The organism is Azoarcus sp. DD4, assembly GCF_006496635.1.
Classification (GTDB): Bacteria; Pseudomonadota; Gammaproteobacteria; order Burkholderiales; family Rhodocyclaceae; genus Azoarcus.
Genome location: NZ_CP022958.1, coordinates 165,149 through 391,596, shown reverse-complemented (window position 1 = coordinate 391,596; position 226,448 = coordinate 165,149). Strand labels below are relative to the sequence as shown.

The window sequence follows — 226,448 nt, the reverse complement described above, 5'->3', positions numbered from 1 at the left end:
CTCGACCTTCACCGTCAGCGTGTCCATGTGGCCATGCTTGTCGACTTCAAGCAGGTACTGCGGCGCCAGCTTGGGCATCTTGCAGATCAGTTCCTCGATCTGGGTCGGGAACACGTTCACCCCGCGGATGATGAGCATGTCGTCCGAACGCCCGGTGATCTTGGCCATGCGCCGCATGCTGCGCATCGACGGCGGCAGCAGCCGTGTGAGGTCGCGGGTGCGGTAGCGGATCACCGGCATCGCCTCCTTGGACAGCGAGGTGAATACCAGTTCGCCCTCGGAGCCGTCCGGCAGCACTTCGCCGGTGACCGGGTCGATGATCTCGGGGTAGAAGTGGTCTTCCCAGATGGTCGGGCCGTCCTTGGCCTCGACGCATTCGCTGGCCACGCCCGGGCCCATCACTTCGGACAGGCCGTAGATGTCCACCGCGTCCATGCCGGAGCGGTGCTCCATCGCCTCGCGCATCGCCGGCGTCCAGGGTTCGGCGCCGAAAATGCCGATCTTGAGCGAGGTGCTCTTGGGGTCGATGCCCATGCGCTCCATCTCGTCGAGGATGGTCAGCATGTAGGACGGCGTCACCATGATGATCTTGGGCTTGAAGTCCTGGATGATCTGGATCTGCTTCTCGGTCTGGCCGCCGGACATCGGCACCACGGTGCAGCCCAGCTTCTCGGCACCGTAGTGGGCGCCCAGGCCGCCGGTGAAGAGGCCGTAGCCGTAGGACACGTGCACCATGTCGCCCGGGCGGCCGCCGCCTGCGCGGATGGAGCGCGCCACTACCGTGGCCCAGGTATCGATGTCCTTCAGCGTGTAGCCCACCACCGTCGGCTTGCCGGTGGTGCCGGACGAAGCATGGACGCGGGCGACCTTGTCCATCGGCACCGCGAACATGCCGAAGGGGTAGTTGTCGCGCAGGTCGTACTTGCTGGTGAAGGGGAACTTCGCCAGGTCGGCGAGGGTTTTCAGGTCGTCCGGGTGGACGCCCTTGTCGTCGAAGGCCTTGCGGTAGTGCGGCACGTTTTCATAGGCGTGGCGCACGCTCCACTTCAGGCGCTCGAGCTGCAGCGCGCGCAGTTCGTCCACGCTGGCCGTTTCGATCGGTTCGAGCTGGGGTGGTGCATAGCTGTTGATGGGCATTCTTGTCTCCTCCGTTCCCGTCTGCCTTGTGTTCTGCGCGCCCGGCGGTGTTTTTGTTGTCCGGGCGCGGTCTGTCCTGTCTAGAGTTCAACCACCGCCCGCCCCTTGAGGCGATACGACTTGCCGCGCATGACCGCGATCAGCTCGCCCTTCTGGTTGGTGACGGTGACGTCGTACACGCCGGTGCGGCCGGCTTCGAACACCTGTTGCGCAGCGGCGGTGAGCAGGTCGCCCGGCTTGCCCGGCGCCATGAAATCGACACTGACGCCGGAGGCCACCGTCTGCTCGTTGCCGCTGTTGCAGGCGTAGGCGAAGGCGGTGTCGGCCAACGTGGTGATCAAGCCGCCGTGGCAGATGCGAAAGCCGTTGAGCATGTCATCGCGCACCGGCATGGTGATGGTGGCGCGGCCGGGGCCGACGGCGGTGATCTTCATCTCCAGGCTGCGCGCGGCCTGGTCGCGCTCGTACATGCCGTCGCGCACCTTCTCGGCCAGGGTCTGCGGATCGAGCCCGGCGGCGACGTCCCTGTATGCGGCTTCACTCATGGAATGCGGCTCCACTGAAGGTCTTGCGCTGGATCAGCGGCGACACGCGGTAGCGTTCCTCGCCGTAGTGTTCTCGCAGGTTGGCCAGCACGCGGGCGACGAAGGCCACGCCGAGCTGGTCGGCCCAGGCGAGCGGACCCTTGGGATAGTTGGTGCCGAAACGCATCGCGGTGTCGATGTCGGCGGCGGTGCCGATACCCTGCAGCACCGCATCGGCGGCCTCGTTGGCGAGCATCGCCACGGTGCGCAGGCCGACCAGGCCGGCGACATCGTCGATGCGCGACACCGCCAGGCCGGCGCGCTGCAACGTGCCGACGGCCGCGCCCCAAGCGCCCTGACCGCACTGGTCGGCGCGCGTCAGGGTAAGGCGCGGCGTGGCGGCGTAATCGAGGCAGAGGTCGAACAGCACCAGGTTGGGCACGCCGTCTTCCACCGCGCGACGGGTGGCGGTACGGCCGTCCGACAGCGCAACGCGCGCGCTGCCGATCTCCAGCCAGCCCTGGCCTTCACTCCCGGCAGCACGGCGCACCTCGATGCCGGCCGCCTCGAAGCGGCCGATCAGCCCGGCGGCCACGCCCAAGCCGCCGACCACGGTGACCACGTTCTCGGCGCCGTGGGTTTCCTCGGTACGCGGTGCCGCTTTGGCAGCACCGGCTGCGTAGCTGTAGAAGCCGTGGCCGCTCTTGCGGCCCAGCCGCCCGGCAGCCACCAGCTCCTGCTGGATCAGGCTGGGGGTGAAGCGCTTGTCGCCGAAGTAGGCGTCGAACACCGAGTTGGTGACGGCGAAATTGACGTCGTGGCCGATCAGGTCCATCAGCTCGAACGGCCCCATCGGGAAGCCGCAGCCTTCGCGCATCGCCGCATCCAGCGTCGCCGGCTCGGCGGCGCATTCGGCCAGCACGCGCTGGGCTTCGGCGTAGTACGGGCGGGCAACGCGATTGACGATGAAGCCCGGGGTCGACTTCGCATACACCGGCACCTTGCCCCAGGCCTTCGCGGTGGCATGCATGCGCTCGGCGAGTTCGCGCGGGGTGGCGAGACCGGAGACGATCTCGACCAGCTTCATGCGCGGCGCCGGGTTGAAGAAGTGCAGCCCGACCAGGCGTTCCGGCCGCGCCAGCGCGGCGCCCATCGCGGTGATCGACAGCGAGGAGGTGTTGGAGGCCAGCACCGCGTCGTCACCGAGCAGCGCTTCCAGCTCGCGGAAGAGTTTCTGCTTGATGTCGAGGTTCTCGACGATGGCTTCGATCGCCAGGCCAGCATCCTTCGCATCGGTCAGCTGGGTCACGCCGGTGATGCGGGCAAGCACCGCGTCGCGCTCCTCGCCGGCGAGCTTGCCCTTGTCCACCAGGAAGGCGAGATCCTTGGCAATGCCGGCAATGCCCTTGTCGATGGCTTCCGCACGGGTGTCGTACAGGTACACCGGATGACCGGCGAGCGCGGCAACATGGGCGATGCCGCTGCCCATGGCGCCGGCGCCGATGACCAGAACCTTCACTTGCTTGTCGAGAGCCTTGTCTGCTGCAGTCACGCCTTAATTCCCCTTGAATTGAGGAGCGCGTTTTTCCATGAAGGCGGCGACGCCTTCCCGGTAGTCGTGCGAGCGGCCGCAGGCCCGCATGGCATCGCGCTCGAGATCGAGCTGGGTGTCGAAATCGTTGGTGGAGCTGGCCCAGATCGCCTTCTTGGTCTGGGCGTAGCCAAAGGTCGGGCCGTTGGCCAGCGTGGTGGCGACCTGCTGCACGGTGGCCTGCAGGGCGTCGTCATCCACGCACTTCCAGATCAGGCCCCATTGTTCGGCTTGCTCGGCCGGGAGCTTGTCGCCGAGCAGCGCCAGCCCCAGCGCGCGCGCGGGGCCGGCGAGGCGCGGCAAAATCCAGGAGCCGCCGGTGTCTGGAACCAGGCCGAGCTTGGCGAAGGACTGGATGAAGCTCGCCGAGCGCGCCGCGAACACCAGGTCGCAGGCGAGCGCGAGGTTGGCGCCGGCGCCGGCGGCCACGCCATTCACCGCGGCGATCACCGGCAGGTCGAGATTGCGCAGCGTCGTCACCAGCGGCTTGTAGTTCTTCTCGATCGAGGCGCCGAGGTCGGGCGCTTCGGCGCCGGCCGACACATTGCGGTCGGACAGGTCCTGCCCGGCGCAGAAACCGCGGCCGGCAGCGGCGATCACCAGCACCCGCACCGAACCGTCGGCGCGACCGGCCTGCACCTGGGCGAGCGCTTCGCGCACTTCGCGGTGCATCTGGTCGTTGAAGCTGTTGAGGCGGTCGGGGCGGTTCAGCGTCAGCGTGGCGACGCCGGCGGCGACCTCGTAGCGGATGGTTTCGAAGCTGCTCATCTGTCTCCTCCTTGTCTGCGCGCCGCTGTCGCGGCGGGCTGCGTTCGGCTGTCGGCGCTTGCTTTGCGGATTGTTTGACCGACTGGTCAATCAATAGTAATCTTGATCCAGATCAAAAAACAAGTGCTTTCTACTTGACGTATTCGTGTCGCAGAGCAACACGCGACTGTCGCGGCAAGACAGCGGAAATTTCCCGGCAAAGGGAAGCCGCGCCGCCAAACCGGAGGAGACACCCCATGACGCATCCGCTGTACACCAAGCACCAGGCCACGCTGGACGCCGCCGTCGCCGCCATACACGGCCGCGGCTACTGGACGCCCTACGTGGAAATGCCCAGCCCCAAGGTCTATGGCGAAACCGCCGCGGACGACGGCAAGCGGGCCTTCGAGGGCTGCCTGGGCAAGGATTTCGAGCTGGATCAACCGGGCCGCAGCGGCTGGGCTGCGCCGGAGCGTTCACCGTATGGCATCGCGCTCGACGTGCGCTATCCGGTTTGCGAGCCGAGCGCGCTGATCGCCGCCGCCGAGGCCGCGATGCCCGCCTGGCGCAAGATCGGCGCCGACGGCCGGGTCGGCGTCTGCCTGGAAATCCTCGCCCGCCTGAACAAGCGCAGCTTCGAGATCGCCCACGCGGTGATGATGACCACCGGCCAGGGCTGGATGATGGCCTTCCAGGCCGGCGGCCCGCATGCGCAGGACCGCGGCCTCGAAGCCGTCGCCTACGCCTGGGAAGCCATGAACGGCGTGCCGGCGGAAACCGTGTGGGAGAAGCCGCAGGGCAAGAACCCGCCACTGAAGATGAAGAAGCACTACGAGATCGTCGGCCGCGGCGTCGCGCTGGTGGTCGGCTGCGGCACCTTCCCGACCTGGAACACCTACCCCGGCCTGTTCGCCGCGCTCGCCACCGGCAACCCGGTGATCGTCAAGCCGCACAGCAACGCCATCCTGCCCGCCGCGATGACGGTGAAGATCGCCCGCGAAGTGCTGGCCGAAGCCGGCCTCGACCCCAACGTCGTGAGCCTGGCGGTGGTGGAAAAGCGCAGCGACACCCAGGCGCTCGCCACCCATCCGGCGGTGAAGTCGATCGACTTCACCGGCAGCAACGTCTTCGGCCAGTGGCTGATCGACAACGCCAAGCAGGCCCAGGTGTATGCCGAGCTCGCCGGCGTGAACAACGTGGTGATCGAATCCACCGACAGTTACAAGGCGATGCTGCGCAACCTCGCCTTCACGCTGTGCCTGTACTCGGGCCAGATGTGCACCACCACCCAGGCCATCCTCGTGCCGGCCGGCGGCATCGATACCGACCAGGGCCACAAGAGCTACGACGAAGTCGCGGCCGACCTCGGCGCCGCGATCGACAAGTTCCTCTCCGACCCGGCGGTCGCCACCGCGGTGCTGGGCGCGATCCAGTCCGAAGCCACGCTCGCCCGCATCAACGAGGCCGGCGAGTACGGCCGCATCGTGCTGGCCTCGAAGAAGATCGAGCATGCCGAGTTCCCCAAGGCCGAAGTGCGCACCCCGGTGCTGCTCGCCTGCGACGCCGCCGACGAGAAGAGCTATATGGAAGAGCGCTTCGGCCCGATCGCCTTCGTGGTCAAGGTCGCCGACGGCGCCGCCGCGGTGGCGCTGTCCGAGCGCATCGTCAGGGAACACGGCGCGCTCACCGTGGGCCTTTACTCCAGCAAGCCGGAAGTGATCGACGCGATGACGGAAGCCACGCTGCGCGCCGGCGTCGCGCTGTCGATCAACCTCACTGGCGGCGTGTTCGTGAACCAGTCGGCGGCCTTCTCCGACTACCACGGCGTCGGCATGAACCCGGCCGCCAACGCCAGCTACTCCGACACCGCCTTCGTCGCCAACCGCTTCCGGGTGGTGCAGCGGCGCTATCACGTCGAGTAAGCTGGGACATCCCGACCACGTTTGAGGCGGTTCCGCTCCCTCCCCTTCAAGGGGAGGGCTGGGGTGGGGATGGGGTAACAAGAGCGCCAATTCAACCCCATCCCCCTCCCAACCTCCCCCTTGAAGGGGGAGGAGTAGAACCTGCGCGCCCCCAACCGCCAGCTTTTCGCCGCGAGGAGCCCCACCCCATGCCCTGCTACGAAATCGACGGCCTCAAACCCGTCATCCACCCCACCGCCTACGTCCACCCCGACGCCGTGCTGATCGGCGACGTCATCGTCGGCCCGCGCTGCTATGTCGCACCGCTCGCCAGCCTGCGCGGCGACTTCGGCCGCATCGTCATGGAAGAAGGCAGCAACATCCAGGACAGCTGCGTGATGCACGGTTTTCCCGGCACCGACACGGTGGTCGGAGTCGATGGCCACATCGGCCACGGCGCCATCCTGCACGGCTGCCAGGTCGGCCGTAACGCGCTGGTCGGCATGAACGCGGTAGTCATGGACAACGCGGTGATCGGCGAATCCGCCATCGTCGCCGCCTGCGCTTTCGTCAAGGCCGGCATGGCGGTGCCGCCCCGCACGCTCGTCGCCGGCATGCCGGCCAAGGTGGTGCGCGAACTGTCCGACCAGGAGGTGAGCTGGAAGATCGACGGCACCCGCACCTACCAGGACCTGGCGGTGCGCAGCCTCGCGACGCTGAAACCCTGCGCGCCCCTCACCGAAATGGAACCGGGCCGCCAGCGCTTCGAGATGCCGGGCGTGGTGCCGCTGGTCGACGCCAAGAAGAACGCCGGCTGAAGGCGATGACGCTGCCGCCACATGGCAATCTGCTCACCGCCCTGCCCCCGGCCGGCGGTGAAGAGGTGTTCGAACCGCTGCTGCAGTCCGATGCCGCCTGCATCGAGCGCATCGTCTCGCACGGGCAGGCCAGCCCGCCCGGCTTCTGGTACGACCAGCCCGACGACGAGTGGGTGATGCTGGTGGCCGGCCAGGCGGAACTGCTGTTCGAGGACGGCGATGGCGGCACCCGCCTCGCCATGCAGGCCGGCGACTGGGTGACCATCCCTGCACGCCGCCGCCACCGCGTCGAATCCACCTCGGTCGACGCCGTCTGGCTGGCGGTGCATGTGCGCACCCCGGCGCGGCCGGAGCGCGGCTGACCGGATGCCGTCAGGATGCGAACTGCTATACAGTTCGCATTCCGCATTTCCCGTCCTACACAGGAGAGCCCCCGATGCACTTCCCCCGTGCCCGTCACTGGTTCGCCGCCGCGGCGATCGCCTTCACCACGCCGCTGCTGTCGCTGTCCGTCGCCCACGCCGAAGCGCCGCAGGTCAAGACCCAGGCGCCCGGCTACTACCGCATGGCGCTCGGCCAGTTCGAGATCACCGCGCTTTACGACGGCTATGTCGACCTCGACCCCAAGCTGCTCAAGAACGCCAGCCAGCGCGACATCCAGCGCCTGCTCGCGCAGCGCTTCCAGGAAGGCCCGAAGATGCAGACCGCGGTCAACGGCTACGTCATCAACACCGGCAGCAAGCTGGTGCTGGTCGATGCCGGCGCCGCCAAGGCCTTCGGCCCCTCGCTCGGCTACATCGTCGACAACCTCAAGGCGGCCGGTTACGAGCCCGCGCAGATCGACGCGGTGCTGCTCACCCACCTGCACGGCGACCATGTGAACGGCCTGGTCGGCGCCGACGGCAAGCCGGTCTTCCCCAAGGCCACGGTCTATGCCGACAAGGCCGATGCCGACTTCTGGCTGGCCGAGGGTGCGCTGGAAAAAGCGCCTGAAGGCGCCAAGCCCTTCTTCCAGATGGCGCAGGCCGCCACTGCGCCCTACCGCGCCGAAAACCGCTTCAAGACCGTGACCGACGGCGAGGAAGTGGTGCCGGGCATCAAGGCGGTGGCCGAATACGGCCACACGCCGGGGCACTCCGGCTACCTCGCCGAATCGGCCGGCAAGCAGCTGCTGATCTGGGGCGACATCGTGCACAACGCCGCGGTGCAGTTCGCGAAGCCGGGCATCGCCATCGAGTTCGACGTCGATTCGAAGAAGGCGGTGAGCACGCGCGAAGCCATCTTCAAGCGCGCCGCCCGCGACAAGCTGCTGGTGGCCGGCATGCACCTGCCCTTCCCCGGCATCGGCCACGTGCGCCGCGCCGGCAAGGGCAGCTACGAATGGGTGCCGGTGGATTACGGGCCGATCCGCGAATAAGCCGCAGCATCCCTGCCCTCAGCCCCGGCTGGCGTCCGCGCCGCCGGGGCTGAGCCGTTTACCGCCGGTTTAACCGGCGCTTGCGGCGATCGCCTCCAGCGACAGGCCCCAACGGCTCAAGGCGTGGCGCAGCAGGGTCTGCTCCGGCAGGGTGATGCGGCCGTCCGCCTTGGACAGCACCAGCATCGCGCGGCAGGCGAGCTCGCGCAGGGCCGGGTCGGTGATGCTGTCCAGCATGCGCTCGGTGGTCTCCAGATCGAGCACCCGCAGCGTACCGGGCGCATCGCCCTCGCGCCGCAGGCTGCGGCAATGGTCGATCACCGTCTGGATCAGCACGTCACGCGGCACGGCGATCAGCTCGGCGATGTGGTGGCGGTCCAGCGCCTCCAGCTCGCGGCTGGCGAGTTCGCCGTCGGCGATCAGGGTCAGCGCGATCAGGCGCGCGATGGTGAGGCGTTGCGCATCGATCTGCGACGCCGATGGTGTATCGGTCATTTCCGGGTCTCCTCGTTCGAGCGCGGTATGACCGGCCCGGCGCCCGCCGGTTTCCGGTGCCGCGCAAGCAAAGGGCGCTCCAAGGCTGGGCAGCGGCCCCGGACACTCCTTATAATTGTGTCCAAATTGAATTTTGCGATGGGCCGCACGCCCCCTCGGAAAGGAGAGGGCGCGCGGCCCTGCGCGCTCGCGGCGAATGTCCGCCGGTCGCCGACTATCGCACGGCGGTCGCAACCCGCCACACGTAACATCGCGCAGCCCGACGATACCGCCCGACGACACGCCCGTTCCGCAGCCATGCCCGCTTCGCCCCGCCTCGTTCCTTCCCGCTCCAGCGGACCCGCCCTCGCGCAGGTCCGGCGCCTGCTCGTCCCGGCGCTGGCCGTGCTGCTGGGCGCCTGTGCCACGCTGCCGCCACCGAAGGCCGACCACGCCGGCAGCCGCGACTACGCCTACACCCGCGCCTACGTGTCCTGGCTGATCGAGCAGCAGATGGCCGACAACAAGGTCACCGGCCTGTCGATCGCGCTGGTGGACGACCAGCAGCTGGTATGGGCGCAGGGTTTCGGCGCAGAAGACGCCGAGCGCGGCATCCCCGCCAGCCCGCAGACGCGCTACCGGCTCGGCTCCATCGCCAAGGTGCTCACCGCCACCGCCGCAATGCAGCTGGCCGAGCGCGGCGAAATGGACATCGACCGTCCGTTGTCGGACTACCTGCCGGCCTTTTCGATCCGCTCGCGCTTCACCGGCGCCGGGCCGATCACGCCGCGCAACATCATGCACCACCATTCCGGCCTGCCCGCCAACTACCTCAAGGGCATGATGGGCGAGGACACCCCGCCCTTCGCCAGCCTGGTGGAAGCGGTGCGCGACGAGTACGTCGCCTATCCGCCGGATTTCATCTTCGGCTATTCCAACCTGGGCGTCACCCTGCTCGGCGCCGCGATCGAACGCACCGCCGACGCCCCCTTCGCCAGCTACATGCAGCAGGCGCTGCTGGGCCCGCTCGGCATGAGCCGCAGCAGCTTCGAGTCGCGCCCGGCGGTCCGGGTGTACGACGCCAGCGGCCCGATAGAGGCCCTGCCGCTGCGCGACCTGCCTTCCGGCGGCCTGGTCTCCAGCGTCGAGGACATGAGCCGCTTCATGCGCATGGTGTTTGCCGGCGGCCGCGCCGGCGGGCAGCAGATCCTGCAGGCAGACAGCCTGGCCGAGATGCTGCGGGCGCAGAACGAGCAGGTGCCGCTCGACCTCGGCTTTCGCGTCGGCCTCGGCTGGCTGCTGTCGGGCATCGAGATCCGCAACGCCGGCACGGTCGCCAGCCACGGCGGCACCCTGTTCGATTCGCACAGCATGATGGTGGTGCTGCCCGAGCATAAGCTCGGCGTCATCGTCGCATCCAACTCCGGCACCTCGCAGGCGGTGGTCAAGCAAGTCGCCACCGAAGCGCTGGCGCAGGCGCTCGAAGCCAAGACCGGCATCCGCCAGCCGGCCACCCCGGCCGAAGCCCAGGCCGAGGTGAGGCTCGCCCCGGAGCAGCTGTCCACCTATTCCGCCTGGTACGACTCCATGGTCGGCCTCATCCGCGTCAAGCCGCGCTCGGACGCGCTCGACGCCGAAGTCATGGGCCATACCCTGCAGCTCAAGCCGCAGGCCGGCGGCCAGTTCGGACTGCGCTACAAGCTGTTCGGCCTGATCCCGGTCCAGGTCGGCGCCTTCGACGGCATCCGCATCTCGTCGGCCTCGGTCGGCGGCCACAGCGTGCTGGTCGGCCATTTCGGCAACGACACCATGCTGGTCGGCGAACGGCTGACGCCGCGCCCCATTCCCGGCAGCATGCGCGAACTGGTCGGCGACTACGAGATCGTCGGCACCCCGCCGGGCCTTGCACCCGACCGCCTGAGCCTGCACATCGAGGACGGCATGCTGATCGGCGAATGCACCTTCTCCGAGCTGCCGGGCTTCGTGCTGCGCATCGCGCTCAACCCGATTTCCGACACCGAGGCCATCATCTCCGGCCTCGGCACCGGCAAGGGCGAAACCGTCCGCATCCTGGCCGACGGCACCGACTCGCGCCTGCTGTTCTCCGGCCTCGAACTGCGCAAGAAGCACAACTGAGCACCCTGTGAAGAAAGTTCTCGTCGTCCATTACTCGCAGACCGGCCAGCTCGCCGACATCGTCGCCGAGCTGCTGCAGCCGCTGCGCGCGGCCGGCGTCGCCATCCACGAGGAAGTGCTGCGGCCGGCCAGGCCGCACCCCTTCCCCTGGCCCTTCTTCGACTTCCTCGACGTCTTCCCGGAATCGGTGCGGATGGATGCGGCCCCCAACCTGCCGCTGACGGTGCCGGCCGACGCCGACTTCGACCTCGTCATCCTCGCCTGGCAGGTGTGGTACCTGTCGCCCTCGCTGCCGGTCACCGCTTTCCTCAAGAGCGCCGAAGGCCGGCGGCTGCTCGCCGGCAAGCCGGTGGTGAGCGTGGTCGCCTGCCGCAACATGTGGATGACCGCCCAGGAAAAACTCGCCGCGCTGCTGGCCGAGGCCGGCGCCAGGCTGGTGGACCACGTCGCCCTCACCGACGACGCCCACCCGCTCGCCACCTTCATCACCACCCCGCGCTGGATGTTCACCGGCCGGCGCGACCGCTTCCTCGGCCTGCCGCGCGCCGGGGTGGCGCCGCGGGACGTCGCCGGCGCCGCCCGCTTCGGCCACGCCCTGGCCGAAGCGCTGGCGCAGGACGGCGAACGCAGCGGCCAGCCCATGCTTGCCGGCCTGCGCGCCGCGGTGGTCAATCCGCGCCTGGTGATCAGCGAACGCGCCGGACAACGCGCCTTCAAGGTCTGGTCCGCGCTGGTGCGCGCCTGCGGCCAGCCCGGCCAGCGCCGCCGCCGCCCCGCGCTGGCACTGTTCGCGCTCTACCTGGTGACGCTCATCATCACCGTGGTGCCCACCAGCCTCGCGCTGCAGACCCTGTTCGCGCCGCTGCTGCGGCCGCGCCTGGAGCGCCTGCGCGCGCAGTACGAACAACCCTCCGGCTCGGCCGATTTCAAGCTCGCACACGATGAGTAGCCGCGGCGCCGTCTACATCACCGCCACCGCCGCCTGCCTGCCCAACGACGCGGTCGGCAACGACGACATCGAAGCGGTGCTGGGCCGCATCGGCGGCCGGCCGTCGCGCGCGCGCCGCATCGTGCTGCGCAACAACGGCATCGAAAGCCGCCACTACGCCATCGACCCGGCCACCGGCGCCGCCACCCACACCAACGCCCAGCTCACCGCCGCCGCCATCCGCAGCCTGGCGGCGCCCGGCTTCGCGCTCGACGCCATCGAATGCCTCGCCACCGGCACCTCGCTGCCCGACCAGCTGATGCCCAACCACGGCGTCATGGTGCACGGCGAACTCGGCAACCCGGCCTGCGAGGTGGTGTCGACCGCCGGCATCTGCCTCGCCGGCATGACCGCGCTGAAATACGCCTGGCTGTCGGTGCTGGCCGGCAACAGCCGCAATGCGGTGGCGAGCGGTTCGGAACTCGCCTCGGCGGTGATGCGTGCCGCGCATTTCGAAGCCGAAAGCGACGCCCGCGTCGATGCGCTGGCCAGCCAGCCCGAGATCGCCTTCGAGAAGGATTTCCTGCGCTGGATGCTGTCCGACGGCGCCGGCGCCTTCCTGCTGCAGGACGCCCCGCGCCCCGACGGCCTGTCGCTGCGCATCGACTGGTTCGAGCTGTCGTCCCAGGCCCACGCCCAGCCCGCCTGCATGTACGCGGGCGCCGACAAGGACGCCGACGGCGCGCTGCGCGGCTGGACGCAGTACCGCGCCGCCGACTGGGCGCAGCAGTCCATCTTCGCGGTCAAGCAGGACGTCCGCCTGCTCAACGAACAGGTGGTGCACCACACCCTGGAAACCCCGCTCGCCACGCTGATCCCGCGCCGCGGCCTGCGTGCCGAAGACATCGACTGGTTCCTGCCGCACATGTCCTCGGCCTACTTCCGCCAGCCCATCGCCGACTGCCTCACCCGCCTCGGCCTGCCGATTCCCTTCGAGCGCTGGTTCACCAACCTCGCCCGGCGCGGCAACACCGGCTCGGCCTCGATCTTCATCATGGTGGACGAACTGGTGAAGAGCGGTCGCCTCGCCGCCGGCCAGCGCCTGCTCTGCTTCGTCCCCGAAAGCGGCCGCTTCTCCAGCGGCTTCCTCCATCTCACCGTGGTGTAAGCCCATGGACATCGACCAGGTTCCGCAGGAAGGCAACCGCACGCTGGGCGGCCATCGCAAGGCGCTCTACGCCCGCGATGCCGACGGCCGCATCGGCCTCGTGCCCTCGCGCGGCTGGGAGGCGGAGGAGATCGTCACCCGCCAGGCAGTGGAAGAACTCGACCGGCTCACCGCCGAAGCCCGCCAGCGCGCGATCGAGGGCACCGGCTCGGCGCTCGAATTCCACATGTACAAGGCGCGCATGGACAGCCTGATGCTGGCCCAGGTGACCGGCCTGTGGCACTGGCGGGTGCGCCGCCACCTGCGCCCCGAAATCTTCCGCCAGCTGCGGCCCGCGCTGCTCGCGCGCTATGCCGAAGCGCTCGGCATCGCCGTCACCACCCTCACCCGGACGGACTGAATGGCCGACTTCCAGCATCAGCACGCCTCGCACTGCGAAAGCGGGGTCATGAGCGCCATCGTGCGCCACTACGGCCTGCCGTTTTCCGAACCGATGGCCTTCGGCCTGGCCTCGGCGCTGTCCTTCGCCTGGCTGCCCTTCGTCAAGCTCGGCGGCCTGCCGCTGGTGGCCTACCGCATGCCGCCCAAGGCCATCATCCGCGGCCTGAAGAAGCCGCTCGCGCTCGACATGCGCTTCGAAACCTTCCGCGACCCGGCGCGCGGCATGGCGCGGCTGGACGCGCTGCTGGCCGAGGGCAAGGTGGTCGGCCTGCAGACCTCGGTGTTCTGGCTGCCCTACATGCCGGAAGACCTGCGCTTCCACTTCAACGCCCACAACGTGCTGGTCTACGGCCGCGACACCGCCAGCGGCGACTACCTGCTGTCCGACCCGGTGTTCGAGCATCCGGTACGCTGCGCCGCCGCCGACCTGTCCCGCGCCCGCTTCGCCCGCGGCGTGCTGGCGCCCAAGGGCCTGCTCTACTACCCGACCAACCAGCCCAGCGCGCCCGACTGGGGCAAGGCCATCCCGGCCGCCATCCGCAAGACCGAGCGCATCATGCTGAAGGCGCCGGTGCCGCTGATCGGCGCGCGCGGCATCGAACGCGCCGCGCGCGCGGTCGGCCGCCTGCCGAGCGCCGGCGACGTGCGCCACAGCAAGCTCTTCATCGGTCACCTGGTACGCATGCAGGAAGAGATCGGCACCGGCGGTGCCGGCTTCCGCTACCTCTACGCCTCCTTCCTGGAAGAAGCCGCCAGCCTCGCCAACCGTCCGACGCTGAAGGAATTCTCCGGCCGGCTGGTGGACATCGGCGACCGCTGGCGCGAATTCGCCCTCGCCGCCGCACGCATGATCCGCGACCGCGACCCGCTCGACACCGCGCGCCTGGCGACGATGCTGAGCGAACGCGCGGCCGAGGAACGCGCCTTCTTCACCGACCTCGGCCGCGCCATCCGCTAGCGCTATGCTGCGCGCCCGCGACCTCGCCTACCGCTACCGGCCGGAACAAGCGCCGGCGCTGGACGGCGTGTCGCTGGAAGTGGCCGCCGGCAGCCTGTTCGGCCTGCTCGGCCCCAACGGCGCCGGCAAGACCACGCTGATCTCGCTCGTCGCCGGCCTGCTCGCGCCGCAGGGCGGCAGCCTGGAATACGACGGCCGGCCGCTCGCCGAGGCCCGCCGCGCCCAACCCAACGCGATCGCGCTGGTACCGCAGGACTACGCCTTCTACCCGACGCTCACCGTCACCGAGAACCTGGCGTTCTTCGCCGGCGTGCAGGGCATCGCCGGCACGCTCGCGCGCAGCCGCGTCGCCGAGGCGCTGGCCTTCGGCCAACTGGAAAACTACGCTCGCCGCCAGGCCGGCGAACTCTCCGGCGGCCTCAAGCGCCGGCTCAACCTCGCCATCGGCCTGCTCGCCGACCCGCAGCTGCTGCTGCTCGACGAACCCACCGTCGGCGTCGACCCGCAGTCGCGCCACTTCCTGCTCGACGCCATCCGCCGCCTGCGCGACGCCGGCAAGACGGTGATCTACACCAGCCACTACATGGACGAGGTGGAAGCGCTGTGCGAGCACGTCGCCATCGTCGACCACGGCCGCGTGCTGGTGCAGGGCACGCTGGCCGAAGTGCTGCGCGACACCGAGCCGGTGCTGACGCTGCGGCTGGACCGCGCCCTTCCGGCCGGGCTTGCCGCCGATTGGCAGATGCGCCATCCCGGCCTGGCCATGAACGCGGAAGACATCCGCCTGCCCGGCGTCCCCGCCGACGCGCTGCCCGGCCTGCTCGCCGAACTCGCCGCCGCCGGCTGCACACCGCACAGCCTGGGCTACGGCGAACAGAACCTGGAGCAGCTGTTCATGCGGCTCACCAAGCGTTCGCTGCGGGACTGAAACACACGTCCGCCCGGCTTGAGCGTAGCCGACATGCGGGAACGCGACCTGCTGTGATCGACCTCGACACCTCGGTCCTCGCTGCAGTCTTCTTCCGTGAGCCGGGTGCCGCCCAACGGGTCGACCAACTGGAACACGTGCGCGACGAAGGCCTGCTGATCTCCGCCTGGGCGCTGACGGAAATGGCAAGCGTAGTGGCATCAAGCAGCGCACCGGCACCATCGACGCCACGCGACGGCAGCTGGCACTGGCGCATGTCCAGCGTTTCGCCTCGGCCGAACTCCGCACGATCGAAGTCGAACCAGCAGACTTCCGCACCGCCGCGGCGTTCATCGACGGCCCGGTGGCACTGCGCGCCAGTGACGCGCTGCAGATTCCCCTTTTGCCGATGGGTTGAAACCGAGACTCGGCATCGTCTCATGCGAGCCCGCTGTTGAAGGCAAACGAAATCCGTCACATCAAGACATCCGGCGGCTTGCGACCCCTCACTGCCGATCAAATGCTCGCCAGCTGAAAGGCAAGAAGGAATGCAGAGCGGCCACCCGCCTAGCCAATCTCGATGGGCCGGTCGGGGTGGCTCTGGGCGGACGATATTGATTGGTGAGAGCGTGATGTTGGCGTCGCGAAGGAGCGTAACTCAACCCGCCTTTTGCTCAAGACGCAAGGCGTCCACCACCAGCCGGAAAGCCGGCGAGGGCTGGCGGCGGCTGGGATAGTAGAGGTGGTAGCCACCGAAGGGCGCGCACCAGTCTTCCAGGACGCGGACAAGTCGCCCCGCCTCGATGTGCGACATCACCTCGTCTTCCGGCAGCAGGACGATACCCAGCCCAGCCAAGGCCGCGTCCACCTGTGGCTGCGTGGTGTTGAAGATCAGCTGGCCGTCCACGCGCAGATTGACCTTGCGCCCGCGGCGCTCGAAGTCCCACACATAGAGCCCGCCCGAGCTTTGCATGCGCTGATTGACGCATTGGTGCGACATCAGGTCCTGCGGCACCTTGGGGACAGGGTTGGCGGCGAAGTAGGCGGGCGAGGCCACCACCGCCAAGCGCATCGGCGGGCCGATGGGGATGGCGATCATGTCCTTGTCAATGGTGTCGCCCAGGCGCACGCCGGCGTCGAAGCGGTCGGCGACGATGTCGCGGAAGCCAAGGTTCACATCGAATTCCAGCTTGATGTCCGGGTAGGCCCGCAGCAGCGGTGCGAGCTTGGGCAGCAGGATGCTGTGCAGGGAGAAGTCGCCGCAGGTGATGCGCACCGTGCCGGCCGGCTTGTCGCGCAGTTCGGTCAGGGCGTCGAGTTCGGTTTCGATTTCGTCGAAGCGGTGGCCGATGGCGTTGAGCAGGCGCTCGCCGGCATCGGTCGGCGACACGCTGCGCGTGGTACGCGTCAGCAGACGGATCTGCAGCCGCGCCTCCAGCCCACTGACCGACTGGCTCAGCGCCGACTGTGTCACCCCCAGCAAGGCGGCCGCGCGCGTGAAGCTGCCTTCGCGCGCCACGGTGACGAAATACAGCAGATCGTTGAGGTTGCGTCGTGCCATGCGGCGGCCGTCCATCGATTGATTAAGTAGCTTTACTTATATCTTATGTAAGCGGTTATTAGATAGTCTCGGAGGTGTGTCTGACCCACAATACATTCGACAAAGCGTCTGGCGGGGCCGGCAGTAATCGTCGCGCCAGACTCCCCCGATCCGGACAGAGACCCCATGACCGCACAAACCTCCGCCCTCCCCATTGAAGATCCCGCCGTGCTCGATGAAACGCCTTCGACGCCGACGTCGTGGAGCGGCGTGTTCGCGATGTCGATCTGCGCCTTCGCGCTGGTGGCCTCGGAGTTCATGCCCGTTAGCCTGCTCACCCCCATTGCCGGCGACCTGAATGTGACCGAGGGCATGGCAGGGCAAGGCATTGCCATTTCGGGTGCGTTCGCGCTGCTGACCAGCCTGTTCATCTCGGCGCTGGCCGGTGCCCTCGACCGCAAGACGCTGCTGCTCGCGCTGACCGCAGCCATGGGCCTGTCCGGCGCCATCGTGGCGCTGGCCCCGGACTATTTCACCTACATGCTGGGCCGCGCGCTGATCGGGGTCGTGATCGGGGGGTTCTGGTCGATGTCGGCGGCCACCGCCATCCGCCTGGTCCCCATCGCACAGGTGCCGCGCGCGCTCGCCATCTTCAACGGCGGCAACGCGCTGGCCACGGTGGTGGCGGCGCCGCTGGGCGCCTACCTTGGCGCCGTGGTCGGCTGGCGCGGCGCCTTCCTGTGCCTGGTGCCGGTAGCGCTCGTTACCCTGGTCTGGCAGTGGCTCACCCTACCCACCATGCGCAGCGAGAAGCGGGCCGCAGGCGCAGGCCACGTCTTCAAGGCCTTCAGGCTGCTCGCCCGCCCCGGCGTCGCCGTGGGCATGGCGGCGGGTGGCCTGTTCTTCATGGGCCAGTTCGCGCTGTTCACTTACGTGCGCCCATTTCTGGAAACGGTGACCGGCGTCCGGGTGCCGACGCTCTCGCTCATCCTGCTGGCCATCGGCATCGCCGGTCTGCTCGGCACACTGCTTATCGGCCGGATGCTGCGACGCGGCTTCTACCCGACCTTGATCGCCATTTCGCTGCTGATGGCTGCAATCGCCCTGGGGCTGATCGCCTTCGGCGGCTGGATTGCGGTGGTGGTTCCGTTGCTGGCCCTGTGGGGACTGAGCGGCACCGCAGCGCCGGTGGGCTGGTGGGCCTGGGTCGCGCGCAGTTTTCCGCACGACGCCGAAGCCGGGGGTGGTTTGTTCGTCGCCGTCGTCCAACTGGCCATTGGCCTGGGCTCCACCGTCGGCGGCCTGCTCTTCGACCACGGTGGCTACCAGCACACCTTCGTCGCCAGCGCAGGGTTGCTGCTGGTGTCGGCGGGCCTGACGCTCAGGGTTGCGCGCACGGGTCCGGCGCAGAGCACCTGAGCCGGATCGCGACAGGACATCCTGCAACGCCGCGACCATTCATCTCCGACAACGAACACGCAACACCTTGATGCAAGAGGAGCACTCACCATGAAAACGGATATTCTCAAGACCGTTACCCAGCAAGACCTGCCCGATGCGGTCCGTCGCGACATGCTCAAAATGACGGGGAGCGGCATCGCCGCCCTGAGCATCGGGGTGCTGGCCTCGAATCAGGCCTTTGCCCAGGCGCATACCGGATCGCCCATCCAGCTCGGCACCGGATGGGACAAGACCTTCTCCAGGAGCGGGAAGGTGGGCCACAAGAAGGTCAGCTTCAGGAACCGCTATGGCATCACCCTGGCGGCCGATCTGTACCTGCCCCAAAACGCCCAGGGCAAGCTGGCGGCGATCGCCGTCGGTGGCCCCTTCGGCGCGGTGAAGGAGCAGTCATCGGGCCTGTATGCGCAGACCATGGCGGAGCGCGGCTTTGTCACGCTGGCCTTCGATCCGTCCTACACCGGCGAAAGCGGTGGCGAGCCGCGTAACGTCGCCTCGCCGGACATCAACACCGAGGACTTCAGTGCCGCCGTCGATTATCTCGGGCTGCAGGCCAACGTCGACCGCGAGCGCATCGGCATCATCGGCATCTGCGGCTGGGGCGGCATGGCGCTGAACGCCACCGCTGTCGACAAGCGCATCAAGGCCGTAGTGGCCAGCACCATGTACGACATGACGCGGGTCATGTCAAAGGGGTACAACGACAGCGTCACCCTCGAGCAGCGCACGCAAATGCTGGAGCAACTGGGCCGGCAACGTTGGCTGGATGCCGACAAGGGAGCCCCCGCCTACCAGCCGCCCTATAACGAACTGAAGGGTGGCGAAGCGCAGTTCCTGGTCGATTACCACAACTATTACAGGACACCGCGCGGCTACCATGCGCGCGCGGTCAACTCGGGCAACGCCTGGACGCAGACCACGCCGCTGTCCTTCATGAACATGCCGATCCTCACCTACATTGCGGAAATCTCGCCGCGTCCGGTGCTGTTCGTCCACGGCGAGAAAGCCCACTCGCGCTATTTCAGCGAAACCGCCTACGCCGCCGCTGCAGAGCCGAAGGAACTGATGATCATCCCGGGCGCCAACCACACCGACCTGTACGACCGCGTCGACGTGATTCCCTTCGACAAGCTGACCGCGTTCTTCCGCGACAACCTCAGGTAAGGCGCAGGCCATGTCCCATGCCGCCACAAGAACGGTCGCCCGCAAGGGTACGGGCTGGGCCTTGCTGCTATCGCAGTGAATTCGCTGCAAGCGGCATCGGGTGTGAGTGAATCAGGTATTGCCGGGCGCAGCCCGGCGCCCGGCCAGCAAGGAGCGCAGCGCATGCAGATCCATATCACCATCGGCGCGACCACCATGACGGCGACGCTGGACGACAACCCCACAGCCCGGGACTTTGCAGCCTTGCTGCCGGTGAGCCTGACCCTGCGGGATTTCGGAGCGGCCGAGAAGGTCAGTGGTGCCCTGTCCCGGCCACTGTCCGAACAAGGCGCACCGGCGACGGCGGCTGGGGCCGTGGGCGACATCGCCTACTACGCCCCTTGGCGGAACATCGCTTTCTATCGGGGCCCAGGCCCCAATGCAGCAGGCGTCATCCGGATCGCCAGGATCACTTCCGGCATCGAGGCGCTTGAGCAGCAAGGTCAGGTGCAGGTGACCGTCTCGCTGGCCAACTGAGTACGGAGCAACAGCCCCGTGCATGCAGTTGGATTGAACACCTCCGGCAGCCCCGAAGTCCTGGCATGGAAGAGTCTGGTTTCCCCTGACGGATTTTCTTTTTCTTGACGGACATCATCTGCCGTCAGCACCGCGCGTATTGCGCGACCGGAACACTGGCATATACTCCTGCTCTATACGTCACGAGCAGCAGGAGCGCGCCATGACCACGACCACCATCTTCACCAACAACCGCACCCAGGCCGTGCGCCTGCCCGCCGAGCTGCGCCTGCCCGACAGCGTCAAGCATGTCGACATTCGCGCCCGCGGCTGCGAACGCATCATCGCCCCGCTCGATCACGTGTGGGACAGCTTCTTCATCGACGGCCCCACCGTGGCGGACGACTTCATGGAAAGCCGCGCCCGCCAGGACCAGCCCGAGCGCGAGGCGCTGTAAGTGCTGCGCTACCTGCTCGACACCCACATCGTCATCTACGTCATCAAGCGCCGGCCGCTGTCCGCGCTGCGCCTCTTCAACGAGCACGCCGGCCAGATGGCGATCTCGTCGATCACGCTGGCCGAGCTCTATCACGGCGCTGAAAAATGCAGCGCGCCCTCGCGCACGCTGGCCACGGTCGAAGACTTCTGCTGCCGCCTGGAGGTGCTGCCCTACGGCCCGAAAGCCGCGCTGCATTACGGCAACATCCGCGCCGCGCTGGAGAGGCGCGGCACGACTATCGGCGTGAACGACCTCCATATCGCCGCCCATGCTCGCAGCGAAGGCCTGGCGCTGGTATCCAACAACGCACGCGAGTTCGAGCGGGTAGAAGCGCTGCAACTGGCGAACTGGGCACTCGATGAAGCAAGCTGAAGCAGCGACGCCGCACACGCTCACCCGCCTCCGCGCCCTGTGGCGCAAGGAAGCCCTCACCCTGCTGCGCGACCGCCACGCGCTGGCGGCGCTGTTCCTGATGCCGGCGATCTTCATCATGGTGATGTCGCTAGCGCTGCGCGACGCCTTCGTGCCCGGTGTGCAGTCCGAACTCGCCTACGCGGTGGTGGATCTGGACCGCAGCGCCGCCTCGCGCGAGCTGGTCGAGCGGCTGGACGGCATCGCCGTGCTGCAGGCGCAGGGCGTGCTCGACGACGAAGCCGCCGGGCGTAGCGCGGTCGCCGACGGCCGGCTCGCCTTCGCGCTGGTGGTGCCGGCGGGCTTCGGCGAGCGCCTGCTCGCTCGGCAGGCGGACGACAACGCGCCGCCGCTGCGGGTGCTGGCCGACCCGAGCATTCCGCGCGCGGTGCAGAGCGGCTTCGAGCAGCAGGTCGCCGCCGAAGCCGCGCGCATCCGCGTGCTCACCCTGCTCGACGGCCTCGGCCGCAAGCTGATGGTGCCGGAACTGCGCCGCCAGGCCAGCATCGACGCCAACCCGCGTGTGGTCAGCGAAGCGGTGCGCGGCGGCGACGCTGCGGGACCGCCCGCGCGGGTGCCGTCCTCGGTGCAGCAGAGCGTGCCGGCCTGGCTGATCTTCTCGATGTTCTTCGTGGTGGTGCCGCTGTCGGCGGTGTTCATCGCCGAGCGCCAGCAGGGCACGCTGCAGCGGCTGGCCACCCAGCAGGTGTCCTTCGGCCTGATCCTCGCCGGCAAGCTGCTGCCCTTCTTCGTGGTGAACCAGGTGCAGGCGGTGGTGATGGTGATGGTCGGCCGCTGGCTGGTGCCGCTCGCCGGCGGCGAGGCGCTCACCCTGCCGACCGGCGGCGCCAGCCTCGTCGCGCTGTGGCTGATGACGGCGGCGGTAAGCGTGGCGGCGGTAGCCTGGGCCCTGCTCATCGCCAGCCTCACCCGCAGCTCGGAACAGGCCACCATCGTCGGCGGCGTCGGCAACATCCTGATGGGCGCGCTCGGCGGCATCATGGTGCCCAAGTTCCTGATGCCGCCGGAAATGCAGTCGCTGACCCAGCTCTCGCCCATGGCCTGGGGGCTGGACGGCTTTCACCGCGTCATGCTGCACCACGACGGCATCGCCGGCATCCTGCCGCAGGCCGCCACGCTGGTATGCTTCGGCCTCGCGGTGCTGGCCGCCGCCATCTTCAAGAACCGCCGCAAGATCCCCCGATGAGCGCTTTGCACCACGAACTCAAGGTCCTGATCGTCGACGCCTGCGACAAGACCTGCAGCCCCGATTCGATCACCGACGACGAAATCCTGTTCGGCCCCGATGCGCCGCTGGCGCTCGACTCGCTCGACGCGCTGCAGGTGTCGATGGCGCTGCAGAAGAAGTACGGCGTGCGCCTGTCGGACAGCAAGGAAACCCGCCGCATCCTCGCCAGCGTGGCCAACCTCGCCGCCTGGCTGCAAGCGCAGGGCAAGGCCGGCGCCGCCGCGTGAGCCTGCCCGCCACAGCCGGCGCGCCCACGCGGCCGGTGTACATCGCCGGCATCGGCCACTGCTCGGCCCGTGGCCTGGACGCCGAAAGCGCCGCCACGGCCATCCTCGCCGGCGACCACGCCTGCACCCGGCGCGAACTGCTCGGCGCCCGCCACCCCTGGTTCGCCCTGCCGCTGGCAGAAGCCGACTGGACTGCGCGCGCCCGCGCTGCCGTGCAAGCGGTCGGCAGCCAGCTCACCGCGGGGTTGGCGCCAGAACGCGTCGCCCGCCTGCCGCTCTTCATCGGCTCGTCCTCGCTGCAGGCCGGCGCCATCGAAACCGCCGCACGCCAGCGCGGCCGCGTGGACATGCCGCCCGACGCCGCCGCCTTTGCCGCCGACATCGCCGCCTGGCTGGGCGTGGCCGGCACGCCCTGGACCTTCTCCACCAGCTGTACCTCGGGCGTCGCCGCGCTCGACGCCGCCCGCACGCTGATCGCCGCCGGCCTGCTGGACGAGGCGCTGGTGCTCGGTTTCGAGTTCGCCAACGACACCACGCTGGCCGGCTTCGCCGGGCTCGGCATCCTGGCCGAGACGCCGGAGGCCGACGGCCTGGTGCTGGGCGAGGCCATCGCCGGCGTACTGCTGAGCGCCGCGCCGCAAGCCGGCTGGCGCATCGCCGCCTGCCGACTGGGTGTGGATGGCCATGCCGCCACCGCACCGGCGCCGGACGGCAAGGTCATCGAGGCCATCATCGCCGCCGCGCTGGCCGACGCCGGCCTCGCACCGCAGGATATCGACCTCATCAAACCGCACCGCGGCCGGCTCGCCAGCACCGACGAGGCCGAAGCCGCCGCGCTCGCCCGCCTGTTCGGCACGCGGCACCTGCCGGAAATCGCCCTCAAGCGCCAGCTCGGCCACACCCTGGGCGCCAGCGGCCCGGCCGAACTCACCGCCCTGCTGGCGATGCTGGACCACCCCGCCGGCCGGGCGCGCCACGGCACGCCGCAACGCCTGCTGCTCGACCTCATCGGCTTCGGCGGCAGCATCGCCGCACTGGTGGTGACGCGCAGCAGCGAGCCCGCGCAGGCCGTCGCATGATCGTCGTCTGCGAAGTTCACCACCAACACTTCGACAGCGCCACGCTGGCCGCCACCGCCCGCACACGCTGTGCGGTGCCGCTGCGCCGCGCCGGGGCGATGACCGAACTGGTCGTCAGCGGCGTGCATGCATGCCTGGACGGCGGCCCGGACCTGCCAACGGCGCTGATCTGGGGTTCGCGCATCGGCATCCGGCAAGCCACCGCACGCGTGGTGACGGACCTCTGCATTGCCGGCGAAGCGGCCATGCCCTTCGACTTCCTCGCCACCCAGCCGGCACTGGCGGCGGTGCCGGTGCAGCAGACCTTTCCCTGCGTCGCCAATGCCATCTACCAGCCCTGGCAGGCGGATATCGACCTGCACTGGGCGCGGATGCTGCAGCTCGCCATGGTCTGGCTGCGCCACGGCCGCCATGCGCGGGTGCTGTGCGGACAGGTCGAACCCGGCGAACGCGAGAGCCGCGGCGACTGGCTGGTGCTGGCGCGGCAGGATGCCGGCCTGCCGGCGCGGGCGCGGGTGGATGACACGGCCGGTGGCCGGCACGACGGATCGGTGGCCACGCTGATGGACTGGCTGGCGGCGGGCGGGACGGCCGAGTTCAGCTTCGCCCCTGCGGCGGATCTGCCGGCGCTTCGTTTCGAGCGTGCGCCGAGTTCTACCCCATCCCCACCCCAACCCTCCCCTTGAAGGGGAGGGAGCAAACGGGCCAACCCGGGAGCCTCCGCTGCGCTGCGTCGTTCGACAGGCGGCAAGCGATGCTTACCGAAACCCCTGTCTCACCCCCTTGAAGGGAAGGGATCAGACAGGCCAACCCGTGGCCTCCGCTCCGCTGCACTAGGCAGCAGTCGACGCGCCGCCCCGGCCGGGCTTGCGCTTCTTGTCGCGCGCGGCCGTCTTCTGTGCCGGGCCACGGCTGCTGTCCACTTGATCCAGCCACAGCAGCGCATCGACGTAGGACAGGAACTGTTCGAGGTAGCCCGGCGCGGTGTCGCGCATCTGGGTGAGCGCCCGCAGCACCAGGAAGTGGGAATTGAGCGGGCCGGCGTTTTCCGGTGCCTGGGCGTAGGCCTCGGTCATCTGCCGTTCGACGCTGAGCTTCGACCAGGTGCTGCGGAAGTAGCGCATGGACTTCAGCTCGGTCCGGGTGGCCGCCGAAGCCGCCGCGGCATCGGCCGCCCCGCCCGCCGGCGCCACTGTCGTGTGCGCCCGGATGTGGTCGAGCAGCCCGGTCAGCGGCGCATTGCCCTCGCACGCCGCCAGCCGGGCGACAAGGCGCCGCATTCCGCCGAAATCACCGGCCGCGTGGCACTGCTGCAGCGCATCGGCCGCATCGGGAAAGCGCGCTGTCGCGTCCGCCAGCACCCGATCGGCCTGATCGCGGGCACGGTCGAAGCGCTCGCCGAACGCGGCCACCGCCTCGGCCAGCCGCTGCGCCAGCCGCCCGGCGGCGGCATCGCCGCGGGATTCCGTGCGGTGCGCCATCGCCTCCAGAAAGCGGAAGCCGGCCGGGTCGAAGCGCGCCGCGCCGCGCGCCCGCAAGGCCTCGATCGACGCGCCGGGGGCGTCGTCCCGCGGCAGCGCGGACTCAGCCATTTGCCGCCGCGCCGCCCTTGCCCGACTTCGGCACCGGCGCCATTTCCACCCGCCGGTTGCGCGAGCGGCCGTCGGCGTCCGAGTTGGACGCCGCCGGCTGCTCCTGGCCGAAGGCCGCGGCGAAGATGGACGAGGACGGCAGGCCCTCGGCGATCAGCGCCCGCGTCACCGTCAGCGCGCGCTGGGCCGACAGCTCCAGGTTGTCGGCGAACTGGCGGTTGGTGTCGCGCACCGGCCTGTCGTCGGTGAAGCCGCTCACCATCAGCATCTCGTCGCGGGTGGCGAGGTAGGCGGCCAGCGGCGGCGCCAGGCTCCTGAGCAACTGCTGGCCTTCGGGCTGCAGCTCGTCGGAATTGAGCGCGAACAGTACGCTGCCGCTGATGCCGATGCGGCCGTCGTTCAACGTCACCCGGCCCGAGGCCAGCGGCACCGCCAGCGCCTTTTCCAGCGCCTCGCGCCGCTGCTCCTCGATGCGGCGCTTTTCCACCTCGGCCTCCAGCGTGCTCGTCAGCTCCATCTGCACGCCCAGCACGCCGACCAGGATCAGCACGAAGGCACCCAGCAGACCGGCCATGAGGTCGCCGAACACCGCCCAGACCGGAGCGGAATGCTCGATGCCGGCGTCGATCTCGTCCATGCTCACACCCCGCCGGCCAGCGTTGCCTGCTTACCGGACATCCGCTGCAGGTCTTCGACGATCTGCTTCTGCGACATGATGGACAGGTCGATGATCTCGCGCGCCTGCGCCACGTAGTAGGCGAGCTGCTCGTCACTGCGCGCCATCGATTTGTCGAGCGAGCCTTCGATGCGCTGCAGCGTCGTCATCAGCTTGTCGTTGGAGTCGCTGAAAAGCTGCACCGCCGCGCCGAAGGCTTCGCCCAGGCTCGCCACCTCGGCCGCGCCGCCGCTGATCTGGCCGGCAAGCTCGGTCATCCTGCTCGATTCGGCCTCGATGCTGTCGGTGAAGCGGCTGCCGGCGTGTTCCAGCGCGGCGGCGGAGGACGCCACCAGCGCGTCGATCGCGCCGCGCTGCTCGGTGGAGGCGTGGTTGATCGCATCGAGCAGCGCCGCCAGCGTTTCCATGATGCGGCTGCGCTCGACCAGCATGTCGTTGTCGCGCGCGATGCTGGCGGAGAGTTCCTTGCGCAGCTCGCCGATGACGTCGGCCGCGGCCTTGGGCGCTTCCGCCGCGGTCTGCATCAGCCGGGTGACCTCGGCGATGGTGCCGCTGGCCTGGGTTCGGGCTTCGGCGGCGATGTCGCGCGCGGTGTCGCCCAAGGTCTGGCAGATCTGCGCCTGCTGGGCCAAGGTGTGTGCGCCGGCCTGCTGCCATTCCTGCTGCAGCGTCGCCACCATGTTCTCCAGCGCCTCGGTCTGCGCCGCCAGCCGCGCCGTGTCGCGCGCCGCCAGCTCGGCCTGCAGGGCGGCGACGCTATCGCCCACGGTGGCGAGCAATGCCGCCGAGCGCTGCGCGAAGGTGTCGGCGAAGGCCTGCAGCGCGCTGTGCAGCTGGCCGCTCAGCGCCTCGCTGCTGCGCTCGTGGCGGGCCAGGGCCGTCGTCCAGTGGTCGGCCACGGTGCTCACCGCCGTGCCGAAGCGTTCGGCCAGGCCGTCGAGCTGGGTTTCGACCGTCTCGCCCAGCCTGGCGTGCAGCGCGCCGGTTTCCTGCGCCAGACCGCGGGTTGCCGCCGCCAGTTCGGCGCGCAGGCCGGCGTGGCTGCCTTCCACCGAAGCCAACAGGGCGGCCGAACGCTGCTCGAAGGTATCGACGAAGGCCTGCAGCGAACCCTCCAGCTTGCCGCTCACCGCTTCGCTGCTGCGCTCGTGTCGCGCCAGCGCGGTCGTCCAGGTATCCGCCACGGTGGTCACGGTGTTGTCGAAGCGGGTGGCGATGCCGTCGAGCTGGGCTTCGACGGTATTCGCCAGCCGGGCGTGCAGCGCGCCGGTTTCCTGCGCCAGTTCGCCGGTCGTGGCTGCCAGCGTGGCGCGCAGGCCGGCATGGCTGCCTTCCACCGAGGCCAGCAGCGCCGCCGAACGCTGCTCGAAGGTAGCGGCAAAGGCGGCAAGCGAAGTCTGCAGGCCGTCGTTGAGCGCGGCGCTGCTGCGCTGGTGTTCGGCCAGCGCCGCCGTCCAGCCCTGCGTCACCGTGGTGACGGTGCCGTCGAAGCGTTCGGCCAGGCCGTCGAGCTGGGTCTGCACGCTGTCGGCCACGCGTGCCTGCAGGGCGGTGGTTTCGCGGGCGATGCCGGCCATCGTGGCCTCGACCACCGGCTGTATGGTTGCGCCGGCCAGCCGGGCGCTGGCCGTCAGGCTGTCCTTGAGCGAGCTGTCGACCGAGGCCGCCAGTTCGGCGTACATCCCCTTGGCCTCGCGGTAGAAGCGTTCCTGCTCGGCCAGCAGGCGATCGTTGGCCTGGCTGCTGCTGCGCTCCATCTGCGCCATCATCGCCTGCAACTTGTCGACCAGCTGCGGCAGCACCTCGGACTGCGCCTGCACCGCCTTGAAGGTCTGCTGGCGCTGGTGCGCGAGCGAGAAGCCGCGCAGTGCGGTGGCGATCTTGTCGTCCAGCAGCTGCGCCGTCTGCAGCCGCGCCCGCCGGCACAGCGCCGAGATAAGCCCCAGCATGGCGGATGCCGCCACGCCGGCCACCGAGGTGCCGAAGGCCACGCCCAGGCCCTTGACCGGCGCGGCGAGCGCGGCGCGTATGGTCTGCAGGTCGGTGGTGCTCTCCAGCGCGAGCACCGCGCCCTTGAGCGTGACCACCATGCCGAGGAAGGTGCCCAGCATCCCCAGCAGCACCAGCAGCCCCACCAGGTAGGGCGTCATCGCCGGGCCGGGCAGGCCGACGCGCTCGCCTTCGATGCGCAGCCGCACCGGGTTCTGCAGGGAAGGCGGCAGCTTCGCGAGCCATTCGCCCGGATGCGCGAGGTCGGCCGGAATCGCCGCCAAGGCCTGCGCCAGCGCGGCGGTAGCGCGGTGGAAGCGCTGCAGTTCCAGCGCGCCCGCCAGATAGACGGCGCCGATGAGGGCCGTCATGGTCAGGGCCAGCGGGCTGGCGCCGATGTATCCGGCACCGACCCAGGAAACGACAACCAGGCCTACGACAAAGGCCGCCACGCAGATGATTCTGTTCATTGCTGCTCATTACCTCGTTGTGAAGCGCACCGCCGTTTGAAGCGGGCGCTTCCTGCTACTCGGGGGGCCGCTCAGGGCCGCGGCGCCGCGGACTCGTGTTCGAGCGCCTCGACCAGCCCCGCCACCGGCTGCAGGCGCAATTCCAGCTCGGCCAGCAGCACCGCCTGCATGTCGCGGCAGAACACCGCCAGCCAGCCGCCGGGCTGCATCCAGCGCTGCGTATCGTCCGCTGCCTGCGTTTCGGCCAATGCGGCCTGGTGCGCCGCGAACAGCTGCTCGAAACGCTTCGCCAGCAAGCCCGGCACCGTCGCCAGCAGCGCGCGCTCGCGCGCCGCCAGCGCCTGATCCATCACCGCATCCAGCGCCGCCAGGCGCTTGAGTTCGGCGGACCGCTGCGCCAGCGTCGCCCGCACGGTGGCGCGCAGCGGGCCGATGCTCGCATTCATGTCGCGCTGGTGGGCGAGGTAGTAGCGATGGTAAGGCGCGAAATCGGCCGCCTCTTCCAGCGACATGTTGGCCAGCGGCGTGGGCAGCTCGATGCGCGCCTTGCCCGGCCGGAACACGCCGTCCGCGACAATGGACTCCGCCAGTGCGGTGCGCATGCGAGCGTAAGCCTGCACCGCCGAACCCGCTGCCGCCGCAGACGACGCCGACTGCGGCTCGCCCCCCGCAACCGGGCCCGGATTGAGCGCGGAAAACAGCGCCAAGGCATCGTTGAAACCCAGCCACTGGCCCAGCCTGTCGGCAAAAGACTGTTTTGAATCAGCAGCATCCGCCACGGCAAGGTCGGCAAGCACACGAACCAGCCTGGCGGTGTTGAAACGCGTACGCGGCAGCCCTTGCGCCATAGCAAAACCGACGCCCGAACGGCGAAAAAGGGGCAAGGCTACTACAAAGCGGCAGGCAGGTCAGCGCTGCCGAACGTCGTCCCGGCGATGGCCCGCAGGTGGCCGAAGTGGCTTCCCGACCGCCACCGGATTCGATGTCCGAAGCGTCGTGAACGGGTAACAGGCCGGTACGCCCGCCCCAAGCCGATTACGTTGATTCGACGGCGGCCACTTCCTATGCTGAGGACATTTACAGACAGCCGTCCGACGACCGGAGGAGCCATGAGCAAGATCACGTTTCAGGAAGCCCCGCTGCAGATGGCCAGGGGCGTGGTGGGCATCGGCGAGCATCACGACAACCACTGGGGCCGGATGCTCGTGCTCACGCTCCTCCAGTGCGAGGGCGCGCGCCACCTGCTGATCGAAAGCGCCGCCGACCAGCAGTACAGGGTGGATGGCATCACCACCGATGCCGGCGCGATCGACAGCGAAATGGCGCGGGCGCTCGACGGCGTGAGCTGGCAGACGGAGGGCGTGCTCCCCCTGTCCATCGTCATCTATCAGGCGCAGAAACGCGGCGTGCAGGTGACCTGCGCCGACGACATGTGCGTCTATTCCGCCGAATACGCAGTCCGCGCGAACGGCATGAAGAAACGCAACCAGACGGCCGTCAACACCCTCCTCGGACTTGGCGACACGCCACCGAAGGGCGTGATCATGCTGAACGGGGCGGACCACTTCAAAGGAAGCAATACCAAGTTCACCATCGGCAAGCTGCTGGAGGGTCAGGAAGGGTTGAGCTTCGGCTGGGTGGATGCGTCCACGAAGGAGGGGAGCGGGTTTGGGGTTCGGGTGGGGTGAGGCGGCAGACGAAGTGGATGGGTTTGAAGGAGGAGCATGGGGGGTTGGATTGCCTTGGATGTCGGCAGCTCGGCCTGAGCGGACGGTGAGGCGGCGAACGACGACGTGCAGAGTCCGACCACGAGCAACCATTGGCCTGCCGGTGGTCTACCGTCAGCAACGAACCTGAAGCGGAAGTGTGCTTACTGCGAATGCTCTTTCGAGAGCCGGCCCAATGCAGCCTATGGGAAAATATTACAATGATTGACACTCGCACCAAAGAAGAGCGGAGCGAGATCATGTCGATGGTCCATTCCAAGGACACCAAGCCTGAGCTATTGATACGCAGGCTGATCTACGGGATGGGCTTTCGATACCGATTGCACTGCAAGGAGCTACCGGGAAAACCTGACATCGTAATGATCGGTAGGAAGAAGATCATTGATGTTAGAGGGTGCTTCTGGCACGGTCACGAAGGGTGCAAATATGGTCGGCTTCCGAAAAGCAGAGAAGACTTCTGGAAGGCGAAAATCGACCGGAACCGTGAGCGTGACTCCAAGAACCAGAGGATGCTCAATGAAGCTGGGTGGCAGGTGTTCGTTGTGTGGCAATGCGAACTGAAAGACATAGAGACGTTGAAGACAAGGCTCCATGAGTTCATCGAAGCGAAATAAGCGACCCATCGGCATCGACCTTTTTGCGGGGGCGGGTGGCCTTTCGCTTGGGTTTGAACAAGCAGGCTTCGACGTGGCTGCTGCTGTTGAAATCGACCCGATCCACTGTGCCGTCCACGAGTACAACTTCCCTGACTCAGCGGTGATCTGTTCGAGTGTTGTTGATCTGACCGGAGACGAGATCAGGAAACGTGCTGGCTTGGGCGATGAAGACATTGACTGTGTGTTCGGTGGCGCACCTTGCCAAGGTTTCTCTATGATCGGTAAGCGCGTCATGGACGACCCACGTAATCAGTTGGTGTTCCACTACGTACGGATCGTGAAAGAACTTCACCCCAAATACTGTGTATTCGAGAACGTCAGAGGGCTGACCCTTGGGAAGCACAAGCAGTTCTTGTCCGAATTGATCGAAGCCCTTGGCGATGCCGGATACGATGTATTGCTGCCATACCAAGTGCTGAATGCTGCTGATTTCGGTGTTCCCCAAGATCGCCGCCGTTTGTTCTTGATTGGGACTCGGAAAGGGCAGGCGATGCCGGAATATCCCTCACCGACTGGGCGTGTAACGGTCAAAGAAGCGATTGACGACTTGCCCAATGCCGATGAATTCAGCGCATTGATTCACTCCGATTCTGTCCCGGTAGAGTTCAAGTCAAAGAGCATGTATGCAAAACAACTTAGGGGCTTTGAGGATGACCCCAAGGACTTCAGCTACCCCCGCGACTTCGCCCCTCATGTCCTGACAGCCAGTTTGAGGACAGAACACACCGACCTGTCCCGGCAGCGTTTCATAGACACGGAACACGGTAAGACAGAGCCTGTCAGCCGCTTCCATAAACTCCATCCGGAAGGGGTTTGCAACACGCTTCGAGCCGGTACGGATAGCGCCCGAGGGGCATTTACTTCTCCGCGTCCAATTCACCCTTACCACCCAAGAGTGATCACAGTACGTGAAGCTGCTCGGCTGCACTCTTACCCGGATTGGTTCCGCTTCCATGTGACCAAGTGGCATGGCTTCCGCCAGATCGGGAACAGTGTCCCCCCCCTGCTGGGAAGGGCTGTGGCCGGTCAAATCGTTAAGGCTCTCGGAGTGAAGCCCTCGAAGCCTTCAGAGGTTGTCGCGCTCGGTAATGGCGAAACGTTGCTGAACTTCGACATGAGCAAGGCTGCAAGCTATTACAGAGTGCCAGCTTCGGTCATCGCACAACGGACACGGAAAACCTATGGCAAAGAAGACGGGGAAGCAGCCAGTGCCCAATAAAGGGAAGAACCGCTACGACTCCATCATCGAAAAAATATTCGATAACCACTACTCGGCCAAGAATAACTCATTCGATTTCACCCGCGAAGAGTTCGAGCATACAGCTACCAAGCTGGGAATCAAGCTACCCAAGAACATTGGCGATGTCCTCTACTCGTTCCGCTATCGGAAGGACTTGCCAGCGGCGATTACCAAGACCGCTCCAGAGGGTCGAGAGTGGATTATCGAGGGTGCCGGTAGGGCGAAGTATCGCTTCCGCCTTGCATCGGCAAACCGGATCGTCCCCAATCAAAGTCTGGTAACCATCAAGGTTCCCGATTCCACGCCCGAGATTATCACGGCCTATGCCCAGTCCGACGAACAGGCTCTGCTTGCCAAGGTTCGATATAACCGGCTGATTGACGTGTTCCTTGGGATCACTACCTATTCCCTCCAGAACCATCTACGGACCACGGTTACCGACATCGGTCAGATTGAGATCGACGAGATATACGTGGGGGTGGATAAGTTCGGTAGGCAGTTCGTTATCCCGGTGCAGGCCAAGGGTGGGACTGACAAGCACGGTGTTGTCCAAACTCAGCAAGACATCGCCTGTTGTGCCGAGAAGTTCCCGACGTTGATCTGCCGCGCCATCTCTGCCCAGTTTATGAATGACGACAAGATCGCACTGTTTGAACTGACTGTTGAGGACGGAGACATCAAGGTTGTTGAGGAACGCCACTATCAACTGGTAGCGTCTTCTCAGATAACGCCTGCCGACCTCAAGGCATACAACAGCCGCCAAACCAGCAGTCACTGAACATCGGGAGTGAGGCGCTTGCAGCCCTAGCCACTCGAAGCTCGAAGCTCGAAGCTCGAAGCTCAGCTTGGGATCGAGAACTACCGATCAAAGGCGGGGCGACGACCGTCCTCTCCGGCCGAACTCCCGCCATATGTTATTGATATGCAGCCCGCGCTTCCGCCACGCCCCCTGATCCTCATACATCCCTACGCGCCCTATCCAGTAACCGGCAATATCGTCGCCCCCCGACAGACAACTACCACCCCAATCAACTCCTCTTCAAATTCGGCGTCATTGCCACGCTGTTGTCCAGCAGCTTCTTCAGGAAATCCTTCGCCTCGGTCCAGGTCAGGCCGGCGGTCCAGGATGCGAAGGCGTAGCAATGTTCGTTGATGGCCTTGCTCGGGCCGACGCCGCCTTTCATCGCCTTCTGCATGCCGATGTTGAAAAAGCTGCGCTCGCCATCGACATCGACGAACTTCACCCCCGACAGGGTTTCCCGCCGCGCGCCGGTGTGCATCTTCACCATTGCGCCGTTGTACTTGCAGAACCATTCCGGATTGGGGTCCGCGGTCAGCGCCTTCACTTCCTGGCTGAGTAGCGGCTTCGTTCCGGCGATGACGTCGCGAACGAATTGAATTGCGGTTTGATCGTCCATCGAAGAGTCTCCTATGTGCTTTTCCGTGACTTCAACTACGCCAAGAGCATTCCTTCGTCCTGCATTTCAGAACGCCCTACCCATATAGCCAGGGCACCAGCCCGCGCGTGGCGTAATACGCTTTCATCACCGCCTGCGTTTCGCAGCGGTCGATACGTCCCGTTTCGTCGATTGCGATGAATTTGCTGCCGATTGCGGTGTTCTTCGGCCTGCCCTGTTCGTCCAGGTAGTCGTCGTTGGCGCCGTGCTGCAGCGGGAACAGCAGTTGCCGGTTGATGCGCTTGAGGAATTCGGTGGTCTGGCGGGTGTCGGCGGCGAGTTCGTAGCGGCTGTAGCCGGCGCCACTGCGTTGCCAGGCGGAGAGCAGGTCCCAGTCGCTGGTGTAGAAGCGGCCGCCGTCGACGATCCAGCTGCCGTGGGTCTTCTGTTTCATCCAGGCGGGCTTGGGGCGGATTTCCAGCCCGAGGCCGCGCACGTCGCGGCCGTTGCCGCCGGGCGCGCGGAAGATGAGCAGCTTGCGTTCGGTGCGGCAGAAGTCCTGCAGCGTTTCGAGGTCGATCGCGTCCATCCCGGACCACTGGGCGTCGGCGATCAGGTCGGGGGAACAGCCCCAGGCACGTTCCAGATTGGCGATGCCGGGCTTGAAACCGGGTGGGACGCTGGCCATGCGGGATAGTCCGGATGCGAAAACGCGACACTAATTCATCGCAGCGTCATGGGCAACGGCAAGCCGTATTTCATATGACGTGATTGGTGGTGGACGCGGGCAGCAGCGCCGGCTATATCGGACCATGAGCACCGTTGCGGGAGGTCCGATGCGTTTGCCCCGCGCCTTCATTGCCGGCTTGCTGCTGTTCTGGCTGGGAATGCCCGCGCCCGGAGCCGCTGTCGAACCGGCCTTGGTGGAAGCGCTGCGGGCGGGCGGCTACGTGCTCTACTTCCGCCACGCGGCCACCGAGTGGTCGCAGGCCGACCGGCGCCAGGACAGCGGCTGGGAAAGCTGCGCGCCCGCCGAGATGCGCCAGCTTTCCGACGCCGGGCGGGACACCGCGCGCCGCGTGGGCGAGGCGATGCGGCGGCTGCGGATACCGGTGGCGCGGGTGCTGACGAGCGAATTCTGCCGCACGCTGGAAACCGCCCGCCTGCTGAACCTGGGCCCGGTGGAGACCCACCGCGGGCTGGTGAACACGACGCACGCGCAGCACGCCGGCGGGGTGGAATCGCTGGCCCGGCGCGCCCGCGCCCTGCTGGCAACGGTGCCGCCGGCCGGCAGCAACACCGTGCTGGTGAGCCACGGCAACGTCTTCATGCTGGTGTCGGACAGGCGGCCGGTGGAGGCCGGCGCTGTCGTGCTGCGGCCGGACGGCAGTGGCGGCTTCGAAGTGATCGCGCATGTGGCGCCGGAGGAATGGCTGGCGCTGGCGGACAGGCAATAGCAGGCAGGAGGAGAGTGCGATGCGCTGGAAGGCCTGGGTGTTTGGCTTGGCACTGGTTTCCGCGGCGGCAACGGCCGCCGAGACGCCCGAGGTGACGGTGACGCGCTTTCGCGTGCCGGCGGGCGCTCATCCGCACGACGTGGCGCCGGCGCCGGAGGCGGGCGGGCCGGTGTGGTACACCGCGCAGGCGCAGGGTGCGCTCGGCAGGCTGGACCCGGCCACCGGCCAGACGCGGCAGATCGCGCTGGGCACCGGCTCGGCGCCGCATGGGGTGATCGTGGGCCCGGACGGCGCGCCGTGGATTACCGACAGCGGGCTGAACGCCATCGTGCGGGTGGATCCCAAGAGCTTCGAGGTGCGCCGTTTCCCGCTGCCGCCCGACAGCGGCTACGCCAACCTCAACACCGCCGCCTTCGACGGCAAGGGCATATTGTGGTTCACCGGCCAGTCCGGCATCTACGGCCGGCTGGACCCGGCCAGCGGCGAGCTGCGGGTGTTCGACGCGCCACGCGGGCGCGGCCCTTACGGCATCACCGCCACGCCCTCCGGCGACATCTACTACGCCTCGCTCGCCGGCAACCACATCGCCCGCATCGACACCGCCAGCGGCCGCGCGCAGGCGCTGGAGCCGCCGACGCCGCGCCAGGGCGCGCGCCGGGTGTGGGCGGATTCGGTGGGGCGGATCTGGGTGAGCGAATGGTCGTCCGGCCAGCTGTCGCGCTACGACCCCAGGACGGGCGCGTGGCGCGCGTGGAAGCTGCCGGGCGATGCTCCCAAGCCCTACGCGGTGTACGTGGACCCGCAGGACGAGGTGTGGGTGAGCGACTTCGGCGCCAATGCCATGCTGCACTTCGATCCGCTCAGCGAGCGCTTCACCGCGTTTCCGTCGCCGCAGCCGGGCGCGGCCATCCGCCAGATCCTCGGCCGGCCGGGCGAAGTGTGGGCGCCGGAATCCGGCACCGACCACCTCACCGTCTATCGCCGCCATCCCTAGCAGGGCCGTAGTTCCGCGCGGCCTGTGCAGCCAGCGCAGCCCGGACCCGTGTCGCGTCCAGACCGATGAATTCGCTGGATATTTTTTCGCGGAGCGCATAGAAAACCACTTACTGCCAAGGCCGAAATCACGCACAATCGGGGCAAAACAGTTTTGCCCACAACTAGACCCAACGCTAGAGAGCCCCGACCATGCGCGTAACCCTCGTCCATCCCGCCGGGTTCAATTTCGTGCCCGGCCAGCCCGACTTCACGATACTGGCCAACCGCATGGCGCCGATCGGCATCCTGCAGCTGGCGTCCTGGCTGGAAAAGCACGGCCATCCCACCCAGCTGCACGACTGCATGGGCCCCTACGCGCCGGCCTCGCTGGAAGCGAACGTCGCCCAGATCATCGCCACCAAGCCCGAGCTGGTGGGTTTTTCCGCCACTACCTCGGGCTTCATGGACGCGGTGGACATGGCGGAGCAGATCAAGCAGAAGCTGCCGCACGTGAAGACCTTCTTCGGCAACGTGCACACCTCGTCGATCGGCGCGCCGCTGCTGGAGCACTTCCCGGAAATCGACTACCTCTGCATCGGCGAGGGCGAAGGCGCCATCCTGGACGTGGCCAACGGCCTGGCGCCGAAGGACATCGCCAACATCATCTACCGCGACGATACCGGCCGCGCCATCATCAACGAGCGCCGCACCCGCATCCTCGACCTCGACGAACTGCCCTTCCCCGCCTACGAAAAGCTCGCCGGCTTTCCTCACGGCTACCACCTGCCGCTGTTCTCCTACGAGAAGCGCTGGGGCGCGACCATGATCACCTCGCGCGGCTGCCCCTACACCTGTTCGTTCTGCGACCGCACGGTGTACGAGCGGCTCTACAAGTACAACTCGCCGCAATACGTGCACGACCACATCCGGCACCTGCGCGACACCTTCGGCGTGCACCACATCAACATCTACGACGACCTCTTCACCGCCCACAAGAAGCGCATCCACGACCTCTGCGAACTGCTCATCGCCAAGCCGCTGGGGGTGGATTTCAACTGTGCGATCCGCACCGGCCACACTTCGGACGAAATGCTGGCGCTGCTCAAGCGCGCCGGCGCGCTGATGGTGTCGATGGGCATCGAATCGGCCGACCCCGGCATGATGGAACGCCACAAAACGGGCGTGACGCTGGACGCGGTACGCAAGACGGTGGAGCAGATCCACGCCGCCGGGCTGCGCGCCAAGGGCCTCTTCATCTTCGGCCTGCCGGGCGAAACGCCGGAAACCCTGAAGGCCACGAGCGACTTCATCCTCGACCTCGACCTCGACGAGATGAACATGACCAAGTTCAGCCCGATGTACGGCGCGCCGATCTGGGACGAATGCGTGTCCGGCAAGGAAGGCGACTTCATCGAGGACTGGCGGCTGATGAACTGCCTCAACTTCGTCTTCAAACCCAACGGCTTCGAATCGCGCGAGCAGATGGATGCGCTCTACAACTGGCACGTGCGCCGCTACTACGACAGCAAGGCCTACCGCCGCCGCTTCAGCAAGCGCATCTGGCAGCACCGCTGGAGCCTGTGGCACCTGCTGAAGAACGCGCCGCGCGTGATCCAGGCCGCGCGCTACTTCAGCGCCAACAAGGCCCAGATCGAAGCCGCCGCCCGCGACTTCGCCCCGCATCCGCGCCAGCCGCGCGGCCTCACCCCCTTCCTCAGCCCGGAACTGCAGGCCGACGCGCTCGCTGCGATGTCGCCGGTGAAGATCTCGCGCAAGCCCAAGCCCAAGGTGGAAGACGCCACCGCGATCGCCGCCCCGCGCATCCAGGCGGCCTGACCGCCGCCGGCCGCGCAGCTTCCGCGGCACGGCCCCAACGACGCCCCGCCCGGCGCAAGCCGGCGGGGCGTCGTGCTTTCCGGTGGGAAAACGAATGCAGGAAATGACAATTGCAATTTGCATAATGCATAATCCGACGCGTTCGCCACAGCCAGCCTCACGGCTTCGCCCATGTCCGCCACCACCATGCCGCCGCGCGAAATCGGCCGCAGCAGCGCCACCACCCTGCCCAACCGCTGGCGCGACCATCCGGTGGAAGTCAAACGCGCGTTGCCCGGCGTGATCATCCTGGTCCATGGGGTGAACGACCTCGGCACCCACTACCCGGCACTCGACAACGGCCTGTGCATGGGACTCAACGAGCGGCTGGACCGCAGCGACCTCTACCCGAACGACTACACCATTCCTGTCCCCGGCGAAGACGCCGTGGCGGACCCCGACAAGATCTACTTCCGCCTGCGCCTCAACAACCGCAGCAACAGCCCGGTCATCCCCTTCTACTGGGGCTACCGCGCCAACCATCGGGAGATCGGGAGGAAACGGATCAATGGCGAAGTCGTAGACGTGCATGGCAATCGACTGGACCGCGACTACGCCAAGGGTGGGGGCATGTTCGCCAACGCCACCAGCAATATCGTGGACATGTTCGGCGGCAACTTCCGCAGCAGCCTGCTGGTGCGTATCAGCGACAAGTTCAGCGATATCGCCCATCCGCTGCGGCAAGCTCCCGACAGACGCTACATGGCGCTCGCTGCCAGGCGCCTGGCGGCGCTGATCGACACCATCCGCCGGGTAGACCCGGACGAGACCATCACGGTGGTCGGGCACTCGCAGGGCTGCCTGATTTCCTTGCTCGCCCAGGCATGGACGAAACGGCCGGCGGACTGCCTGATCCTCAATCACCCGCCATACGGGCTGCATGCGCCACCGCTCGACACCATCGCCCAAAGCGGTGGCGAGCAGCAGACGACGCATGCGCGCGTCGAGACCCTGATCAACCTGGTGCAAAGGGTATGCGCGCAAGCGCATGACGCCCCACCGCTGGAAGCCCTGCTCAGCAGCTCGCCAGCCAGCAAAGGTCGGACAGGACTGCGCTGGACGCCTCATGAAGGATGCCGACCGGCCGCGCCGGAAGCATCGGATTCACCCTATGTCACCTTTGCCGAGCGCGACAACCGCGGCAAGGTCTATCTCTACTTCTGCCCTCACGACCTGACCGTCGGCCTGCTCAATGTGGCGGGCATCGGCACCCTGGGCGTGCCGGACACGATCTCATACTCGATCCCCGGCCAGCGTTCCGAGCAGCGCCCCATGCTCTCGAGGCTGGGCCGGAACTTCTTCCAGCGCATCTGGACGTGGCGCGATCGTGACGGCAAGCGCTGCGAAGTCGGCGAGCACACCCCCTACCGGCACAACCTGCGACTGCCCGACGAACCCGGCTATGACGCGAGCAAGCTGACCAGCGCCGCGCGCTGGGACGTCCAGACCAACACCATGCGCACCATCACCGGCGAGGCGCTCAACCCGTCGTTCCAACCCGATCTGCATCACGGCGAACTGCCCGCCACTCGGCAAAGCGACCCCCGCTACGAGGGCCGGGCCGCCTTCGACCCCATCGACGCCTCCATCGCCGTCACCACCATCCGGCGCAACATGGTGCACCGGGTACATCCCGAACTGCAGGACCGCCATCCCCTGCCGACGCCCGCCGAGCTGACAGCGGAGATGAATCGCGGCAAGGACGAAGGCGACAGGGTGCTGGTCGACAAGCTCTGGCGGCAGAAGGACGGCAGCGTGCTCGTCTATCGCGAAGAGACGCCGCAGGAAGCGAGAAAGCGGATTCAGGACGATCCGGCCGGCATGCTCAATTCCTACCATTCATCCATCATCGCCAACCAGGAACATCACCGCTGGGTGACGGCGATGGATGTGGCGATTGGCCAGGGGAAAGCGCTGGACAATCCGGCATTGCGAAAGATTCTGATCGGCATTGCGGATTGGCGGGCCGACCCAAGCGAGGGCTTTGGCCACTCGAGACTATTCCACTCCACCCTGTCCGACGAAGTCCGCGCTCTGGTCATGAAAACCTGGAACTACTACCAGGTCGGCGAGTTTCCGGAATTCGACCCTCCCTTGACGCCACCCGCTGCGGTCGTGAAAGAAAGCACCGATCAGCGAGCCCTGCATCACCTCTCCAGTCGTGCTACCCGTAACGCCAATAAACATGACCACCACGAATGAAGCCGCATCACCCGATGCAACAGATCAAGGCACGCCACACGACGGGAATGCCACCCAACAATCCGCCACCCCGCCACCCAGAGCCCCGATGTCCAACGGTGCCCGCACCCTGACCGCCATCGTCCTCGCCATCACCATGCTTATTACATTGAACCAGTTGATCGCGAGCTACAAAGGGTGGGCCGCGGGGCGCGCAGCCGGACAAACCACTCCCGCCCAGGCACCCCTCCCTCCTGCCCCCGACGAAGCTCAGCAACGACGCTTCGCACTGGAAGTACGGGGCGTGGGGCTGGCGGTCGACCGCCTCCGGCAATCGGGAATCTGGCAAGCCATCGATGCGGCCGACTCTCCGTTCCAGCGCGTGTTGTCAGACGACCCGGCGGACTATGAATGGTCCGGTCTCGAAAGACATCGGGACCTCGACAGTCGCGAAGCGTACGCCGCCAAGTCTGTGCTGGAGGGCTGGGTCGAGCGCTGGCCGATTCCCGTACTTGTGGCAAGCCCTGAGAGTCGTACGTCCGGCTCTTCGCGCGTCCGGGGTGCTCACCAGCACGCCAGCCTTCCCATCCACCTTGCCACGACGCTGGATTCCCACGTTGGCGAAGGCGCGGACCAGCTCATCATCCAGCTCTTCGATCTCTTCGACGCCGACCCGCAGCTGCCCGCAGTCGTCTTGTTCGGAATCGACAGCGAAGCACTCAAGCTGACCGACGCACCCGACGAGCATTTTGTCCCTGACATTCACGACGCCGCCGCCGCCATCCTCGTCGCACGCACCGACCGCGTCGATCGCGACATCCGCCCTTACCTTACCGACGTTCCCTACGATCTCACCTACCTCGACAAGGAATACGACGTCATCCAGCTCTGGAATGCGTACTGGGATGCCGACGAGGACCCGGCCGGACCGCGGCACACCGATCTGGGCTTCATGTCGACGCAGTTCTGGCAGGAACGTCAGCAAAAGCTGATCGACCGTGTCGATCCCAACGGCGGCCAGTATCAGCTGACACCGTTCTGGATGCGCAAGTACGGTTTCAAGCCCAACCCCTGGGTGCCGGTGCGCTGGACCAAGTGGCAGATGGAGGAATACGACAAGGCCCCGCTGCTCGGCTACCTGCACCGCCCGGTCGAGGTTCCGCTCGATGCACCGGCCGGCCCCAAGGGCGACAAGGCCCGCGCCGCCGCCATGGCCGAAGGCTGGCAGCAGGCGCTCGACACCCTGCCCGAAGGCACCGCACCCACCCGCCTCTTCTACGACACCGCCGGTGAAGGCCGCCGCCTGATTCCGCTCTCGCGCGCCATGAGCACCGAGGGCACGCCACACCCGCTCGCCATCGACGACCCCGCCAACAGCTACGACCTCACCCGCCGCCTCGGCAACACCGGCGTCAGTTCGCCCTTCGTCCAGCTCGCCCTCGCGCTGATGCGCAGCTACCACCACGGCGGTGCCAGCGCCACCGTCAACCTGCGCGAGGACGCCCGCGCCAGCATCATCATGGTCCGCCCGCCCGACGACGCGCAGAAGGCCGCCAATCGGCGCCGGCCCGACCCCTTCGTCAATCCGTACGCGCCACTCGACTGACTAACGCCCGACCAGGCCCCCGGATCGTTCCATGACCGCCACCACCACGTCGCCGCGCGAGATCGGCCGCGGCAGCGCAACGACCTTGCCCAATCGCTGGCGCGACCACCCCGTGGAGGTCGAGCGTGCCATGCCGGGCGTGATCATCATTGTTCATGGCGTCAATGACCTTGGCGCCAACTACGACGCACTGGATAACGGGCTGTGCGTCGGCCTCAACGAACGTCTGGCGCGGGACGACCTCTTTCCCAACGATTACACCCTGCCTGTTCCGGGCGAGCAGGTCGTGCCGGACCCGGACAAGGTGTACTTCCGGCTGCGCAACAACGAACGGACGCGCAGCCCGGTCATTCCCTTCTATTGGGGGTATCGGGCGAGCAAGAAGGAAATCGGCAAGAAGCTGATCAATGGCGAAGTCGTCGATCGTCACGGCAACCGGCTGGATCGCGACTTCGCCAAAGGCGGCGGCATGTTCGTCAATGCCACCAGCAACATCCCCGACATGTTCAAGGGCTGCTTCAACGCCAACTTGTTTACCTGGATAGCGGACCGTAGCGCCGACATCGCCCACCCGCTGCTGCAGGCGCCGGAGCGGCGCTACATGGCGCTCGCCATTCAGCGACTGGTCGCCCTGGTCGAAACCATCCGGCAGGTCGATCCCGACGAAACAGTAACCCTCATCGGCCACAGCCAGGGTTGCCTGATCTCACTCGCCGCCCAGGCTTGGCTCACCCGTCCGGCCGACTGCCTGATCCTGCAGCATCCTCCCTACGGCCTGCACGAACCGCTCGTAGATCAATTCACCCAAAGCGGCTCGGAACAGCAAACCACACGGGCGCGCGTGGAAACGCTCGTCAACCTGGTGCAGAAAGTCTGCGCGGAGCCGCACCCCTCGCCCGTGCTGGCGGAATGGAACGACTACGGTTGCTCCAACCGCGGCCACGCGGGCCCGAGCTGGCGCCCCGACCAGGGCTGCCGCCCGCTCGAACCCGACAATTCAGACGGGCCGCTTGCGGTGTTCGCGGAGCGCGACAACCGTGGCAAGGTGTATCTCTACTTCTGCCCGCACGACCTTACGGTGGGCCTCTTCAATGTCGGCGGGATCGGCGCCCTGGGGGTTCCGGACACCATGAAGTACGCCGACGCGCTCGGTCACGTGCGGGAACACCCCATCCTCGAACGCCTGGGACCACGCTTTTTTCAGCGTGTCTGGAGCTGGCGCGAACGCGACGGGGCAGCGTCGATGGTCGGCAACACACCACCTCACGACTACGTCATGCGACTGAAAGGCGAACCCGCCTACGACGCCGATGCATCGACCAACTGGAGCCGGATGGAGCCCGAAATCGGCGAACGCCGTTCCATTACCGGCGAAGCGCTCAACCCTCCGCATAAACCCAACCTCCATACCGGCGAGCTCGGCACCGGCTTGCAGCAGGATCCGCGCTATGTCGGTCGCATCGGGTTCGACCCGATCGAAGCAGCCATCTCGATCACCAACGGCAAGTTCAAGCTCAGAACCCCTGACTACGAACGGCCCGATCTGGTCAATCGCGAGCTGCTGCCTACACCCCAGGAAATCGAAGCGGAATTCAATAGCGGCAAGACCGACGGCGGCCGGACCAGGGTGCACAAGGTCGAGCGGCGGACGAACGGCATGGTTTACGTAACGCGCGACGAAACGCCGGATGAAGCACGCCAGCGCTTGCAGGACGACGATAAGGTCGGAATTCCCAACTCCTACCACTCCGCCATCGTCAGCAACCAGGAGCACCACCGCTGGGTGACGGCAATGGATGTGGCGCTGGGGCAGGGCAGGTCGCTCGATGATCCGGCGTGGCGGAAGTTGTTAATTGCGATGGCGGATTGGCGAACGGATATTCCAAAGACCGTGACCAGCATGTCGCGGTACGCCGACTTGAAAAATCCTGTCCAGACGCTGCTGGCCGCTACCTGGCACTACTACAAAAGCGGGGAATTGCCTATCGACCTGGCAGAGCAGACGCCACCCCACCCGATCGTCAGTGAAACCCTCGCCGAACGCGCAAACTCCCATCGGTTGTCCTATTCGCCATGAACCCGACACGAATCCAACGCAAGCGTCCCAACCTGATGATGCTGTTCCTGCTGACGCTGGGCTCCTTCACGTTGTGGCTATTAGCCCTTTCCTACATTCCATCTATCTCCATAGGAACCAAGAGCACGCTATCGCGAGTCGTTACGCTGGCAATGCCGCCGCTCCTCCTCGCAAGCTCATTGTTCACAGGCCTTTGGTTCGCAACGGGTTCCAAGGTCATTGCAGCTGAGCACGCTCCCGCTCAAATTGCAGCGTCGCAGGAAGCAGGCAGCCCATCAAAGCTGCGCGAAGATCGCCGATTTTCGCTTGAGGTTCGCGGCGTGGGTCTGACCCTTGATCGCCATCGTCAGCATCGCATCTGGGAAACCATCGATAGACGCAACGACCCATACAACAGCGCTTTGTCGCAAGCCTCCAAGGACTACGAATGGTCTTCGATGAACCGTGGCCAGGACTACGACAAACGCGAAGCCGACGCCTTCGAGTCGGCATTGGACGGTTGGGTTGAGCGCTGGCCGATCCCCGTTATCGTCGCCGGCCCGGTCAATCATATGCAGCCGGCCTGGCGAATTGGTCGTGGCCGACAGAATGGCGGCATGGCGATCCACTTGTTCACCGTAGTTGACCAGCGACAGGGTGAAGGTGCCGATCAACTTGTCAGCCAGCTTTTCGATTTTTTCGAGCAACACCCCCAGCTTCCCGCCGCGCTCTTGCTTAGTGCGGATAGTGGAGATCTCCGCCCTGGACGAGACCGCGACGAGCGCTTCGTCCCCGCAGTATTCGACTCCATCGTCGCCGTTCTGGTCACCCGCTCCGACCGCGTCGATCGCGACATTCGGCCCTTTACCGTAGAAGTGCCCTACGACATCAACCTGGAGGATACGGAATACGACGTCATCCGGCTTTGGAACGACTACTGGGATGCCGACACCGACTATGCCACGCTGCCCGACAACCAAGACACAATGCCCTGGCAGTTCTGGCACCAACGCCAGCAAAAACTCATCGCCCGGATCGACCCCGACGGCGCCCAGGGCACCCTCGCCCCGTTCTGGAAACGCACCAGCGGTTTCAAGCCCAACCCCTGGGTGCCGGTGCGCTGGACCAAGTGGCAGATGGAGGAATACGACAACGCCCCGCTGCTCGGCTACCTGCACCGCCCGGTCGAGGTTCCGCTCGATGCGCCGTCCGGTCCGCAGGGTGACCGCCACCGCGCCACCGCCATGGCCGAGGGCTGGAAGCAGGCGCTGGCGACCCTGCCGGATGGCAACGCCCCCACCCGCCTCTTCTACGACACCGCCGGCGAAGGCCGCCGGATCATTCCGCTGGCGCTGGCGATGGGCGCCGAGGCCACGCCACACCCGCTCGCCATCGACGACCCCGCCAACAGCTACGACCTCACCCGCCGCCTCGGCAACACCGGCGTCAGTTCGCCCTTCGTCCAGCTCGCCCTCGCGCTGATGCGCAGCTACCACCAGGGCGGCGCCAGCGCCACCGTCAACCTGCGCGAGGATGCCCGCGCCAGCATCATCATGGTCCGCCCGCCCGACGACGCGCAGAAGGCCGCCAATCGGCGCCGGCCCGACCCCTTCGTCAATCCCTACGCGCCACGCTTCTAGACGTCGCCCCTCATTCGCCGTGGTCGCCATCACCATCGCCTTCCCACAGGCGATGCGCGGCCAGGCGCAGATTGGCCTGCTCGGCCAGCGCGTCGATGCGTGCGGCGCTGGCCTGCAATGCTGCATCCAGCGCCTGACGGCGGGCGAACAGCACCTCCGCCAGCGGCGCTTCGCCCAGGCGCTGGGCGAGTGCAAGGCGATCCGCCGCTTCGGCCAGCCGGGTGGCGCTGTCCTCGGCCAGCCGCCAGTGCGCGTGACTGGCGATCACCATTTCGTGGCGCGCGCGCAGCTCCGCCGCCAGCCGCCGTTCCGCGGCGCGGGCCTGCTCGGCGGAGGCCGCGGCGCCGGCCCGGGCGACGTCGGCGGCGGCACTGCGGTATTCGCCTCCGAGCGGAATCGACACGTAGGCGCCGACCACATGCTCGGCGCTGTCGCGCTCGCGGCCGTAGCGCACGCCGAAGGTGGGATCCGGCCTGCGTTCGGCGGCCGCCCGCAGGCTGTCGACGTGGGCGCGATCGGCGACGCTGCGGGCAAGCAACAACCCGTGGTCGTGCGCAAGGGCGGTGGCCACCAGGCCTTCCAGTTCGGCACCGGGCGTCGGCGGATCGGCCAGCAACGGCCGATCCGGCAGCACGAGTTCGGGATAGCGCTGACGCAGGCTGGCCGCCGTGGCAGCGGCGCGGCCCTCGGCGAGCCGCGCGGCGGCGCTGGCCTGCGCGGCGGCAGCCGCCGCCTGCATGGCATCCAGGCGCGAGGCGTCGCCGAGTTCGCTGCGGCGGCTTACCGCGGCCGCCTCGCGCGCGGCGCTCCCGGCCTGGGCCTGCAGCACGCCTGCCGCCGTCTGTTCCCGCAGCCAGTCGTACCAGGCCGCCAGCACGGCGCGCGCGGTCTCGTGGCGCGCATCGGCCAGGCTCAACTCGGCGGCGGCGTCCCGCAGATCGCCCAGCCGTCGATCGAGGTCGGCCTTGCCGGGCAGGCGCAGCGGCCGCTGTATGGCCACTTCCCATTCCGCCGTCCGCTCGGTGGCGCCGGCATCGCGCGCACGCCGGCGGCCATAGTCGGCATTGACCGTCCATTCGTGCGGACCGGCCACCAGCTGGCGCCGCTCGGCCTCGCCGCCCTCGCGCAAGGCCTGCGCGGCGCGGACCTCGGGCGCGCCGTCGATGGCCGCCTGCAGCAGGGCCAAGGGCGGCAGCTCGGGCGGATAGTCCTGCGCTCGCGCCGGCAGCGCCGCCAGCAGCACGGCCAGCGGAACGAGTGCAGCGCGCAGCATTACGGAGTATTGCAGGACGCCGGCCGTCTTCATGACAGCCTCCCGCAATCGATCAGCGGCGTGAGCCAGTAGAAGACGTTGGCATCGGGCAGCGCGGCGCGCAGTTCCGCGAGCAGCGGCTGCACGGCGTCGGCCTGCAGCGCCAGCCGGATGCAGACGCGGTCACCACGGCCGCGCACGTTCTCGTTGGCACCCACCAGGGCAATCTCGCGGCCGTGACCGTCGGCGCGGTGGGTGGTGAAGCCGCCGGCCATCGCCGGCAGCGCCAGCAGCAGGTCGACCAGATTGTCCTCGAGCGCGGCCGGCGCGATCAGGGTGAGCAGGGAATCGGGTTTGGCGGTCATGATGCCTTGGCCTCGGTAGCGGGCTGAGCGACAGGCGCGGGCGCGCGATCCACGCCGAAACGCCGGAACAGGATGGGCAGCAGCAGCAGGGTGAGCAGCGTCGAGCTGATCAGCCCGCCGATGACGACGATGGCGAGCGGGCGCTGGATCTCGGAGCCCGGCCCACTGGCGAAGAGCAGGGGCACCAGGCCGAAGGCGGCGATGGAGGCGGTCATCAGCACCGGCCGCAGGCGGCGGCGGGCGCCTTCCACCACCACGCGGGCAAGCGGCATGCCCTGGGCGATGAGCTGGTTGAAGTAGGTCACCATGACCACGCCGTTGAGCACGGCGATGCCGAGCAGCGCGATGAAGCCGACCGAGGCCGGCACCGACAGGTACTCGCCCGCCAGCAGCAGCGCGAACACCCCGCCCACCAGCGCGAAGGGCACGTTGGCCAGTACCAGCACGGCCTGGCGCACCGAGCCGAAGGTGGAGAACAGCAGCAGGAAGATCAGCAGCAGCGCCACCGGCACCACCACCGCCAGCCTTGCAGCCGCGCGCTGCTGGTTCTCGAACTGGCCGCTCCATTCGATGCGGTAGCCGGCCGGCAGCTGCACGCCCGCCGCCACTTTCGCCTGTGCTTCCTCGACGAAGCTGACGAGGTCGCGCCCGCGCACATTGGACTGGATGGTGACGTAGCGGCTGCCGTTCTCGCGATCCACCTTCACCGGCCCGGCGACGCGCTCCAGCCGCGCCACCGCCGACAAGGGCACCGCGCCGCCGTCCGGCAGCGCGAGGCGGATGTCGGCAAAGCCGCTGGCGCTGGCGCGCACGCCTGCGTCGGCGCGGATGAGGATGGGCACGCGGCGGCCGGCTTCGATCACCGCGCCGGCGGTCTGGCCTTCGACCAGGCTGCGCAGCGCCGACTGCACCTCGTCCACCGACAGGCCGAGGCGGCCGGCGGCCAAGTGGTCGATCGCCACCCGCAGGTACTGCACGCCCTCGTTCTTGGCGGTGAATACGTCCTCGGCACCGGCCATGCCGGCGAGCAGGCCTTCGATTTCGCCCGCCACCCGGCCGAGCTCGGAAAGATCGCTGCCGAACACCTTGATCGCGATGTCGCCGCGCACGCCGGTCAGCATTTCCGACACCCGCATGTCGATCGGCTGCGTGAAGGTGACGTCGATGCCGGGAAAATCCGCCACCACCTTGCGCAACTCGTCGGTCAGCCAGTCCTTGTCGGGCCGCCGCCATTCGGCGACCGGCTTGAGCACCAGGAAGCTGTCGGTCTGGTTGAGGCCCATCGGGTCGAGGCCGAGTTCGTCCGACCCGGAGCGCGCCACCACGCTCCTGACCTCGGGCACGCGCTCCAGGATGGCACGCTGCACGCGGCTGTCGATCTCTATGGTCTGCGCCAGGCTGATCGACGGCAGCTTTTCCAGCTGCATGATGAGGTCGCCCTCGTCCATGGTCGGCATGAAGGTCTTGCCGACGAAGGCGTAGCCGACCGCCGCCAGCACCAGCGAGGCCAGCGCGGCGACGATCACGCTGCGGGTGTGATCCAGCGCCCACCGCAGCGCCGGCGCATAGATCGCGTTGAGCTTCCTCACCAGCCAGGGCTCGTGGGTCTCGCCGCGCTTCAGCAGCAGCGAAGCCAGCACCGGGATCACCGTCAGCGCCAGCACCAGCGACGACGCCAGCGCATAGACGATGGACAGCGCCACCGGCACGAAGAGCTTGCCCTCCAGCCCCTGCAGCGTGAGCAGCGGCACGAACACGATGATGATGATCGCCACGCCGGAGGCCACCGGCACCGCGACCTCGCGCACCGCGCGATAGACCAGGTGAAGCAGCGGCAGCCGCGCCTGGGGGCCGCCTTCGGCAAGCTGCGTCTCGACGTTCTCCACCACCACCACCGCGGCATCGACCAGCATGCCGATGGCGATCGCCAGCCCGCCCAGGCTCATCAGGTTGGCCGACAGCCCGGTGTAGCGCATCAGGATGAAGGTGCCGAGCGCCGCCAGCGGCAGCGTCAGCGCCACCACCAGCGCGGCGCGCAGGTTGCCGAGGAAGGCGAGCAGCAGCACCACCACCAGCACGATGGCCTCCAGCAGCGCTTTCGACACCGTGCCGACCGCGCGGTCGACCAGCGCCGAACGGTCGTAGAAGGGTTCGATGGAGACGCCCGGCGGCAAGGACTGCGCCAGTTCGGCCAGCCGTGCCTTCACGCCTTCGATCACCGCCTGCGCGTTGGCGCCGCGCAGGCCGAGCACCAGGCCCTGCACCGCCTCGCCGGCACCGTCGCGGGTCACCGCGCCGTAGCGGGTGAGGCTGCCGATGCGCACCTCGGCCACCTCGCCCAAGCGCACCGGCACGCCGTCGCGATCCGCCACCACCACCGCGGCGAGGTCGGCGACCTTGGCCACCGCGCCCTCGGCGCGCACGATCAGGGTTTCCTCGCCGTCGGTGAGGCGGCCAGCGCCGTCGTTGCTGTTGTTGCGTTCGATCGCACCGCGCAGCTCGTCGAGGCCGATGCCGCGCGCCGCCAGCAGTTGCGGATTGGGCACCACCTCGTAAGCGCGCACGTGGCCGCCGAGGCTGTTCACATCGGCCACGCCGCGGATGGTGCGCAGTTGCGGGCGGATCACCCGGTCGAGCAGGGTGCGCTTTTCTTCCAGCGACAGCGGGCCCTCGATGGTGAACATGAACATCTCGCCCAGCGGCGTGGTGATCGGCGCCAGCCCGCCGCTGGCCTGCGCCGGCAGCTCGGCCATGGCCGCATCGAGGCGTTCGCCCACCTGCTGGCGTGCCCAGTAGATGTCGGTGCCGTCGTCGAAATCGACGGTGATGTCGGTGATGCCATACTTGGAGACGGCACGCAGCATGCGCTGCGCCGGGATGCCCAGCAGCTCCTGCTCGATCGGCACGGTGATGCGCGCCTCGACCTCTTCCGGTGTCATGCCCGGCGCCTTGACGATGATCTTGACCTGGGTGGTCGACACGTCGGGAAAGGCGTCGATCGGCAGGCTGCGCAGCGCCACTGCGCCGGCGCCCACCAGCAGCGCGGTGAGCACCAGCACCAGCAGGCGCTGGGTGAGGGAAAACTCAACGATACGGGCCAGCACGGCTCATTCCCCCTTGCCGATGCCCATTGCCGCCGCCTTCAGCAGGCTGGCGCCGCGCACCGCCACGCGGTCATCGGCGCGCAGTTCACCGCGCACCACGACATCGCCGCCGCGCTCGCCGAGCACCGTCACCGGCACCGGCTGGAAGGCCTCGCCGCGACGGGCGAACACCGCGCTGCCGGCGGCGGCATCCTCGCCCAGGCGCACCAGTGCGCTTGCCGGCACCTGCCAGGCGGCGTCCGCTGCGGCGGCACCGTCTGCGGCGTCGATCTCCGCCTCGACGTTCTGGCCCGGGCCAAGCGCGCCCAGCCCGCGGTCGAGCAGGCCACGCACCGTCACCGTCTGCGCGCCGCTCACCGCACGCCCCACCGCCACGACCTTGCCCTGAGCCCCGACCGCCGGCACCCGCAGGCGCTGGCCGATGGCCACCTGTCCGACCATCGCCAGCGGCAGCTCCACCTCCAGCGCCAGCGGTTCGAGCCGGGCGAGGTGGAACAGCGGCGCCGCCGCGTCCACCCTTGCACCGGGCTGAACCTGCTGCGCCAGCACCACGCCGGCAATCGGCGCCACTACCGTGAGTTCGCCACTGCCGCCATCGCCGCCGGAGCCGGCGAGGCCGAGCAGCGCCCGCTTTTCCGCCAGCGCGGCGCCGGCCTGGCTGGCCGCCGCCTGCGTCGCTTCCAGGCGGGATGCGGCGATCAGGCCTTCGGCGTGGAGTTGCCGGTCACGCTGCAGCGCCAGCCGGGCGCGTTCGTGTTCGGCACTGGCCTGACTCAGGTCGCGGCGCAGGCCGAGCAGTTCGGGGCTGGCGATGCGCGCCAGCGGCTGGCCGGCCTGGACCGCATCGCCGGCGCCCACCAGCACCGCCGCCACCAGCCCGCCGACCGGCGCAGCCACGAAGCGCTGCTGCGCGCTCGGCACCGTGATCCGCGCCGGCAGGTGGCTCAGCGCGCCGCCGGCGGCCGGCCGCAGCGGCGCCAGTTCAACACCGGCTGCCGCAGCCCGCGCCGCATCGAGCGCAATAGGCGCCGGCGGCTCGCCGGCAGCGAGGGCAGAGGCACAGGACAACACGCCGCAGGCCAGGATCAGGGCAAACGGCGGCAAACCGGAACGAGGGGAGGACATGGGATGCTCGACGATGTGGACGGAACCCGGCCATCATGCCCCCGCCATGCTTAATCCTTGCTTAATGGCGGCACGACGGCCGGGCGTGTGCGGGACGGTAGGGATCAGAGCCGCTTGTAGCCGTCCACCATCGCCCGCACCAGGTTCTCACCGTGGCGCCGGCTCTCGTAGATGGCCGCGGCGACATGCACCACGACGGCCGCCGCCGTCAGGTTGACCGCGGCCTCGTGGGTTTCCTCCAGCCAGTCCACGCCCCAGCCCCAGTCGGTGGTCATCAGCCAGCCGGTGGTGCCGATCAGCGCCACCATCGCCAGCAAGAACAGGATCATCACCGCCGCTGCCGGGTTGTGGCCGCGGTAGCGCGGCTCGCGCCGCTGCATGGCCGCGCGGACGTAATTCGCGAGCGCTGCCGGTCGCGGCACGAAGTCGGCGAAGCGCGCATGGCGCCCGCCGACGAAACCCCACAGCAGGCGGAAAGCCACCAGCCCGAGCGCGGTGTAGCCGGCGAGGTGGTGCACGGTTTCCGCATCCTCCGAGGTCAGCCAGGCGCCGAGGAAAGCCGCCACCAGCCCCCAGTGGAAGATGCGGACAGGCAGGTCCCAGACCTGCACGCGTTGGATGCCCATGGCGCTCTCCCCGTCGCCGCGCTCAGCCGCGCTTTTCCTTGGCGACGCTGCCGTCGACCGGGTTGAAGTAGATCTCGACCTTCTGCCCGGCCTTGTCCTTGCCGTAGATCTCGTAGCAGTTGCCGCTGGTGACCTTGAACTTGTCGATGACGTAGCCGGCGTCGGCGATCTTCTGTTTCATCGTTGCTTCGGGCAGCCAGCTGTCCTTGGCCGCCTCGGTGCATTGCGGGCCGGCGACGGCGGCAGCGGACAGGCTGAAGGTGGCAAGCGCGAACAGTGCGGAACGGATTTTCATGATGTCTATCTCCTTGGATCGATGAATGTGCCTACTGAGCACAGGGTCATTTTCCGGGCGGCTTGATTAATCCAGGCTTAAGCGGCCGCCCGCGCTGCGGTTTCCGGATGTAACACCGCTTAATCCGCCGCTAAGACGGACTGCGGCACAATCGCCGGCGCGATAGATGGGAAAGGGGAAGCGATGCGGATACTGCTGGTGGAAGACGACCGCCTGCTGGGCGACGGCCTGCAGGCGGGGCTGCGCATGGCGGGGTTTGCCGCCGACTGGGTGCGCAGCGCCGAGGCCGCGCAGTCGGCGCTGGCGCTGGAGCGCTTCGCCGCGGTGGTGCTCGACCTCGGCCTGCCCGGCCAGGACGGCTTCAGCCTGCTCGCCGCCTTGCGCGAGCGCCACGACCTCACCCCGGTGCTCATCCTCACCGCCCGCGACGCCGTGGCCGACAAGGTTGGCGGACTGGATCTCGGCGCCGACGACTACATCGTCAAGCCGGTCGACCTCGACGAACTCGCCGCCCGCCTGCGTGCCGCCATCCGCCGCAGCGGCGGCCGCGCCAGCGGGCTGATCCGCCACCAGGGCGTGGAACTGGACCCCGCCGCGCGGCGGGTCAGCCTGCACGGCGCCGAGGTCACGCTGACCAGCCGCGAGTTCGACCTCCTCTACCTGCTGCTGTCGCAGGCGGGCACGGTGCTGAGCCGGCGTGCGCTGGAGGAGCAGCTCTACAGCTGGGACGAAGGCGCCGAGAGCAATACCCTGGAAGTGCACATCCATCACCTGCGCCGCAAGCTGGGCGCGACGCTGATCCGCACCGTACGCGGCGCCGGCTACACGGTGCCGGCGTGAACACCGGCAGCTGGTCGCTCAAGCGGCGCCTGCTCGGCCTGCTGCTGCTGGTCGCCGGCGTGGTGTCGGCGCTCACCACCCTGCTGGCCTACCGCGCCGCGCACACCGAGGCCGAACATGCCTTCGACGCCCAGCTGGTACTGGTGGCCGAAACGCTTGCGGCCATCGCCGCCGACGCCGGCCCCGACTACGCCGAGCACGAGTTCGCCGAACACGCCTATCGCAACGCGCTGCCCGTCGCCTACCAGGTGTGGAGCAGGCGGGACGGCCGCGACATCCTGCTGCTGCGCTCCGCCAATGCCCCGGCCACGGTGCTGACCACCGTCGAGGGCCTCAGCGAAGCCAGCCACGAGGGCCGGCGCTGGCGCTTCTACCTGCAGCGCGAAGGCGGCTTCAGCATCGTCACCGGCCAGGACCACGCCAGCCGCGACGCCCTCACCCGCGAGCTCACGCTGCGCATCCTGCTGCCCTTCCTGATCGGCGTGCCGGTGCTGGCCCTGGCAATCTGGCTGACGGTGGACCGCGCGCTGCGGCCGGTCGCCAGCCTCGCCGCCGCGGTCGAGGCGCTCGAACCCGACACCCTCACCCCGGTCGCCAACCCGGCCGCGCAACCGCGCGAAATCGCCCCCTTGCTGAAGGCGCTCAACCGGCTGATCGAACGCATGGCCTCGGCGCTGGCGAGCGAGCAGCGCTTTACCGCCGACGCCGCGCACGAGCTGCGCACGCCGCTGGCGGCCCTGCGCATCCAGGCCCAGGTGGCCAGCCGCGCCACCGCGCCGGCCGACCGCGAGCACGCGCTCGCCCAGGTGCTGAACGGCGTGGACCGGATGCACCATCTGGTCGAACAGCTACTCACCCTGGCGCGGCTGGAGCCGGCACAGGCCGGCACCGGTTTCGTGGCGGTCGAACTGGCCGAGGTCGCCGCCGCCGCGCGGCGCACGCTCGGCAACGCCGCGGCCGCGCGGCAGCAGCGCATCGACAGCGCGCTCGCACCGGCCAGCGTGACCGGCAACCCGGTGTGGCTGGGCATCGTCGCGCGCAACCTGCTCGACAACGCCATCCGCTACACGCCGCCCGGCGGCCGCATCGAAGTGCGCAGCGGCCGCAGTGGCGACTTCTGCGTGTTCGAGGTCCGCGACGACGGCCCCGGTCTGGACGCTGCCGCGCGCGACGGTCTGCGCGCCCGTTTCGCCCGCGGCGGCGATGTGGACAGCGAAGGCTGCGGCCTCGGCTTGTCCATCGTCGACCGCATCGTCAGGCTGCACGGCGGCAGCCTGCAGCTGGACGACGGCCTGCCGCACGCGACGGGCGGCGGCTGCGGCCTGGCGGCGATAGTTGCGCTGCCGTGTGCAGAAACCCGCATCTCATAGTGGTGAAACTTTGTGGCAAACGTTCAAAAAAGCGGGCGGCCCGGTTAACATTGCGGGTCCTGGCCCGTCGGGCCGCAATTGCGGCGGCGGGCACATCCGGCTCACGTTTCCCGCATCATCCCGACCATGACCCAAACCGTTCCCGCATCTGCCGATGCCGCCCTGCTCGCCGAAGTCGCCGCCCTGATCGTGGCGGCCCTCAATCTTGAAGTCCGGGCAGAGGACATCGAACCGGACGCGCCGCTCTACGGTGAAGGCCTGGGCCTGGACTCCATCGACATCCTCGAGGTCGCGCTGGTTGTCTCCAAGCGCTACGGCTTCTCGCTGCGTGCCGACAACGAGGACAACCTCAAGATCTTCGCCTCGCTGCGCAGCCTGGGCGACTACATCGCGACTCACCGGGTGCAGTGATGAAGCAAGCGCCGCTGCGCTACGGTCGCGCCGCCCTGGTGGCCGTAGCGTTCGTCGCCTACCTGCTGCTCGCCCACTTCACCACCGCATCCGGCGAACACGGCACGCTCGGCGCCCTGCTGGCGGTCGTCCCCTACATGGGCGCCGCGCTGCTGGTCGCCGCCAGGGCGCGCCACCGCCTGCCCGCGCTCGGCCTGTGGGCCGCGGCCGCCACGCTGCTGTGGCTGCGCTGGCCGGTGGTCGAGGCGCGTTTCGAATGGGTCTACCTGATCCAGCACGTCGCCACCTTCGGCCTGCTGGCAATCGGCTTCGGCCGCAGCCTGGGCAACGGCGAACCGATGATCACCCGCTTCGCCCGCCTGGTGCACGGCGAACTGGCGCCGGCGCTGGTGCGCTACACCCGCGGCGCCACGCTGGCGTGGACGCTGTTCTTCGTGGCGATGACGCTGAGTTCGCTCGGCCTCTTCTTCTTTGGCCCACTGCCGCTGTGGTCGCTGCTGGTGAACATCCTCACGCCGGTGCTGGTGGGCGTCATGTTCACCGGCGAATTCCTCGCCCGCCTGGTGCTGCTGCCCCCCGGCCTGCGTACCGGGCTGGTGGAGTCGGTGCGGGCCTGCGTGAATGCCAGCCGCCGCGCCACCCGGCCGCTGGCCTGATTACCGGATGTCTGCCGTGCTGCCGCTCGTTTCGCATACCTCACCGGATGACGTCGTCGCCTGGCGCAACGGCGAGGCCATCACCGTCCGCCATTTCATCGCCGACGTGCACACCGTGGCCGCGGCGCTTCCGGCGGGCCGCCACATCCTCAATGCCTGCACCGACCGCTACCGCTTCGCGGTCGGCTTTGCCGCCGGCATGGTGGCCGGACGCATCAGCCTGCTGCCCTCCACCTACACGCCCGAAACCCTGCGCCACCTGGCTGGCTTCGCGCCCGACACCACGGTGCTGACCGACGGCGACGTGGCCGACCTGCCGCTGCCCGCCATGCCCTTCCCGGCGCTGCACAGCCAGGTCGACGTGGCCGGCCCCTGCAACATTCCGCAGATCGAGGCCGAACGCCTGGTCGCCTGGGTGTTCACCTCCGGCTCCACCGGCACGCCGGTACCCCACCCCAAGACCTGGGGCCGGCTGGTGGTGAACGTGCGCGCCGAAGGCGTGGAGCTCGGCCTCGACCCCGCCCGCCCCGCCACCCTGGTCGGCACCGTGCCGCCGCAGCACATGTACGGCTTCGAATCGACCGTGCTGGTGGCACTGCAGAGTGGTGCCGCCTTCGACGCCGGCCGCCCCTTCTACCCCGCCGACATCGTCGCCACGCTGCAGCGCATGCCTGCGCCGGCGGTGCTGGTGACCACGCCCTTCCACCTGCGCACGGTGCTGGACGAAGGCCTGGCGCTGCCGCCGGTGGAACTGCTGGTGTCCGCCACCGCGCCGCTGCCAGCCGAACTCGCCACCGCCGCCGAGGCCGCCTTTGCGGCGCCGCTGCTGGAAATCTACGGCAGCACCGAAACCGGCCAGATCGCCACCCGGCGCTCCGCCGCCACCGCCGCCTGGCGGCTTTTCCCCGGCATCGAGCTCGAGCTGCGCGACGACGGCCAGACCTGGGCCGGCGGCGGCCACATCGAGCGCGCGGTGCCGCTGTCCGACGTGATCGAGCAGGTCGATGCCCGCCACTTCCTGCTCAAGGGCCGCAATGCCGACCTGGTGAACATCGCCGGCAAGCGCACCTCGCTCGGCTACCTCAACCAGCAACTGCTCGCCGTCCCCGGCGTGAAGGACGGCAGCTTCTACCTGCCGGACGACGGCAGTGACGCCCACATCGTGCGGCTGGCAGCCTTCGTCGTCGCCCCCGCGCTGGACAATGCGGCGCTGCTCGCCGCGCTGCGCGAGCGCATCGACGCGGTCTTCCTGCCGCGCCCCGTCGTCCGGCTCGACGCTCTGCCGCGCAACGCCACCGGCAAGCTGCCGCGCGAGACCTGCGCCGCGCTGCTCGCTGCCCACGCCGGCCGCGCGGCCAAATGAACGCTCGCCCGGGAGCGCCTGCACCATGAGCGGCACCTGCATGCTGACCATCGCCGCCGACCACCCCGCCTTCGCCGGCCATTTCCCCGGCCGTCCCATCGTACCCGGCGTGGTGCTGCTCGACGAGACCGTGATCGCACTCGAAGCCGCGCTCGGCGGCGGGGGGCCGTGGGCGCTGGGCAGCGCCAAGTTCCTCAGCCCGGTGACACCGGGCGAACCGGTCGAACTACGCTGGCAGGATCCCGGCCCGAGCGGCGCCATCGCCTTCAGCCTGACCAGCGGCGGACGCGCGGTGGCCAGCGGCACGCTGACGCCCGGCCCCGCACGATGAATTCCCGCTCCACGCCCGAACAGCGGCCGCCGGCAGCCACCACCGACTGGGCACGCCAGCCCGAGCGCAGCAACATGGCAATGCTGCGGCTGATGGCCTGGATCTCGCTACGCCTCGGCCGCCCCGCCGGGCGCGTGCTGCTGCACCTGATCGCCACCTACTTCCTGCTGTTCGCGCCGAGCGCCCGCCGCGCCTCGCGCGCCTATCTCGCCCGTGCCCTCGGCCGCCCCGCGCGGCTGGCCGACGGCTACCGCCATGTGCACGCCTTCGCCTCCACCATCCACGACCGCCTCTACCTGCTGAAAGACCGCTTCGAACTCTTCGACATCCGCATCGAGGGCGAGGAACTGATCGAAGCGGTGGTCGCCTCCGGCCGCGGCGCACTGCTGTTCGGCGCCCACCTCGGCAGCTTCGAGGTGATCCGCGCCGTCGGCCGCCGGCAGCCGGACCTGCGCATCGCGCTGGCGATGTACGAGGACAACGCGCGCCGCATCAACAGCCTGTTCGCCGCGATCAATCCCGAGGCGGCGCCGGAGGTGATCCCGCTCGGCAAGCTCGACGCCATGCTCAAGGTCCGCGCCCGGCTTGCCCAGGGCGCGCTGGTGGGTGTCCTCGCCGACCGCAGCCTGGAGGACGAGGACCGCGTGCTGCTGCCCCTGCTCGGCAGCCCGGCCGCGCTGCCCGACGGCCCCTTCCGCATGGCGGCGATGCTGGAAGCGCAGGTCATCTTCATGGCTGGCCTGTACCACGGCGGCAACCGCTACACCATCCGCTTCCTGCACATCGCCGATTTCGCCCGGGTGCCGCGCGACGGCCGCGATGCCGCCATCGCCGCCGCCATGCGCCGCTACGCCGACGCGCTCGAAACCTGTTGCCGCGAAGCACCGTCGAACTGGTTCAACTTCTTCGATTTCTGGGCCACGCCCACCGACCGATGATCCGCTACCTGCTCGCCCCGCTGCTGCTGGCGCTCGCCACCGCGCTGTCCGCTCTCGCGCTCCCCGCCCAGGCCACCGCCGCCTGGGATCTGGGCCAGCTGATGCAAGCCCTGGCCGGCAACGGCGGCGGCCGCGTGCGCTTCACCGAAACCCGCCACCTCGCCCTGCTGGACGCGCCGCTGGTCGCCACCGGCGAACTGGTCTACGTGGCGCCCGCCCGGCTCGAACGCCACACCGAAACCCCGGTGCGCGAAACCATGGTGCTCGACGGCGACACCCTGAGCCTGGACCGCGAAGGCCGCAGCCACACGCTCAAGCTGCGCGACTACCCGGAAGCGGCCGCGCTGATCGAAAGCATCCGCGCCACGCTGGCCGGCGACCGCAAGACCCTGGAGCGGACCTACGCGCTCAGTCTGTCCGGCAGCGCGACCCAGTGGGCGCTCGACCTGCTGCCGTCCGATCCGGCGGTGGCCAAGGTGGTGCTGCGCATCCGCGTCACCGGCAACCGCGGCATGGTGCGCGGCGTCGAGATCCAGCAGGCCGACGGCGACCGTTCGGTGATGCGCATCGAGCCGCCGGCCCGATGACGCGCCGCTACCGTCTGGCCGCCTTCGCCATCTGGCTGGCGCTGGTCGCCGTGCTGGCGGGGATCATCGCGCGCAGCCAGTTCACCGCCGACATGTCGGTCTTCCTGCCGCGCAACCCCACCCCCGAACAGCGTCTGCTGGTCGACCAGTTGCGCGACGGCATGGTGTCGCGCCTCATCCTGGTCGGCATTTCCGGCGGCGACGCGGACCAGCGCGCCAAGGTGTCGCAGTCGATGGCCGGCCGGCTGCACGGCGACACCCGCTTCGCCTCGGTGAACAACGGCGAGGCCGGCCACCTGGCGGCCGACCAGCGCTGGCTGTTCGACAACCGCTATCTGCTCAGCCCGGCAGTGACGCCGGAACACTTCAGCGTCGACGGCCTGCGCGCCGCGCTGCGCGACACCCTCGACCTGCTCGCCTCGCCCGCCGGCATGCTGGCCAAGCCGCTGGTGACGCGCGACCCGACCGGCGAGCTGATGACGCTGCTGCAGCAACTGGATGCCGGCAGCCAGCCGGCGCGCGACCCGGCCCATGGCGTGTGGGTGACGCGCGACGGCAAAACCGCGCTGATGCTGGCGCTCACCCGCGCCACCGGCGCCGACATCGACGCCCAGGAAGCGGCCATGGGCGCGCTCACGGCCGCCTTCGACGCCGCCCGCGGCAGCGGCGCCGAAGCCGCCGCGCTGCGGCTGGAGATGACCGGCCCGGGCGTGTTCGCAGTCGAATCGCGTGCCACGATCAAGCGCGAGGTTGAACGCATCGCCGCGCTCGGCACCGCGCTGGTGATCGGCTTCCTGCTGCTCATCTACCGCTCGCTGCCGGTGCTGCTGCTCGGCATGCTGCCGGTCGTCAGCGGCGCGCTCGCCGGCATCGTCGCGGTCAGCCTGGGATTCGGCGTGGTGCACGGACTCACGCTCGGCTTCGGCACCACGCTGATCGGCGAGGCGGTCGATTACGCCATCTACCTGTTCGTTCAGTCGAGCAACCGCCAGGACGACGATGCCGCGGAGCGCAGCGCCTTCTGGCCGACCATACGGCTGGGCCTGCTGACTTCGGTGGCCGGCTTCGTCGCCCTCCTCGCCTCCGGCTTTCCCGGGCTGGCCCAGCTCGGCCTCTACTCCATCGCCGGCCTGATCACCGCGGTACTGGTCACCCGCTTCCTGCTGCCGGCGCTGTTGCCCGCCGACTTCCGCCTGCGCGACGTCACCCCGCTCGGCCGCCGCCTGGCCGCGCTCGCCGCCGCCGCCGGCCGCCTGCGCTGGCTGGTGGTGGTGCTCGCCGCCGCTTCCGCGGCCGTGGTGGCGGCAAAGCACGACGGCCTGTGGAACAGCGAACTGCTGGCGCTGAGCCCGGTGCCGGCCAGCGCCCAGGCGCTGGACATGCGGCTGCGCACCGAGATGGGCGCGCCCGATGTGCGCTACCTGGTGGTGGTCGACGGTATCGACACCGACGCCACCCTGCGCGCGGTCGAAGCGCTGGCGCCGCGGCTCGACGCGCTGCGGGCCGAAGGCGTGATCGCCGCCTGGGACGGCCCCACCCGCTACCTGCCCAGCCTCGCCACCCAGCAGGCGCGGCGCGCCAGCCTGCCGCCGCGGGCGGAACTCGCCCGCCGCCTGGAAGCCGCCACCGCCGGCCTGCCGCTGCGCGCCGAACGCCTCACGCCCTTCCTCGACGAGGTCGATGCCGCCCGTGAGCGCCCGCCGCTCACCCTGCAAGGCATGACTGGCACCTCGCTGGCGCTGGCGGTCGAAGCCATGCTGATCCACACCGGGCACGGCGTGCGCGCGCTGCTGCCGCTGCGCGCGCCGGAGGACGGCAGCGACCTCATCGACGCCACCCGCGTGCGCGCCGCGCTGGCCGCCACCGGCGACGGCGCGCAGCCGCTCGTCCTCGACCTCAAGCAGGAATCCGACGCGCTCTACGCCGGCTACCTCGACGAAGCAATCACGCTGTCGCTCGGCGGCGTCGCCGCGGTGATCGTGCTGCTGCTGGTCTTCCTGCGCAGCCCGGTACAGGTGCTGCGGGTGATCCTGCCGCTGGCCGCCGCGGTGCTGGTGGTCACCGCCGGACTGGCGCTGGCCGGCAAGCAGCTCATCCTGCTGCACCTGGTCGGCATGCTGCTGATCGTGGCAGTCGGCTCCAACTACACGCTGTTCTTCATCCGTGCCGACGGCAGCCTGCCCGGCCCGCGCACGCTGGCCTCCTTGCTGTTCGCCAACCTCACCACCGTCTGCGGCTTCGGCCTGCTCGCCTTCTCCGACGTGCCGGTGCTGCAGGCGATCGGCATCACCGTCGGCCCCGGCGCGGTGCTGGCGCTGGTGTTCTCCGCCATGCTCGGCACCCACGGCCGGCGCCATCCGGCGCTGGCGGAAACGGCCGCATGAGCGCACTCCAGCCTCCTCCTCCGCCGCCACGCGAGCGCCTGCACGCCGTCGAGCTGCTGGCCGCCAGCCGGCCCGCGGCCGACGCCCTGGTGCTGCTCGCCGGCGCTTACGACGGCCCGCAGGATTTCATCGCGGCCGGCTTTGCCGACGCCCTGCGCGCAAGCGGCCTGGCGCTGGACCTGATCCTGGTGGAAAGCGATCTCGCCGCCGTGTGCGACGGCAGCCTGCCGCAACGGCTGCAGCGCGAGGTCGTCGAGCCGGCGCGCGCAGCCGGCCGCAGCCGCATCCACACCGGTGGCATCTCGATCGGCGGCCTGGCGGCGCTGATGCATGCCGACGCCTGCCCCGGCGACAGCGCAGGGCTGCTGCTGTTCGCGCCCTATCCGGGCAATCGCCTGGTCACCGGCGAAATCGCCGCGGCCGGCGGTCTGGCCGGCTGGCCGGCCGCCGACGACTACCCCGCCAACGACGAACGCCGCGGCTGGCGCGCGCTGCAGCGCCTGGCGGCCGGCGGCGACACACCGCTGTGGCTGGGCTACGGCGGGGACGACCGCTTTGCCAAGGGCCACGCGCTGATGGCGGCGGTACTGGCGGACGAAGCCCGCTGCACCCTCCCCGGCGGCCACGACTGGCCGACCTGGCTGGCCCTGTGGCAACGCGCACTCGACTGGCTCGGACCGCGCCTGCACGGCTGAGTCGTCGCACGGGACTATCCACGCAGCGGTCATCGCGACGTCGCCATCCGCAGTTACAATCGCGCCAGCCTGAAACCCGCCCCACGCTCGCCGCAGCGGCCGCCCCCACGAGCGGCCCGCCATCGGTGAGCCCGCTCAGCGCAGACCGACATGCATGCCGCACCCACCTCCCGCCGCTGGCGCCCGACGCCGCTGATCCTTGCGACCGCGCCCATCCACCTGGCGGCGGTGGCGGTGCTCGTGTTCGCACCGGCGCAATGGGCCTGGGCGATCGCCGCGGTGGCGCTGAACCACGCCGCACTCACTTTGGCCGGGCTGTGGCCGCGCAGCCGCCTGCTCGGCCCCAACTGGACGCAGCTGCCAGCCGCCGCCGCCGCACGCGGCGAGATCGCCATCACCATCGACGACGGACCCGATCCGGCGGTGACACCGCAAGTGCTCGACCTGCTCGACGCCGCCGGCGCCCGCGCTACCTTCTTCTGCATCGGCGAACGCGCCGCCGCCCAGCCGGCGCTGGTGGCGGACATCCTGCGCCGCGGCCACGACGTGCAGAACCACTCGCAGTTGCACCGCAAGACCTTCTCGCTGTTCGGCCCGCGCCGCATGGCGCAGGACATCGCCGCCGCGCAGCACACCTTTGCCCGCCTCACCGGCCGCGCGCCGCGCTTCTTCCGCGCGCCGGCCGGCCTGCGCAACCCTTTCCTCGAACCGGTGCTCGCCCGCCATGGCCTGACCCTGGCGAGCTGGACCCGGCGCGGTTTCGACACCCGCGAAGGCGACGCCGACACGGTGCTCGCCCGCCTCACGCGCAATCTCGCCGGCGGCGACATCCTGCTGCTCCACGACGGCCACGCCGCCCATACCCGACAAGACCGGCCGGTGATCCTGGAAGTACTGCCGCGCCTGCTCGACGCCGTCCGTGCCGCCGGACTGCGCCCCGTGACCCTGACTGCCTGCCTAGAATGAGTTCGTCCTTCCGCAAGCGGCTGCTCGACGCCGCCACCGCCCCCTACCGCCAGGCCGGGCACTTCGCCTGGCATTTCGCCCGCGGCAAGCTCGGCCGCGATCCGATCTTCTTCAGCCTGCTGCGCCACGGCCTGGTGCCCGACCCGGCGCAGGTGCTGGACCTCGGCTGCGGGCAGGGCCTGCTGTCGAACTGGATCACCGCCGCCCGCCGCCTTCATGCCGACGGCCACTGGCCGGCGGACTGGCCGGCGCCACCGCAGCTGCAGGGCTACCGCGGCATCGAGCTGATGCAGAACGACGTCGACCGCGCCACCCCGGCGCTGCCGCCCGGCGCGGTGGTCGAGCAGGGCGACATGCGCCATGCCGCCTTCGGCCAGGCCAACGTGGTCTTCATCCTCGACTGCCTGCACTACGTCGACACCACGGCGCAGAACGCGGTGCTGGCCCGCGTACGGGACACCCTGCTGCCGGCCGGACGGCTGATCATGCGCGTGGGCGACGCCGGCGCCGGCCTGCCCTTCCACCTCTGCAGCTGGGTGGACCGCATCGTCACCACGGTGCGCGGCCACCGCCTCGGCACGCTCTACTGCCGCCCCGCGGCCGACTGGAAGGCGACGCTGGAGGCGCTGGGCTTCGCGGTGCAGACCATGCCCATGGACGCCGGCACGCCCTTCGCCAACACCATGCTGATCGGTTCGCTCGGCGGCAGCCCGGCCCGCCGCTGAATCCCCGCGTCGCGCTCAGGCGCGCTGCCCGAGCGCTTCGGCGAGCGTTCCGATTGCTGCCTCGCGCGCGCCGTCGCCCACCCCGGTCGCCCATTCCGGATGCGCGCGTGCACGCTGCAGCGGGTCGGGCAAGCTGCCCTGGCGCCAACGCCGGGCCTCCGGGTCTTCGAGCGCGAGCGGCGCCTGCGCCGCATGCCCGCGCCCCTCCAGCGCCGCCAGCAGCATGCGCTGGCGCACCGCGAGCAGGCGCAGGATGGCATCGTCCACCGTCAGTTCGCGCTGCCCGCGCACGCCGGCGATCAGGCGCTGGCCATACTCGCCCACGGTCTGCCACAGGCCGCCGGCCAGCGCACCGAGCGCCGCCGCCGCGCCCAGGGTCAGCCCGCCCGCCAGCAGATCTACCCCCACGCCGGCCGCCGCCCCCGCCGCCGCCCCGGTGCCAAGCTTCACGCCCAGCTGGCGCAGGGTCTCCGGGTTGAAGAGGTCGGCCTCCCAGCGGCCGGCACCGAGCGGCAGCCCCGCGCTGCGCACGTCGTCCGGGCGGAAGCGGTAGAGGCGCAAGAGCGCGTCGACGCAGGCCTGCTCGCGCGCGCGCACCGCATCGCGCAGCGCGGCGGTGGCCGCTGCCATGGCCGCCTCGGTCGGCGCCACCGTCTCGCGCCGCGCGGCAAGCTCGACCAGCATCGTCGCCACCAGCCGCCGCGCCGCCAGCCGCCGCACTTCGGCCTCGCGCGTGCGCGCCGCGATCAACCGCTGCAGGGCCGGCCGGCCGTCGTGCAACAGGGTGGCGAGCACCTCGAACAGCTCGCGCTCGCCATCGATTTCCGGGGCCACGGTGTCGAAGCTCACCACCGCATGCAGGCCGAGGCGGGCGAGCGCAGCACGCCAGTCCTGCGGCCGGGCGTCGGCGGCGCGCACGAAGTTGAGCACGGGCAGCAAGGGACGGGCACAGCCGGCGAGGATGTCGAGTTCGTCGCGGTGCTTGGGCAGTACCGGATCGCGCGCATCGATGACATAAAGCCCGGCGTCGCTCGCCAGCAGCTGACGCAGCACCTTGGCCTCCTGCTCGAAACGGCCGGCGGCGTCGGACGTGGCCAGGAAGCGCTCGACACGCGCCGGGCCATCGACACGTTCGCCCGCCGCCACCAGGCCGTCGAGCCGCTCCAGCAACGCGATGGCGTCCTCCATGCCGGGCGTATCGAACAGTTCGACCAGCGCCTCGCCGTCGGCGAACAGGCGCAGGCCTTCGACGTGGCGCGTCGTTCCGGCGCAGTCGGACACCTCGCCGAAGTCGACGTCGTGCGCCAGCGTGCGCAGCAGCGAGGTCTTGCCGGTATTCGTGTGGCCGACCACGGCGATGCGCAGCGGGGCGGCCATCAGGCGGTCTCCAGCCAGGCGCGGGCAGCGCGCTCGTCGCCCAACAGGTCGATGCCGTAGGGATCCAGCCCCGCCTGCCACTGCGCCAGCCGGTCGGCCGCGCCTGCCGGCCGCAGCGCCCACACCCGTGTTTCGCCGGCCAGCGCGGCGAGTTCCGCGATCAGGCCCAGGCTGCCGCGATCCGGCGTCTGGCGCGCATCGACGGCGATCAGCAGGCGCCGCGGCGTCTGCGCCCGCAATCGTGCCAGCCACGCACCGCGCTGCTCGCGGCTGTCGAGCCGGCCGTCCGTATCGTCCCCCGGCGCCGGCAGGAAGGCAGGCGGCCAGAACAGGTCGGTGCCGAGCTCGAGCGCCAGCGCAACGCCGCCGCTGCCCCCGCCTTGCCCACGCTGCCCGCATGAGCGCGGCGACAGCGGCGGCGCCGGATCGCTGACGCCGAGGCGGACGCTATCCGGCAGCAGGCGTGCCTGCAGCACGGCGTAGCCCGGCTGCGCCAGATCGAGCCGCAGGCCGGCGCAGGCGCGCCACCACAGCAAGGCACAGAGCGCCGCCAGCAGCAGGCGCGGAATCAGGCCATAGACCAGCAGGCAGCCGAGCAGCCAGCCCGCCCAGGCACGCCGGCCCGCTTCATCGAGGGCAGCGCCCGCCATGCCGCTGGCCGCCACCGTGGCGGCATCCGGCACCGGAAAGCCGAGTGCCGCCGGAAGATGGCCCAAGGCAGCGCCGACGCCGACGAACGCATCGGCCGGCAGAATGGTGGTCTCCCACAAGAAGCCATAGCGCCGGGTGGCGAACAGCAGCAGCGCACCGGCGCTGGCGCCGATGAGCGCCAGCGCCCACAGCCCGTGGTTGATCGCGCCCAACCCCCAGCGCAGGCTGCGCCCTGGTGCCAGCAGGCCGGCCAGCGCCGTCGGCAAGGCAGCGGCTGCCGGGCTGCGGTCCAGCGCCGCCAGCACGCTAGCACCGACGCGACCGGGCAAACCGCCGCCCGCTGCCGCTCCCAGGCCGGCCCCCGCCAGCATCAGCCCCATTACCCACAACAAGAGGCTCAGCAGATGCACACCCAGCAGCCCGCCGAGCGCCCACACCACATTCACCGGCCGGCTGGCGTCGCCGAGTACGCCGGCCGCTGCGGCATAACCGATGACAAGGGCCAGCAGCGCGGCCAGCGCCAGCAGCAGGCGCACATGCATGCTGCTGCGCAGGATGGCGTCGCGCCAGCCCTCACGTGCGCCGAGAACCTCGGCGCGCGCTAGCACGCGGGCCTCGAACTCGGCTGGCGCTGCCAGCGCCGCCGCCAGGGCCGCGCTGTCCTCCAGCGTGCCGTGGGCTTCCTCCTGGCGCCGTACGGTCTCCGCCAGCCAGCGTACCTGCAGTGCGGAAAGGGGGCGCGCAAGCAGCGGACCGGTGAATGCAGATGGCATCGGTCACTCCGCCCTGCAGGGTAGCGGGCGCCGCCAAGGCGCCGGAGAGGGATACATGTTCATCTGCTCAGAATATCGCCGCTAGCCGCCCGACGCACGGCCGAGCCAGCCGCGTGGGAGCGGGTCCGCGAATTGCTTTGTGGATGGCAGCAAAGCTCAGACAAGTTCAAACAAGGTACCGAGGAGACAGCCATGTTGGTGCGCGCGCCCTCACCCCCAGTTCATGCCGATACCATACCGGTACGCGTCCGCAGCCTGCGTGACGAGGCCCGCGACATCCGCAGCTTCGAGTTTGAGGCGCTCAGCGGCAGGACCCTGCCCGCGTGGACGCCCGGCGCCCACATCTTCGTCCATGCCGATGGCAATGCCCGCGCCTACTCGCTGTGCAGCCTGCCGGGGGAAACCTCGACCTACCGCGTCGCGGTCCGGCACGCCGGCGCAGCGTCGGGCAGCGTGCCGGCGCGGCTGCGTGCGCTGCATCCGGGCGACCGCCTGGCGGTATCCACACCACAGAACAGCTTCGCCCTCGATGACAGCGCCGAACGCCACTTGCTGATCGCGGGCGGCATCGGCATCGCGCCGCTGTTGTCGATGTTCCGCGCACTCGAACGGGGCGGCAGATCCGCCGAACTGCACTACTTTGCCCGCAGCGAGGAAGATGCCGCCTTCCTCGCCGAACTCGAAGGTGCCCGCATGCGCGGCACCCTGCACTGCCACTTCGGCTTGAACGCGGCCGCCACGGCCGCCCGCCTGCAGGGTGTGTTCGCCACTGCGGTGCCGTCGGGGCATGCCGGACTGACCGTATATACCTGCGGACCGGCGGGGCTGATGGCGGCGGTCACCGATGCGGCGACGGCCAACCGGCTGGCCGCACGGCACCTGCGCCAGCAGTACTTCGGCCCCGGACCGGAACGCTGATGCACCGGCAGTGCCACAGCCGCACACGCCGCACCCGATAGGCGGGTCGGAGCGGGATACCGGCAACCGAGGGGCGGCGATGAAGAAAGGATGGGCCGCCCGGACGCGCAGCAGGCGGTGGCGCAAAGGCGCGCGGCAGGCGCGGACGCCGCCGCGGTCAGACCGCGGCGACCTTCCGGAGACGACGACAGGGAGCCAGGCCGGAGCCCGGCGACCACTCAGCCGCCATGCATCTTCTTGAGCTTCTCGCGGCGCTCCTGCGCTTCGAGGCTCAGCGTTGCAGTCGGGCGGGCAAGCAGGCGACCGATGCCGATCGGCTCGCCGGTTTCCTCGCACCAGCCGTAGCTGCCGTCGTCGATGCGACCGATCGCTTCCTCGATCTTCTTCAGCAGCTTGCGCTCGCGGTCACGCACGCGCAGTTCCAGGGTGTGCTCTTCCTCGACGCTGGCGCGGTCGGCCGGATCGGGGGTGGCGGCGTTTTCCTGGAGGTGGGTGGTGGTCTCGTGCGCAGCGTCGAGCAGGGTCTTCATTTCCTTTTCGAGCAGGCTGCGGAAGAAGGCGAGCTGGCGCGGCGACATGTAGTCGTCTTCCGGAGCCGCACGCAGTTCGGCTTCCGTCATCAGGGGAGTCAGCACGTCGTTCATGGAGAAATCCTCACGCTTGCTTCCGGCCGGGTGATGAGACCGGACCGGAAAGAAATTCCCGAACACCATCGGGTTCGAACCCGGGCAAGGCATTCACGTCGTTGAGCAATCCGGCACGATACCGGGCCTGTATTACGTAGGGCGTCGCCCATGTTCCTGCCTGCGGGCAGGGTCTGTGGACGCTCACCGGACGGGATACTCCCAGCGATGGCGCATTAAGGCAAGTCATACGTGCATGCCGCCGCGCCATCCGCCGCCCGCCGCCGCAAGACAGCGGGCGGGACCGGCTCAGGCGCCGGGCGTACCCGTCTTCATCTGCGACTGCAGGTAGTTCTGCAGTCCGACCATCCCGATCAGGCGCAGTTGCTGCTCCAGCCAGTGGGCGTGGTCTTCCTCGGTGTCGGCCAGCATCTTCAGCAGGATGTCGCGGCTCACGTAGTCCTGCTCGGTCTCGCACAGCGCCATCGCCGCGCGCAGGTTGTCGACCACCTTGTATTCGACCGCCAGATCCTTGGCAAAGATCTCCGGTAGATCCTTGCCGACGCTGATCTTGGCCGGCGTCATCTTCGGCGTGCCTTCGAGGAAAAGGATGCGGCAGATCAGGTCGGAGGCGTGCTGGGTTTCGTCCTCCATCTCGTGCGCGATGCGCTCGGCGGCATGGTGCAGGCCCCACTCGGCGAGCATGCGGCTGTGGATGAAGTATTGGTCGCGGGCGGCGAGTTCATCGACCAGCAGCGCGTTGAGCGCGGAGATGACCTTGGTTTTTCCCTTCATGGCGGGGCTCCGGAAGACGGTGAAGATCGAGGCGGGGGTGGCCGGCGCCTCGTTCCGGGCCGGCCTGGGCGACATTCTAGCAGCGACGCGTGACCGGAAGCCCCATGAAAGGGGGCGTCCAGCCTGCGCCGGACGCCCCTGTCATGACCTCACCGCCGCGGCTTACTGCCAGCCGCCGCCGAGCACCTTGTAGAGCGCGACGCGATTGGCGACGTCGGACAAGCGCACCGTGATCAGCGCCTGTTCGGCGCTGTAGAGCGTGCGCTGGGCGTCGAGCAGGCCGAGGTAGCTGTCGACGCCGCTGCGGTAACGCGCCTCCGACAGCTTGTAGGTCTCGGCGGTGGCCTCCACCAGCGCGCGCCGGGCGTCGAGCTCGTCGCCCAGCGTGGCGCGCTCGGCGAGCGCATCCGCCACCTCGCGGAAGGCGCTCTGGATCGACTTCTCGTAGTCGGCGACCGCGATCTCGCGCTGCACCTTGGCCACCTCGAGATTGGCGCTGAGCCGCCCGGCCTCGAAGATCGGCAGATTGATCTGCGGCGCGAAGCTCCAGGTGCCGCTGCCCGACTTGAACAGGCCTTCGAGCGTGGCGCTGGCGGTGCCGGCGGCGGCCGTCAGCGTGATGCTGGGGAAGAAGGCCGCACGCGCCGCGCCGATGCTGGCGTTGGCGCCGCGCAGCTGACGTTCGGCGGCGAGGATGTCGGGGCGGCGCACCAGCACTTCCGAGGGCACGCCGGCAGGCAGCTCGCCGACGGCGCTGACGGTGTCGGTGAGCTGGGCCGGTTGCAGTTCGGCCGGCACCGTGGTGCCGGCCACCAGGTTGAGCGCATTGAGGTCGCGCGCGACCTGCGCGGTATAGCTCGCCAGGTCGGCCCGGGCGCTGTCACGCGCCGTCTGGGCCTGGCGCAGGTCGATCGCCGACACCGCGCCGAAGTCGAAGCTCTTCTTGGTGAGCTCGTAGGACTGCTGCTGGGCCTCGTAGGTGCGGCGGGCGAGATCCAGCCGCTCGCGGTCGGCCGCCAGCGTCAGCCAGGCATTGGCGACCTCGGCAACGAGGCTGATCTGGGCACTGCGGCGGGCATCCTCGGTGGCGAGGTATTGCTCCAGCGCCTGGTCGCGCAGGCTGCGCACCCGGCCGAAGAAATCCAGCTCGTAGCTGGAGAAGCCCACCGTGGTGCTGTACTGGCGCGAAATGCGCGGCTCGCCGGTGGTGGTGAGATCGCCCGGCAGGCGCTGGGCGCTCTGGCCACCGGACAGGCCGATGGACGGGAACAGGTCGGCACGCTGGATCTGGTACTGCGCGCGCGCCTTCTCGATGTTGAGCGCCGAGACGCGCAGGTCGCGGTTGTTGGCCAAGGCGAGGTCGATGAGGTCGCGCAAGCGCTGGTCGGCAAAAAAGCTGCGCCAGGCGATCTCGTCGGCCGCCGGGGTGCCGGCGGCTGGCTGGGCGACCTCGCCCGGCCAGCCGGCCGCCACCGGTGCCGCCGGGCGCTGGTAGTCCGGCGCGAGCGTCGAGCAGGCGCCCGCCAGCACGGCGGCGACGGCAATTACTAGGGTTTTCAACGGCATGGTCAGTGCTCCTGCGTGGCCACGGTGGCGTTGTTGTCCGCGGTGGCCGGCTTGTCCTTGAAGACGCGCTTGATCGCCACGTAGAACAGCGGGATGAAGAAGATGCCGAGCACGGTGGCTGAGATGGTGCCACCGAGCACGCCGGTACCGATCGCGTTCTGGCTGCCCGAACCGGCACCGGTGCTGATCGCCAGCGGCAGTACGCCGAGGCCGAAGGCGAGCGAGGTCATCAGGATGGGGCGCAGACGCATCCGCACCGCTTCCAGCGTGGCATCGATCAGGGCCTTGCCTTCCTTCTCCATCTGTTCCTTGGCGAATTCCACGATCAGGATCGCGTTCTTCGCCGACAGGCCGATGGTGGCGAGCAGGCCGACCTGGAAATAGACGTCGTTGGACAGTCCGCGACCGGTGGCGGCGACGATGGCGCCGAGCACGCCGAGCGGCACCACCAGCATCACCGCGAACGGCACCGACCAGCTCTCGTACAAGGCCGCCAGGCAGAGGAAGACGACGATCAGCGACAGGGCATACAGCGCCGGCGCCTGCGAACCCGAACGGCGCTCCTCGAACGAGGTGCCGGTCCATTCGTAGCCGATGCCCGGCGGCAGCTTGGCGATGATTTCCTCCACCGCCGCCATCGCGTCGCCCGACGACACCCCCGGCGCGCCCTGACCGAGGACTTCGACCGAGGACTGGCCGTTGTAGCGCTCCAGGCGCGGCGAGCCGTAGGCCCAGTGGCCGGATGCGAACGCGGACAGCGGCACCATCTCGCCGGCCTTGTTGCGCACGTACCAGCTGTTCAGATCCTCGGGGCGCATCCGGCTGCCGGCATCGGACTGCAGATAGACCTTCTTGATGCGGCCGCGATCGAGGAAGTCGTTCACGTACACGCCGCCCCATGCAGTCGACAGCGTGGCATTGATGTCGGACACCGACACGCCGAGCGCACCGGCCTTGGCATGGTCGATGTCGAGCACGTACTCCTGCATGTCCTCCTGGCCGTTCGGGCGCACCGCCACCAGGCGCTTGTCCTGCGCCGCCATGCCGAGGAACTGGTTGCGGGCGGCGATCAGGGCGTCGTGGCCGAGGCCGGCGCGATCCTGCAGCTGCACGTCGAAGCCGTTGGAGGTGCCGAGTTCGATCACCGCCGGCGGCACGAAGGCGAACACCATCGCCTCGCGGATCTGCGAGAAGGCCGCCATGGCGCGTCCCGCCACCGCCTTGACGTTGCCCGCCGGACCCTTGCGTTCGTCCCAGTCGCGCAGGTGGACGAAGCCGATGGCCATGTTCTGGCCGCTACCGGCAAAGCTGAAGCCGGCCACGGTGAAAATGGACTTGGCGTAATCCTTCTCGTTTTCCAGGAAGTGGTGTTCGACCTTCTTGAGCACTTCGATCGTACGTTCCTGGGTCGCACCGGCCGGCAGCATCACCTGGGTGAACATCACGCCCTGGTCTTCTTCCGGCAGGAAGGAGGTCGGCATGCGCATGAACAGGAAGGCGAGCACGCCGAGGATGACCGCGTAGATCAGCAGGAACCGTCCGGTACGGCGCAGGATGCCGCCGACCGCCGATTCGTAGCGCGCGGTGTTGCGCGCGAACATGCCGTTGAACCAGTGGAAGAAGCCGGAGAACCAGCCGCCCTCGGAGTGATCGTGCCCCTTCTCCACCGGCTTCAGCATGGTCGCGCACAGCGCCGGGGTGAACACGATGGCCACCAGCACCGACAGCCCCATCGCCGAGACGATGGTGATCGAGAACTGGCGATAGATCACACCGGTGGAGCCGCCGAAGAAGGCCATCGGCACGAACACCGCCGACAGCACCAGGCCGATGCCCACCAGCGCGCCGGTGATCTGGCCCATCGACTTCCTGGTGGCTTCCTTGGGCGACAGGCCTTCCTCGCTCATGATCCGCTCGACGTTCTCGACCACGACGATGGCGTCGTCCACCAGCAGGCCGATCGCGAGCACCACGCCGAACATGGTCAGCGTGTTGATCGAGAAGCCGAAGGCGGCCATCAGGCCGAAAGTGCCGAGCAGCACCACCGGCACCGCGATGGTCGGGATCAGCGTGGCGCGGATGTTCTGCAGGAACAGGAACATCACCAGGAACACCAGCACCACCGCCTCGATCAGGGTCTTCACCACCTCTTCGATCGACAGCCTGACGAAGGGGGTGGTGTCGTAAGGCGTGACGATCTCGACCCCTTCCGGGAAGTAGTTCGCCATGTTGTCGAGCGCCTTGCGCACCGCGCCTGCGGTCTCGAGCGCATTGGCCCCCGCGGCGAGCTTGATGCCGATGCCCGCCGCCGGCTGGCCGTTGTAGCGCGCGGTGGTGCCGTAGCTCTCGGCGCCGACCTCGACCCGGGCGACGTCACGCAGTCGCACCTCGCCGCCCTGAGCGGACGATTTCAACAGGATATTCTCGAACTGCTCGACGGTCTGGAGCCGGCTTTGCGCGGTGATCGACGCGGTGAAACCCTGCCCCGGCAGCGCCGGCGTGCCGCCCAGCTGGCCGGCCGACACCTGGGTGTTCTGCGCTTCGAGCGCGCTGCGCACGTCCGACGGCATCAGCTTGTAGTTGTTGAGCTTGGCGGGATCGAGCCAGATCCGCATCGCATACTGCGAACCGAACACCTGCACCTCGCCCACGCCGGTGACCCGCGACAGCGGATCCTGCACAGTGGAAGAGAGGAAATCCGACAGGTCGTTGGCGCTCTGGCTGCCGTCCTTGGAAACGAAGCCGAGCACCATCAGGAAGTTGCGGGTGGATTTCGCCACCTGCACGCCCTGCTGCTGCACCGCCTGCGGCAGCAGCGGCAGGGCCGTCTGCAGCTTGTTCTGGACCTGCACCTGGGCAATGTCCGGATTGGTGCCGGCATTGAAGGTGAGCGTGATGGTGACGCGGCCGTAGGAGTCGGAGGTCGAGCCCATGTAGAGCAGTCCGTCCAGGCCGGTCATCTTCTGCTCGATGACCTGGGTGACGGAATCCTCCACCGCCTTGGCCGTGGCACCCGGGTAGGTGGCGTTGATCGCGATCTGCGGCGGCGCGATCGCGGGGTACTGGGAAATCGGCAGTCCGAGAATGGACAGGGCGCCGGCCAGCATGATGACGATGGCGACCACCCACGCGAAGATGGGTCTGTCGATGAAGAAACGGGCCATGGTTCAGCTCCTCAATTGGCCTTGGCCGGTGCGGCGGCGGGCGCGGCGGCAACCACGTCCTGTACCTGGACCTGGGCACCCGCACGGACCTTCTGCAGGCCCTCGACGATGACGCGGTCGCCGGCCACCAGGCCTTCGCTCACCACCCACTTGTCGCTGAGCGAACGTTCGGCCTTGACCATCCTGGCTTCGACCTTGCTTTCGCCGTTGACCACCATCGCCACCGCATTGCCGCGCGCATCGCGGCTGACGCCGGCGTGCGGCACCAGCACCGCATCCTGGCGGATGCCCTGGGCGAAGCGCGCACGTACGTACATGCCGGGCAGCAATTCGTTCTTCGGGTTGGGGAAGACGGCGCGCAGGGTCACACTGCCTGTGCTGGTATCGACCGACACCTCGGAGAATTCCAGCTTGCCCTCGGCCGGATAGACGCTGCCGTCCTCCAGTACCAGCTGCACCTTGGCAGCGTCCGCGCCGGCACGCTGCAGCTTGCCGCCGGCGAGGTTGCGCTTGAGCGCCAGCAACTCGGTGCTGGATTGCGTCACGTCCACGTAGATCGGATCGAGCTGCTGCACCGTGGCCAGCGCGCCCTCCTGGTTGGCGGTCACCAGCGCACCCGGCGTCACCGCAGAGCGGCCGATGCGGCCCGGGATCGGCGCGCTGACGCGGGTGAACTCGAGGTCGATGCGCGCCTTGTCCACCGCCGCGCGGGCCGCCGCGACATCGGCCTCGGCCTGCTTGAGCGCCGCGATGGTGTCGTCGTTGGCCTGCTTGCTGACGGCATTGATCCTGGCGAGATCGGCGTAACGCTCGGCCTTCAGGCGGGCGGTGTAGAGATTGGCCTCGGCACGCGCCAGACTGGCCTTGGCGCTGTCCTGGGCGGCCTGGTAGGTGGCTGGGTCGATCTGGTAGAGCAGCTCGCCGGCCTTGACCTCGCTGCCCTCGCGGAAGGCGCGTTTCTTGACGATGCCGGTGACCTGCGGGCGCACTTCGGCGATGAGGTAGGGCGAGGTACGGCCCGGCAGCTCGGTGGTCAGTTCGACCGCCTGCGGCTGCACCGTGACGATACCGACGGTGGGGGCGCCGCCGCCCTGACCGGCCGCCGGCGTCTGCTGGCCACCGCTGCAGGCGGCGAGAACCAGCGTACTGAACAATGCTGCAGCGAGGGGCTTGAACAGCAGGGAGGGAGGGGTCTGCATCGGTAGCCTCGTGTTGGTTGGCGTCGGCGGCAGGGCGGTTGGCACCTCCAAGGGACCTATGACCTCACCTCTGCCGTCGACTGGGTAGAACGCCCGGGCACACTGCAACCGATGCGTTCGATATTTTACTTTTGAAATAGAACGTTCGTTCTAGATTGAACGCTCATTCTATGTTAGGCTTTATTGCAGTGCAAGATCATTAGAAGACATTCTCATTTCCGCCCGGGAGACAGCCACATGACCGCGGACCACATCCCCCCCGCCGACCAGCCGCGCGCCGAAGCGCGCCGCGCCCAGATCCTCGAAGCCGCGGTGGCATGCTTTCGCGCACACGGTTTCCACGGTGCCAGCATCGCGCAGATCTCCAAGACGGCAGGCATGAGCGCCGGCCACATCTATCATTACTTCGAGAACAAGGAGGCGATCATCGCCGCCATTGTCGAGCGCGATCTTGAACGTCTGCTGACACTGTCGGCGGAAATGCGTTCCGCCCGCGACGTGCTCGAAGCGATGATCGAACGCGCTGCCGAAGGCGTGCGTGACAACCTCGACCCGGAAAGCGCCGGGCTGAAGCTGGAAATCGTCGCCGAAGCCTCGCGCAACCCGCGCATGGCCGAAATCGTGCGCAATGCCGACAAGCTGTGCGCGGCCAGCCTCGCCGAGACGCTGCGCACGATGCGGCGCAACTGCGGGCATCATGACGACGAGGCCGAGATCGCCGGCCTGACCGAAGTCCTCGCGGCGATGTTCGGCGGCCTGCTGGTGCGCAGCGTGCGCAACCCCGGCCTGGATCAGGACATGGTGACCCGCATGTTCCAGCGGGTAATCCGCTTTCTCGTCACCGAAACGCTGTCACCCGCCGCCGAAAAACCAGTGCACTGAGGCGGGCTGTCGCCCCGCCCCCAAGCGCTGATCAGAGATAGCCCAGCCGGCGCGGCAGCCACAACGCCAGTTCGGGGAACACGATCATCGCCGCCAGACCAGCGGCCATCGCCAGCACGAACCAGATCACCCAGCGGAAGGTCTGCTCCATGCCGATGCCGGCGATGCGCGAGGTGATCATCAGCGACAGCGCCATCGGCGGGGTGAACTGACCGATGGCGAGGTTGATCGTCATCATCACCCCGAACCACACCAGATCCCAACCCATCGCCAGCGCGATCGGCACCAGCAGCGGCAACAGGATCAGGAAGATGGACACCGCGTCGAGGAACATCCCCGCGATCAGCAGCAGCACGTTCACCGACAGCAGCATGCCCCAGTGGCCCGGATGCATGTCCACCAGCGCCTTGGCGGCGGCATCGAAGATGCCCAGCGTGTTGCCCGCCCAGGCGAACACCGAGGCCACGCCGATGATCATCATCACCACCGCCGACAGCTCGCCGGCATCGACCAGCAGGCGGAACAGCGTCTTCAGCGTGATCGTGCGGTAGATCACCATGCCGACGAAGACACCGTAGGCCACCGCCACCACCGCCGCCTCGGTAGGCGTGAAGATGCCGGCGCGCAGGCCGCCGAGGATGATGACCGGTGCCAGCAGGCCCCAGATCGCGTCGACGAAGCTCTTGCCCAGCGGCGGCCGTTCGGCGCGGTAGTCGCGGCCGAAGCCGTACTTGCGGCTGATGATCACCGCCGGGATCAGCAGGCACAGCGCGGCGATCACGCCCGGAAACAGGCCGGCGGCGAACAGCGCCGGCACCGTCGCCGCCGGCACCATCACGCTGTAGACGATGAAAGCCACCGAGGGCGGGATCACGATCGCGGTCGAGCCGGCGGCGGCGATCAGGCCGGCCGAGAAGCCCTTGGGATAGCCGCGCGCCACCATCGACGGCAGCATCACCGCCGCCACCGCGGCGGCGTCGGCCGGGCCGGAGCCGGAGATGCCGCCCAGCAGCATCGACACCAGCACCGCCACCACCGCCAGCGAACCGGTCCATTCGCCGACCATCGCGGTGACGAAGCGCACCAGCCGCAGCGCCACGCCGGAACGTTCGAAGATCATGCCGGCGAGGATGAACATCGGGATCGCCAGCAGCGGGTACTTGGCGATGCCGGCGTAGATGTTGGTCGGCACCGCGAGCTGGTCGAAGCCGGCCAGCGCCAGCACCGCGATGCTCGCCACGCCGAGCCCCACCGCCAGCGGCATGCCGGCGAGCAGGGCGAGGAGGAACAGGCCGATCAGGACGACGCCGCTCATTTGCGCACTCCCAGCCGGGTGAGCACCAGGCGCAGCACGATCACTACCGCCAGCGCCGGCATCCAGGCGGTGTACCACCACTGCGGCAAGCCGAGCGCCGGCGAGGTTTCCTCGAAACGGTACTGGTCGACGGTGAGCCGGCCGGCGTAGTAAGCGATGAAGCCGAACAGCGCCGCGGTGACGACGAAGCTCAGCCATTCGGCCGCCTGACGCCAGCGTGGCGGCAGGCATTCGATGAAGAAGGTGACGCGGATGTGGCGGTCGAAGGCGAAGGCGGTCGACGAACCGAGGAAGGACAGGATGATCAGCAGTGCGATCGAGAACTCCTCGGTGGCGGCAAAGGACTGCGAGGTCAGGTAGCGCGCCACCACGTTGCCGAGCGAGATCAGCACGATCAGGGCCATGGCGACGCCACACAGGACCTGCTCGATGGTAAGCGGCGCCGGGTCGGCCGTATCGGGGGTTTCAGCCCCGGCAGGTTCGGGAGTCATAAGGCTTCTTCTTCAAAACGAAACCGGGCAGGCCGCGCGCGGCACTGCCCGGAGATGGACCGTAAGCCGGACGATCAGCGCTTGGCGATGTCTTCCTCGGCGATCTTGACGATGTCGGCGCCGACCTTGCCGGCCCATTCCTTGTACACGCCGGCGGTGGCCTTGCGGAAAGCGTCGCGCTCGGCCTCGGTCAGCGTCACCACCGCCACGCCGTTGGCGGCGATCTCCTTCAGCAGCGCGTCGTCGCCGGCCGAGATGCCGGCGCGGGCGCGGGCGATCTCCTCCTTCGCCGCCTGCAGCGCGGCTTCGCGCACCGCCTTCTGGTCATCCGCCGACCAGCTGTTCCAGACGTTCTTGTTCACCACGAAGATCAGCGGATCGGCGACATAGCCCCACAGCGTCAGGTGCTTCTGGCCGACCGTATGCAGCTTGGCGGCGCTGAACACGCCGAGCGGGTTTTCCTGGCCGTCGACCGCGCCGGTGGCCATCGCCGGCTGGGCATCGGCCCAGCTCATCTGGGTCGGGTTGGCGCCGAGCGCGCTGAAGGTCGCGAGGAAGAGCGGCGAACCGACCACCCGCATCTTCATGCCCTTGAGGTCTTCCGGCGTGCGGATCGGCTTCTTCGAGTTGGACACCTCGCGGAAACCGTTCTCGCCCCAGGCCAGCGGCACCACGTCGCGCTCGGCCAGCAGCTCGAACATCTTCTTGCCGACACGGCCCTGGGTGAGCGCGTCGATGGCCTTGTGGTCCGGCATCAGGAAGGGCAGCGCGAACAGGTTGAGTTCCTTCACCTGCGGCGACCAGTTGATGGTGGAGCCGACCGCGATGTCGATGATGCCCTGGCGCAGCGCGGTGAATTCCTTGGTCTGGTCGCCCGACACCAGCGAGGTGCCCGGATAGACCTTGATCTTGATGCGGCCCTGGGTCTTCTCGGCGACGAGGTCGGCCCAGCGCTTGGCGCCCCAGCCCCACGGGAAGGCCTCGCCGAGCACGGTGGACAGCTTGTACTCGTCCTTGTAGGGCGCGGCGGCGGCCGGCAGGGAGAAGCCGAGCGCGGCGGAGGCGAACAGGCCCGCGATCAGGGCGGTGAAGCGGCGTTTCTGCATGGAAGTCTCCCGGGACGGTGTTCTTGTTGGGCAGGATCGCCGCCGCACAGGGCGGCAGCGAGACCCGGGATTCTACAAAGGCGCCGCCGAATGACCAAACCCTGCCGTATGGCGGCACGGAACCTGCTGTATCCCAAGCCGTATCCCACCATCCCCCCGCCCCGGCCAGCCAGATGAACAAGCTCGACAGCGCACTGCTCAACATCCTGATCAAGGATGCCCGCGCCTCCTTCGCCGACATCGCCCGCCAGCTCGACATCTCGCGCGCCCATGCGCGGGCACGGGTGCAGGCGCTGGTCGAGGCCGGCGTGATCGAGCAGTTCTCCGCGGTGGTGAACCCGGAGAAGCTCGGCAAGGTGATCTCCACCTTCATCGACCTCAAGGTGGCGCCGGTCGCGCTGGAGCCGGTGTCGCAGCAGTTGGCGGACTGCCCCGAGGTGGTCAGCCTCTACATCATGAGCGACCTGCAGAGCCTGCACATCCATACGCTCACCGATAGCGTCGAGACCTTCGACGCCTTCGTGCGCAAGCACATCTTCAACCGCCCGGAGATCCTCGCCGTCGACTGCAAGACCTTGCTGTCGCGCGTCAAGAACCGCCGCGGCGGCGCCCGCCTCTAGGCCTCGTCCGCCCGCCGTTTCCACACGCCGTCCGCGGTGGCGCGCTGCCGGCGCGGCACCGTTGCGGTGCATTCGCGCCAAGGCTGTGCGCATTTGCCATTCGTCCACATCCGCCATCGCCGGCACGCGATCCGTCAACGATCGTCAGTCCTTCGCTCACGAATGTAAGCAGAACAGCAACCAGACTGCCGTTTGTAAATCCCCCATCGGCGCGCTGCGCCCCATTTTGTGCATCGCAACGAAGCCTCCCCGCAGTCAATGCTAATTAAATTTATCAGTTAAAACATATAGTTGTTTAACTATCTCGTGGTGGCACATCGGTTGCTAATGATGGCTGGAAGCACTTTACAAACGGCACCCAACGCAGGTGCCCGGCCCTCAACCCGCTCAGGAGTTCACCCATGACCGTCAACCGCCGCAAGTTCCTCACCGGCGCCGCCGTGTCCGGCGCCATCCTCGGTGCCCCGGCCATCGTCCGTGCCGAGACCAAGACCTTCAACTGGAAGATGACCAACGCCTACGGACCGGGCTCGCCCTTCTACGTGCAGGGCCCGGGCAGCCCGACCGATTTCTGCAAGAAGGTCGAGGAGATGTCGGGCGGCCGGCTGAAGATCCAGCATTTCGCCGCCGGCGAACTGATCCCGGCGCTGGAGGGCTTCGACGCGGTGTCCAAGGGCATGGTCGAGATGAACGCCGCCAACGCCTACTTCTGGGCCGGCAAGATCCCGGCCGCGCAGTACTTCACCGCCGTGCCCTTCGGCATGAACACCCAGGGCATGAATGCCTGGATCTACCACGGCGGCGGCCTCGAGCTGTGGAACGAGCTCTACGCCGCGCATGGCCTGGTGGCGATGCCGATGGGCAACACCGGCACCCAGATGACCGGCTGGTTCCGCAAACCCATCGGCAGCGTGGCCGACTTCAACGGCCTCAAGATGCGCATCCCCGGCCTCGCCGGCAAGGTGTATGCGGAACTTGGCGTCGCGGTGCGCCTGCTGCCCGGAGGCGAGATCTTCCCGGCGCTGGAGCGCGGCGTGATCGACGCCGCCGAATTCGTCGGCCCCTACCAGGACCGCCGCCTCGGCCTGCACAAGGCGGCCAAGAACTACTACACCACCGGCTGGCACGAGCCGACCAACGTCACCGAGCTGATGATCAACAAGAAGGCCTGGGACAGCCTGCCCAAGGACCTCCAGGCCATCGTCCGCGCCGCCGCCCAGGCCTGCAACGTGGAGAGCCACGCCTGGTGCGAGGCGGTCAATGCCGATGCGATGACCGATCTGGTCACCAACCAGGGCGTCACCGCCCGCCCCTTGCCGGCCGACGTGATCGCCAGGCTCAAGACGGTGACCGGCGACACGCTGGAGACCCTGGCCAAGGCCGACCCCGCCACCCGCAAGGTGCACGACGCCTTCATGGCCTTCCGCAAGAAGCACGAATCCTGGGCGGCGTTCAGCGAAGAAGCCTTCCTGGCGCTGTGAGCGGAACGGGAGACCCTGTGATGAACACGCTGCTCAAGCCGCTCGAACACGCCATCGTGCTGTTCGGGTGGGTGGCCCGCCTCGCGGTGCTGGCGCTGGTGCTGCTGGTGGCGGCCAACGTGCTGCTGCGCTACGCCTTCTCCTGGAGCCCGGTCGGGCTGCAGGAGGTGGAGTGGCACCTGATCTCGCCGATCGCGCTGCTGGGCATGGCCTACGCGGTCTACCACCGCGCCGACGTGCGGGTGGACTTTATCTACGACCGCTTCGGGCCCCGCGCCCGTGCCGCCGTCGACCTCGCCAGCGGGCTGCTGACGCTGGGGGTCGGCGTGGTGATCGCCTGGCTGGCCATTCCCTACGTGATGCAGGCCTACGACATCGGCGAAGGTTCGCCCGACCCGGGCGGGCTGCCCTGGCGCTACCTGCTGAAGGCCTTCATCCCGCTCGGCTTCTCGCTGCTCGCCGTCCAGGGCCTCATCGATACGCTGCGCGCGGCCGCCAGCCTCTTCGGCGGCGCGCCGCTGCCGCCCCACGACTCGCTGGAGATCCGCACATGAGCGGCAACGAATGGCTCGCGCTGGGCCTGATCGGCGGCTTCCTCGGCCTGATGATGATAGGCATCCCGGTGGCGATCGCGCTGGCGGTGTCGGGCTTCGTCTTCGGCTACCTCGGCTTCGGCTCGACGCTGTTCTCGCTGCTGCCGGCGCGGCTCTACGGCGTGGTCACCAACTACACCATGCTGGCGATCCCGCTGTTCGTGTTCATGGGCGTGATGCTGGAGAAATCGCGCGTCGCCGAGGACATGCTGGAGACCATAGGCCGCGCAATGGGCGGGCTCAACGGCGGCATGGGCATCGCCATCATCCTGGTCGGCGTGCTGATGGGCGCCTCCACCGGCATCGTCGGCGCCACCGTGGTCACCGTCGCCATGCTCACCCTGCCCACGCTGATGCGGCGCGGCTACAAGCCCAGCATCGCCTGCGGCACCATCTGCGCTTCCGGCACGCTCGGCCAGATCATCCCGCCCAGCCTGGTGCTGATCCTGCTGTCGGAAATCGTCGGCGAATCGGTCGGCACGCTGTTCGCCGCCGCCTTCATCCCGGGGCTGGTGCTGGCCGCGGTGTATGTGGTGTTCCTGCTGCTGCTGGGCAAGCTCAAGCCCGACTGGGTGCCGGCGATTCCCGCCGAGGAGCGCGCCAAGGCCGTGCCGGGCAGCCTCGCCCGTGACCTGGTGCGCTCGGTGCTGCCACCGCTGCTGCTGGTGATCGCGGTGCTCGGCTCCATCATCGCCGGCATCGCCGCGCCCACCGAGGCCGCGTCGATGGGCGCGCTCGGCAGCGTGCTGATCGCCCTTGGCGCGCGCCGCTTCAACTGGACGCTGCTGCGCGAAACCCTGCACGGCACGCTGACGATCACCGCCATGGTGTTCTTCATCCTGCTGTGCGCCCAGCCCTTCTCGCTCGCCTTCCGCGGCCTCGGCGGCGAGCAGATGGTCCATGGCTTGTTCGCCCTGCTGCCCGGCGGCGAGATGGGCGCGTTGCTGTTCCTGATGGCGCTGCTGTTCGTGCTCGGTTTCTTCCTGGAATGGATCGAGATCTCCTACATCGCGCTGCCGATGTTCCTGCCGGTGTTCCATGCCTACGGCACCGACATGGTGTGGCTGGCGACGCTGGTGGCGATGAACCTGCAGATGTCCTTCCTCACGCCGCCCTTCGGCTGGGCGCTGTTCTTCCTCAAGGGCGTGGCCCCGCCGGGCATCACCACCCGCGACATCTACGCCGGAGCGGTGCCCTACGTGCTGCTGCAGATGCTGGCCGTCGCGCTGATCTTCATCTTCCCGTCCATCGCTACCTGGATGCCCAAGGCCATCGGCTGGTAAGCCGGGTGCCCCCGGCCACGGCCGGGGGCCAGGACAACATACCGGAACGCCCATCATGGAACTCCTCAACGGCCACAGCGCCGCCTGGCTGGCCGGGCTGGTCGCGGCCCTGCTCACCACCGGCGTGGTTGCCGGCGTCCTCGCCGGCCTGCTCGGCGTCGGCGGCGGCATCGTCATCGTGCCGGTGCTCTACCACCTCTTCACCCTGCTCGGCATCGACGAATCGGTACGCATGCACGTCGCCGTCGGCACCTCGCTTGCCACCATCATTCCGACCTCCATCATGTCGGCGCGCGCCCATCGCAAGCGTGGCAGCCTCAACCGCGACCTGCTCGGCCGGCTGATCCCGCCGGTGATCGTCGGCGTGCTGATCGGCACCGTGCTGTCGGGCTGGTTCAGCGGCCGCGTGCTCACCACCCTCTTCGCCACCGTGGCGCTGCTGGTGGCACTCAACATGGCCTTCAAGCGCGACGGCTTCGCGCTCGGCGACGGCCTGCCCGGGCCCTTCGGCACCTCGCTGATGGGCGTGTCGATCGGCGGCATCTCGACGCTGATGGGCATCGGTGGCGGCACGCTGTCGGTGCCGCTGCTCAACGCCTTCCGTACGCCGATGCACACCGCGGTCGGCACCGGCTCCGCGCTCGGCATGGTCATCAGCATCCCCGGAGCGCTCGGCTTCCTGATCAACGGCATGGACGTGCCGCTGCGCCCGCCGGCCACCGTCGGCTACGTCAACCTGCTCGGCATGGCGCTGATCGTACCCGCGACCATGGTGACGACCTCGTGGGGCGCCGCGCTGGCGCATTCGATCGATGCCCGCCGGCTGCGCCAGGTCTTCGCCGCCTTCCTCGCCTTCACCTCGCTGCGCATGTTCTACGGCCTGCTGGCCTGAGCGCGCCACCATCGCCCCTTCCGGAGATTGTCATGCTGCACACCCTCTCTGCCCTCGGCGGCATGCAGGTCGCCCCCCACCACCTGGCTGCCCAGGCCGGCCGCGACGTCTTGCGCGACGGCGGCAACGCGGTCGAAGCCATGGTCGCGGCCGCCGCCGCCATCGCGGTGGTCTATCCCCACATGAACGCCATCGGCGGCGACGGCTTCTGGCTGATCCACGAGCCGGGCAAGGTGCCGGTGGCGATCGATGCCTGCGGCTTCGCCGCCGCACGCGCCGACCGCCAGTTCTATGCCGGGCACGACACCATTCCCGCGCGCGGCCCTAAGGCGGCGCTCACCGTCGCCGGCACCGTCGGCGGCTGGGCGAAAGCGCTGGAGGTCGCCGCCGCCTGGGGGCCGGCCTTGCCGCTGCCGCGTCTGCTCGCCGACGCCATCCGCCACGCCCGCAACGGCGTCGCAGTCACCGCCAGCCAGGCCGCGCTGACCCGCAGCAAGTTCGACGGTCTGAAGGACGCCCCCGGCTTCGCCGACAGCTTCCTGGTAGACGGCGCACCGCCGCCGGCCGGCCACGTCCTGCGCCAGCCGGCGCTCGCGCAGACGCTCGCAACCCTGGCCGAATGCGGACTCGACGACTTCTACCGCGGCAGCATCGCCGCCCGTATCGGCGCCGAGCTGGAGCGCATCGGCAGTCCGCTGCGCACCGCCGACCTCGCCGCCTACTCGGCGCAGATCGTCGAACCGCTGGCGGTGCGCCTTGCCGACAGCACGGTGTACAACCTGCCGCCGCCGACCCAGGGCCTGGCCGCGCTGATGATCCTCGGCATCTTCGAACGCCTCGGCGTCAGCGAAGGCGAGGGCTTCGATCACCTCCACGGTCTGGTCGAAGCGACCAAGCGTGCGTTCCGCGTGCGCGACCGGGTGGTGACCGACCCGCGCCGGCTGCCCGCCGACCCTACCGCTTTCCTCACCGCCGCCGCGCTGGACACTCGCGCCGCCGACATCGACATGCAGCGCGCCCTCCCCTGGCCCGATCCGGCCGCCCCCGGCGACACCATCTGGATGGGCGCGGTCGACCGCGAAGGCCGCGCGGTGAGCTTCATCCAGAGCGTGTACTGGGAATTCGGCTCCGGCGTCGTGCTGCGCGACACCGGCATCACCTGGCAGAACCGCGGCACCAGCTTCGCGCTCGACCCCACCGCACTCAACGCGCTGGAACCCGGCCGCAAGCCCTTCCACACCCTCAACCCATCGCTGGCGCTGTTCGACGACGGCCGCGTGATGCCCTACGGCACCATGGGCGGCGAAGGCCAGCCGCAGACCCAGGCCGCGGTCTTCACCCGCTACGCCCGCTTCGGCCAGCCGCTGCAGCAGGCGGTGAGCGCGCCGCGCTGGCTGCTGGGCCGTACCTGGGGTGACGTCACCACCACGCTCAAGCTCGAAAGCCGCTTCGATCCGGCACTGGTGCAGGCCTTGCGCGATGCCGGCCACGACGTCGAGCTGCTGGCCGAAGCCTACAGCGACACCATGGGACATGCCGGCGCCTTGGTGCGCTACCCTGACGGCCGCATCGAGGGCGCGGTCGATCCACGCAGCGACGGCATCGTCGCCGGGCTGTAGCGCAACGGACACCGGACACACCGCCCCAAAAAAGGGGGCGGTGTGTGCGTGCGCAGGGCATCCGGCGGCGCAGCAATCTGGCTAGAATGTGGCGAAATTACGTTGTCCTGCCGGGCGGCCCGACCGCAAGCGGCGACACGCCTGCAACGCCCACGGAGAGCCTCGATGGATTGCCCAGCCTGCGGTCATGCCAACCGCGAGTCCGCCCGTTTCTGCGCCGCCTGCGGCCACGACCTCGCCGCCCCCGCGCCCCGCCGGTGCGGCGCCTGCGGCGCGGCCTGCCAGGCCGACGCCCGCTTCTGCCCCGGTTGCGGCAAGGCATTGGCCACAAGCCCCGACCCGCTCGACTTCTCCGCCATCGGCCGGGAGCTGCCCCCCGACGACCGCACGGTGATCCTGCCCGCCACCCCGCGTCCGGCTGCGGCCGAAGCGGCTCCACACGCGACGGCCGGCCCTGGTGCCGACGGCGACATGACAGTGGTGCTGCCGGCCGGCTGGCGTCAGGCGCCTGCCGGCGCCGCATCCGTGCGCGCGCCGTCGGAAGAGATCACGGTGATTCCGGCAGCACCGGCCAGCGGCGACCCGGCGATACCGGCACCAGCGCCTGCCCCGGCGGTCCCGCCTCCACCGCCACCGACGGCAGCCCCCGCCTCGCCGCCCGCTGCAGGCGGCAGCGGCAGCGGCAGCGGCAGCGGCAGCGGCAAGGGCATGCTCGTGGCCGCGGCGCTGGCACTGGTGGTCGCGGCCGGTGCCGGCGCCTGGTACTGGCTGTCTTCCGCCCCGTCCGCGCCGGCCCCTGCCCCCATCGCCGCCGCGGCCCCGGCGCCAGCCGCAACCCATCCGGCCGACGCAAGCGGGACCGTTGCCGACACCGGCGCCAGTACCGACCCTGTGCCCGGCGCGGCGCTCGCCGCGGTGCCACCCCAGGACATCGCCGCCCCACCGCCACCGGTGACGGTGCAGACCGTCTCCGCCGGACCGCGGCCGGTGCGGGCGCTCTATCTCGAGGCCTGCGCCCGCTGCCACGACCGCGGCGAAGGCGGCTCGCCGAGAGTCAGCGCGCCGGACGAATGGAACGGCCTGCTCAAGCGTTCTCGCACCGTGCTCGCCGACCGCGTGCTGAAAGGCCACGGTGGCGCGCCGGCGGCAGGCGGCATCGACATCGACGGCGACGAAGCCCGCCGCCTGGTGGCGCATGTCTCCCAGCTGGTCGAACAGAACGCCACCCGCCTCGCCGCCGAGCGTGCCCGGGTGCAGGCGGCACAGCCCACCCCGGCGCCGGCACCGGCCCCCGTCGCCGCGGCGCCCGTCCCACGCACCGACGACTGGCTCATCAGCCTGCGCGGCGAGCTGGCGCGCTGCGCCCAACTCAACTTCTTCGCCCGCATCCCCTGCGACGAAAAAGCGCGCTGGACCTACTGCAACAAGCGCTGGGACACCGTGCCCGAGTGCACGGTGCGCAACCAGTCGAACAACCAATGAGCGCAGGCAATGCGATGGACAAGGACGGACACGCCATAGCCGACGCCGGCCTGACGACGCAGCTGTTGCGCGCCACCGAAGCGTGGCGCAACTGGCGGGCCCTGCTGACGCTGGCGGCAACCGGCGTGCTGTTCGTGCTGCTCGCCGGCACCTCTGCCGCCGGCGCCGGCCGCGGCCAGTTCTTCCTCTTCGTGGTCGGCAACCTGCTGGGACTGATGGTGCTGCTCACCGGCTTCTCCACCGCCGGCGTACTGCTGATGGACCAGGCCTGCGGCTGCCCCAGCCGCAAGCTGAACGTCGCACTGGCCGACGGCGCGAGCTGCGCGCTGCGCTACGTGGTGATGGCCTTCGGCGCCCTGGTGCTGACCGCGCTCTACACCCTGCTGGTGGCGATGCTGCTGTTCGTCGCCCGCATTCCCGGCCTGGGTGCGCTGCTCTACCTGCTGCTGTTCCCGCTGCTGGCGCTGTGCTCGACCGGCGTGTTCGTCCTCTACTACTTCGTCTTCATGCTGCTGGGCCCGGCGCTGTGGAGCGGCGCCACGCTGCAGCAGGCGGCGGCGCGCCTGTACGGCCTCGGCCTGTGCAAGCCGGTGCAGGCGGTGGTCGCCTGCCTGCTGCTGAGCCTGCTGGTCGGTCTGCTGGCGGTGCTGCTCGGCGGCGCCACCACTGCCGGCACGCTCTTCGTCAGCGGCCTCTCGGTGCCCATCCTCGGCGAACCGGACGAGTTCGGCGGCATGCTGGGGCCGCACCGCCACGGCATGATGAACGGCATGGCGGCGATAGGCTGGGCCGGGCTGGTCGGCTCCGGCATCGTCTATGCGCTGGTCGGCGCCGCCGTCGCCGCGGCGATGATCCTCGGCCTCTGCCAGGTATGGAGCCATCTCACCGCCGACATGGACTTCGCCACGGTCGAGCATGCCTTCGACGAACGCATGAAGGGCGCCCGCGACAGCGCCATCCAGCTGCGCCGCGATGCCCTCGAACGGGCCCGCAAGGCGCGCGACGCACTGCGCAGTGACGACGCCACGACCGCGCCGACCGACAAGGCGGCAGCGCCCGCCTGCCCGAAATGCGGCGCCGCCACCCATGCGGGCGATGTCTTCTGCAGCGAATGCGGCACCCGCCTGGCGGACCCGCCGCAGCCATGAACGCAGCGTCCCCGCTCGCCAGTGCGGCGCGCGCCGCCGCCCGCGCGCTGGCCGACGCCGATGCGCTGCTGATCACCGCCGGCGCCGGCATGGGAGTCGATTCCGGCCTGCCCGACTTCCGCGGCAGCGAGGGCTTCTGGCGCGCCTATCCGGCGCTCGGCCGCGCCCGCCTGCGCTTCGAGGAGATCGCCGATCCGGTCCACTTCGAGCGCGACCCGGCGCTGGCCTGGGGCTTCTACGGCCACCGCCTGGCGCTCTACCGCCGCACCCTGCCGCACCCCGGCTTCGGCCTGCTGCGCGAACTCGGCCAGGCGCTGCGCCACGGCCTCTTCGTGTTCACCAGCAACGTCGACGGCCAGTTCCAGCGTGCCGGCTACGCGGCCGGCGAGATCGTCGAGGTGCATGGTTCCATCCACCACCTGCAGTGCATCCACGGCTGCCGCGACGCGATCTGGCCGGCCGACGCCTTCGTGCCGGATGTGGACGAAGACGCCTGCCGGCTGCGCAATCCGCCGCCGCGCTGCCCGCACTGCGACGCGGTGGCGCGCCCCAACATCCTCATGTTCGGTGACTGGGGCTGGCTGGAGCAGCGCACCCGCGGCCAGGAAGAACGCTTCGCCGCGTGGTACGGCGACGCCGGCCGCATCGTGGTGGTGGAAATCGGCGCCGGCACCGCGATTCCCACGGTGCGCCGGCTGGGCGAACGCGCCGGCGCGACACTGCTGCGGATCAACCCGCAGGCCGACCGCGAAGCGGTGCCCGACAGCATCGCGCTGCAGTGCGGCGGACTGGCCGGCATCCGCGCACTGCACGATGCCGCCGCCGCGCTCGGTCTGGTCGCGGCACGGCCCGACCGCGGCTGATCCGGCGGCGCCAAGCCGCCATCCGCGGCGCATAATGGCGGCCATCCGCGCCTGCCGCGGCGCGGCAAGAACACGGACTTTCCCCTTAACCGGACACGGAGGTCGCAATGGACCCTTCCCGCCTGCTGGACCTGCAAGCCTACATCCAGGCCCTGCCCAAGGCCGAGCTGCACCTGCACATCGAAGGTTCGCTCGAACCGGAAATGATGTTCGAACTGGCGCGACGCAACGGCGTCGCGCTGCCCTGGGACAGCGTCGAAGCCACCCGCGCCGCCTACGCCTTCACCGACCTGCAGAGCTTCCTCGATCTCTACTACGCCGGCGCCGCCGCACTCATTCAGGAGCGCGACTTCTACGACCTGGCAATTGCCTACTTCGAGCGCGCGCATGCCGACGGCGTAGTCCATGCCGAACTCTTCTTCGACCCGCAGACCCACACCGCGCGCGGCATCGCCTTCGAGACGGTGCTCGACGGCCTGGAGCGCGCCTGCATCGAAGCGCAGGAACGCTGGGGCGTGAGCTCGCGGCTCATCCTCTGCTTCCTGCGCCACCTCTCCGAGGAAGAAGGCTTCGCCACGCTGGAGGAAGCATTGCCGCATCTCGCCCGCATCCACGGCGTCGGCCTGGATTCATCGGAAAAGGGCCATCCGCCGGCCAAGTTCGCCCGCCTGTTCGCGCGCTGCCGCGAGCTTGGCCTGCACCTCGTCGCCCACGCCGGCGAGGAAGGGCCGCCGGCCTACATCGAAGAAGCGCTCGACATCCTGCAGGTGGAGCGCATCGACCACGGCGTGCGTGCGGCAGAAAGCCCGGCACTGATGGAGCGGCTTGCGCGCGAACAGATCCCGCTGACGGTGTGCCCGCTGTCCAACGTCAAGCTCTGCGTGTTTGAGCGCCTGGCGGACCACAACCTCAAGCAATTGCTGGAGGCCGGGTTGAAGGTAACGATCAACTCCGACGACCCCGCCTATTTCGGCGGCTACGTCGGGCGCAACTACCTGGAGACCGCCACCGCGCTCGGCCTGAGCCGCGCCGAACTCAAGCAGCTGGCGAAGAACAGCCTGGAGGCGAGCTTCGTGCCGCAGGCGGTGCTCGATCCCTGGCTGCTGCGGCTGGCGGCGGTGCCGGACTGAGCCACCGCGTGCACAAGAGGAAGGGGCCGGCTGCGGACAGCCGGCCCCTTCTGTTTTTGGCGCGCCTCAGCCCTCGATCCTGAAGTCGAAGTCCTGGCTCGCCACCGTGCCGTCGGGCGCGGTGCAGCGGTACTGCTGCATCGCCGTCCGGACTGCGCCGTGGAACACGCGCGGACCGGACAGGATGCGCACTTCCTGTACCACGCCGCCGCGTATCACCGCCTCGGCCCGCACCGTGCCGGCGATACCGCTGGCGATCGCCTTTTCCGGCATCTCCGGCTTGGCCTGCACCGGGCAAGCGACGCCGATGTCGGACTTCGCCGCCACCGCGGCGGGCGGTGCCGGGGGCGCCGGCGGGGCGATCACCGGCGGGGCCGGCGGCGGCGCCTGCACCGACTCGATCACCGGTGCGCTGGTCGGCGCCGGCGCCGCGACTTCCGGCGGCGGCACGAAGGGTGGCGGCGGCGGCGCCTGCACCTTGGGCGCCACCACCTGCTTGGGCGGCTGCACGATCTTGGGCGGCGGCGGCGGGGGTGGCGGCGGCAGGGTCACCTCCTGGATGACCACCGCCTCGAGCGGCTTCTTGATCACCTCGACTGCCTTGCGCGCCATGCCCGAAGCCAGCGCCCAGCCGATCACGACGTGCAGTCCGACGACGATGCCGATGCCGACATAGCGCCCCGAGGTTTGCTTGGGTTGAAAGCTGTAATCCATGACTTGCCCGTGCTGTTGGTCGTGCGTGCTACTGCACGAACTGTTCGCTGCCGATGACGCCGATCTTGGTCAGCCCCAGGCGCTTGGTGTCGGCCAGCACCCGCGCCACCACCGAGTAGCGCGAGGCCTTGTCCGGCCGCAACTGGATGTCGGGCGCCACCGGCAGGGCGGCGATCTCGCGCAGCTTGCCCTCCAGTTCGGCGATGTCTGCCAGCGCCACGCCCTGCCAATGGATCGTGCTGTTGGCGTCGATGTCGATCTTCACCACCTCCGGCTTGATGTCGCTCGCCGGCGGCTTGCCGACCGGCAGGTCGAGATTCACCGAATGCAGCTGGATCGGGATCGTGATGATCAGCATGATGAGCAAGACCAGCATCACGTCGATCAGCGGCGTGGTGTTGATGTCCACCATCACTTCCGGCTCGGCCGAGCCGCCGGCACTGCCTACGTTCATTCCCATGCGCGTCTCCCGCCCTCAGCCACCGCGAGCCGGCGGCTCGGTGATGAAGGCGACCTTGGTGATGCCTGCGCGCTGGCAGGCGTAGAGGATGCGGCCGACGCCGTCATAGGCGGCATCGAGGTCGCCCCGGATCTGCACTTCCGGCTGCGGCTGCTGCACCGACACCTTCTTCAGCCGCTCGACCAGCGCATCGGCATTGGCCACGCGCTGGTCGTGCCAGAACAGCGCACCGCCCTTGTCCACCGACAGGATCACGTTGTGCGGCTTGGTCTCGCGCGCCTCTATGCTTTCCTTGGGCAGTTCGACCGGCACCGACACCGTGGCCACCGGAATGGTGAGCAGGAAGATGATCAGCAGCACCAGCATCACGTCGACCAGCGGCGTGGTGTTGATCGCCGACATGACGGCATCGTCTTCGTCCGCCGAGCCTACGTTCATGGCCATGGTGGCGCTCCTTCCGGCGCGGCGCTCAGGCGCGCTTGGCCGACGACAGGATGACGGTGTGCAGTTCGTTGCCGAAGCCGCGGACCTGGTCCATCACGCCCTTGTTGCGGCGCACCAGCCAGTTGTAGCCGAGCACCGCCGGCACCGCGACGGCGAGGCCGATGGCGGTCATGATCAGCGCCTCGCCCACCGGGCCGGCGACCTTGTCGATCGAGGCCTGGCCGGCGATGCCGATCGCCGTCAGCGCGTGGTAGATGCCCCAGACGGTGCCGAACAGGCCGACGAAGGGCGCGGTGGAACCCACCGTGGCGAGGAAAGCGAGGCCGTTCTGCATGCGGCTCTGCACCCGCTCGATGGCGCGCTGGATGCTGAGCGTGACCCAGTCGTTGAGGTCGACGTGTTCGAGCAGGCTGTCGTGCTTGTTGGTGGCTTCCAGGCCGGCTTCGGCAATGAAGCGGAAGGGGCTGCCGTTTTCCAGGTTTTCGGCGCCGTGCTTGATCGTGGCCGACTTCCACACCCCTTCCACCGCCTTGGCCTGGCGGTACATACGGGTCTGCTCGATCAGCTTGACGACGATGATGTACCAGCTGCCGGCACTCATGATGATCATCAGCACCAGCACCACCTTGGCGACCGCGTCGCTGCCGGCCCACAGCGCTTCGAGGCCATAGGGGTTCTCCACCTTGGCGGCGGCGGGCGCGGCGGCCGGCTTGGCCGCCGGCGCGGCGTCGATGGTGCCGGCCACCGCCGGCGCGCTTTCGGTAGTGGTGGTAGCGGGAGCGGACTGCGCGAAGGCCGGGGCCGACACGGCGCCGCAGGCGATGGCGAAGGCCAGGGAGAGGGACGAGAAGAAGCGCCGAAGTTTCATTTACGACTCCTGTGGTACTGGACGGATTGCGATGAAGACCGGATGAAGAAGCGAAATCAGAAGTAGCGGACCCAGGCGCGCTTGCTGGTGCGCTTGTAGCGGGCGAAGGCGCGGCAGGGGAAATACAGCACCGGGATCAGCGCCACGGTGGCCACCCACACCACCCAGAACTGGTCGGGATTCACGCCGAAGCGGACGCCCTGGTTGGGGCCGACCACCGCCAGCAGGATCTTGTAGAGCGTGAGCAGCAGCAGCAGATGGCCGATGTAATAGAACATCGGCGCGCCGCCGAAGGTGGCGAGGAAGCGGCCGACGCGGTTGTCGGCGCGCTCGAACGCGGCCAGCAGCAGGAAGGCGGCGCCCAGCGTGGTCAGCAGGTAGTCGAGCGAGGGCGGGTACTTGGTGAAGTTGAGAAAGGACATCACCGTCTGCACCGTGGTGGCACCGTATTCCCACGGTGCGTTCTCGCCGTAGATGTTGAAGCCGCGCAGGAACAAGAGCAGCGCCAGGCAGGCGACGCCGAGCGCCAGCAACAGCTTGATCCGGCGCGCGGCGCCGACGGTGTGGGCATAGATCGGCCCTGCCACCCAACCCAGCAGGATCACGCCTATCCACGGCAGCGCCGGGTAGGTCAGCTTGACCTGCAGCGCGCCTTCGGCGATCACCGGGCCGCGGTGCAGCAGCAGCGTCCAGGGCACGTAGAGCGGGCTGTCGGGCGCGAAGCTGAGGCCGGCGAGCGCGTTGTGACCGAACACGATGATGAAGCCGATCGCCGCCAGCAGCTTGCGCGGCAGACCGGACATCAGCGCCAGCACGATCATGGACAGGCCGATTGCCCAGATCACCTGCAGGTAGATCACCTTGGGCGGCAGGTCGCCGCTCCAGGCAAAGGTGATCACGGTGGCTTCGAGGAAGAGCAGCAGGAAGCCGCGCTTCATCAGGAAGCTCTTCACCGGCCGCGGCGTACCCGCCGGCGGGTTGGCATACAGCCAGGCCGACAGCCCGGTGAGGAAGACGAAGGCCGGCGCGCAGAAGTGCGCCGCGAAGCGCGAGAAGAACACCGCCGCCGGGGTGTTGGCGATGGTCATCGGATCGGTCACCTGCAGGTGCAGGTAGAGCGTCTCGCGCACATGGTCGAGCAGCATCACCAGCATCACGAGGCCGCGCAGGATGTCGATGGAGACGATGCGCGGCGCGCGTACCGCCGCCAGCGGCACGCTGCCGACGGCGGCCGGACCGAAGCCGGCGGTGGAGGAAAGGCTTGCTGTAGAGGACATCAAGTCACCCGCATAAAGTTTCGTTGGAAGCGGCCGGAACACCTTCCCGCCGCTGTCTGGCGTGCCCCGCACCGGGCTGGACACGCCGCTTCCTTGTGCTCATACCTTGCAGTAATCGCGCCATCGGCCGGGGCTTGCGGGCCACGGCAGCGAATTCGCGCGAATATCGTCCGCGGCGGCGAAGGCGCAGCACAAAATTCCGTCCTCGCCCGCGCGCCGCAATCTTTGCCGGTCGCGGCGGCTGCCGCAGCCGTCCCGTTCAAGCGCGCAAAGGCGCTTTGTCGGGGCGGGATGCACCAAGAGTGTTCAGGCTGCTACACGGTGGTGCATGGGGTGTGGGTGGAGGTTGGGCCTGCCACCCGACAGCCCGGAAAACCGGGGCTTCAGAGCGCACAAAGCCCGCGACGGAGGGAGCCCGTCGCGGGCTTTGTGACGACGTGGTCGGCGATGTGAACCGGCAGGGAGGCGGGTTTTGCCCCCGCCCCTTCAAAGGCAGGGAGCAGAGCCTGCTTCCGGCGCAACTCAGCGCCTGAAGCTCAGTGCTTCCCCCCCGGCAGCGTCTGCGCCGCCGTCGCCAGCGGCGCCAGCCCTTTCGTCAGATGGAAGGACACCGAGGTGTTGTAGCCCTCCAGCTGGTACTTCTCGTCGCCGCGCACGCCTTCGATCTCGTCGGTGTAATACACGCCGAGCACGTAGTTGCCCTTCCACGGCAGCGCGAAGGCGACCTTGCCGTCGGCGTCGGTGGTGGCGTACTTGATCCAGCCGGACGGCGTGGCCAGCTTCACCTTTTCGCCGGCGAGCGGCTCGCCCTTGTACACCAGCTGGAACTCCACCGCGTCGCCGCGCTTGGCGCCGGTCGGCACGAAATCCAGCGGCAGCTCGGCCTTGCGCGCCGAGAAGTCGCTGACCCAGCGCGTCGCCGGCACCCACCAGGTGCGCAGCAGCTTGCCGTCGCGCTTGGTGTCGAACATCGGGTAGTTGTTGTCGATCGCCAGCAGCGATTCGCCGGCGGCGGTGCGCGCCGGCACCGCGAAACCGTCGTGCTGCTTCTGCATCGCCAGCGGCTCGGCACCCTTGGCCTTGATCCAGCTGGCTTCGAGCGCGCGGAAACGGTCCAGGCCGCCGGGCGAGACTTCGTGCAGGTTTTCGTCGAGTTCGCCGTAGCGGAAGGTGATGGCGCTGCCGGCCTGCTCGAACCAGATCTGGTGGGCGTGGGCGGCGCCGGCCACGGCCGCCAGCGCGAGGCCGGCGGCGATGCTGCGGAACATCGGTTTCAGGTTCATCGTTCGGCTCTCGCAGGCAATCAGAAGCGGTGCTGCAGCGTGGCCTTGAAGGCACGCGGGCTACCCGGATACACCCAGGCCTGGCTGTAGGAGCTGGTGTAGTACTCCTTGTCGAAGAGGTTATCGACCTCCAGCATCAGCTTGGTCTGCTTGTCGAAGTTGTACGAGCCGGTGAGCTTGACCGTGGTGTAGCCGGGCAGCTTGAAGTCGTCGGCGGCAACCAGCGGCGCCACCGCGCCTTCGCGTTCGCCGACATAGTTCAGGCCGACGCCGACGGTCGCCGGCTTGTCGTTCAGCGACAGGCTCTTGACCAGCATCAGGTTGGCGCTGTGCAGCGGCACGTTGGCCAGTTCGCGGCCTTCGAGCAGGGCGTTGTTGTCCTTGGTGACTTCGGTCTTGGTGTAGGCGTAGGCGAAGGACAGGCGGACGGTAGGCATGATCTCGCCGGAGAGGTCGAACTCCAGGCCCTTGCTTTCCACTTCACCGGCGGTCACGTAGAAGTTGTTCGGATCGACCGGATCCGGGCTGAGCACGTTCTCCTTGGTGATGTGGAACAGCGCGACGGTGCTGGTGATGCGCTGGTCGGCGGAATCCCACTTGGCGCCGAGTTCGTAGGAGCGGCCCTCTTCCGGATCGAAGGCGGTGAAGTCGCGGCTCACCCCGCCGTTGGGGCGGAAGCTCTTGCCCGCCTGGGCGTAGAGCGAGACCTGCTTGGTCGGCTGATACACCAGGCCGACGCGCGGGCTGGTGGCGGCCAGCGACTTCTTCACCACGATGCCGTTGCGGTTGTTGGTGAGCTTCTGGTCGTAGTCGTCGAAACGCACGCCCAGCAGCAGCTTCCACTGCTCGGTCAGGTCGATCTGGTCCTGCGCGTAGAGGCTGCGCGAATCCTGCTCTTCCTTGGTGTCGGTGTTGCGGTTGGCGGGCGTGAAGCCCCACACCACGTTGCCGTACACCGGCTCGTAAATGTTGATGTTGCCGGCGTTGGCGATGCGGTACTGCAGACGCTCATCGACGAACTTGTAGGCATCGACGCCGAACAGCACATTGTGCTTGAGCGGGCCGGTCTTGAAGCTGCCGAGCAGTTCGGCGCGCGCCGACAGGTCGGACGCCTCGTTGTCGCGGGTGCGGCGCTGGCGCACGGCGGTGGCATTGTCGGCACGCAGGAAGCGCACTTCGGTCGAGGTGCCCTTGATCGAGCTTTCGCGGAAGCTGAAACCGCCCTGCAGCTGCCAGTCGTCGTTGAGGTAATGCTGCAGGAAGACCTGATGGCCGACGGTCTCGGTATCGTGGTCGCCATCGCCCGGTTCGCCAAGGAAGCGCTTGCGCGAGATCGCGCCGAGCTTGCCGTTGATCGCCACCACACCGCGGTCGAAGGTGGCCTTCTGGCGCGACACTTCCAGCTCGTAGGACAGCGTGGTGTCGTCCGACAGCATCCACAGGAAGGACGGCGAAATCAGCGAGCGTTCCGACGAGACGTGGTCGCGGTAGCTGCCGGCCTTCTCGTAGGCACCGTTGAGGCGGTAGGCCATGCGGTCGGAGATCGGGCCGGTGAGGTCGATCGCGGTGCGGAAGGCGTCGAAGCTGCCGTAGGAGACACTCACCTCGCCTTCGCGCTGGAACAGCGGTTTCTTGGTGGTGATGTTCACCGTGCCGCCGGGTTCGCCACGGCCGTACAGCGCCGCCGACGGCCCCTTCAGCACTTCCACCGAGCCGGTATTGGCGCCGTCGCGCACGCCGTTGTAGCCGCGGCTGTAGTTGAAGCCGTTCACCAGGTAGTCGGAACCGAAGCTCGGATCGCCGGTGAAGCCGCGCATCGCGTAGCTGTCCCACAGGCCGCCGAGATTGCTCTGGCGCGACACGCCGCTGGACAGGTCCAGCGCGCCGGCGAGGTTGGTGACGCCGGCGTCTTCCAGCAGATCCTCGGTCAGCACGCGCACGCTTTGCGGCAAATCCTTCAGCAGGGTGTCGGTCTTGGTGGCGCCGGTGGCGGTGAGCTTGCGGTAAGGCTGCTTCTTGCCGGTGACGCTGACGGTGTCGAGCGTGCTGGCGGAGGAAGACGCGGTGGCGGCGGGTTTGGTGTCGGCGGCGTCCTGGGTATCGGCGGGTTCGGCGGCGAACACCGAGGCGCAGCTGAGGCAGGCGGCCGCGGGTACGAGTACGCGGCGGAGGCGACGCTTGGTCCTGTTGGTCATGTCGATCTACTCCTGATGGCAGACGGGGAAGGGGGTGCGGCAAAACATCGTGTCGGCATCAAGGATCGACCATGCGCTGCGTCCGGTCTTGTACGAAAAACGTGATTTGCAACAAGGGCAACGGAAATTCCCGCAGCGCCGCGTTTATATCTTTAGGCATAAACGCGAACGCCCCCGGCAGGGGGCCGTACAACCGGTTTGCCGGGACCGGGCAGGGCCGCGGCGCGACCCCGGAGCCCGGTTCGGCGCTGCCCGCTCAGGGCAGGTTGAAGCGTACCGAGGCGGTCTTGTTCTGGGCAGTCGTGATCACCGCAACCACCTTGGCGCCGGCCGGCAGTTTGGCGCCGGCGGCGAGCAGCTTGTTGCCGCCGGCGGGCTTCAGGTCGACCGCGGTCTTGTCGCTGCCGGCAAGCACGGTGAGCTTGCCGCTGGCGCCGGCGGTGTCGAAGGGCGCGCCGTGGTCGTCGATGTAGAGCGCGGCGTCGCCGCCTTCGGCCACCAGCTCGAAGGACAGGTCGTTGGCGGACTTGACGATGCCGCCGTGCTTGGGGGCGCTGTCGCCGTGGGCGAGCGCCGGGGCGGCGGCGAGCGAGGCGGCGCCGAGGGCGACGGCGGCGAGCAGGGTCTTGAGGGCTTTCATCGGAATATCTCCATCGAAGGTGCGGCGCACTTTGCAGGCGGCGCCGCGCTGGCCTCGGATTTCATCGCGCGCTCAGCGCGCCGGGTTATTGATCGGCATCAGTACGCCTCCTGCGGCAGACCCTGCACCGCGCCCTCCTCGCCGCCTTCGAGCAGGCGGCGGGTGGGCTTCTCGCCGACCAGGCGGAAGATCACCGGGGTCAGCAGGGTATCGAGCAGGGTGGAGCTGACCAGGCCGCCGAAGATCACCACCGCCACCGGGTGCAGGATCTCCTTGCCCGGGGCGTCGGCGGCCAGCAGCAGCGGGGTCAGCGCGAAAGCCGCCACCAGCGCGGTCATCAGCACCGGCGTGAGGCGCTCCAGCGAGCCGCGCACGATCATCGCGTCGCCGAAGCTTTCGCCCTCGAAGCGGCACAGGTTGATGTAGTGGCTGACCTTGAGGATGCCGTTGCGGGTGGCGATGCCGGCCAGCGTGATGAAGCCCACCATCGAGGCCACCGATAGCGTGACGCCGGCCAGCCACATCGCCACCACGCTGCCGATCAGCGCCAGCGGGATGTTGGCCATGATGACCCCGGCCAGCACCGCCGACTTGTAGCGCGAGTACAGCACCAGGAAAATCATCGCCAGCGACACCAGCGACAGTCCGGCGATCAGGCGGGTTGCCTGCTCCTGGGCCTGGAACTGGCCCTCCAGGGTGACGAAGTTGCCGGTCGGCATGGGCGTGCGGGCGATCACCGCGCGCACCTCGGCGATCACCCGGCCCATGTCGGAGCCGTCGGTGTTGGCATACACCACGATGCGGCGGCGGCCGTTCTCGCGCCCAACCTGGTTGGGGCCGTCGGTCTCTTCCACGCTGGCGATGGCCGACACCGGCAGCTTGCCGGCCGGGGTGTCGATCAGCGTGCGCGCCAGATCCTGCGGGCTGCGGCGGGCATCCGGCAGGCGCAGCACCAGGTCGTAGCGGCGTGGGCCGTCGACGATCTCGGCGCCATGGGCGCCGTCGGTCAGCGCCTGCAGCAGGCGCAGCGCCTCGCCCGGCGTGAGGCCCGCCTGCGCCGCCTTGCGGTGGTCCAGCCGCACCGTGATCTGCGGGATCAGCACCTGCTTCTCGACGGTGAGGTCGACCAGGCCGGGCACGGCGGCCAGGCCCTGGCGCATCTGCTCGGCCAGGCCGCGCAGGGTGTCGATGTCGTCGCCGAAGATCTTCACCGCCACCTGGGCGCGCACGCCCGACAGCAGATGATCGAGCCGGTGCGAGATCGGCTGGCCGATCGCCACCTGCGCCGGCAGCACCGACAGCTTGTCGCGGATGTCGGCCATCACCGCCTCGCGGTCGCGGCCGCCGCTGCGCACCAGATCGACGTCGATCTCGGCCGCATGCACGCCTTCGGCATGCTCGTCGAGCTCGGCGCGGCCGGTGCGGCGGCCCACCTGGGTGACTTCGGGCACTTCGCGGATCAGGCTTTCGGCCAGCATGCCGAGGCGGTTGGCCTCGTCGAGCGAGGTACCGGGATTGAGCACCATGCCCAGCACCAGCGAGCCCTCGTTGAACGCCGGCAGGAAGGCGCGCGGGAAGAAGGGCACGCTCGCCGCGGCCGCCGCCACCGCCAGCGCGGCCACGCCGATCAGCAGCTTCGCGCGCGGGAAGGACCAGGTCAGCAGCTTGGCGTCCCAGACCTTGAGCTTCGCCACCAGCGGGCTGTCGCCGTGGTCCAGGCGCTTCATCTTCGGCAGCAGGTAGCTGGACAGCGCCGGGGTCACCGTCATCGACACCAGCATCGAGGCCAGAATCGACACGATGTAGGCGATGCCCAGCGGTGAGAACAACCGGCCCTCGATGCCAGGCAGCGCGAACAGCGGCACGAACACCAGGCAGACGATGATGGTGGCGTAGACGATGCCGGAGCGCACCTCCACGCTGGCCGCCGCCACCACCTCCAGCACCGGCGCCGGATTGGGCAGCGCGCGGTTCTGCTTCATGCGGCGCAGGATGTTCTCCACATCCACCACCGCGTCGTCCACCAGTTCGCCGATCGCGATCGCCAGCCCGCCCAGGGTCATCACGTTGATCGACTGGCCGAGCAGGTGGAACACCAGCGCGGTCACCGCCAGCGACAGCGGGATGGCGACCAGCGAGATCAGCGTGGTGCGCGCCGACAGCAGGAAGGCGAACAGCACGATGGCCACCATGATGGCGCCGTCGCGCAGCGCCTCGCTGACGTTGCCGATCGAGGCCTCGATGAAGTCGGCCTGGCGGAACAGCACCCTGGGCGCCGCCAGCCCGGCCGGGCGGCCGCTGTCGAGCTCGGCGAGCGCGCGCTCGATCTGGCCGGTGAGCTTCACCGTGTCGGCGTCGGGCTGCTTCTGCACGCTGAGGATCACCGCCGGCCCGCCGTTGTAGCCGGCGTCGCCGCGCTTGAGGCTGGGCGCGAAGCGCACCGTGGCGACCTGCTCCAGCAGCACCGGGCGGCCTTCCTTCCAGGCCACCGCGAGGCCCTGCAGATCCTCGACGCGGTTGCTGCGGCCGAGGTGGCGGATCAGGTATTCGCGCCGGTTGAGGTCGATGAAGCCGCCGCCGGCATTGCTGGCGAAACCGGCCAGCGCCGCTTCGACCTGGCTCAGCGTGACGCCGAACTGCGCCATGCGGGCGGTGTCCGGCTCGACGCGCAGGGTGCGCACCTCGCCGCCGATGGGGATGACCTGCGACACCCCGGCGATGGACAGCAGACGCGGCCGCAGTACGAAGTCGGCATACTCGCGCGCCTGCATGGCACTGACCTTGCCGTCGGCCGCCAGCGGCAGGCCGATCAGCATCACCTCGCCCATGATGGACGACACCGGCCCCATCATCGGGGTGATGCCGGCCGGCAATTGCTCCCTCACCAGCGACAGGCGCTCCGACACCAGCTGGCGGTTGCGGTAGATGTCGGTGCCCCAGTCGAACTCGGCATAGACGATGGACAGGCCCACGCCCGACACCGAACGCACCCGGGTCACCCCGGGCATGCCGCCGAGTGCGGTTTCCAGCGGGAAGGTGACGAGCTGTTCGACCTCTTCCGGTGCCATGCCGCCGGCCTCGGTCAGCACGGTGACCAGCGGCTTGTTGAGGTCGGGGAAGACGTCCACCGGCGTCTTCCAGGCGGTGTAGGCGCCGTAGGCCATCATCAGCAGCGCGAGCGCGAGCACGAACAGCCGGTTGGCCAGGCTGTAGCGAACGATCCAGTTGAACATGATCGTTCTCCGCTCAGCGGATCTGCGCGATCAGCGGTGCGCCTTGCACCACCACGCGGTTGTCGGCACCCAGGCCGTGGGTCACCACCACCCGCGCCGCGTCCAGCGCGCGGTACTGCACCGGCTGCGGGATGTAGCGCTCGGCGCCGGACTTGATCCACACGATGGGCTCGTTGGCGGTATTGCGCACCACCGCCTCGGCCGGCAGCACGAAGCCCCTGGTGCGCTCGGCAAGCGCAGCCACCACCGTCACCGGCTGGCCCACCGCCAGCGGCAGCGCCGCGGGCTTCGCCTTGGGATCGGGCACCGCGCGGAAGGTCAGCGGCAGCACGCCGTCGCGCAGGCTGCGCGCCGCCCCCACCAGCTCGAAGGCGGCCTGCGGCGCTTCCACCACGCGTGCCTCGGCGATGCCGGTGGCGAGCCCCGGATCGGCGACGGTGGCTTCGACCAGCACCCGCACCGGATCGACGATCTCGTAGAGTACGTCGCGCGCTTCCACCACCTGGCCGGCAACCGCATCGGCGCGGGCGATCACGCCATCGACCGGCGCCACCAGCGCCTCGCGCGCGCCGAGCGCGGCACCGATGCGCTGCTCGCGCGCCTTCAGGCTGTCGAGTTCGGCACGGGCGACATCCAGCTCCTTGCGCGGCACGCTGCCTTCCAGACCCTGCAGGCGCTCGAAGCGCTGCTCGGCGACCTTGCGGTTGTTGCGCACCTCGGCGAGCTGGGCCTGCTGCTCGGCCTGGGCGTAGGGCTCGGCCTGGTAGCGCAGATATGCGAGCACCTCGCCGCGCTTGACCGCTTGGCCGGCCACCGGCAGGCCCTTCGGCGCCGCTTCGATGCGGCCGCCGTACATCGGCTGCACCCGGCCGCCGGCATTCGGGTCCATGACGACGCGGCCGGGCAGCTCCACGGTGGCGGCGGCTTCGCTTTCCACCGCGAAACGGGTGAGCACGCCCATGCGGCGCTGTGCTGCCATCGGCACGTTGACGCTGCCGTCGGGCAGGCGGGCGAGCCCGGAGGCATTCGCCGCCGCGCCCGGCGCATCGAGGTGTTCGCCGTTAGGGCCGTGAGCACCGGGCGAGGCGAGCGCGCAGGACGATCCCAGCGCGGCGAGGGCGAGCGCCAGCGCGCTCAGGGTGTGGGCAGTGCGATTCATGCGCGACCTCCGCGGGCGGACTGGATGGAAGCCGGCCTGCGCCGGCGTAGCGCGACGGTACCGACCGCGGCGAGGCCGAGCACGCCTGCGGCGGTCCATGCCAGCGGCAGGCCGGCGTCGCCGTCGGTATGGGCGACGGCATGGGTATCCGCCACGGTCAGGCTGGCGTCGAGCAGATCGCTGTCATCGCCCGCCTCCACGGTGAACACCAGCGCGTGCTGGCCCGGCCTGGCCAGCGCCGCGACCATCGCGGCATCGCTCACCAGATAGTCGCCGGATTCGGCGCGGAAGGCGGCGGTGGCCTTGAGGCCGCCGGCTTCGAGCTCGACCCTGGCGCCGAGCACCGCCTCGTTGGTCTCGTAGCGGCCGAGGAAGAAACTCAACTGGCCGTGATCGAGCTTGCCGACCAGTTCGAAGGCTTCGGAATGGGTCTCGACGCGTGGCGTAGCGGACACCGCGATCGCGCCGGACGGTGCATCCAGGTGTTCGCCATTGGGACCGTGAGCGCCGGGCGAGGCGAAAGCCGCGCCGGCCACCGCCAGCGCGAGGGCGGCAAGGCTGTGCCGCAGCAGGGGGAAGGAAATCGGGGTCATGGCAGGATTCCGGAAACTTGTTGGAGACGGGCGCGGGCCAAGCCCAGCGCGGCGTCCTGGCGGGCACGGCCGGCTTCGCCCTGGGTGGCGGCGGACGCGGCGAGCAGCAGCTCGGGCAGCGCGGCTTCGCCGGCACGGAAGGCCTTGTCGATCAGTTGGGCGCGTTCGCGCAGCAGGCCGGCGCGTTCGCGGGCGGCCTCGGCCTGTTCCGCCGCCGCATCGAGCGCGCCGCGCGCGGCGACCAGGTCGCCAGCCAACTGCTGACGCAGGCGCAGCTCTGCAACCTGGGCCTGGGCGAGCTCGCCCTGCGCCGCGGCGGCCAGCGGCCGGTTGCGGGCATCGGTACCGAAGGGCAGGCGCAGGCCGAAGTTGATGCTGCGCTCGGCGGAAGCGCCGCTTTCGGCGACCTCACGGCGGTAGCTCAGCGTCAGTTCGGGCGCGGCGGCACGGTCGGTACGCGCCACCTCGACACCGCGGCGGGCGTGTTCCACCGCCTGCGCCGCCTGGCGCAGGCCGGGGTGGGCGGCAGGCAGGCCGTCGTCGCCGGCGGCGGCCGGGGCGGCTTCCGCCTCGCGCGGATCGGCCGCCGTATCCAGCCCGGTCAGCGCCTGCCAGCGCGCCATCGCGGCGTGACGGCGTTCGCGCACTTCGCTGAGCGCCGCCTGTGCCGCCAGCGCCTCGGCACGCGCGGCGATCGCATCGGTACGCGCCAGTTCGCCGGCATGCACCCGGCGCTCGACGTCGGTGGCGAGCTCGCGCAGATAACGCAGCTGGGCATCGGCCACCGTCACTTCGGCGTCCAGCCCGGCGAGCGTCCATGCGGCCTCGCGCACGTCGCCGGCCAGGCGCAGGCGGTCGGCGTCCTCGCCGACGCGGGCCAGCGTCTGGCCCGCCTCGGCCGCCGCCTGACGCGCCGAGCGCTGGCCGGGCAGCCACAGCGGCAGCGCAAGGCCGACTTCGTTCTCGCGCGCGCCCTTGTTGTCGTGCCAGCGGTCGGAGCGATGGCCGAGTTCGAGCGCCGGGGGCTCGGCCAGCAGGCTGTCGGCCGCCACCTGCTCGGCCTCGGCGCGTGCCAGCGCCACCTGCGCTTCGGTGCCGGCCTGGGTGCGTTGCCAGGCGGCGTCGAGCGCGCGCGCCAGGCCGACACGCGGCGGCGGTGTGGTCTGCGCCAGCGCGGCGCAGCAGATCATGCTGCCGGCGATCGCGCAGGCAGCCATCCAGGGTCTGGTTCTCAAGTTTTCCTCGCCAACGAGGGGCGTGCCGCCGGGACGCGGGCGTCCCGTGCGGTCACGCGGTGGATCTGCCCAGCCGGGCGCAACGCACCGGCCGGGAATGCATGGGCTCAGATCAGGCGGCGGATCGGGGAGGTCGCTTGAGGCGTTCGAGGAAGGGGACGGGCGGTTCGAGCACGGTGGCGACGAACGGCGTGGCGTCCGGCAGGCGCGGCAGATCGGCGAGCCCGGAGGACAGGAGGGCGACCGCATGCACCGCGCAGTCGAAATTCACGTGCTTGAGCGATTCCGGCGACCGGTCATGGTGGATGTGGCTACCGTCGTCGCCGCGATGATGATGCGCGCTGCCCTGCCAGTGCAGCGCCGCGTGGCCCGCCTGCGGCGACGTGCCGGCCGCGGCCCAGCCTCCCTGCGCCACGATCGCGTGGAACAGGACGGCAAGCAGCAGCAGGAAGTGGATAACGCGGTGCACCATGCAGGACATTATGAAAGCGGCGCCACGAACACTGTGCGGTTCGCTGCCGTCGGTACGCAATATCGTAGCGAAGTTGGCGGCGATGGTAGCGGCTATTAACACGCCGACAAGCAATCGGGCGGCGGCAGTGTAGCGGAACGAACCGCGGCCGCCTTCAGGCGCCGCGCCGCCCTCCCCCTTCTTTCAGCCCAGCCCGCCCTGGCACAGGTATTTCATCTGCGTGTAGTCGTCCAGCCCGTGGCGCGAGCCTTCGCGGCCGTAGCCGGATTCCTTGATGCCGCCGAAGGGCGCCACCTCGGCGGCGAGCGCGCCTTCGTTGATGCCGACGATGCCGCTTTCCAGCCGGTCGGCCACCCGCCAGGCGCGCGCCATGTCGCGGGTGTAGAAGTAGGCGGCCAGGCCGAAGGGGGTGTCGTTGGCGGCGGCGACGACTTCGTCCTCGTGCTCGAAGCGGCTCACCGGCACCACCGGGCCGAAGGTTTCTTCCTGCGTACAACGCATGTCGGCATTCACCCCGACCAGCACGGTGGGGGCGAAATAGTTGGGGCCGATTTCGGGCAGACGCTCGCCGCCGGTGACGACACGAGCGCCGTGCTCGACGGCGTCGGCAACGTGGGCGGCGATCTTGTCCACCGCGCGGGCATTGATCATCGGCCCGATCTGGCTGTCCGGCGCGCTCGCCGGCCCGACCCCGAGCGCGGCCACCCGCGCCGCCAGCCTGTCGACGAAAGCGTCATGCACCGCGCCATGCACGAACACCCGGTTGGGGCAGACGCAGGTCTGGCCGCCGTTGCGGAACTTGGCCGCCATCAGGCCGGCGACCGCGGCGTCGAGGTCGGCGTCCTCGAACACGATGAAGGGCGCGTTGCCGCCCAGCTCCATCGACACCCGCTTCAGGGTGGCCGCCGATTCGCGCACCAGGTGCTTGCCCACCGGCGTCGAGCCGGTGAAGGTGATCTTGCGCACCCGGCTGTCGGCCAGCCACACGTCGACCACCTCGGCCGCACGCTCGCGCGAGGCGGTGACCATGTTGAGCACGCCGGCCGGCAGCCCGGCCTCCTCCGCCAGCCGTACCAGCGCCAGCGAGGTCAGCGGCGTGTCCTCGGCCGGCTTGGCAACCACGGTGCAGCCGGCGGCCAGCGCCGGCGCGATCTTGCGCGCGATCATCGCCGCCGGGAAATTCCACGGCGTGATCGCCGCGACCACGCCCACCGGCTCCTTCACCATCAGCATCTTGCGCCCGCGCACCGGCTCGGGGATGACCTCGCCGTGGCTGCGCGCAGCCTCCTCGGCGAACCATTCGACATAGCTCGCCGCGTACAGCACCTCGCCCCGGCCTTCGGCCAGCGGCTTGCCCTGCTCGCGCGAGATCAGCCGGCCGAGGTCGTCCTGGTGGGCGAGGATCAGCGCATGCCAGCGCTTGAGGTAGTGCGCGCGCTCGCGGCCGGTGAGCGCGCGCCACGCGGGAAAGGCGGCGTGGGCGGCATCGACCGCGGCGCACGCGTCGGCGGCGGTGCTGTCGGGGACGTGGGCGAAGACGGTGTCGGTGGCGGGATCGCTGACTGGCAGCAAGCGGCCGTCGGTGGCATCGCGCCAGGCGTTGGCGATGAAGTTCTGTTGGCGCTGGAGGTCGGGGTGGGTGAGGGTGAGAGGCATGGGGGCTCCTGGGGGGCGGCGCTGACTGGCGCTGCGAACAATGTAGGAAGTGGCGTCAGGGCACATCCTCCCTCCCCTTCAAGGGGGTGAGGACGGGGTTTCGGCGAGCACTGCTCGCCGCCGGCCGAACGACGGTGCCTCCTGGCACCGGCTACCGGGCTGGGGTGGGGATGGGGTGCAGCCTTGCGCGGCGCCGGCGCCGGCCAACCCCATCCCCCTCCTAACCTCCCCCTTGAAGGGGGAGGAACAGTCAGCAGGCCGCTGGACGGCTCTGATCACACCGCCGCAGCCAGCTCCGCTTCGCTGCGATGACACAGAATCTCGCTCCCGCCCGCCAGCCGCTGGCGTGGCGGCGGCGTGCTGTCGCACAGCCCGGCCACCCGCAGCGGACAGCGATCGATGAACACGCAGCCGCCCGGTGTGCGCGCCACCGGCGCCACCTCGTTGCGGGCGATGTCGTCCAGCCAACCGATGCGCATTTCCGGCACCGAGCGCGCCAGCAGGTCGAAATAGGGATGGCGCACGCTGGTACCGAAGCGTTCGCGCGGCACCGCTTCCACCTTGCGGCCGGCGTAGAGCACCACCACCTCGTCGCACACCGCGCGCACGGTGTTGAGGTCGTGGCTGATGAAGAGGTAGGACAGGCCCAGCTCGCGGCGCAGTTCGGCCATCAGGTCGAGCACCGCGGCGCCGACCACGGTGTCCAGCGCCGAGGTCACCTCGTCGGCGAGGATGATGTCGGGCTCGGCGGCGAGCGCGCGGGCGAGGTTGATGCGCTGCTTCTGCCCGCCCGACAGCCCGCCGGGCAGGCGGCCGGCGACGGCGGCGGGCAGCTGCACCAGGTCGAGCAGTTTGGCGATGCGCGCCTGCAGCGCCGCGCCGGACAAGCCGTGGTAGAGCTGCAGCGGGCGGGCGAGGATGCGTTCCACCGTGTGCGCCGGATTGAGCGCGGTGTCGGCGATCTGGAACACGATCTGGATGCGGCGCAGCTGCTCGCGGCTGCGCTCCGCCAGCGTCGCCGGCAGCGGCGCGCCGTCCAGCAGCACCTGGCCGCGCGCCGGCCCCACCAGGCCGGCGACGACGCGGGCCAGCGTGGTCTTGCCGGAGCCGGATTCGCCGATCACGCCGATGGCCTGGCCACGGTGCAGCGCGAGATCGATGTCGGCGAGGATGGGCACCGCCGGCATACCGTCGGCACCGCGCGGGCCGTAGCCGGCGGCGAGATCGCGCACTTCGAGCAGCGGCGTGGAACCCGCCGCCGCCAGCGCACCGCCTGCGCGCGCGGCCGGATGGGCGGCAGCGAGCAGGCTGCGGGTGTAGTCGTCCTGCGGCGCCTCGATGATCTGGCGGGTGTCGCCGAGTTCGCGCGCGGCGCCGTGGCGCAGCACCAGGATGCGGTCGGCCATCTGCGCCACCACGGCGAGGTCGTGGGTGACGTACACCGCGCTGGTGCCGCGCTCCCGCACCACGCGGCGGAAGGCGCGCAGCACCTCGATCTGGGTGGTGACGTCGAGCGCGGTGGTGGGCTCGTCGAGGATGACCAGCGCCGGGTCGGTAATCAGCGCCATCGCCGCCATCAGCCGCTGCAGCTGGCCGCCGGAAACCTGGTGCGGGTAGCGCGCGCCGATGGTGTCGGGCTTGGGCAAGGCGAGTTCGCGGAACAACGCCACCGCCTTGCGCTCGGCCTCGGCGCGCGGCATCAGGCCGTGGATCAGCGCCGGCTCCACCACCTGGTCCATGATGGTGCGCGAGGGGTTGAAGGAGGCTGCGGCGCTCTGCGCGATGTAGGCCACGCTGCGGCCGCGCAGTCTGCGGCGACCGGCGGCGTCCAGCCCCAGCACCTCGATGTCGCCGACGCGCACGCTGCCACCGACGATCTCGCAGCCCTGGCGCGCATAGCCCATCAGCGCGAGCGCCGTGGTGGTCTTGCCCGAGCCGGATTCGCCGATCAGCGCCAGCACCTCGCCGGGGGCGATGTCGAAATCCAGCCCGTGCACGATGGGCGTGCCGCCGGCGGCGATGCGCAGGCCGCGCACCGCGACCGCGGCACCGGTTGCCGTGCCGGTGGGATGGGCGCGCATGGCAATCTCCTTGTCGCTGCGATCATTCACGGTTGGCGCGCCCCGGCAGGTTGTCGATGACCAGGTTCACCGCGATGGTGAGGCTGGCGATGGCCAAGGCCGGCACGATCACCGCCGGCGCGCCTTCCGGCAGGCCGCCCAGGTTCTCCCGTACCAGCGAGCCCCAGTCCGCCTCCGGCGGCTGCACGCCGAGGCCGAGGAAGGACAGGCCGGCGAGCAGCAGCACCACGTAGACGAAGCGCAGGCCGAGGTCGGCCAGCATGGGGCCGAGCATGTTGGGCAGGATCTCGTGGCGCATGATGTAGAGATCGCCCTCGCCGCGGCTGCGCGCCACCGCCACGTAGTCCATGGCGTTGATGTTCACCGCCAGCGAGCGGGCGATGCGGAACACGCCAGGCACGTAGATCAACGCTGCGGTCAGCGCCAGCAGCGTCACCGAGGAGCCGAAGGCGGCGACCATGATGAGGGCGAAGAGCTTGCTGGGGATGGAGATCAGCGTGTCCATCAGGCGGCTGAGGGTGCCGTCCGCCCAGCCGCCGCGCACCGCAGCCAGCAGGGCCAAGGCGGTGCCGCCCGCGCTGGCCAGCAGGGTAGCGACGATGGCCACGCCCACGGTGTAGCCGGCGCCCAGCACCAGGCGGGCGAGCATGTCGCGGCCGAGGTAATCGGTGCCCAGCGGATGGGCGGCGCTGAGGCGGCCGAACACCACGTCGGCGCCAGGCGCATTGGCCTCGGGCGCCAGCAGCCAGGGGCCGGCGATGGCGGTGGCCAGCCAGAACAGGATCACCGCCAGGCCGAGCAGGCCCGGCAGCGGCAGCCGTGGCAGCCGGCGCCGGGGCGGCTCAGCCGGCAGCGCCGGCGCGTGGGCGGAGGAAGCGGGCATGGGCTGGTCGCTCATCGGTGGCGCAGCTTGGGGTTGGAGACGATGCCGAGCACGTCGGCCACGGTGACCAGCAGCAGGTAGGCGGCGCAGAACAGCATGGCGCAGGTCTGCACCAGCGGCATGTCGCGCTGGGTCACGCCGTCCACCATCAGCTTGGCGACGCCGGGGTAGTTGAAGATGGTTTCGACGATGATGACGCCGCCCAGCAGGTAGGACAGCGACAGCGCCACCGCATTGGCGATGGGCCCGAGCGCGTTCGGCAGCGCGTGGCGCAGCACCATGCGCAGCGGCGAGGCGCCCTTCAGCCGCACCATCTCGATGTAGGGCGCGCGCAGCTGGTCCACCACCGCGGCGCGGGTCATGCGCAGCATCTGGGAGATGATCACGCAGCACAGGCTGAACACCGGCAGCGCGTAGGCGCGCGCCAGTTCGGCGAGGTCGGCGTCCGGCCCGGTGTAGGCCAGCGCCGGCAGCCAGCGCAGCTGCACCGCGAACAGCAGCACCGCCAGCGTGGCGATGAGGAATTCCGGCACCGACACCACCGCCACCGCGCCCATGCTGACGGCGCGGTCGAAGCGGGAGCCGCGCCACATCGCCGCGGCGATGCCCAGCGCCAGCGCCAGCGGCACCGAGATGGCGGCGGTGAGGCCGGCGAGCAGCAGCGAGTTGGGCAGGCGGCTGGCGATGAGCTGGCCGACCGGCGCGCCGCTCACCACCGAGCGGCCGGGGTCGCCGCCGGCCATGCCGGCCAGCCAGTCGCCGTAGCGCACCAGCGCCGGGCGATCCAGGCCCATCTCGTGGCGCAGCGCCGCCAGGGTTTCGGCGGTGGCTTCCAGCCCCAGCTTTTCCTCGGCGGCGTCGCCCGGCAGCAGCGCGGTGATGGCGAACACCACCGCCGACACCAGCAGCAGCGACACCAGCGCGAGGCCGATGCGGGCGGCGATCAGGCGGAGTACGAGTGCGTTCATGGCCTCAGCCCTCCAGCCACACGTTTTCGGCGAAGGAGTAGCCCATCAGCCCGCCCAGCGGGATCTGCGACAGGCCCTTCACCCGGCTGCTGAGGCCGTCGATGGAGGCGATGAACAGCGGGATGCCGCTGCCGCATTCGTCGTGCACCAGCGCCTGCATGTCGGCGTAGAGCGCGCGGCGGCGATTTTCATCCAGCTCGGAACGGGCGGCCACCAGCAATTGGTCGAAGCGCGGGTTCTTCCAGCCGGTGGTGTTCCACGCCGAGCTGGACTGGTAGAACTGGGTGAACACCGCGTCCGCGCTGGCGCGCGGGTTGATGTTGCCGAAGGACAGCGGATGCTTCATCCAGTGGTTGGACCAGTAGCCGTCCACCGGCATGCGCTTCACCTCCAGGTTGAGGCCGGCGCGGGCGGCGGCATGCTGCAGCACCAGCGCGATCTCCACCGAATAGGTGGCGGCGGGCGAGGCCACGATAGGCAGCCGCGCGCCTTCCATGCCGGCCTTGCGCAGGTGGAAGCGGGCGCGCTCCGGGTCGTAGGCGCGCTGCGGCAGGCCAGCGGCGTAGAAGGTGTGGGTCGGGTCTATCGGCTGATCGTTGCCGACCATGGCGTGGCCCTGGGCGATGACCTTCATCATCAGCTCGCGGTCCATCAGGTACTTCAGCGCCAGCACGAAATCCGGGTTGGCGCCGGGGCCGCGGTCCTGCCGCATCACCAGGTCGCTGTACTGGCCGGACTGGGTGGTCATGAACGTGAAACCCGGTGTCGCGGCGATGCGCAGCGCCGAGCGCGGATTCACCGCGCTGACGAGGTCGATGTCGCCGGACAGCAGCGCATTCACCCGCGCCACTTCATCGACGATGCCGACGCATTCGATGGTGTCCACGTATGGCCGGCCGGGCTTCCAGTAATTCGGGTTGCGCACCGCGATGGAGCGCACGCCCGGGCGGAATTCCTGGCAGCGGTAGGGGCCGGTGCCGTTGGCGAGGCGGAAGTCGGTGGTGCCGTCGGCGACGATGTGGAAGTGGAAGGTGCCCATCAGCACCGGCAGGTCGGCGTTGGGCGCCTTCAGGCGGACCTTCACCGCCTGCGGGCCGTCGGCGGCGACGCTGTCGATCTGGGCGGCGATGGCGTTGGCCTTGGAGCCGACCGCCGGGTCCTTGTGGCGCATCAGCGAATACACCACGTCGGCCGGCGTCAGCGGCTTGCCGTCGTGGAAGGCCACGCCGCGGCGCAGGCGGAAGGTCCATTCCTGCGCGTCTTCGCTGGCGAAGGATTCGGCCAGCGCCGGCAGCGGGTTCAGGTGGGCGTCCAGCTCGGTCAGCCCGTTGTAGAACATCTTGCCGCGGATGTAATCGGTCTGGTTCGACTGCCTGGCCGGGTCCAGCGTGTCGGTGATCGCGGCGGCGGCGGAAGCCACCCGCAGGTAGCCGCCCTGCCGCGGCGGCGGCGCCGTCATGGCCGCGAGACTGGCAAAGGCGGGACCGGGAAGACCGAGGCCGGGCAGCGCGCAGCCGCCGGCCAGCAGCCGGCCCAGCGCGGCGCGCCGGCTCAGGCCGGGCGTGGCGGGGGCGATGCCGGGGAGCGACGACGGAAGAATGGAGGAAGACATGGCAGCGGCCTCGGCGTCAGACCAGCTTGTCTTTGAGGCGGTAGTACAAGCCCACCGCCGGCAGGAACCAGGGCGGGCCGAAGTGGCCGGGGATCGCCGGCCAGGGCAGATCGCGCCAGGGGTTGGCGGCGCGGTTGCCGTTCATCACCTCGGCCATGATCCCGCCCATGTGCACCGACATCTGGGTACCGTGGCCGCTGTAGCCGAGCGAGTAGAACAGGCCGTCGCGCTCGCCGGCGCGCGGCAGGCGGTCGCGGCTCATGTCCACCAGGCCGCCCCAGCAGTAGTCGATGCCGACGTCGGCCAGCTGCGGGAAGGTGCGCACCAGCGCGGCCTGCAGGATGTGGCCGCTCTTGAGGTCGGACTGCGGGCTGGAGATCGCGAAGCGTGCCCGCCCGCCGAACACCAGCCGGTTGTCCGGGGTCAGGCGGAAATAGTTGTGGATGTTCTCGGTGGTCGTGTAGGTGCGCCGGCGCGGCAGCAGCGCGGCGGCCCGTTCGGCGCCGAGCGGCGCGGTGACGACGATGAAGCTGCCCACCGGCACGATGCGCCGCCGCCACCAGCCGAAGGTGCCGAAGCCGCCGTGGCGGGTGGCGCCGCTGGCGACCAGCACCTGGGCGGCGTCGAAGCTGCCGGCGCTGGTGTGCACGCGGTGGGCGTGCATGCCTTCGCTGCGGCGGCGCTCCAGCCGCGTCACCGTGGTATTCGTATGGATGCGCGCGCCGTAGCGCAGCGCCGCGTCGGCCAGGCCGACGGCAAAGCGCCCCATGTGCATCTGCGCGCTCTTCTTGATGAGGATGCCGCCGCAGTAGCGTTCGCTGGCGACTTCGTCGCGCACCGCGGCGGCATCGACCAGCTCGACATCGGGATCGACTTCGTTCTTCAGCCGCTCGAAGCCGCGCACCAGCGCATCGAAGTGAGCGGGGCGCGCCGCCAGCTTGAGCTTGCCGTTGCGGGCGAAGTCGCAGGCGATGCCCTCTTCTTCCACCACCCGCGCCACGGTATCGACCGCATCGTCGTAGGCGTGATACCAGGCGCGCGCCTGGTCGCGGCCGACCTTGTCGGCGAGCGCGGCGTAATCCACCGCGAGGCCGTTGTTCACATGGCCGCCGTTGCGCCCCGAGGCTTCGCCGGCGAGCGCGCCTGCCTCCAGCACCACCACCGATGCGCCGCGTTTCGCGAACGCGAGCGCCGCCGACAGGCCGGTGAAGCCGCCGCCGACGATGGCGACGTCGGCCCGCTTGGGCAGGGGGGTATCGGCGCCGGCAAATGCCGGCGCGCTGTCCGTCCAGTAGGACTCGAGTTTCATCGCGGCTCGTTCGGGGTGGCGGTGGAAGGAGAAAGCAGGATCAGAGGCCGACCAGCGCGGGCAGGCCGCCGATGTCCTTGATCTCGGTGTAGTTGTAGGCAGCGCAGGCGGGATCGTGGCCGCGGTTCACGAACACCTTGTTCTTGATGCCGAGATCATCTGCCGACATCAGGTCGTAGCGCAGGCTGGAGGACACGTGGAGGATGTCTTCCGGGCCGCAGCCGAGCTGGTCCAGCATGTATTCGAAGGCCTGCAGGCGCGGCTTGTAGGCCTGCGCCTGTTCGGCGGTATAGACGGCATGGAAGGGGGCGCCGAGCTTTTCGACGTTGGTCATGATCTGTTCGTTGGCAGCGTTCGACAGGATCACCAGCGGGATTTCCTTGGCGATGCGGGCGAGCGGTTCCGGCACGTCCGGGTTGGGGCCCCAGGTCGGCACCAGGTCGTAGTACTTCTGGCCTTCTTCCTCGAGGTACTTCACGCCGTGGCGCTTGCAGGTGCGCTCCAGCGCGCTCTTGAGGATGTCGACGTAGGGCTTCCAGTCGCCCATCACTTCATCGAGGCGGTAGGCGTTGAAGTCGTGCACGAAGCGTTCCAGCTGTTCCGGCGGCAGGCGGTCGGCGTACATGGCGCGCGCGGTGTCGCCCATGCGGAAGCGGATCAGGGTGCCGTAGCAGTCGAAGGTGATGTACTTGGGGCGGAAGGTCATGGTCGAAATTTCCTGTCGTTCGTGCCGCCGGCCGGGGGAGTTACGACCTTGGGCGTAGTGGTTGTGTGAATCGATTAGAGCATGGGGTCCGGCATGAAATATGGCGTTCGGGGCCGTGCGCGAGGTGAAAACCGTTCTTTTGAAGGCGCCGCACGAAATGCTGTGCGGTCCGCCGGAACGCCCTCGCGCGGGGCACCTTATTGGGGCGAGCCGATGTCCATCAGCACACTTTTGAAGCGCAGGTTGGCCTCCACCGCCTGGCGGCCGAGGTCCTTGCCGATGCCCGACTGGTGGTAGCCGCCGGTGGGGATGACGAAGTCGGCGGAGCGGCCATAGCGGTTCACCCACACCGTGCCGGCCTCGATGCGGCGCACCGCGCGCATCGCCCGGCCGACGTCGCTGGTGTGCACCCCGGCGGCCAGCCCGTAGCTGTCGTGCGAGGCGAGCGCGAAGCCTTCTTCCTCTTCGTCGAAGGTCTGGACGGTGAGCACCGGGCCGAAGATTTCCTCGCTCACCGCCGGGTTGGCGGCATCGACGCCGTCGATCAGCGTCGGCAGGTAATAGGCGCCGCCGCAGCCGCCATCGACGATGCCGCCGCCGCACTGCACCCGGCCGCCCGCGGCCTGCGCGCGCTCGACGATGCCGGCTATGCGCGCCGCCTGCTGCGCCGAGATGATGGGCGGCAGGGTGGCGTCCTCGTCCCAGGTGGCGCCGGGGCGGTGTGCGGCGAAGAGGGCGCGGATGCGCTCCACCAGCGCGCCGGCGACACGGCGCTGCACCACCAGCCGCGAGCCGGCAACGCAGACCTGGCCGGCGTTGCCGGTGATGGCGCCGGCGATGGTGGCGGCGAGCTTGTCGAGATCGCGCACGTCGTCGAACACCAGCTGCGGGCTCTTGCCGCCCAGCTCCAGCGTCACCGGCTTGGGGCCGTGCAGCGCGCACGCCGACATGATCGCGGCGCCGGTGCGGGTGGAGCCGGTGAAGGTCATCTTTGACACCAGCGGATGGCGGGTGATGGCCTCGCCGGTGGTACGGCCGTCGCCCTGCACGATATTGAAGATGCCCGCCGGCACGCCAGCCTGGATCGCCAGTTCGGCCAGCCGCAGCGCGCTGAAAGGGGTCAGCTCGGAAGGCTTCAGCAGCACCGCGTTACCGGCGGCGAGCGCCGCGCCGACCTTCCACGAGACCATCACCAGCGGAAAATTCCACGGTGTGATCGCGCCGATGAGGCCATAGGGCTCGGCGATCACCATGCCGAGGTGGTCGTGGCGGGTGGCGGCGACCTCGCCGCCGAGCTTGTCGGCGTATTCGGCGAAGAAGCGCAGGCCTTCGGCGGTAAAGGGCACGTCCCAGGCGATGGCGTCGCGCACCGGGCGGGTGGAGCCGAGCGCTTCGAGCACGCCCAGGCGCGGCGCCTCGGCCTCCACCAGATCGGCCCAGCGCCGCAGCACGCGGGCGCGGTCGCGCGGCGCGCAGCGTGCCCAGTCGCTCTCTTTCCAGGCCTTCCAGGCATTTTCTGCGGCGGCGTCCACCAGCGCCTCGTCGGCCACCGGCAGCTCGGCGTAGGTCTGGCCGTCGGACGGGCGCCGCACCTCGAGCGCAGCGCCGGCGGGGGTTTGCAGGTGGCCGCCAATGAAATGGCCGACGGGCACCTGGATCTGATCGGGATCGAAAATCGGCATCGCACACCTCGTCGTTCTTGATGCACCGATGCTAGTGGCGGGGCCGCCGCATATGCTGCGGTAGTCCCGCTGCCGGCCGCAGCTTGCTGCGCTTGTGGCTGCGCCGGCGAACAAAGATGCTTTGTGTGCTGCAGTGCGCCACAACGGCAAGAATGTCCTAGCGCGCGCTCCCGCCATTGACGATGATCGGGGCGGCCCACTGCTGGAGAACCTACCTTGATCGGAGAAATTGCGCTGCGCGAGACCAGCGCGGACGGCGTAACCCTGCGCCCCCTCGAAGCCGCCGACCTCGACGCCGCGCATGCGCTGTCGGTCGCCGTGCGCTGGCCGCACCGACTGGAAGACTGGCGCTTCGTCGCCGCGCTCGGCCAGGGCCTGGTGGCGGTGCGCGATGGCGAGGTGGTCGGCACCGCGCTCGGCTGGCACTGGGACGCCAATCAAGCGATGGTCGGCATGGTGATCGTGGCGCCGCAGGTGCAGGGCCGTCGCATCGGCCAGCGCCTGATGCAGGGCCTGCTCGACAATGCCGGCGAGCGCGCGGTGATGCTGCACGCCACCGCCGAAGGCCGCGGCCTGTATGAACGCCTCGGCTTCGTCCGCCACGGCGAAATCCGCCAGCACCAGGGTCAGGCCCGCCAGGCGCCGCTGCTGATGCCCGGCGCCGGCGAACGCCTGCGCCCGCTCGGCCGCGGCGACAGCGACCGCCTGGTCGAACTCGACGCCCAGGCCAGCGGCATGCCGCGCGGCGCAGCCATTCGCGCCTTGCTCGATACCGCGGAGACGGTGGTCCTGGACCGCGACGGCGAGGCGGTGGGCTTCGCGGTGCTGCGCCGCTTCGGCCGCGGCCACGCCATCGGCCCGGTGGTGGCGCCCAGCCTCGCCAGCGCCAAAGCGCTGATCGCCCACTGGTCCAACCTGTGCGCCGGGAAATTCCTGCGCATCGACATCGAAGCCGGCGGCGGGCTGATCGAATGGCTGGAAGAGATCGGCCTGCGGCGCGTGGGCATGGTCGCGATCATGAGCCGCGGGGAAATACCGCGGCGGGGTCCGGAGACGGGCCTGTATGCGATCTTGAGTCAGGCGTTGGGGTGATTGGTCGAGCGGCATAAAGTCCGACTTGCCATTCTTCCACGCACGGCGCAACCAGCCCGCGCAATCTTGCCCCTCCCCCTTCAAGGGGGAGGTTGGGAGGGGGATGGGGTTAATCACCACGCCGGTCTAACCCCATCCCCACCCTAGCCCAGGAGTCTCCGCCTCGCTCCGCCGCTCCGGCGGCGCAGAGCGGTGCTCTGCGAAACCCCGCCTACGCCCCCTTGAAGGGGAGGGAATAAACCTACGGCACCGGTCACGCCAAAGCTTTAATCGGTTGCTGTCGGTTCGGCAAACCCTTCTCACCCCTTTTTCTCCTGCTCCTCCCCGCAGCACAAACCACCGCCCCACCCGCGCCCGCCTCATTGCGCACACCCCGCGCCCGCCAAGGCCCCAGCCCCACCGCCGCACGATATGCCGCCGGCCCCCGCACAACGGCACAGCACTTCGCCGCACCGGGCCAAAGCCGCAGCACCCGCTGCGGGGCCAACCCTAAACTGGACCCATCGAATCCAGAACAACGCCCCGCCCCGATCATGACCACCGACGCCCTGCTCGACCTCGACCGCAAACACCTCATCCACCCTGTCGCCGCCTGGCGCGGCCATGAACAGCGCGGCGCCACCGTGCTCGCCAGCGGCCACGACGGCGTGTGGCTGCGCGACATCCACGGCAAGGAGGTGCTCGACGCCTTCGCCGGGCTGTGGTGCGTGAACATCGGCTACGGCCACGAGAGCGTGGTGCAGGCGGCGGCCGAGCAGATGCGCAAGCTGCCCTACGCCACCGGCTACTTCGGCTTCGGCAGCGAGCCGGCGATCCGGCTGGCGGCCAAGCTCGCCGAGATCGCGCCGAAATCGCTGCGCCACACCTACCTGACCCTGGGCGGCTCGGAAGCGGTCGATGCGGCGATCCGCCTGATCACCCACTACTACAACGCCACCGGCCGGCCGCAGAAGAAGCACTTCATCGCCATCGAGCGCGGCTACCACGGCTCGTCCTCGGTCGGCTCCGGGCTGACCGCACTGCCCGCCTTCCACCGCGGTTTCGACGTGCCGCTGCCCAACCAGCATTACATCGCCTCGCCCTACCCCTACCGCAGCCCGGTCGGCAACGATGCGCAGGCGGTGATCGCGGCCTCGGTGGCGGCGCTGCGCGCCAAGGTGGCCGAACTCGGCGCCGACAACGTGGCCGCCTTCTTCTGCGAGCCGGTGCAGGGCTCCGGCGGCGTGATCGTGCCGCCCAAAGGCTGGCTGAAGGCGATGCGCGAGGCCAGCCGCGAGCTCGGCATCCTGTTCGTGGTCGACGAGGTCATCACCGGCTTCGGCCGCACCGGACCGATGTTCGCCTGCCTCGCCGAGGACGTCGAACCCGACCTGATGACCATGGCCAAGGGCCTGACCTCGGGCTATGTGCCGATGGGCGCGCTGATGATCTCGGACGCGGTCTACAACGGCATCGCCGACGGCGCCGCGCCCAACGTGCTGGTGGGCCACGGCGCCACCTACTCCGGCCATCCCGTCTCCGCCGCGGTGGCGCTGGAGGTGATCCGGCTGTACGAAGAGGGCGGCATCCTCGCCCACGCCCAGGCGATGGAGCCGGTGTTCGCCACCGGGCTCGCCGACATGCTGAACCACCCGCTGGTCGGCGACGTCCGCCATCGCGGCCTGCTCGGCGCGGTCGAGCTGGTGGCCGACAAGGCCAGCAAGCGCGCCTTCGACCCGGCGCTGGGCCTGTCCGACCGCCTGTTCCGCAGCGGCTACCAGAACGGCCTGATCTTCCGGTCCTTCGGCGATCACATCCTCGGCTTCGCACCGGCGCTGTGCTTCACCGAGGACAACTTCGCCCAGCTCTTCGCCCGCCTCAAGCGCACCCTGGACGAAGTGCTGGACGCCCCCGACGTGCGCCGCGCGATGGCCTGAGCGCCCGCGGCATGCATCTTGCTGGACACTGCCCGACTCCATCACCTTCGCTTCCGGCGAAAAGTAGTTCGCAATGACCATCACGACCGCCATGCCCAAACTCGACCGGCTCGACCTGCGCATCCTGTGCCAGCTCCAGCGTAACGGCCGTATCACCAACGTGGACCTCGCCGACGCCGTCGGCCTCTCGCCCAGCCCCTGCCTGATCCGGGTCAAGCGCCTGGAGCAGGCCGGCTACATCGCCGGCTACGGCGCGCAGGTGAAGCTCGACAAGCTCGGCGAGATGCTCACCGTGTTCACCGAGGTGACGCTCGCCGACCACCGCCGCGAGGACTTCATGCGCTTCGAGTCGGCCATCCGCAACATCGACGAGATCCTCGAATGCCATCTGGTCAGCGGCGGCTACGACTACCTGCTGAAGTTCATGACCCAGGGCGTGAACCACTACCAGAGCATCATCGAAGGCCTGCTCGAACGCAGTATCGGCATCGAGAAGTACTTCAGCTACATCGTCATCAAATCGCCCTTCATCAAGAACTACTACCCGATAGAACGGGTATACGACCCCAACAAGTAAACCCCCACTACCCCATGCCCTCCGCTTCCGCCGCGCCGCAAGCGCGCTTCGTCCGTCTCGGCGAAACCGGCCGCCGCCCCGTCAGCCTGCGGGTGGACGGCCGCCCCGCCACCGCCCTCGAGGGCGACACCCTGCTGGTGGCGGTGCTCGCCAACGGCGGCCGCCTGCGCCAGTCCGAATTCGGCGACGGCGCCCGCGCCGGCTTTTGCCTGATGGGCGCCTGCCAGGACTGCTGGGTGCGCGGCGCCAACGGCGAGCGCTGGCGCGCCTGCTCGACGCCGGTGGAAGACGGCATGGACATCCTCACCCAGCCGCAGGAGGCGACATGGCCGCGCCGCGGGTGATCGTGGTCGGCGCCGGCCCCGCCGGGGTGCGCGCCGCCGCAGCGCTGGTGGAAGCCGGGTTGCGCCCGCTGGTGGTGGACGAAGGCCGGCGCGACGGCGGCCAGATCTACCGCCGCCAGCCGCCCAACTTCAGCCGCCCCTACGCCGCGCTCTACGGCAGCGAGGCGACCAAGGCGGAAGCCCTGCACCGCGCCTTCGACGCCCTCCGCCCGCATATCGACTACCGCGCCGAGACGCTCGCCTGGAACATCGCCGACGGCCAACTCCACACCGTCTGCGGCAAGCGCGCCGAAGCGCTGCCGTTTGACGCGCTGGTCGTCTGCAGCGGCGCCACCGACCGCCTGCTGCCGCTGCCGGGCTGGAACCGCGCCGGCTGCTACAGCCTGGGCGCGGCGCAGATCGCACTCAAGGCGCAGGCCTGCGCCATCGGCAGCCGCATCGTGTTCTGCGGCACCGGCCCGCTGCTCTACCTGGTCGCCAGCCAGTACCTCAAGGCCGGTGCTCGCATCGCGGCAGTGATCGACACCTCGCCGCGGCCCGCGCTGGCGGCGCTCGGCGGCCTGCTTGCGCGCCCCGCGCTGCTGCTGCGCGGCCTCGGCCTGATCGCCACGTTGCGCCGCGCCGGCGTGCCGCTGCTGCGTGGTGCCACCCCGCTCGCCATCGACGGCGACGACGAAACCGGCGTCAGCGGCATCACGGTGCGCGAAGCCAGCGGCCGCGAACGCCGCTTCGATTGCGACGCGGTCGCGCTCGGCTACCACCTGCGCGCCGAAACCCAGCTCGCCGACCTCGCGCGCTGCGAATTCCGCTTCGACGATGCCAGCCGCCAGTGGCTGCCGGCGATCGACGAGGACGGCCGCGCCAGCAGCGCCGGCATCTACCTTGCCGGCGACGGCGTGCGCCTGGCCGGTGCCGACGCCGCCGAAGCCGCTGGCCGGCTGGCGGCGCTCGCCGTGCTGCACGACCTCGGCGTGCAGGCCGGCAGCACCCGCTACGAGGCCGAACGCGACGGACTGCGCGCCACGCTGGCCACCATGGAACGCTTCCGCCGTGGCCTCGCCGCCGCCTTTCCGTGGCCGCACACGCAAGCCGCCGCGCTGCCCGACGACGCCGTGGTGTGCCGCTGCGAGACCATCGCCGCCGGCGAACTGCGCCGCAGCGCCACCGAGCTCGGCGGCTGCGAGCTCAACCGTGCCAAGGCCTTCAGCCGCGTCGGCATGGGCCGCTGCCAGGGCCGCTACTGCGGCCACGCCGCCGCCGAGATCGTCGCCGCCGCAACCGGCGTGCCGGTGCAGCAGGTCGGCCGCCTGCGCGGCCAGGCGCCGGTGAAACCGCTGCCGCTGGATGTGGAGGTGGTGCAATGAAGGCGTCGATGACTGCCACGCCGGAAATCCTGCGCGCCGACGTCATCGTCGTCGGCGGCGGCCTGGTCGGCGCTTCGGCCGCCTTCTTCCTGCGCCGCCGCGGCCTGTCGGTGATCCTGCTGGAACGCGGACTGGTCGGCCAGCAGGCCAGCGGCACCAACTTCGGCAACGTGCGCCGCCAGGGCCGCGCGCTGGCGCAACTGCCGCTGGCCGCCCGCGCCCGCGAGATCTGGGGCCGGCTGCCGGAGTTGCTCGGCGAAGACGCCGAGTTCCTCGACAGCGGCCATCTGCGGGTGTGCTACAGCGAGGAACAGGCCGAGGACTTCGCCCGCTACGCCGTCGATGCCCGGCCCTACGGCCTGAACCTGGAAGTGATGGGCGCCGCCGAGCTGCGCCGCCGCTACGGCCTGTTCGGGCCGGCGGTGCTGGCCGGATCGCTGTCGGCGGTGGATGGCCACGCCAACCCGCGTCTCGCCGGCCCCGCCTTCGGCCGCGGCGCCCGCCGCGCCGGCGCCACCGTGCTGGAGCACACCGAGGTGCTGCGGGTGGAGCGCGAGGGCGGCGACTTCCTGGTGCATACCCAGGCGCATCCGGCCGGCGGCGAAGGCCCGCGCTGCCGTGCACCGCAGCTGCTGGTCGCCACCGGCGCCTGGGGCAACCGCATCGCCAGCGCCTTCGGCGAACCGGTGCCCATCGTCGCCCACGGCCCGCAGATGGGCGTCACCGAACCGCTGCCCTACGCCATCGGCCCGGCCATCGGCGTCACCACGAAGAACGTCGCCGAGGGCATGTACTTCCGCCAGGTGAAGCGCGGCAACATCGTCTTCGGCGGCGGCCCCAAAGGCCCCGCCTACGCCGACCGCCTGCGCGCCTACGTCGAGCCGGCCAACACCCTCAACCAGCTGCAGCAGCTGCGCCGCCTCGCCCCCGCGCTCGGCGGCCTGCAGCTGATCCGCACCTGGAGCGGCATCGAGGGCTACCTGCAGGACAGCAAGCCGGTGCTCGGCCCGAGCGCGAAGGTGGACGGCCTCTACTACGCTTTCGGTTTCTGCGGCGAAGGCTTCGCGATCGGGCCGGGCATCGGCGATTCGATGGCCGAGCTGATCGCCACCGGGCAGACGTCGACGCCGTATCCGGACAGCCACATCGGGCGGTTTGCCGCGGTGGAAGCGGCAGCCTGAAAGCCCTCGGCTATTGGTACTGAGTCGGCGGCCTGTGCCAGAAAGACCCGGCAACTCGACTAACCGGACTGGGTTCAAGAACGCTGTCGATTCCGGAACGTCATCCCTCCCCCTTGAAGGGGAGGGAGCACCGGACACCTCGGTCGGCATGCGGTGACCATGAAGCACCCGACGACCAGTCCGGCCTCGGCCGCGCCGATTTCCAGGTGGATGCGCGGATGCTGCGGCGCGGCCTGCTCGACAACGGCTATCTGGAGCTGCCTATCCTGAGCGAGCACGCGGTTTCGGTCGATTCGCTGCCGCCGATCCACAAGGCCCCCTTCGACCGCATCCTCGTAGCACAGGCCACCATCGAGGGCATCCTGCTGCTGACCCGGGATGCGCTGGTCGCACAGTACCCGGGGCCGATCCAGCTGGTGTAGCCGCCTAGGGCAGCGCAAACACCACATACACCTTGCGCAGCGTCTCGGTGATGTCCCACACACCGACGGTGTGCGAGGGGAAGAACAACGTGTCGCCGGCGGCGATCTGCAGCGGTTCGCCGCCTTCCGGGGTGAAGGTGCAGGCGCCCGCCAGGATGTGCATCACCTCGGCGTTGTCGATCTGGCGGCGGAAGCGGCCGGGGGTGCATTCCCAGATGCCGCAGTCGTTGCTGCCGGCACCGGCCAGCGCGACATCCACCCCGCACATCTGCGCCACCGCTTCGCCCAGCGGGCGGCCCACCGGCCCCTGCGCCTCCAGCCCCTGCAAGTCCTTGCTCTGCTTGATGATCCTGATGCCCACAGCGTTCGCTCCTGATTGAAAACCGGGCGGACGATAGCAATGCGGCGGGCACCAGGATTGCACGTTCCTGCCGCGGCGCGCACGGCCGCGGTGCATGCGCAAGGTCGTGCTGCACGGCACCGCAAATCGACATTTGCTGTCGCGCGGGATGGGCATTGCAGCGCCATCGTCGGGGGCACAGCCCCTAAGCTTTTTCCCATGGAAACCAAGCCCTTGCCCACCTGTCGCGGCGCCCGGCGGCCGCCCCGCGGCATCGACGACGCGCTCGCCTACATCCACCGCCACTTCGACGAGCAGCTCTCGCTCGAAGACCTGGCGGAGATCGCCGGCCTGAGCGTATGCCGCTTCGCCACCGTGTTCCGCCAGCGCATGGGGATCCCGCCGCACCGCTACATCTGCATCCTGCGCGTGCGCCACGCCCAGGCCCTGCTGCGCAGCGGCATGCCGGCGGCCAATGTGGCCAGCGAGGCAGGTTTCTACGACCAGAGCCATCTGTCGCGGCATTTCAAGAACGTCTGCGGCATGACGCCCAAGCAATACCTGCGTGAAGCGGGGCCGCTGCCGGACGGCGCCTACATCGGCCCCCTCGCCGCTTCCCTCGCCTCCAGCGCGGCGCTTGCCGCCCATGCCGCATGAGCAGGCTGATGACCACACTTGCCGACACCGAACTCGCGCCGCTGTTGCCGGCGCTGATCCGCCTGCGCCACGACCTGCACGCCCACCCGGAGCTGGGCTTCGCCGAGCACCGCACCGCGGCGGTGGTGGCCGCCGAACTGCGCACCCTCGGCCTGGAGGTGCACGAAGGCATCGGCCAGACCGGCGTGGTCGGCGTGCTGCGCAAGGGTCGAGGCAGCGCCAATGTCGGCCTGCGCGCCGACATGGACGCGCTGCCGATGGACGAATGCAGCGGCGTCGCCCACGCCAGCACCCACGCCGGCGCGCACCACGGCTGCGGCCACGACGGCCACACCAGCATGCTGCTCGGCGCAGCGCGCGTGCTGGCCGGGCGAGATTTCGACGGAACCGTCAATTTCATCTTCCAGCCGGCCGAGGAAGGCCTGGGCGGCGCCCGTGCAATGGTGGAGGACGGTCTCTTCGAGCGCTTTCCCTGCGATGCGGTGTATGCCCTGCACAACTGGCCGGCGCTGCCGCTGGGCACGGCGCAGACACGGCCGGGACCGATCATGGCGGCAGCCGACCGTTTCGACATCGTCATCCGCGGCCGCGGCGGCCATGCGGCGCAGCCGCACACCACGCCAGACGCCATCCTGGCCGCCGGCCATCTGGTGAGCCAGCTGCACGCCATCGTTTCGCGCCGCATCGACCCGGTGGAATCGGCAGTGCTGTCGATCACCCGCATCGAGGGCGGCCACACCCACAACGTGCTGCCGGCCGAGGTGAAACTGACCGGCACGGTGCGCAGCTTCGACCCGGCTTCGCAGGACATCATCGAAGCGGCGCTGCGCCAGGTCGCCGAGGGCGTGGCGCTGGCGAGCGGCACCACCATAGCCATCGACTACCTGCGCTACTACCCGGCAACCATCAATCACGCCGCCGAGGCGCATGTGGCGCTGGAAGCCGCAGCCGCCTCGGGCCTGCAGGCAGAAACCGCGCCGGCCCCCGCCTTCACCTCGGAGGACTTCGCCTTCATGCTGCAGGCCCGCCCCGGCGCCTACCTGTGGCTGGGCCAGGGCCGCGGCGGCGACGACAGGCCGCTGCACCACCCGGCCTACGACTTCAACGACGACGCGCTCGCTCACGGCGTGCGCTGGCTGGTGACGGTGGCCGAGCAGCAGTTGCGCCGCCGCTGAACGCCCGTCGCGGCTGCGTCGGCGCGTGCTGCGGGTTTATGGGCCTTATTCACGATCCGGCGTGGCCCACCGGCATGACGCGGCTAAGATGACGGCATCCGCTGCCCGCAACGGCAGGCCCGCGCCTCGCCGCGCGGGCCGCCTTCGTCCTCGTCCCCCGGAGATCGCGCCATGACCACACGCCGCACCGTCCTCAAATGGACCGCCGCCCTCGCTGCCGCCGCGGCCCTGCCCGCCGCCGCCATCGCCGCCGAGCCGATCAAGATCGGCTTCGTCTATGTGGGCCCGGTCGGCGAGGCCGGCTGGACCTTCGCCCACGACCTCGGTCGCCGAGCGGTGGAAGCCGCCTTTCCCGGCCAGGTGAAGACCACCTTCATCGAGAGCGTGCCCGAGGGCGCCGATGCCGAGCGGGTGGTGCGCAACCTGGCACAGGACGGCCACCGCATCATCTTCACCACCTCGTTCGGCTACATGGACGCCACGCTGAAGGTGGCGCGCCAGTTCCCCAAGGTGGTGTTCCAGCATGCCACCGGCTTCAAGACCGCGGCCAACCTCGGCACCTATGACGTGCGCACCTACGAGGGCGCCTACCTCGCCGGCGTGCTGGCCGGCAAGATGAGCAAGAGCGGCAACCTCGGCGTGGTCGGCTCGCACCCCATCCCCGAGGTGATCCGCAACATCAACGCCTACACCATAGGCGCGCGCAGCGTGAATCCGAACGCCACCACCCGGGTGATCTGGGTGAATTCCTGGTTCGACCCGGGCAAGGAACGCCAGGCTGCGCTGACGCTGATCGCCCAGGGCGCCGACGTGCTGATGCAGAACACCGACTCCCCGGCGGTGCTGCAGGCGGCGCAGGAAAAAGGCGTCCACGCCTTCGGCTGGGATTCCGACATGACCGCCTTCGGCCCCAAGGCCCAGCTCGCCGCGAGCGAGATCAACTGGGGCGTCTGGTACACCAAGGTCGTGGGCGAAGTGCTGGCGGGCAGGTTCGAGCCCAAGCAGCAGGTCTGGTACGGCCTCAAGGAGGGCGCGATCGACCTCGGCCACCTCGCCGCGACCCTGCCGGACGACGCGAAGAAGCTGGTGGCCGAACGCCGCCAGGGCATCCTCGACGGCAAGCGTCCGGTGTTCATGGGTCCGCTGCGCAACCAGGCCGGCAAGGAAGTGGTCGCCGCCGGCCAGGATCTCGCCGACAAGGACAAGCTGGCGATGAACTACTACGTCGAAGGCGTGCAGGGCACGGTGCCCGGCGGCAAGTAAACCCCGGGCACGAAACGCCGCGTCAGCTTTCCGGCATCACCCAGCGCAGGCCGCCGTCGGTCAGGCGCTCGAACAGACGCCAGCCGCCGCCGTCGCCCTTGCCGCAAAGGCCGTAGCGAAAGGGCATGGCCTCGCGGCCGGGGGTCTCGAAACGCAGGTCGCGGAAGCTGACGCAGCTGCCCGCCTGGGGCGAACTGTCGACATGGTCCAGCACCGGGAACATCGCGAACCAGCGGAAGAAGGCGAAGTCCCCGGCGTTCCACACCGCGCGCGCCAGTTCGCCGTCGCCGCCGTTGCCGAACATCGGCTTGATCTGCCACTGCGCCATCGCCACCGGCCGGTAGGGTGCCGAGAAGCGGCGGATGAAGTTGTCGCCCTCGCGCGCTTCCAGCGGCTCGCTGCGGCGGGTGTTGATGTGGGCGTAGTGATAGCGCTCGCCGTCGAACACGATGGCCGTCCAGTTGAAGGGCGATGCCGGCCGCGGCGCCGCATCGACGGCCACCACCGGGATGCCCTTGGCCGCGGCATGGGCGTGCGCCGCGGCAATGGCCTCGCCGCGCCCCATCCAGCCCACCCCCACCCAGCCGGCCAGCGCCACCAGCGCCAGCGCAGCCGGCACGCGGCTATGGCGGAAGAAGGCGCTCGCCGCCAGGCCGGCGACGATGATGCCGGTGAACACCAGGTCGATGATGAAGGTGGTGCCGATGCCGAAGCGCCTGTCCGAGAACGGCGCCAGGATCATGGTGCCGAACTGGGTGATGAGATCGCCGGCGATGTGTATCGCCAAGCCGCTGCAGGCGATCGCGTAGAAGGCGCGCCAGGGTGGTCCCTCGCTACCGCCGCTGCGCCGCGCCAGCCGGGCGAACAGCCAGGCCAGCAGCCAGCCCCATAGCGGCAGCAAGAGCAGCGAATGGGTGACGCCGCGGTGGCCGCGCAGGTAGGTAAGCTCGGACACGTAGCCGAGCACGAAATCGATGTCCGGGAAGGCGGCCGCGGCAGCGCCGGCGGCCACTGCCTGCCAGGTACGGATCGGGGTCTTGAAGCTGGCGGCTTGCAGCCGCGGGGCGAGCAGGCGGCCGACGAGGGCGCCGGAAAGGGCGTGGGTCAGGGTATCCATGCGGCCTTGGAGGGAGGGCCGCGCACATCGTTCCGTGCCGGACGACGCGGATGTTGGCTGGCCGGCGCAGACGCGCCGCCCAGCCATGCTGCATCAGGCGATTTTCAGCACCGCCCGCTGACGGCGCACGCCGAAGTAGCGCGCGGAAAGTTCGAGAAAACGGCTCAGGGTTTCATTGCTCATGGTGTTGGCTCCTCTCTTATCGTTGTGGAAACGCTGTTGTGACCCTCTCGCAGCGCGCGGCGTTCGCAGCAGGAATGCAACAAACCGTTGCCCGGAGACAACACGGCGGTACACGACCACCGGCGTTGCGGGAGGGCGTCCACCCTACAGGCCCGATATTGCAGAACGATGAGCGTCGCGCCCGGCGCCGTCAGCCGGACCGATGCCGCCTTCACGCAGGGAAATAGCGCTCGATGGCACGCAGCGACGCGCCGTAGCTGTGACGCATGTGTTCTTCGTCGTAGCGATGCTCCCGCCCTACCGGACAGGCATCGCGCGCCACGCAGGCGTGGGCGCAGCGCGAATCCGGCAGGCGGCGGTAATCGACACAGGCCTCCAGCGCGAACCTGCCCCCTGCCATCGCCTGCGCCGGGCAGGCGGCGATGCAGGGCCGGGCGGCGCAGGACAGGCAGGGCGACTCCACCTGCAGCGGCGCAGTCGGCGGCAGCGCGGTATCGGCCAGCAGCGCCGCCCGGTAGGCAAACCAGCTCCCCCATCCCGGCAGGATGCCGACCCGGAACGGCGTGGCGTGATGCCAGCCGGCCAGCTGCCCGAGCGCCTGCAGGCCGACGGGTTTGTCGCCGGGATAAAGCAGGGTGTAGCGGTGGCCGGGCAATTGTTCGGCGAACCACTGCGCGACGGCGCCCACGCTGAAATCGTCGATGGGGTCGTCGGAAGCGAGCCGGGCGGCTTTCACCGAGGACCACAACGCACGTCCGGCGTTGCCGATGAGGATGAGCTGGCGGACCTCGTGGGCGGGAGCGAAATCACGCTGCAGCTCGGTGGCGAGCGGTACCGGAAGCCATGCTGCGTCGAAAACGGCGTGCAGGTTGAGGCCGGCACGCCGAAGCGGCGAAAAGTCGGCGGGGCAGGATCGAGCGGGCATGGTCATCGGGGCTCTACGTCGGTCGTGCAGGCGATCGGCACAATCGGGTCGGTGGATAGGGGCGGCTGTCCGCATCGTAGGCGGAACTGCCATTGTCCGCCGGTTGGCTCCGGCCGAGCTGAAGGTAGAGCGATCCCGCCGCGCGATTCCGCAACGGTGAGCCCAGCCACCCTCACGCCCTCACCCGCACCCGGCTGCCCCTCGCCCCCTGCACCACCTCGATCGCCACGTCGATCTGCTGCTTCATCTCCTCCACGTGCGAGATCACGCCCACCATCCGTCCCTGCCGTTGCAGGTCGATCAGGGTACGCATCGCCATGTCGAGCGATTCCGGGTCCAGGCTGCCGAAGCCCTCGTCGATGAAGAGGGTGTCGAGCTGAACCCCGCCGGCGTAGGCCTGCACCACGTCCGACAGCCCGAGCGCGAGCGACAGCGAGGCCATGAAGCCTTCGCCGCCGGACAGCGTGCTGACCGGGCGGGCACGGCCGGTGTAGTCGTCCAGCACTTCCAGATCCAGGCCCGCGGCGCGGCGGGCGTCGGCCACGTCTTCGCGCCGCTGCAACAGGTAGCGGCCGCGGCTCATGGCCTTGAGGCGCAGCGAGGCAGCGCGCAGCACGTCGTCGAGCAGGGCGGCCAGCACGTAGCGCTGGAAGGTGAGATTGCGGCCGTTGTCGCCGTTGGCGATGGCGGCGAGCTCTCCGGTGATGCGGTAGCGCGCCTCGATGTCGGCATTGCGGACGGCGAGTTCGTCGAGCAAGGCCAGGGTATGGCGAGTCTTCTCCAGCGCGCCGCGCAGGTCGGCGCTGCGGGCCAGCACCGTGTCGATGGCGGTTCGGGCAGCCTGGGCGGCGGCTTCGAGCTCGGCGAGCTGCGGCAGTGTCCGACCGGCGACAGCCTCGGTGGCGCGGGCGAGGCGTTCGCGGGCGGCGGCGGCATCCTGGTCGTGCTGGCGCACGGTCGCGGCAAGGCGCTCGATCTCGTCGGTGGCGCGGCGGGCGCTGCGGTAGGCGGCTTCGTCATCGAAGCCGGCGGCGGCAAGCGCCTGGACGAACACGGCCTGCGCCTGTTCCAGCGCCGCAGCCTGCTCGGTTTCGGCCTGCGCCAGCGTATCGCGCTGGGCCTGGGCCGCGGCGAGGGCGGCTTCGGCACCGGCGTGGTGGGTTTGCGCCTGCTGCCAGGCGGCGAGCAGCGCCTCCAGCGCGCTGCGGGCGGCGGCCAGCGCGGCGGCCAGGGCACCGGCAGGACGCAGGGTGGCCGGCACCGCTTCGCGCCGCGCTTCGACCACGCGTTCGGCGCCGTGCAGCACGCTGCGGGCAGCCTGCGCGGCGCTACTGGCCTGCTCCTGCGCGGCGACGGCCTGGCGCTGGTCCTGTTCCAGTGCCTGGAACTGGTTGCGGACGGCGGCGAGTTCGTCGCCCGCCTTGCGCGCGCCTGCCAGGCGCTGGCGCAGATCGGAGGCGGTTTCGACCAGCATGTCGGCCTGCACGCTATCGGCGCCCGCCGCGCGCAGGGCGTTGGCAAGGGCGCCGACTTCGGCCTCCGCCGCGACGCGGGCCTGGGCGCTGCGGTCGAGCGCGGCACGGCGGGCCTCGAAGGCCTGCTCGGCTTCACGCACAGCAGCGGCGGCTTCGCGCAGCGCGCTCTCGGACGGCAGTTCGCCGGCATGGGTGGCCGGCAGGGGATGCTCGGCGCTGCCACAGACCGGGCACGGCGCACCGTCGTGCAGGTGGCGGGCGAGGATGGCGGCCTGCGCTTCGCGCCACAGCGCGTCGAGCGCCTGCTGGGCACTGCGGGCGGCTTCGAGCGCGGTGCGCGCCTCGTCCATCGTCTGCCGCGACCCGGCTTCGACAGCGACCGTCTCCGCCAGCGCCTTGCGGCGCACAGCCAGACGCTTGGCGTCGGCTTCGCGCTGCTCGGCCTGGGCGACCCGCAGCGCCAGCGCTTCGGCCTCGGCCGCGCGCGGGGCGAGTTGTTCGACGCGGGTGGCGAGCGCCGTGCGGCCTTGCTCGGCTCGGGCGGCGGCTTGCTGGGCATGCGCCAATGCCTGCTCGGCGGTGGCGGCCTGTCGCCGGCCGGCGGCGAGTTCGCGTTCGGCGGCGGCGAGCTGCTCAACCTGGACGGCGAGCGATTCGAGTTGCAGGACTTCGCGCTGGGCGGCGTCGCGCTGCGGCGCGCGGGCCGTCTCGGCGTCCAGCATGGCCTTGGCCTGCTGCAGGGCGGCGGCGGCCGTGGCGGCGCGCAGCCCTGCTTCCTCGGCGCGCTGGCGGGCGAGGGCGAGCTGACGGCCCGTGGCGGCCTGGGCTTCATCGGCCGGCACCACCTGCAGCGCGCGGCGGGCACCGGCCTCGCGCTGGCGCAAAGCGGCGATCTCGCCGGTGTGCCCTTCGATCGCAGTCAGTGCCAGCTGCGCCGCCTGCTGTTCGGCAAACTGGGCGGCGAGCGCGCGGCCCTGCTGCAACGCGAGCTGGGCCGCGGCGTCGGCGCTGCGCGCGGCGGCTTCGTCGGTGGCCAGGCGCGCGAGCTCGACCCCTAGCGCATCGGCCTGTCCGCGCAGGGCATCGACCGATTCGGCCTGGGCCTGCTGCAACAGGGTGTCGCGGCGCAGCCGCGTGTCTTCCGCCGCCTTCTGCAGCGCGGCGGCCTCCTGCTTGAGCGCGTCCTGCACCCGCTTGTAGGCGGCGGTGCCGAACAGGGTCTCGAGGATCTTCTCGCGCTCGCCCGAGCTGGCGGTGAGCAGCTTGCGGAACTGGCCCTGCGGCAGCAGCACCACCTGGCGAAACTGCTCGGCCTGGCATCCGAGCAGCGTGGTCAGCTCGCTGGTGACCTCGGTGGTCTTCTGCGCCAGCGGCCACCAGGTGGCACCGTCGTCATCCAGGCGATGGAGTTCGGCGCGGGCGAGCACCTTGACCATGCCGTCGCCGGATTTCGTCGCCCGCTGCGCGGCACGTTCCTGTTCGGGTACGCGCTTGACGCGATAGCGGCGGCCACCGAGCGCGAATTCGAATTCCACCTCGGTGAGCAGAGCCGCGTCTGCGTGGTGGCTGCGCATCTCGCGCGCGCTGCGTTCGCCGCCGGAGGTATCGCCGTAGAGCGCGTAGGTGATGCCGTCGAGGATGGAGGTCTTGCCGGCGCCGGTGGGGCCGGAGATAAGGAAGAGCGCACCTTCGGGCAGCAGGGTGAAATCGATCTCCTCGCGCCCGGCGAAGGGGCCGAAGGCCTGCAGGCTGAGTTTGAGCGGCTTCATGCGTGGCGCGCCTCCTGCTCGATGGCGCCGACGATGCGATGCACGGTGGCGAGCGCCTCGTCCTCCAGCGGACGACCGGCGATTTCGGCGTAGAAGCTGGCGAACAGGTCCTCGACGCGGATGCGGCGGTGGTCGGCCGCTGCACGCCCGGGGCCGTCGCCAGCATGCAGCGGGCGTTCGATGGCCAGCGCATTGGGATAGGCCGTGCGCAGCTTGCCCATGGCGTCGAGCAACGCGCCACTGTCGGTGAGGCGGGCGAGCAGGTAGTCGTCGCGGCCGGGATCGGTGGCCGCACCGGCCACGATGTCGGCCAGCGCGCCTTCGACGATGCGCAGATCGCGGCGCGGTGCGAGCGCGATGCGCTCCACCGTGCAGTTGCCGGCGGCGTCCATCTCCACCAGGTTAACCGACTTGGCGTGGCCGGCCTCGGCGAAGCTGTACTTCAGCAGCGAACCGGAATAGTGGATGTGCTCGCCGCCGGCCGATTGCGGGCGGTGCAGATGGCCGAGCGCTACGTAGTCGAAGCCGGCGAAGAGTTCGGCGCCGACCGCACCGCTGCCGCCGACCGACAGCGGCCGCTCGGATTCCGATTCGCTGCCGCCGAGCACGAAGGCGTGCGCCACCACCACCGAACGGCGACCGGCCGGGTGCGCGGCACGGATCGCCTGCAGCTGGGCGCCGAGCGCGGCGTGGTGATCGGCCAGGCCTTCCTCGCCGAGCGCGTTGCGCACCAGCGCCGGCTCGGCATAGGGCAGCGGATAGATGGCCACCTCGCCGTGTGCATCGCTCAGCGTCAGCGGCGTCACGCGGGTTTCCACCGGCCCGCGCACGGTAAGGCCGGCACGGGTGAGCAGGCTGGCGCCGAAGGCGAGGCGGTCGGGGCCGTCGTGGTTGCCGGCGATCAGCACCACCGGAATGCCGAGGCCGACGACCAGTTCGGTGAGCACCTCGTCGAGCAGGCAAACGGCGTCGGCCGGCGGCACCGAACGGTCATAGACGTCGCCGGCGATCAGGATGGCGTCCGGCCGGATATCGGCGGCCAGGCGCAGGAAGTCACGCAGCACATGGGCCTGGTCGTCGAGCAATGAAACGCCGTGATAGACGCGGCCGAGATGCCAGTCGGCGGTGTGGAGAAAACGCATGCGGGGAATCCTCGAACGCTTCGTTCTGCGAGCGGCGCAGTGTCGCACAGCGCGGCAATCCGCCGCCCTGCCACTACAATTCCGCCATGGAAAGTTTTGCCCTGCTCGACGACAGCCTGGCCGCGCCGGGCGCAGCGGCCAGCCGCCTCTACACCGGCTATCGCAACGAAATCCGCTGCACCGATCCCGTCCGGCTGACAGCCGACTGGGCCGCGGTGGAAGCCGAACTCGCCGCCGGCCGCCATGCGGTGGTGCTGGCCGACTACGAATGGGGCGTGCGCCTGGCCGGCGTCGCCACCGCCAAACCGGGCGGGGCGCTGCGCGTGTTGCTGTTCGACCATCTCGAACGGCTCGATGGCGAGGCGGTGGCGAACTGGCTGGCGGCGCAGGAGGGCAGCGCCGAAGCGGGAGTGGCCGGTGTCGCCGAATGCCGCCAGTCGGTCGACAAGGCGGGTTTCGACGCCGCCATCGCCGCCATCCATGCGGCGATCCGCGCCGGCGAGACCTACCAGATCAACTACAGCTACCGGCTGGATTTCCAGGCCTACGGCTCGCCCATCGCGCTCTACCGCCGCCTGCGCACGGCGCAGCCGGTGGCCTATGGCGCGTTGATCCGGCTGCCGGGTGAAGACGGCGCTGCCGACGGCAGCTATGTGCTGTCGTGCTCGCCGGAACTCTTCCTGCGTCACCACGCCGGCAAGCTGCTGGCCAAGCCGATGAAAGGCACTGCGCCGCGGGCGGCCAAGGCCGGGGAAGACAGCCGCATCGCCGCAGCGCTGGCAGCCGACCCGAAGAACCGCGCCGAAAACCTGATGATCGTCGACCTGCTGCGCAACGACCTCGGCCGCGTCGCCGAAACCGGCAGCGTGGAGGTGCCGGCCTTGTTCGCGGTCGAACCCTACGCGACGGTGTTCCAGATGACCTCCACCGTCAGCGCGCGACTGGATGCGACGCGCGACTTCCCCGCGGTAGTGCGCGCGCTCTTTCCCTGCGGCTCGATCACCGGCGCGCCCAAGCACCGCAGCATGCAACTGATCGACGCGCTGGAGCCGCGGCCGCGCGGACTCTACACCGGCGCCATCGGCTGGGTGGACGCAACCCCCTCCGGCCGCCACTGCGGCGACTTCGGGCTTTCGGTAGCGATACGCACGCTGACCCTGAGTCCGGAGCACCACGGCATGCGTGCCGGGCAGCTGGGCGTTGGCGCCGGCATCGTCATCGACAGCCGCGCCGACGACGAGTACGTCGAGTGCCGGCTGAAGGCGCGCTTCCTGACCGCGCTCGATCCCGGTTTCCAGCTGATCGAGACCCTGCGCGCGGTGCCTGGCGATGACGGCCGCTACGCCATCCCGCTGCTGGAACGCCACCTCGCCCGCCTTGCCGCCAGCGCGGCCACGCTCGGCTTTGCCTGTGACGACAGCGCGCTGCGCAATGCACTCGGCCACCACCTCGCCACGCTGGCCGGCGCCGCCGCATATCGCGTGCGCCTGCTGCTGCACAAGGACGGCCGCATCGAACTCGGCGGCGGGCCGCTCGCCACGCTGGCGGTCGGGCCGGTCGAGCTGCTGCTCGCAGACGAAGCGATCGATGCGGACGATTACCTGCTGCGCCACAAGACCACCCGCCGCGCCACCTACGACGCGGCGATCCGCAGGGCCGAAATTGAAGGCGCCTTCGACACCTTGTTCTTCAACCGCAGCGGCGAGCTCACCGAAGGCGGCCGCAGCAACGTGTTCCTGCGCCTGGCCGACGCATGGCTGACCCCGCCGCTGGCCGCCGGCGTGCTGCCGGGCGTGATGCGTGGCGTGCTGCTCGACGATCCCGCCTGGCAGGCACGCGAGGCACGGCTGACGCGCACCGACCTGGCGCACGCCGACGCCATCGTCATTTGCAATGCCCTGCGCGGGGTCTTGCACGCGAAGCTGCGTCAGCGCGAGTGAAGGCGCAACACTGCGGTCACCAAGCTGCGGCGGTAACGGCGCCAGCCGCGCCATGCGAGATGGATCACCACGCTGCAGGCCAGTTCCAGCGTGACCAGCGTCGCCCACACGCTGATCGCCAGCACCAGCCGCATCGACTCCGGTACCGGCACGATAGCCGCATCGGCAAACTGGAAGGCAAGCGGCAGGCTGAGTAGCGCGAGGCTGAAGAGCAGGCGCTGGCGGCTGGGAGCAATCGGATCGGCGGGGTAAGGCAGGTGGCGTACGGGCTTCATGGTCGGACTCCGCATCGGGCTTGATGGCGAACAGTGTGCGCCGCCTGCAGGCTCATCCAACGAGCCTGTCGAAACCGCATAATTCCGTACCGTACAGACCCGCCCCCGAAAAACCGTGAGCCAGACAGAACGCCTCTACCAGATCGTCCGCATGCTGGAGAACGCCCGCCAGCCAGTGCCGCTGGCACGCTTTCTCGACACGCTGGAAATCTCGCGTGCCAGCTTCAAGCGCGACCTGGACTACCTGCGCGATCGCCTCGGCGCGCCCATCGTCTGGCGCCGCGGCAGCGTCGGCGAGGCGGCGGGCTATGTGCTGGAAGGAGACCGCCCCGGGGCCGGCAAGCGCTACGGCATCCACGGCATGTGGTTCAACCCGTCGGAAATCCACGCTTTGCTGATGATGCAGCAGCTCGCCACCGCGATGGAGCCGGGCCTGCTGGCCGGCCAGGTCGACGGACTGATGACGCGCATCGGCCTGATGCTGGGCAGTGCCAACGACGATCCAGCCGAGATCGCCCGCCGCGTGCGCATCCTGCACTCCGCCAACCGCCGCGCCACGCCGGCCATCTTCGACACGGTAGCGCAGGCGACGATGAAACGACGCCGGTTGGCGCTGCGCTACTACGCCCGCAGCCGCAATGCCGAATCCGATCGCGTGGTGTCGCCGCAGCAGCTGCTGCACTATCGGGAAAACTGGTATCTGCTGGCTTTCTGCCACCAGGCGGGCGAACTACGCCTGTTCGCGCTCGACGCCATCCGCACCGCCACGGTGAAGCGCGACAAGGCACGCGAAGTCGGTCCGCGCAGTCTGCAAAAAGCTGTGGGTGCCGCCTTCGGCATCTTCTCTGGCGCCCCGCGCGAGCACGCCGAACTGCACTTCAGCGCCGACGTCGCACCCTGGGTGGCAAGCGAGATCTGGCACCCGGCGCAGACCTCCACGCCGCAACCGGACGGCAGCCTGCGGCTGTGCGTGCCGTATGCCGACAGCCGCGAACTGACGATGGAAATCCTGCGTTATGGCGCCGACGTCGAAGTGGTCGGGCCGCCAGCGCTGCGCACGGCGGTCGCAGAAAAGTTATCGCAGGCCGCCGCGCGCTATCGGCCAACTTGAGACAGGACGCGGCTCAAGGCGCGCCGACGGCGTCCCTCACGCATTTCTTCGTGAAACTGGTCTTGGCCGCGCCAGCCAGTTTCTTCTCGGCTGCGGCGGCGTCGCAGGTGGCGGCGGCATCCTTTTCGCACTTCTTCATGAAGCTGGTCTTGGCGGCGCCGGCCAGCTTCTTCTCCGCCGCACTCGCCATGCAGGTGGGGCCTTCAGCGAAGGCGGACAGGGCAAAGGCCGACAACAGGGTGCAGACGAGGATCTTCTTCATGGTGGGTCTCTCCTGGGGGTGAAAACGATGGCGCCGTCGGCGCTACATCACCGGTGGCCTTCGCGGCGCCAGCTTCTCAGCAGCGATGGCGAGCGCATCGAGCGACCCGCCATTGGCCAGCCATGCAGTGACCCAATGCGGCTGGCGCCCGCGCCCGGACCAGCCGAGTTCGCGATTGTTGGGATGACGATACTTGGCCGGCAGCGGTTCGCGCGGCATGGCCGCAGGCGCCCGCCGGGCGGCGGGTTCGCCCGCCTTCATCGCCACGGCGTCCGCCGCCAGTTCGTCCAGCGACACGCCATGACTGCGCGCCAGCGCGGCGATGCGCCTGATTACCGCGGCACGCGCGGCCGATTCCTGCCTGTCGATGGCCTTGCCGATGCGGCTGCCGAGTTCGCGTAGTTGCGGGAGTGTGTAACGCTTTAGATCGATCTCGATGATTTCTTTCATATATCCGGAAGCGAAACGACGGGTTGCGGTGCCACCGAGCATATCGGCAGAGTAATTGCACTCTAATACCAAAGTTGCATTCGCGCAGCACCGCTAAAACCCGCCTCGGGCCATGGGAATGACGCCGAAGGCGACGGGAACTACCACAGTGCAGCGCTGACTATCCGCGACAGCGCTACTTTCGATGGAGCTTTCATGAACGCCCCCCTGCATCTCGTCTGCCCGCACTGCAATGCGGTCAACCGCCTGCCCGCCGCCCGGCTCGAGCAGCAACCGGCCTGCGGCCAATGCCACCGGCCGCTATTCACCGGCGAACCGACAGCACTGACCGGCGCGAACTTCGACCGCCACATCGGCCGCAACGACATTCCGGTGCTAGTGGATTTCTGGGCGCCGTGGTGCGGCCCCTGCCGGATGATGGCGCCCGCCTTCGTTCAGGCCGCCGGTTTACTGGAACCGGGAATGCGCCTGGCCAAACTCGACACCGAGGCGGAACCGGACATCGGCACGCGCTTCGGCATACGCAGCATCCCAACCCTTGCGCTGTTCCGCGGCGGCCGCGAACTTGCCCGCCAGGCAGGAGCGATGAGCGCCGACCAGATCGTGCGCTGGGCGCGCCAGGTCTTGGCGCGTTGAGGTTCAGGCCCTGGCGTCGATCAGGGCGATCAGCGTGTGCAGGGCGCGATGGGTGGGTACCGCCGCGCCCGTCCGATCCGCCAGACGCAGGAACGCGCCGGTGATGGCATCGAGTTCCGTGCGGCGGCCGGCGAGCACGTCTTGCAGCATGCTGGTCCGATTCCCGGCGGTACTGCCGATGACGGCCCACACCTTCTCGCGCGCGGCCGCCGCGTCGAGCTGCAACCCGGCATCGCGCAGTACTGGCCAGGCTTCCGTCACCAGCGCATCGACATACAACGACAAGGGTGGCGTTTGCAGTTCCCCGGTACGCACACGGAACACCGCGGTAAGCGGGTTGAGCGCAAGGTTGACCAGCAACTTGGCAAGCCGCGCCGCGCTGATGTTGCTGTCGACGCGGGCGGGTAGACCGGCCTCGGAGAAGCGCCGTGCCAGCGGCTCGAAACCAGGCGGCATGAGTGTTTCGCCCTCGCTCACCGGCACAATGCGGCTCCCCTCTCGATATGCTCCCATGGTGGTGACGCCCTGACCGGCGAACACCTTATCGCCACAAGCGGCACGCAGACAGTCTTCCACGAGGCCGTTCTGCAGCGACAACACTCCGCGCGGCCGCATTGCCGCGGCACTGCGGGCCGCCGCCGCGGTGTCGCCCGCCTTGACGACGAGCACCACCCATTCGGCCGAAGGCAGGCGATCCGGTGCATAAACAGCGGGATGAAAGAGCCGGCCTGCCACCTCCACGCCGGCTCCCAGGGCTTGTGCTCGCGCGGCGCTCGATGCGACCACCGCCACCGGCCCAGTGGCCGCAAGACGCGCAGCGATGCTGAGTCCGAGCGCGCCCGCTCCAACGATGGCTAGCGGACGGTGCTGCACGTGCCCGGCGCTGCCGCGATCAGACATCAGGCGACAAGCGGCCGGCGCGGCACCACCAGGCGCGACGTCATGACCTGGACGGTCTCGCCACGCTGATTGCGCGTCTCGCTGCGTATGGTGACGATGCCACGATCCGGCTTCGAGCGCGACGGCGTCACTTCGACGATCTCGCTCTCGACGTTGAGGACATCGCCAGGCCGCGTGGGTTGCGGCCATGCGATCTCCGCTCCGGCACCGATGATGCCTCCGGCAATGGGCGCACCGCCCTCGACCAGCAGCCGCATGGTGATTGCCGCAGTATGCCAACCGCTCGCCGCCAGGCCACCGAACAGCGTCGCTTTTGCCGCCTCGTCGTCGAGATGAAAGGGTTGCGGATCGAACGCGTCGGCAAATTCCACGATCTGCCCGACTTCGAGCGTATGCGAACGGCTGCCGAAACGCAGCCCAACTTCGAGATCTTCGAGGTAGAAGACCTTGTTGCGGTCAAACTCTTCTTGGGGGTTCATACGGTCTCCGTCGGCACCTGATAAGTGACCCGCTTATATTACGATCGTCAGCTATCATGTCAAGTGCGATCAAACGTGGTCCGCCTCGCCCACAAGCCGAAGGCCGCTCACTCTTCCAGGAGCATGCGCTTGAGGTAGTCAGGCAAATTCGACAGTACCAGCGTGTCGGAGGCCTTGTCGTATGAAACAGCGCCGGAGCGCAAGCTGCTGCGGTCGAACTCGAGCTTCCATTGTTCTGCGCTGGCTTTGAATCGCACGAGCGGCCGCAGCGCGCGGCGGTCCGGTACGAAGCCGTTGGCGACGCTGGCAGCGCCATCGGAGAATGCCTGATCGAGCCGCTCTGGTGCACTAGGCCAAAGCTCGCGCGCCACACTATCGAGACTGAGCGGCGCCCCACTTTCGCCCAGCTCATCCAGGTAGAGGTGCGCCCGCTCCATCAGTTCGTCGCGGACAGGTGGCTCCAGTTTTTCGGTTTCGGCAAAATGGTTCAGCGTCTGGACCAGCTTTTGTGTTTCCTTGAGCGCGATGACCACATCGCTGCAACCGAGGAACTGCTTGAAATACTCCGCGACATCAGCCCTGCCCTTAAGAAAGCTGATGTAACGCTCGTCACCTCTCTGCCAAGCGCTGATATCGATGCGCCCTGCCACCCTGAGGTTGGCGAAATCCAGATGCACGCAGTCGGCGATGTTCAACTGGCGGTCGATCGCCGTACCCACAGTCTCCGTAAGCAATGCCACCCACAGGCAATCCGTCTGGCCTTCCAGAATGCGTGCGACCAGCACGAATCCACCCGCAGTCAGCTGCGCTTCGTCGCCCCGTTGCTGGAGCTGCTGCATCATCAACTGCGTCAAGGTAATGAAATCGATGTCCCGTTCGACAAGATGCCGACGCAGGTAGCCCGCCATGGGAAAGCGCGCTTCATCATCCTCGAACTTCCCATACCCCTTGCCAGGGCGCTCACGATACAAACGGCACAAGCGCTCGACCAGGGACACCGCCGCCTCTGTCTGGGCGCAGGCGGCGGTACGCAGTTCAATGCTGGCAGGCCGGTGCTCGTCCTTGTTCAGTTTGTGAATCACCAGATCGGTGATCGTATGCTGGATCTGTGTCATGGCTGCCTCATTCCGGGGGGACGCGATTCTCTCATGGCGTATGGACTTCACCCGAACTTGCACCGCGCATGCCGTGCTGAAGACAATGACGATTCTGATAAAGGAGGGCACGACATGCACGCGATTGTCACCGGTCACAGCCGAGGCCTCGGCGCCGCAGTTGCCGAGGCGTTCCTCGTCCGAGGCATTCCCGTACTCGGACTAGCGCGTCGCACGAATGTCGATCTGGCACAACGCTTTCCCGACCGTCTTAAGCAAGTCACCCTCGACTTAAACGCCCCCGATGGCCTCATCGATTGGCTCGCCGGCGGCACGCTCTCTGACTATCTGGCGACAAGCGAGGAAAGCATCCTGATCAACAACGCTGGAATGCTCGAGCCAACGGGATCATTAGGGGAACTCGATGCAACAGACATCGTTCGAGCGGTACAACTAAACCTCGGCGCCCCCTTGTTGTTGTCTAACGCCGTTGCGAACGGGGCCTCCGCCGAGCGGCCGGTTCGCCTCGTACATATATCGAGCGGCGCGGCCCGCAACCCTTACGCGGGCTGGGGCGTATATTGCGCAACAAAGGCTGCGCTGGATCAACACGCTCGAGCGGTGCTACTGGAAGGCCACGCGTGGATAAAGGTATGCAGTATTGCGCCAGGCGTCATCGACACGGACATGCAGACTCATATCCGTTCGCTAGACCCTCGAATGTTCCCAACCCACGAGCGCTTTGTTGCCTTGAAGGCAGAAGAGCGCTTGTGGCCTGCCAAACAGGCTGCTGAACGATTGGTGTCTTACGTATTGAGCGATCACTTCGGCGGCGAGGCAACAACGGACCTTCGAGATCTCTAGTCATACGTGCCGTGGACCATGGGTTCAATTTCGGCAAAGCTTAGGCGGTGTCTTTCGTGCGAAAGTCGGTGAGTCGGTGCTTTAAGTTCGTAGGGTTGGGGAATTTTTCGATTTTGCAATAAAAAAGCCCGTACAGTAGAACTGTACGGGCTTTTTGATGGGTTAGTCTGACGATGACCTACTTTCACGAGAGCGGATCTCACTATCATCGGCGCGGTCTGGTTTCACGGTCCTGTTCGGGATGGGAAGGGGTGGTACCCAGACGCTATGGTCGTCAGACTTTGACTTGTTGCTCGGCGTTTTTGTCGTCCGAGCCAAATTTGGAAGAAGTGTTGGATTGTGTGACTGCGTCGTGTTGTACACGCTTTGACGAGTTTGACGCTATTTTAAGGTTATAGGATCAAGCCTCACGGGCAATTAGTATCGGTTAGCTTAACGCATTACTGCGCTTCCACACCCGACCTATCAACGTGGTGGTCTTCCACGACCCTTCAGGGGGATCGAGTCCCCAGGGAAGTCTCATCTTGAGGCGAGTTTCCCGCTTAGATGCTTTCAGCGGTTATCTCTTCCGCACTTAGCTACCCGGCGATGCGACTGGCGTCACAACCGGTACACCAGAGGTGCGTCCACTCCGGTCCTCTCGTACTAGGAGCAGGTCCCCTCAAACTTCCAGCGCCCACGGCAGATAGGGACCAAACTGTCTCACGACGTTTTAAACCCAGCTCACGTACCACTTTAAATGGCGAACAGCCATACCCTTGGGACCGGCTACAGCCCCAGGATGTGATGAGCCGACATCGAGGTGCCAAACTCCGCCGTCGATGTGAACTCTTGGGCGGAATCAGCCTGTTATCCCCAGAGTACCTTTTATCCGTTGAGCGATGGCCCTTCCATACAGAACCACCGGATCACTATGTCCTGCTTTCGCACCTGCTCGACTTGTCGGTCTCGCAGTCAAGCCTCCTTTTGCCATTGCACTATCAGTACGATGTCCGACCGTACCTAGGAGACCTTCGAACTCCTCCGTTACCTTTTGGGAGGAGACCGCCCCAGTCAAACTGCCTACCATGCACTGTTCCCGACCCGGATTCACGGGCCTGGGTTAGAACCTCAACGACACCAGGGTGGTATTTCAAGGACGGCTCCACGAGAACTAGCGTTCCCGCTTCATAGCCTCCCACCTATCCTACACAAGTCCCGTCAAAGTCCAATGCAAAGCTACAGTAAAGGTTCATGGGGTCTTTCCGTCTAGCCGCGGGGAGATTGCATCTTCACAAACATTTCAACTTCGCTGAGTCTCAGGAGGAGACAGTGTGGCCATCGTTACGCCATTCGTGCAGGTCGGAACTTACCCGACAAGGAATTTCGCTACCTTAGGACCGTTATAGTTACGGCCGCCGTTTACCGGGGCTTCGATCAAGAGCTTGCACCCCATCACTTAACCTTCCGGCACCGGGCAGGCGTCACACCCTATACGTCCACTTTCGTGTTTGCAGAGTGCTGTGTTTTTAATAAACAGTCGCAGCCACCGATTCTCTGCGGCCCCTTCGCCCTTCGGATGTACTCCTACAAGCTAATGGGGCATACCTTCTCCCGAAGTTACGGTATCAATTTGCCGAGTTCCTTCTCCTGAGTTCTCTCAAGCGCCTTGGTATTTTCAACCTGCCCACCTGTGTCGGTTTGCGGTACGGTCGATTCTAGACTGAAGCTTAGAGGCTTTTCCTGGAAGCAGGGTATCAACCACTTCGCGAACAAGTTCGCTCGTCATCACGCCTCAGCTCAGCTCTCCGGATTTGCCTAGAGAGCACGCCTACACGCTTAAACCGGGACGTCCAACACCCGGCCGGCCTAACCTTCTCCGTCCCCCCATCGCATCTAGAACCGGTACAGGAATATTGACCTGTTTCCCATCGACTACGCATTTCTGCCTCGCCTTAGGGGCCGACTCACCCTGCGCCGATGAACGTTGCGCAGGAAACCTTGGGCTTTCGGCGAGGGTGCTTTTCACACCCTTTATCGCTACTCATGTCAGCATTCGCACTTCCGATACCTCCAGCATCCCTTACGAGACACCTTCGCAGGCTTACGGAACGCTCCCCTACCACGTGTCAAAGACACATCCGCAGCTTCGGTTCATGGCTTGAGCCCCGTTACATCTTCCGCGCAGGACGACTCGACTAGTGAGCTATTACGCTTTCTTTAAAGGGTGGCTGCTTCTAAGCCAACCTCCTAGCTGTCTATGCCTTCCCACCTCGTTTGCCACTTAGCCATGCATTTGGGACCTTAGCTGGCGGTCTGGGTTGTTTCCCTCTTGACACCGGACGTTAGCACCCGATGTCTGTCTGCCGTATATCACTTTGCGGTATTCGGAGTTTGCTATCGCGGGGTAGATCGCAGTGACCCCCCCAACGATTACAGTGCTCTACCCCCGCAAGTGTCCGTACGACGCACTACCTAAATAGTTTTCGGGGAGAACCAGCTATTTCCGGATTTGTTTAGCCTTTCACCCCTATCCACAGCTCATCCCCTAGTTTTTCAACACTAGTGGGTTCGGACCTCCAGTGCGTGTTACCGCACCTTCATCCTGGCCATGGATAGATCATCCGGTTTCGGGTCTACGCCCAGAGACTAAATCGCCCTTATCAGACTCGCTTTCGCTACGCCTCCCCTATTCGGTTAAGCTCGCCACTGAACGTAAGTCGCTGACCCATTATACAAAAGGTACGCAGTCACCCCTTACGAGGCTCCCACTGTTTGTATGCATGCGGTTTCAGGATCTATTTCACTCCCCTCCCGGGGTTCTTTTCGCCTTTCCCTCACGGTACTGGTTCACTATCGGTCGATCACGAGTATTTAGCCTTGGAGGATGGTCCCCCCATCTTCAGACAGGATTACACGTGTCCCGCCCTACTTGTCGCACGCTCAGACCCGCCACCGGCTTTTCGCATACGGGACTATCACCCTGTATCGTCGGACTTTCCAGACCGTTTTGCTAAGCTGATGGTTTAGTCGTGCAGGCTATTCCCCGTTCGCTCGCCACTACTTGGGGAATCTCGGTTGATTTCTTTTCCTACGGCTACTTAGATGTTTCAGTTCGCCGCGTTCGCCTCCACGTACCTATGTATTCAGTACGGGATACTGCTTGCGCAGTGGGTTTCCCCATTCGGATATCGGGGGATCAAAGCTCCATTGCCAGCTCCCCCCCGCTTTTCGCAGGCTTGCACGTCCTTCATCGCCTGTGATCGCCAAGGCATCCACCACATGCACTTAGTCGCTTGATCCTATAACCTTAGATCCTCTCGCGCGTTCTCACGCACTGAAGATCCGGCTACAGGTCGAACTCGTTTGTGCGATCCGCCACTGTGCTGACTACGCAGTGTCGGATCAATGCAATCACACAACCCGTGCAACACACCTAGATGTGCTGCACTAACTTCTTCCAATTTGTTAAAGAGCGAACCTCTGGCACGATGACCAAGAAGTCAGGCATGAGCACTTGCATACGCATGACTGACGTCTCGACATGTCGAACAACCGAGCAGCGCGGGCGCTGCGGCACTGGTGGAGCTGGTCGGGATCGAACCGACGACCCTCGGCTTGCAAAGCCGATGCTCTCCCAGCTGAGCTACAGCCCCATTCTGACTTCGAGCACCTAAAAGACTGGTGGGTCTGGTTGGGTTCGAACCAACGACCCCCGCCTTATCAAGACGGTGCTCTAACCAGCTGAGCTACAGACCCTCGACATCGAGGCTCTTCGCCTGAACAACCGATAAGTTGTGGATACTTGGCCGTTAGCGGCTTTTCTCTTGAAAGGAGGTGATCCAGCCGCACCTTCCGATACGGCTACCTTGTTACGACTTCACCCCAGTCATGAATCTCACCGTGGTAAGCGCCCTCCCGAAGGTTAAGCTACCTACTTCTGGTGAAACCCACTCCCATGGTGTGACGGGCGGTGTGTACAAGACCCGGGAACGTATTCACCGCAGCATGCTGATCTGCGATTACTAGCGATTCCGACTTCACGCAGTCGAGTTGCAGACTACGATCCGGACTACGATCGGCTTTAAGGGATTAGCTCCACCTCGCGGCTTGGCAACCCTCTGTACCGACCATTGTATGACGTGTGAAGCCCTACCCATAAGGGCCATGAGGACTTGACGTCATCCCCACCTTCCTCCGGTTTGTCACCGGCAGTCTCATTAAAGTGCCCAACTGAATGATGGCAATTAATGACAAGGGTTGCGCTCGTTGCGGGACTTAACCCAACATCTCACGACACGAGCTGACGACAGCCATGCAGCACCTGTGTCCTGGTTCCCGAAGGCACTCTCGCCTCTCAGCAAGATTCCAGGCATGTCAAGGGTAGGTAAGGTTTTTCGCGTTGCATCGAATTAATCCACATCATCCACCGCTTGTGCGGGTCCCCGTCAATTCCTTTGAGTTTTAACCTTGCGGCCGTACTCCCCAGGCGGTCAACTTCACGCGTTAGCTGCGTTACTCACAGAGTTACCTCTACGAACAACTAGTTGACATCGTTTAGGGCGTGGACTACCAGGGTATCTAATCCTGTTTGCTCCCCACGCTTTCGTGCATGAGCGTCAGTACAGGCCCAGGGGGCTGCCTTCGCCATCGGTGTTCCTCCACATCTCTACGCATTTCACTGCTACACGTGGAATTCCACCCCCCTCTGCCGTACTCTAGCCTTGCAGTCACAAGCGCAGTTCCCAGGTTAAGCCCGGGGATTTCACACCTGTCTTACAAAACCGCCTGCGCACGCTTTACGCCCAGTAATTCCGATTAACGCTCGCACCCTACGTATTACCGCGGCTGCTGGCACGTAGTTAGCCGGTGCTTCTTCTTACGGTACCGTCATCCACGCGGGATATTAGCCCGCGCGATTTCTTTCCGTCCGAAAGAGCTTTACAACCCGAAGGCCTTCTTCACTCACGCGGCATGGCTGGATCAGGCTTTCGCCCATTGTCCAAAATTCCCCACTGCTGCCTCCCGTAGGAGTCTGGGCCGTGTCTCAGTCCCAGTGTGGCGGATCATCCTCTCAGACCCGCTACAGATCGTCGCCTTGGTGAGCCTTTACCTCACCAACTAGCTAATCTGACATCGGCCGCTCCAATCACGTGAGGTCTTGCGATCCCCCACTTTCCCCCTCAGGGCGTATGCGGTATTAGCTACGCTTTCGCGTAGTTATCCCCCATGACTGGGCACGTTCCGATGCATTACTCACCCGTTCGCCACTCGCCGGCGGGCCGAAGCCCCCGCTGCCGTTCGACTTGCATGTGTAAAGCATGCCGCCAGCGTTCAATCTGAGCCAGGATCAAACTCTTAAGTTCAATCCATACAAAGCACTCAAAGTCACTTACTGACATGAGCACCTAATCATTGCGAAACCAAACCGCCGAAGCGGCTTCGCCACAACAACCAAGCACCCACACTTATCGGTTGTTCAATTTTTTAAAGAGCGCTGCATTCGCTGCAGCAGAGAAGCGAGATTATGTAGCACTTGCTTCGCTTCGTCAACCCCCGCCGCAACCTTTTTAAAACCGATCACGCCGAGACAAACTCGCAAAACCCCTTCACCACCATCGAAAAAACACAGACAGTCGCGAAGAGCCGCGCAGTATATACGTCGCGAAAACGAAGTCAAGCCAGAAATGCGAGGCAGCGCAATGTATATAACGACTGGCGCGCCCGAGACGATTCGAACGTCCGACCCCTGCCTTCGGAGGGCAGTACTCTATCCAGCTGAGCTACGGGCGCGCGGCCTTGCAGAAAACAGGGGACACAAGATGGACACCCGGGTGCAAGGCGCAAAAGCATATATGGCTTCGGTCGAAAAGTCCATGCCGCACTGCCACAATGGTTATTTAGCCAGCTATAATCCGGGCTTTGCCTAGCGCCAGTCAAAGGATCCAGCATGTCGGAACATCGCGCCTCCAGCGCCGCCCAGCGCTCTCTTCGCCTCGCAATGCCTGTTGCCGCCATCGTCGCAGCGTCGCTGCTGGCTGGCTGCGGCAAAAGCAGCGGTCAGGTTGATCCCGAGGTGACCGCATCCCTCATTCAGCCGGTGGCTAAGGTTGAACTGAAGGTCGTCAAGATCGCCCCGGGCAGCCGTACGGGCGAGCAGATCTACAAGAGCATCTGTTCCAGTTGCCACGATGCGGGCATGCTCGGCGCGCCCAAGACCGGCGACGCGGGCGCCTGGGGTTCCCGTCTGTCCCAAGGCTTCGACGGCCTGACCAAGTCCGCGATCAACGGCAAGAACGCGATGCCTCCGCGTGGGGGTGGCTCCGACCTGACCGACACGGAAGTGAAGCGCGCTGTCGCTTTCCTTGCCAACAAGGTGGGAGCTGGTTATACCGAGCCGCCTGTCGCGCAGTAAACAGACCCAGCTCAATGAAAAAGGCGGCTTCGACAGCCGCCTTTTTCATTATTCGTTCCCCGACAGGGAGCTCAAGCGCCGCTGCCGCCCCGACTCTCGAACATCGCCATCAGACTGGCCACGCGCGCGCGCCCTTCCTCTTTCGAGACTGGCGTATTGCTCTTGCGGTCGTTCATCTTCATGTCGCCGCCCATCTCGGCAACGAAGCGCGATATCTCGCATGGGCGGAACTCCTTGCCCGCCGAGCGCCGCTCACACCAGGTGATGTTGAGGCTACGTTGCGCACGCGTGATGCCGACATACATCAGCCGACGCTCCTCCTCGACCTTGTCTTCGTCGATGCTGCTCTGATGCGGCAACAGTCCTTCTTCCACGCCAATCAGGAAGACATGCGGAAACTCCAGTCCCTTGGACGCGTGCAAGGTTGCGAGCTGGACTCCGTCGAAGTCGGCATCTTCCTTGTCCAGCATTGAAATCAGGGCGATCGTCTGCGTGAGTTCAATCAGGTTCTTGCCATCCTCTTCACCCTTCCGGCCAAGCCAACCGACGAAGTCGCGCACGTTGGCCCATTTCGACTCAGCCTCGCGGGTGCCGAGGTGCTCGAATAACCAGGCTTCGTAACGGATCGCCGCGAGCAGGTCCTCCAGCACCTGGGCCGCAGGTTCGCGGGTGGCCCGGTACTGCATCCGGTTGATGAAGCCGGCAAACTGCTGCACGCCCTCTAGCTGTTTCGCCGTGAGATGCAGCGTCACACCTTCCTCGAAAGTAGCTGCGAAGAGGCTGATGTGACGCTGTCCCGCATACCTGCCCAACGCCTCGATGGTGCTGGGGCCAATACCGCGCCGAGGCATGGTGATGGCCCGGATGAAGGCGAGATCGTCGTCCTCGTTCATCAGCAGGCGCAGATAGGAGATCAGATCCTTGATCTCGGGCTTCTCGAAAAAGCTCTGGCCACCAGACATCACATAGGGGATGCGCTGGTTGCGCAAGTGCTGTTCGATCACGCGGGCCTGGTGGTTGCCGCGATAGAGGATGGCGTAATCCTTGAATCGGGTGCGGTGCTCGAACTTGTGCGCCGAGATCTTCATCGCCACCCATTCCGCCTCGTGGTCGGCGTCACGACAGTTCGTCACTGCGATCTGCTCGCCAGGCCCATGCTCCGACCACAACCGCTTGTCGAAGAGCTTCTCGTTGTTGGCGATCAGGACGTTGGCCGCCTCGAGAATGCGACGCGACGAGCGGTAGTTCTGTTCCAGCTTGATCACCCGCAACTTGGGGTAATCAAGCTGCAGCAGTTTCAGATTCTCGACGTCGGCACCTCGCCACGCATAGATCGCCTGATCGTCGTCCCCCACCGCGGTGAAAGCCCCGCGCACGCCTGAAAGCTGGCGCAGCAGGCGATACTGGGCGCGGTTGGTGTCCTGGTATTCGTCCACCAGCAGATAGCGCAAGCGGTTCTGCCACCGTTCGCGCACCTCGTCGTTGCCCTCGAACAGGCGCACCGGGAGTGAGATCAGGTCGTCGAAATCCACGGCCTGGTAAGCGCGCAAGGTCCGCTCGTACTCCGCAAAAACCTTGGCCGCAGCAGCCGAAAGCTCGTTGTCGGCGAGCTTTGCGGCCTCTTCCGGGGTGATCATCGCGTTCTTCCACGACGAGATCTGCCATTGCATCTGCTTGGCAATGCCCTTGTCGTTGTCACCCGCCGCATCCGCCACGATCTGCACCGCATCCGACGAATCCAGGATGGAGAACTGCGGCTTCAGCCCGCAATGCTTGGCCTCCTGGCGAATGATGCGCACACCCAGCGCATGGAAGGTGCACACCGTCAGCCCCCCCGGCACCCGGCCCCCCATCAGGTGGGCGACACGCTCCTGCATTTCCTTGGCAGCCTTGTTGGTGAAGGTGATCGCGCCGATGTTGTTCGCGCTCAGGCCGCAGTCGTTGATCAGGTGGGCGATCTTGTGCGTGATCACCCGCGTCTTGCCGCTGCCCGCGCCGGCCAGCACCAGACAGGGACCGTCGAGATAATGAATGGCTTCGCGTTGCGGGGGATTGAGCAGGGCGGACATGGGGGAGCGATACCGGAAACGACAAGCCGCCGAACAGCGGCGCGATCGGAGTGTAGCCGATCGGTGCCGCCGCGACGGCGCGCTTACAAGGCGCCGAACACCTTCTTGGCAAGGCTGCCGACCGCGCCGACCGGATCCTTGCGAATCGCGCGCTCTTCTTCCGCGATCATCATGTAAAGGCCGTCGAGCGCCTTACGGGTCACGTAACTCTCGATCTGCGCGTCTTCCGACTTCAGCAGACCGATGCCGGCCGCCTGACCGGCGAGCTTGTTGTACTGGCTCGCCAGCGCGAGCTTGTCGGTGTTCTGCTTTACGGTCGGCAGAAACAGGCGCGTCAGCTGAGTCTCGGTCTTGTCGCGAAAATAGCGGGTCACCGAATCGTCACCGCCGCTGAGGATGTTCTTGGCGTCGGACACGCTCATCTGCTTGACCGCATTCATCAGCAGACCCTTCGCCTCCGGCACGGCGGCCTCGGCAGCCCGGTTCATCGAGGTGACGAGTTGATCGAGGTCCTCACCACGCCCGCTCAGGCGCAGCAGCGGCTCCGCCTGCTTGAGCACCTCGGGCAAGGGGATCTTGACCTTGGGGTTGCCGAGAAAGCCATCCTTGCGGCCGAGCAGTTCGACCGCGTGGCCGGCACCCTGGGTCAGGGCCTCCTTCAGACCACCGCTCGCCTCGCTTTCCGTAAGCGCGGCAAGGCCCGCAGCCCCGACCGGTACGCTGATGACAAGGAAGATGAAAGCTCTCAGAATGGAACGCATGATTTCTCCACTGGATCGTCAAGGACAGCAAGAAGGTCACGAGGGCGGCTCCGCTTGCATGCCGTCATCCTCGGCGTCACCGGCTTGCTTGTCCACACCCGAGAGCACGCGGCGCCGGGTCCAGGCTCATCGTCTTGGCCGGGGGAAAGCTCGGGTACCACCAATCTGCGCGGGACAGTGGTGCCAGTGTATTCCACGGCGGGCGGGCGCCTGCCCAACCTGCCGGAGAACACGACAATGAACTGGCGCGATCACTTCCTGCAACAGACCGACTACCAGATCTGGGCCAACCAGGTGATGTTCGACAGCCTGGCGCGCCTGCAGCCCGATGCACTCGGCCGCCCGGAAGGACTGTTCTTCTCCAGCATCCATCACACTACGGATCATCTGCTGGTGGTTTTTCGGCTGTGGGCGGCACGCTTGCGCGGCGAAGCGGCGACGGCCGACTTCCGCGTCATCAGCCAGCCGGACTGGATACAGCTCAAGCGCGGCCTGCAACACGAACTGCGTGGCTTTCGCCACTGGCTGGAAGGACAACCGGCCAGCTACTTCGACGACCGGCTCAGCTACGCACGGCTCAACGGCGAACTGCAGAACAATGCCGTCAGCGACATCCTGCTGCAGGTGATGACGCACTTCGTCCACCACCGCGGTCAGATTTCTGCCGTCGCCACCCGCCTGGGAGCACCGACGCCGGCAATGGATTACCTTTACTTCCTGCGTGAGATGGAGCAGGCGGCCCGCGAAGCGCAGCAGGCAGCCCAGCAACAGCAGTAGGACCGAGCCGCGCCGCCCGGTGGTGCGCCTCAGACCACGCCGGCGCCGTGCGCCTGCTGGTCGGCCCAGTAGGACGAACGCACCATAGGACCGCAGGCGGCGTTGCGGAAACCCATCTTCAGCGCTTCGGTCTCGAACATCTTGAAGGTGTCCGGGTGCACGTAGCGCAGCACCGGCAGATGCCCGCCGGACGGCTGCAGATACTGGCCGATGGTGAGCATGTCGACGTCGTGGGCACGCAGGTCGCGCATCACTTCGAGAATCTCGTCGTCGGTCTCGCCGAGGCCGACCATCAGCCCGGACTTGGTCAGTACGTCCGGATGGCCCGCCTTGAACTCCTTCAGCAGGCGCAGCGAGTATTCGTAGTCGGACCCGGGGCGGGCCTGCTTGTACAGTCGCGGCACGGTCTCGAGATTGTGGTTCATGACGTCGGGCGGCGCATTGTTGAAGATCTCCAGCGCAATCTCCATGCGGCCGCGGAAGTCGGGCACGAGCACCTCGATAGTGGTGCTGGGCGAGGCCGTGCGCGTCTCGCGGATGCAATCGACGAAATGCTGGGCGCCGCCGTCGCGCAGGTCGTCGCGATCGACCGAGGTGATCACCACATACTTCAGCCGCATCGCGGCAATCGTCCGGGCGAGATCGGTCGGTTCGTCGGGATTTAGCGGCTCGGGACGACCGTGGCCCACGTCGCAGAACGGGCAGCGGCGGGTACAGATGTCGCCCATGATCATGAAGGTCGCCGTCCCCTTGCCGAAGCACTCATGGATGTTCGGACACGAGGCTTCCTCGCACACGGTGTGCAGCTTGTGCTCGCGCAGCGTCTGCTTGATCTCGTTGAAGCGCTCGGCTTCCTGGCCGGCACCGAGACGGATGCGGATCCAGTCCGGCTTCTTCAGCCGTTCGGCAGGAACGATCTTGATCGGGATGCGGGCCGTCTTGTCGGCGCCGCGCTGCTTGCGGGCGGGGTTTTCCATGTCCTGTCTCTCTTCTCTCTGGTGCGGCGGCAAGCCGCCGGGTTGTTGTCCTTGGTCGTTCGGGGCGATGGCCGCCGTCAATCGTGCGCCACGGCCTTGACCTCGACCGCCGGCAACAGCTGCTGCAAGCGGGCAAGCAAGCGGTCGCCGACCATCTGTACCGTATCGCCGATGCCGAAATCCTTCATCCGTATCGTCTTCAAACCCTCGTAGCCGCAGGGATTGATCCAGGTGAACGGAGCCAGATCGACATCGACATTGAGCGCCAGCCCATGATAGCTGCAGCCGTTGCGAACCCGCAGCCCGAGCGCGGCGATCTTGGCGCCATCGATGTACACCCCGGGCGCGCCTTCCTTGCGTTCGGCAGCAAGTCCGTAGTCGCCCAGGCAATCGATGACCGCCTGTTCCATCAGCGCCACGAGTTCGCGCACCTTGAGGTGATTGCGGCGCAGATCTAGCAGCAGATAGACCACCAGCTGGCCGGGGCCGTGGTAGGTGATCTGGCCGCCGCGGTCTATCTTGACCAGCGGAATGCCCGCATCGTTGCGCAACAGGTGTTCCGGACGCCCCGCCTGGCCCAGCGTATATACCGGCGGGTGCTCGAGCAGCCAGATTTCGTCCGGCGTGTCCTCGGTGCGTGCGGCGGTGAACACCTGCATCGCCTCCCAGGCCGGCTCGTAATCGACCCGCCCCAGGTGCTTGATGATCACAGCACCACCTTGACCATGGGATGCGAGGTCAGCTCGACGTACAAGGCATCGACCTGCACCTGCGACACCGCGCGGAAGGTGCAGGTCACGGCAAGGTAGTTGCCTTTGCTCGACGGGCGCATTTCCATCGATGCCGGATCGAAATCCGGTGCATGGCGCAGCACCACTTCGAGCACCGCCTGGGCGAAACCGTCCACCCGCGCGCCCATGATCTTGATCGGGAAGTCGCAGGGAAATTCGAGCAGGGTCTGTCTGGGTTGATTGATCTGGTCAGCCACCGCGCATCACCGTGTTCTTGAATTGCTGATACCACTCGTACATCTGCCGACCCACCGGACCGGGCCTGCCGCTGCCGACCGGACGCCCGTCCAGCGCCGTGATCGCCAGCACTTCCTTGGTCGACGAGGTCATCCAGATCTCGTCGGCGCTGCGCACCTCGTGTTCGAGGATTTCCCGAACCTGGTAGGCCAGCCCGTGGCGCGCCGCGAGTTCCAGCACCACGTCGTAGGTGATGCCGGGCAGCATGAGGTGGCTCTTCGGCGGCGTCAGCATCACGCCGTCGCGGACGATGAAGATGTTCGACGCCGAACCCTCGGTGAGAAAGCCGTCGCGGAACAGCACCGTCTCGACGCAGCCCTGGTCCACCGCATGCTGGCGCAGCAAGCAGTTGGCCAGCAACGAAATACTCTTCAGGTCGCAGCGCAGCCAGCGGAAATCGGCCGCGCTCACTGCGGCGACACCGGCATCGAGCACCGCGGCCGACGGCGTGATCAAGGCCTCGCTCATCAGGAACACGGTCGGCCGCACTACATCGGGGAAAGCGTGGTTGCGCTTGCTGTCGGCACCGCGGGTCACCTGCAGGTAGACCGATTGATCCTCCCACGTGTTGCGGTCGATGATCTCGCCGATGATTGTGCGCCACTCGGCCGGACCGTGCGGATCGGGCAGGCGGATCGCCGCCAGCGTGTTCCCGAGCCGGGCAATGTGCTCGTCGATACGGAAGGGGCGGCGCGAATACACCGGGATGACCTCATAAGCGCCGTCGCCGAACAGAAAACCACGATCCATGGGCGAAACCTGCGCGTCCTCCAGCGCCAGGTAGCGTCCGTTGAGATAGCACAGGCTCATGTGTCGCTCCTTGCCCGGCGCCCGCTTACAGGCTCTTGATCCACAGCACCAGCGCGTCCCACAGGCGGCCGAAGAAGCCTGCCACCGGCACGTCCTGCAACGCAACCACAGCATATTCGCCGAGCGGCTTGCCGTCGAGGCTGAGCTTGAGCGTGCCGATCTCCTGGCCCTTCTGCAGCGGCGCGAGCACAGGCTGGCGGCTCTCCAGCGTGGCGCTGATCTTGTCGGCCTGCCCCTTGGGCAGCGACATCACGAAGTCGCTGGTGAAACCAGCGCCCACTTCGTTGGCCTGCCCCTTCCATACGCGGAACTGCGACAGCGCCTGATCGGCCGAGTAGAGCTTCACGGTGTCGAAGAACTGGAAGCCGAAGTTGAGCAGCTTGAGCGACTCCTGGGCGCGCACGGTGTCGGAATCGGCGCCGAGCACCACGGAAATCAGCCGGCGCGGACCACGCAGCGCCGAGGAGATCAGGCAGTAGCCGGCACTGCTGGTATGGCCGGTCTTCATGCCGTCGACGGTGCTGTCCATCCACAGCAGGCGGTTGCGGTTGGGCTGGGTGATGTTGTTGTAGCGATATTCCTTCAGCGAATACAGGCTGCTGTAGTAGTCGGGATGATCGCGCACGATGGCGGACGCAAGCAGTGCAAGGTCCTTCGCCGTCGTGTAGAGCTGCGGATCGGGCAAGCCGGTCGAATTGGTGAAATGGGTGTTGTTCATGCCGAGGCGCTTGGCCTCGTTGTTCATCATCGCCGCGAACGCCTCCTCGGTACCCGCGATCAGCTCGGCGAGGGCGACGCAGGCATCGTTGCCCGACTGCACGATGACGCCGCGGATGAGTTCCTGCACGGTGACCGGCTTCAGCGGCTCGATGAACATGCGCGACCCTTCCTGCCGCCATGCACGCTCCGACACCGGCACCGGCTGGTCGAGCGCAATGGTGCCGGCCTTCAGTGCGGAAAAGGTGAGATAGGCCGTCATGAGCTTGGTCAGCGAGGCCGGCTCGATACGGGTATCCGGATCCTTGGTGGCCAGCACCTGGCCGGTACCGTGGTCCATCAGCACCCAGGCTTTCGCGGCCAGGGCAGGCGCCGGGATGGACTGGGCAGACGCGAGAAGCGAAAACAGCGACAACAACAGGGCAAAAACGAAACGCATGGGAACAACCTGGAATTTGAAGGAAGGGGCGGGTGCGGAATTATAGGGCGCACCCCGCAGCAGAGACCGGCAGGGACAGGCTTTGTTTCAACCTGTCAGCGAAAAAGCACCGACCACTACCGCAGCACCACGAAGGGCTTGAGCTTGAGCAGCGCGGCGATCTGCTCGGCAGCCGCCCGCGCGTCGCTCTCCGAGGCATAGGGGCCGGCATGCAGGCGGAAGCGCCCCCCGTCGGCTGACAGGTCGATGCGTTCGGCGAACGGCGCCACGTGACGCTGCACACTGGCCCTGAAACCCTCAGCGTTGTCGCGCGACGCGAAGGCGCCGATCTGCAGGAAGATGCCGTTCGCCGCCGGTGCCGATCCGGTGCCTGCGGCCACGTCAGCCGCCGGTGCGGCGCTTGCTGCCAGCGAAGCGGGGAGCTTGAGTCCGGGCGCAGGTGCGAGCGCGGCCGGCGGCTGCGCGGCCGACAGCCCGTCGGGCAGGATCTGCTCGACCTCCACCTCGGCACTGCCGCCGTCGACATAGCCGAGCCGGTAGGCTGCGGTGTAGGAGAGGTCCATGATGCGGCCCCGCAGGAAGGGTCCGCGGTCGTTCACCCGCACCACCACCGTCCGCCCGTTGGCAAGGTTGGTGACGCGCGCGTAGCTCGGAATGGGCAGCGTCGGGTGGGCTGCCGTCATCGCGTACATGTCGTAAGGCTCGCCACTGGAAGTGTTGACGCCGTGAAAGCGTCGGCCGTACCAGCTGGCGTGGCCGCGTTCGCGATAAGGCATCAGGCGGGTCGCCGGCACGTAATCCTGGCCGAAGACGTTGTAGGGCCGGTTGGCGAAGCGGTGCAGCGGTTCGAGACGCGGCTGGGCGTCGGGCACGGCATCGAGGTTTTCGGGCGTGTCGTCGCCCGGACCGTCGTCCTTGTAGTAGCCGCCGCCACGGCGGGTCCTGGCCGGCTGGCGCACCGCCGGCGCGGCCGGCTCGGCACGTGTGGACGGCGTGCTCGCCACCACATCTCCGTCCCGCAACGGCGCGCTACCGCAGGCCGACAGCAGCAGCGCGGCCAGTCCGCCGAGCAGCGCGGTGCGCAGGGACAGATCCAGGGCGGGAAAGGACAGCGGGACAGGGACGGACTTCATCATGCGGGCGCCTCAGGATGACGGACGGCTGCGCCGGATGCCCATGAGGATACCGACGCCCAGACACAGCGTCACCAGCGCGGTGCCGCCGTAGCTGATGAAGGGCAGGGGCACACCCACCACCGGCAGGATGCCGCTCACCATGCCCATGTTCACAAAAGCATAGGTGAAGAAGATCATCGCCATCGCGCCGCCAAGCAGCTTGGTCGCCAGCGTCGGCGCCTCGCTGGCGATCTGGAAGCAGCGTGCGAGCAACAGCAGGTAAGTGAGCAGCAGCACCAGGGTGCCGACCAGACCGAACTCCTCGGCCAGCACGGCGAAGATGAAGTCGGTGTGTCGTTCCGGCAGGAAGGCGAGATGGGTCTGCGTGCCATCCATCCAGCCCTTGCCGACGACGCCGCCGGAACCGATCGCGATGGTGGACTGGATGATGTGGAAGCCCTTGCCGAGCGGATCCCGCGTCGGATCCAGCAGCGTGCACACGCGCTGCTTCTGGTATTCGCGCAGGCCGAACCAGTCGGTATCGGGCATGCACAGGGTGTCGCCAAAGGCCACGATGGAGCCGATGCCGATGATGCCCGCCAGCGCCACCGGAATGATCAGCTTCCACGACAGCCCGGCGAAGAAGATCACGTAGAAGCCGGCGGCGGTCACCAGCAGGCTGGTGCCGAGGTCGGGCTGGATCAGGATCAGGCCGACCGGCACCAGCAGCAGCAGGCCGGCGACGATGAACTCGCGCAGGCCGATCTGGCCCTCACGCTGCTGGAAGAACCAAGCCAGCATCAGCGGCATCGCGATCTTCATCAGCTCGGAAGGCTGGATGCGTGTGACGCCGACATGCAGCCAGCGCTGCGCACCCTTGGACACCTCGCCGAACAGTTCCACCGCGACCAGCAGCACGACCCCGAGCAAGTAGAGCGGCACCGCCAGACCAAGCACCCGCTGGCTCGGCAGCCAGGCCGCCAGCCACATCGCGGTGAGCGCCACCAGGGTGTTGACCAGCTGCGCATCCAGCCGCTCCGGTGAGGCGCTCGCCATCAGCACGAATGCATAGCCGAGCAGTACGCTCAAGAGCAGCATCAGCACCGGATCGATCGGCCGCAGAAAGGCGCGCACCAGCGCAAGCGGATGGAAGCGATGCTCGGTCATTCGGTGCTCTCCGGTGCATCGGCATCCTCGGGCGCCGGCTGATTCGGGCGTCGGCCGAGGAGGTGGTAATCGATGACCTGACGGGCGATGGGTGCCGCGGACTGCGCGCCAAAACCGCCGTTTTCGACCAGCACGGCGAGCGCTATCCTGGGGTTGTCGGCCGGCGCATAGGCAATGAACCAGGAATGGTCACGCAGGCGTTCGGTCACCCGTCCCTCGACGTACTTCGCCCCTTTGAGCGAAAACACCTGAGCGGTACCAGTCTTGCCACCGGCCTCGTAGGGCGCGCCGGCGAAGGCGCGGGCACCGGTGCCGGCCTTGTTCACGTCGACCATCGCCTTCTTCACCAGCGCAAGATGTTCGGGCTTGAAGGACAGCTGACGGACAGGCTCCGGCTCCACCACACGCTTGGCGCTGTTGCGCACATCGACGACGTGCCGGACGAGGTGGGGACGATAGACCTTGCCGTCATTGACGATGGTTGCCAGCGCGCTGGCAAGCTGCAGCGGTGTATAGGCGTTGTAGCCCTGGCCGATGCCGACCGAGATCGTCTCGCCGCCGAACCAGCGCTGCTGTTCCGGCCTGCGAAAGCGTTTCTTCTTCCATTCAGGCGACGGCAGCACGCCCTCGGCTTCGCCGGGAATATCGATACCGGTACGCGAACCGAAGCCTATCGGCCGCATGAAATCGGCGATGCCGTCGATGCCCAGGTCGTTGGCCAGCTGGTAGTAAAAGGTGTTGCACGACACCACGATCGACTTGTGGATATCGACCATGCCGTGGCCGCCGACCTTGTCGTCCATGAAGCGGTGCCCGCCCGACACGAAATAGCCCGGGTCCGCCATCACGTAGCCGGCCGTGCGCTTGCCGCTCGCCAGACCGGCGAGCGCCATGAAGGGCTTGAAGGTCGAGCCCGGCGGATAGCTGCTGTAGATCGCCCGGTTGAGCAGCGGATGGTCTGGCGAGTCGTTGAGCGCCTTCCAGTCCGGTGCCGAGATGCCTTCGACGAAGAGATTGGGATCGAAGGTCGGCTTGGACACCAGCGCCAGTACGCCACCGCTGCTCGGCTCGATCGCCACCAGCGCGCCGCGGCGGTTGCCGAAGGCCTTTTCGGCGATCTTCTGCAGCTCGATGTCGAGGGTGAGTTCCAGGTTGTTGCCGACCACGGCGGCGGTGCGCGACAGTCGCCGCACCGCGCGCCCGCCAGCGTTGACCTCGACCTGCTCGAAACCGGTCTGGCCGTGCAGTTCGGCCTCGTAGGACTGCTCCAGACCGGCCTTGCCGATATACTCCGAGCCGCGATAGTTGGCAGTGTCGCCGCGCTCTTCGATGCGCTCGATGTCGCGATCGTTGATGCGGCCGATGTAGCCGATCACGTGCGAAGCGGTGTCGCCTTCCGGGTAATCGCGGAACAGCCGCGCCTGCACCTCGACGCCGGGGAAGCGATAGCGCTGGGCGATGAAGCGCGCCACCTCGTCATCCGTCAGGCGGGTCCGGATCGGCACGCTCTCGAAATTGCGGCTCTCCTCGAGGATCTTGCGGAAGCGGCGGCGGTCGCGCTGCTCGACGGTGACGATCTCCGCTAGCCCGTCTATCGTGGCTTCGACGTCACCCGCTTTCGACGGCGTGATCTCCAGCGTATAGGCAGCGTAGTTGCGCGCCAGCACCACGCCGTTACGGTCGGTGATGGTGCCGCGATTGGGCACGACCGGCAGCAGGGCGATGCGGTTGTCCTCGGCACGGGTATGGAAATAGTCGTGCCGCTTGACCTGCAGGTAGTAGAAGCGCGCCGCCAGCACCGCAAAGCAGACGAGGATGAACAGCGCCGCCACCACCACCCGGCTGCGGAAGCGCCACATCTCCTGATCGGGGGTACGGAACTCGGTCATGACTGCCCCCGTCAGATCGGCCTGTTGTCATCCCGATCGACGGGTTGGTACTGCGGCAGCAGCAGCAGGTAGTTGAGCGGCACCCACATCAGCACGCCGGTGAAGCTGGACAGGAAATACACCCAGCCGGGGAATTCGGCGCCGGCAAGCAAACGCACCGCCACCATCAGCAACTGCGACACCAGCAGCATGGGCAGGATATGCAGCGCCTGCAGCAGCGGCGGAAACCACATCACCCGGCGCGCCAGCCCGCTGGCCAGGTAGGCAAGCACCACGTAGGCCAGCGCATGCTGCCCCATGGCCGCGCCCTGGCCGATATCTACCAGCAGGCCGAACAGGAAGCCCGCTCCCATGCCAATGCGCAAGGGTTCGCGGATGCACCAGAATGCCAGCGCCAGCGCCACCCAGTCGGGCACGCCAGGAAAGCGCCCGGTCGGCACGTAGGCGAGGCCCAGTGCGATCACCAGGCTGAAGTACACGAACCACAGCTTTACCGGGAGCAGGATGCGGCTGGAGCGATTGGTCGGTTGCATGATCAGCGGCCTCCACCCTTGGCGTTTTCCTTGCCACTTTCACGCGCCGTGGTGGCCGTCGCTTCGGCCGGCAGCGGCGGCGGCGCCTCGACACGGCCCAGCACCAGGACCTGGGTGCTGCGCTCCACTCCAGCCACCGGCTGGCAGACGATGCGGGCGAAGGCCTCGGCCTCGCGATCCACCGATTGCACCTCGGCGACCGGCAGCCCCGGCAAAAAAACACCGTCCAGACCCGAAGTCACCAGGGTATCGCCGACCTGGATATCCGCGTTGGCGATCACGAAACGCAATTCGATGCGGCCCTGACCGGTGCCGAACAGCACACCGCGCAAGCCGTTGCGCAGTACCTGCACCGGGATCGCCTGATTGCGGTCGGTGACGAGGGTGACCTCGGACTGGATGGGATAGACGCGCGTCACCTGTCCGATGACGCCCGCCGCATCGACCACCGCGAGGCCGGCTTCGACACCCTGCTGCGCACCGCGGTCGAGAATGACCTTGCGCGCGAAGGGGTCCGGCGCGTTGTACAGGATTTCGGCCGCAACGCTCTTCACTGGCACGCGCTGAGCCATCTGCATCAGCCCGCGCAGCTGGATGTTCTCCTGCTCCAGCTGCTCGAAGCGCAGCAGGCGCTCGCCGGCGCCGAGTTGTTGGCGGCGCAGATCGGCGTTCTCGAACTGGACTTCGAGCAGGGTGGCGAAATAGCGAGAAGCATTGCGCACGAAATCCGCCGGCGTCGCCGCCGCCATCTGCAGCGGGTAGGTGACGACCGACAGGGCCTGGCGGAAGACTTCGAGGTAGCGGAAGCGCAGATCGGCGACCAGCATCGCCAGGCACACCGAGACGAGCACGAACAGCCGCACCATGGGTGCGGGTCCGCGCCGGAAAATAGGGGGCGGCTGATGACCGGCCAAGGACATCCGATGTATCCCGGTTCAGCAGTAGGAAGAACGCCGTTGCAGCGGGCGCTCAGTCCGAAGTGAAGATGGAACCGAGCTTGTCCATCTTGTCGAGCGCCAGGCCGCAGCCACGCGCCACGCAAGTCAGCGGCTCCTCCGCGACGATCACCGGCAGGCCGGTCTCTTCCATCAGCAGGCGGTCGAGGTCGCGGAGCAGCGCACCGCCGCCGGTCAGCACCATGCCGCGGTCGGCGATGTCGGCACCGAGTTCGGGCGGCGTCTGCTCCAGTGCGATCTTGACCGCGGAGACGATCTGGTTGAGCGGCTCGGTGAGCGCCTCGAGGATTTCGTTCGACGAGATGGTGAAGCTGCGCGGAATGCCTTCGGCCAGGTTGCGGCCCTTGACTTCCATCTCACGCACTTCGGAACCCGGGAAGGCCGAGCCGATGTTCTTCTTGATGTTCTCGGCGGTGGTGTCGCCGATCAGCATGCCGTAATTGCGGCGGATGTAGTTGACGATGGCATCGTCGAATTTGTCGCCACCCACGCGCACGCTGCCAGCATAGACCATGCCCCCCAGCGAGATCACGCCCACCTCGGTGGTGCCGCCACCGATGTCGACCACCATCGAGCCGGTGGCGTCGGACACCGGCAGGCCGGCGCCGATCGCCGCCGCCATCGGCTCTTCGATCAGGTACACCTGCGAGGCACCGGCCGCCAGGGCCGCGTCGCGAATGGCGCGGCGCTCGACCTGGGTGGAACCGCAGGGCACGCAGATGATGATGCGCGGGCTGGGCGACAGCAGGCGGGAATCGTGCACCTTCTTGATGAACTGCTTGATCATCTGCTCGGTGACGACGAAGTCGGCGATCACCCCGTCCTTCATCGGCCGGATGGCGGTGATGTTGCCCGGCGTCTTGCCGAGCATCTGTTTGGCAGCGTGGCCGACGGCCTGGATGGTGCGCTTGGCATTGGGGCCACCCTCGGTACGGATGGCGACCACCGAAGGCTCGTCGAGCACGATGCCCTTGCCGCGGACGTAGATCAGCGTGTTGGCGGTGCCGAGGTCGATAGCGAGATCGTTGGAAAAATAGGAACGCAGAAAACCGAACATGGGGGATTCCGAAACCGGTAGGGAAGGTGCGCCGCGGACGGGCGGGCCCTGAGCCGGGCCAAAGGCGGATATGATAACCTACAAACCTTTGTGGATTCAGCAGGTTTTGTTACCCCATGTCGCTGTCCAATGAACAAGTCGAGCGCATCGCCCGCCTCGCCCGTCTGGCGATTTCGGACGCCGAAATCGAACCCACCCGCAGCAAGCTCGACGGCATTTTCGGCCTGATCGAGCAGATGCAGGCGGTCGACACCAGCGGCGTCGAGCCGATGAGCCATCCGCAGGAACTCGCCACCCGTCTGCGCGACGACGCGGTCACCGAAAGCGACCGCCGCGAGGCCTACCAGCGCATCGCACCGCAGACCGAAGCCGGCCTATACCTGGTGCCCAAGGTCATCGAATGAACCCGCCGTCGCGGCATGCCGGCATGCCCGGCAGCGCATGCCGCCACCCGGCCCTGAAGCAGTCCGCCTCGAAGCCATGATCAACGCATCCCTGACCACCCTGCGCAACGCGCTGGACACCAAGCAGATCTCCAGCGTCGAACTCGCCACGCTGTTCCTTGACCGGATCGCTGCGCGCAACGCAACGCTCAACGCCTTCATCACGGTCGATCAGGACGGCGCGCTCGCCACCGCGCGCGCTGCGGACAGCCGCATCGCGCGCGGCGAAGCCGGCCCGCTCACCGGCATTCCGCTCGCCCACAAAGACGTGTTCTGCACCGAAGGCGTGCTCACCACCTGCGGCTCGAAGATGCTGGCCAACTTCGTCAGCCCCTACGACGCTCATGTGGTGACGCTGCTCAAGGCCGCCGGCGCGGTCAGCCTGGGCAAGACCAACATGGATGAGTTCGCGATGGGCTCGTCCAACGAAACCTCGCATTTCGGCGCCGTGCGCAACCCCTGGGACACCGGCCGGGTGCCGGGCGGCTCGTCGGGCGGCTCTGCCGCCGCGGTCGCCGCCCGCCTGGCGCCGATCGCCACCGGTACCGACACCGGCGGCTCGGTACGCCAGCCGGCCGCGCTCACCGGCATCACCGGCATCAAGCCGACCTACGGCGTGGTCAGCCGCTACGGCATGATCGCCTACGCCTCCTCGCTCGACCAAGGCGGCGCCTTTGGCGCCTCGGCCGAAGACTGCGCGCTGCTGCTGTCGGCGATGGCCGGCTTCGATGCGCGCGATTCCACCTGTCTCGAGCGCCCCGCAGAGAACTACGCCGCCACGCTGACACCCGCCACCAGCGACAGGCCGCTCGCCGGCCTGCGTATCGGCCTGCCGCGCGAGTTCTTCGCCGAAGGCATGGCCGACGACGTGCGCGCCGCGGTGGATGCCGCGCTCGACCAGTACCGCGCGCTCGGCGCGGTTACCGTGGAAGTCAGCCTGCCCAACGCCAAACTGGCGGTGCCGGCCTACTACGTGATCGCACCGGCCGAAGCCTCGAGCAATCTCAGCCGCTTCGACGGCGTGCGTTACGGCCATCGCGCCGCCGACTACGGCGACCTCAACGACATGTATTGCAGGAGCCGGGCGGAGGGCTTCGGCGCCGAGGTCAAGCGCCGCATCCTGGTCGGCACCTATGTGCTGTCGCACGGCTACTACGACGCCTACTACCTGCAGGCGCAGAAACTGCGCCGCCTGATCGCACAGGACTTCCAGGCCGCCTTCGCCCAGTGCGACGTGATCGCCGGCCCCACCAGTCCGACCACCGCCTGGGGCATCGGCGAGAAGTCCGACGATCCGGTGCAGATGTACCTGTCCGACATCTACACCATCGCGGTGAACCTCGCCGGCCTGCCGGGCCTGTCGCACCCCTGCGGTTTCGGCGCCGGCCGCCTGCCGGTCGGCCTGCAGCTGATCGGCGACTACTTCGCCGAGGGCCGTCTGCTCGCCACCGCCCACCAGTATCAGCAGGCGACCGACTGGCATCTGCAGCGGCCGGAGTGAGCATGCGCGCCCACGGTATCCGCCCTGCCGGTCGCATCGCGGCGCTTGCTGCCATGCTGTGGCTGGCCGCGTGCGCGACACCGCCCAAGCCGTCGGTGCCCGAGGGGGGTGGCATCACCGTCCCGGACCAGCCGGCGCAGCAGGTACGCGGCCGCCTCAAGCCGATGCCGGTGCGGCCGCTCAACGTCCAGGCCGACTGTCACTTCAAGGACGAGGCCGGCTATGCGGCCACCGCCCGGCTCGACGTGAGCTACAGCGAGGTCCGCAGCTTCGCCGCCACGGTGGACGTACCCAGGCGCGGAAGCTGCCAGTTCGATCTGGCCGACTTCAAGCAGGTGCAGAAGGAACCGCACGTCGAACTGCGGGCGCGCGACGGTTGCACCGTGCGGATGTGGGAGCAGGGCGAACAGGTCACCGTGGCATTCACCCAATGCGCCAGCCGCTGCAGCCGCGGCACTTTCGATTATGTCTGGCCGATCCTTGTCGACCGGCCGAGCGGTCGCTGCAGCTGACCGCGTGAAACAACGGAAACGAATATGAGCAGATCCGATTGGGAAGTCGTCATCGGGCTGGAAGTACACGCCCAGCTCAACACCACCTCCAAGATATTCTCCGGCGCCAGCACCGCCTTCGGTGCCGCGCCGAATGTACAGGCGAGCGCGGTCGACATCGCACTGCCGGGCGTGCTGCCGGTGCTCAACCGCGGCGCGGTCGAGCGCGCCATCCGCTTCGGCCTGGCGATCGGCGCCAAGGTCGCGCCGACCAGCGTCTTCGCGCGCAAGAACTACTTCTACCCCGACCTCCCCAAGGGCTACCAGATCAGCCAGTTCGAGCTGCCGGTGGTGCAGGGCGGCACCATCACCATCCAGGTCGGCGAAGGTGAGAACGCCTACGAGAAGACGGTGAACCTGACCCGCGCCCATCTGGAAGAAGACGCCGGCAAGAGCCTGCACGAAGACTTCCACGGCATGAGCGGCATCGACCTCAACCGCGCCGGCACGCCGCTGCTCGAGATCGTCTCCGAACCCGACATGCGTTCGTCGGCCGAAGCCGTGGCCTACGCCCGCACGCTGCACGCGCTGGTGCGCTGGATCGACATCTGCGACGGCAACATGCAGGAAGGCTCGTTCCGCTGCGACGCCAACGTCTCGGTACGCAAGAAGGGTGCGGAAAAGTTCGGCACCCGCCGCGAGATCAAGAACCTCAACTCCTTCCGCTTCCTGCAGCAGGCCATCGACTACGAGGTGCAGTGGCAGATCGCCACCATCGAGGACGGCGGCACCATCCAGCAGGCCACCGTGCTGTTCGACCCGGACACCGGCGAGACGCGCATGATGCGCTCCAAGGAAGACGCCCACGACTACCGCTACTTCCCCGACCCCGACCTGCTGCCGCTGGTGATCTCGCCGGAATGGATGGCGCGGGTGCAGGGCGAGATGCCCGAACTGCCCGAGGCGATGAAAGCGCGCTTCATCGAGCAGCTCGGCCTCTCGGCCTACGACGCCACCACGCTCACCGCCAGCAAGGAAGTCGCCGCCTACTATCAGGCCACGGTGGATGCCGCCGGCGCCGCGCTCGCCAAACCCTGCGCCAATTGGGTCATGGGCGACCTCGCCGCGCGCCTCAACAAGGCCGAGCTCGACATCCCCGCCTCACCGGTATCGCCCGCGCAGCTCGCCGGACTGGTGGCGCGCATCGCCGACAACACCATCTCCAACGCGATCGGCAAGAAGGTGTTCGAGACGCTGTGGAACGGCGAAGGTGCCAGCGCCGACGAGGTCATCGAGAAGCAGGGCCTGAAGCAGGTCACCGATACCGGCGCAATCGAAGCCATGATCGACGAGGTGCTCGCCGCCAACCAGAAGTCGGTCGAGGAATTCCGCGCCGGCAAGGACAAGGCCTTCAACGCGCTGGTCGGCCAGGTCATGAAGGCGAGCAAGGGCAAAGCCAGCCCCTCGCAGGTAAACGAGTTGCTGAAGAAGAAGCTGGCCGGTTGATGCCACCCACGCCGGCGGCCGATCCGGGCCGCCGGCAAACTGCGGTTACGCCTGGGCGGTTTTCTCGCGCCGCACCGCTCAGTATGCTGCGGTGTTCCCGTCCCGGAGTTACCCTTGATGTTCCGCCTTTCCTCGCTCACCTGCGCTGCGCTTGCAGCCCTGCTGGCCACGCCGGTCATGGCCGACATTCCCCAGGACATGCCGCGGCGCAAGCCGGGCTTGTGGGAGATGAAAACCACGTTGGTCGAAATGGGCGGCCTTACCCAGATGCTGCAGATGTGCGTCGGCGCCAATACCGACGACCTGCTCTACCAGCGCGGCAGCAAGCAGGGCGGCTGCGAGCAGCAGTCGTGGCGCCGCGACGGCGACCGCAGCAGCTTCAGCGCCGTGTGCCGGATAGAAGGCAGCACCGCCAACATCCGCGGCAGCTTCGTCGGCGACTTCACCACCCGCTACAGCGGCGAGCTGTACAGCACCTACAACCCACCGCTGCAGGGCATGGCGAGCATGACCATGCGCCAGGATTCGCGCTGGCTGGGCGACTGCCAACCCGGCCAGAAGCCGGGCGACATCGTGCGCCAGGGCGTCGGCGGCATCGATGTCGAAGCGATGATGAAGAACATGCAACGCCGCTGAGTCAGCACACAGCCTCGCTGGCCGGCCGTGCCGGCCAGCTATAATCGAGGCCTCCGCACCACGACGCAGGAGGGCCCCCGATGTGCCAGCTGCTCGGCATGAACTGCAATGTCCCCACCGACATCTGCTTTTCCTTCACCGGATTCCGCGCCCGCGGCGGCCTCACCGACCATCATCGCGACGGCTGGGGCATTGCCTTCTTCGAGGGCAAGGGCGTGCGGCTCTTCCTCGATCCACGCGCCAGCGCCGATTCACCTGTTGCCGAGCTGGTGCGCCACTACGCGATCCGCTCGCTCAATGTCATCGCCCACATCCGCAAGGCGACCCAGGGTGAAATGCGGCTGGAGAACACCCACCCGTTCCAGCGCGAACTCTGGGGCCGCTACTGGATCTTTGCCCACAACGGCAACCTGCTGGACTACGCGCCGGCGCTGTCGGGACGCTTCCTGCCGGTCGGCAGCACCGATTCGGAACGCGCCTTCTGCCACATCCTGGACAGGTTGTCGCACCACTTCGGCGACACACCGCCCCCGCCCGCCGCCCTGTACGACCGTCTTGGCGAACTCGCCACCGAGATCGGCAGCCACGGCGAATTCAACTTCCTGCTGTCCGACGGCGAACGCCTCTACGCGCACTGCTCCTCGCGCCTCGCCTACGTGCTGCGACGGGCTCCGTTCGCCCTGGCGCACCTGGCCGACGAGGACCTCGCGGTGGACTTCAGCGAGGTCACCGCACCCGACGACCGCGTCGCGGTGATCGCCACGATTCCGCTGACCGACAACGAAACCTGGCACCGCATCCCGTCGGGCACGCTGATGGCCTTCCGCCATGGCGAACCCGACGATCTCGGCATGCTGCGGACCATCGCCGCGCCGCCCTGCGGCGGACTGCCCGCGGGTGCGTAAATATTCCTCACCCGCCTCATGCAGACGCGTTAAAGTTTCCGACTGAATTCCGGCCCGGTCACGCTCGAGGTATCGATGGATTGCCCGCTCTGCCGCATCGCTCAGGACGACATCATCTGGGAAGACGCCCGCTGCCGTATCATCCGCGTCGATGATCCGGACTACCCGGGCTTCTGCCGCGTCGTCTGGCGGGAACACGTGGCCGAGATGAGCGACCTCGCACCCGCCGACCGCGCCCATCTGCTCGAGGTGGTCGTCGCCACGGAACAGGCCCTGCGCCAGCTGATGCAGCCGCACAAGGTCAATCTCGCCAGCTTCGGCAACATGGTGCCGCACCTGCACTGGCATGTGATCCCGCGCTTCGCCGACGACCGCCACTTCCCGGAGTCGGTCTGGGGCGCGCCGCAACGCGACGGAGTGCGGCGGTCACCGCCCGATCCGCGTGCCGTCGCACAGGCCATCGATAGCGCGCTCGACCGCGGTTGAGTGCCGCCCGCATCGCCCAAGATCCTGCAACGGAGCACTCATGGACTACCGCAACGCGGCCGAATGCCTGAACCTGCTGCAGCGCCTGCACCCGATGAACGTGGAGGAAACCCACGCCGCGCTGTCCATCATGGTGGTCGGCATGCTCGAAGCGCTGCCACCGCCCAACCAGCACCTCGAGGTCCTCGAAGCGGCACGTGCCATGATCTGCTACGTGCAGGGCGAATTCTCGCGCCGCTACGCCACCCATCCACTACCACCGGACAGCCTCGAAAACGAGACGCTGCTGCGCGTCGTCACCCTGTGGCGCAATCTTGCGCGCTCCTACGCGCGCATCGCCCGCCACGACGCCCACGACGGCACGCTCGACGACCAGCGCGCCCTGCTTTTCCAGCGCCGCCTGTTCTATGCGGGCCAGGCGGTGATCGAGTTTTTCCGCGCCCATCGTGCAGTACAGGCCGGCCTGTGGGCGGAACTCCACGAGAGCTATGCCGCCGCCGATGCAGCACAACTGGCGCGCATCCGCGTTGCCGATCCGCAGAACGAAGTCTGGAAGGCCCAGAGCACGCTGGAGGCCTACGCGGCAGTGCTGCTGGTCGACCTGGCCAACCCATACGGCCGCACCGAACGCGAACTCGCCTGGGTCTGCCGCTGGGCGCAGCGCTTTGCGCCCTACTGCGAGCTGGGCGTCGACACCGAACCGCAGAAACCGAACATGTACGGCCTGGACCTCGGCACCGACCAGGGTCTGCGTCCGCTCGGCCTGCTCGCGCAGTCGACCCGGCTGCACCGCTTCGACGGCAGCAAGCTGGCGGGACAGATCCAGGCGGTGCTCACCCAGTTCAAGCAGGGCGTCAAACCCTCGTCGCTCGGACTGGGTGAAGACTGCAGCACCGAGGCCTGCGCCCGTCTGCTGCTTTCGCTGTATCGCCCGTGGGGACTCGCAGCTGCCGGGCGACGCTTTCCACGACGCGGCAGCAGTGGCGAGGTCGAACTCAGCTGCGACTGGCTCGCCATCGGTTTCCATGTCAACGGCAAGGTGTTCGAGCAACCCCGCCTCTATGGACAGACGCCCGGACTCAACAGCGACATCTCCCTGCTCACCTTCGGCGAGCGCGTACCGGTAGCGGATAATCCGGCGCGCGCCACGCAGCGTCGCCAGCGCGAGGCGGAGGAACTCGGCTTCGTATGCGAACGCTGGGAGGTGGTGGATCAATCGGTCGGCGGCTTCCGGCTGCAGCAGCACCCCCGCGCCGAACGGCTGGAGCATCACCAGCTCGTCGGCCTGCGGCCGCAAGACAGCCAGCGCTTCCTACTGGGCCATATCAGCTGGCTGATGTTCCGTGCCGACGGGATACTCGAAGCCGGTGCCCATATCCTTGCCGGCGTGCCCAGCCTGGTCGCGGTCCGCGCCGTGGGTCTGCACAGCGGTCGCGCACCCTTCCACCAGGGTTTCATGCTGCCGGCAACGCCTGCCTTGAAGACGGAAGCCTCACTGGTGCTGCCGGCCGGCTGGTACCACGCCAAGGGCATCGTCGAAGTCTTCCAGGACGGCGCGCTGCGCCAGTTCAGGATGCTGCAGCTGATGCTCAAGGGTGCGAACTTCGATCAGGTCAGCTTCGAACCGGTAGTGCCTTCTGCTGCATCAGCCGCGCCCGCGGAAAGCGCACGCTGAAGCGACTGCCTTCGCCCAGCCTGCTGACCACGTGCAACTCGGCCTGGTGGCGCGTCAGGATGTGCTTGACGATGGCCAGCCCCAGGCCGGTGCCACCGGTCTCGCGCGAACGCCCCCGGTCGACGCGATAGAAGCGCTCGGTCAGCCGTGGAATGTGCTGCGCATCGATGCCGATCCCGTCGTCGCGCACCCAGAACTCGCCGCCGCTGTCGTCCTGCCGCCAGCCGATCTCGATGCGGCCGCCGTCCGGCGTGTAACGCACCGCATTGCTGCCGAGGTTGGCGAACGCGCTGTGGAGTTCCTTGTAGCTGCCGAGCAGCATGCCGTCGCCTTCGATCTGCAGGCTCAGCGTATGGCGGCCACCCGACAGCGCCTCCATCTCGGTATACACGTTCCTGACAAGGGCACCGACACTCAGCCGCTCCTCCGCCGGCGCAGGCGCACCGGTCTCCAGCGCCGACAGCGTCAGCAGGTCCTCGATGAGGTAACGCATGCGGTCGGACTGATCGTGGGCAAGCCGCAGATAGCGCAGAATGTCGTCACGCTCGAAATCGTCGAGCCCGTCGATCAGGGTTTCGAGGAAACCGCCGACCACCGTTAGCGGGGTACGGAGTTCGTGCGAGACGTTGGCAACGAAATCCCGCCGCATGGTCTCCAGCCGCTCGAGCTGCGAGATGTCGCGCGACAACACCATCTTCTGGCCGTCGCCGAATGGGATGATCTGCACCTGCAACGTGAGGCCGCTGTGGCGGTTGGACGTCAGCACCAGCGCCTCGTCGTACTTCTGCGCCTGCAGATACTGCACGAAACCCGGCTGACGGACGAGGTTGGTGACCGGTGCGCCGATGTCCCGTTCGTGATCGACACCGAAGTGGTGTTCGGCCTTGAGATTCACCCACTCGATGGTGTCGCTCTCGGCCAGGTACATGACACCGTCCGGCATCGCCTGGCTCGCATCGCGGAAGCGCTCCAACGCAACCGCGAGACGCTCGCGCATGTCATAGGCCATGCGCGAACGCCGACTCATGTCCGCGAACACCTTATCCCAGGTGCCGCTTGCGCGCGGCAACGGAGTACCGACGGGTTCGCGCGCCCATTGCACCAGCCGGTAGAGGTTGCGCAGGTGGTACCAGCCAGCAAGCAGCAGGCCTGCGATCACCGCCAGCGCAGCCCACATTGCGCCGCCGATCAGGCCGACCGCCCCCGCCACCGCCAGCAGGACGATCAGCAGGATCGCCGCGCCGACCCATACGTAGCTTGTCGAACGAATGATGAAACCTCTAGCGCAGGATGCAGGCGGCCATTATCGCGCCGGGGCCGCGATATCGGTCTGGGAAGAAAAACGATAGCCGCTGCCGCGAACCGTCTGGATCAGCGCGTCATGGCCGGACGGTTCCAGCGCACAGCGCAGGCGCCGGATGTGGACATCCACGGTACGCTCTTCGACGAAGACGTGATCGCCCCACACCTGGTCGAGCAACTGAGCGCGCGAATGCACCCGCTCGGCGTGGGTCATCAGGAAATGCAGCAGGCGGAACTCGGTGGGGCCGAGGGCAAGGGCGCGATCGCCCGCGCTGACCCTGTGGGTGGCCGGATCGAGGCGCAGGCCGCCGAGCTCCACCGGATCCTCGGTTACCTGCGGTGCCCGGCGGCGCAGCACCGCCTTGATCCGGGCCACCAGCTCGCGCGGACTGAACGGCTTGGTGATGTAATCGTCGGCACCTGTCTCCAAGCCAGTGACCTTGTCCTGCTCCTCGCCGCGCGCAGTGAGCATGATGATGGGAATCTCGCGGGTGCGCTCTTCGCTGCGCAGCCGGCGGGCGAAGTCGATGCCGGAGCTGCCCGGCAGCATCCAGTCGAGCAATACTAGATCCGGCAGCGCGTCACGCACGATGCGCTGTGCCGTCTCGGCATCGGACGCACGCACCACGTGGTGGCCAGCGCGCGCCAGGTTGGCGGCGATCAGTTCCTGGATCGCGGGTTCGTCTTCGACCAGCAGAATATTGGCAGGCATTTGTTTGCGCTCCGATTGATCTGCGGGAGTCTATTTCAGGTGTTTGACGTTTTGATGACACGTCATCGCAGTGAAATACCGCCGAACGCCCGGTCACAAGCACGGAGCGCCGTCCGATGGCCCGGGTCGATTCGGGTATGATTGACGCCCCGATACGGAGGCTAGCACCATGGCCGGACTCGACAAGGATACCCCGCTTCCCACCGACATCACCCTGCACAAGCAGTCCCGCGTGCTGGAAATCAGCTTCGACGATGGCAGCGTGTTCCGCTTGCCTTTCGAATTCCTGCGGGTCCATTCGCCATCGGCCGAAGTCCGGGGTCACGGCCCCGGCCAGGAAACGCTGCAACAAGGCAAACGCGATGTCGACATCACCAGTCTCGAGCCGGTGGGCAACTACGCGATCAAGCCGGTTTTTTCGGACGGCCACGACAGCGGCCTCTACTCCTGGGACTACCTCTACATGCTAGGCCGCGAGCACGACGTGCTGTGGCAGCAATATCTCGACTGCCTGGCGCAGGCCGGCGGCAGCCGCAACGCGGCCGACCTGCCGCCACCGGCTCCAAAATCCGGTTGCGGACACCATCACTGAGTTGCCGATGAACGACAAGACCACCCATTTCGGTTTCGAGACCGTCGCCGAGAACCTCAAGCAGAAGAAGGTCGCCGAGGTGTTCTCCTCGGTCGCCTCGCGCTACGACGTGATGAACGACCTGATGTCACTGGGGCTGCATCGGCTGTGGAAGGCCTTCACCATCCAGGTTTCGGGCGTGCGCAGCGGCGATCGCGTGCTCGACGTGGCCGGCGGCACCGCGGATCTTTCGCTCGCCTTTGCCCGCAAGGTGGGCAGCAGCGGACAGGTGTGGCTGACCGACATCAACCACGCCATGCTGTCCCGCGGCCGCGACCGCGTCCTCGATCACGGGCTCTCGCTGCCCGTGGCGCAGTGCAACGCCGAAAAGCTGCCGTTTCCCGACGACTGGTTCGACTGCGTCACCGTCGCCTTCGGCCTGCGCAACATGACGCACAAGGACGTGGCCCTGGCCGAAATGCGGCGCGTGCTGCGCCCGGGCGGCCGCCTGCTGGTGCTGGAGTTCTCCAAGGTGTGGAAGCCGCTGGCGCCGATCTACGACCTCTATTCGTTCAAGATCCTCCCCTGGATGGGCGACAAGGTCGCGAACGATGCCGACAGCTACCGCTATCTGGCCGAATCGATCCGCATGCACCCCGGCCAGATGGAACTTAAGGAGATGATGGAACAAGCCGGGCTCCGCCGTGTCGATTACTTCAACCTCAGTGCCGGCGTGGTCGCGCTGCACCGCGGTTACAAGACTTGACGCACGGAGACGGCCCTCATGAAGCACTTCATCCTCAGCCTGATCGTCACGCTGTTCACCATCGGCTTCGGTTTGCCTGAGGCAGAAGCCAAGCGTCTCGGCGGTGGCAGCAGTATCGGCATGCAACGCCAGACGACACCGCAGCAGCCCGCCACCGCGCCTCAGCAGAACCTGAGCGGCCAGAAGCAGACGACCACCGCGGCGCCAGCCCAGGCCCAGCCCAAGCGCAACTGGCTCGGCCCGATCGCCGGTCTGGCCGCGGGCCTGGGCCTCGCCGCACTGTTCTCCCATCTCGGCCTGGGCGAGGAACTCGCCTCCTTCGTCCTGATCGCCCTTCTGCTGGTGGGTGCCCTGCTGGTCTTCCGCATGCTCTTCCGCCGTGCCCCAATGCAGCAGCAAGGCATGCAGTACGCCGCTGCCGGCGGCCAGTCCCATGTGCCCGCCGCCAGCGCGGCTATGCCGAGCACGGCAAGCGGATCGCAACTGCCGGCCGGCTTCGACGTGGACGCCTTCACCCGCCAGGCCAAGGTCAACTTCATCCGCCTCCAGGCCGCCAACGATGCTGGCAACCTCGACGACATCCGCGAGTTCACGTCGCCAGAGATGTTCGCCGAGATCAAGCTGCAAATCGGTGAACGCGGTCCCGCTTCCCAGCGGACGGACGTCGTCGAACTCAATGCCCAGGTCGTCGATGTACTAGAGGAAGCCCAGCGCTATATCGTCAGCGTCCGTTTCAACGGTCTGATCCGTGAAACGAGCGATGCGCCGGCGGTCCCGTTCGACGAGATCTGGCACCTGACCAAGGCGGTGAACGGCAAAGCCGGCTGGGTCGTGGCAGGCATCCAGCAGCTCAACTAATCATGTGGAAAGGCAAAGCCCTTTCCCGCTTCCGATGATCAGCCGCCTCTTCCTGTCAGCCACCAATCACGTGCTCGCCCAGTCGGGCTGGGCACGACAACGCCTGATGCCGCACGCCGGCCGGACCGCGCATCTCGACGTCACGCCGCTGGACCTGAACTTCTCAGTCGCCAACGACGGCTATCTGGCCGAATGGCAAGGGCAGGAAAGGCAGCCCGACGTCCGGCTAAGCCTGCCTGCGGGCGAAATTCCGCAGATGCTGACCGAGGGTTCGTCAGCCTTGATGCGCCACGTGCGCATCGAGGGAAACGCCGAGTTCGCCGACGCCCTGGGCTTCGTCTTCCGCAACCTGCGCTGGGATGTCGAGGAGGATCTCTCCCGTATCATCGGCGACATCCTGGCACATCGCGCAGTCAGCACCGGCAAGGCATTCGCCACGGCCCAACGTCAGGCTTTGCTCAACACCGCCGACAATCTGGCCGAATACCTTACCGAAGAGAAACCCGTGCTGGTTCGCCGCGAAGCGCTCGCCGCCTTCTCGCGTGAAATTATCGAATTGCGCGACGCGGTAGGGCGCACCGAAAAGCGCATCGCGCGACTGAGCGTTACGCGCTAGGAAGCCCTTCCGTGTGCCGAACGGGCAAGCACGGGATCATCAAACAACAAGGGCAGCCATATGGCTGCCCTTGTCTTTTGACGTCGTAATACAGCCGAGCGTCAGTGTATGCCCTTGCGCAAGCGCTGGATCGCCGCGATCTGCGCGATCGCCTCGGCCAGTTCGGCCTGAGCCTTCGCATAGTCGAGCTGGGAGGACTGGTTGGCCAACGCCTCTTCCGCCTTCTTCTTGGCTTCGAGGGCCTTGGCTTCGTCCAGATCCTTGCCGCGGATCGCGGTATCGGCCAGCACCGTCACCAGACCGGGTTGAACTTCCAGCAAGCCGCCAGCCACGAACACCACTTCTTCTTCCGCCTGATTCTGCACCTTCACGCGCACCGCACCCGGTTTGATCCGGGTCATCAGCGGCATGTGGCCCGGCAGAATGCCGAGCTCGCCGGCTTCACCCGGCAGTGCAACAAACTCGGCCAGACCGGAGAAGATCTGCTCTTCCGCGCTGACGATATCGACATGAACCGTCATTGCCATGGTATGTCCTTTTCAAGACCGCGCCGACTGATGCCGGCGCGGAGGGGGCGAATTACTGCAGCTTCTTCGCCTTCTCGAGCACTTCCTCGATGCCGCCGACCATGTAGAAGGCCTGCTCCGGCAGGTGGTCGTATTCGCCGCTGACGATCGCCTTGAAGCCGGCGATGGTGTCCTTGAGCGTAACGTACTTGCCCGGCGAACCGGTAAACACTTCGGCAACGTGGAAGGGCTGCGACAGGAAGCGCTGGATCTTACGCGCACGGGCCACGGCGAGCTTGTCGTCCGGCGACAGTTCGTCCATACCCAGAATCGCGATGATGTCGCGCAGTTCCTTGTACTTCTGCAGGGTTTGCTGCACAGCACGAGCGACGTTGTAGTGCTCTTCGCCAACGACCAGCGGATCGAGCTGGCGGCTGGTGGAGTCGAGCGGATCGACCGCCGGGTAGATACCCAGGGCAGCGATGTCACGCGACAGCACGACGGTGGAGTCGAGGTGGAGGAAGGTGGTGGCAGGCGACGGGTCGGTCAAGTCATCCGCCGGCACATACACGGCCTGGATCGAGGTGATCGAGCCGACCTTGGTCGAGGTGATGCGCTCCTGCAGACGGCCCATTTCTTCGGCCAGCGTCGGCTGGTAACCCACCGCGGAAGGCATACGGCCCAGCAGCGCGGACACTTCGGTACCGGCCAGCGTGTAGCGGTAGATATTATCCACGAAGAACAGGATGTCGCGGCCTTCGTCGCGGAAACGCTCGGCCATGGTCAGGCCGGTCAGCGCCACGCGCAGACGGTTGCCCGGGGGTTCGTTCATCTGACCGAACACCATCGCGACCTTGTCGAGAACGTTGGAGTCCTTCATCTCGTGGTAGAAGTCGTTGCCCTCACGGGTACGCTCGCCCACGCCAGCAAACACCGACAAGCCCGAGTGCTGCTTGGCGATGTTGTTGATCAGCTCCATCATGTTCACGGTCTTGCCCACGCCAGCGCCGCCGAACAGGCCGACCTTGCCGCCCTTGGCGAACGGGCAGATCAGGTCGATAACCTTGATGCCGGTCTCGAGCAGTTCCACGGACGGGGACAATTCGTCGAACTTCGGGGCCTTCTGGTGGATGGCGCGCAGCTCGTCGGTCTCGATCGGGCCAGCTTCGTCGATCGGGCGGCCGAGCACGTCCATGATGCGACCCAGCGTACCGTGACCGACCGGCACCGAGATCTGCTTGCCGGTGTTGGACACCTTCATGCCGCGGCGCAGGCCGTCGGAGGAACCCATCGCAATCGTACGCACGACGCCATCACCGAGTTGCTGCTGGACCTCGAAGGTCAGGCCAGCTTCGGCGAAGGAGTCGGCGGCGTCCTCAAGCTTCAGGGCGTCATACACCTTGGGCATCGAATCGCGCGGGAACTGGATGTCCACCACCGCGCCGATGCACTGAACGATAGTACCGTTACTCATCGTCTTTCCTTAATCAATAATCCGTTAGACCGCGGCGGCGCCACCGACGATTTCCGACAGCTCCTTGGTGATCGCGGCCTGGCGGGTCTTGTTGTAGACCAGCTGCAGTTCGCCTATCACGTTCTTGGCATTGTCGGACGCGGCCTTCATCGCCACCATGCGCGCGCTCTGTTCGGAAGCCATGTTCTCGGCTACGGCCTGGTAGACCAGCGCTTCGACGTAACGCACCAGCAGCTCGTCGATCACCACCTGCGGATCCGGCTCGTAGAGGTAGTCCCAGGAGTTGTCCGGGGTACCGAGCTTTTCACCGGTGAGCGGGAGCAGCTGCTCGAGCATCGGCTCCTGCTTCATGGTGTTGATGAAGCGCGTGTAGGCCACGTAAACCGCGTCGAGCTCGCCGTTCTGGAACGCGTCGAGCATCACCTTGACCGGGCCGATCAGCTTTTCGAGGTGCGGGGTGTCGCCGAGTTGCGTCACATGCGACACCACTTTGGCACCGATGCGCTGCATGAAACCGAAACCCTTGTTGCCGATGCAGCAGGCACGGATCTCGGTGGCCCCAGCGGCCTCCCATTCCTTCATCGCGTTGACCGCGATACGCTGAACGTTGGTGTTCAAGCCACCACACAGACCCTTGTCGGTCGTGACCAGGATCAGGCCCACCCGCTTGATCTGGTCCTTGCGGACCAGGAAGGGGTGCTTGTAGTCGGTGACGTTGGCCTGGGACAGGTTCGCGGCGAGTCGGCGGATCTTTTCGGCGTAGGGGCGGGCAGCACGCATCCGGTCCTGCGCCTTGCGCATTTTGGACGCGGCCACCATTTCCATGGCCTTGGTGATCTTGCGCGTGTTTTGCACGCTCTTGATCTTGGTACGGATTTCCTTACCGCTAGCCATATTCCGTCTCCGTCCGCGGCCTTAGGCCCAGCTCTTCTTGAACTCGGCGATCGCGGCAACCAGGGTCTTCTCGCCATCGGCGTCGAGTTCCTTGGTGTCGGCGATCTTGGCGACGAGCTCAGGCGCCTTGGCCTTGACGAACTGTTGCAGACCGGATTCGAAGGCCAGCACACGAGCCACTTCGACGTCGTCGAAATAGCCGTTGTTCACCGCGTACAGGGTGATGGCCATTTCGGCGACCGACAGCGGCGCGTATTGCGGCTGCTTCATCAGCTCGGTCACGCGGCGGCCGCGCTCGAGCTGCTTGCGGGTCGCATCGTCCAGATCGGAGGCGAACTGGGCGAAGGCGGCGAGTTCGCGGTACTGCGCGAGGTCGGTACGGATACCGCCGGAGAGCTTCTTGATGACCTTGGTCTGGGCAGCGCCGCCGACGCGGGACACCGAGATACCGGCGTTGATCGCGGGACGGATACCGGCGTTGAAGAGGTCGGTTTCCAGGAAGATCTGACCGTCGGTAATCGAGATCACGTTGGTCGGAACGAAGGCGGACACGTCGCCGGCCTGGGTTTCGATGACCGGCAGGGCGGTCAGCGAACCGGTCTTGCCCTTGACTTCGCCGTTGGTGAACTTCTCGACGTAGTCGGCGTTCACGCGAGCGGCGCGCTCGAGCAGGCGGGAGTGCAGGTAGAACACGTCGCCCGGGTAGGCTTCTCGGCCCGGCGGACGGCGCAGCAGCAGCGAGACCTGGCGGTAGGCCCAGGCTTGCTTGGTCAGATCGTCATAAACGATCAGCGCGTCCATGCCACGGTCACGGAAGTACTCGCCCATGGTGCAACCGGCGTAGGCCGAGAGGTACTGCATGGCGGCGGATTCGGAAGCGGTCGCGGCGACGACGATGGTGTATTCCATCGCGCCGTTCTCTTCCAGCTTGCGCACCACGTTGGCGATAGTCGAAGCCTTCTGGCCGATCGCAACGTAGACGCAGAACATGTTCTGGCCTTTCTGGTTGATGATGGCATCAACCGCGACGGCCGTCTTGCCGGTCTGGCGGTCGCCGATGATCAGCTCGCGCTGGCCACGGCCGATCGGCACCATGGAGTCGACCGACTTCAGACCGGTCTGCACCGGCTGCGAAACGGACTGACGGGCGATGACGCCCGGCGCGACCTTCTCGATCTTGTCGGTGAGCTTGGCGTTGATCGGGCCCTTGCCGTCGATCGGCTGACCCAGGGCATTGACGACGCGACCGATCAGCTCGGGGCCGACGGGCACTTCGAGAATGCGGCCGGTGGCCTTGACGGTGTCGCCTTCGGTGATGTGCTCGTATTCGCCGAGCACGACCGCGCCGACGGAATCACGCTCGAGGTTGAGCGCGAGGCCGAAGGTGTTGCCGGGGAACTCCAGCATTTCGCCCTGCATGACGTCGGTGAGGCCGTGGATACGGGTGATACCGTCGGTGACGGAAACCACCGTACCCTCGTTGCGCGACGTGGCGGCGAGCTGCAGGTTCTGAATCCGGCTCTTAATCAGATCACTGATTTCAGAGGGGTTGAGTTGCATTTTGCGATAACTCCTAGTTCTTGAGCGCAGCGGCCATGTTCGCGAGCTTGCCGCGGACCGAGGCGTCGATCACTTCGTCGCCGACGGCGATGCGGACCCCACCGATGAGCTCGGGGTCGATGCTGACAGTCACGTTCAGCCTGGCCTGGAAGCGCGCTTCCAGATCGGCCTTCAGTGCAGCCAGGGCGGCATCGTCGAGGGGGAAGGCGGAGGCGATTTCCGCCTCCAGGACGCCTTCGTGTTCGTTCTTGAAAGCAACGAACAGGTCACGGATCTCCGGAAGCACCTGCAGACGTTCGTTATCCACGAGGACGCGGACGAAGTTCTGCTGCTCGGCGGTCAGATTCCCACCGACTTCCTGCACCAGCGTGTTCAGCTGGTCAGCGGAAAGCTTGGGATCGTTGATACACGCCCGCATGTCGGAATCGGCCGCCACAGCGGCGAGCCGATCCAGTGCTTCCGACCAAGGCCCCAGCGCACCTGCCCCGCGGGCCAGCTCGAAGGCGGCATCCGCATAAGGGCGCGCGATGGTGACGTTCTCGGCCATGACTTATTGCAGTTCCTGTTTCAGGTTGGCAAGCAGCTCGGCGTGCACCTGGGCGTTGATCTCGCGACGCAGGATCTTCTCCGCGCCGGCAACAGCCAGATGAGCGACCTGGTCGCGCAAGGCTTCCTTGGCACGCTGGGCGGCGGCGCCGGCTTCGGCTTCCGCGGCTTCGCGAGCCTGGGCGATGATGCGGGCAGCTTCGGCACGTGCCTCGTCGACCAGTTGGCTCGCCTGCTTTTCAGCGGAGGCACGCACATCGCCCGCGGATTCGCGAGCCTTGCGCAGTTCCTCGACGACCTTCTTCTCGGCGAGAGCCAGATCGGCCTTGGCCTTGTCCGCAGCTGCCAGCCCGTCGGCGATTTTCTTCGCGCGCTCGTCCAGTGCCTTCACGATGGGCGGCCACACGAATTTCATCGTGAACCACGCCAGAATGAAGAACACAACGAGCTGGGCTATCAGGGTTGCGTTCAGATTCACTGTTCTAGGCCCTCAGTGATGTTGAGAGGAACTCGAACCGATCAGAGCTGGAACGGGTTGGCGAAGGCGAACATCATCGCGATACCGACACCGATCAGGAACGCGGCGTCGATCAGACCAGCCAGCAGGAACATCTTGGTTTGCAGCGCGTTCATCAGTTCGGGCTGACGTGCGGAGGCTTCGAGGTACTTGGAACCCATGATGCCGATACCGATACACGCACCGATAGCACCCAGACCGATGATCAGACCAGCAGCCAGCGCAACAAAACCCAGAACGTTTTCCATGACGACTCCTTAGTTAAAGATGATTGAGTTTAAAAAGTGGGTACTGCGATAAACCGTTAGTGACTTTCGTGCGCCTGACCGATGTACACCAGGGTCAGCATCATGAAGATGAAGGCCTGCAGGGTGATGATCAGGATGTGGAAGATGGCCCAGATCGAACCGGCGACCACGTGACCGACGAAGCCGAACACCGTGGCGGTGGAGCCCAGCAGCGCGATCAAGATGAAGATCAGCTCGCCGGCGTACATGTTGCCGAACAGTCGCATGCCGTGGGACACGGTCTTGGCGACGAACTCGATGATCTGCATCGCGAAGTTGATCGGGTAGAGCAGCGGATGGCTGCCGAAGGGCGCGGTGAAGAGCTCGTGGATCCAGCCCGACACGCCCTTGATCTTGACGTTGTAGTAGAGGCAGAGGAGCAGCACGCCGCAGGACATGCCTAGCGTGGCGGAGAGGTCGGCGGTCGGCACGATGCGCATGTAGGCGTGGGCCGGATCGCCGCCCGCGGAAGCGTAAACGCCCTCCCAGATGCGCGGTAGCAGATCGACCGGCAGCATGTCCATCGCGTTCATCAGGAAGATCCAGACGAACACGGTGAGCGCGAGCGGCGCAACGAACTTGCGCGATTCGGCGCTGTGGATAATGCCCTTGGCCTGATCGGCGACCATTTCGACCATCAACTCGATGAAACCCTGGAAACGGCCCGGCACACCGGAGGTCGCCTTGCGGGCAGCCAGCCAGAGAAGGAAGACGGTCAGCAGACCGAGGGTAACGGAGTAGAACAGCGAATCGACATTGATGACGCTGAAGTCGACGATGCTCTTCTGGGCGTGCCCTGTGCTGTTGAGGTGGGTCAGGTGGTGTACGACGTACTCGGATGCGGTTGGTGCGTGCTCTGTAGCCATAGTCAGTTTCTTACCAAGAATGCAAACAAATTCGCTTTAAGCGCCAGAATCAGGCCGATCAGCAGAGCGCCCCAATGGACCTCCGGATACAAGACCGGAAACAGCACCAACAATCCAACGATCGACGCGATCTTGATGAACTCGCCGACCACAAATCCAGTCACAGTTGCAAGCTGCCGCCTGGCCATCACTCCCAGGCGCAGCGCAAATATCCACGATGGCACTGTGCATGCCAGGCCGCCGTACGCCGCCGAGATTGCCCCGCGAGGCCCGAAAAAAACGGCCGCAATGGCCGTGGCGACGAGGCTTGCACCCAACTGCAGCAGCACTGTTTTCAGCATCGGTAATCCCGGCTTGCCGCAGCTGCGGGCAACCGCATAAAAATCCCGTCAATTCTAGGGGTTAACCACAGCGAAGTCAAACCACGCCTGCACTGCAACATGCGTAAGCCTATGCCTGCTGTCTTTCAGCTTATAGAAGAGCTGTGCGTGCGGGATTGACAGGACAGGACAGCGCTCGCGAACATGATCGCATGAATCCCGACTATTCCCGTGCGATCCCCGCAGCGTGGCAGCAGATGTCGCGCGTCTTCACGGCACTCGGCGACGAGCACCGGCAGCGCATCCTGCTGACATTCGAGGGGAGCGAACGACTCAATGTCAGCCAGATCGCCGGGGTGTCCACCCTGTCGCGACCCGCTGTCTCCCATCACCTCAAGATCCTGCGCGAAGCCGGCGTGCTCTGTTCGGAGAAGATCGGCAAAGAGATCTTTTTCTGGGTAAACAAGGACTTCCTGTCCGAGACCTTCGACAATGTGCGCGACTACCTCGACACGCATCTCTAGCACTCGCAAACAACATGTCGAAACGTCTGGACATGTAATCATTTCAGTAGCATGATCCGTCCGTCCTCATCCCACGGGTAACCGGATCATGCTTGTAGCGCTGCTCAAATCCCTGCTGCGTCTCATCCTCCGACCGCTCTACCGGGTTCGCGTGCAGGGCGATCCCACGCCATTCGGCGACAGCCGCCTGCTCATCGTCGCCAATCACGAATCCTTCCTCGACGGCCTGCTGCTCGGCCTTTTCCTCCCCCTCGATCCGGTCTTCGTCGTTCACACCGGGGTCACCCGCCGGATCGGCTTCCGCCTCGCACTTCGCCTGGTCGATCACCTCGCGGTCGACCCCGCCAACCCGATGGCGATGAAACGTGTAGTCCGACTGCTCGACGGAGGCCGCCCGGTGGTGATATTCCCCGAGGGCCGCATCACCACCACCGGCAGTCTGATGAAGGTCTATGACGGACCGGCCTTCGTCGCAGCAAGGACGGGAGCGACCATCGTGCCGGTCCGGGTCGACGGCGCTGCCCGCAGTTACTTCTCACGCGTGGCCGGCCGTCATCCGCGCCAGCTCTTTCCCCGCATCACGCTGAGCGTGCTGCCCGCCACGCGCATCGACATGCCTCAGGGCGAGACGGCGCGCGTACGCCGGCGTCGGGCCGGCGAGGCGATGCGGCGGCTGATGCAGGAAATGCTGTTCGCCTCGCGGCCGCAACACACGCTGTTCGACGCACTGCTCGACGCCGCTGCCATCCATGGTCGCGGCCGCAGGCTGGTCGAAGACATGAAGCAGGTCGAGTACAGCTATGGCGACCTGCTGAAGATGGCGCTGATGCTCGGGCGGATCGGCACCAGGCTGGCTGCGCCGGGCGAACGCATCGGCGTACTGCTGCCCAATCTCGCGCCGACGCTGGGCCTGCTGTTCGGCCTCAATGCCTTCGGTCGCATCCCCGCGATGCTCAACTACACGGCCGGCAGCGACGGGCTGCAGGCCGCGTGCAGCGCCGCCTGCCTGCGTACGGTCATCAGCTCGCGCGCCTTCGTCGAACAGGCCCGCCTCGGCGACAAGCTCGCCGCGCTGCAGGGCGTGGAAATCGTCTATCTCGAAGACCTGCGCGCCAGCATCGGTCTCGCCGACAAGCTCTGGCTGATGCTGTGGGCACTGAGGTTTCCGCGCCTGGCGACCAGCGTCCGCCAGCCGGAGGATCCCGCGGTGGTGCTGTTCACCTCAGGTTCGGAAGGCAAGCCCAAGGGGGTGGTGCTCTCGCAGCGGGCGCTGCTCGCCAACGTGGCGCAGATCCGCGCCGTGGTGGACATCTCGCCGGACGACAGGATCCTCAATGCGCTGCCCTTGTTCCATTCCTTCGGACTTACCGCCGGTGCGCTGCTGCCGGTGCTCGCCGGTGCCGACGTTTTCCTCTATCCGTCGCCGCTGCACTACCGCGTGATCCCGGAGCTTGCCTACGACCGTGGCTGCACCGTCTTGCTCGGCACCAGCACCTTCCTCGGCAACTACGCCAAGTTCGCCCACCCCTACGACTTCTACCGCCTGCGCTACGTCATCGCCGGCGCCGAGAAGCTGTCGGACGCGGTCCGCAACACCTGGTTCGAGAAGTTCGGCATCCGTATCTTCGAAGGCTACGGTGCCACCGAAACCGCGCCAGTATTGGCGGTGAACACGCCGATGGCCTATCGCAGCGGCACCGTCGGCCAGCTCCTGCCCGGTCTTCAGGCGAAACTGCTGCCCGTACCCGGCATAGAGCACGGCGGCATCCTGCATATACACGGCCCCAACCTGATGTCCGGCTACCTGCGCGTGGAGCAGCCGGGCGTACTGCAGCCACCGGCCTCGGCGGCCGGTGCCGGCTGGTACGAGACCGGTGACGTGGTCGAGATCGACGACGACGGCTTCCTGCGCATCGTCGGCCGGGTCAAGCGCTTCGCCAAGGTCGCCGGCGAGATGATCTCGCTCGAGGCGGTGGAAAAGCTCGCAGTACAGGCCGCGCCTGAGGCGGCGCATGCCGCCGCCACCCAGCCCGACGCCGCCCGCGGCGAGAACATCCTGCTGTTCTCCACCGACCGCACGCTCACCCGCGAGCGCCTGCAGGCCGCAGCGCGCGAGGGCGGATGGCCGGAAATCGCGGTGCCGCGCCGCATCGTCACCGTCGACGCGCTGCCGCTGCTCGGCACCGGCAAGATCGACTACCTCACCCTCGGACAGTGGGCGGAGGCCGCATGATGCACCCCTCGTTTTCGCCGCGTCGTCGTCGCCTGCTGTTGGGCGGAGCCGGCCTGGCGCTGCTTGCCGGTGGCGGTATCGCCGCCGGCCGGCCGCTGCTGATGAACGCCTGTCACGCCAGCCTGCCGGACGACCCCGCGGTGCACGCGCTGCTCCACGACGCCTGGGCGGGCCTCGATCCGGCCAGGGTATGGGACATGCACGTGCACCTCGCCGGCACCGGCGACTCGGGCCGCGGCATCGAGATCTCCGAGAAGATGCAATCCCCGCTGCGGCCCTGGGAGTATGCCCAGCGCCTGTTCTATCTCAATGCCGGTTGCGCACACGGCGCCCCGGGACAGGTGGACGAAAGCTATATCGCGCGCTTGCAGAATCTGTGCGCCGATGCCCCTGCCGGCTTCAAGCTGCTGCTGTTCGCCTTCGAACGCGCCTACGACACCGCCGGCCGCGCGCTGCCGCTGGAAGGCAGCATGTACCTGCCCGACGACTATGCCCGCGATGTCGCCCGACGCGACCCGGCGCGCTTCGAGTGGGTCTGCTCCATCCATCCGCTGCGCGCGGACGCCGTCGAGGCCCTGCGCGCAGCGGCGGCCGACGGTGCACGGGCAGTCAAGTGGCTGCCGCCGGCGATGGGCATCGATCCGGCCTCGCCGGCCTGCGACGCCTTCTACGCCGCGCTCGCCGAACTCGGCCTGCCGCTGATCACCCACGTCGGCGAAGAGATGGCGGTGCACGGCCCCGGCCGGCCCGATTGGGCCAATCCGCTACGCCTGCGCCGCGCGCTCGACCACGGCGTGCGCGTGATCGCCGCCCACTGCGGCAGCCTGGGCAGCGACATCGACACCGACCGCGCCCGCAACGGCCAGCCCGGTCCGCGGGTGCCCACCTTCGACCTGTTCGCCCGGCTGATGGACGAGCAGCGCTATGCCGACCGCCTGTACGGCGATATCTCGGCGATCACGCTGATCAACCGCGAACCCGAGGTGCTCCGCACCCTGATCGAACGGCGCGAATGGCACGACCGCCTGATGTTCGGCAGCGACTACCCGCTGCCGGGCATCGTGCCGCTGATCCCGCTCGCCAGGCTGGTACGCGAACGCCTGCTCGACGAACAAAGCGTGCCGGCGCTCGACGCCCTGCGTCACCACAACCCCATCCTGTTCGACTTCGCCCTCAAGCGTCAGCTGGCCTCGCGCGGCCGCCGCTTTGCCAACACGGTCTTCGAGACCCGTCGCCATTTCGACCGGAGCGTCGCATGAGCCACCAGTCTGCGCTGATGAAGCAGCGCCGCTTCCTGCCCTTCTTCCTGACCCAGTTCCTCGGCGCCTTCAACGACAACGTATACAAGAACGCGCTGGTGGTGCTGCTCACCTTCCAGGCCACGCGCTACACCACGCTGTCGCCCGGCATCCTGGTAAACCTCTGCGCCGGGCTTTTCATCCTGCCCTTCTTCCTCTTCTCCGCAACCGCCGGCCAGATCGCCGACAAGTACGAGAAGAGCCGGCTGATGCGCTTCACCAAGCTGCTGGAAATCGTGGTGATGACCCTGGGCTGCATCGCCTTCGCGCTCGAATCGCTCGCGTTGATGCTGTTCGCGCTGTTCCTGATGGGTGCGCAATCGACGCTGTTCGGCCCGGTCAAGTACGCCATCCTGCCGCAGCACCTGCGCGAGGACGAACTGGTCGGCGGCAACGCCCTGGTCGAATCCGGCACCTTCGTCGCCATCCTCATCGGCACCCTGGCCGGCGGCGTGCTGGTCAGCCTGCCGAACGGAACGCTGTGGGTTTCGCTCGCCACCGTGCTGCTCGCACTGGCGGGCTACCTCGCCAGCCGCGGCGTGCCCACCGCGCCGGCGGCGGCGCCGGGGCTCAGGATCAACTGGAACCCGGTGACCGAAACCTGCCGCAATCTCGCCTTCACCCGCGGCAACCGCACTGTCTTCCTGTCCATCCTCGGCGTGTCCTGGTTCTGGTTCTACGGTGCGGTCTTCCTGTCGCAGTTCCCCGCCTACGCCAAGGACGTGCTCGGCGGCGACGAACACGCGGTGGTGATGCTGCTGGCGGTGTTCTCGGTCGGCATCGGCATCGGTTCGCTGCTGTGCGAGCGGTTGTCCACCGGCCACATCGAGATCGGCCTGGTGCCTTTCGGTTCGATCGGCCTGTCGCTGTTCGCGCTCGACCTCTGGTGGGCCAGCCCGGCGGTCGTCGCTGCCGGCACGACACCGCTGCCGCTGACCGAGGTGCTGGCGCAGCCGGGCACCTGGCACGTGATCGCCGACCTGCTCGGCATCGGCATGTTCGGCGGCTTCTACATCGTGCCGCTGTACGCGCTGATCCAGACCCGCAGCGAACCGGAGCACCGCTCGCGCATCATCGCCGGCAACAACATCCTCAACGCGCTGTTCATGGTGGTGGCAGCCGGCATGGGCGCCGGCCTGCTGGCGGCGGGGCTGGACGTGGCGGAGATCTTCCTCGTCACCGGCCTGCTCAATGTCGCCGTCGCGCTGTACATCTACACCCTGGTACCCGAGTTCCTGCTGCGTTTCCTCGTCTGGCTGCTGGTGCACACGGTGTACCGCCTGCAGGTGAAGGGCGCCGACAACATCCCCGCCGACGGCCCGGCGGTGCTGGTGTGCAACCACGTCAGCTTCGTCGACGCGCTGGTGATCATGGCGGCCAGCCGGCGGCCGATCCGCTTCGTCATGCACCACCACATCTTCCGCCTGCCGCTGCTGCGCTTCGTGTTCCGCGAAAGCCGCGCCATCCCGATCGCCTCGGCCAAGGAGGATCCGGCGATGGTGCATCGCGCCTTCGACGAGGTCGCGCGCGCGCTCGACGCCGGCGAGCTGGTGGCGATCTTCCCGGAAGGCCATCTCACCGAGGACGGCGAGATCGACCGCTTCCGCCCCGGCATCCGCCGCATCGTCGAGCGCAGTCCGGTGCCGGTGGTGCCACTGGCGCTGCGCGGCCTGTGGGGCAGCTTCTTCTCGCGCAAGGACGGGCGGGCGATGTCGCGCCCACTGCGGCGCGGCATCTTCAATCGCATCGAACTGCTTGCCGGTGCGCCGCTGACGGCCGCCGCCGCAAGCCCCGAATCCCTGCAGCAACGGGTGGCCGAGCTGCGCGGCGACTGGCGCTGAAGCGGGCTGGAACAGGAGAGCGACGTGACTTTGGTACTGTGGATCGTGGCCGGCATGCTCGCCGGCATGCTGGATGGACTGGCGGGTGCCGTCGTCGGCGCCGTGCTCGGCGGCCTGATCGGCAGCCTGCGCAAAGAAAGTGCGCAGACGCTGGCGCGCCAGGACGAGCGGATCACGGGCCTCGAACGCGAACTCGCCGCACTGTCGGCGCGTCTGGCCGACGGCCGCCAGCCGGCCGACACCCCGAGCACCACGACCGCCGCCCCGATTGCGGCCGAAGCGCCCACGCAGCCCGTCGCCGATCTCGATCTCGACCTCGATCTGCCGCCTGTCGCGGCCGCAACCGCCACCGCGATCAGCGCCCCCGACAACCAAGCGCCCCGGCAGCCGTCGACAGCCGCCACAGCCGGCGACGGTATCGATCTCGATGCGCTCTATGCCCGCTGCCGCGACTGGTTGCTGGGCGGCAACACCCTGGTGCGGGTCGGCATCCTGGTGCTGTTCTTCGGTCTTGCCTTCCTCGCCCGCTACGCCGTCGAACACGCCATGCTGCCGCCGGCGCTGCGGCTGGCCGGGATAGGCTGCGGCGGCATCGCGCTGGCCGCGCTCGGCTGGCGGCTACGCGCCAGACGCCCCGGCTATGCACTGACGCTGCAGGGCGGCGGCGTCGCCGTGCTCTACCTGACCATCTTCGCCGCCTTCCGCCTGTACGCGCTGCTGTCGCCCGGCACCGCCTTCGCGCTGATGTTGCTGCTCGTCGGCATCGCCGCCTGGTTTGCCGTGCGCCAGGATGCCGCAGCGCTGGCGGTGATCGGTACCGCCGGCGGCTTTGCCGCGCCCATCCTCGCGTCCAGCGGTGCCGGCACCCACGTCGAACTCTTCACCTACTACGCGCTGCTCAACAGCGGCGTGCTGGTGCTGGCGTGGTGGCGGGCGTGGCGCTCGCTCAACCTCACCGGCTTCCTGTTCACCTTCGCGATCGGGCTGGCCTGGGGCGCGGCGGACTATCACCCCTGGCACTTCGCCACCACCGAACCTTTCCTCATCCTGTTCTTCCTGATGTATGTCGCCGCTGCGGTGGCCTACGCCTGGAAGCGCGCGCCCACGCTGCGCGACCCGGTGGACGGCACCCTGGTGTTCGGCGTACCGGTGGTCGGTTTCGGCCTGCAGGCGGCGCTGGTCCACGGCATGCCCGATGCGCTGGCGTGGAGCGCGGCAGCCGTCGGCGCCTTCTACCTGTTGCTGGCAGCGGTGCTGCACCGCTTGCGCAAGCCGGTGCTCGAACTGCTGGTCGCGAGCTTCACCGCCCTCGGCCTCGCCTTCCTGACGCTGGCAATCCCGCTCGCCTTCGACGGCCGCTGGAGTGCCGCCGCCTGGGCCCTGGAAGGGGCGGCGCTGTGGTGGGTCGGCCTGCACCAGCACCGACGGCTCGCCGCCGCAAGCGGCCTGCTGCTGCAGGCTGGCGCCGGCCTGCTGTTCGCCGCCGACCTCGCCCAGCATCCCGGCCTGCGCCACCTCGCGGTACTCAACAGCGCCTTCCTCGGCACCACCCTGATCGCCGGCGCCGGCTTCGTCAGCGCCTGGCTGGCCGCAGGCCAGGCCGGCTGGCCGAGCTGGCTGCGCGCGGTCAGCCACGCCCTGCTCGGCTGGGCCTGGCTGTGGTGGCTGGGCGGCGGCTGGGCCGAGATCGATACCCAGGTCCTAACAGGCACCCGGCCGGCGGCCCATCTGCTGCTGTTCGCCGCCAGCGGCATGCTTGCCGTCGCGCTGGCGCCGCGCCTGCGCTGGCCCGACCTGCAGCTGGCGGTCGTCCTGCCGGTCACCGGCATGCTGCTGGCGCTCGCCCAGCTGATGAATTATGGCGTGCCGCCTTCCGGCCACGGCGGCTGGCTGGCCTGGCCGCTGGCGCTGGCGCTGCATGGCCTGGCGCTCCGTCGCGCCGACGCCCATCCGGCGCGCGGGCTGCTCGGCTGGACCCACGCCGCCGCGATCTGGCTGCTGGCCCTCGCCGGCGCGCAGGAACTGGGGCAACAGGTCGCCAGTCTGGTTTTCGGCAATGGCTGGGAAGTGGCGGCCTTCGTCCTGCCGCCGGTGCTGGTGCTGGCCGCGCTCGCGTGGCAGGCCGGGAGTACGCGCTGGCCGCTCGCCGGCTGGCGCGGCGCCTACCTCTGCCGTGGCGCAATGCCGATTGCGGCAGGACTGGTCCTGTGGTCGCTGGTCATCCTGCCACTGGCCGACGGCAGCACGCGACCCCATGTCTACCTGCCGCTGCTCAATCCGCTGGATCTCTGCGTGGCCGCGGCGCTGGGCACCATCGCCTGGTGGCTGCGGCAGGCCCGCGCCGAACTGGAACCCGTGACCGGCCCGCTGCGCCCGCTGCAGGCCGGCCTGACCGTAGTCGCCTTCGTCGGCGCCAACGCCGCGCTGCTGCGGGCGGTGCATCACGCCACCGGCCTGCCCTGGGATCTGTCCCGGCTGCTCGCCGCCGACACCACCCAGACGGCGCTGTCGCTGTTCTGGGCCGTGCTCGGCCTCGGCCTGATGCTGCTGGCCAACCGCCGCGCCAGCCGGCCGACCTGGCTGGCCGGCGCCGGGCTGATGGCGGCGGTGGTGGCCAAGCTCTTCCTGGTGGACATGGCCGCCAGCGGCGCGCTCGCGCGCATCGTGTCCTTCATCGGCGCCGGGCTGCTGTTGCTGGTGGTGGGCTACTTCTCGCCGCTGCCGCCTAAGCAGGGCGAGCCGGCCGGCGCGGATAGCGCCGGCTGAAGGCGCCGGATCAGCGCAGGCGGCCGAGCAGGCCGTCGAGCTGGTCCAGGCTGCCGAAGCGGATGGTGACTTCGCCGGCGCCCTTCTTGTTGGCCTTGATCTTGACGGTGGCACCGATCGCGTCGGCGATTTCTTCTTCGAGGCGCAGCAGGTCGCGGTCGGGCGCCGGCGCGGCCTTCTTCTGGCGCGGATTGAGCGTGTGCTGTACCAGGCGTTCGGTCTCGCGCACCGACAGCTGCCTGGCGGCGACCAGGTTGGCGAGCTGGATCTGGCTGGCGCCGTCGAGCGGCAGCAGCGCGCGCGCATGACCCATGTCGATGTCGCCCGCCATCAGCAGTTCCTGAACCTGGCCGGCGAGGTTGAGCAGGCGCAGCAGGTTGCTCGCCGCCGGCCGCGAACGGCCGACCGCGTCGGCGGCCTGCTGGTGGGTCATGCCGAATTCGTCGATCAGGCGCTGGATGCCGCCGGCTTCTTCGAGCGGATTGAGATCTTCGCGCTGGATGTTCTCGATCAGCGACATCGCCAGCGCGGCTTCGTCCGGAATCTCGCGCACCAGGCAGGGTAGCTCGGTGAGCCCGGCGATCTGCGAAGCACGCCAGCGCCGTTCGCCGGCGATGATTTCGTAGCGCGGCTCACCGTTGAGCTGGGCGAGCGGTCGCACCAGCACCGGCTGCATCACCCCCTGCGCCTTGATCGAGGCGGCCAGTTCTTCCAGCGAACCGGGGTCCATGCGCGTGCGCGGCTGGTACTTGCCCGGCTGCAGCGCATCGGTGGCGAGGGTCTGCAACTCGCCCTTGTCCGCGTCGTCGTCGCTGTTGGCCGCCAGCAAGGCGTCGAGGCCGCGGCCGAGGCCTTTGAGTTTGGGTCGGGTCATTTCAGTGGTCGGGCTGTGCGCCCGGAATCGGATTCGGTTCGTCGAGCAGGCGGCCCATGGTCGGTGTCCTACAGCGTCTGCACGCGTTCGATCATTTCACCGGCGAAGGCCATGTAGGCCTGCGCGCCCTTGGCGGACTTGTCGAACACCACGCCCGGCATGCCGTGGCTGGGCGCTTCGGCCAGGCGCACGTTGCGCGGCACGATGGCGGAAAACACCTTGTCGCCGAAATGGCCTTCGAGCTGGGCGGAGACCTGCTGCTGCAAAGTCACCCGCGGATCGAACATCACCCGCAACAGGCCGATGATCTTCAGGTCGCGGTTGAGGTTGGCATGCACCTTCTTGATGGTGTTCACCAGGTCGGACAGGCCTTCGAGCGCGTAGTACTCGCACTGCATCGGAATGATCACGCCGTCGGCGGCGCACAGGCCATTCAACGTGAGCATGGACAGCGAGGGCGGACAGTCGATCAGCACGAAGTCGTACTCGGCGTCGAATTCGCGCAGCGCTTCGCGCAGGCGGTTTTCGCGGCGCTCGAGGGCGACCAGCTCGACCTCGGCGCCCGCCAGGTCACGGTTGGCGGGCAGCACGTCGTAGCCACCGGTGGGCGAGGCGACACGCGCCTCCGCCAGCCCGGTCAGCCCGACCAGCAGGTGATACACCGACTGCGTGAGGCCGCGCTTGTCCACCCCGCTGCCCATGGTGGCATTGCCCTGCGGATCGAGGTCGACCAGCAGGGTGCGCTGGCCGGCCAGGTGCAGGGCGGCGGCGAGATTGACGCAGGTGGTGGTCTTGCCCACCCCGCCTTTCTGGTTTGCGACACAGAAGATACGGGCCATGGTCCGGGTGTTATGCAGTTTGACTTAGGAGCGCCCGCACGCGGCGGGCCTCCGGGAGTGTAGTCGATTGCCGCAGCGATCCGCCGCCGCACGCGACAGCTTGCGCCCGGTCGATGACGGCCGCGGCGGCGGCTTCAGCCACGCACGATCACCAGCAGGTGACGCTCGGCGCCCAGGCCGGGCACCGTCAGCGCATGCACTGCGTGCAGCTTCCAACCGGCGGGCAGGGCGGCGACCTCGTCGTCCGGGCGCACGCCCTTCATCGCGTACAGCGCGCCGCCCGCGCCGACCAGGTGGCCGGCCAGTTCGACGAAATCCTTCAGACTGGAGAAGGCACGCGAGATCACACCGTCGTAAGGGTGTTCGGGCTGGAGGTTTTCGACCCGCGCATTGACCGGCTGGAAGTTGGCGAGGCCGAGTTCGATCCTCGCCTGCTGCTGGAAGGTGGCCTTCTTGTTCACCGTCTCGACCGAGGTCACGCTCAGTTCCGGCCGCACGATGGCGAGCGGAATACCGGGCAGGCCGCCACCGGAGCCGATATCGGCCAGCCGCGTCACCGCGGACAGATGCGGCAGCACCGCGAGCGAATCGAGCAGGTGGTGGGTGAGCACCTCCTGCGGCGCGCGGATCGCGGTGAGGTTGTAGACCTTGTTCCACTTCAGCAGCAGCTCGCCGAAGGCGATCAGCCGTGCCTGGGTGGCGGCAGGGATGTCGAGGCCAAGCGCGGCGATGCCCTCGGCCAGCTGGCCGGCGTAGAGCGCGAGCGCGCTCATGCCGTTCTGCGCTCGCTGGCGGCACGCGCCGCCAGGTCGCGGCGCTTGAGCCACACCAGCAGCAGCGAGATCGCCGCCGGGGTGATGCCCTGGATGCGGCCGGCCTGGCCGATGGTTTCCGGCTTGTGCAGGTTGAGCTTCTGCTGCACTTCCTTGGACAGGCCGCGCACCTCGGCGTAGTCGAGCTCGGCCGGCAGGCGGGTGGATTCGGCCTGCAGCTGCTTGGCGACCTCGCCCTGCTGGCGGTCGATGTAGCCCTGGTACTTGGCGGCGATCTCGAGCTGCTCGACCACCTGCGGATCGGTCTCCGGCTGTTCGGGCGCACCCGGCAGGCTCATCAGGCTGGCGTAGGTGGTTTCCGGCCGGCGCAGCAGCTCGAAGTAGCGCGCCTCGCGTTCCAGCGTCTTGCCGAGCACCCGCTCCTGATCTTCAACCGGAATCAGCTCCGGCCGCGCCAGGCTGGTCTTGAGCCTTGCGGTCTCGCGCTCGATCGCCTCGCGCTTGGCGCAGAACGCCGCCCAGCGCACGTCGTCCACCAGGCCCAGCTCGCGGCCCTTTTCGGTGAGGCGCAGGTCGGCGTTGTCTTCGCGCAGTTGCAGGCGATATTCGGCGCGCGAAGTGAACATGCGGTAGGGCTCGGCCACGCCGCGGGTAATGAGGTCGTCCACCAGCACGCCGAGGTAGGCCTCGTCGCGCCGCGGGCACCAGGCCTCACGTCCCTGCACCTGCAGCGCGGCATTGGCGCCGGCGAGCAGACCCTGCGCGGCGGCTTCCTCGTAGCCGGTGGTGCCGTTGATCTGGCCGGCGAAGAAGAGGCCGGCGATCGACTTGGTCTCAAGCGAGGCCTTGAGATTGCGCGGATCGTAGTAGTCGTACTCGATGGCGTAGCCGGGGCGCAGGATGTGGGCGTTCTCCAGCCCGCGGATCGAGCGCACGATCTCCAGCTGCACGTCGAAGGGCAGCGAGGTGGAGATGCCGTTGGGGTAGATCTCGTGGGTCGTCAGCCCTTCCGGCTCGAGAAAGATGTTGTGGCTGTCCTTGTCGGCGAAGCGGTGGATCTTGTCCTCGATCGACGGGCAGTAGCGCGGCCCGACGCCTTCGATCACGCCGGAATACATCGGCGAGCGGTCGAGGTTGGCGCGGATGACGTCGTGGGTGCGGCTGTTGGTCTGCGTCATCCAGCACGGCAGCTGGGCCGGGTGCTGGTCGGCCGAGCCGAGGAAGCTGAACACCGGCACCGGGTCGTCGCCCGGCTGCACCGTCATCACCGAGAAGTCGATGCTGCGCGCATCGAGCCGCGGCGGAGTGCCGGTCTTGAGGCGGCCCTGCGGCAGCTGCAGTTCCTTCAGGCGCTGGCCGAGCGAGATCGCCGGCGGGTCGCCGGCGCGGCCGGCGGAGTAGTGTTCGAGGCCGACGTGGATCAGGCCGTTGAGAAAGGTGCCGGCGGTCAGCACCACCGCCGGCGCCTCGAAGCGCAGACCGATCTGGGTGACCACGCCGGTGACGCGGTCGCCGACCACGGTGAGGTCGTCCACCGCCTGCTGGAACAGCCACAGGTTGGGCTGGTTCTCCAGCCGCTTGCGGATCGCCGCCTTGTACAGCACGCGGTCGGCCTGGGCGCGGGTGGCGCGCACTGCGGGGCCCTTGGAGGCGTTGAGAATGCGGAACTGGATGCCGCCCTCGTCGGTGGCCGCGGCCATCGCGCCGCCGAGCGCATCGACCTCCTTCACCAGATGGCCCTTGCCGATGCCGCCGATCGACGGATTGCAACTCATCTGCCCGAGGGTCTCGATGTTGTGGCTGAGCAGCAGGGTACGACAGCCCATGCGCGCGGCGGCGAGGGCGGCCTCGGTCCCGGCGTGACCGCCGCCGACCACGATGACATCGAAACGGGTGGGATAGAGCATGGAGCGCTCCGCGCTGCAAACCTTGGGAGAAGGCAGCGGATTCTACGCCGTTGCAGCGCAAAATCCTAGCGTGAAAACGCGATGTTTCACGAAATAATCGCGTTGAAACATGGGTTTATATTTTTAACAACGGCACAGGCGCGACGCTGTCAAACTGAAGCCTGGACTCACGCTGCCGAGGCCACCATGCCCTCATCCGCCTTCATCGCCGCCCACGCCGGCGCGCCGGACTGGCGCCGTGCGCTCGATCGCTGCATCGCACAACTCAGCCACGACGCTGCCGCCAATGGCCGCAGGACGGGCGACTACACGCTGGGCTGGTGCTACCTCACCGACCGCTACGCCGACGCCGCCGAAGCGCTGCTGGCGGAACTGCAGCGGCGGCTGCCCGGTACCCGCTGGGTGGGGACGGTCGGCATCGGCATTTCCGCCAGCGGCACCGAGTACATCGAGGAGCCCGCACTGGCACTGATGCTCGCCCCGCTGCCGGCTGCGGCCTTCCGCCTGTTTTCCGGGCGCCAGCCGCTGCATCCCGGCGAAGACGGCTTCAACCCGCACACCGCGCTGGTGCACGCCGACGGCACCATGCCCGACCTGCAGGAGCTGCTGCCGGAGCTGGCCGGGCGCACCGCCACCGGCTACCTGTTCGGCGGCCTGTCATCGGCCCACGACCGCCCCCTGCAGATCGCGGACGCGGTGCTGACCGGCGGCCTTTCCGGCGTGGCTTTCGGCGCCGAGGTCGGACTGATCTCGCGCGTGACACAGGGCTGTCAGCCGATCGGACCGCAACGCACCGCCACCCGGGTGGACGACAACGTCGTCCTCACCCTCGACGGCGTGCCTGCGCTGGCCTGCGCACTGCAGGATCTCGGCCTGGCCAGTGACGCCTCGGTGGACGAGATGGCGCACGCGCTGTCGTCCACCCTGGTCGGCCTGCGCCGGCCGGACGACGCACCGACCGCCGCGCCGGGCCGCTTCGGCCCCGACACCCTGGTGCGGCACATCGTCGGGCTGGATCCGCGCGCCCGCGTGCTGGTGGTGGCCGACACGGTCGAAGCCGGCAGCCGGCTCGCCTTCTGCCGCCGTGACCCGGCTGCGGCCATGGCCGACCTGCGGCGCATCGCCGGCGAGATCCGCGACGAACTCGCCGCCAGCGGCCAGCGCGCCGCCGGCGCCATCTATGTGAGTTGCATCGGCCGCGGCGGACCGCACTTCGGCACGCCCAACGCCGAACTCGGCGCCATCCGCGAGGAAATCGGCGAACTGCCACTGGCCGGCTTCTTCGCCGGCGGTGAAATCGCGCGCGACCGGCTATACGGCTACACCGGCGTGCTGACCGTATTCACGATGGCTGCGTGAGGCGCACCGCCCGACGGCGGAGCGCTTCGGCCACGAGGATGCACAGCGTCAGCCAGGCCATACCGGAGCAGAAGCCAGCCAGCACGTCGCTGAAGTAATGCACCTGCAGCACGATGCGTGAAAAGCCTACCGAGAAGGCCATGCCGGCCGCCACCAGCAGCGCCGGCAGGTGCCAGCGCGCCGGCAGCAGGCGCAGGGCCAGGTAGCCCAGCATGCCCCACAGCACCACCGAGCCGGAGGCATGGCCACTGGGGAAGCTCCAGCCCTGCGCCACCGCCACGCCGTGCTCGTGCAGCGGCCGTGCGCGTTCGAACACCGCCTTCAGGCTGACGTTGAGCAGGCTGTTACCGGCCAGCGCCGCGACCCAGACCAGCGCCAGGCCGCGCTGCCCGCGCCACCACAGCAGGGCCGCGAGCGCAATGCAGGCGGTGCTTATCGTGGCGGTATCGCCAAGGCGGGTGAGCAGGGCGAAGCGGGTCAGGGTCGCGGTCGAAGCTTCCGCGGCCAGCGCGGCGGTCAGGATCTGATCGAACGCGGCCAGACCACCCGCGCCCTGAACCTGGTCCGCGATGCCGGCAAAGGTCTGGCCGGCCAGCAGCACCAGGCCAGCCGCCAGCGCAGCCTGCAGCCGTTCGCGCCGCAGCCCGCCCGGCGATGGGAGCGCCGCGTGGCGCGTCAGCAGCCAGCCCCCCGCCGTCGCCCCCCAGACCAGGACCAGGGACAGCGCATACCAGGCGCTCACATGCCCGCCGAGCGCGCGGGCCAGACCCGGCCAGGCGTCCGGCTGGCCGGTGAACAAGCTCAAGATCGAAAATTCCATGCGGCCTTCGAACGCGCTGGCGCCGTACAGTTCAGTGCCGATCGAGCGCCAGCGGCGTGCGCATGCAGCAGGCGAAGTCGTCCGCCGCTTCCTGATAATCCCAGCGCTCGACCACGCAGGCGCCGGCGCCGTGGCGGATCAGATTGAAAGAGTTGCCGGCCTCGTGGCGGATGCGGCGCGACACCGCGGTGCCGGCCTGTACCACCCACAGCCGCCGCACCGGCCCCAGGGTGTCGGCCACCGTCAGCGGCTGCACGTAGGGCAGGTGGATGTGGCCACCGAGCAGCAGGTCCGCGCCGGCCAGCCCCCAGCGCTGGATCGCGGCCGCGTGGCCGCGGGCCAGGTCGGCGGCATCGGCGCCGCGGGTCACCGCCAGCGGCTGGTGCGTCACCACCACGCGCAGCTGCCCCGGCCGCGCCGCCGCCAGCCGGTGGGCGACGCGTTCGATCTGGTCGGCATCGACCACGCCGGCAGTGTGGCGCCAGCGGGTCACGGTGTTGACCAGCTGCAGTTGCAGACTGTCGTCCTCGTACTCGGGCTCCAGCGCTTCACCGAAGGTCCGGCGGAAAGAGCCGAAGGGCCGGAACAGCCGGCGGCGCAGATCGAACAGCGGGATGTCGTGATTGCCCGGCAGCACCAGCAGCGGCACCGCGGGCAGCAGCGCCCGCAGACGGTCGACAAAGGCGCGGGCCAGCCGGAATTCGGCCGGCCGGGCGCGCTGGGTGATGTCGCCCGACATCACCGCCACATCCACCGTCTGCCGCGCGAGACAGCGCAACAGCGCCTCGACCACGCGCGTCCGTTCGGTGCCGAAGTGGGTATCCGACAGGTGGAGCAGGACTGCCATCGTCTCAGGTCGCAGGCTCGTCCGGCGGACACAGCAGCGGCAGCATCCGGTCGGCCACGCGGAGCTGCAGCGGCAGGCGCATCCACATCACCTCGCCGTCGGTCGCGACCTTGATCCGCGGCGGCCGGCGCCGGCCCACCGCCACGCTCAGCAGGATTTCGCGGAACGGGAAACTCAGCACGTTGTCCGCCTCGCCCAGCCGGCCGAGCGATCCGCGCAGCGCCAGGCCGAGCATGCCGGCCGGGCTGACCGGCCGCAGTGCGATCGCGGCCAGCTGACCGCGCTCGACGCAGGCCGCCTCGGCAATGCCGAGCTGCTCGAGCTGCAGCCGGTTGTTGCCGACGAAGAGCGTGGGCGTGGCGATGCTGGCCACCGCGTCGTCGCAGCGCAGCCACAGCCGCAGCACGCGGTGGTTACGCAGCAGGGTGTAGAGCGCCGACACGAAAGCCACCAGCCGGCTGCGGCCGAACTGGCGCTTGGCGGACTCGCGCTCCTCGAGCAGCTTCGGATACAGGCCCAGGCTGGCATTGACCAGGAAGATGCGCTCGTTCACCGCCCCCACCTGTACCGCCTTCACCCGCCCTTCCAGCAGCACGCGCGCAGCCGCCTCGACGTCTTCCGGGATGCCGTGGGTGCGGCCGAAGTAGTTGAAGGTGCCCATCGGCAGCACGCCAAAGGGGCAACCGGAACCGAGCACCGCATGTGCCACCGCGTTGATGGTGCCGTCGCCGCCGGCCGCCACCACCGTGCCGTGCACCGCGCGCGCCCGCCGCACACACTCGGCGGCAGTGGCGTGGAGGCGGACGGGATCGGGCACGGCGACGAACTCGCAGGCGCGGCCACCCGCCGCCAGCACCGCCTCGATACGCGCACGGGCGGTTTCGGCGTCCTGCGCCCCCGAACCTGGATTGAGCACGATGAAGATCGGGCCGGCATGCCTGTCTGCGACGGATTGCACGTCTACCGCCTGCATATTCGGCATAGGATCGAGGCTCATGACCGACAACCACGGCAAACGGGACAAGCCCGGACTCTACCCGCGGCGGAAGGTTTCCGTCCATGCGAGGCGCGACACTGCGCCGCCTATGCAGGTTAGAATTACACGCACTGACGAAGTGGTTTTTGTCCATTTTCCCGGCCTCGCCCCGCAGGGCGGCATATTCCGGCCGGGCATACCCGCAGCATCGGAGTCGAACAAGCCTTGAAGAAGTCGACCCTCATGGCGGTCGCTATCGCCCTGATCGCCGGCATCGTCGCCGCAGCCGCCCTGTGGCCTGCGGGCGGCCGCGCGCCCACCGTCGAAGCCGAACCGATACGCGTCGGCATCCTGCACTCGCTGTCGGGCACCATGGCGATCAGCGAACGCAGCGTGGTCGCCGCCACCCAGCTCGCCATCGCCCAGCTCAACGCCGCCGGCGGCGTGCTCGGCCGCCCGGTGGAAGCCGTGGTGCGCGATGGCGCCTCCGACTGGAAGACCTTCGCACGCGAAGCCGAGGCGCTGATCGCCACCGAAAAGGTGGACGCGGTGTTCGGCTGCTGGACTTCGGCCTCGCGCAAGACGGTGAAGCCGGTGTTCGAACGCTACGACCACCTGCTGTTCTACCCGGTGCAATACGAGGGCCTGGAGAGCTCGCCCAACATCGTCTACACCGGCGCGGCGCCCAACCAGCAGATCATCCCGGCGGTGAAATGGGCGCTGGACAAGCTCGGCCGACGCATCTTCCTGGTCGGCTCCGACTACGTCTTCCCGCATTCGGCCAACGCCATCATGAAGGACCAGATCCGCTCGCTGCGCGGCGAAGTGGTGGGCGAGCACTACATCCTGCTGGGCAGCACCGCCGTCGACGCGGTAGTGCAGGCGATTGCCGCGGCCAGGCCCGACGTCATCCTCAACACCCTCAACGGCGACAGCAACGTCGCCTTCTTCAAGGCCCTGCGCGCGCAAGGCATCACGCCGCAGCTCATCCCCACCATTTCCTTCAGCATCGCCGAAGCCGAACTCAAGACCATGGGCAGCACCGACTTCGCCGGCGACTACGCCGCCTGGAACTACTTCCAGAGCCTGCCCGGTGCCGACAACGAAGGCTTCGTTGCCGCCTACAAGGCGCGCTACGGCGCCGACGAGGTCGTCACCGACCCGATGGAAGCAGCCTGGATCGGCGTGCACCTGTGGGCCAAGGCGGTGGAAACCGCCGGCAGCGCCGATCCGCGCGCGGTGCGGCGGGCCCTGCAGGGCGAGTCGCTGTCCGCACCGGAAGGCGCGGTCAGCGTCGATCCCAAGAGCCAGCACCTGTGGAAGTCGGTGCGCATCGGCCGCATCCTGCCGAGCGGTCAGTTCGAGGTGGTGTGGAGCACGCCCAAGCCCGTGCGGCCGCTGCCCTATCCCGGCTACCGGCCGCCGCAGGAGTGGGAAGCCTTCCTCGACGGCCTCAATGCCCGCTGGAAAGGCAACTGGGCCAATCCGGGCAATACGCCGAGCATCGGGGAGGCGAGTCCATGAAGCGGCTCAACTCGATCGCGGCCGAACTCGGCCTGCTGTTCCTGCTGGTGGCGCTGGCCCCCATCCTCACCGCCTACTTCGTCGCCAACGACATCTTCGGCGACGCCATCCGCAAGGAAAAACGCGAGGCCCTGACCGCCATCGCCGATGCCGCCCATGGCCGCATCGAATCCTACGTCCGCACGCTCATCACCGACACCACCACGCTGGCCAAGTCGCCCAAAGTGGCCGAACTGCTGCGTGCCGGCAACGTCATGCTGCAGCCCGAACCATCGCCGGCCACCGCCGAATTCCTGCGCGCCTACCGCGAGGAAAAGGGCTACTTCGACGTGATGCTGGTGGACCAGGCCGGCAACATCCGGCTGTCGCTGACACAGCCCTCCGTCGTCGGCCAGAGCATCCACGGCGAACGCCTGCACGACACCCAGCTCGCCCGCATGATCGAGGCCGCCAACACCCTGCTGCAGACCGAAGTGTCCAACTTCGCCCACTTCCCGCCGAGCAACGGCCACGCCGCCTTCCTCGCCGCCCCGGTGTTCGACGGCGGCATCATCATCGGCAACGTGGTGCTGCAGGTCGACAACCGCGAGCTGGATGCCATCATCAACCGCTTCGGCGGGCTGGGCGAAAGCGGCGAAGTCCTGGTCGGCACGGTGGAAAACGGCCGCCTCATCATCACCGCGCCGCCGCGCCACGATCCGTCGCTGCAGAACCGCCTGGTGGACCCGGCCCGCTTCCCGTTGCTGCACACCGCGCTGGAAGGCAGCCAGGGCACCGGCCGCCACGCCGACTACCGCGGCGAGGACACGCTGGCGGTATGGCGCTACCTGCCCTCGCTCAACTGGGGCATGGTGGTGAAGATCGACACCGCCGAGCTGTACGCGCCCATCCGCCGCTTCGAGGCGATCTCGCTGGTGGTGTTGCTGGCCTCGGTGCTGCTGGTGCTGATCGGCGCACTGCTGTCCAACCGCCTGGTGTCCCGCCCCATCGTGCGTTTTGCCCAGGCGGTGAAGGCGCTCGACGAAGAATCCCTGCCGCCGGCGGTCGACATCGAGGCCCGCCACGAAATCCACGACCTCGTCGCCGCCTTCAACACCCTGATCGCCAGCGTGCGCTCGCACCAGCACCAGCTCGAAGCGCGGGTGCTGCAGCGCACCGCCGAACTCGCCCAGGCCAATGCCGGGCTGGAGAAGGCCAACCTCGACCTGCAGGAAAGCAATGCCGAACTCGCAGTCACCCTGGACGAACTCAAGCGCACCCACAGCCAGCTGGTCGAATCGGAAAAGCTGGCGACGCTGGGCCAGCTGATCGCCGGCATCGCCCACGAGATCAACACCCCGCTCGGCTCCATCGCCTCGTCGATCGACACCATCATCGCCGCCGCCCAGCAGCAGACCGCCTTCCTCCAGCTCTACGCCGGGCTGCCCGCGGCCGAGCGCACGCTGGTGACGGCGCTGCTCGACGCTGCCGGCACCGGCTCCAGCCTCAGCCTGAAGGAAAAGCGCGCACTCAAGAAGGACTACGAGACCCGCCTGGCGGTGCAGCCCGGGGCCGACGCGCGCAAGGCGGCGGAAATCCTGTCGCACCTGCCGCCGCTGGAGCTCGACCGCTACCTGCCGCTGCTCACCCATCCGCAGTCGGCGCTGATCCTCGACCATATCAAGCACGGCATCAACATCCACCGTGCCAGCCAGAACATCAAGATCGCTTCGGAGAAGGCGCGCAAGGTGGTGTTCGCGCTCAAGAACTTCGCCCGCTTCAGCAACCAGGGCAGCAAGGCACCCACCCGGCTGCGCGACAGCATCGACACCGTGCTCACGCTCTATCACAACCAGATCAAGCAATCGGTCGATCTTCATGCCGACCTGCCCGAACTGCCCCCCATTCCCGCCTACGCCGACGAGCTCGGCCAGGTGTGGATGAACCTCATCCACAACGCGCTGCAGGCGATGGACTACAGCGGCCGTCTCGACATCAGCCTGGAGCAGGACGACGCGCGCGCGGTGGTGCGCATCCGCGATTCCGGCTGCGGCATTCCCGACGACATCCGCGACCGCATCTTCCAGCCCTTCTTCACCACCAAGCCAGCCGGCGAAGGCAGCGGGCTCGGGCTGGACATCGTGCGCAAGATCCTCGACAAGCACGGCGGCGCGATCCGGGTGGAATCCGCCGTCGGCCGCGGCAGCACCTTCGAGGTGACCCTGCCGGTCACGGAGGCCGCATGACCGACGGCGTGATCCTCTGCGTGGACGACGAGGAGACCATCCTCAACGCCCTCGACATGCAGCTCGACGAGATGTTCGGCGCGCGCTTCATCGTCGAGCTGGCCCAGGGCGCGGCCGAGGCCTACGAGGTGCTCGAAGGCTACGAAGCCGGCGAACTGCCGCTGCTGGTCATCATCTCCGACTGGCAGATGCCGCAGATCAAGGGCGACGAGTTCCTGATCGAGGCCCACCGCCGCTTTCCGCGGGTGCTCAAGATCATGCTCTCCGGCCATGCCGACCCGGTGGCGGTGGACAACGCCCGCGCACACGCCGAGCTGTACTGCTTCCTCGCCAAGCCGTGGGACAAGGACGAGCTGCGCGACGCCATCGTGAACGGCATGCGGGAAAAGGGCCTATGAGCGGGCGCTACGCCATCCTCTGCATCGACGACGAGGAAACCATCCTCGAGAGCCTGTCGATGGAACTCGGCGGCCGCTTCCCCGGCGTCATCCTCGAACTGCTGCAGGACAACGCCGAAGCCGAAGCGCTGGTCGCCGGCCTGCTCGCCAGCGGTATCGAGGTGCCGGTGGTGGTGTGCGACTACATCATGCCGGGCCGCCGCGGCGACGCGGTGCTCGCCGCCATCCACCGCCTGGCGCCGGCCGCGCGCACCGTGATGCTCACCGGCCAGAGCAGCCTCGAGGGCGTCACCACGGCCATCAACCAGGCCAACCTCTACCGCTACATCGCCAAACCCTGGGACAAGGACGACCTCGCCCTCACCCTGCAGGGCGCGCTTGAAAGCTACATCCAGGAAGCCACCATCCAGCGCCAGAACCAGGCGCTGAAAGAGCTCAACGAGGGCCTGGAACGCAAGGTCGCCGAACGCACCGAGGCCCTGCGCACCGCCAACGCCGAACTGACCGAAGCCAACCGCAAGATCGGCGAATACCTCGGCATCATCGACCGCCAGGTGCTGATCTGCCGCATCAGCCGCGCCGGCCTGGTCACCTATGTGTCGGACGCCTTGTGCCGGCGCAGCGGCTACAGCCGCGCCGACCTCATCGGCCTCAACTACTGGCATGCGCTCTATTCCGCCACCACCGAAACCCTGATGCGCGACATCCTCGCCCGCATCGAGCGCGGCCAGGAGTGGGAAGGCGAGATCCTGCACCAGTGCCGCAACGGCGACTACTACTGGGCGCACGAGACGATCTCGCCCGACGTCTGCGAGGACGGCACCATCCTCGGCTTCACCAGCATCCGCCAGGACATCACCGACAAGAAGGCGGTGGAAGCGCTCAGCGTCACCGACCCGCTGACCGGCCTGGCCAACCGCCGCCAGTTCCAGCAGGTGCTGGAAGGCGAGATCGCGCGCGCCCGCCGCGGTGCGCGTGCGCTCGCCTTCTGCCTGCTCGACGTCGACCACTTCAAGGCCTACAACGACCACTACGGCCACGCTGCGGGCGACCGCGTGCTGCAGCAACTCGGCCGCCTGCTCACCGAGAGCTTCAAGCGCGGCTGCGATTTCACCTTCCGCATCGGCGGCGAGGAATTCGCCCTGCTGTTCCCGGTCCACGATGCCGAAGAGGCCGCGGCAACCGCAGCGGCACTGGTGACGCAGGTGGAAGCGCAGGCCATCGAACACGCCTTTGGCAACCCCGGCCCGCACCTCACCATCTCCATGGGCGTGCGGCTGATCGATCCGGCCGAACACGCGCTCGACATGGACCAGGTCTTCGAGGAAGCGGACAGACTGCTCTACCGCGCCAAGCGCGAGGGGCGCAACCGCTTCGTGATGCACGACGGCGCGCTGCGCCCGGCCGGCACCGCCTGAGGGCCAGCCGCGACCATCGGGCGGTCAGCGCGGCGGCAGGTGGATGGACCACATGAGACCGGCTTCCGTCTGACTGGCCCACACCGGATGGGCCTGCAGCGGCCGGGCCGGATCGGCCCGCCAGGCCGAGACTTCGTCGGTCCAGCGTGGCCAGGCGGGATTGCGGAAGTTCTCCAGCTCGGTCCAGTAGCGGAAGGACCAGATGCAGAGCGCCAGGCCGAGCAGCACGCCCGCCACACCCCGCACCGCGCGCGAGGCGGACGGCTCGGACGCCAGCGACAGCAGCAGCAGGGCAAAGATCACCGCCGCCGAGTATGCATAGCGCGGCCCGCCGTACATGCCGATCGAAGTCAGCACCGACAGCGTGGTCAGCAAACCGATGGCCGCCAGATAGGCTGCCCGCCGCGGCAGCGTGCCGCGCGTCAGTGCGAGCAGGCCGACCAGCAATGCCGCACCGAGCGCACTCAGGCCGTCCGCGCTTGCGGTGAGGGGATAGCGAACGGCGTAGAACCAGATCCGCGACGCCACCGCCACCGGGTCGAAGACTGTCGGGGTGCGCACCTGGCTGGCATGGTAGTAGGCCGCATCGCCCAGCACCTGCATCGAATAGACGATGGCGGTCAGCTGCACGAGGGTGGTCGCGGCAAGGATGCCGAGCAGCACCAGATCGACGCGCTGCCGGGTCTTGAGGTAACGGAAGAAGCAGATGGGGGCGAGAAAATTCGCCGCCACGCTCGACAAACCCGCCACCGCCGTCACCCCGTAGGCGAGCGCACGCCGCCGCCGCGTTCCCTTGCCGTCCATCAGCACCAGGAACACCAGCAGCGCCATGTAGTGCTGGCTGTTGATCGAGGTCAGCCAGATCTCGCCCGACGCCCCCACCACCAGCGCCGCCAGACAGGCGACGGCCTTCTTCAGACTGGTGTCGAGCGCTTCGGCATCGCTGGCGATGATGGCCGCGAACACCGCGAGCTGCACCATCAGCGCCATCAGCGTGGTGACCAGCGGCGCCTGTTCGAGCGGCGGCAGGGTCGCCAGGATCGAGGCCAGGTTGGCCCACAGCGAGTAATAGCCCTGATGCGGCACGATCAGCGCCTGCAGCCACGGCTGGACGAGCGCGCCATGGAAGTACACGGTCGCCTCTTCGGCCCAGAAGCGCGGCGCCAGGAACCACACCGGATCGCGCAGGAAGACGAAGGCAAGCAAGCCGGCAAAGAGCAGCAGATTCAGCTGGCGCACCGAGGCCCGCTGCCCGCCCCGGCGCAGGCAATGCGCCAGCCCGGCAAGCACCGCGGCGCCGCCGAGGAAGAAGCACAACAGGCCACGATTGAGCCGGGCGAACTGGTCCACCACCTCGGCCGCGGGACGGTCGAACTTGCCGAGCACGCGCTCGTTGACCAGCTTGCCGGGGCGCCCGTCGTAGGCCTCGCGCACCAGCTCCGGCCCCTGCGCGTCCAGCACCCACCACAGGGCACCCGCGAAGACGACGATGGCCGCGGCCAGCAGGACCAGCAGGCGGCCTGAGCGCTGCGCGTCGGCGGTCAAGGCTGGCGCATGGTTCATGAAGTTCGGAAAGCCGGGCAGGAAAGTGGGCGGCATTATTCCATTTCCGCCCCGATTTGCGGAATGCCCGGCCTACACCGGCGTCAGCCAGTCGGCATGCGCCGCGTCCTGCCCCCGCACGCAGGCGAAGAAGCGCTGCTGCAGTGCGCGCGTCACCGGTCCCGGCTGGCCGCTGCCGACGCGGCGGCGGTCGACTTCCACCACCGGGGTGATCTCGGCCGCGGTGCCGGTGAAGAACACCTCGTCGGCGATGTAGAGCTCGTCACGGGTGATGCGGCGGGCGCGGATCTCGTAGCCGGCCTCATCGGCCAGCACCTGCAGCGTGCGGCGGGTGATGCCGTCCAGCGCCGAGGTGACCTCGGGTTCGTAGATCACGCCGCGCTTGACCATGAAGACGTTCTCGCCCGGCCCTTCGGCGACGAAGCCATCGGTGTCGAGCAACAGTGCTTCGTCATAGCCTTCGGCGCGCGCCTCGCGGCAGGCGAGGATGGAATTGGTGTAGGTGGACACCGACTTCGCCCGGCACATCTGCACGTTCACATGATGGCGTGCGAAGCTCGCCACCTTGACGCGGATGCCGCGCTCCAGCGCACCGTCGCCGAGGTAGGCGCCCCAGGGCCAGGCTGCGACCATCACATGGGTGGCAGCGCCGAGCGGATCGACGCCCGCCTTCTCGGCGCCGAGGAAAACCAGCGGGCGGATGTAGCCGCTGTCCAGCCCGTTGCGCCGCACCGCCTCGCGGCAGGCCTCGTGGATGTCGGCGCGCTCGAACGGCATTGCCAGGCCGAGGATGTGGGCCGACTCGAACAGCCGCTCGACGTGCTCGCCCAGCCGGAAGATAGCCGGTCCGGTGGGTGTGGGATAGGCGCGGATGCCCTCGAAGCAGCCCAGGCCGTAGTGCAGGGTGTGGGTCATCGCGTGCACTTTCGCCTCGCGCCAGGGCAGCCACTGCCCGTCCATCCAGATCCAGCCGTCGCGGTTTTCCATGCTCATGGTGTGCTCCTGATATGCGTGGGGAGAAGGCCGCGCCGCGGCTGCGGCGGGGCGGGCACACCGGTGTTGCCGGCATGTTCGGTCGGTGCGGGAGAAGCGGCGGTGGGCTTCGGTTGCCGCGCAGGCTTGGCTGCACGGCCGCGGCGCGATCGAGCGGGGTGGGTAAGCCCAGATTGCCGGGCGGGCAGGGCGGCGACAAACGAATACGGCGGGGATCGGGTGAAAACTGTTCACCTGGACGCACCGCGCGCGGAACTCAGCCTGCGTCTTCGCGCCGCGCGCGCGCCTGCAGCCAGCGCACGAAGCGGCGTATCCACGGCTGGGCGTAGGCATCCGGCCGTAACACCGCGTAGAAGGCCTTGCCGGCAACGTGCTGGGGGAAGGGACGCAGCAGCGTCCCCTCCGCCAGATAGGGGCGGGCCAGCAGATCCACCGTCAGCGCGACGCCCACGCCGGCGGCGGCCGCTTCGAGCATCATCATCGCGTCTTCGAATAGCGGACCTTCGCCCGGCTCGGGGCGCGCCAGCCCAGCTGCGGCAAACCACGGCTGCCATTGCAGCAAGGGATGGCGCAGCAGCGGCAGGCCGGCCAGCGCGGCGACCGTCGGCGGCGAACCCAGGCGCGCCGCCAGCGCCGGGCTGCACACCGGGAACACCGTCTCGCGGCGCAGTTCGTAGGCCTCCAGCCCGGGCCACGGCGGTTCGCCGTAGCACAGGCCGACATCCGCCTTGCCGGCGGCCACCGGTGCCATGGTGGATGCGGTGGACAGCACGAAATCGACCCCCGGATCGGCCTCGCGATAAGCCGCCAGCTGGCCGACGAACCACTTGGCGCCGATGGCCGGCGCCACCGACAGCCGCAGCACCCGGCTGCCCGGCCGCTGCAGCGCGACGCTGGCCGCCTCGATGCGGGCGAGCGCCGGCTGGATCTCGGCCAGATAGTCGCGCCCGGCGGCGGTGAGCACCACCTGGCGCTGCTGGCGCTCGAACAGCGATACACCGAGCCAGGCCTCGATGGCCTTGATGCGGTGGCTCACCGCCGAGGGTGTCAGGTGCAGCTCGTCCGCCGCCGCAAGGAAGCTGCCGCAGCGGGCGGCGGCCTCGAAGGCGACGAGCGACTGGAAGGGCGGCAGGTGCATCGTGTGCTTCAGCGCTGCCGGCTCACTCGCCCTGCTGGCGCTTCCAGTCGTCGGTCAGCAGGCCAGCGTAGCCCCAGCTTTCCTCGTCGATCTCCTGGATCACCACATGGGTGTGCTCCGGCTTCTTGCCCAGCACGCGCACCAGCGAATCGGTGACTTCGCGCACCAGCTGCGCCTTCTGCGCGCGGCTGGCGCCCTTGGTGATCTGGATGTTCACGTATGGCATTCGGGTCTTCCTCCGGTGGATCTCACGGCAGCGATCTTAGCCTGCCGCAGGATCCACCGCAGGCGGATCAGAAGCCTTCCAGCACCGTCTTGCCGATGGCGGCGCCGCTTTCCTGCAGCGCATGGGCGCGCATGAGGTTGGCGGCGGTGATGCGACCGTAGTGTTCGCGCGCCGTTGTGCGGACCACGCCGGCATCGACCAGTTGCGCCAGCTCGTCGAGCAGCGCGTGCTGCGCCGCCATGTCGGCGGTCTGGAACAGCGAGCGGGTGAACATCAGTTCCCAGTGCAGGCTGATGCTCTTGCGCTTCAGGAGGCGCACGTCGATCGGCTCCGGATCGTCGATCAGCGCGAAGCGGCCCTGCGGTGCCATCAGCTCGGCGAGCTGGGCAAAGTGGCGGTCGGTCTGGGTCAGGCTGGCGACGTAGCGCACCGGCGGCACCCCCAGCGCTTCGAGTTGCGGCTGCAGCGGCTGGCGATGATCCACGGTGTGATGCGCCCCCATGTCGACAGCCCAGCCGATGGTTTGCGGCCGCGACGCGGTGCCGATCACCACGAGGTCGGTGAGCTGGCGGGCCAGCTGCAGCAGCACCGAGCCCACGCCGCCGGCCGCACCCACGACCAGCAGCGTCGCCGGCCCGGCACCGCTGCCCTTGCGCGGCACCTGCAGGCGGTCGAACAGCAGCTCCCAGGCGGTGATGCCGGTCAGCGGCAGTGCGGCAGCATCGGCCGCCGACAGCGAACGCGGCCTGTGGCCGACGATGCGTTCATCCACCAGCTGGAATTCGCTGTTGCTGCCGGGGCGATCGATGGCACCGGCGTACCAGACTTCGTCGCCGGGCTTGAACAGGCTTACCGCCGCGCCCACCTCGCGCACCACGCCCACCGCGTCGAAGCCGAGCACGCGCGCCTCGCCGGCGGCCGGCGCGGCATTGCGGCGCACCTTGGTATCGACCGGATTCACCGAGACCGCCTGCACTTCCACCAGCAGGTCGCGGCCCTGCGGCACCGGCCGCGGCAGTTCGAGCTCCACCAGGGCGTCGCCCCGTTCGATGGGGCCGGGTTCGTGGTAAGCAATTGCCTTCATGATGCGCACTCCTTGGACTCGCCCGCCTCGCGGGCGCGGTGTTGATCGGGATGGCAGCCACTTTACGACCCGCACAACGGATTGATAATCGTCCGCACTCTTGATTTACTTTCAATCCATTCTTGAAAATTACCTGCCATGCCCCACCTCGACGACCTCCGCCTCTTCGTCCGCATTGCCGAAGCCGGCGGCATCAGCGAAGCCGCGCGCAGGCTCGGTCTCAGTCCGGCCGCTGCCAGCGCCGCCGTCAAGCGGCTGGAACGTCAGCTCGACAACCGCCTCTTCGAGCGTTCGACCCGCTCGCTGCGCCTCACCCAGGCTGGCGAGGACTTCCTCGGCTGCTGCATCCAGGCGCTGGAACTGCTAGACGGCGGGCTGGCCACGCTGCGGCACGGCCGCGAGGAGCTGTCCGGCGAAATCCACCTCGGTGCACCGTCCGACCTCGGCCGCGGCACGCTCGACGGCCTGCTCGAAGGCTTTCGCCGCCAGCACCCGCAGATCCGCCTGGTCATGCACCTGTCCGACGGCATGCACGACCTCTACCGCAACCCGCTGGACCTGGTGCTGCGCTATGGCCTGATGCGCGATTCCAGCCTGGTGGCGCGCAAGCTGTGCGACAACCACCGCGTCATCTGCGCCGCGCCCGCCTACCTCGCCCGCGCCGGCCGGCCAGTCACGCCCGAAGCGCTCGCCGCCCACAACTGCATCTGCTTCTATCTGAGCAGCGGCCTCTACGACCGCTGGCGATTTGCGCACAACGGCCGTCACTACGAACTGGAAGTGCGCGGTGACCGCGCCGCCGCCGACGGCGCACTGGTGCACCAATGGGCGCTGCAGGGCGTGGGCATCGCCTACAAGTCGCGGCTGGACATCCACGCCGACCTCGACGCCGGCCGCCTGGTCGACCTCTTCCCGGACGCTGACTACGAAGCGGTGCCGCTGTACGCGGTGTATCCGAGCCGGCGTTACCAGCCGGCGCGGGTGAAGGCGCTGGTGGATTACCTGGAGGGCGCTTTCAGCACGACCCGCTGACGCCCCCACATTCCCCGCTCTTCAACCGGCCCGCGCCTGCTTGCCCGCGGCCTTGGGTGGCAGATGGACGTCCTTCTCCTGCTGCCTGTCCTTCTTTTTACGCTTGGGCCAGTCACAACTGCCGCAATCGCAGCAGCTCACGTCGCCGAGCCGCTTGCCGCAGGACTTGTCGCCCGGCCAATCGCAATTGCAGTCGCAGGGGATGTCGCATCCGGGATCGCAGTCGCCGCGCTGCTGGCGTAAGGGTCTGCGGTGCGGCGTCGAATAGCGCCTGTGCGCGACGCCGCAGAGGTACAGTCGGCGGCGCAGGATGGCCAGGCCTTTAAGCACGCCGTGGCGCCGGACGGCACGGTAGCCCAGCGCGGAACAGCTACGCCGGCCGGTGTGCGCACGGTAGGCGCAGCAGAAGCCCTTGTGCGGCGAAAGGTAGCGCTGGTAGGCGCGGATGGCGGATAGGGCCAGAGCTCGAATGGGAATGTCGGCCTCCTCAAAGTCAGTAATTGCGAAAGCCGCGCACGCGCATGTCGATGCCTCCTTGCAGGGAAAGTCAGTCGCGGCCGCCTTCGTCGCCCTTCAGCCGCAGCTGAATGCGTGCGCCGTCCGGCAGATCCTGGATCTGCCGCGCCAGATCGCCCGACGCGCGCACGAGCTCGGACTGCGAGATGGTGGCAAGGTTGTCGGGCGCGAAAACCCCGCCAAGCACGCTCGGGATCTTCAGGCAGTACTTGCGCCCCTCGGTCAGCGGCCCGAGCGTTTCCTCAGCCCACTCGACCAGCGGCGCCATGTACCAGTCGCGCAGGAAGTCCTGATCGTTGGCCAGCGCATCCAGCTCGGCACGATCGGTGGCGATGACTTCACAGGTCAGGTCCTCCGGGCAGATCCGCCAGTAGCAGCCGTCCTCGTCCTTGACGATCAGGTTGCCGAAATTGTTCTCGCCCACGACCTCGGCGGGCCGGATCCCTATCCAGCCCCAGGCCTGGCGGATTTCTTCGACCAGATTCATGGCCTCGTCCCCGGATTTGCTGCGCTTGGCAGCCTCGATATTCAGCCCGAAAGCGTATGCCCAAGTCATCGGCGAATCCACTGCCGATACGCGCCGCGCACAGCCCGCCTCCAGCCCCGGACCCACCCCCTCCGCCTTCGCCCCGTTCCGCGCTACCATCCACCCCCTCATGCGCATCGAACACATCTCCCAACGCCTGCGCGCACTCGGCGCCAAGCCTGCCCACGAGCAGCGGGTGCTGCGTGCCTGGGTGCAACGCACCTCCGTCGATAACCGCCGCCAGGCCGCCAAGGACTTCCTGCCGCTCGCGCTGCGCGAGGAGCTGCCCGCCCTCACCGCCGAGCTGGAAGGCCTGGCGAAGCTGCGTTCGCAGCATCCGGGCGAGGACGGTTCCGCGCGCCTGCTGGTGGAGCTTGCCGACGGCCAGACGGTGGAGAGCGTGCTGCTGCTGCGCGACGGCCTGTGCGTCTCGACCCAGCTCGGCTGCGCGGTCGGCTGCGTGTTCTGCATGACCGGACGCGAAGGCCTGCTGCGCCAGTTGGGCAGCGCCGAGATCGTTGCCCAGGTGGTGCTGGCGCGCGGGCTGCGGCCGGTGAAGAAGGTGGTGTTCATGGGCATGGGCGAGCCGGCCCACAACCTCGACAACGTGCTCGAAGCGATCGATCTGCTCGGCACCGCCGGCGGCATCGGCCACAAGAACCTGGTGTTTTCCACCGTCGGCGACTACCGGGTGTTCGAGCGCCTGCCGCAACAGCAGGTGAAGCCGGCGCTGGCGCTGTCGCTGCACACCACCAACGCCGAACTGCGAACCCGCTTGCTGCCGCGCGCGCCGCAGATCGCGCCGGAAGAACTGGTGGAGTTGGGCGAGCGTTACGCGCGCGCCACCGGCTACCCGATCCAGTACCAATGGACGCTGATCGAAGGCGTGAACGACAGCATGGAGGAGATGGACGGCATCGTCCGGCTGTTGCGCGGCAAGTACGCGCTCATGAACCTGATCCCCTACAACAGCGTGCCCGAACTCGAGTTCCGCCGGCCCAGCCGGGAGGTGGCGGCGGAACGGGCGGCTTATCTGCACCGCAACGGCGTGCTCGCCAAGCTGCGCCAGTCGGCCGGGCAGGACGTCGAAGGCGGCTGCGGCCAGCTGCGCGCGCGGGTGGTGAAAATGGAACGCCGCCCGCGCGCGGCAAGACCCGCGGCGGACGGCGCTGCGGCAGGCTGAACGCCCGCCGCCTCCCCTCACCCTCTCCTTGTTGTCAGTTGATGCCGGCGCGCCGGATCAGCGCCTGGATCTCGCCCACGATGCCGCGGCGGAACAGCAGCACGCACAGCACGAAGATCAGCCCCATGATCACCGTCACCCAGGAGCCGACCTTGTCGGCCAGCTCGCTCTGCAAGCTGACGATCACCCCGGCGCCGACCAGCGGACCGAGGATGGTGCCGAGGCCGCCGAGCAGGGTCATCAGCACCACCTCGCCCGACATGTGCCAATGCACGTCGGTGAGCGAGGCGAGCTGGAACACCAGGGTCTTGGTGGCACCAGCCAGCCCGGCAAGCGCGGCCGACAGCACGAAGGCGAGCAGCTTGTACTTGCTGACGTCGTAGCCGAGCGAGATCGCGCGCGGCTCGTTCTCGCGGATGGCCTTGAGGATCTGGCCGAAGGGCGAGTGGATGGCGCGGTGGATGATGAAGAAGCCGATGCAGAACACCGCGAACACCAGGTAGTACATGGCGATGTTGTTGTTGAGGTCGATGAGGCCGAACAGGTGGCCGCGCGGCACGCCCTGCAGGCCGTCCTCGCCGCCGGTCGCCTTCCACTGCAGCGCGAAGAAGAACACCATCTGCGACAGCGCCAGCGTGATCATCGCGAAGTAGATGCCGCTGCGGCGGATCGCCAGCACGCCGAACACCCAGCCGAGCACGCCGGCCGCCAGCGTGCCGCCGATGATGCCCACCTCCGGGGTGACGCCGAGGTCGCGCACCAGCATGCCGCAGACGTAGCCGGCGCTGCCGAGGAAGGCGGCGTGGCCGAAGGACAGCAGGCCGGCGAAGCCGAGCAGCAGGTTGAAGGCGCAGGCGAAGAGCCCGAAGCACAGGATCTTCATCAGGAAGGTGGGATAGACCGCGAAGGGTGCCACCAGCCCGATGACGAAGAGCGCACCGAACAGCAGCGGCGTGGCGCGGGCGAAGAGCGAATTGTTGTTCTGGCTCATGAGCGGTTTCCTTGTCGCACGCCTCAGGCGGCCTTGCCGAACAGGCCGGCGGGGCGCACCAGCAGCACGATCACCATGATGAAGAAGACCACCACCGCCGAAGCCTCGGGGTAGAACACCCGGGTCAGGCCCTCGATCAGGCCGAGACCGAGGCCGGTGACGATGGAGCCCATGATCGAGCCCATGCCGCCGATCACCACCACCGCGAACACCACGATGATGAGGTTGGCGCCCATCTGCGGGCTGACCTGGTAGATCGGCGCGGCGAGCACGCCGGCAAAGGCGGCGAGCGCCACGCCGTAGCCGTAGGTGAAGGTGATCAGCAGCGGCACGTTGATGCCCAGCGCCTGCACGATCTGCGGGTTCTCGGTGCCGGCGCGCAGGTAGGCGCCGAGCTTGGTCTTTTCGATCATGAACCAGGTGCCGAAGCACACCGCCAGCGCCGCCACCACCACCCAGCCGCGGTAGATCGGCATGAACATGAAGCCGAGGTTGACGCCGCCCTTGAGCGCGTCCGGCACCTCGTAGGCCTGACCGGAAATGCCGTACTGGTCGCGGAACACGCCTTCGAAGATCAGCGCCAGGCCGAAGGTGAGCAGCAGCCCGTAGAGGTGGTCGAGCTTGTACAGCTTGCGCAGCATCGTGCGTTCGAGCACCACGCCGAGCGCGCCGATGAGGATGGGCGACAACAGCAGCGCCACCCAGTAATTGATGCCGAACTTGGTGAGCGCGATCCAGGCGACGAACGCGCCCATCATGTACTGCGCCCCATGGGCGAAGTTGATGATGTTGAGCAAGCCGAAGATGATCGCCAGCCCCAGGCTGAGGATGGCGTAAAACGAGCCGTTGATCAGGCCGATCAGCAGCTGGCTGCCGAACAGCGCACTCGGCACTCCGAAGATTTCCATGGGCGGCTCCCGAGCGGGGGCGGCACCGGCCGCCCCGCGCGTCGTGGTGGATCAGATCACTTCTTGACCAGCGGGCAACGCGACAGCGCCAGCGGCTGGAAGGCCTCGGCCGCCGGAATCACCTGCTTCACGTGGTAGTAATCCCACGGGTACTTGGATTCGTCCGGCTTCTTCACCTGCACCAGGTACATGTCGTGGATCATGCGGCCGTCCTCGCGGATCTGGCCGTTCTTGGCGAAGAAGTCGTTGATCGGCGTCTTCTTCATCTGCGCCATCACCTTGGGGGCCTCGTCGCTGCCGGCGGCCTTCACCGCCTTCAGGTAGTGCAGCACCGAGGAATACTGGCCCGCCTGCACCATGGTCGGCATGCGGCGCTGCTTATCGAAGAAGCGCTTGGACCAGGCGCGGGTCTCGTCGTTGAGATCCCAGTAGAAGCCGGTGGTGAGGTACATGCCCTGGGCGTTCTTGAGGCCCAGCGAATGCACGTCGGAGATGAACATCAGCAGGCCGGCGAGCTGCTGCTTGGGCGTGATGCCGAATTCGGCAGCCTGCTTGATCGCGTTGGTGGTGTCCGCGCCGGCGTTGGCGAGACCGATGATCTGCGCGTTGGAGGCCTGCGCCTGCAGCAGGAAGGACGAGAAGTCCGAGGCAGGGAAGGGGTGGCGCACCGAGCCGACCACCTTGCCGCCATTGGCCACGACCACGGCGGAGGAATCCTTCTCCAGCGACTGGCCGAAGGCGTAGTCGGCGGTGAGGAAGAACCAGTTCTTGCCGCCCTGCTGGGTCACCGCCTTGGCGGTGCCGTTGGCGAGCGCGTAGGTATCGTAGGTGTAGTGGACGGTGACGTCGTTGCACTGCTCGTTGGTGATCGGCGTGGAGGCCGGACCGCTCATCAGCGCAACGCGGTTCATCTCCTTGGCCACCTTCATCACCGCCAGCGCGGTCGAGGTGGTGACCAGCTCGGTGGCGGTATCGACACCCTCGCGCTCGAACCACTCGCGCGCCTTGTTGGAGGCGATGTCGGCCTTGTTCTGGTGGTCGGCGGACACCATCTCGACCTTGAAGGCCGGCTTTTCCTTGGCGATGAAGTCCTCGATCGCCATCTGCGTGGCGAGCACCGCGCCCGGGCCGGCGAGGTCGGAATAGGTGCCCGACATGTCGGTGAGCACGCCGATCTTCACCGTGTTGCCGGAAATCTGCGCCTGGGCGCCGGTCGCCAGCAGGGCCAGGGCCGCAGTACAGGCGGCGCTCAACAGCTTCTTCGTGTGCATGGTCTCGTCTCCGTTCCTTGTGGTGGCGCGCCGGGTCAGACCCCGAGCGTCTGGTGCAGCCAGTCCATCCTGCCGGGAAGTTCTTCCTTGGGGATGGTGGCGATGATCTCGCCGTGCTCGAGCACGTAGTGGCGATCGGCGAGCGGTGCGGCAAAGCGGAAGTTCTGCTCCACCAGCACGATGGTGAAACCCCGCGATTTCAGTTCGGTGATGACTTCGCCCAGCTTCTTGACGATGACCGGTGCCAGGCCTTCGGTAATCTCGTCGAGCAGCAGCAGCTTGGCGCCGGTACGCAGCACGCGGGCCATCGCCAGCATCTGCTGTTCGCCGCCGGACAGCTTGGTACCCGGGCTGTTGCGGCGCTCCAGCAGGTTGGGGAACATCTTGTAGATCTCGTCCACGCTCATGCCGCCGCTGGCCACCTGCGGCGGCAGCAGCAGATTCTCCTCGGCCGACAGCGAGGCGAAGATGGCGCGTTCCTCCGGCACGTAGCCGATGCCGTGGCGGGCCATGCGGTGAGTGGGCTCGGCGATCACGTCCTTGCCATTGACCATGATGGAGCCGCTGCGGCGGCCGACCAGGCCGAGGATGGACTTCAGCGTGGTCGAGCGGCCGGAGCCGTTGCGGCCGAGCAGGGTGATGCATTCGCCGCGCGCGACCTGCAGGTCGATGCCGTGGAGGATGTGGGATTCGCCGTAGAAGGCGTGCAGATCGCTGATCCGCAGCATTTCGGCATGGGGTTCGAAGGCGCTGGTCATGGGTCGTGGCCTCGGCCTAGTGGTGGGCGTCGGCCATGTCGTCGGAACCGACATAGGCTTCGAGCACCTTGGGATTCTTCGATACTTCCTCGTAGCTGCCTTCGGCGAGGATGCTGCCGCGCGTCAACACGGTGATGCGGTCGCACAGGTTGGCGACCACCGACAGGTTGTGCTCCACCATCAGGATGGTGCGGTTCTCGGCCACCTTGCGGATCAGCGCCACCACCCGCTCGATGTCCTCGTGGCCCATGCCCTGGGTGGGTTCGTCGAGCAGCATCATGGTCGGCTCGAGCGCCAGCGTCGTCGCGATCTCCAGCGCCCGCTTGCGGCCGTAGGGCATCTCGGCGGTAATGGTGTCGGCGAACTGGCCGAGATCCACCGACTCCAGCAGCGCCATGGCCCTGTCGTTCAGCACGTCGAGCGACTTTTCCGAGCGCCAGAAGTGAAAGCCGGTGCCGAGCTTGCGCTGCAGGCCGATGCGCACGTTCTCCAGCACGGTGAGCTTGGGGAAGGTGGCGGAAATCTGGAAGGACCGGATCAACCCGCGGCGCGCGGTCACCGCCGGCGCCTCGCGGGTGATGTCCTCACCCTCGAAGCGGATGCTGCCGGCCGTCGGCGGCAGGAACTTGGTCAGCAGGTTGAAAACGGTGGTCTTGCCGGCGCCGTTGGGGCCGATCAAGGCATGGATGTGACCGCGCTGGACCTTGAGGTCCACGCCAGACACGGCAACGAAGCCTTTGAACTCCTTGGTGAGCCCCGTTGTTTCGAGAATGAACTCGCTCATGATCGGTCCTGTTCTTGTTCTGGATCCTGGCGCGATGCACCTGGAATCTCCCCACTGGCATTGCGGAGCCGAGGCTAGGCGAAGACCTTTGCAACAGCATTGCTGAAATGTATCGAATGTTACGTGCGGTACCGTATTGTGAAGCGCGCCGCGAAAATTCAGCGGCTTAGAGCACGAAAACTAGATCACAACCGACTTGAGTAGCGTAAAAAGGAATTGCGCAATACCGAAGTCAAACCCAGCAGACCGGAACAGAATCGACTGCAACGACTCCGGTCACCGGATGACGGCTCGCGTAGGCTGTCACGGTCGTCAGCACTTGACCAGCGACCTGATGCCAACTCGAAAACCCCACGCCGGCATATCTCCGTCGCTCGTACCCGATCACATCCGGCGTAATCACATTTGTCGCGAGATGGAATTTGATGCCTGGGTTACCCCTCAGAAGCGCGGCGAGTGGCACCAGATTACGCAGCGCCTCCAGACGCCATGTCGGCTCGCCGCCGGATGTCCATGAAGCGCTCTCAGGCAGCTGATGCTCCCAGTCGCCGAACGCCAGCGCATCGGCTGAGCTTTGTGTCTGCCCAACAAATGTCGTCGTCGAGTCGCGCGACACATCAACGTCCAAATTGACCTGCGCAGTGCCGGTCGCGCTGTGCGTAGACACCGTATGGGCAACGTGCGGACCGGGTGCGAACGAGTCGATCAGCACTCCATCGACCCGCGTCTCGATGACCAGGGTCGTTGTGACCGTCACGTCGGCCGTCACCACGATCGCCCTATTCGTGCTGTCGATGATGTCACCCTGCGAGCACGAAACGCCGTCGTACACAGATTCATAGACATCATGCCGCTCGGCGGCAACGGCGAGCGAGTGAGAATCCTCCCGCCGCGTCGTGATGATCATCCGGCTCGTCGTGTATTGCGGATCGCCGAGCGCGGAATATGTCACGCTGACGACGGTATCAATGCGCCGCGTCACCTCGCCGTTGTACATCGGATAGGGGTTGATCGCCGTGGTGCGCGTGACGTGCGACACGTTTCCACCGGCCAGGCCGCCAGCGCCGACGATCACCGTCGTTGCAGACGTGACGGTAATCGTGCCGCCGCACGCCGGCGCCGATCCCGCGGCGCTAGAGTCCGTACTGGTCGTGACCTCCTGATAGAGGTATGTTGGCACCATTTCGCCGCCGACAACCATCTCGCCTATCGTTGCTGCGCGGTCGCGCAGCACATTGATTGTCACGGATGCCGCATCACCGGGCCCGGAAATCACCAGCTCCACCCAGCCGGTTGGCCGCCAGTCCCACTGAGTACGCAAATAGGCCGCATCCACCGGCACTACGATCCTGTACGCCGCACGCGCCCCGGTCGCCGACACCGAGTGCCGAAATAGCCGCAGTGCCGACTTGGACAGCCAGACCGGGCTCTCGGCGTTGGGGGTCGCTACAGCCGGCCCGTCCTGCCCGAGATTGGGCACGGCCACCTCGTAGTCGTAATGCTCGGCATCGCCGCCAACGACCCCAAACCGGCTCAACCGCACCGAGATCGTCGCTCCCTCGACTGCCGTCAGCGCGACATCATGCAGCGGCGCCGACACGAGCCAGCGATCCCCGGCAGAGTCCGCATAGATCCAGCGTCCCACGCCCAACGGCTTGCTGTAGATCTGCGCCGCGTCGCCAGAGAGGATGCCGTGATCAAGCCACTGCATCCCGGCGGCCTCGTCGGCCGCGAGCTGCTCGGCCGTGCGGCTCACCGCCGGCGTGCCGGGCACGCGCAGCACCCAGGCGGCCCCGCCGCTGGGCTGCGGATACGTCTTCGTCGCCCCGTTGGGCAGCGTCAGCACCCCGTTGCGGCACAGGCCATGCCACGGATGCCCGATGATGCCGAGCCTGCCCAGGATCTCCCGGTCGGGGCTGTTCTTGTCCAGGCTCATGCCGTCGGCGCTGCGTACTCGTGCGCCTGGTTGTTGAAACCGACCACCTTCTTGATCGGCTCGATCTCGAACGAAAACACCCCATCGCTGGTGTGCTTGACTACCTTGGGGTGGTACTCGCGCAGCGTGTAGTCGGATTCCCTGAACGAACCGCCGCCGGTGCCACTTGCAGACGTGTTCGAAGGGCGGCCGGTCGACGTTTCACCGGGCCGGCGGCCGGCCGGGATTGCATCCGCAATACCCTTCCAGCCCGGGTTCTTGCCCAGGAAACGCTTCATCGCGTCTCCGAAAGGCGATGCGGGGATAGCCATCAGATGAACTCCAGCAGGTCGGTCGGCACGGCAACGTTGATCGTCGCCGAGGTGGTCAGCGTCAGCGGATCGCGCGCGGTCTCTTCCAGGTCCGGCGCCTGAATGCTGAGCTGGAGCGGATACCACTCGCGGCTCGCCTTCTCGGCGTCGGTCAGAAGGTCCGCCAGGTTGGTCGAGAAGCCCACCATCGTGGCCTCATCGAACGGCACACTCGTCTCCAGCCCACCGACGTACTCACCGATGGTGCAGGTGTAGGTGCCGGCCGGGCTGGTGTCCGCCGGCGTAGCGGGCAGCGACCAGGTCGGCAAGGCCTGATGCACATTGCCCGGCAGCGCCAGAGCCACTTCGAGCGATGTCGTCGCCTCGCCGGCATCGGGGTCAAGCACGTGCTTATAGGCGGCCACCTTGCCGGCTGCGCGCACCTTGGTCGCCTCGATGGTGAGCCACCAGTCCAGCCACAGATCCGGGCGAATCGACACGTCCAGGCTGATGCGCCCGGTGCGGGTCGCTGTCGCCAGGCGCACCCACGCCTGGTCGAGCAGCGTGCGCATGATCTCGTCGCGGGCCGCCTCGTCGAACCCTTCCGGCTGCCACACCTCGATCGTGTCGCCAATCGGCGGCGGCGTCGTGCTCGGCTCCGACACAACAAGCACCGGGCCGGGGCCCACGCTCGCATCCGTCTCCCACGCTGCCTGATCGAATTCCGCCACCAGGTTGGCGCCGATCTCGTCGGCAATCTCCTTGCCCAGCGCCGTTTCGAGCGAGTCATTGACCACGGTGACGGTGTAGTCCTCGGTCACCGTCTGCTGCCACCGGGTGCCCAGATAGGTGGTAAAGCCCAGCGCCAGATTGGGCGCCTCGTCCGGCGTGATCACGATCCCGCCGTCGTCCCAGCCCTCGTTAAGGTAGACGCCCGGCGCCGGGCTGGTGATGTCCATCGTGCCGATGATTTCCCAGCCCGAAAGGCCCTCGCATGCGGACTTGACCATCGCCACGCTCAGCCACTGCAGGCTGTGCCGCTCGCCGGACGTCTCGCGCCAGATGAACCACCCGATCGGCTGCGACCACTCGGCCGTGATGTATCGCGCTCGCAGCCGCTGGTAACGATACTGCATGCGCACCACCACGCGCGTGCGCAGGCTGTCGCGGCTCGGCATCGTCAGCCGGGGCGTACCGTCCAGCCAGTCGTCCGGCGTCAGCGTCGCCGCCTTGGCAATGTCACCGCCCCGCCACGGCAGCACGGTCGGCACGCCATACGGGTCGAGCGCCATCGACTTGGGCACCGACTCCAGCCGCGCCTGCAGGTAGGCGAAATTGTCCGCCGGCGTGCCCGACACCGCCTCGCTCCAGCGCCCGCCCACCGCCGCGTCAATCCACGCGCGCGTCTGGCCGGCCATGATCTCCTGAAACTGGTCGTGGCACAGGCAGCTCACAACGCCGGTCTGCATGTCGAACTCGGCCTCCTCGACCACGCCGGTGAACATCCGGCGCAGGTATGCCGGCCCACTGGTGCGCTCGAACTCGAGCACGACTACCTGCCCGGCCAGCGCGATCACGTCGACCGAACCCTCCGGATCAAACGCGAACGACGCGACCGCCGCTTCGTTCTCTGCGCCCTCAACCGATACCGGGCCGACGAGCTGGTCGGACCGATCCACACCGCCCAGCGTCACGCGCGCACGCCACTTGAGCGTTGTCTGCCCCACGTCGGGCGCCGGATCGGCCGGCTGGCCATGCCAGGCAAGCCCCGACATTGATCCGAGCGGCCCCTCAAAACGACCGATTGCCGCAGGCAGCACATACGCCACGCCTGCAACACCACCTAGCGGGGAGGCAATCAACGCCACGCCAGTTGGCGGCGCCAACGCGGTCGCAGTCAATACGCCGAGCGGCGACGGAATCAGGGCCTGCCCTTGTGGGAACACGACCAGCGCAGTGCCGGACAGCGCGCCCAACGGCGACGGAAACAACGCAGTCCCTGCCGGTACCGGATCCCCGAACGCGACCGCGGCAGCCGTGCCCGGCGGCGGCGTATAAGGGGATTCCCCGGCCCAACTGACTGCAGCCGCGGTGCCGGCGGGCGGCGTATAACTCATCCCGGGATCACCCTGCCAAGGATTTTGTCGTTGTAGACACTACCCGCATCGTCATCCAACACCACCACCTGCACCGGCAGCGCGGTCAGGAACGGTGCGCTGTATTCGCCGCCTGCGCTCGACGTCCTGCTGGCAAGCAACTCACCATTGGACCGTCGATAGAGCCGATGCACCCGGCTCGCTGGCGCGCCGGTATCGTCCGTAACGACATGGGGGACGAGCGCAGCCACGCGCAAGGGCGCCGCAGCACGCCATGCGCAGCCGTTTCCCTCGCCGGCGGGGTTGCCCCCTGTCAGCGAGGCTTTACCCCACGTTGATGTGATGTAGACGGTCAGATAGGGCGACGTCGTATGCACCACCGCCAACCGGGTACCGTCCGGGCTGAATGCCACGCCGCGGCCATTTCCAGCCGGATTCCCCCCGCTGATCGTCACCTTGGACCAGTCGGCCACGTTATAGACGGTCAGATACGGCGACGTGGCATGTGCAACGGCCAGCCTGCTGCCGTCCGGGCTAAACGCCACGCCGCGCCCAGTCCCCGCCGGATTACCGCCGCTGATCGTCACCTTGGACCAATCGGCCGTGTTGTAAACGGTCAGATACGGTGACGTGGCATGGGCAACAGCCAGCTTGCTGCCGTCCGGGCTGAACGCGACGCCGTACCCGATCCCCGATGGATTACCACCCGCGAGGGCCACCCGCACGCCGGTCGCGACGATGTACACCGAAAGGAAGGGGCTCGTGCCATGGCCGACTGCCAACAAGCTGCCGTCCGGGCTGAACGCACACGAGTACCCCTGCCCTTCAGGGGGAGTGCTCGTGAACGTGACTTTGGTCCAGTCGTCTGTGTCATACACAGTGAGCGACGGCACGCTATTGTTTGCGACCGCCAGCAACGCGCCATCCGGACTAAAACTCACGCCGTTACCCGAGCTCGCCGGGTTGCCGCCGGCGAGGGTTACAGGCGCCGCCGCCACCGTGTCGATCACCGCGAGGAACGGCAGGCCGCTAAGCGCGGCCGCAAGCTTCGCCCCTGAAGGGCTGAATGCAACGCCGTTGATGATTCCTGCCGTGATGCCAGCGAACAGCGTTACCGCGTCGACGCACTTGGAGAGATCCGCCGCGTCGTACGCGTCAAGGCTATTCGCCGCGTTGCACCCGACTGCCAGCACGCCCGTGGACATGCTTACGCCACCGACGCAGCGAGGATCTGGACCGGACCACCCTCCAGCACGGCCAACGTGTTCATGGCAATCTTGCCGGGTACCGGAGTGGGCGACTCGACGGCCTCTATCGATCTATATGCAACACCCGCGCCATCCCGCAGCGTCCAGTAGGCGATATTCCCACCGGCCGGCGCCGCGTCTTCTTGCGCCGCGATGATGAGGTCGAGCTGCCCTGTGGTGCCGTTGACCGTACCGCAGGGGTCACCCAACACGACCGTTCCCAGCAGCACATCGGCAGCGTCGTGAGCGGTCATGTAGGCGGGGTTGGTGTCAGCGTCGACCAACGCGAGCAGAGCAGTGTTGGCAGCGATGATCGCGGCCGGGTTCCAGCTGGTGAGATACGGTGCAGCCATAGCAGCTCCTTAGATTTCCTCGGCGCTCAAATTGAACCCCGCCACTGCGCCGGCCGCGTCGTACTGCTCCTGCGGGCCGGCGCTGCGCATCACCAGCAGCGGGTAGTAAAGGACGGTGTAAGCGCTGGCGCCGGCGACCGCAGCCAGGGTGGCCACATCGCCAGCCATCGACACGGCCGTCGGCACCAGCTGGTGCCCGACCAGGCCGAACCCGTAGGGCGCAGCGTCCGTGCGGCGCGCAGCCGGCAGCGTGATCGAGGGCGTAGCCGACTGCCGGGCGCGCGTGGCCACACAGGCGATCGTCAACTCGCCGCTCCAGTCGATGCTGTCCAGCGCCGCAGGGATCAGACCTTCCGCGCTGATCTGGGTCGAGATGCGCCGCCAGGTCTCTTGCGCGATCAAGCGGCCCGAGGCCGTGCGCCGGGTGGCGAAGCCGCCCAACGGGGCATAGGTCTGGGTGATGCGGCCGGCGGCCCGTACCGGGAACGCGATGCCGTTGATGACCAGGTCGGGCTGGCGCCGCATTACCTGCGCCCCCCGGCCTTGAGCGCGGCGACCTTAAAGGCGCGCTGCATCTGGCCATAGACGTCAGCCGAGGCCTTGACCGGGTAGCTCCCCACGCCTGGGACAACCAGGTTGGCGCCGACCATGTCGCTCGCCCCCGTTGCCGCCGCAAGCGTCGGGGCTGCGGCCGCCGCAATCGCCCCGCCATAGCCATGCTTGGGGATACGCATGTTGTTGATCGCATCGATGAAGGACCGACCGTAGTAGCGCACCGCGGGGATCTGAATCACATGCTCGCCGGGCGTGCCCCAGTACAGCACGTTGTCCGACCGGTCGCCGTGGGCAATGCCCGGCAACCGGCCGCCGTAGGCGCGCGCTGGGAGTGCATCGGCCAAACTCTCGGCTACATTCGTGCCGCTGTCGCTCGACCACTGGATGTCCTGCTTGGTCACCACCTCGACAGTGATCGTCTTCAGGTCCGGCAGCGCGGCCAGTGCCGTCTTCACCTGCTCGATCGCGGCCGTCGCCGGGTCAACGCTCGCATCCACCTTCACCGTGGTCACCGCGTCGCGCAGCTGCTGCAACCGGGTTTCGAGCTGCGAAAGCTGTTGCGCCTGTGCGGCCGACGCGGCCTCGATGTCCTGCAGCTGCCGCTGCTTCAGCGCGGCCTGTGCCTCCAGTCCGCGCGCCTCCGCCTCGGCGATGCGGTCGAACATGTTGGCCGCATCCGTGTCGTCCTTCAGCTTGTCGGCGTAGGCGCTGGCCTGCTGGATCAGCTGCGCCGCGCGCGCCGCGTACTGCTGTGCCTGCTGGGCGCGGCCGTCGATTGCCGCGTTCTGCGCGAAGGTCGCCAACTGCTGGGCCTCGCTCACCGCGCTGTCCGCACGACGCCAATTGAGCGCGTCGCGCTCCTCGTCGGTCAGCCCGCGCTCGCGCCGCTCGGTCGCCTTGGCGCCGGCCCCAGCCGTGCCATTGCGGACATTCGCGGCCTCGGCCAGCAGGTTGGCAATCTCGCCGCGCAACTGCGCCGTCTCGGCTGTCGCCTCCCGGGCCTTCGCACGCACATCATCAAACAGGGAGACCAACTGCGGCTTCGACAGCTCGCCGGCAGCGCCCAATTCGCGAATGCGCTCGGTCAGCGCCAGCAGCTCGGCCGGGTTGCGTGCCCCGGCAATCATCTGCGACAGCGCAGTCTTCAGCGCCGCGCCAGTCTGCACGCCGGATTCCTTCAGCTTCGGCAGTGCGGCCACCACGGCATCCAGGTGCGTCTGCAGCACCTCGAATTCGGGCGAAACCGAGGTCGAAAACTTCGTCAGGTCTACGCCCAGCTCGGCAGCCGCCTCGCGCGCCTTGGCCAGCGAGCCGGCCAGGTTCTCGGCGCCGGTCGCGGGCTTGTCCATCGAAGGCGAGGGCGGTGCAGGGGGCGCCGGTGGCGCTGACATACTCTGCCCAGCCCTGCGGGCTTTTGCCTCCGCAGCCATCTCGGCGTAGGTGTCGTCGATCTCCTTCAGCCGCTGCTGCAGACGGTCGTACTCATCGATGACGGTCTTCGGCGACCACTTGTTCTCGTAGGCAAACCAGGCGAACTGCGCACGCTCGGCCAGCTTGGTCAGTGCGTTCGCGAGTTCAACCCCCGCCAACTCGACGATTTCAAACTCTTCGCGCGCCCAGCGGCCGATCTCCCACCCGACAATCGCAGCGCCCGCCAGATTGAAGGCCGTTTGCAGCTTGCCGACGTTCTTGATGGCGTCGCCCAGGCCGACGTTCAGATCCTTCACCGCGCCGAACAGGGCACCGAACCCACGCGTACCGGCCACCGTCAGCGCCAGCAGCACCAAGCGCAGCGAGCCGGCGGTGACCATCACCGTCCCCAAAGTTGCAGCCAGAGCGGAGATTTCAGGGAAAGTCTCGATGAACTTTGCGACACCCGCGGCGGCGTCACCCAGCATTGTGACGACACTACGCAGCGCCGGAAGGAAGACCGTTCCGAGGTTGATCGCGGCCACCTCAACGCTTTGCCTCAACAGCCGAATCTGCGCGTCGGTGGTCTTCAGCTGCGCCTGGTACTCCTTCTCCATCGCACCAGCGGTGGCACTGCGACTGCTGATCCGGCCCAGCGCCGCCTCGTACTGCGCAAGCCCCGCGACCAGGCGCGAAATCTTGTCCTGGTATTCCAGGCCGAACAGCCGCGTGATGACCTCCGCGCGCGACTGGCCATCCAGCGACTTCAGCGTGCGCAAGAACTCCAGCAGCGCCGCCTGCGGATTCGCGCGGATATCCTTGGCCAGCTTGTTGGCGGATACGCCCATCTCGGCCAGCGCGGCCTGGAAGTCCGCCCCCTGCAGCTTGGCCGTCTGCAGCTTGGCCAGCATCGCATTGATGCCGGTACCGGCCACCTCGCTGCTCATGCCCAGGCTCAGCATCGACGCTGCCAGCGCGGCAGACTGCTCCGCCGTCAGGTTGAACTGCGTAGCACTGCCACCGATCCGGGTGAGAACATCGACAATGTCGCCTTCCCGGGCAGACATCGTGTTGCCCAACGCATTCACGGCATCGCCCAACTCTCCAACCCGCTCCAGCGGCAGGTTGAAGACGTTGCTGAGCTCTGCAACCGCCTTCGCCGACTGCTCCGAACTCAGGTTGAACGCCACGCCCATTTTCGCGGCAAGCGTGACGAAGGCCTCCAGCTTCTCGATGGGAACACCGAGCTGCCCGCCCATCGCCGCAATCGCGGCGAGGCCGTTGACGCCACCTTCTACCGGCATTTCCGTTGCCAGCTCACGGAGCCGTTTCGACAGCGCTGCGATCTGCTCGTCGGTGCCGCCGACCACCTTATTCACGGCGGCCATCGACGACTCGAACTTGATGCCAGCCACGGCCACAGCGGTCACCCCAGCCGCAGAGGCCGCCATACCCGCAAGGGCGGCCTTCGCGTTGACCAGCGAATCCGCCCAGCCATTGGTCTCCTTGTGCAGCTCGCGGATGCGCTCTTCAGTCTTCAGCGCAGCCTGCGCCAACTCGGCGCTGGTCAGCTTGCCCGAAGCCGCAAGGCGCTCGTACGCCTCGCGCGTACGGTAGATCTGCTCCTGGATGTCCTTGTGGGCCGACAGCCCAAGCAAGTCCCGGTCGGCCGCAACCTGCGAGCCTTCCCGGAAAACCTGCAGCAGCTTGCGTGTCTGCTCGTCCAGCGACGCAACCGCCACCTTGCCTGCTTCGACATCGGCCGCCAGTCGGCGAAACGCCTTGATGTCGCCATCGCCCTTGCCAAGCGAGCGCAGCAGCTGATCGAAGGCGCGCGAAAACGCCTTCAGGTTTGACTCGCCCTCACGCTTGTCTACACTGAGGGCGATCTCGACCTTGTTGGGCCCCGTCATGGCTACTCGTCAGCTCCTGGATACGCTACTTGGCTTCGGCATCGCGGCCGGCTTTGTCGTGTTCTTCGTGGTCTGCGCCGCCACCGGTACCGACCCCGGCCAGATCTTCCGCTGGGCCATCAACTGGCTCGTTGCGGCTCCCCTGCTGATCGCCCTGGCGGGGGCCACGCTGGTAATGCTGTGCGCGGTGGCCACGCGCCTGTTCGCCCACCGCCGCTAACTTGGCGCGCACGCGCCGCATGTCCGCCAGCACCTTCCCGTAGCTCTTGCCGTCGGCCTGCGCCGTGCGGGCAATGGACAGCGCGTCCAGCGCCTGATCCGCATCGATGCGGTCGAGCGCCTTGCTGAGCACATCCATCTGCAGCAGCGTGTAGCCCTTGATCGCGGCAATGCTGTGGCCGGCCTTCACCAGGCGCGCAACGACATCAACCCAGCTCGCCGTCTCGGCCCTTCCTGCAGCAGCGGGCTGGGCCGTCTCGAAAAGCGGCGAATTGACGCGGTAGAACGCCTCCATCACCGCGTCGAACTCGGCTTCCGCAAGTCCTGCCCACCAGTCCGGCGACCGCTTTACGCTCCGATTCAGCACGCTCAAGAACAGCGTGTCCTCGCCGCCGGTAGCTCCTGCCGCGGCCGCTTCCTCGGCCAGTTGCGGCAGATCCGCGAACAACACCCCCGACACACGTACCGCCTCGCCTGCCACCATCACCATGGTGGGCAGGCCGAGTACGGCCGCGACGTCGGCGGCGGTGCTCACAGCATCACCGCGCGGCCAAACTGCCCCAGGTCGCCATCCACCAGCTTGGTCGGGTCGGCCACGATGTTGCAGTTGAGCACCGCTTCGCCCTGGGATTCGTTGATGAACTGGAAGCTGCTCGGGAGGATCTTCGCCAAGTAGAAATCAAACGCCATGCGCGGCATGCCAGCCACCGCAGTGTTCTTGTCGGTGATGTGAATCCACTTCTCACGCTCGGTGTCCGTGAGCATCTTGATGTAGCTCACGGTGCCCGGCGTGAAGCTCGCCTTGATCGGCCCGGTCAGGCCAGTGATGCTCAGCAGCCGGCCGCGGCCGGTCTTGGCGTCGAGTTCGTAGTGGGTGCCAGCCACCAGCGTCACCGGCGTGGCAGTGCTGTCGACCAGCGACACCGAGGCCAGATCGTAGGCGCCCAGCAAGAAGGTCATGCCCACCAGCAGCGTCGCTGGCGTCACCGTCTTGCTCACCACCGCATCGGTGTCCTGCGCCACCTTCGATCCGCCGAAGATGAACTCCATGTTGTCGGTGCTGATGTTGTGCAGGGTGATGGCCAGCGTTGCTTCCGTGCCCTGGTACAGGGACAGGCCGGTGTTGCGGTTGCCCGAGTGGTGTTCCTTGAAGGTCTCGGTGGTCGGGTTCGGTGTGAATTCGATGCTCGAGCAGTCGCCCAGCCACAGCCCGCCCATGGGCTCGCCAGCCACGCGGTCCATCACGTCGATGGTGCCCTGCAGACTCCAGTACTTCAGTTCGTCGCCGTTCATGCTTCACCCCCTTCAGATTCAGTCACCGCGGTACCGGACTGCACCAGCCAGTCCGCCTGCTCCTTGCTCATGCCCAGTTCCAGGGGCTTGATCACCTCACCCTTGGCGTAGCGCTTTTCCGGGCTGCCGTAGCGCAGGCCGCGCTGCAGCGTCAGTTCGGCGGGCACCTCGGCCGCCACGG

At 67.8% G+C, this 226,448-nt stretch carries 208 protein-coding genes, 3 tRNA genes, 3 rRNA genes and 2 pseudogenes (2 of these 216 running past the window's edge); 96 read left to right on the top strand and 120 right to left on the bottom strand.

Going from position 1 to position 226,448, the window contains the following annotated elements:
- From paaK to paaG, 4 genes are all read right to left on the bottom strand, one after another.
- Positions 1-1,137, bottom strand: partial view of a phenylacetate--CoA ligase PaaK gene (paaK, locus tag CJ010_RS01915; protein WP_141016472.1) — the 5' portion only. It extends 186 nt beyond the left edge of the window; only the first 1,137 of its 1,323 coding nucleotides appear in the window; its start codon is at positions 1,135-1,137; the stop codon falls past the left edge of the window.
- Between the two features lie 80 nt (positions 1,138-1,217).
- Positions 1,218-1,682, bottom strand: a complete 465-nt coding sequence (paaI, locus tag CJ010_RS01910; RefSeq protein WP_141016471.1) for a hydroxyphenylacetyl-CoA thioesterase PaaI — start codon at positions 1,680-1,682, stop codon at positions 1,218-1,220.
- On the bottom strand, positions 1,675-3,150 hold the full coding sequence (gene paaH / locus CJ010_RS01905; protein WP_240794580.1) for a 3-hydroxyacyl-CoA dehydrogenase PaaH: 1,476 nt from the start codon (positions 3,148-3,150) through the stop codon (positions 1,675-1,677). The genes paaI and paaH overlap by 8 nt, the downstream gene beginning before the upstream one ends.
- Positions 3,151-3,216: 66 nt before the next feature.
- A complete protein-coding gene (paaG, locus tag CJ010_RS01900; RefSeq protein WP_141016469.1) occupies positions 3,217-4,020 on the bottom strand; it encodes a 2-(1,2-epoxy-1,2-dihydrophenyl)acetyl-CoA isomerase PaaG in 804 nt (267 codons plus the stop codon).
- Positions 4,021-4,256: 236 nt separating this feature from the next.
- Between paaG and paaN the strand changes: the two genes are divergently transcribed.
- The 4 genes from paaN (at position 4,257) to CJ010_RS01880 (ending at position 8,135) form a co-directional block, all read left to right on the top strand.
- On the top strand, positions 4,257-5,921 hold the full coding sequence (paaN, locus tag CJ010_RS01895) for a phenylacetic acid degradation protein PaaN (protein ID WP_141016468.1): 1,665 nt from the start codon (positions 4,257-4,259) through the stop codon (positions 5,919-5,921).
- A gap of 188 nt (positions 5,922-6,109) precedes the next feature.
- A complete protein-coding gene (gene paaY, locus CJ010_RS01890; protein ID WP_141016467.1) occupies positions 6,110-6,718 on the top strand; it encodes a phenylacetic acid degradation protein PaaY in 609 nt (202 codons plus the stop codon).
- Positions 6,719-6,723: 5 nt separating this feature from the next.
- Entirely contained in the window at positions 6,724-7,080 is a 357-nt protein-coding gene (locus tag CJ010_RS01885) for a cupin domain-containing protein (RefSeq protein ID WP_141016466.1), read from the top strand.
- A 74-nt stretch (positions 7,081-7,154) separates the two neighbouring features.
- Positions 7,155-8,135 carry an MBL fold metallo-hydrolase gene (locus tag CJ010_RS01880; protein WP_141016465.1) on the top strand — a complete coding sequence of 327 codons (981 nt, stop codon included), beginning with the start codon at positions 7,155-7,157 and terminating at the stop codon, positions 8,133-8,135.
- A gap of 69 nt (positions 8,136-8,204) precedes the next feature.
- Here CJ010_RS01880 and CJ010_RS01875 read toward each other — a convergent pair whose 3' ends face one another.
- Positions 8,205-8,630: a TerB family tellurite resistance protein gene (locus CJ010_RS01875; protein WP_141016464.1), complete on the bottom strand. Its 426-nt coding sequence runs from the start codon at positions 8,628-8,630 to the stop codon at positions 8,205-8,207.
- A gap of 297 nt (positions 8,631-8,927) precedes the next feature.
- Here CJ010_RS01875 and CJ010_RS01870 point away from each other — a divergent pair, with 297 nt between their 5' ends.
- Genes CJ010_RS01870 through CJ010_RS01845 form a run of 6 tightly spaced genes read left to right on the top strand, consistent with a single transcriptional unit; the run spans position 8,928 to position 15,168 of the window.
- Entirely contained in the window at positions 8,928-10,745 is a 1,818-nt protein-coding gene (locus CJ010_RS01870; RefSeq protein ID WP_168224884.1) for a serine hydrolase, read from the top strand.
- A gap of 7 nt (positions 10,746-10,752) precedes the next feature.
- A complete protein-coding gene (locus tag CJ010_RS01865) occupies positions 10,753-11,694 on the top strand; it encodes a dialkylrecorsinol condensing enzyme (protein ID WP_141016462.1) in 942 nt (313 codons plus the stop codon).
- A complete protein-coding gene (locus CJ010_RS01860) occupies positions 11,687-12,841 on the top strand; it encodes a beta-ketoacyl-ACP synthase III (RefSeq protein ID WP_141016461.1) in 1,155 nt (384 codons plus the stop codon). The genes CJ010_RS01865 and CJ010_RS01860 overlap by 8 nt, the downstream gene beginning before the upstream one ends.
- Before the next feature lie 4 nt (positions 12,842-12,845).
- Positions 12,846-13,241, top strand: a complete 396-nt coding sequence (locus CJ010_RS01855) for a hypothetical protein (protein WP_141016460.1) — start codon at positions 12,846-12,848, stop codon at positions 13,239-13,241.
- Positions 13,242-14,240 (top strand): BtrH N-terminal domain-containing protein, encoded by a 999-nt coding sequence (locus CJ010_RS01850; RefSeq protein ID WP_141016459.1) that lies wholly within the window; start codon positions 13,242-13,244, stop codon positions 14,238-14,240.
- Between the two features lie 4 nt (positions 14,241-14,244).
- Positions 14,245-15,168, top strand: coding sequence for an ABC transporter ATP-binding protein (locus CJ010_RS01845; RefSeq protein WP_141016458.1), 924 nt, complete (start codon positions 14,245-14,247; stop codon positions 15,166-15,168).
- Positions 15,169-15,805: 637 nt separating this feature from the next.
- On the opposite strand, the gene CJ010_RS01835 is transcribed toward CJ010_RS01845, so the two are convergent.
- Positions 15,806-16,708 (bottom strand): LysR family transcriptional regulator, encoded by a 903-nt coding sequence (locus CJ010_RS01835; protein WP_141016457.1) that lies wholly within the window; start codon positions 16,706-16,708, stop codon positions 15,806-15,808.
- Positions 16,709-16,873: 165 nt separating this feature from the next.
- Here CJ010_RS01835 and CJ010_RS01830 point away from each other — a divergent pair, with 165 nt between their 5' ends.
- The 9 genes from CJ010_RS01830 to CJ010_RS01790 all read left to right on the top strand — a co-directional run bounded on the left by CJ010_RS01830 (position 16,874) and on the right by CJ010_RS01790 (position 23,955).
- Entirely contained in the window at positions 16,874-18,106 is a 1,233-nt protein-coding gene (locus tag CJ010_RS01830) for an MFS transporter (RefSeq protein WP_141016456.1), read from the top strand.
- A gap of 90 nt (positions 18,107-18,196) precedes the next feature.
- Positions 18,197-19,309, top strand: a complete 1,113-nt coding sequence (locus CJ010_RS01825; RefSeq protein ID WP_141016455.1) for an alpha/beta hydrolase — start codon at positions 18,197-18,199, stop codon at positions 19,307-19,309.
- A 162-nt stretch (positions 19,310-19,471) separates the two neighbouring features.
- The gene (locus CJ010_RS01820; protein WP_205754874.1) at positions 19,472-19,825 is read left to right on the top strand and encodes a cyclophilin-like fold protein; all 354 of its coding nucleotides are present in this window, start codon (positions 19,472-19,474) and stop codon (positions 19,823-19,825) included.
- Positions 19,826-20,027: 202 nt separating this feature from the next.
- The gene (gene vapB, locus CJ010_RS01815) at positions 20,028-20,261 is read left to right on the top strand and encodes a type II toxin-antitoxin system VapB family antitoxin (protein WP_141016453.1); all 234 of its coding nucleotides are present in this window, start codon (positions 20,028-20,030) and stop codon (positions 20,259-20,261) included.
- Positions 20,262-20,675: a PIN domain-containing protein gene (locus CJ010_RS01810; protein ID WP_141016452.1), complete on the top strand. Its 414-nt coding sequence runs from the start codon at positions 20,262-20,264 to the stop codon at positions 20,673-20,675.
- Positions 20,662-21,921, top strand: a complete 1,260-nt coding sequence (locus CJ010_RS01805) for an ABC transporter permease (protein ID WP_141016451.1) — start codon at positions 20,662-20,664, stop codon at positions 21,919-21,921. Before CJ010_RS01810 ends, CJ010_RS01805 begins: the two co-directional genes overlap by 14 nt.
- A complete protein-coding gene (locus CJ010_RS01800) occupies positions 21,918-22,190 on the top strand; it encodes a phosphopantetheine-binding protein (protein ID WP_141016450.1) in 273 nt (90 codons plus the stop codon). Before CJ010_RS01805 ends, CJ010_RS01800 begins: the two co-directional genes overlap by 4 nt.
- On the top strand, positions 22,187-23,269 hold the full coding sequence (locus tag CJ010_RS01795; protein ID WP_141016449.1) for a beta-ketoacyl synthase N-terminal-like domain-containing protein: 1,083 nt from the start codon (positions 22,187-22,189) through the stop codon (positions 23,267-23,269). The genes CJ010_RS01800 and CJ010_RS01795 overlap by 4 nt, the downstream gene beginning before the upstream one ends.
- On the top strand, positions 23,266-23,955 hold the full coding sequence (locus tag CJ010_RS01790; protein WP_141016448.1) for a hypothetical protein: 690 nt from the start codon (positions 23,266-23,268) through the stop codon (positions 23,953-23,955). Before CJ010_RS01795 ends, CJ010_RS01790 begins: the two co-directional genes overlap by 4 nt.
- Positions 23,956-24,102: 147 nt before the next feature.
- On the opposite strand, the gene CJ010_RS01785 is transcribed toward CJ010_RS01790, so the two are convergent.
- The 4 genes from CJ010_RS01785 to CJ010_RS01770 all read right to left on the bottom strand — a co-directional run bounded on the left by CJ010_RS01785 (position 24,103) and on the right by CJ010_RS01770 (position 28,844).
- Positions 24,103-24,861 (bottom strand): DUF2894 domain-containing protein, encoded by a 759-nt coding sequence (locus CJ010_RS01785; RefSeq protein ID WP_141016447.1) that lies wholly within the window; start codon positions 24,859-24,861, stop codon positions 24,103-24,105.
- Positions 24,854-25,498 carry an OmpA family protein gene (locus CJ010_RS01780; protein ID WP_141016446.1) on the bottom strand — a complete coding sequence of 215 codons (645 nt, stop codon included), beginning with the start codon at positions 25,496-25,498 and terminating at the stop codon, positions 24,854-24,856. The genes CJ010_RS01785 and CJ010_RS01780 overlap by 8 nt, the downstream gene beginning before the upstream one ends.
- Positions 25,499-25,500: 2 nt before the next feature.
- Positions 25,501-27,996 (bottom strand): DUF802 domain-containing protein, encoded by a 2,496-nt coding sequence (locus CJ010_RS01775; protein ID WP_141016445.1) that lies wholly within the window; start codon positions 27,994-27,996, stop codon positions 25,501-25,503.
- Between the two features lie 71 nt (positions 27,997-28,067).
- A complete protein-coding gene (locus tag CJ010_RS01770) occupies positions 28,068-28,844 on the bottom strand; it encodes a DUF3348 domain-containing protein (RefSeq protein WP_141016444.1) in 777 nt (258 codons plus the stop codon).
- Positions 28,845-29,105: 261 nt separating this feature from the next.
- Here CJ010_RS01770 and CJ010_RS01765 point away from each other — a divergent pair, with 261 nt between their 5' ends.
- The 4 genes from CJ010_RS01765 (at position 29,106) to CJ010_RS01750 (ending at position 32,397) form a co-directional block, all read left to right on the top strand.
- On the top strand, positions 29,106-29,684 hold the full coding sequence (locus CJ010_RS01765) for a hypothetical protein (protein ID WP_141016443.1): 579 nt from the start codon (positions 29,106-29,108) through the stop codon (positions 29,682-29,684).
- A 239-nt stretch (positions 29,685-29,923) separates the two neighbouring features.
- Positions 29,924-30,337, top strand: coding sequence for a very short patch repair endonuclease (locus CJ010_RS01760; RefSeq protein ID WP_141016442.1), 414 nt, complete (start codon positions 29,924-29,926; stop codon positions 30,335-30,337).
- A complete protein-coding gene (locus CJ010_RS01755) occupies positions 30,315-31,598 on the top strand; it encodes a DNA cytosine methyltransferase (RefSeq protein ID WP_141016441.1) in 1,284 nt (427 codons plus the stop codon). Before CJ010_RS01760 ends, CJ010_RS01755 begins: the two co-directional genes overlap by 23 nt.
- The gene (locus tag CJ010_RS01750; RefSeq protein ID WP_141016440.1) at positions 31,561-32,397 is read left to right on the top strand and encodes an endonuclease; all 837 of its coding nucleotides are present in this window, start codon (positions 31,561-31,563) and stop codon (positions 32,395-32,397) included. Before CJ010_RS01755 ends, CJ010_RS01750 begins: the two co-directional genes overlap by 38 nt.
- A gap of 250 nt (positions 32,398-32,647) precedes the next feature.
- Here CJ010_RS01750 and CJ010_RS01745 read toward each other — a convergent pair whose 3' ends face one another.
- Complete coding sequence (locus CJ010_RS01745; RefSeq protein WP_141016439.1) at positions 32,648-33,037, bottom strand: hypothetical protein; 390 nt, start codon at positions 33,035-33,037, stop codon at positions 32,648-32,650.
- Positions 33,038-33,113: 76 nt separating this feature from the next.
- On the bottom strand, positions 33,114-33,704 hold the full coding sequence (locus CJ010_RS01740; RefSeq protein WP_141016438.1) for a hypothetical protein: 591 nt from the start codon (positions 33,702-33,704) through the stop codon (positions 33,114-33,116).
- Positions 33,705-33,852: 148 nt separating this feature from the next.
- On the opposite strand from CJ010_RS01740, the gene CJ010_RS01735 reads away from it, so the two are divergent.
- The 8 genes and pseudogenes from CJ010_RS01735 (at position 33,853) to CJ010_RS25675 (ending at position 44,806) form a co-directional block, all read left to right on the top strand.
- Positions 33,853-34,473, top strand: coding sequence for a histidine phosphatase family protein (locus CJ010_RS01735; protein ID WP_168224883.1), 621 nt, complete (start codon positions 33,853-33,855; stop codon positions 34,471-34,473).
- 19 nt (positions 34,474-34,492) lie between these two features.
- Complete coding sequence (locus CJ010_RS01730) at positions 34,493-35,467, top strand: lyase (RefSeq protein ID WP_141016436.1); 975 nt, start codon at positions 34,493-34,495, stop codon at positions 35,465-35,467.
- A 191-nt stretch (positions 35,468-35,658) separates the two neighbouring features.
- The gene (locus CJ010_RS01725) at positions 35,659-37,284 is read left to right on the top strand and encodes a B12-binding domain-containing radical SAM protein (protein WP_141016435.1); all 1,626 of its coding nucleotides are present in this window, start codon (positions 35,659-35,661) and stop codon (positions 37,282-37,284) included.
- Between the two features lie 171 nt (positions 37,285-37,455).
- A complete protein-coding gene (locus CJ010_RS01720; RefSeq protein ID WP_141016434.1) occupies positions 37,456-39,525 on the top strand; it encodes a DUF3274 domain-containing protein in 2,070 nt (689 codons plus the stop codon).
- An 88-nt stretch (positions 39,526-39,613) separates the two neighbouring features.
- Positions 39,614-41,110: a DUF2875 family protein gene (locus CJ010_RS01715; protein WP_168224882.1), complete on the top strand. Its 1,497-nt coding sequence runs from the start codon at positions 39,614-39,616 to the stop codon at positions 41,108-41,110.
- 31 nt (positions 41,111-41,141) lie between these two features.
- Positions 41,142-43,187 carry a DUF3274 domain-containing protein gene (locus CJ010_RS01710; protein WP_141016432.1) on the top strand — a complete coding sequence of 682 codons (2,046 nt, stop codon included), beginning with the start codon at positions 41,142-41,144 and terminating at the stop codon, positions 43,185-43,187.
- Positions 43,184-43,855: pseudogene (locus CJ010_RS25680) on the top strand (DUF2875 family protein); the annotation flags it as partial. The gene CJ010_RS01710 and the pseudogene CJ010_RS25680, both read left to right, overlap by 4 nt.
- A gap of 42 nt (positions 43,856-43,897) precedes the next feature.
- Entirely contained in the window at positions 43,898-44,806 is a 909-nt protein-coding gene (locus CJ010_RS25675; RefSeq protein ID WP_371415699.1) for a hypothetical protein, read from the top strand.
- Between the two features lie 10 nt (positions 44,807-44,816).
- Here CJ010_RS25675 and CJ010_RS01700 read toward each other — a convergent pair whose 3' ends face one another.
- The 6 genes from CJ010_RS01700 to CJ010_RS01675 form a co-directional block, all read right to left on the bottom strand.
- Positions 44,817-46,112 carry a TolC family protein gene (locus CJ010_RS01700; RefSeq protein ID WP_141016430.1) on the bottom strand — a complete coding sequence of 432 codons (1,296 nt, stop codon included), beginning with the start codon at positions 46,110-46,112 and terminating at the stop codon, positions 44,817-44,819.
- Complete coding sequence (locus CJ010_RS01695; protein WP_141016429.1) at positions 46,109-46,423, bottom strand: DUF3240 family protein; 315 nt, start codon at positions 46,421-46,423, stop codon at positions 46,109-46,111. The genes CJ010_RS01700 and CJ010_RS01695 overlap by 4 nt, the downstream gene beginning before the upstream one ends.
- Positions 46,420-49,527, bottom strand: a complete 3,108-nt coding sequence (locus tag CJ010_RS01690; RefSeq protein WP_141016428.1) for an efflux RND transporter permease subunit — start codon at positions 49,525-49,527, stop codon at positions 46,420-46,422. Before CJ010_RS01690 ends, CJ010_RS01695 begins: the two co-directional genes overlap by 4 nt.
- 3 nt (positions 49,528-49,530) lie before the next feature.
- A complete protein-coding gene (locus CJ010_RS01685; protein ID WP_141016427.1) occupies positions 49,531-50,652 on the bottom strand; it encodes an efflux RND transporter periplasmic adaptor subunit in 1,122 nt (373 codons plus the stop codon).
- A gap of 104 nt (positions 50,653-50,756) precedes the next feature.
- Entirely contained in the window at positions 50,757-51,278 is a 522-nt protein-coding gene (locus CJ010_RS01680; protein WP_141016426.1) for a cytochrome b/b6 domain-containing protein, read from the bottom strand.
- A gap of 22 nt (positions 51,279-51,300) precedes the next feature.
- The gene (locus CJ010_RS01675) at positions 51,301-51,573 is read right to left on the bottom strand and encodes a PepSY domain-containing protein (RefSeq protein WP_141016425.1); all 273 of its coding nucleotides are present in this window, start codon (positions 51,571-51,573) and stop codon (positions 51,301-51,303) included.
- 183 nt (positions 51,574-51,756) lie between these two features.
- Here CJ010_RS01675 and CJ010_RS01670 point away from each other — a divergent pair, with 183 nt between their 5' ends.
- From CJ010_RS01670 to CJ010_RS01620, 12 genes are all read left to right on the top strand, one after another.
- Positions 51,757-52,413 carry a response regulator gene (locus CJ010_RS01670; protein ID WP_141016424.1) on the top strand — a complete coding sequence of 219 codons (657 nt, stop codon included), beginning with the start codon at positions 51,757-51,759 and terminating at the stop codon, positions 52,411-52,413.
- Positions 52,410-53,783: an ATP-binding protein gene (locus CJ010_RS01665; protein WP_141016423.1), complete on the top strand. Its 1,374-nt coding sequence runs from the start codon at positions 52,410-52,412 to the stop codon at positions 53,781-53,783. The genes CJ010_RS01670 and CJ010_RS01665 overlap by 4 nt, the downstream gene beginning before the upstream one ends.
- A 126-nt stretch (positions 53,784-53,909) precedes the next feature.
- The gene (locus CJ010_RS01660) at positions 53,910-54,194 is read left to right on the top strand and encodes a phosphopantetheine-binding protein (RefSeq protein ID WP_141016422.1); all 285 of its coding nucleotides are present in this window, start codon (positions 53,910-53,912) and stop codon (positions 54,192-54,194) included.
- Positions 54,194-54,850 carry a hypothetical protein gene (locus CJ010_RS01655; protein WP_141016421.1) on the top strand — a complete coding sequence of 219 codons (657 nt, stop codon included), beginning with the start codon at positions 54,194-54,196 and terminating at the stop codon, positions 54,848-54,850. The genes CJ010_RS01660 and CJ010_RS01655 overlap by 1 nt, the downstream gene beginning before the upstream one ends.
- Before the next feature lie 7 nt (positions 54,851-54,857).
- Positions 54,858-56,213 carry an AMP-binding protein gene (locus CJ010_RS01650; protein ID WP_205754873.1) on the top strand — a complete coding sequence of 452 codons (1,356 nt, stop codon included), beginning with the start codon at positions 54,858-54,860 and terminating at the stop codon, positions 56,211-56,213.
- Positions 56,214-56,238: 25 nt separating this feature from the next.
- Positions 56,239-56,544, top strand: coding sequence for a 3-hydroxyacyl-ACP dehydratase FabZ family protein (locus CJ010_RS25245; RefSeq protein WP_205754872.1), 306 nt, complete (start codon positions 56,239-56,241; stop codon positions 56,542-56,544).
- Complete coding sequence (locus tag CJ010_RS01645) at positions 56,541-57,482, top strand: acyl-CoA synthetase (RefSeq protein WP_141016420.1); 942 nt, start codon at positions 56,541-56,543, stop codon at positions 57,480-57,482. Before CJ010_RS25245 ends, CJ010_RS01645 begins: the two co-directional genes overlap by 4 nt.
- A complete protein-coding gene (locus CJ010_RS01640; RefSeq protein ID WP_141016419.1) occupies positions 57,479-58,069 on the top strand; it encodes a LolA-related protein in 591 nt (196 codons plus the stop codon). The genes CJ010_RS01645 and CJ010_RS01640 overlap by 4 nt, the downstream gene beginning before the upstream one ends.
- The gene (locus CJ010_RS01635) at positions 58,066-60,453 is read left to right on the top strand and encodes an MMPL family transporter (protein ID WP_141016418.1); all 2,388 of its coding nucleotides are present in this window, start codon (positions 58,066-58,068) and stop codon (positions 60,451-60,453) included. Before CJ010_RS01640 ends, CJ010_RS01635 begins: the two co-directional genes overlap by 4 nt.
- Positions 60,450-61,148: a hypothetical protein gene (locus CJ010_RS01630; protein ID WP_141016417.1), complete on the top strand. Its 699-nt coding sequence runs from the start codon at positions 60,450-60,452 to the stop codon at positions 61,146-61,148. Before CJ010_RS01635 ends, CJ010_RS01630 begins: the two co-directional genes overlap by 4 nt.
- A 150-nt stretch (positions 61,149-61,298) precedes the next feature.
- Complete coding sequence (locus CJ010_RS01625; protein WP_141016416.1) at positions 61,299-62,114, top strand: polysaccharide deacetylase family protein; 816 nt, start codon at positions 61,299-61,301, stop codon at positions 62,112-62,114.
- Positions 62,111-62,839, top strand: a complete 729-nt coding sequence (locus CJ010_RS01620; protein WP_141016415.1) for a trans-aconitate 2-methyltransferase — start codon at positions 62,111-62,113, stop codon at positions 62,837-62,839. Before CJ010_RS01625 ends, CJ010_RS01620 begins: the two co-directional genes overlap by 4 nt.
- 15 nt (positions 62,840-62,854) lie before the next feature.
- Here the strand turns inward: CJ010_RS01620 and CJ010_RS01615 are convergent, their stop codons facing one another.
- Positions 62,855-64,216 (bottom strand): GTPase/DUF3482 domain-containing protein, encoded by a 1,362-nt coding sequence (locus CJ010_RS01615; RefSeq protein WP_141016414.1) that lies wholly within the window; start codon positions 64,214-64,216, stop codon positions 62,855-62,857.
- A complete protein-coding gene (locus CJ010_RS01610; RefSeq protein ID WP_141016413.1) occupies positions 64,216-65,640 on the bottom strand; it encodes a DUF2868 domain-containing protein in 1,425 nt (474 codons plus the stop codon). Before CJ010_RS01610 ends, CJ010_RS01615 begins: the two co-directional genes overlap by 1 nt.
- Before the next feature lie 192 nt (positions 65,641-65,832).
- Here CJ010_RS01610 and CJ010_RS01605 point away from each other — a divergent pair, with 192 nt between their 5' ends.
- Positions 65,833-66,558 carry a ferredoxin reductase gene (locus CJ010_RS01605; protein ID WP_141016412.1) on the top strand — a complete coding sequence of 242 codons (726 nt, stop codon included), beginning with the start codon at positions 65,833-65,835 and terminating at the stop codon, positions 66,556-66,558.
- A 218-nt stretch (positions 66,559-66,776) separates the two neighbouring features.
- Here CJ010_RS01605 and dksA read toward each other — a convergent pair whose 3' ends face one another.
- The 5 genes from dksA to CJ010_RS01580 form a co-directional block, all read right to left on the bottom strand.
- Positions 66,777-67,178, bottom strand: a complete 402-nt coding sequence (gene dksA / locus CJ010_RS01600) for an RNA polymerase-binding protein DksA (protein ID WP_205754956.1) — start codon at positions 67,176-67,178, stop codon at positions 66,777-66,779.
- A 312-nt stretch (positions 67,179-67,490) separates the two neighbouring features.
- Positions 67,491-67,976, bottom strand: a complete 486-nt coding sequence (gene bfr / locus CJ010_RS01595; RefSeq protein ID WP_141016410.1) for a bacterioferritin — start codon at positions 67,974-67,976, stop codon at positions 67,491-67,493.
- 162 nt (positions 67,977-68,138) lie between these two features.
- Positions 68,139-69,542 carry an AdeC/AdeK/OprM family multidrug efflux complex outer membrane factor gene (gene adeC / locus CJ010_RS01590; protein WP_141016409.1) on the bottom strand — a complete coding sequence of 468 codons (1,404 nt, stop codon included), beginning with the start codon at positions 69,540-69,542 and terminating at the stop codon, positions 68,139-68,141.
- A 2-nt stretch (positions 69,543-69,544) separates the two neighbouring features.
- The gene (locus CJ010_RS01585) at positions 69,545-72,706 is read right to left on the bottom strand and encodes an efflux RND transporter permease subunit (protein WP_141016408.1); all 3,162 of its coding nucleotides are present in this window, start codon (positions 72,704-72,706) and stop codon (positions 69,545-69,547) included.
- 11 nt (positions 72,707-72,717) lie between these two features.
- The gene (locus tag CJ010_RS01580) at positions 72,718-73,905 is read right to left on the bottom strand and encodes an efflux RND transporter periplasmic adaptor subunit (RefSeq protein ID WP_141016407.1); all 1,188 of its coding nucleotides are present in this window, start codon (positions 73,903-73,905) and stop codon (positions 72,718-72,720) included.
- Positions 73,906-74,142: 237 nt separating this feature from the next.
- On the opposite strand from CJ010_RS01580, the gene CJ010_RS01575 reads away from it, so the two are divergent.
- On the top strand, positions 74,143-74,787 hold the full coding sequence (locus tag CJ010_RS01575; protein ID WP_141016406.1) for a TetR/AcrR family transcriptional regulator: 645 nt from the start codon (positions 74,143-74,145) through the stop codon (positions 74,785-74,787).
- 31 nt (positions 74,788-74,818) lie between these two features.
- On the opposite strand, the gene CJ010_RS01570 is transcribed toward CJ010_RS01575, so the two are convergent.
- The 3 genes from CJ010_RS01570 to CJ010_RS01560 form a co-directional block, all read right to left on the bottom strand.
- On the bottom strand, positions 74,819-76,102 hold the full coding sequence (locus CJ010_RS01570) for a TRAP transporter large permease (protein ID WP_141016405.1): 1,284 nt from the start codon (positions 76,100-76,102) through the stop codon (positions 74,819-74,821).
- On the bottom strand, positions 76,099-76,593 hold the full coding sequence (locus CJ010_RS01565; RefSeq protein ID WP_141016404.1) for a TRAP transporter small permease: 495 nt from the start codon (positions 76,591-76,593) through the stop codon (positions 76,099-76,101). The genes CJ010_RS01570 and CJ010_RS01565 overlap by 4 nt, the downstream gene beginning before the upstream one ends.
- 74 nt (positions 76,594-76,667) lie before the next feature.
- Complete coding sequence (locus CJ010_RS01560; protein ID WP_141016403.1) at positions 76,668-77,699, bottom strand: DctP family TRAP transporter solute-binding subunit; 1,032 nt, start codon at positions 77,697-77,699, stop codon at positions 76,668-76,670.
- Positions 77,700-77,872: 173 nt separating this feature from the next.
- Here CJ010_RS01560 and CJ010_RS01555 point away from each other — a divergent pair, with 173 nt between their 5' ends.
- The 10 genes from CJ010_RS01555 to CJ010_RS01510 all read left to right on the top strand — a co-directional run bounded on the left by CJ010_RS01555 (position 77,873) and on the right by CJ010_RS01510 (position 88,810).
- On the top strand, positions 77,873-78,319 hold the full coding sequence (locus CJ010_RS01555; RefSeq protein ID WP_141016402.1) for an Lrp/AsnC family transcriptional regulator: 447 nt from the start codon (positions 77,873-77,875) through the stop codon (positions 78,317-78,319).
- A gap of 401 nt (positions 78,320-78,720) precedes the next feature.
- Entirely contained in the window at positions 78,721-79,800 is a 1,080-nt protein-coding gene (locus CJ010_RS01550) for a TRAP transporter substrate-binding protein (RefSeq protein WP_141016401.1), read from the top strand.
- A gap of 20 nt (positions 79,801-79,820) precedes the next feature.
- Positions 79,821-80,354 (top strand): TRAP transporter small permease subunit, encoded by a 534-nt coding sequence (locus CJ010_RS01545; protein WP_141016400.1) that lies wholly within the window; start codon positions 79,821-79,823, stop codon positions 80,352-80,354.
- Positions 80,351-81,676 carry a TRAP transporter large permease subunit gene (locus CJ010_RS01540; protein ID WP_141016399.1) on the top strand — a complete coding sequence of 442 codons (1,326 nt, stop codon included), beginning with the start codon at positions 80,351-80,353 and terminating at the stop codon, positions 81,674-81,676. Before CJ010_RS01545 ends, CJ010_RS01540 begins: the two co-directional genes overlap by 4 nt.
- A gap of 55 nt (positions 81,677-81,731) precedes the next feature.
- The gene (locus CJ010_RS01535) at positions 81,732-82,568 is read left to right on the top strand and encodes a sulfite exporter TauE/SafE family protein (protein ID WP_141016398.1); all 837 of its coding nucleotides are present in this window, start codon (positions 81,732-81,734) and stop codon (positions 82,566-82,568) included.
- Positions 82,569-82,600: 32 nt separating this feature from the next.
- Positions 82,601-84,187 carry a gamma-glutamyltransferase family protein gene (locus tag CJ010_RS01530; RefSeq protein WP_141016397.1) on the top strand — a complete coding sequence of 529 codons (1,587 nt, stop codon included), beginning with the start codon at positions 82,601-82,603 and terminating at the stop codon, positions 84,185-84,187.
- Positions 84,188-84,352: 165 nt separating this feature from the next.
- Entirely contained in the window at positions 84,353-85,669 is a 1,317-nt protein-coding gene (locus CJ010_RS01525; protein ID WP_141016396.1) for a zinc ribbon domain-containing protein, read from the top strand.
- Positions 85,666-86,817 (top strand): zinc ribbon domain-containing protein, encoded by a 1,152-nt coding sequence (locus CJ010_RS01520; RefSeq protein ID WP_141016395.1) that lies wholly within the window; start codon positions 85,666-85,668, stop codon positions 86,815-86,817. Before CJ010_RS01525 ends, CJ010_RS01520 begins: the two co-directional genes overlap by 4 nt.
- A complete protein-coding gene (locus CJ010_RS01515; protein WP_141016394.1) occupies positions 86,814-87,680 on the top strand; it encodes a Sir2 family NAD-dependent protein deacetylase in 867 nt (288 codons plus the stop codon). Before CJ010_RS01520 ends, CJ010_RS01515 begins: the two co-directional genes overlap by 4 nt.
- 107 nt (positions 87,681-87,787) lie before the next feature.
- A complete protein-coding gene (locus CJ010_RS01510) occupies positions 87,788-88,810 on the top strand; it encodes an adenosine deaminase (RefSeq protein WP_371415679.1) in 1,023 nt (340 codons plus the stop codon).
- Between the two features lie 66 nt (positions 88,811-88,876).
- Here the strand turns inward: CJ010_RS01510 and CJ010_RS01505 are convergent, their stop codons facing one another.
- The 21 genes from CJ010_RS01505 to CJ010_RS01405 form a co-directional block, all read right to left on the bottom strand.
- The gene (locus CJ010_RS01505; RefSeq protein WP_141016393.1) at positions 88,877-89,524 is read right to left on the bottom strand and encodes an energy transducer TonB; all 648 of its coding nucleotides are present in this window, start codon (positions 89,522-89,524) and stop codon (positions 88,877-88,879) included.
- 28 nt (positions 89,525-89,552) lie between these two features.
- Positions 89,553-89,984, bottom strand: coding sequence for a biopolymer transporter ExbD (locus tag CJ010_RS01500; protein WP_141016392.1), 432 nt, complete (start codon positions 89,982-89,984; stop codon positions 89,553-89,555).
- 15 nt (positions 89,985-89,999) lie between these two features.
- Complete coding sequence (locus CJ010_RS01495; protein ID WP_141016391.1) at positions 90,000-90,428, bottom strand: biopolymer transporter ExbD; 429 nt, start codon at positions 90,426-90,428, stop codon at positions 90,000-90,002.
- A gap of 25 nt (positions 90,429-90,453) precedes the next feature.
- On the bottom strand, positions 90,454-91,296 hold the full coding sequence (locus tag CJ010_RS01490; RefSeq protein ID WP_141016390.1) for a MotA/TolQ/ExbB proton channel family protein: 843 nt from the start codon (positions 91,294-91,296) through the stop codon (positions 90,454-90,456).
- A 56-nt stretch (positions 91,297-91,352) separates the two neighbouring features.
- Positions 91,353-92,573, bottom strand: coding sequence for a DUF1624 domain-containing protein (locus CJ010_RS01485; protein ID WP_141016389.1), 1,221 nt, complete (start codon positions 92,571-92,573; stop codon positions 91,353-91,355).
- 536 nt (positions 92,574-93,109) lie between these two features.
- Positions 93,110-93,856, bottom strand: coding sequence for a DUF4198 domain-containing protein (locus CJ010_RS01480; protein WP_141016388.1), 747 nt, complete (start codon positions 93,854-93,856; stop codon positions 93,110-93,112).
- 20 nt (positions 93,857-93,876) lie between these two features.
- The gene (locus tag CJ010_RS01475; RefSeq protein WP_141016387.1) at positions 93,877-96,051 is read right to left on the bottom strand and encodes a TonB-dependent siderophore receptor; all 2,175 of its coding nucleotides are present in this window, start codon (positions 96,049-96,051) and stop codon (positions 93,877-93,879) included.
- A 256-nt stretch (positions 96,052-96,307) separates the two neighbouring features.
- Positions 96,308-96,691, bottom strand: a complete 384-nt coding sequence (locus CJ010_RS01470) for a hypothetical protein (protein ID WP_141016386.1) — start codon at positions 96,689-96,691, stop codon at positions 96,308-96,310.
- Between the two features lie 98 nt (positions 96,692-96,789).
- The gene (locus CJ010_RS01465; RefSeq protein ID WP_141016385.1) at positions 96,790-99,924 is read right to left on the bottom strand and encodes an efflux RND transporter permease subunit; all 3,135 of its coding nucleotides are present in this window, start codon (positions 99,922-99,924) and stop codon (positions 96,790-96,792) included.
- Between the two features lie 13 nt (positions 99,925-99,937).
- Positions 99,938-101,083 (bottom strand): efflux RND transporter periplasmic adaptor subunit, encoded by a 1,146-nt coding sequence (locus CJ010_RS01460; protein ID WP_205754871.1) that lies wholly within the window; start codon positions 101,081-101,083, stop codon positions 99,938-99,940.
- Positions 101,080-101,676 (bottom strand): hypothetical protein, encoded by a 597-nt coding sequence (locus tag CJ010_RS01455; RefSeq protein ID WP_141016384.1) that lies wholly within the window; start codon positions 101,674-101,676, stop codon positions 101,080-101,082. Before CJ010_RS01455 ends, CJ010_RS01460 begins: the two co-directional genes overlap by 4 nt.
- Positions 101,673-102,893: a TolC family protein gene (locus CJ010_RS01450; protein ID WP_205754870.1), complete on the bottom strand. Its 1,221-nt coding sequence runs from the start codon at positions 102,891-102,893 to the stop codon at positions 101,673-101,675. The genes CJ010_RS01455 and CJ010_RS01450 overlap by 4 nt, the downstream gene beginning before the upstream one ends.
- Positions 102,894-103,023: 130 nt before the next feature.
- Positions 103,024-103,383 carry a hypothetical protein gene (locus tag CJ010_RS01445; RefSeq protein ID WP_141016382.1) on the bottom strand — a complete coding sequence of 120 codons (360 nt, stop codon included), beginning with the start codon at positions 103,381-103,383 and terminating at the stop codon, positions 103,024-103,026.
- A gap of 183 nt (positions 103,384-103,566) precedes the next feature.
- The gene (locus CJ010_RS01440) at positions 103,567-105,039 is read right to left on the bottom strand and encodes an NAD-dependent succinate-semialdehyde dehydrogenase (protein WP_141016381.1); all 1,473 of its coding nucleotides are present in this window, start codon (positions 105,037-105,039) and stop codon (positions 103,567-103,569) included.
- A gap of 275 nt (positions 105,040-105,314) precedes the next feature.
- On the bottom strand, positions 105,315-107,120 hold the full coding sequence (locus CJ010_RS01435; protein WP_141016380.1) for an ABC transporter ATP-binding protein: 1,806 nt from the start codon (positions 107,118-107,120) through the stop codon (positions 105,315-105,317).
- A gap of 22 nt (positions 107,121-107,142) precedes the next feature.
- Positions 107,143-108,003 (bottom strand): ABC transporter permease, encoded by an 861-nt coding sequence (locus tag CJ010_RS01430; RefSeq protein ID WP_240794475.1) that lies wholly within the window; start codon positions 108,001-108,003, stop codon positions 107,143-107,145.
- Positions 108,004-108,014: 11 nt separating this feature from the next.
- On the bottom strand, positions 108,015-108,971 hold the full coding sequence (locus CJ010_RS01425; protein WP_011763954.1) for an ABC transporter permease: 957 nt from the start codon (positions 108,969-108,971) through the stop codon (positions 108,015-108,017).
- 4 nt (positions 108,972-108,975) lie between these two features.
- On the bottom strand, positions 108,976-110,583 hold the full coding sequence (locus tag CJ010_RS01420; RefSeq protein ID WP_141016378.1) for an ABC transporter substrate-binding protein: 1,608 nt from the start codon (positions 110,581-110,583) through the stop codon (positions 108,976-108,978).
- 16 nt (positions 110,584-110,599) lie between these two features.
- On the bottom strand, positions 110,600-111,892 hold the full coding sequence (locus CJ010_RS01415) for an FAD-binding oxidoreductase (RefSeq protein WP_141016377.1): 1,293 nt from the start codon (positions 111,890-111,892) through the stop codon (positions 110,600-110,602).
- 40 nt (positions 111,893-111,932) lie between these two features.
- Positions 111,933-112,598 (bottom strand): haloacid dehalogenase type II, encoded by a 666-nt coding sequence (locus CJ010_RS01410; protein ID WP_133594460.1) that lies wholly within the window; start codon positions 112,596-112,598, stop codon positions 111,933-111,935.
- Positions 112,599-112,795: 197 nt separating this feature from the next.
- A complete protein-coding gene (locus CJ010_RS01405) occupies positions 112,796-114,280 on the bottom strand; it encodes an aldehyde dehydrogenase (protein ID WP_141016376.1) in 1,485 nt (494 codons plus the stop codon).
- A gap of 216 nt (positions 114,281-114,496) precedes the next feature.
- Here CJ010_RS01405 and CJ010_RS01400 point away from each other — a divergent pair, with 216 nt between their 5' ends.
- The 7 genes from CJ010_RS01400 (at position 114,497) to CJ010_RS01370 (ending at position 121,176) form a co-directional block, all read left to right on the top strand.
- A complete protein-coding gene (locus CJ010_RS01400; RefSeq protein WP_141016375.1) occupies positions 114,497-115,372 on the top strand; it encodes a GNAT family N-acetyltransferase in 876 nt (291 codons plus the stop codon).
- A gap of 533 nt (positions 115,373-115,905) precedes the next feature.
- Positions 115,906-117,288 carry an aspartate aminotransferase family protein gene (locus CJ010_RS01395; RefSeq protein ID WP_141016374.1) on the top strand — a complete coding sequence of 461 codons (1,383 nt, stop codon included), beginning with the start codon at positions 115,906-115,908 and terminating at the stop codon, positions 117,286-117,288.
- A 73-nt stretch (positions 117,289-117,361) separates the two neighbouring features.
- Entirely contained in the window at positions 117,362-117,865 is a 504-nt protein-coding gene (locus tag CJ010_RS01390) for an Lrp/AsnC family transcriptional regulator (protein WP_205754868.1), read from the top strand.
- A gap of 14 nt (positions 117,866-117,879) precedes the next feature.
- Positions 117,880-118,209, top strand: coding sequence for a (2Fe-2S)-binding protein (locus tag CJ010_RS01385; RefSeq protein WP_141016373.1), 330 nt, complete (start codon positions 117,880-117,882; stop codon positions 118,207-118,209).
- Entirely contained in the window at positions 118,191-119,573 is a 1,383-nt protein-coding gene (locus tag CJ010_RS01380; protein WP_141016372.1) for an NAD(P)/FAD-dependent oxidoreductase, read from the top strand. Before CJ010_RS01385 ends, CJ010_RS01380 begins: the two co-directional genes overlap by 19 nt.
- A complete protein-coding gene (locus CJ010_RS01375; RefSeq protein ID WP_141016371.1) occupies positions 119,570-120,754 on the top strand; it encodes an FAD-binding oxidoreductase in 1,185 nt (394 codons plus the stop codon). Before CJ010_RS01380 ends, CJ010_RS01375 begins: the two co-directional genes overlap by 4 nt.
- 218 nt (positions 120,755-120,972) lie before the next feature.
- Entirely contained in the window at positions 120,973-121,176 is a 204-nt protein-coding gene (locus CJ010_RS01370; RefSeq protein ID WP_141016370.1) for a type II toxin-antitoxin system VapC family toxin, read from the top strand.
- Between the two features lie 4 nt (positions 121,177-121,180).
- Here CJ010_RS01370 and CJ010_RS01365 read toward each other — a convergent pair whose 3' ends face one another.
- Entirely contained in the window at positions 121,181-121,537 is a 357-nt protein-coding gene (locus CJ010_RS01365) for a cupin domain-containing protein (RefSeq protein WP_141016369.1), read from the bottom strand.
- Positions 121,538-121,735: 198 nt separating this feature from the next.
- Between CJ010_RS01365 and CJ010_RS01360 the strand changes: the two genes are divergently transcribed.
- From CJ010_RS01360 to CJ010_RS01350, 3 genes are all read left to right on the top strand, one after another.
- Positions 121,736-122,173: a helix-turn-helix domain-containing protein gene (locus tag CJ010_RS01360; protein ID WP_141016368.1), complete on the top strand. Its 438-nt coding sequence runs from the start codon at positions 121,736-121,738 to the stop codon at positions 122,171-122,173.
- Positions 122,174-122,181: 8 nt separating this feature from the next.
- Positions 122,182-123,348, top strand: a complete 1,167-nt coding sequence (locus CJ010_RS01355) for a M20 aminoacylase family protein (protein WP_141016367.1) — start codon at positions 122,182-122,184, stop codon at positions 123,346-123,348.
- 171 nt (positions 123,349-123,519) lie between these two features.
- A complete protein-coding gene (locus tag CJ010_RS01350; protein WP_141016366.1) occupies positions 123,520-124,611 on the top strand; it encodes a BMP family ABC transporter substrate-binding protein in 1,092 nt (363 codons plus the stop codon).
- 22 nt (positions 124,612-124,633) lie between these two features.
- Here CJ010_RS01350 and CJ010_RS01345 read toward each other — a convergent pair whose 3' ends face one another.
- The 4 genes from CJ010_RS01345 to CJ010_RS01330 all read right to left on the bottom strand — a co-directional run bounded on the left by CJ010_RS01345 (position 124,634) and on the right by CJ010_RS01330 (position 131,222).
- Entirely contained in the window at positions 124,634-125,728 is a 1,095-nt protein-coding gene (locus tag CJ010_RS01345; RefSeq protein WP_141016365.1) for a metal-dependent hydrolase, read from the bottom strand.
- A 394-nt stretch (positions 125,729-126,122) separates the two neighbouring features.
- Positions 126,123-126,842 carry a hypothetical protein gene (locus tag CJ010_RS01340; protein WP_240794474.1) on the bottom strand — a complete coding sequence of 240 codons (720 nt, stop codon included), beginning with the start codon at positions 126,840-126,842 and terminating at the stop codon, positions 126,123-126,125.
- Between the two features lie 166 nt (positions 126,843-127,008).
- On the bottom strand, positions 127,009-130,080 hold the full coding sequence (locus tag CJ010_RS01335; RefSeq protein ID WP_141016364.1) for an AAA family ATPase: 3,072 nt from the start codon (positions 130,078-130,080) through the stop codon (positions 127,009-127,011).
- Positions 130,077-131,222: an exonuclease SbcCD subunit D gene (locus CJ010_RS01330; RefSeq protein ID WP_141016363.1), complete on the bottom strand. Its 1,146-nt coding sequence runs from the start codon at positions 131,220-131,222 to the stop codon at positions 130,077-130,079. Before CJ010_RS01330 ends, CJ010_RS01335 begins: the two co-directional genes overlap by 4 nt.
- Positions 131,223-131,308: 86 nt before the next feature.
- On the opposite strand from CJ010_RS01330, the gene pabB reads away from it, so the two are divergent.
- A complete protein-coding gene (pabB, locus tag CJ010_RS01325) occupies positions 131,309-133,162 on the top strand; it encodes an aminodeoxychorismate synthase component I (RefSeq protein ID WP_141016362.1) in 1,854 nt (617 codons plus the stop codon).
- Here the strand turns inward: pabB and CJ010_RS01320 are convergent.
- Entirely contained in the window at positions 133,150-133,437 is a 288-nt protein-coding gene (locus tag CJ010_RS01320; RefSeq protein ID WP_141016361.1) for a hypothetical protein, read from the bottom strand. The genes pabB and CJ010_RS01320 overlap by 13 nt on opposite strands.
- Positions 133,438-133,552: 115 nt before the next feature.
- Here CJ010_RS01320 and CJ010_RS01315 point away from each other — a divergent pair, with 115 nt between their 5' ends.
- Positions 133,553-134,548: a YafY family protein gene (locus CJ010_RS01315; protein WP_141016360.1), complete on the top strand. Its 996-nt coding sequence runs from the start codon at positions 133,553-133,555 to the stop codon at positions 134,546-134,548.
- Between the two features lie 13 nt (positions 134,549-134,561).
- Here the strand turns inward: CJ010_RS01315 and CJ010_RS01310 are convergent, their stop codons facing one another.
- A complete protein-coding gene (locus tag CJ010_RS01310) occupies positions 134,562-134,810 on the bottom strand; it encodes a hypothetical protein (protein ID WP_141016359.1) in 249 nt (82 codons plus the stop codon).
- A gap of 42 nt (positions 134,811-134,852) precedes the next feature.
- Positions 134,853-135,260, bottom strand: coding sequence for an H-NS family nucleoid-associated regulatory protein (locus CJ010_RS01305; RefSeq protein ID WP_240794473.1), 408 nt, complete (start codon positions 135,258-135,260; stop codon positions 134,853-134,855).
- A gap of 195 nt (positions 135,261-135,455) precedes the next feature.
- Here CJ010_RS01305 and trxC point away from each other — a divergent pair, with 195 nt between their 5' ends.
- A complete protein-coding gene (gene trxC, locus CJ010_RS01300; protein WP_141016358.1) occupies positions 135,456-135,896 on the top strand; it encodes a thioredoxin TrxC in 441 nt (146 codons plus the stop codon).
- 3 nt (positions 135,897-135,899) lie between these two features.
- Here the strand turns inward: trxC and CJ010_RS01295 are convergent, their stop codons facing one another.
- The 3 genes from CJ010_RS01295 to CJ010_RS01285 all read right to left on the bottom strand — a co-directional run bounded on the left by CJ010_RS01295 (position 135,900) and on the right by CJ010_RS01285 (position 138,390).
- Positions 135,900-136,796 carry a ketopantoate reductase family protein gene (locus CJ010_RS01295; RefSeq protein ID WP_141016357.1) on the bottom strand — a complete coding sequence of 299 codons (897 nt, stop codon included), beginning with the start codon at positions 136,794-136,796 and terminating at the stop codon, positions 135,900-135,902.
- Positions 136,796-137,275, bottom strand: a complete 480-nt coding sequence (locus tag CJ010_RS01290; protein ID WP_141016356.1) for a MaoC family dehydratase — start codon at positions 137,273-137,275, stop codon at positions 136,796-136,798. Before CJ010_RS01290 ends, CJ010_RS01295 begins: the two co-directional genes overlap by 1 nt.
- 107 nt (positions 137,276-137,382) lie before the next feature.
- Complete coding sequence (locus CJ010_RS01285) at positions 137,383-138,390, bottom strand: nucleoid-associated protein (protein ID WP_141016355.1); 1,008 nt, start codon at positions 138,388-138,390, stop codon at positions 137,383-137,385.
- 114 nt (positions 138,391-138,504) lie between these two features.
- Between CJ010_RS01285 and CJ010_RS01280 the strand changes: the two genes are divergently transcribed.
- Entirely contained in the window at positions 138,505-139,233 is a 729-nt protein-coding gene (locus tag CJ010_RS01280) for an SDR family oxidoreductase (protein WP_141016354.1), read from the top strand.
- A 165-nt stretch (positions 139,234-139,398) separates the two neighbouring features.
- Here the strand turns inward: CJ010_RS01280 and rrf are convergent.
- The 6 genes from rrf to CJ010_RS01250 form a co-directional block, all read right to left on the bottom strand.
- A 5S ribosomal RNA gene (gene rrf / locus CJ010_RS01275) occupies positions 139,399-139,512 on the bottom strand.
- A gap of 117 nt (positions 139,513-139,629) precedes the next feature.
- A 23S ribosomal RNA gene (locus CJ010_RS01270) occupies positions 139,630-142,514 on the bottom strand.
- Between the two features lie 278 nt (positions 142,515-142,792).
- Positions 142,793-142,868 (bottom strand) — tRNA-Ala (locus tag CJ010_RS01265).
- A gap of 26 nt (positions 142,869-142,894) precedes the next feature.
- Positions 142,895-142,971, bottom strand: a tRNA-Ile gene (locus CJ010_RS01260).
- Positions 142,972-143,042: 71 nt separating this feature from the next.
- Positions 143,043-144,578 (bottom strand): 16S ribosomal RNA (locus CJ010_RS01255).
- The 16S, 23S and 5S rRNA genes sit together here with 3 tRNA genes alongside, the layout of an rRNA operon.
- A 350-nt stretch (positions 144,579-144,928) precedes the next feature.
- A tRNA-Arg gene (locus CJ010_RS01250) sits at positions 144,929-145,005 on the bottom strand.
- 157 nt (positions 145,006-145,162) lie between these two features.
- On the opposite strand from CJ010_RS01250, the gene CJ010_RS01245 reads away from it, so the two are divergent.
- Positions 145,163-145,627 carry a cytochrome c5 family protein gene (locus CJ010_RS01245; protein ID WP_141016353.1) on the top strand — a complete coding sequence of 155 codons (465 nt, stop codon included), beginning with the start codon at positions 145,163-145,165 and terminating at the stop codon, positions 145,625-145,627.
- Between the two features lie 71 nt (positions 145,628-145,698).
- Here the strand turns inward: CJ010_RS01245 and CJ010_RS01240 are convergent, their stop codons facing one another.
- Both CJ010_RS01240 and CJ010_RS01235 read right to left on the bottom strand, forming a co-directional pair.
- Positions 145,699-147,696, bottom strand: coding sequence for a UvrD-helicase domain-containing protein (locus tag CJ010_RS01240; RefSeq protein WP_141016352.1), 1,998 nt, complete (start codon positions 147,694-147,696; stop codon positions 145,699-145,701).
- Between the two features lie 83 nt (positions 147,697-147,779).
- Positions 147,780-148,457 carry a DUF4197 domain-containing protein gene (locus CJ010_RS01235; protein ID WP_141016351.1) on the bottom strand — a complete coding sequence of 226 codons (678 nt, stop codon included), beginning with the start codon at positions 148,455-148,457 and terminating at the stop codon, positions 147,780-147,782.
- A gap of 237 nt (positions 148,458-148,694) precedes the next feature.
- Between CJ010_RS01235 and CJ010_RS01230 the strand changes: the two genes are divergently transcribed.
- Positions 148,695-149,234, top strand: coding sequence for a DinB family protein (locus CJ010_RS01230; protein ID WP_141016350.1), 540 nt, complete (start codon positions 148,695-148,697; stop codon positions 149,232-149,234).
- 29 nt (positions 149,235-149,263) lie between these two features.
- Here the strand turns inward: CJ010_RS01230 and lipA are convergent, their stop codons facing one another.
- The 11 genes from lipA to CJ010_RS01175 all read right to left on the bottom strand — a co-directional run bounded on the left by lipA (position 149,264) and on the right by CJ010_RS01175 (position 159,922).
- Positions 149,264-150,211, bottom strand: a complete 948-nt coding sequence (gene lipA, locus CJ010_RS01225; protein WP_141016349.1) for a lipoyl synthase — start codon at positions 150,209-150,211, stop codon at positions 149,264-149,266.
- 77 nt (positions 150,212-150,288) lie between these two features.
- Complete coding sequence (gene lipB, locus CJ010_RS01220) at positions 150,289-150,921, bottom strand: lipoyl(octanoyl) transferase LipB (RefSeq protein ID WP_141016348.1); 633 nt, start codon at positions 150,919-150,921, stop codon at positions 150,289-150,291.
- Positions 150,918-151,199, bottom strand: coding sequence for a YbeD family protein (locus CJ010_RS01215; RefSeq protein ID WP_141016347.1), 282 nt, complete (start codon positions 151,197-151,199; stop codon positions 150,918-150,920). Before CJ010_RS01215 ends, lipB begins: the two co-directional genes overlap by 4 nt.
- Positions 151,192-152,049, bottom strand: coding sequence for a D-amino acid aminotransferase (locus CJ010_RS01210; RefSeq protein WP_141016346.1), 858 nt, complete (start codon positions 152,047-152,049; stop codon positions 151,192-151,194). Before CJ010_RS01210 ends, CJ010_RS01215 begins: the two co-directional genes overlap by 8 nt.
- A gap of 25 nt (positions 152,050-152,074) precedes the next feature.
- Positions 152,075-153,205, bottom strand: coding sequence for a D-alanyl-D-alanine carboxypeptidase family protein (locus tag CJ010_RS01205; RefSeq protein WP_141016345.1), 1,131 nt, complete (start codon positions 153,203-153,205; stop codon positions 152,075-152,077).
- 116 nt (positions 153,206-153,321) lie between these two features.
- Complete coding sequence (locus CJ010_RS01200) at positions 153,322-154,338, bottom strand: septal ring lytic transglycosylase RlpA family protein (RefSeq protein ID WP_141020524.1); 1,017 nt, start codon at positions 154,336-154,338, stop codon at positions 153,322-153,324.
- Positions 154,339-154,350: 12 nt separating this feature from the next.
- Positions 154,351-155,487, bottom strand: a complete 1,137-nt coding sequence (gene rodA, locus CJ010_RS01195) for a rod shape-determining protein RodA (protein WP_141016344.1) — start codon at positions 155,485-155,487, stop codon at positions 154,351-154,353.
- Positions 155,484-157,376 (bottom strand): penicillin-binding protein 2, encoded by a 1,893-nt coding sequence (gene mrdA / locus CJ010_RS01190; RefSeq protein WP_141016343.1) that lies wholly within the window; start codon positions 157,374-157,376, stop codon positions 155,484-155,486. Before mrdA ends, rodA begins: the two co-directional genes overlap by 4 nt.
- Positions 157,377-157,387: 11 nt before the next feature.
- Complete coding sequence (gene mreD / locus CJ010_RS01185) at positions 157,388-157,909, bottom strand: rod shape-determining protein MreD (protein ID WP_141016342.1); 522 nt, start codon at positions 157,907-157,909, stop codon at positions 157,388-157,390.
- A gap of 2 nt (positions 157,910-157,911) precedes the next feature.
- The gene (mreC, locus tag CJ010_RS01180) at positions 157,912-158,829 is read right to left on the bottom strand and encodes a rod shape-determining protein MreC (protein WP_240794472.1); all 918 of its coding nucleotides are present in this window, start codon (positions 158,827-158,829) and stop codon (positions 157,912-157,914) included.
- 49 nt (positions 158,830-158,878) lie between these two features.
- On the bottom strand, positions 158,879-159,922 hold the full coding sequence (locus tag CJ010_RS01175) for a rod shape-determining protein (protein WP_011763910.1): 1,044 nt from the start codon (positions 159,920-159,922) through the stop codon (positions 158,879-158,881).
- Positions 159,923-160,038: 116 nt separating this feature from the next.
- Between CJ010_RS01175 and gatC the strand changes: the two genes are divergently transcribed.
- The 8 genes from gatC (at position 160,039) to CJ010_RS01135 (ending at position 167,565) form a co-directional block, all read left to right on the top strand.
- Positions 160,039-160,326, top strand: coding sequence for an Asp-tRNA(Asn)/Glu-tRNA(Gln) amidotransferase subunit GatC (gatC, locus tag CJ010_RS01170; protein WP_141016341.1), 288 nt, complete (start codon positions 160,039-160,041; stop codon positions 160,324-160,326).
- A 76-nt stretch (positions 160,327-160,402) separates the two neighbouring features.
- Positions 160,403-161,866: an Asp-tRNA(Asn)/Glu-tRNA(Gln) amidotransferase subunit GatA gene (gene gatA, locus CJ010_RS01165; RefSeq protein ID WP_141016340.1), complete on the top strand. Its 1,464-nt coding sequence runs from the start codon at positions 160,403-160,405 to the stop codon at positions 161,864-161,866.
- 2 nt (positions 161,867-161,868) lie between these two features.
- Positions 161,869-162,378 carry a hypothetical protein gene (locus tag CJ010_RS01160; protein ID WP_141016339.1) on the top strand — a complete coding sequence of 170 codons (510 nt, stop codon included), beginning with the start codon at positions 161,869-161,871 and terminating at the stop codon, positions 162,376-162,378.
- Between the two features lie 24 nt (positions 162,379-162,402).
- A complete protein-coding gene (gatB, locus tag CJ010_RS01155; protein WP_141016338.1) occupies positions 162,403-163,863 on the top strand; it encodes an Asp-tRNA(Asn)/Glu-tRNA(Gln) amidotransferase subunit GatB in 1,461 nt (486 codons plus the stop codon).
- A 117-nt stretch (positions 163,864-163,980) separates the two neighbouring features.
- On the top strand, positions 163,981-164,499 hold the full coding sequence (locus CJ010_RS01150; RefSeq protein WP_141016337.1) for a DUF3617 family protein: 519 nt from the start codon (positions 163,981-163,983) through the stop codon (positions 164,497-164,499).
- 80 nt (positions 164,500-164,579) lie between these two features.
- Positions 164,580-165,404 carry a class II glutamine amidotransferase gene (locus CJ010_RS01145; protein ID WP_141016336.1) on the top strand — a complete coding sequence of 275 codons (825 nt, stop codon included), beginning with the start codon at positions 164,580-164,582 and terminating at the stop codon, positions 165,402-165,404.
- A 75-nt stretch (positions 165,405-165,479) separates the two neighbouring features.
- Positions 165,480-165,890, top strand: a complete 411-nt coding sequence (locus CJ010_RS01140; RefSeq protein WP_141016335.1) for an HIT family protein — start codon at positions 165,480-165,482, stop codon at positions 165,888-165,890.
- Positions 165,891-165,930: 40 nt separating this feature from the next.
- Positions 165,931-167,565, top strand: a complete 1,635-nt coding sequence (locus CJ010_RS01135; protein WP_141016334.1) for a hypothetical protein — start codon at positions 165,931-165,933, stop codon at positions 167,563-167,565.
- On the opposite strand, the gene phoR is transcribed toward CJ010_RS01135, so the two are convergent.
- Both phoR and phoB read right to left on the bottom strand, forming a co-directional pair.
- On the bottom strand, positions 167,504-168,742 hold the full coding sequence (gene phoR / locus CJ010_RS01130) for a phosphate regulon sensor histidine kinase PhoR (RefSeq protein WP_240794471.1): 1,239 nt from the start codon (positions 168,740-168,742) through the stop codon (positions 167,504-167,506). The genes CJ010_RS01135 and phoR overlap by 62 nt on opposite strands.
- A gap of 126 nt (positions 168,743-168,868) precedes the next feature.
- Positions 168,869-169,579 (bottom strand): phosphate regulon transcriptional regulator PhoB, encoded by a 711-nt coding sequence (gene phoB, locus CJ010_RS01125; protein ID WP_141016332.1) that lies wholly within the window; start codon positions 169,577-169,579, stop codon positions 168,869-168,871.
- Positions 169,580-169,748: 169 nt separating this feature from the next.
- Here phoB and CJ010_RS01120 point away from each other — a divergent pair, with 169 nt between their 5' ends.
- Genes CJ010_RS01120 through CJ010_RS01105 form a run of 4 tightly spaced genes read left to right on the top strand, consistent with a single transcriptional unit; the run spans position 169,749 to position 172,390 of the window.
- On the top strand, positions 169,749-170,171 hold the full coding sequence (locus tag CJ010_RS01120; protein WP_141016331.1) for a gamma-butyrobetaine hydroxylase-like domain-containing protein: 423 nt from the start codon (positions 169,749-169,751) through the stop codon (positions 170,169-170,171).
- A 7-nt stretch (positions 170,172-170,178) separates the two neighbouring features.
- Positions 170,179-170,916, top strand: coding sequence for a bifunctional demethylmenaquinone methyltransferase/2-methoxy-6-polyprenyl-1,4-benzoquinol methylase UbiE (gene ubiE, locus CJ010_RS01115; RefSeq protein ID WP_141016330.1), 738 nt, complete (start codon positions 170,179-170,181; stop codon positions 170,914-170,916).
- Positions 170,917-170,934: 18 nt separating this feature from the next.
- Positions 170,935-171,774 carry a Tim44 domain-containing protein gene (locus tag CJ010_RS01110; protein ID WP_141016329.1) on the top strand — a complete coding sequence of 280 codons (840 nt, stop codon included), beginning with the start codon at positions 170,935-170,937 and terminating at the stop codon, positions 171,772-171,774.
- 34 nt (positions 171,775-171,808) lie between these two features.
- Positions 171,809-172,390, top strand: a complete 582-nt coding sequence (locus CJ010_RS01105) for an SCP2 domain-containing protein (protein ID WP_141016328.1) — start codon at positions 171,809-171,811, stop codon at positions 172,388-172,390.
- Between the two features lie 101 nt (positions 172,391-172,491).
- On the opposite strand, the gene CJ010_RS01100 is transcribed toward CJ010_RS01105, so the two are convergent.
- Genes CJ010_RS01100 through CJ010_RS01060 form a run of 9 tightly spaced genes read right to left on the bottom strand, consistent with a single transcriptional unit; the run spans position 172,492 to position 179,381 of the window.
- Positions 172,492-172,917, bottom strand: a complete 426-nt coding sequence (locus tag CJ010_RS01100) for a F0F1 ATP synthase subunit epsilon (RefSeq protein WP_141016327.1) — start codon at positions 172,915-172,917, stop codon at positions 172,492-172,494.
- 52 nt (positions 172,918-172,969) lie between these two features.
- The gene (gene atpD, locus CJ010_RS01095) at positions 172,970-174,370 is read right to left on the bottom strand and encodes a F0F1 ATP synthase subunit beta (RefSeq protein ID WP_141016326.1); all 1,401 of its coding nucleotides are present in this window, start codon (positions 174,368-174,370) and stop codon (positions 172,970-172,972) included.
- A gap of 24 nt (positions 174,371-174,394) precedes the next feature.
- Positions 174,395-175,264 (bottom strand): F0F1 ATP synthase subunit gamma, encoded by an 870-nt coding sequence (gene atpG / locus CJ010_RS01090; RefSeq protein WP_141016325.1) that lies wholly within the window; start codon positions 175,262-175,264, stop codon positions 174,395-174,397.
- A 21-nt stretch (positions 175,265-175,285) separates the two neighbouring features.
- A complete protein-coding gene (atpA, locus tag CJ010_RS01085; protein ID WP_141016324.1) occupies positions 175,286-176,824 on the bottom strand; it encodes a F0F1 ATP synthase subunit alpha in 1,539 nt (512 codons plus the stop codon).
- 13 nt (positions 176,825-176,837) lie between these two features.
- The gene (locus CJ010_RS01080; protein WP_141016323.1) at positions 176,838-177,371 is read right to left on the bottom strand and encodes a F0F1 ATP synthase subunit delta; all 534 of its coding nucleotides are present in this window, start codon (positions 177,369-177,371) and stop codon (positions 176,838-176,840) included.
- Positions 177,372-177,374: 3 nt separating this feature from the next.
- On the bottom strand, positions 177,375-177,848 hold the full coding sequence (locus CJ010_RS01075; protein WP_141016322.1) for a F0F1 ATP synthase subunit B: 474 nt from the start codon (positions 177,846-177,848) through the stop codon (positions 177,375-177,377).
- Positions 177,849-177,889: 41 nt separating this feature from the next.
- Entirely contained in the window at positions 177,890-178,135 is a 246-nt protein-coding gene (gene atpE, locus CJ010_RS01070; RefSeq protein WP_002925444.1) for a F0F1 ATP synthase subunit C, read from the bottom strand.
- A 56-nt stretch (positions 178,136-178,191) separates the two neighbouring features.
- The gene (gene atpB, locus CJ010_RS01065) at positions 178,192-179,040 is read right to left on the bottom strand and encodes a F0F1 ATP synthase subunit A (protein ID WP_141016321.1); all 849 of its coding nucleotides are present in this window, start codon (positions 179,038-179,040) and stop codon (positions 178,192-178,194) included.
- Positions 179,041-179,042: 2 nt separating this feature from the next.
- Complete coding sequence (locus CJ010_RS01060) at positions 179,043-179,381, bottom strand: ATP synthase subunit I (protein WP_141016320.1); 339 nt, start codon at positions 179,379-179,381, stop codon at positions 179,043-179,045.
- Positions 179,382-179,572: 191 nt separating this feature from the next.
- Between CJ010_RS01060 and CJ010_RS01055 the strand changes: the two genes are divergently transcribed.
- The 5 genes from CJ010_RS01055 (at position 179,573) to CJ010_RS01035 (ending at position 188,022) form a co-directional block, all read left to right on the top strand.
- Complete coding sequence (locus tag CJ010_RS01055; RefSeq protein WP_141016319.1) at positions 179,573-179,884, top strand: helix-turn-helix transcriptional regulator; 312 nt, start codon at positions 179,573-179,575, stop codon at positions 179,882-179,884.
- 88 nt (positions 179,885-179,972) lie between these two features.
- Complete coding sequence (aas, locus tag CJ010_RS01050; protein WP_141016318.1) at positions 179,973-182,117, top strand: bifunctional acyl-ACP--phospholipid O-acyltransferase/long-chain-fatty-acid--ACP ligase; 2,145 nt, start codon at positions 179,973-179,975, stop codon at positions 182,115-182,117.
- The gene (locus CJ010_RS01045) at positions 182,114-183,376 is read left to right on the top strand and encodes an amidohydrolase family protein (protein WP_141016317.1); all 1,263 of its coding nucleotides are present in this window, start codon (positions 182,114-182,116) and stop codon (positions 183,374-183,376) included. The genes aas and CJ010_RS01045 overlap by 4 nt, the downstream gene beginning before the upstream one ends.
- Positions 183,373-185,256 carry an MFS transporter gene (locus CJ010_RS01040; RefSeq protein ID WP_141016316.1) on the top strand — a complete coding sequence of 628 codons (1,884 nt, stop codon included), beginning with the start codon at positions 183,373-183,375 and terminating at the stop codon, positions 185,254-185,256. The genes CJ010_RS01045 and CJ010_RS01040 overlap by 4 nt, the downstream gene beginning before the upstream one ends.
- Before the next feature lie 24 nt (positions 185,257-185,280).
- A complete protein-coding gene (locus tag CJ010_RS01035) occupies positions 185,281-188,022 on the top strand; it encodes a DUF2339 domain-containing protein (protein WP_141016315.1) in 2,742 nt (913 codons plus the stop codon).
- Between the two features lie 10 nt (positions 188,023-188,032).
- Here the strand turns inward: CJ010_RS01035 and CJ010_RS01030 are convergent, their stop codons facing one another.
- From CJ010_RS01030 to mnmG, 4 genes are all read right to left on the bottom strand, one after another.
- Complete coding sequence (locus CJ010_RS01030; protein WP_141016314.1) at positions 188,033-188,896, bottom strand: ParB/RepB/Spo0J family partition protein; 864 nt, start codon at positions 188,894-188,896, stop codon at positions 188,033-188,035.
- A gap of 68 nt (positions 188,897-188,964) precedes the next feature.
- The gene (locus tag CJ010_RS01025; RefSeq protein WP_141016313.1) at positions 188,965-189,735 is read right to left on the bottom strand and encodes a ParA family protein; all 771 of its coding nucleotides are present in this window, start codon (positions 189,733-189,735) and stop codon (positions 188,965-188,967) included.
- A gap of 134 nt (positions 189,736-189,869) precedes the next feature.
- The gene (gene rsmG, locus CJ010_RS01020) at positions 189,870-190,508 is read right to left on the bottom strand and encodes a 16S rRNA (guanine(527)-N(7))-methyltransferase RsmG (protein WP_141016312.1); all 639 of its coding nucleotides are present in this window, start codon (positions 190,506-190,508) and stop codon (positions 189,870-189,872) included.
- Positions 190,505-192,415 (bottom strand): tRNA uridine-5-carboxymethylaminomethyl(34) synthesis enzyme MnmG, encoded by a 1,911-nt coding sequence (gene mnmG, locus CJ010_RS01015; RefSeq protein ID WP_141016311.1) that lies wholly within the window; start codon positions 192,413-192,415, stop codon positions 190,505-190,507. The genes rsmG and mnmG overlap by 4 nt, the downstream gene beginning before the upstream one ends.
- A 186-nt stretch (positions 192,416-192,601) precedes the next feature.
- On the opposite strand from mnmG, the gene CJ010_RS01010 reads away from it, so the two are divergent.
- Positions 192,602-193,774: an FIST N-terminal domain-containing protein gene (locus CJ010_RS01010; RefSeq protein ID WP_141016310.1), complete on the top strand. Its 1,173-nt coding sequence runs from the start codon at positions 192,602-192,604 to the stop codon at positions 193,772-193,774.
- Here CJ010_RS01010 and CJ010_RS01005 read toward each other — a convergent pair.
- From CJ010_RS01005 to CJ010_RS00995, 3 genes are read right to left on the bottom strand one after another with little or no spacing between them, the layout of a single operon-like run.
- On the bottom strand, positions 193,758-194,594 hold the full coding sequence (locus tag CJ010_RS01005; protein ID WP_205754867.1) for a phosphatase PAP2 family protein: 837 nt from the start codon (positions 194,592-194,594) through the stop codon (positions 193,758-193,760). The genes CJ010_RS01010 and CJ010_RS01005 overlap by 17 nt on opposite strands.
- A gap of 31 nt (positions 194,595-194,625) precedes the next feature.
- Positions 194,626-195,441 carry a metallophosphoesterase gene (locus CJ010_RS01000; RefSeq protein ID WP_141016309.1) on the bottom strand — a complete coding sequence of 272 codons (816 nt, stop codon included), beginning with the start codon at positions 195,439-195,441 and terminating at the stop codon, positions 194,626-194,628.
- Positions 195,442-195,445: 4 nt separating this feature from the next.
- A complete protein-coding gene (locus CJ010_RS00995) occupies positions 195,446-196,399 on the bottom strand; it encodes a diacylglycerol kinase family protein (RefSeq protein ID WP_240794470.1) in 954 nt (317 codons plus the stop codon).
- A gap of 37 nt (positions 196,400-196,436) precedes the next feature.
- Here CJ010_RS00995 and CJ010_RS00990 point away from each other — a divergent pair, with 37 nt between their 5' ends.
- From CJ010_RS00990 to CJ010_RS00970, 5 genes are read left to right on the top strand one after another with little or no spacing between them, the layout of a single operon-like run.
- Positions 196,437-196,646, top strand: coding sequence for a hypothetical protein (locus CJ010_RS00990; RefSeq protein ID WP_141016307.1), 210 nt, complete (start codon positions 196,437-196,439; stop codon positions 196,644-196,646).
- Entirely contained in the window at positions 196,643-197,941 is a 1,299-nt protein-coding gene (gene urtA, locus CJ010_RS00985) for an urea ABC transporter substrate-binding protein (protein ID WP_141016306.1), read from the top strand. Before CJ010_RS00990 ends, urtA begins: the two co-directional genes overlap by 4 nt.
- Positions 197,938-200,166, top strand: a complete 2,229-nt coding sequence (locus tag CJ010_RS25600) for an ATP-binding protein (protein ID WP_141016305.1) — start codon at positions 197,938-197,940, stop codon at positions 200,164-200,166. Before urtA ends, CJ010_RS25600 begins: the two co-directional genes overlap by 4 nt.
- Complete coding sequence (locus CJ010_RS00975) at positions 200,163-200,564, top strand: response regulator (protein ID WP_141016304.1); 402 nt, start codon at positions 200,163-200,165, stop codon at positions 200,562-200,564. The genes CJ010_RS25600 and CJ010_RS00975 overlap by 4 nt, the downstream gene beginning before the upstream one ends.
- Complete coding sequence (locus tag CJ010_RS00970; RefSeq protein WP_141016303.1) at positions 200,561-201,982, top strand: diguanylate cyclase; 1,422 nt, start codon at positions 200,561-200,563, stop codon at positions 201,980-201,982. The genes CJ010_RS00975 and CJ010_RS00970 overlap by 4 nt, the downstream gene beginning before the upstream one ends.
- Before the next feature lie 24 nt (positions 201,983-202,006).
- On the opposite strand, the gene CJ010_RS00965 is transcribed toward CJ010_RS00970, so the two are convergent.
- From CJ010_RS00965 to CJ010_RS00945, 5 genes are all read right to left on the bottom strand, one after another.
- Entirely contained in the window at positions 202,007-203,581 is a 1,575-nt protein-coding gene (locus CJ010_RS00965) for a hypothetical protein (RefSeq protein WP_141016302.1), read from the bottom strand.
- A gap of 36 nt (positions 203,582-203,617) precedes the next feature.
- Complete coding sequence (locus CJ010_RS00960) at positions 203,618-204,538, bottom strand: branched-chain amino acid transaminase (RefSeq protein ID WP_141016301.1); 921 nt, start codon at positions 204,536-204,538, stop codon at positions 203,618-203,620.
- 256 nt (positions 204,539-204,794) lie between these two features.
- Positions 204,795-205,676 (bottom strand): LysR substrate-binding domain-containing protein, encoded by an 882-nt coding sequence (locus tag CJ010_RS00955; protein WP_141016300.1) that lies wholly within the window; start codon positions 205,674-205,676, stop codon positions 204,795-204,797.
- 22 nt (positions 205,677-205,698) lie between these two features.
- Positions 205,699-205,902, bottom strand: coding sequence for a 4-oxalocrotonate tautomerase family protein (locus CJ010_RS00950; protein ID WP_141016299.1), 204 nt, complete (start codon positions 205,900-205,902; stop codon positions 205,699-205,701).
- Between the two features lie 67 nt (positions 205,903-205,969).
- Entirely contained in the window at positions 205,970-206,986 is a 1,017-nt protein-coding gene (locus tag CJ010_RS00945) for a zinc-binding alcohol dehydrogenase family protein (RefSeq protein WP_141016298.1), read from the bottom strand.
- A gap of 138 nt (positions 206,987-207,124) precedes the next feature.
- On the opposite strand from CJ010_RS00945, the gene CJ010_RS00940 reads away from it, so the two are divergent.
- Complete coding sequence (locus CJ010_RS00940) at positions 207,125-208,018, top strand: LysR family transcriptional regulator (protein ID WP_141016297.1); 894 nt, start codon at positions 207,125-207,127, stop codon at positions 208,016-208,018.
- A 21-nt stretch (positions 208,019-208,039) separates the two neighbouring features.
- Here the strand turns inward: CJ010_RS00940 and CJ010_RS25320 are convergent, their stop codons facing one another.
- The 3 genes and pseudogenes from CJ010_RS25320 to CJ010_RS00930 form a co-directional block, all read right to left on the bottom strand.
- Positions 208,040-208,348, bottom strand: coding sequence for a hypothetical protein (locus tag CJ010_RS25320; RefSeq protein ID WP_240794469.1), 309 nt, complete (start codon positions 208,346-208,348; stop codon positions 208,040-208,042).
- A pseudogene (gene yidD, locus CJ010_RS25670) lies at positions 208,349-208,465 on the bottom strand (membrane protein insertion efficiency factor YidD); the annotation flags it as partial.
- A gap of 100 nt (positions 208,466-208,565) precedes the next feature.
- A complete protein-coding gene (locus tag CJ010_RS00930) occupies positions 208,566-209,090 on the bottom strand; it encodes a T6SS immunity protein Tdi1 domain-containing protein (RefSeq protein ID WP_205754866.1) in 525 nt (174 codons plus the stop codon).
- A 100-nt stretch (positions 209,091-209,190) separates the two neighbouring features.
- On the opposite strand from CJ010_RS00930, the gene CJ010_RS00925 reads away from it, so the two are divergent.
- On the top strand, positions 209,191-210,243 hold the full coding sequence (locus CJ010_RS00925) for an RNA methyltransferase (protein ID WP_141016295.1): 1,053 nt from the start codon (positions 209,191-209,193) through the stop codon (positions 210,241-210,243).
- 34 nt (positions 210,244-210,277) lie between these two features.
- On the opposite strand, the gene CJ010_RS00920 is transcribed toward CJ010_RS00925, so the two are convergent.
- The 15 genes from CJ010_RS00920 to CJ010_RS00850 all read right to left on the bottom strand — a co-directional run.
- Entirely contained in the window at positions 210,278-211,234 is a 957-nt protein-coding gene (locus CJ010_RS00920; RefSeq protein WP_141016294.1) for a branched-chain amino acid ABC transporter permease, read from the bottom strand.
- Between the two features lie 23 nt (positions 211,235-211,257).
- On the bottom strand, positions 211,258-212,142 hold the full coding sequence (locus CJ010_RS00915; protein ID WP_141016293.1) for a branched-chain amino acid ABC transporter permease: 885 nt from the start codon (positions 212,140-212,142) through the stop codon (positions 211,258-211,260).
- A 56-nt stretch (positions 212,143-212,198) separates the two neighbouring features.
- Positions 212,199-213,413 carry an ABC transporter substrate-binding protein gene (locus CJ010_RS00910; RefSeq protein WP_141016292.1) on the bottom strand — a complete coding sequence of 405 codons (1,215 nt, stop codon included), beginning with the start codon at positions 213,411-213,413 and terminating at the stop codon, positions 212,199-212,201.
- 35 nt (positions 213,414-213,448) lie between these two features.
- Positions 213,449-214,171 carry an ABC transporter ATP-binding protein gene (locus tag CJ010_RS00905; protein WP_141016291.1) on the bottom strand — a complete coding sequence of 241 codons (723 nt, stop codon included), beginning with the start codon at positions 214,169-214,171 and terminating at the stop codon, positions 213,449-213,451.
- Between the two features lie 16 nt (positions 214,172-214,187).
- Positions 214,188-214,955, bottom strand: a complete 768-nt coding sequence (locus CJ010_RS00900; protein ID WP_141016290.1) for an ABC transporter ATP-binding protein — start codon at positions 214,953-214,955, stop codon at positions 214,188-214,190.
- A gap of 232 nt (positions 214,956-215,187) precedes the next feature.
- Positions 215,188-216,891 (bottom strand): hypothetical protein, encoded by a 1,704-nt coding sequence (locus tag CJ010_RS00895; RefSeq protein WP_141016289.1) that lies wholly within the window; start codon positions 216,889-216,891, stop codon positions 215,188-215,190.
- On the bottom strand, positions 216,888-217,169 hold the full coding sequence (locus CJ010_RS00890) for a hypothetical protein (protein ID WP_141016288.1): 282 nt from the start codon (positions 217,167-217,169) through the stop codon (positions 216,888-216,890). The genes CJ010_RS00895 and CJ010_RS00890 overlap by 4 nt, the downstream gene beginning before the upstream one ends.
- Before the next feature lie 32 nt (positions 217,170-217,201).
- Positions 217,202-219,298, bottom strand: coding sequence for a hypothetical protein (locus tag CJ010_RS00885; protein WP_141016287.1), 2,097 nt, complete (start codon positions 219,296-219,298; stop codon positions 217,202-217,204).
- Positions 219,295-220,482: a WD40 repeat domain-containing protein gene (locus CJ010_RS00880; RefSeq protein ID WP_141016286.1), complete on the bottom strand. Its 1,188-nt coding sequence runs from the start codon at positions 220,480-220,482 to the stop codon at positions 219,295-219,297. The genes CJ010_RS00885 and CJ010_RS00880 overlap by 4 nt, the downstream gene beginning before the upstream one ends.
- Positions 220,483-220,484: 2 nt before the next feature.
- Complete coding sequence (locus tag CJ010_RS00875) at positions 220,485-220,877, bottom strand: hypothetical protein (protein ID WP_141016285.1); 393 nt, start codon at positions 220,875-220,877, stop codon at positions 220,485-220,487.
- A 9-nt stretch (positions 220,878-220,886) separates the two neighbouring features.
- Positions 220,887-221,402 (bottom strand): hypothetical protein, encoded by a 516-nt coding sequence (locus CJ010_RS00870; protein WP_141016284.1) that lies wholly within the window; start codon positions 221,400-221,402, stop codon positions 220,887-220,889.
- Positions 221,402-224,755, bottom strand: coding sequence for a phage tail tape measure protein (locus CJ010_RS00865; protein WP_141016283.1), 3,354 nt, complete (start codon positions 224,753-224,755; stop codon positions 221,402-221,404). Before CJ010_RS00865 ends, CJ010_RS00870 begins: the two co-directional genes overlap by 1 nt.
- Before the next feature lie 25 nt (positions 224,756-224,780).
- A complete protein-coding gene (locus CJ010_RS00860) occupies positions 224,781-225,509 on the bottom strand; it encodes a hypothetical protein (protein WP_141016282.1) in 729 nt (242 codons plus the stop codon).
- Complete coding sequence (locus CJ010_RS00855) at positions 225,506-226,267, bottom strand: hypothetical protein (RefSeq protein WP_141016281.1); 762 nt, start codon at positions 226,265-226,267, stop codon at positions 225,506-225,508. The genes CJ010_RS00860 and CJ010_RS00855 overlap by 4 nt, the downstream gene beginning before the upstream one ends.
- Positions 226,264-226,448: the 3' portion of a hypothetical protein gene (locus tag CJ010_RS00850; RefSeq protein ID WP_141016280.1), read on the bottom strand. 55 nt of this gene lie beyond the right edge of the window; the window shows 185 of its 240 coding nt (coding positions 56-240); its start codon lies beyond the right edge, outside the window; it ends in the stop codon at positions 226,264-226,266. The genes CJ010_RS00855 and CJ010_RS00850 overlap by 4 nt, the downstream gene beginning before the upstream one ends.

Coding starts and splice junctions, on each gene's coding strand:
- paaI (WP_141016471.1), bottom strand. CDS start 1,682: ATGAGTGAAGCCGCATACAGGGACGTCGCCGCCGGGCTCGATCCGCAG.
- paaH (WP_240794580.1), bottom strand. CDS start 3,150: ATGGGCAGCGGCATCGCCCATGTTGCCGCGCTCGCCGGTCATCCGGTG.
- paaG (WP_141016469.1), bottom strand. CDS start 4,020: ATGAGCAGCTTCGAAACCATCCGCTACGAGGTCGCCGCCGGCGTCGCC.
- paaN (WP_141016468.1), top strand. CDS start 4,257: ATGACGCATCCGCTGTACACCAAGCACCAGGCCACGCTGGACGCCGCC.
- paaY (WP_141016467.1), top strand. CDS start 6,110: ATGCCCTGCTACGAAATCGACGGCCTCAAACCCGTCATCCACCCCACC.
- CJ010_RS01885 (WP_141016466.1), top strand. CDS start 6,724: ATGACGCTGCCGCCACATGGCAATCTGCTCACCGCCCTGCCCCCGGCC.
- CJ010_RS01880 (WP_141016465.1), top strand. CDS start 7,155: ATGCACTTCCCCCGTGCCCGTCACTGGTTCGCCGCCGCGGCGATCGCC.
- CJ010_RS01875 (WP_141016464.1), bottom strand. CDS start 8,630: ATGACCGATACACCATCGGCGTCGCAGATCGATGCGCAACGCCTCACC.
- CJ010_RS01870 (WP_168224884.1), top strand. CDS start 8,928: ATGCCCGCTTCGCCCCGCCTCGTTCCTTCCCGCTCCAGCGGACCCGCC.
- CJ010_RS01860 (WP_141016461.1), top strand. CDS start 11,687: ATGAGTAGCCGCGGCGCCGTCTACATCACCGCCACCGCCGCCTGCCTG.
- CJ010_RS01855 (WP_141016460.1), top strand. CDS start 12,846: ATGGACATCGACCAGGTTCCGCAGGAAGGCAACCGCACGCTGGGCGGC.
- CJ010_RS01850 (WP_141016459.1), top strand. CDS start 13,242: ATGGCCGACTTCCAGCATCAGCACGCCTCGCACTGCGAAAGCGGGGTC.
- CJ010_RS01845 (WP_141016458.1), top strand. CDS start 14,245: ATGCTGCGCGCCCGCGACCTCGCCTACCGCTACCGGCCGGAACAAGCG.
- CJ010_RS01835 (WP_141016457.1), bottom strand. CDS start 16,708: ATGGCACGACGCAACCTCAACGATCTGCTGTATTTCGTCACCGTGGCG.
- CJ010_RS01830 (WP_141016456.1), top strand. CDS start 16,874: ATGACCGCACAAACCTCCGCCCTCCCCATTGAAGATCCCGCCGTGCTC.
- CJ010_RS01825 (WP_141016455.1), top strand. CDS start 18,197: ATGAAAACGGATATTCTCAAGACCGTTACCCAGCAAGACCTGCCCGAT.
- CJ010_RS01820 (WP_205754874.1), top strand. CDS start 19,472: ATGCAGATCCATATCACCATCGGCGCGACCACCATGACGGCGACGCTG.
- vapB (WP_141016453.1), top strand. CDS start 20,028: ATGACCACGACCACCATCTTCACCAACAACCGCACCCAGGCCGTGCGC.
- CJ010_RS01805 (WP_141016451.1), top strand. CDS start 20,662: ATGAAGCAAGCTGAAGCAGCGACGCCGCACACGCTCACCCGCCTCCGC.
- CJ010_RS01800 (WP_141016450.1), top strand. CDS start 21,918: ATGAGCGCTTTGCACCACGAACTCAAGGTCCTGATCGTCGACGCCTGC.
- CJ010_RS01790 (WP_141016448.1), top strand. CDS start 23,266: ATGATCGTCGTCTGCGAAGTTCACCACCAACACTTCGACAGCGCCACG.
- CJ010_RS01785 (WP_141016447.1), bottom strand. CDS start 24,861: ATGGCTGAGTCCGCGCTGCCGCGGGACGACGCCCCCGGCGCGTCGATC.
- CJ010_RS01780 (WP_141016446.1), bottom strand. CDS start 25,498: ATGGACGAGATCGACGCCGGCATCGAGCATTCCGCTCCGGTCTGGGCG.
- CJ010_RS01775 (WP_141016445.1), bottom strand. CDS start 27,996: ATGAACAGAATCATCTGCGTGGCGGCCTTTGTCGTAGGCCTGGTTGTC.
- CJ010_RS01770 (WP_141016444.1), bottom strand. CDS start 28,844: ATGGCGCAAGGGCTGCCGCGTACGCGTTTCAACACCGCCAGGCTGGTT.
- CJ010_RS01765 (WP_141016443.1), top strand. CDS start 29,106: ATGAGCAAGATCACGTTTCAGGAAGCCCCGCTGCAGATGGCCAGGGGC.
- CJ010_RS01760 (WP_141016442.1), top strand. CDS start 29,924: ATGATTGACACTCGCACCAAAGAAGAGCGGAGCGAGATCATGTCGATG.
- CJ010_RS01755 (WP_141016441.1), top strand. CDS start 30,315: ATGAGTTCATCGAAGCGAAATAAGCGACCCATCGGCATCGACCTTTTT.
- CJ010_RS01750 (WP_141016440.1), top strand. CDS start 31,561: ATGGCAAAGAAGACGGGGAAGCAGCCAGTGCCCAATAAAGGGAAGAAC.
- CJ010_RS01745 (WP_141016439.1), bottom strand. CDS start 33,037: ATGGACGATCAAACCGCAATTCAATTCGTTCGCGACGTCATCGCCGGA.
- CJ010_RS01740 (WP_141016438.1), bottom strand. CDS start 33,704: ATGGCCAGCGTCCCACCCGGTTTCAAGCCCGGCATCGCCAATCTGGAA.
- CJ010_RS01735 (WP_168224883.1), top strand. CDS start 33,853: ATGCGTTTGCCCCGCGCCTTCATTGCCGGCTTGCTGCTGTTCTGGCTG.
- CJ010_RS01730 (WP_141016436.1), top strand. CDS start 34,493: ATGCGCTGGAAGGCCTGGGTGTTTGGCTTGGCACTGGTTTCCGCGGCG.
- CJ010_RS01725 (WP_141016435.1), top strand. CDS start 35,659: ATGCGCGTAACCCTCGTCCATCCCGCCGGGTTCAATTTCGTGCCCGGC.
- CJ010_RS01720 (WP_141016434.1), top strand. CDS start 37,456: ATGTCCGCCACCACCATGCCGCCGCGCGAAATCGGCCGCAGCAGCGCC.
- CJ010_RS01715 (WP_168224882.1), top strand. CDS start 39,614: ATGTCCAACGGTGCCCGCACCCTGACCGCCATCGTCCTCGCCATCACC.
- CJ010_RS01710 (WP_141016432.1), top strand. CDS start 41,142: ATGACCGCCACCACCACGTCGCCGCGCGAGATCGGCCGCGGCAGCGCA.
- CJ010_RS01700 (WP_141016430.1), bottom strand. CDS start 46,112: ATGAAGACGGCCGGCGTCCTGCAATACTCCGTAATGCTGCGCGCTGCA.
- CJ010_RS01695 (WP_141016429.1), bottom strand. CDS start 46,423: ATGACCGCCAAACCCGATTCCCTGCTCACCCTGATCGCGCCGGCCGCG.
- CJ010_RS01685 (WP_141016427.1), bottom strand. CDS start 50,652: ATGTCCTCCCCTCGTTCCGGTTTGCCGCCGTTTGCCCTGATCCTGGCC.
- CJ010_RS01680 (WP_141016426.1), bottom strand. CDS start 51,278: ATGGGCATCCAACGCGTGCAGGTCTGGGACCTGCCTGTCCGCATCTTC.
- CJ010_RS01675 (WP_141016425.1), bottom strand. CDS start 51,573: ATGAAAATCCGTTCCGCACTGTTCGCGCTTGCCACCTTCAGCCTGTCC.
- CJ010_RS01670 (WP_141016424.1), top strand. CDS start 51,757: ATGCGGATACTGCTGGTGGAAGACGACCGCCTGCTGGGCGACGGCCTG.
- CJ010_RS01660 (WP_141016422.1), top strand. CDS start 53,910: ATGACCCAAACCGTTCCCGCATCTGCCGATGCCGCCCTGCTCGCCGAA.
- CJ010_RS01655 (WP_141016421.1), top strand. CDS start 54,194: ATGAAGCAAGCGCCGCTGCGCTACGGTCGCGCCGCCCTGGTGGCCGTA.
- CJ010_RS01650 (WP_205754873.1), top strand. CDS start 54,858: ATGTCTGCCGTGCTGCCGCTCGTTTCGCATACCTCACCGGATGACGTC.
- CJ010_RS25245 (WP_205754872.1), top strand. CDS start 56,239: ATGAGCGGCACCTGCATGCTGACCATCGCCGCCGACCACCCCGCCTTC.
- CJ010_RS01645 (WP_141016420.1), top strand. CDS start 56,541: ATGAATTCCCGCTCCACGCCCGAACAGCGGCCGCCGGCAGCCACCACC.
- CJ010_RS01640 (WP_141016419.1), top strand. CDS start 57,479: ATGATCCGCTACCTGCTCGCCCCGCTGCTGCTGGCGCTCGCCACCGCG.
- CJ010_RS01635 (WP_141016418.1), top strand. CDS start 58,066: ATGACGCGCCGCTACCGTCTGGCCGCCTTCGCCATCTGGCTGGCGCTG.
- CJ010_RS01630 (WP_141016417.1), top strand. CDS start 60,450: ATGAGCGCACTCCAGCCTCCTCCTCCGCCGCCACGCGAGCGCCTGCAC.
- CJ010_RS01625 (WP_141016416.1), top strand. CDS start 61,299: ATGCATGCCGCACCCACCTCCCGCCGCTGGCGCCCGACGCCGCTGATC.
- CJ010_RS01620 (WP_141016415.1), top strand. CDS start 62,111: ATGAGTTCGTCCTTCCGCAAGCGGCTGCTCGACGCCGCCACCGCCCCC.
- CJ010_RS01615 (WP_141016414.1), bottom strand. CDS start 64,216: ATGGCCGCCCCGCTGCGCATCGCCGTGGTCGGCCACACGAATACCGGC.
- CJ010_RS01610 (WP_141016413.1), bottom strand. CDS start 65,640: ATGCCATCTGCATTCACCGGTCCGCTGCTTGCGCGCCCCCTTTCCGCA.
- CJ010_RS01605 (WP_141016412.1), top strand. CDS start 65,833: ATGTTGGTGCGCGCGCCCTCACCCCCAGTTCATGCCGATACCATACCG.
- dksA (WP_205754956.1), bottom strand. CDS start 67,178: ATGACGGAAGCCGAACTGCGTGCGGCTCCGGAAGACGACTACATGTCG.
- bfr (WP_141016410.1), bottom strand. CDS start 67,976: ATGAAGGGAAAAACCAAGGTCATCTCCGCGCTCAACGCGCTGCTGGTC.
- adeC (WP_141016409.1), bottom strand. CDS start 69,542: ATGCCGTTGAAAACCCTAGTAATTGCCGTCGCCGCCGTGCTGGCGGGC.
- CJ010_RS01585 (WP_141016408.1), bottom strand. CDS start 72,706: ATGGCCCGTTTCTTCATCGACAGACCCATCTTCGCGTGGGTGGTCGCC.
- CJ010_RS01580 (WP_141016407.1), bottom strand. CDS start 73,905: ATGCAGACCCCTCCCTCCCTGCTGTTCAAGCCCCTCGCTGCAGCATTG.
- CJ010_RS01575 (WP_141016406.1), top strand. CDS start 74,143: ATGACCGCGGACCACATCCCCCCCGCCGACCAGCCGCGCGCCGAAGCG.
- CJ010_RS01570 (WP_141016405.1), bottom strand. CDS start 76,102: ATGAGCGGCGTCGTCCTGATCGGCCTGTTCCTCCTCGCCCTGCTCGCC.
- CJ010_RS01565 (WP_141016404.1), bottom strand. CDS start 76,593: ATGACTCCCGAACCTGCCGGGGCTGAAACCCCCGATACGGCCGACCCG.
- CJ010_RS01560 (WP_141016403.1), bottom strand. CDS start 77,699: ATGCAGAAACGCCGCTTCACCGCCCTGATCGCGGGCCTGTTCGCCTCC.
- CJ010_RS01555 (WP_141016402.1), top strand. CDS start 77,873: ATGAACAAGCTCGACAGCGCACTGCTCAACATCCTGATCAAGGATGCC.
- CJ010_RS01550 (WP_141016401.1), top strand. CDS start 78,721: ATGACCGTCAACCGCCGCAAGTTCCTCACCGGCGCCGCCGTGTCCGGC.
- CJ010_RS01545 (WP_141016400.1), top strand. CDS start 79,821: ATGAACACGCTGCTCAAGCCGCTCGAACACGCCATCGTGCTGTTCGGG.
- CJ010_RS01540 (WP_141016399.1), top strand. CDS start 80,351: ATGAGCGGCAACGAATGGCTCGCGCTGGGCCTGATCGGCGGCTTCCTC.
- CJ010_RS01535 (WP_141016398.1), top strand. CDS start 81,732: ATGGAACTCCTCAACGGCCACAGCGCCGCCTGGCTGGCCGGGCTGGTC.
- CJ010_RS01530 (WP_141016397.1), top strand. CDS start 82,601: ATGCTGCACACCCTCTCTGCCCTCGGCGGCATGCAGGTCGCCCCCCAC.
- CJ010_RS01525 (WP_141016396.1), top strand. CDS start 84,353: ATGGATTGCCCAGCCTGCGGTCATGCCAACCGCGAGTCCGCCCGTTTC.
- CJ010_RS01520 (WP_141016395.1), top strand. CDS start 85,666: ATGAGCGCAGGCAATGCGATGGACAAGGACGGACACGCCATAGCCGAC.
- CJ010_RS01515 (WP_141016394.1), top strand. CDS start 86,814: ATGAACGCAGCGTCCCCGCTCGCCAGTGCGGCGCGCGCCGCCGCCCGC.
- CJ010_RS01510 (WP_371415679.1), top strand. CDS start 87,788: ATGGACCCTTCCCGCCTGCTGGACCTGCAAGCCTACATCCAGGCCCTG.
- CJ010_RS01505 (WP_141016393.1), bottom strand. CDS start 89,524: ATGGATTACAGCTTTCAACCCAAGCAAACCTCGGGGCGCTATGTCGGC.
- CJ010_RS01500 (WP_141016392.1), bottom strand. CDS start 89,984: ATGGGAATGAACGTAGGCAGTGCCGGCGGCTCGGCCGAGCCGGAAGTG.
- CJ010_RS01495 (WP_141016391.1), bottom strand. CDS start 90,428: ATGGCCATGAACGTAGGCTCGGCGGACGAAGACGATGCCGTCATGTCG.
- CJ010_RS01490 (WP_141016390.1), bottom strand. CDS start 91,296: ATGAAACTTCGGCGCTTCTTCTCGTCCCTCTCCCTGGCCTTCGCCATC.
- CJ010_RS01485 (WP_141016389.1), bottom strand. CDS start 92,573: ATGTCCTCTACAGCAAGCCTTTCCTCCACCGCCGGCTTCGGTCCGGCC.
- CJ010_RS01480 (WP_141016388.1), bottom strand. CDS start 93,856: ATGAACCTGAAACCGATGTTCCGCAGCATCGCCGCCGGCCTCGCGCTG.
- CJ010_RS01475 (WP_141016387.1), bottom strand. CDS start 96,051: ATGACCAACAGGACCAAGCGTCGCCTCCGCCGCGTACTCGTACCCGCG.
- CJ010_RS01470 (WP_141016386.1), bottom strand. CDS start 96,691: ATGAAAGCCCTCAAGACCCTGCTCGCCGCCGTCGCCCTCGGCGCCGCC.
- CJ010_RS01465 (WP_141016385.1), bottom strand. CDS start 99,924: ATGTTCAACTGGATCGTTCGCTACAGCCTGGCCAACCGGCTGTTCGTG.
- CJ010_RS01460 (WP_205754871.1), bottom strand. CDS start 101,083: ATGAATCGCACTGCCCACACCCTGAGCGCGCTGGCGCTCGCCCTCGCC.
- CJ010_RS01455 (WP_141016384.1), bottom strand. CDS start 101,676: ATGACCCCGATTTCCTTCCCCCTGCTGCGGCACAGCCTTGCCGCCCTC.
- CJ010_RS01450 (WP_205754870.1), bottom strand. CDS start 102,893: ATGGCTGCCTGCGCGATCGCCGGCAGCATGATCTGCTGCGCCGCGCTG.
- CJ010_RS01445 (WP_141016382.1), bottom strand. CDS start 103,383: ATGGTGCACCGCGTTATCCACTTCCTGCTGCTGCTTGCCGTCCTGTTC.
- CJ010_RS01440 (WP_141016381.1), bottom strand. CDS start 105,039: ATGCCTCTCACCCTCACCCACCCCGACCTCCAGCGCCAACAGAACTTC.
- CJ010_RS01435 (WP_141016380.1), bottom strand. CDS start 107,120: ATGCGCGCCCATCCCACCGGCACGGCAACCGGTGCCGCGGTCGCGGTG.
- CJ010_RS01430 (WP_240794475.1), bottom strand. CDS start 108,003: ATGCCCGCTTCCTCCGCCCACGCGCCGGCGCTGCCGGCTGAGCCGCCC.
- CJ010_RS01425 (WP_011763954.1), bottom strand. CDS start 108,971: ATGAACGCACTCGTACTCCGCCTGATCGCCGCCCGCATCGGCCTCGCG.
- CJ010_RS01420 (WP_141016378.1), bottom strand. CDS start 110,583: ATGTCTTCCTCCATTCTTCCGTCGTCGCTCCCCGGCATCGCCCCCGCC.
- CJ010_RS01415 (WP_141016377.1), bottom strand. CDS start 111,892: ATGAAACTCGAGTCCTACTGGACGGACAGCGCGCCGGCATTTGCCGGC.
- CJ010_RS01410 (WP_133594460.1), bottom strand. CDS start 112,598: ATGACCTTCCGCCCCAAGTACATCACCTTCGACTGCTACGGCACCCTG.
- CJ010_RS01405 (WP_141016376.1), bottom strand. CDS start 114,280: ATGCCGATTTTCGATCCCGATCAGATCCAGGTGCCCGTCGGCCATTTC.
- CJ010_RS01395 (WP_141016374.1), top strand. CDS start 115,906: ATGACCACCGACGCCCTGCTCGACCTCGACCGCAAACACCTCATCCAC.
- CJ010_RS01390 (WP_205754868.1), top strand. CDS start 117,362: ATGACCATCACGACCGCCATGCCCAAACTCGACCGGCTCGACCTGCGC.
- CJ010_RS01385 (WP_141016373.1), top strand. CDS start 117,880: ATGCCCTCCGCTTCCGCCGCGCCGCAAGCGCGCTTCGTCCGTCTCGGC.
- CJ010_RS01380 (WP_141016372.1), top strand. CDS start 118,191: ATGGCCGCGCCGCGGGTGATCGTGGTCGGCGCCGGCCCCGCCGGGGTG.
- CJ010_RS01375 (WP_141016371.1), top strand. CDS start 119,570: ATGAAGGCGTCGATGACTGCCACGCCGGAAATCCTGCGCGCCGACGTC.
- CJ010_RS01370 (WP_141016370.1), top strand. CDS start 120,973: ATGCTGCGGCGCGGCCTGCTCGACAACGGCTATCTGGAGCTGCCTATC.
- CJ010_RS01360 (WP_141016368.1), top strand. CDS start 121,736: ATGGAAACCAAGCCCTTGCCCACCTGTCGCGGCGCCCGGCGGCCGCCC.
- CJ010_RS01355 (WP_141016367.1), top strand. CDS start 122,182: ATGACCACACTTGCCGACACCGAACTCGCGCCGCTGTTGCCGGCGCTG.
- CJ010_RS01350 (WP_141016366.1), top strand. CDS start 123,520: ATGACCACACGCCGCACCGTCCTCAAATGGACCGCCGCCCTCGCTGCC.
- CJ010_RS01345 (WP_141016365.1), bottom strand. CDS start 125,728: ATGGATACCCTGACCCACGCCCTTTCCGGCGCCCTCGTCGGCCGCCTG.
- CJ010_RS01340 (WP_240794474.1), bottom strand. CDS start 126,842: ATGACCATGCCCGCTCGATCCTGCCCCGCCGACTTTTCGCCGCTTCGG.
- CJ010_RS01335 (WP_141016364.1), bottom strand. CDS start 130,080: ATGAAGCCGCTCAAACTCAGCCTGCAGGCCTTCGGCCCCTTCGCCGGG.
- CJ010_RS01330 (WP_141016363.1), bottom strand. CDS start 131,222: ATGCGTTTTCTCCACACCGCCGACTGGCATCTCGGCCGCGTCTATCAC.
- pabB (WP_141016362.1), top strand. CDS start 131,309: ATGGAAAGTTTTGCCCTGCTCGACGACAGCCTGGCCGCGCCGGGCGCA.
- CJ010_RS01320 (WP_141016361.1), bottom strand. CDS start 133,437: ATGAAGCCCGTACGCCACCTGCCTTACCCCGCCGATCCGATTGCTCCC.
- CJ010_RS01310 (WP_141016359.1), bottom strand. CDS start 134,810: ATGAAGAAGATCCTCGTCTGCACCCTGTTGTCGGCCTTTGCCCTGTCC.
- CJ010_RS01305 (WP_240794473.1), bottom strand. CDS start 135,260: ATGAAAGAAATCATCGAGATCGATCTAAAGCGTTACACACTCCCGCAA.
- trxC (WP_141016358.1), top strand. CDS start 135,456: ATGAACGCCCCCCTGCATCTCGTCTGCCCGCACTGCAATGCGGTCAAC.
- CJ010_RS01295 (WP_141016357.1), bottom strand. CDS start 136,796: ATGTCTGATCGCGGCAGCGCCGGGCACGTGCAGCACCGTCCGCTAGCC.
- CJ010_RS01290 (WP_141016356.1), bottom strand. CDS start 137,275: ATGAACCCCCAAGAAGAGTTTGACCGCAACAAGGTCTTCTACCTCGAA.
- CJ010_RS01285 (WP_141016355.1), bottom strand. CDS start 138,390: ATGACACAGATCCAGCATACGATCACCGATCTGGTGATTCACAAACTG.
- CJ010_RS01280 (WP_141016354.1), top strand. CDS start 138,505: ATGCACGCGATTGTCACCGGTCACAGCCGAGGCCTCGGCGCCGCAGTT.
- CJ010_RS01245 (WP_141016353.1), top strand. CDS start 145,163: ATGTCGGAACATCGCGCCTCCAGCGCCGCCCAGCGCTCTCTTCGCCTC.
- CJ010_RS01240 (WP_141016352.1), bottom strand. CDS start 147,696: ATGTCCGCCCTGCTCAATCCCCCGCAACGCGAAGCCATTCATTATCTC.
- CJ010_RS01235 (WP_141016351.1), bottom strand. CDS start 148,457: ATGCGTTCCATTCTGAGAGCTTTCATCTTCCTTGTCATCAGCGTACCG.
- CJ010_RS01230 (WP_141016350.1), top strand. CDS start 148,695: ATGAACTGGCGCGATCACTTCCTGCAACAGACCGACTACCAGATCTGG.
- lipA (WP_141016349.1), bottom strand. CDS start 150,211: ATGGAAAACCCCGCCCGCAAGCAGCGCGGCGCCGACAAGACGGCCCGC.
- CJ010_RS01210 (WP_141016346.1), bottom strand. CDS start 152,049: ATGAGCCTGTGCTATCTCAACGGACGCTACCTGGCGCTGGAGGACGCG.
- CJ010_RS01205 (WP_141016345.1), bottom strand. CDS start 153,205: ATGCGTTTCGTTTTTGCCCTGTTGTTGTCGCTGTTTTCGCTTCTCGCG.
- CJ010_RS01200 (WP_141020524.1), bottom strand. CDS start 154,338: ATGAAGTCCGTCCCTGTCCCGCTGTCCTTTCCCGCCCTGGATCTGTCC.
- rodA (WP_141016344.1), bottom strand. CDS start 155,487: ATGACCGAGCATCGCTTCCATCCGCTTGCGCTGGTGCGCGCCTTTCTG.
- mrdA (WP_141016343.1), bottom strand. CDS start 157,376: ATGACCGAGTTCCGTACCCCCGATCAGGAGATGTGGCGCTTCCGCAGC.
- mreD (WP_141016342.1), bottom strand. CDS start 157,909: ATGCAACCGACCAATCGCTCCAGCCGCATCCTGCTCCCGGTAAAGCTG.
- mreC (WP_240794472.1), bottom strand. CDS start 158,829: ATGTCCTTGGCCGGTCATCAGCCGCCCCCTATTTTCCGGCGCGGACCC.
- CJ010_RS01175 (WP_011763910.1), bottom strand. CDS start 159,922: ATGTTCGGTTTTCTGCGTTCCTATTTTTCCAACGATCTCGCTATCGAC.
- gatC (WP_141016341.1), top strand. CDS start 160,039: ATGTCGCTGTCCAATGAACAAGTCGAGCGCATCGCCCGCCTCGCCCGT.
- gatA (WP_141016340.1), top strand. CDS start 160,403: ATGATCAACGCATCCCTGACCACCCTGCGCAACGCGCTGGACACCAAG.
- CJ010_RS01160 (WP_141016339.1), top strand. CDS start 161,869: ATGCGCGCCCACGGTATCCGCCCTGCCGGTCGCATCGCGGCGCTTGCT.
- gatB (WP_141016338.1), top strand. CDS start 162,403: ATGAGCAGATCCGATTGGGAAGTCGTCATCGGGCTGGAAGTACACGCC.
- CJ010_RS01150 (WP_141016337.1), top strand. CDS start 163,981: ATGTTCCGCCTTTCCTCGCTCACCTGCGCTGCGCTTGCAGCCCTGCTG.
- CJ010_RS01145 (WP_141016336.1), top strand. CDS start 164,580: ATGTGCCAGCTGCTCGGCATGAACTGCAATGTCCCCACCGACATCTGC.
- CJ010_RS01140 (WP_141016335.1), top strand. CDS start 165,480: ATGGATTGCCCGCTCTGCCGCATCGCTCAGGACGACATCATCTGGGAA.
- CJ010_RS01135 (WP_141016334.1), top strand. CDS start 165,931: ATGGACTACCGCAACGCGGCCGAATGCCTGAACCTGCTGCAGCGCCTG.
- phoR (WP_240794471.1), bottom strand. CDS start 168,742: ATGTGGGCTGCGCTGGCGGTGATCGCAGGCCTGCTGCTTGCTGGCTGG.
- phoB (WP_141016332.1), bottom strand. CDS start 169,579: ATGCCTGCCAATATTCTGCTGGTCGAAGACGAACCCGCGATCCAGGAA.
- CJ010_RS01120 (WP_141016331.1), top strand. CDS start 169,749: ATGGCCGGACTCGACAAGGATACCCCGCTTCCCACCGACATCACCCTG.
- ubiE (WP_141016330.1), top strand. CDS start 170,179: ATGAACGACAAGACCACCCATTTCGGTTTCGAGACCGTCGCCGAGAAC.
- CJ010_RS01110 (WP_141016329.1), top strand. CDS start 170,935: ATGAAGCACTTCATCCTCAGCCTGATCGTCACGCTGTTCACCATCGGC.
- CJ010_RS01105 (WP_141016328.1), top strand. CDS start 171,809: ATGATCAGCCGCCTCTTCCTGTCAGCCACCAATCACGTGCTCGCCCAG.
- CJ010_RS01100 (WP_141016327.1), bottom strand. CDS start 172,917: ATGGCAATGACGGTTCATGTCGATATCGTCAGCGCGGAAGAGCAGATC.
- atpD (WP_141016326.1), bottom strand. CDS start 174,370: ATGAGTAACGGTACTATCGTTCAGTGCATCGGCGCGGTGGTGGACATC.
- atpG (WP_141016325.1), bottom strand. CDS start 175,264: ATGGCTAGCGGTAAGGAAATCCGTACCAAGATCAAGAGCGTGCAAAAC.
- atpA (WP_141016324.1), bottom strand. CDS start 176,824: ATGCAACTCAACCCCTCTGAAATCAGTGATCTGATTAAGAGCCGGATT.
- CJ010_RS01080 (WP_141016323.1), bottom strand. CDS start 177,371: ATGGCCGAGAACGTCACCATCGCGCGCCCTTATGCGGATGCCGCCTTC.
- atpE (WP_002925444.1), bottom strand. CDS start 178,135: ATGGAAAACGTTCTGGGTTTTGTTGCGCTGGCTGCTGGTCTGATCATC.
- atpB (WP_141016321.1), bottom strand. CDS start 179,040: ATGGCTACAGAGCACGCACCAACCGCATCCGAGTACGTCGTACACCAC.
- CJ010_RS01060 (WP_141016320.1), bottom strand. CDS start 179,381: ATGCTGAAAACAGTGCTGCTGCAGTTGGGTGCAAGCCTCGTCGCCACG.
- CJ010_RS01055 (WP_141016319.1), top strand. CDS start 179,573: ATGAATCCCGACTATTCCCGTGCGATCCCCGCAGCGTGGCAGCAGATG.
- aas (WP_141016318.1), top strand. CDS start 179,973: ATGCTTGTAGCGCTGCTCAAATCCCTGCTGCGTCTCATCCTCCGACCG.
- CJ010_RS01045 (WP_141016317.1), top strand. CDS start 182,114: ATGATGCACCCCTCGTTTTCGCCGCGTCGTCGTCGCCTGCTGTTGGGC.
- CJ010_RS01040 (WP_141016316.1), top strand. CDS start 183,373: ATGAGCCACCAGTCTGCGCTGATGAAGCAGCGCCGCTTCCTGCCCTTC.
- CJ010_RS01030 (WP_141016314.1), bottom strand. CDS start 188,896: ATGACCCGACCCAAACTCAAAGGCCTCGGCCGCGGCCTCGACGCCTTG.
- CJ010_RS01025 (WP_141016313.1), bottom strand. CDS start 189,735: ATGGCCCGTATCTTCTGTGTCGCAAACCAGAAAGGCGGGGTGGGCAAG.
- rsmG (WP_141016312.1), bottom strand. CDS start 190,508: ATGAGCGCGCTCGCGCTCTACGCCGGCCAGCTGGCCGAGGGCATCGCC.
- mnmG (WP_141016311.1), bottom strand. CDS start 192,415: ATGCTCTATCCCACCCGTTTCGATGTCATCGTGGTCGGCGGCGGTCAC.
- CJ010_RS01010 (WP_141016310.1), top strand. CDS start 192,602: ATGCCCTCATCCGCCTTCATCGCCGCCCACGCCGGCGCGCCGGACTGG.
- CJ010_RS01005 (WP_205754867.1), bottom strand. CDS start 194,594: ATGGAATTTTCGATCTTGAGCTTGTTCACCGGCCAGCCGGACGCCTGG.
- CJ010_RS01000 (WP_141016309.1), bottom strand. CDS start 195,441: ATGGCAGTCCTGCTCCACCTGTCGGATACCCACTTCGGCACCGAACGG.
- CJ010_RS00990 (WP_141016307.1), top strand. CDS start 196,437: ATGACCGACAACCACGGCAAACGGGACAAGCCCGGACTCTACCCGCGG.
- CJ010_RS25600 (WP_141016305.1), top strand. CDS start 197,938: ATGAAGCGGCTCAACTCGATCGCGGCCGAACTCGGCCTGCTGTTCCTG.
- CJ010_RS00975 (WP_141016304.1), top strand. CDS start 200,163: ATGACCGACGGCGTGATCCTCTGCGTGGACGACGAGGAGACCATCCTC.
- CJ010_RS00970 (WP_141016303.1), top strand. CDS start 200,561: ATGAGCGGGCGCTACGCCATCCTCTGCATCGACGACGAGGAAACCATC.
- CJ010_RS00965 (WP_141016302.1), bottom strand. CDS start 203,581: ATGCCGCCCACTTTCCTGCCCGGCTTTCCGAACTTCATGAACCATGCG.
- CJ010_RS00960 (WP_141016301.1), bottom strand. CDS start 204,538: ATGAGCATGGAAAACCGCGACGGCTGGATCTGGATGGACGGGCAGTGG.
- CJ010_RS00955 (WP_141016300.1), bottom strand. CDS start 205,676: ATGCACCTGCCGCCCTTCCAGTCGCTCGTCGCCTTCGAGGCCGCCGCC.
- CJ010_RS00950 (WP_141016299.1), bottom strand. CDS start 205,902: ATGCCATACGTGAACATCCAGATCACCAAGGGCGCCAGCCGCGCGCAG.
- CJ010_RS00945 (WP_141016298.1), bottom strand. CDS start 206,986: ATGAAGGCAATTGCTTACCACGAACCCGGCCCCATCGAACGGGGCGAC.
- CJ010_RS00940 (WP_141016297.1), top strand. CDS start 207,125: ATGCCCCACCTCGACGACCTCCGCCTCTTCGTCCGCATTGCCGAAGCC.
- CJ010_RS00930 (WP_205754866.1), bottom strand. CDS start 209,090: ATGACTTGGGCATACGCTTTCGGGCTGAATATCGAGGCTGCCAAGCGC.
- CJ010_RS00925 (WP_141016295.1), top strand. CDS start 209,191: ATGCGCATCGAACACATCTCCCAACGCCTGCGCGCACTCGGCGCCAAG.
- CJ010_RS00920 (WP_141016294.1), bottom strand. CDS start 211,234: ATGAGCCAGAACAACAATTCGCTCTTCGCCCGCGCCACGCCGCTGCTG.
- CJ010_RS00915 (WP_141016293.1), bottom strand. CDS start 212,142: ATGGAAATCTTCGGAGTGCCGAGTGCGCTGTTCGGCAGCCAGCTGCTG.
- CJ010_RS00910 (WP_141016292.1), bottom strand. CDS start 213,413: ATGCACACGAAGAAGCTGTTGAGCGCCGCCTGTACTGCGGCCCTGGCC.
- CJ010_RS00905 (WP_141016291.1), bottom strand. CDS start 214,171: ATGACCAGCGCCTTCGAACCCCATGCCGAAATGCTGCGGATCAGCGAT.
- CJ010_RS00900 (WP_141016290.1), bottom strand. CDS start 214,955: ATGAGCGAGTTCATTCTCGAAACAACGGGGCTCACCAAGGAGTTCAAA.
- CJ010_RS00895 (WP_141016289.1), bottom strand. CDS start 216,891: ATGAGCCTGGACAAGAACAGCCCCGACCGGGAGATCCTGGGCAGGCTC.
- CJ010_RS00890 (WP_141016288.1), bottom strand. CDS start 217,169: ATGAAGCGTTTCCTGGGCAAGAACCCGGGCTGGAAGGGTATTGCGGAT.
- CJ010_RS00885 (WP_141016287.1), bottom strand. CDS start 219,298: ATGAGTTATACGCCGCCCGCCGGCACCGCGGCTGCAGTCAGTTGGGCC.
- CJ010_RS00880 (WP_141016286.1), bottom strand. CDS start 220,482: ATGTCCACGGGCGTGCTGGCAGTCGGGTGCAACGCGGCGAATAGCCTT.
- CJ010_RS00875 (WP_141016285.1), bottom strand. CDS start 220,877: ATGGCTGCACCGTATCTCACCAGCTGGAACCCGGCCGCGATCATCGCT.
- CJ010_RS00870 (WP_141016284.1), bottom strand. CDS start 221,402: ATGCGGCGCCAGCCCGACCTGGTCATCAACGGCATCGCGTTCCCGGTA.
- CJ010_RS00865 (WP_141016283.1), bottom strand. CDS start 224,755: ATGACGGGGCCCAACAAGGTCGAGATCGCCCTCAGTGTAGACAAGCGT.
- CJ010_RS00855 (WP_141016281.1), bottom strand. CDS start 226,267: ATGAACGGCGACGAACTGAAGTACTGGAGTCTGCAGGGCACCATCGAC.